General features: G+C 71.7%; 158 protein-coding genes and 6 pseudogenes. 90 read left to right on the top strand and 74 right to left on the bottom strand.

Annotated features, from left to right (window positions below):
• Both ACYVMZ_RS19715 and ACYVMZ_RS19720 read left to right on the top strand, forming a co-directional pair.
• A partial coding sequence (locus tag ACYVMZ_RS19715; RefSeq protein ID WP_461081378.1) for a methylmalonyl-CoA mutase family protein occupies positions 1-218 on the top strand: 218 nt, incomplete at its 5' end.
• Positions 219-256: 38 nt separating this feature from the next.
• On the top strand, positions 257-733 hold the full coding sequence (locus ACYVMZ_RS19720; protein WP_461081380.1) for a cobalamin B12-binding domain-containing protein: 477 nt from the start codon (positions 257-259) through the stop codon (positions 731-733).
• 7 nt (positions 734-740) lie between these two features.
• On the opposite strand, the gene ACYVMZ_RS19725 is transcribed toward ACYVMZ_RS19720, so the two are convergent.
• From ACYVMZ_RS19725 to ACYVMZ_RS19740, 4 genes are all read right to left on the bottom strand, one after another.
• Positions 741-1760 carry a hemolysin family protein gene (locus ACYVMZ_RS19725; RefSeq protein ID WP_461081382.1) on the bottom strand — a complete coding sequence of 340 codons (1020 nt, stop codon included), beginning with the start codon at positions 1758-1760 and terminating at the stop codon, positions 741-743.
• Complete coding sequence (locus ACYVMZ_RS19730) at positions 1757-3091, bottom strand: hemolysin family protein (protein WP_461081384.1); 1335 nt, start codon at positions 3089-3091, stop codon at positions 1757-1759. Before ACYVMZ_RS19730 ends, ACYVMZ_RS19725 begins: the two co-directional genes overlap by 4 nt.
• A 168-nt stretch (positions 3092-3259) precedes the next feature.
• Positions 3260-3595 (bottom strand): hypothetical protein, encoded by a 336-nt coding sequence (locus ACYVMZ_RS19735; RefSeq protein ID WP_461081386.1) that lies wholly within the window; start codon positions 3593-3595, stop codon positions 3260-3262.
• Positions 3596-3697: 102 nt separating this feature from the next.
• On the bottom strand, positions 3698-4201 hold the full coding sequence (locus ACYVMZ_RS19740) for a MarR family winged helix-turn-helix transcriptional regulator (protein WP_461081388.1): 504 nt from the start codon (positions 4199-4201) through the stop codon (positions 3698-3700).
• A 113-nt stretch (positions 4202-4314) separates the two neighbouring features.
• On the opposite strand from ACYVMZ_RS19740, the gene ACYVMZ_RS19745 reads away from it, so the two are divergent.
• Entirely contained in the window at positions 4315-4830 is a 516-nt protein-coding gene (locus ACYVMZ_RS19745; RefSeq protein ID WP_461081390.1) for a YceI family protein, read from the top strand.
• A gap of 7 nt (positions 4831-4837) precedes the next feature.
• Here ACYVMZ_RS19745 and ACYVMZ_RS19750 read toward each other — a convergent pair whose 3' ends face one another.
• Positions 4838-6514, bottom strand: a complete 1677-nt coding sequence (locus tag ACYVMZ_RS19750) for a hypothetical protein (RefSeq protein ID WP_461081675.1) — start codon at positions 6512-6514, stop codon at positions 4838-4840.
• A gap of 205 nt (positions 6515-6719) precedes the next feature.
• Entirely contained in the window at positions 6720-10787 is a 4068-nt protein-coding gene (locus ACYVMZ_RS19755) for a molybdopterin-dependent oxidoreductase (protein ID WP_461081392.1), read from the bottom strand.
• A gap of 194 nt (positions 10788-10981) precedes the next feature.
• On the opposite strand from ACYVMZ_RS19755, the gene ACYVMZ_RS19760 reads away from it, so the two are divergent.
• The 5 genes and pseudogenes from ACYVMZ_RS19760 to ACYVMZ_RS19780 all read left to right on the top strand — a co-directional run bounded on the left by ACYVMZ_RS19760 (position 10982) and on the right by ACYVMZ_RS19780 (position 14374).
• On the top strand, positions 10982-11377 hold the full coding sequence (locus ACYVMZ_RS19760) for a cell division protein SepF (protein WP_461081394.1): 396 nt from the start codon (positions 10982-10984) through the stop codon (positions 11375-11377).
• 121 nt (positions 11378-11498) lie between these two features.
• Positions 11499-12686: an AAA family ATPase gene (locus ACYVMZ_RS19765; RefSeq protein WP_461081396.1), complete on the top strand. Its 1188-nt coding sequence runs from the start codon at positions 11499-11501 to the stop codon at positions 12684-12686.
• Entirely contained in the window at positions 12679-13020 is a 342-nt protein-coding gene (locus ACYVMZ_RS19770) for a nucleotide pyrophosphohydrolase (RefSeq protein ID WP_461081398.1), read from the top strand. Before ACYVMZ_RS19765 ends, ACYVMZ_RS19770 begins: the two co-directional genes overlap by 8 nt.
• 200 nt (positions 13021-13220) lie before the next feature.
• Positions 13221-13691, top strand: coding sequence for a DUF6099 family protein (locus ACYVMZ_RS19775; RefSeq protein WP_461081400.1), 471 nt, complete (start codon positions 13221-13223; stop codon positions 13689-13691).
• A 156-nt stretch (positions 13692-13847) separates the two neighbouring features.
• A pseudogene (locus ACYVMZ_RS19780) lies at positions 13848-14374 on the top strand (GNAT family N-acetyltransferase).
• 310 nt (positions 14375-14684) lie between these two features.
• Here the strand turns inward: ACYVMZ_RS19780 and ACYVMZ_RS19785 are convergent.
• The gene (locus tag ACYVMZ_RS19785) at positions 14685-14858 is read right to left on the bottom strand and encodes a hypothetical protein (protein ID WP_461081402.1); all 174 of its coding nucleotides are present in this window, start codon (positions 14856-14858) and stop codon (positions 14685-14687) included.
• A 240-nt stretch (positions 14859-15098) separates the two neighbouring features.
• Between ACYVMZ_RS19785 and ACYVMZ_RS19790 the strand changes: the two genes are divergently transcribed.
• From ACYVMZ_RS19790 to fxsT, 7 genes are all read left to right on the top strand, one after another.
• Positions 15099-16022, top strand: a complete 924-nt coding sequence (locus ACYVMZ_RS19790; RefSeq protein ID WP_461081404.1) for an LLM class F420-dependent oxidoreductase — start codon at positions 15099-15101, stop codon at positions 16020-16022.
• Positions 16023-16193: 171 nt separating this feature from the next.
• On the top strand, positions 16194-17207 hold the full coding sequence (locus ACYVMZ_RS19795; protein WP_461081406.1) for a DUF4232 domain-containing protein: 1014 nt from the start codon (positions 16194-16196) through the stop codon (positions 17205-17207).
• Between the two features lie 120 nt (positions 17208-17327).
• Entirely contained in the window at positions 17328-18797 is a 1470-nt protein-coding gene (locus ACYVMZ_RS19800; protein ID WP_461081408.1) for a 3' terminal RNA ribose 2'-O-methyltransferase Hen1, read from the top strand.
• Complete coding sequence (locus ACYVMZ_RS19805) at positions 18794-21334, top strand: polynucleotide kinase-phosphatase (RefSeq protein ID WP_461081410.1); 2541 nt, start codon at positions 18794-18796, stop codon at positions 21332-21334. The genes ACYVMZ_RS19800 and ACYVMZ_RS19805 overlap by 4 nt, the downstream gene beginning before the upstream one ends.
• Before the next feature lie 146 nt (positions 21335-21480).
• Positions 21481-23019, top strand: coding sequence for a VMAP-C domain-containing protein (locus ACYVMZ_RS19810; RefSeq protein WP_461081412.1), 1539 nt, complete (start codon positions 21481-21483; stop codon positions 23017-23019).
• 11 nt (positions 23020-23030) lie between these two features.
• Positions 23031-24155: an AAA family ATPase gene (locus ACYVMZ_RS19815; protein WP_461081414.1), complete on the top strand. Its 1125-nt coding sequence runs from the start codon at positions 23031-23033 to the stop codon at positions 24153-24155.
• Positions 24156-28766: an FxSxx-COOH system tetratricopeptide repeat protein gene (gene fxsT, locus ACYVMZ_RS19820; RefSeq protein WP_461081416.1), complete on the top strand. Its 4611-nt coding sequence runs from the start codon at positions 24156-24158 to the stop codon at positions 28764-28766. It begins immediately after the preceding gene.
• 88 nt (positions 28767-28854) lie between these two features.
• Here the strand turns inward: fxsT and ACYVMZ_RS19825 are convergent, their stop codons facing one another.
• Complete coding sequence (locus ACYVMZ_RS19825) at positions 28855-30183, bottom strand: cation:proton antiporter (RefSeq protein WP_461081418.1); 1329 nt, start codon at positions 30181-30183, stop codon at positions 28855-28857.
• A gap of 156 nt (positions 30184-30339) precedes the next feature.
• Here ACYVMZ_RS19825 and ACYVMZ_RS19830 point away from each other — a divergent pair, with 156 nt between their 5' ends.
• The 6 genes from ACYVMZ_RS19830 (at position 30340) to argF (ending at position 37491) form a co-directional block, all read left to right on the top strand.
• Positions 30340-31497, top strand: coding sequence for a hypothetical protein (locus tag ACYVMZ_RS19830; RefSeq protein ID WP_461081420.1), 1158 nt, complete (start codon positions 30340-30342; stop codon positions 31495-31497).
• 92 nt (positions 31498-31589) lie between these two features.
• A complete protein-coding gene (locus ACYVMZ_RS19835) occupies positions 31590-32696 on the top strand; it encodes an effector-associated domain 2-containing protein (RefSeq protein ID WP_461081677.1) in 1107 nt (368 codons plus the stop codon).
• Positions 32697-32796: 100 nt separating this feature from the next.
• The gene (locus ACYVMZ_RS19840; RefSeq protein ID WP_461081422.1) at positions 32797-33039 is read left to right on the top strand and encodes a hypothetical protein; all 243 of its coding nucleotides are present in this window, start codon (positions 32797-32799) and stop codon (positions 33037-33039) included.
• 93 nt (positions 33040-33132) lie between these two features.
• Positions 33133-35088 carry an aKG-HExxH-type peptide beta-hydroxylase gene (locus ACYVMZ_RS19845; RefSeq protein WP_461081424.1) on the top strand — a complete coding sequence of 652 codons (1956 nt, stop codon included), beginning with the start codon at positions 33133-33135 and terminating at the stop codon, positions 35086-35088.
• 58 nt (positions 35089-35146) lie between these two features.
• Entirely contained in the window at positions 35147-36376 is a 1230-nt protein-coding gene (locus tag ACYVMZ_RS19850; RefSeq protein WP_461081426.1) for an arginine deiminase, read from the top strand.
• Between the two features lie 107 nt (positions 36377-36483).
• On the top strand, positions 36484-37491 hold the full coding sequence (argF, locus tag ACYVMZ_RS19855; RefSeq protein WP_461081428.1) for an ornithine carbamoyltransferase: 1008 nt from the start codon (positions 36484-36486) through the stop codon (positions 37489-37491).
• Between the two features lie 33 nt (positions 37492-37524).
• Here the strand turns inward: argF and ACYVMZ_RS19860 are convergent, their stop codons facing one another.
• Positions 37525-37980, bottom strand: coding sequence for an ATP-binding protein (locus tag ACYVMZ_RS19860; RefSeq protein WP_461081430.1), 456 nt, complete (start codon positions 37978-37980; stop codon positions 37525-37527).
• Between the two features lie 329 nt (positions 37981-38309).
• On the opposite strand from ACYVMZ_RS19860, the gene ACYVMZ_RS19865 reads away from it, so the two are divergent.
• Both ACYVMZ_RS19865 and ACYVMZ_RS19870 read left to right on the top strand, forming a co-directional pair.
• The gene (locus ACYVMZ_RS19865; protein ID WP_461081432.1) at positions 38310-39137 is read left to right on the top strand and encodes an enoyl-CoA hydratase family protein; all 828 of its coding nucleotides are present in this window, start codon (positions 38310-38312) and stop codon (positions 39135-39137) included.
• On the top strand, positions 39122-41509 hold the full coding sequence (locus tag ACYVMZ_RS19870) for a bifunctional salicylyl-CoA 5-hydroxylase/oxidoreductase (protein ID WP_461081434.1): 2388 nt from the start codon (positions 39122-39124) through the stop codon (positions 41507-41509). Before ACYVMZ_RS19865 ends, ACYVMZ_RS19870 begins: the two co-directional genes overlap by 16 nt.
• A 20-nt stretch (positions 41510-41529) precedes the next feature.
• Here ACYVMZ_RS19870 and ACYVMZ_RS19875 read toward each other — a convergent pair whose 3' ends face one another.
• Positions 41530-42357 (bottom strand): PaaX family transcriptional regulator, encoded by an 828-nt coding sequence (locus ACYVMZ_RS19875; protein WP_461081436.1) that lies wholly within the window; start codon positions 42355-42357, stop codon positions 41530-41532.
• 42 nt (positions 42358-42399) lie between these two features.
• Positions 42400-44001, bottom strand: a complete 1602-nt coding sequence (locus ACYVMZ_RS19880) for an AMP-binding protein (RefSeq protein WP_461081438.1) — start codon at positions 43999-44001, stop codon at positions 42400-42402.
• Positions 44002-44125: 124 nt separating this feature from the next.
• Here ACYVMZ_RS19880 and ACYVMZ_RS19885 point away from each other — a divergent pair, with 124 nt between their 5' ends.
• The 4 genes from ACYVMZ_RS19885 to efeB all read left to right on the top strand — a co-directional run bounded on the left by ACYVMZ_RS19885 (position 44126) and on the right by efeB (position 49897).
• Positions 44126-45553 (top strand): acyl-CoA dehydrogenase family protein, encoded by a 1428-nt coding sequence (locus tag ACYVMZ_RS19885; protein WP_461081440.1) that lies wholly within the window; start codon positions 44126-44128, stop codon positions 45551-45553.
• Positions 45550-45948 carry a RidA family protein gene (locus ACYVMZ_RS19890; RefSeq protein ID WP_461081442.1) on the top strand — a complete coding sequence of 133 codons (399 nt, stop codon included), beginning with the start codon at positions 45550-45552 and terminating at the stop codon, positions 45946-45948. The genes ACYVMZ_RS19885 and ACYVMZ_RS19890 overlap by 4 nt, the downstream gene beginning before the upstream one ends.
• Positions 45949-46463: 515 nt before the next feature.
• Positions 46464-48533 (top strand): iron uptake transporter permease EfeU, encoded by a 2070-nt coding sequence (gene efeU / locus ACYVMZ_RS19895; protein WP_461081444.1) that lies wholly within the window; start codon positions 46464-46466, stop codon positions 48531-48533.
• 68 nt (positions 48534-48601) lie between these two features.
• Positions 48602-49897 (top strand): iron uptake transporter deferrochelatase/peroxidase subunit, encoded by a 1296-nt coding sequence (efeB, locus tag ACYVMZ_RS19900; protein WP_461081679.1) that lies wholly within the window; start codon positions 48602-48604, stop codon positions 49895-49897.
• 71 nt (positions 49898-49968) lie between these two features.
• On the opposite strand, the gene ACYVMZ_RS19905 is transcribed toward efeB, so the two are convergent.
• Positions 49969-53628, bottom strand: coding sequence for a LamG-like jellyroll fold domain-containing protein (locus ACYVMZ_RS19905; RefSeq protein WP_461081446.1), 3660 nt, complete (start codon positions 53626-53628; stop codon positions 49969-49971).
• Between the two features lie 483 nt (positions 53629-54111).
• Here ACYVMZ_RS19905 and ACYVMZ_RS19910 point away from each other — a divergent pair, with 483 nt between their 5' ends.
• The 5 genes from ACYVMZ_RS19910 to ACYVMZ_RS19930 all read left to right on the top strand — a co-directional run bounded on the left by ACYVMZ_RS19910 (position 54112) and on the right by ACYVMZ_RS19930 (position 60265).
• A complete protein-coding gene (locus ACYVMZ_RS19910) occupies positions 54112-55161 on the top strand; it encodes a LacI family DNA-binding transcriptional regulator (RefSeq protein WP_461081448.1) in 1050 nt (349 codons plus the stop codon).
• A 190-nt stretch (positions 55162-55351) separates the two neighbouring features.
• Positions 55352-56599 carry a sugar ABC transporter substrate-binding protein gene (locus ACYVMZ_RS19915; RefSeq protein ID WP_461081450.1) on the top strand — a complete coding sequence of 416 codons (1248 nt, stop codon included), beginning with the start codon at positions 55352-55354 and terminating at the stop codon, positions 56597-56599.
• A 19-nt stretch (positions 56600-56618) separates the two neighbouring features.
• Positions 56619-57590 (top strand): carbohydrate ABC transporter permease, encoded by a 972-nt coding sequence (locus ACYVMZ_RS19920; protein ID WP_461081452.1) that lies wholly within the window; start codon positions 56619-56621, stop codon positions 57588-57590.
• Positions 57587-58411: a carbohydrate ABC transporter permease gene (locus tag ACYVMZ_RS19925; RefSeq protein WP_461081454.1), complete on the top strand. Its 825-nt coding sequence runs from the start codon at positions 57587-57589 to the stop codon at positions 58409-58411. The genes ACYVMZ_RS19920 and ACYVMZ_RS19925 overlap by 4 nt, the downstream gene beginning before the upstream one ends.
• Before the next feature lie 117 nt (positions 58412-58528).
• Positions 58529-60265 (top strand): amylo-alpha-1,6-glucosidase, encoded by a 1737-nt coding sequence (locus tag ACYVMZ_RS19930; protein ID WP_461081456.1) that lies wholly within the window; start codon positions 58529-58531, stop codon positions 60263-60265.
• A 102-nt stretch (positions 60266-60367) separates the two neighbouring features.
• Here ACYVMZ_RS19930 and ACYVMZ_RS19935 read toward each other — a convergent pair whose 3' ends face one another.
• The 3 genes from ACYVMZ_RS19935 to ACYVMZ_RS19945 all read right to left on the bottom strand — a co-directional run bounded on the left by ACYVMZ_RS19935 (position 60368) and on the right by ACYVMZ_RS19945 (position 64319).
• Positions 60368-61897: a helix-turn-helix domain-containing protein gene (locus tag ACYVMZ_RS19935; RefSeq protein ID WP_461081458.1), complete on the bottom strand. Its 1530-nt coding sequence runs from the start codon at positions 61895-61897 to the stop codon at positions 60368-60370.
• A 64-nt stretch (positions 61898-61961) separates the two neighbouring features.
• The gene (locus ACYVMZ_RS19940; protein WP_078945495.1) at positions 61962-62162 is read right to left on the bottom strand and encodes a DUF4236 domain-containing protein; all 201 of its coding nucleotides are present in this window, start codon (positions 62160-62162) and stop codon (positions 61962-61964) included.
• A gap of 108 nt (positions 62163-62270) precedes the next feature.
• The gene (locus ACYVMZ_RS19945; protein WP_461081460.1) at positions 62271-64319 is read right to left on the bottom strand and encodes an NAD(+) synthase; all 2049 of its coding nucleotides are present in this window, start codon (positions 64317-64319) and stop codon (positions 62271-62273) included.
• 456 nt (positions 64320-64775) lie between these two features.
• On the opposite strand from ACYVMZ_RS19945, the gene ACYVMZ_RS19950 reads away from it, so the two are divergent.
• Positions 64776-67574 (top strand): aconitate hydratase, encoded by a 2799-nt coding sequence (locus tag ACYVMZ_RS19950; protein ID WP_461081462.1) that lies wholly within the window; start codon positions 64776-64778, stop codon positions 67572-67574.
• Between the two features lie 106 nt (positions 67575-67680).
• Here the strand turns inward: ACYVMZ_RS19950 and ACYVMZ_RS19955 are convergent, their stop codons facing one another.
• The 5 genes from ACYVMZ_RS19955 to ACYVMZ_RS19975 all read right to left on the bottom strand — a co-directional run bounded on the left by ACYVMZ_RS19955 (position 67681) and on the right by ACYVMZ_RS19975 (position 74925).
• A complete protein-coding gene (locus tag ACYVMZ_RS19955; RefSeq protein WP_461081464.1) occupies positions 67681-69033 on the bottom strand; it encodes an ABC transporter substrate-binding protein in 1353 nt (450 codons plus the stop codon).
• A gap of 139 nt (positions 69034-69172) precedes the next feature.
• Positions 69173-70459, bottom strand: a complete 1287-nt coding sequence (locus ACYVMZ_RS19960) for a sugar ABC transporter permease (protein WP_461081466.1) — start codon at positions 70457-70459, stop codon at positions 69173-69175.
• The gene (locus tag ACYVMZ_RS19965; protein ID WP_461081468.1) at positions 70450-71229 is read right to left on the bottom strand and encodes an ATP-binding cassette domain-containing protein; all 780 of its coding nucleotides are present in this window, start codon (positions 71227-71229) and stop codon (positions 70450-70452) included. Before ACYVMZ_RS19965 ends, ACYVMZ_RS19960 begins: the two co-directional genes overlap by 10 nt.
• A gap of 16 nt (positions 71230-71245) precedes the next feature.
• Positions 71246-72280, bottom strand: a complete 1035-nt coding sequence (locus ACYVMZ_RS19970) for a sugar ABC transporter substrate-binding protein (protein WP_461081681.1) — start codon at positions 72278-72280, stop codon at positions 71246-71248.
• Between the two features lie 95 nt (positions 72281-72375).
• Positions 72376-74925: a SpoIIE family protein phosphatase gene (locus ACYVMZ_RS19975; RefSeq protein ID WP_461081470.1), complete on the bottom strand. Its 2550-nt coding sequence runs from the start codon at positions 74923-74925 to the stop codon at positions 72376-72378.
• Between the two features lie 413 nt (positions 74926-75338).
• Here ACYVMZ_RS19975 and ACYVMZ_RS19980 point away from each other — a divergent pair, with 413 nt between their 5' ends.
• From ACYVMZ_RS19980 to ACYVMZ_RS19990, 3 genes are all read left to right on the top strand, one after another.
• Positions 75339-76430 (top strand): lytic polysaccharide monooxygenase, encoded by a 1092-nt coding sequence (locus ACYVMZ_RS19980; RefSeq protein WP_461081472.1) that lies wholly within the window; start codon positions 75339-75341, stop codon positions 76428-76430.
• A 48-nt stretch (positions 76431-76478) separates the two neighbouring features.
• Positions 76479-76919: a phosphotransferase-like protein gene (locus ACYVMZ_RS19985; protein ID WP_461081474.1), complete on the top strand. Its 441-nt coding sequence runs from the start codon at positions 76479-76481 to the stop codon at positions 76917-76919.
• Between the two features lie 266 nt (positions 76920-77185).
• Positions 77186-77659 (top strand): cupin domain-containing protein, encoded by a 474-nt coding sequence (locus tag ACYVMZ_RS19990; RefSeq protein WP_461081476.1) that lies wholly within the window; start codon positions 77186-77188, stop codon positions 77657-77659.
• Positions 77660-77785: 126 nt separating this feature from the next.
• Here ACYVMZ_RS19990 and ACYVMZ_RS19995 read toward each other — a convergent pair whose 3' ends face one another.
• The gene (locus tag ACYVMZ_RS19995) at positions 77786-78784 is read right to left on the bottom strand and encodes an acetylxylan esterase (protein WP_461081478.1); all 999 of its coding nucleotides are present in this window, start codon (positions 78782-78784) and stop codon (positions 77786-77788) included.
• Between the two features lie 251 nt (positions 78785-79035).
• On the opposite strand from ACYVMZ_RS19995, the gene ACYVMZ_RS20000 reads away from it, so the two are divergent.
• Genes ACYVMZ_RS20000 through ACYVMZ_RS20025 form a run of 6 tightly spaced genes read left to right on the top strand, consistent with a single transcriptional unit; the run spans position 79036 to position 86783 of the window.
• Complete coding sequence (locus ACYVMZ_RS20000) at positions 79036-80025, top strand: ABC transporter permease (RefSeq protein WP_461081480.1); 990 nt, start codon at positions 79036-79038, stop codon at positions 80023-80025.
• Positions 80019-80891, top strand: a complete 873-nt coding sequence (locus tag ACYVMZ_RS20005) for a carbohydrate ABC transporter permease (RefSeq protein ID WP_461081482.1) — start codon at positions 80019-80021, stop codon at positions 80889-80891. Before ACYVMZ_RS20000 ends, ACYVMZ_RS20005 begins: the two co-directional genes overlap by 7 nt.
• 45 nt (positions 80892-80936) lie before the next feature.
• Positions 80937-82592, top strand: coding sequence for an ABC transporter substrate-binding protein (locus tag ACYVMZ_RS20010; RefSeq protein ID WP_461081484.1), 1656 nt, complete (start codon positions 80937-80939; stop codon positions 82590-82592).
• A complete protein-coding gene (locus ACYVMZ_RS20015) occupies positions 82589-84097 on the top strand; it encodes a GH39 family glycosyl hydrolase (RefSeq protein ID WP_461081486.1) in 1509 nt (502 codons plus the stop codon). The genes ACYVMZ_RS20010 and ACYVMZ_RS20015 overlap by 4 nt, the downstream gene beginning before the upstream one ends.
• Positions 84094-84777, top strand: coding sequence for a YesL family protein (locus tag ACYVMZ_RS20020; protein ID WP_461081488.1), 684 nt, complete (start codon positions 84094-84096; stop codon positions 84775-84777). The genes ACYVMZ_RS20015 and ACYVMZ_RS20020 overlap by 4 nt, the downstream gene beginning before the upstream one ends.
• Positions 84774-86783, top strand: coding sequence for a beta-galactosidase (locus ACYVMZ_RS20025; protein ID WP_461081490.1), 2010 nt, complete (start codon positions 84774-84776; stop codon positions 86781-86783). The genes ACYVMZ_RS20020 and ACYVMZ_RS20025 overlap by 4 nt, the downstream gene beginning before the upstream one ends.
• Here the strand turns inward: ACYVMZ_RS20025 and ACYVMZ_RS20030 are convergent.
• Both ACYVMZ_RS20030 and ACYVMZ_RS20035 read right to left on the bottom strand, forming a co-directional pair.
• Entirely contained in the window at positions 86777-88924 is a 2148-nt protein-coding gene (locus tag ACYVMZ_RS20030; RefSeq protein WP_461081492.1) for an alpha-glucuronidase, read from the bottom strand. The genes ACYVMZ_RS20025 and ACYVMZ_RS20030 overlap by 7 nt on opposite strands.
• 20 nt (positions 88925-88944) lie before the next feature.
• The gene (locus ACYVMZ_RS20035) at positions 88945-92742 is read right to left on the bottom strand and encodes a GH92 family glycosyl hydrolase (protein WP_461081494.1); all 3798 of its coding nucleotides are present in this window, start codon (positions 92740-92742) and stop codon (positions 88945-88947) included.
• A gap of 352 nt (positions 92743-93094) precedes the next feature.
• Here ACYVMZ_RS20035 and ngcE point away from each other — a divergent pair, with 352 nt between their 5' ends.
• The 9 genes from ngcE (at position 93095) to ACYVMZ_RS20080 (ending at position 105441) form a co-directional block, all read left to right on the top strand.
• Complete coding sequence (gene ngcE, locus ACYVMZ_RS20040) at positions 93095-94609, top strand: N-acetylglucosamine/diacetylchitobiose ABC transporter substrate-binding protein (RefSeq protein WP_461081496.1); 1515 nt, start codon at positions 93095-93097, stop codon at positions 94607-94609.
• 16 nt (positions 94610-94625) lie between these two features.
• The gene (locus ACYVMZ_RS20045) at positions 94626-95552 is read left to right on the top strand and encodes a carbohydrate ABC transporter permease (protein ID WP_461081498.1); all 927 of its coding nucleotides are present in this window, start codon (positions 94626-94628) and stop codon (positions 95550-95552) included.
• Between the two features lie 4 nt (positions 95553-95556).
• The gene (locus ACYVMZ_RS20050) at positions 95557-96480 is read left to right on the top strand and encodes a carbohydrate ABC transporter permease (protein WP_461081500.1); all 924 of its coding nucleotides are present in this window, start codon (positions 95557-95559) and stop codon (positions 96478-96480) included.
• Between the two features lie 442 nt (positions 96481-96922).
• The gene (locus ACYVMZ_RS20055; RefSeq protein WP_461081502.1) at positions 96923-98122 is read left to right on the top strand and encodes an ROK family transcriptional regulator; all 1200 of its coding nucleotides are present in this window, start codon (positions 96923-96925) and stop codon (positions 98120-98122) included.
• A gap of 133 nt (positions 98123-98255) precedes the next feature.
• Positions 98256-99359: an ABC transporter substrate-binding protein gene (locus ACYVMZ_RS20060; protein ID WP_461081683.1), complete on the top strand. Its 1104-nt coding sequence runs from the start codon at positions 98256-98258 to the stop codon at positions 99357-99359.
• A gap of 179 nt (positions 99360-99538) precedes the next feature.
• Entirely contained in the window at positions 99539-100330 is a 792-nt protein-coding gene (locus ACYVMZ_RS20065) for an ATP-binding cassette domain-containing protein (RefSeq protein ID WP_461081504.1), read from the top strand.
• Positions 100327-101628, top strand: coding sequence for a sugar ABC transporter permease (locus ACYVMZ_RS20070; RefSeq protein ID WP_461081506.1), 1302 nt, complete (start codon positions 100327-100329; stop codon positions 101626-101628). Before ACYVMZ_RS20065 ends, ACYVMZ_RS20070 begins: the two co-directional genes overlap by 4 nt.
• Before the next feature lie 211 nt (positions 101629-101839).
• Positions 101840-103774 carry a 1-deoxy-D-xylulose-5-phosphate synthase gene (gene dxs / locus ACYVMZ_RS20075; RefSeq protein WP_461081508.1) on the top strand — a complete coding sequence of 645 codons (1935 nt, stop codon included), beginning with the start codon at positions 101840-101842 and terminating at the stop codon, positions 103772-103774.
• Between the two features lie 143 nt (positions 103775-103917).
• Complete coding sequence (locus tag ACYVMZ_RS20080; RefSeq protein WP_461081510.1) at positions 103918-105441, top strand: amino acid permease; 1524 nt, start codon at positions 103918-103920, stop codon at positions 105439-105441.
• A gap of 93 nt (positions 105442-105534) precedes the next feature.
• Here the strand turns inward: ACYVMZ_RS20080 and ACYVMZ_RS20085 are convergent, their stop codons facing one another.
• A complete protein-coding gene (locus tag ACYVMZ_RS20085) occupies positions 105535-105906 on the bottom strand; it encodes a PIN domain-containing protein (RefSeq protein ID WP_461081512.1) in 372 nt (123 codons plus the stop codon).
• A gap of 87 nt (positions 105907-105993) precedes the next feature.
• Between ACYVMZ_RS20085 and ACYVMZ_RS20090 the strand changes: the two genes are divergently transcribed.
• The gene (locus ACYVMZ_RS20090; RefSeq protein ID WP_461081514.1) at positions 105994-107010 is read left to right on the top strand and encodes a hypothetical protein; all 1017 of its coding nucleotides are present in this window, start codon (positions 105994-105996) and stop codon (positions 107008-107010) included.
• Positions 107011-107504: 494 nt separating this feature from the next.
• Here ACYVMZ_RS20090 and ACYVMZ_RS20095 read toward each other — a convergent pair whose 3' ends face one another.
• Positions 107505-108572, bottom strand: coding sequence for an LCP family protein (locus tag ACYVMZ_RS20095; protein WP_461081516.1), 1068 nt, complete (start codon positions 108570-108572; stop codon positions 107505-107507).
• 252 nt (positions 108573-108824) lie between these two features.
• On the opposite strand from ACYVMZ_RS20095, the gene ACYVMZ_RS20100 reads away from it, so the two are divergent.
• Both ACYVMZ_RS20100 and ACYVMZ_RS20105 read left to right on the top strand, forming a co-directional pair.
• On the top strand, positions 108825-110096 hold the full coding sequence (locus ACYVMZ_RS20100; RefSeq protein WP_461081518.1) for a nucleotide sugar dehydrogenase: 1272 nt from the start codon (positions 108825-108827) through the stop codon (positions 110094-110096).
• Entirely contained in the window at positions 110093-111838 is a 1746-nt protein-coding gene (locus tag ACYVMZ_RS20105) for a glycosyltransferase (RefSeq protein ID WP_461081520.1), read from the top strand. The genes ACYVMZ_RS20100 and ACYVMZ_RS20105 overlap by 4 nt, the downstream gene beginning before the upstream one ends.
• Positions 111839-111911: 73 nt before the next feature.
• Here ACYVMZ_RS20105 and ACYVMZ_RS20110 read toward each other — a convergent pair whose 3' ends face one another.
• The 6 genes from ACYVMZ_RS20110 to ACYVMZ_RS20135 all read right to left on the bottom strand — a co-directional run bounded on the left by ACYVMZ_RS20110 (position 111912) and on the right by ACYVMZ_RS20135 (position 121860).
• Positions 111912-113336: a polysaccharide deacetylase family protein gene (locus ACYVMZ_RS20110; protein ID WP_461081522.1), complete on the bottom strand. Its 1425-nt coding sequence runs from the start codon at positions 113334-113336 to the stop codon at positions 111912-111914.
• A 17-nt stretch (positions 113337-113353) separates the two neighbouring features.
• The gene (locus ACYVMZ_RS20115) at positions 113354-114805 is read right to left on the bottom strand and encodes a cellulose binding domain-containing protein (protein ID WP_461081524.1); all 1452 of its coding nucleotides are present in this window, start codon (positions 114803-114805) and stop codon (positions 113354-113356) included.
• 189 nt (positions 114806-114994) lie between these two features.
• On the bottom strand, positions 114995-117124 hold the full coding sequence (locus ACYVMZ_RS20120) for a 3-hydroxyacyl-CoA dehydrogenase NAD-binding domain-containing protein (RefSeq protein ID WP_461081526.1): 2130 nt from the start codon (positions 117122-117124) through the stop codon (positions 114995-114997).
• Positions 117121-118338, bottom strand: coding sequence for a thiolase family protein (locus tag ACYVMZ_RS20125; protein ID WP_461081528.1), 1218 nt, complete (start codon positions 118336-118338; stop codon positions 117121-117123). The genes ACYVMZ_RS20120 and ACYVMZ_RS20125 overlap by 4 nt, the downstream gene beginning before the upstream one ends.
• A gap of 115 nt (positions 118339-118453) precedes the next feature.
• Positions 118454-119491 carry a LacI family DNA-binding transcriptional regulator gene (locus ACYVMZ_RS20130; protein WP_461081530.1) on the bottom strand — a complete coding sequence of 346 codons (1038 nt, stop codon included), beginning with the start codon at positions 119489-119491 and terminating at the stop codon, positions 118454-118456.
• Positions 119491-121860: a glycoside hydrolase family 2 protein gene (locus ACYVMZ_RS20135; RefSeq protein ID WP_461081532.1), complete on the bottom strand. Its 2370-nt coding sequence runs from the start codon at positions 121858-121860 to the stop codon at positions 119491-119493. The genes ACYVMZ_RS20130 and ACYVMZ_RS20135 overlap by 1 nt, the downstream gene beginning before the upstream one ends.
• A gap of 155 nt (positions 121861-122015) precedes the next feature.
• Here ACYVMZ_RS20135 and ACYVMZ_RS20140 point away from each other — a divergent pair, with 155 nt between their 5' ends.
• Genes ACYVMZ_RS20140 through ACYVMZ_RS20150 form a run of 3 tightly spaced genes read left to right on the top strand, consistent with a single transcriptional unit; the run spans position 122016 to position 125100 of the window.
• Entirely contained in the window at positions 122016-123329 is a 1314-nt protein-coding gene (locus ACYVMZ_RS20140) for an ABC transporter substrate-binding protein (protein ID WP_461081534.1), read from the top strand.
• Positions 123329-124273, top strand: a complete 945-nt coding sequence (locus tag ACYVMZ_RS20145; protein WP_461081536.1) for a carbohydrate ABC transporter permease — start codon at positions 123329-123331, stop codon at positions 124271-124273. Before ACYVMZ_RS20140 ends, ACYVMZ_RS20145 begins: the two co-directional genes overlap by 1 nt.
• Entirely contained in the window at positions 124270-125100 is an 831-nt protein-coding gene (locus ACYVMZ_RS20150; RefSeq protein WP_461081538.1) for a carbohydrate ABC transporter permease, read from the top strand. The genes ACYVMZ_RS20145 and ACYVMZ_RS20150 overlap by 4 nt, the downstream gene beginning before the upstream one ends.
• Before the next feature lie 71 nt (positions 125101-125171).
• Here the strand turns inward: ACYVMZ_RS20150 and ACYVMZ_RS20155 are convergent, their stop codons facing one another.
• From ACYVMZ_RS20155 to ACYVMZ_RS20165, 3 genes are all read right to left on the bottom strand, one after another.
• A complete protein-coding gene (locus ACYVMZ_RS20155; RefSeq protein ID WP_461081540.1) occupies positions 125172-126461 on the bottom strand; it encodes a ribonuclease D in 1290 nt (429 codons plus the stop codon).
• A 219-nt stretch (positions 126462-126680) separates the two neighbouring features.
• On the bottom strand, positions 126681-127343 hold the full coding sequence (locus ACYVMZ_RS20160) for a response regulator transcription factor (RefSeq protein ID WP_003993737.1): 663 nt from the start codon (positions 127341-127343) through the stop codon (positions 126681-126683).
• A 277-nt stretch (positions 127344-127620) separates the two neighbouring features.
• Positions 127621-128295: a DUF3000 domain-containing protein gene (locus ACYVMZ_RS20165; protein ID WP_461081543.1), complete on the bottom strand. Its 675-nt coding sequence runs from the start codon at positions 128293-128295 to the stop codon at positions 127621-127623.
• 115 nt (positions 128296-128410) lie between these two features.
• Here ACYVMZ_RS20165 and hemE point away from each other — a divergent pair, with 115 nt between their 5' ends.
• Positions 128411-129490 (top strand): uroporphyrinogen decarboxylase, encoded by a 1080-nt coding sequence (gene hemE / locus ACYVMZ_RS20170; RefSeq protein ID WP_461081545.1) that lies wholly within the window; start codon positions 128411-128413, stop codon positions 129488-129490.
• A gap of 7 nt (positions 129491-129497) precedes the next feature.
• On the opposite strand, the gene ACYVMZ_RS20175 is transcribed toward hemE, so the two are convergent.
• Positions 129498-130322, bottom strand: coding sequence for a rhomboid family intramembrane serine protease (locus tag ACYVMZ_RS20175; RefSeq protein ID WP_461081547.1), 825 nt, complete (start codon positions 130320-130322; stop codon positions 129498-129500).
• Positions 130323-130463: 141 nt separating this feature from the next.
• Between ACYVMZ_RS20175 and ACYVMZ_RS20180 the strand changes: the two genes are divergently transcribed.
• Entirely contained in the window at positions 130464-130784 is a 321-nt protein-coding gene (locus ACYVMZ_RS20180; RefSeq protein WP_461081549.1) for a hypothetical protein, read from the top strand.
• A 20-nt stretch (positions 130785-130804) separates the two neighbouring features.
• Here ACYVMZ_RS20180 and ACYVMZ_RS20185 read toward each other — a convergent pair whose 3' ends face one another.
• Positions 130805-132205: an FAD-dependent oxidoreductase gene (locus tag ACYVMZ_RS20185; protein ID WP_461081551.1), complete on the bottom strand. Its 1401-nt coding sequence runs from the start codon at positions 132203-132205 to the stop codon at positions 130805-130807.
• 72 nt (positions 132206-132277) lie between these two features.
• Entirely contained in the window at positions 132278-133264 is a 987-nt protein-coding gene (locus ACYVMZ_RS20190) for a DUF4349 domain-containing protein (protein ID WP_461081553.1), read from the bottom strand.
• A 159-nt stretch (positions 133265-133423) separates the two neighbouring features.
• On the opposite strand from ACYVMZ_RS20190, the gene hemG reads away from it, so the two are divergent.
• Together hemG and hemQ are read left to right on the top strand one after the other, a co-directional pair.
• The gene (hemG, locus tag ACYVMZ_RS20195) at positions 133424-134995 is read left to right on the top strand and encodes a protoporphyrinogen oxidase (protein WP_461081555.1); all 1572 of its coding nucleotides are present in this window, start codon (positions 133424-133426) and stop codon (positions 134993-134995) included.
• A 5-nt stretch (positions 134996-135000) separates the two neighbouring features.
• On the top strand, positions 135001-135732 hold the full coding sequence (gene hemQ / locus ACYVMZ_RS20200; RefSeq protein WP_461081557.1) for a hydrogen peroxide-dependent heme synthase: 732 nt from the start codon (positions 135001-135003) through the stop codon (positions 135730-135732).
• A 198-nt stretch (positions 135733-135930) separates the two neighbouring features.
• On the opposite strand, the gene ACYVMZ_RS20205 is transcribed toward hemQ, so the two are convergent.
• The 4 genes from ACYVMZ_RS20205 to ACYVMZ_RS20220 form a co-directional block, all read right to left on the bottom strand.
• A complete protein-coding gene (locus tag ACYVMZ_RS20205) occupies positions 135931-136746 on the bottom strand; it encodes a TIGR04222 domain-containing membrane protein (RefSeq protein WP_461081559.1) in 816 nt (271 codons plus the stop codon).
• Positions 136747-136852: 106 nt separating this feature from the next.
• Positions 136853-137641, bottom strand: a complete 789-nt coding sequence (locus ACYVMZ_RS20210) for a DUF4142 domain-containing protein (protein ID WP_461081561.1) — start codon at positions 137639-137641, stop codon at positions 136853-136855.
• 435 nt (positions 137642-138076) lie between these two features.
• Positions 138077-139396, bottom strand: coding sequence for an MbnB/TglH/ChrH family RiPP precursor modification enzyme (locus ACYVMZ_RS20215; RefSeq protein ID WP_461081563.1), 1320 nt, complete (start codon positions 139394-139396; stop codon positions 138077-138079).
• A 244-nt stretch (positions 139397-139640) separates the two neighbouring features.
• On the bottom strand, positions 139641-140357 hold the full coding sequence (locus tag ACYVMZ_RS20220) for an aminoacyl-tRNA hydrolase (protein WP_461081565.1): 717 nt from the start codon (positions 140355-140357) through the stop codon (positions 139641-139643).
• Positions 140358-140404: 47 nt separating this feature from the next.
• Between ACYVMZ_RS20220 and ACYVMZ_RS20225 the strand changes: the two are divergent.
• Positions 140405-141306: pseudogene (locus tag ACYVMZ_RS20225) on the top strand (ABC transporter ATP-binding protein).
• A pseudogene (locus ACYVMZ_RS20230) lies at positions 141303-141973 on the top strand (ABC transporter). The pseudogenes ACYVMZ_RS20225 and ACYVMZ_RS20230 overlap by 4 nt, the downstream one beginning before the upstream one ends.
• On the opposite strand, the gene ACYVMZ_RS20235 reads toward ACYVMZ_RS20230, so the two are convergent.
• The 9 genes from ACYVMZ_RS20235 to zapE form a co-directional block, all read right to left on the bottom strand.
• Positions 141965-142165, bottom strand: coding sequence for a hypothetical protein (locus ACYVMZ_RS20235; RefSeq protein WP_461081567.1), 201 nt, complete (start codon positions 142163-142165; stop codon positions 141965-141967). The pseudogene ACYVMZ_RS20230 and the gene ACYVMZ_RS20235 sit on opposite strands and share 9 nt — an antisense overlap.
• A gap of 17 nt (positions 142166-142182) precedes the next feature.
• Positions 142183-143028, bottom strand: coding sequence for a polysaccharide deacetylase family protein (locus tag ACYVMZ_RS20240; protein ID WP_461081569.1), 846 nt, complete (start codon positions 143026-143028; stop codon positions 142183-142185).
• 147 nt (positions 143029-143175) lie between these two features.
• Complete coding sequence (locus tag ACYVMZ_RS20245; protein WP_461081571.1) at positions 143176-144693, bottom strand: FAD-dependent oxidoreductase; 1518 nt, start codon at positions 144691-144693, stop codon at positions 143176-143178.
• A 50-nt stretch (positions 144694-144743) separates the two neighbouring features.
• Entirely contained in the window at positions 144744-145601 is an 858-nt protein-coding gene (locus tag ACYVMZ_RS20250) for a PPK2 family polyphosphate kinase (protein WP_461081573.1), read from the bottom strand.
• Positions 145602-145695: 94 nt separating this feature from the next.
• The gene (locus ACYVMZ_RS20255; RefSeq protein WP_461081575.1) at positions 145696-147078 is read right to left on the bottom strand and encodes a PhoX family protein; all 1383 of its coding nucleotides are present in this window, start codon (positions 147076-147078) and stop codon (positions 145696-145698) included.
• Positions 147079-147168: 90 nt separating this feature from the next.
• Positions 147169-148059, bottom strand: coding sequence for a slipin family protein (locus ACYVMZ_RS20260; RefSeq protein WP_461081577.1), 891 nt, complete (start codon positions 148057-148059; stop codon positions 147169-147171).
• 193 nt (positions 148060-148252) lie between these two features.
• The gene (locus ACYVMZ_RS20265; RefSeq protein ID WP_461081685.1) at positions 148253-149743 is read right to left on the bottom strand and encodes a SulP family inorganic anion transporter; all 1491 of its coding nucleotides are present in this window, start codon (positions 149741-149743) and stop codon (positions 148253-148255) included.
• A 14-nt stretch (positions 149744-149757) separates the two neighbouring features.
• The gene (locus tag ACYVMZ_RS20270; RefSeq protein WP_461081579.1) at positions 149758-150339 is read right to left on the bottom strand and encodes a carbonic anhydrase; all 582 of its coding nucleotides are present in this window, start codon (positions 150337-150339) and stop codon (positions 149758-149760) included.
• A gap of 754 nt (positions 150340-151093) precedes the next feature.
• Complete coding sequence (gene zapE, locus ACYVMZ_RS20275) at positions 151094-152200, bottom strand: cell division protein ZapE (RefSeq protein WP_461081581.1); 1107 nt, start codon at positions 152198-152200, stop codon at positions 151094-151096.
• Between the two features lie 37 nt (positions 152201-152237).
• Here zapE and ACYVMZ_RS20280 point away from each other — a divergent pair, with 37 nt between their 5' ends.
• The 4 genes from ACYVMZ_RS20280 (at position 152238) to msrB (ending at position 155679) form a co-directional block, all read left to right on the top strand.
• The gene (locus tag ACYVMZ_RS20280) at positions 152238-153053 is read left to right on the top strand and encodes a pyrimidine reductase family protein (RefSeq protein ID WP_461081583.1); all 816 of its coding nucleotides are present in this window, start codon (positions 152238-152240) and stop codon (positions 153051-153053) included.
• A gap of 242 nt (positions 153054-153295) precedes the next feature.
• Entirely contained in the window at positions 153296-153769 is a 474-nt protein-coding gene (locus ACYVMZ_RS20285) for an indole-3-glycerol phosphate synthase (RefSeq protein ID WP_461081585.1), read from the top strand.
• A 73-nt stretch (positions 153770-153842) separates the two neighbouring features.
• Positions 153843-155246 (top strand): UDP-N-acetylmuramate--L-alanine ligase, encoded by a 1404-nt coding sequence (murC, locus tag ACYVMZ_RS20290; RefSeq protein ID WP_461081587.1) that lies wholly within the window; start codon positions 153843-153845, stop codon positions 155244-155246.
• Between the two features lie 25 nt (positions 155247-155271).
• Positions 155272-155679 (top strand): peptide-methionine (R)-S-oxide reductase MsrB, encoded by a 408-nt coding sequence (msrB, locus tag ACYVMZ_RS20295; RefSeq protein ID WP_461081589.1) that lies wholly within the window; start codon positions 155272-155274, stop codon positions 155677-155679.
• 66 nt (positions 155680-155745) lie between these two features.
• Here the strand turns inward: msrB and ACYVMZ_RS20300 are convergent, their stop codons facing one another.
• Positions 155746-156741, bottom strand: coding sequence for a lysylphosphatidylglycerol synthase transmembrane domain-containing protein (locus ACYVMZ_RS20300; protein WP_461081591.1), 996 nt, complete (start codon positions 156739-156741; stop codon positions 155746-155748).
• Positions 156742-156991: 250 nt separating this feature from the next.
• On the opposite strand from ACYVMZ_RS20300, the gene ACYVMZ_RS20305 reads away from it, so the two are divergent.
• On the top strand, positions 156992-157591 hold the full coding sequence (locus tag ACYVMZ_RS20305) for a hemerythrin domain-containing protein (protein ID WP_461081593.1): 600 nt from the start codon (positions 156992-156994) through the stop codon (positions 157589-157591).
• A 126-nt stretch (positions 157592-157717) separates the two neighbouring features.
• On the opposite strand, the gene ACYVMZ_RS20310 is transcribed toward ACYVMZ_RS20305, so the two are convergent.
• Positions 157718-158254: a hypothetical protein gene (locus ACYVMZ_RS20310; RefSeq protein WP_461081595.1), complete on the bottom strand. Its 537-nt coding sequence runs from the start codon at positions 158252-158254 to the stop codon at positions 157718-157720.
• A gap of 377 nt (positions 158255-158631) precedes the next feature.
• On the opposite strand from ACYVMZ_RS20310, the gene ACYVMZ_RS20315 reads away from it, so the two are divergent.
• From ACYVMZ_RS20315 to ACYVMZ_RS20330, 4 genes are all read left to right on the top strand, one after another.
• Entirely contained in the window at positions 158632-158862 is a 231-nt protein-coding gene (locus ACYVMZ_RS20315) for a hypothetical protein (protein ID WP_461081597.1), read from the top strand.
• Between the two features lie 138 nt (positions 158863-159000).
• On the top strand, positions 159001-161967 hold the full coding sequence (locus ACYVMZ_RS20320; protein WP_461081599.1) for a SpoIIE family protein phosphatase: 2967 nt from the start codon (positions 159001-159003) through the stop codon (positions 161965-161967).
• A gap of 325 nt (positions 161968-162292) precedes the next feature.
• Positions 162293-163006 (top strand): response regulator transcription factor, encoded by a 714-nt coding sequence (locus ACYVMZ_RS20325; RefSeq protein ID WP_461081601.1) that lies wholly within the window; start codon positions 162293-162295, stop codon positions 163004-163006.
• Positions 163007-163011: 5 nt separating this feature from the next.
• Positions 163012-164124, top strand: a complete 1113-nt coding sequence (locus ACYVMZ_RS20330; RefSeq protein WP_461081603.1) for a sensor histidine kinase — start codon at positions 163012-163014, stop codon at positions 164122-164124.
• A 336-nt stretch (positions 164125-164460) separates the two neighbouring features.
• On the opposite strand, the pseudogene ACYVMZ_RS20335 reads toward ACYVMZ_RS20330, so the two are convergent.
• Together ACYVMZ_RS20335 and ACYVMZ_RS20340 are read right to left on the bottom strand one after the other, a co-directional pair.
• Positions 164461-165175: pseudogene (locus ACYVMZ_RS20335) on the bottom strand (IS701 family transposase); the annotation flags it as partial.
• Positions 165176-165271: 96 nt separating this feature from the next.
• Positions 165272-165805 carry a hypothetical protein gene (locus ACYVMZ_RS20340; protein ID WP_461081605.1) on the bottom strand — a complete coding sequence of 178 codons (534 nt, stop codon included), beginning with the start codon at positions 165803-165805 and terminating at the stop codon, positions 165272-165274.
• Between the two features lie 342 nt (positions 165806-166147).
• Here ACYVMZ_RS20340 and ACYVMZ_RS20345 point away from each other — a divergent pair, with 342 nt between their 5' ends.
• Both ACYVMZ_RS20345 and ACYVMZ_RS20350 read left to right on the top strand, forming a co-directional pair.
• Positions 166148-174742, top strand: a complete 8595-nt coding sequence (locus ACYVMZ_RS20345; protein WP_461081687.1) for a golvesin C-terminal-like domain-containing protein — start codon at positions 166148-166150, stop codon at positions 174740-174742.
• A complete protein-coding gene (locus ACYVMZ_RS20350) occupies positions 174724-175275 on the top strand; it encodes an SMI1/KNR4 family protein (protein WP_461081607.1) in 552 nt (183 codons plus the stop codon). The genes ACYVMZ_RS20345 and ACYVMZ_RS20350 overlap by 19 nt, the downstream gene beginning before the upstream one ends.
• Positions 175276-175533: 258 nt before the next feature.
• Here the strand turns inward: ACYVMZ_RS20350 and ACYVMZ_RS20355 are convergent.
• A pseudogene (locus ACYVMZ_RS20355) lies at positions 175534-175761 on the bottom strand (septum formation family protein); the annotation flags it as partial.
• A 96-nt stretch (positions 175762-175857) separates the two neighbouring features.
• Here ACYVMZ_RS20355 and ACYVMZ_RS20360 point away from each other — a divergent pair.
• Positions 175858-177292: pseudogene (locus ACYVMZ_RS20360) on the top strand (IS1380 family transposase).
• Between the two features lie 233 nt (positions 177293-177525).
• Here ACYVMZ_RS20360 and ACYVMZ_RS20365 read toward each other — a convergent pair.
• Complete coding sequence (locus tag ACYVMZ_RS20365) at positions 177526-179001, bottom strand: sensor histidine kinase (RefSeq protein WP_461081609.1); 1476 nt, start codon at positions 178999-179001, stop codon at positions 177526-177528.
• Complete coding sequence (locus ACYVMZ_RS20370; RefSeq protein WP_461081611.1) at positions 178998-179687, bottom strand: response regulator transcription factor; 690 nt, start codon at positions 179685-179687, stop codon at positions 178998-179000. Before ACYVMZ_RS20370 ends, ACYVMZ_RS20365 begins: the two co-directional genes overlap by 4 nt.
• A gap of 153 nt (positions 179688-179840) precedes the next feature.
• On the opposite strand from ACYVMZ_RS20370, the gene ACYVMZ_RS20375 reads away from it, so the two are divergent.
• The 7 genes from ACYVMZ_RS20375 to ACYVMZ_RS20405 all read left to right on the top strand — a co-directional run bounded on the left by ACYVMZ_RS20375 (position 179841) and on the right by ACYVMZ_RS20405 (position 186067).
• A complete protein-coding gene (locus tag ACYVMZ_RS20375; RefSeq protein ID WP_461081613.1) occupies positions 179841-181181 on the top strand; it encodes a ferredoxin reductase family protein in 1341 nt (446 codons plus the stop codon).
• Between the two features lie 19 nt (positions 181182-181200).
• Positions 181201-181602 (top strand): FMN-binding protein, encoded by a 402-nt coding sequence (locus tag ACYVMZ_RS20380; RefSeq protein WP_461081615.1) that lies wholly within the window; start codon positions 181201-181203, stop codon positions 181600-181602.
• A 1-nt stretch (position 181603) separates the two neighbouring features.
• The gene (locus tag ACYVMZ_RS20385) at positions 181604-182347 is read left to right on the top strand and encodes an FAD:protein FMN transferase (RefSeq protein ID WP_461081617.1); all 744 of its coding nucleotides are present in this window, start codon (positions 181604-181606) and stop codon (positions 182345-182347) included.
• A gap of 172 nt (positions 182348-182519) precedes the next feature.
• Positions 182520-183641 (top strand): ABC transporter ATP-binding protein, encoded by a 1122-nt coding sequence (locus tag ACYVMZ_RS20390; protein ID WP_461081619.1) that lies wholly within the window; start codon positions 182520-182522, stop codon positions 183639-183641.
• Complete coding sequence (locus ACYVMZ_RS20395; protein WP_461081621.1) at positions 183638-184342, top strand: ABC transporter permease; 705 nt, start codon at positions 183638-183640, stop codon at positions 184340-184342. The genes ACYVMZ_RS20390 and ACYVMZ_RS20395 overlap by 4 nt, the downstream gene beginning before the upstream one ends.
• Complete coding sequence (locus ACYVMZ_RS20400) at positions 184339-185004, top strand: ABC transporter permease (RefSeq protein WP_461081623.1); 666 nt, start codon at positions 184339-184341, stop codon at positions 185002-185004. The genes ACYVMZ_RS20395 and ACYVMZ_RS20400 overlap by 4 nt, the downstream gene beginning before the upstream one ends.
• Before the next feature lie 103 nt (positions 185005-185107).
• Positions 185108-186067, top strand: a complete 960-nt coding sequence (locus ACYVMZ_RS20405; RefSeq protein WP_461081625.1) for an ABC transporter substrate-binding protein — start codon at positions 185108-185110, stop codon at positions 186065-186067.
• A gap of 3 nt (positions 186068-186070) precedes the next feature.
• On the opposite strand, the gene ACYVMZ_RS20410 is transcribed toward ACYVMZ_RS20405, so the two are convergent.
• The 6 genes from ACYVMZ_RS20410 to ACYVMZ_RS20435 form a co-directional block, all read right to left on the bottom strand.
• Positions 186071-186655 (bottom strand): GTP-binding protein, encoded by a 585-nt coding sequence (locus tag ACYVMZ_RS20410; RefSeq protein ID WP_461081627.1) that lies wholly within the window; start codon positions 186653-186655, stop codon positions 186071-186073.
• Positions 186642-187001: a DUF742 domain-containing protein gene (locus ACYVMZ_RS20415; RefSeq protein WP_461081629.1), complete on the bottom strand. Its 360-nt coding sequence runs from the start codon at positions 186999-187001 to the stop codon at positions 186642-186644. The genes ACYVMZ_RS20410 and ACYVMZ_RS20415 overlap by 14 nt, the downstream gene beginning before the upstream one ends.
• 1 nt (position 187002) lies before the next feature.
• The gene (locus tag ACYVMZ_RS20420) at positions 187003-187422 is read right to left on the bottom strand and encodes a roadblock/LC7 domain-containing protein (protein ID WP_461081631.1); all 420 of its coding nucleotides are present in this window, start codon (positions 187420-187422) and stop codon (positions 187003-187005) included.
• A 15-nt stretch (positions 187423-187437) separates the two neighbouring features.
• On the bottom strand, positions 187438-190104 hold the full coding sequence (locus ACYVMZ_RS20425) for a sensor histidine kinase (RefSeq protein ID WP_461081633.1): 2667 nt from the start codon (positions 190102-190104) through the stop codon (positions 187438-187440).
• Positions 190105-190241: 137 nt separating this feature from the next.
• Positions 190242-191255: a substrate-binding domain-containing protein gene (locus ACYVMZ_RS20430; RefSeq protein ID WP_461081635.1), complete on the bottom strand. Its 1014-nt coding sequence runs from the start codon at positions 191253-191255 to the stop codon at positions 190242-190244.
• A 362-nt stretch (positions 191256-191617) separates the two neighbouring features.
• Positions 191618-192571, bottom strand: coding sequence for a lytic polysaccharide monooxygenase auxiliary activity family 9 protein (locus ACYVMZ_RS20435; RefSeq protein ID WP_461081637.1), 954 nt, complete (start codon positions 192569-192571; stop codon positions 191618-191620).
• Between the two features lie 357 nt (positions 192572-192928).
• Here ACYVMZ_RS20435 and ACYVMZ_RS20440 point away from each other — a divergent pair, with 357 nt between their 5' ends.
• From ACYVMZ_RS20440 to ACYVMZ_RS20470, 7 genes are all read left to right on the top strand, one after another.
• Positions 192929-194734 carry a S8 family peptidase gene (locus tag ACYVMZ_RS20440; protein WP_461081639.1) on the top strand — a complete coding sequence of 602 codons (1806 nt, stop codon included), beginning with the start codon at positions 192929-192931 and terminating at the stop codon, positions 194732-194734.
• A gap of 293 nt (positions 194735-195027) precedes the next feature.
• Complete coding sequence (locus tag ACYVMZ_RS20445; RefSeq protein ID WP_461081641.1) at positions 195028-195675, top strand: ScbR family autoregulator-binding transcription factor; 648 nt, start codon at positions 195028-195030, stop codon at positions 195673-195675.
• Positions 195676-195733: 58 nt separating this feature from the next.
• Positions 195734-196912, top strand: coding sequence for a damage-control phosphatase ARMT1 family protein (locus ACYVMZ_RS20450; RefSeq protein ID WP_461081643.1), 1179 nt, complete (start codon positions 195734-195736; stop codon positions 196910-196912).
• A 125-nt stretch (positions 196913-197037) separates the two neighbouring features.
• Entirely contained in the window at positions 197038-199392 is a 2355-nt protein-coding gene (locus ACYVMZ_RS20455) for a GTPase-associated protein 1-related protein (protein ID WP_461081645.1), read from the top strand.
• Positions 199393-199683: 291 nt separating this feature from the next.
• A complete protein-coding gene (locus ACYVMZ_RS20460; protein ID WP_461081689.1) occupies positions 199684-200343 on the top strand; it encodes a vWA domain-containing protein in 660 nt (219 codons plus the stop codon).
• Positions 200340-201257 (top strand): protein phosphatase 2C domain-containing protein, encoded by a 918-nt coding sequence (locus ACYVMZ_RS20465; RefSeq protein ID WP_461081647.1) that lies wholly within the window; start codon positions 200340-200342, stop codon positions 201255-201257. Before ACYVMZ_RS20460 ends, ACYVMZ_RS20465 begins: the two co-directional genes overlap by 4 nt.
• 17 nt (positions 201258-201274) lie before the next feature.
• Positions 201275-202627, top strand: a complete 1353-nt coding sequence (locus ACYVMZ_RS20470; RefSeq protein WP_461081649.1) for a protein kinase domain-containing protein — start codon at positions 201275-201277, stop codon at positions 202625-202627.
• Between the two features lie 15 nt (positions 202628-202642).
• Here ACYVMZ_RS20470 and ACYVMZ_RS20475 read toward each other — a convergent pair whose 3' ends face one another.
• From ACYVMZ_RS20475 to ACYVMZ_RS20525, 11 genes are all read right to left on the bottom strand, one after another.
• Positions 202643-205003: a hypothetical protein gene (locus ACYVMZ_RS20475; RefSeq protein ID WP_461081651.1), complete on the bottom strand. Its 2361-nt coding sequence runs from the start codon at positions 205001-205003 to the stop codon at positions 202643-202645.
• A gap of 72 nt (positions 205004-205075) precedes the next feature.
• Positions 205076-205570, bottom strand: a complete 495-nt coding sequence (locus ACYVMZ_RS20480) for a hypothetical protein (RefSeq protein WP_461081653.1) — start codon at positions 205568-205570, stop codon at positions 205076-205078.
• Positions 205567-206847 carry a hypothetical protein gene (locus tag ACYVMZ_RS20485; protein ID WP_461081655.1) on the bottom strand — a complete coding sequence of 427 codons (1281 nt, stop codon included), beginning with the start codon at positions 206845-206847 and terminating at the stop codon, positions 205567-205569. The genes ACYVMZ_RS20480 and ACYVMZ_RS20485 overlap by 4 nt, the downstream gene beginning before the upstream one ends.
• Positions 206848-206907: 60 nt before the next feature.
• The gene (locus tag ACYVMZ_RS20490) at positions 206908-208857 is read right to left on the bottom strand and encodes an Hsp70 family protein (RefSeq protein WP_461081657.1); all 1950 of its coding nucleotides are present in this window, start codon (positions 208855-208857) and stop codon (positions 206908-206910) included.
• A complete protein-coding gene (locus ACYVMZ_RS20495; RefSeq protein WP_461081659.1) occupies positions 208854-210995 on the bottom strand; it encodes an Hsp70 family protein in 2142 nt (713 codons plus the stop codon). The genes ACYVMZ_RS20490 and ACYVMZ_RS20495 overlap by 4 nt, the downstream gene beginning before the upstream one ends.
• Positions 210992-211456 carry a nucleotide exchange factor GrpE gene (locus ACYVMZ_RS20500; RefSeq protein WP_461081661.1) on the bottom strand — a complete coding sequence of 155 codons (465 nt, stop codon included), beginning with the start codon at positions 211454-211456 and terminating at the stop codon, positions 210992-210994. The genes ACYVMZ_RS20495 and ACYVMZ_RS20500 overlap by 4 nt, the downstream gene beginning before the upstream one ends.
• A 15-nt stretch (positions 211457-211471) precedes the next feature.
• Complete coding sequence (locus ACYVMZ_RS20505) at positions 211472-211957, bottom strand: hypothetical protein (RefSeq protein ID WP_461081663.1); 486 nt, start codon at positions 211955-211957, stop codon at positions 211472-211474.
• Positions 211957-218001 (bottom strand): CHAT domain-containing protein, encoded by a 6045-nt coding sequence (locus tag ACYVMZ_RS20510; protein WP_461081665.1) that lies wholly within the window; start codon positions 217999-218001, stop codon positions 211957-211959. The genes ACYVMZ_RS20505 and ACYVMZ_RS20510 overlap by 1 nt, the downstream gene beginning before the upstream one ends.
• Complete coding sequence (locus tag ACYVMZ_RS20515; protein ID WP_461081667.1) at positions 218001-220574, bottom strand: tetratricopeptide repeat protein; 2574 nt, start codon at positions 220572-220574, stop codon at positions 218001-218003. The genes ACYVMZ_RS20510 and ACYVMZ_RS20515 overlap by 1 nt, the downstream gene beginning before the upstream one ends.
• A gap of 89 nt (positions 220575-220663) precedes the next feature.
• Positions 220664-221140, bottom strand: coding sequence for a hypothetical protein (locus tag ACYVMZ_RS20520; protein WP_461081669.1), 477 nt, complete (start codon positions 221138-221140; stop codon positions 220664-220666).
• A 121-nt stretch (positions 221141-221261) separates the two neighbouring features.
• Positions 221262-222503, bottom strand: a complete 1242-nt coding sequence (locus ACYVMZ_RS20525; RefSeq protein ID WP_461081671.1) for an endonuclease/exonuclease/phosphatase family protein — start codon at positions 222501-222503, stop codon at positions 221262-221264.
• Positions 222504-222754: 251 nt separating this feature from the next.
• Here ACYVMZ_RS20525 and cyc2 point away from each other — a divergent pair, with 251 nt between their 5' ends.
• Positions 222755-224908 carry a germacradienol/geosmin synthase Cyc2 gene (gene cyc2, locus ACYVMZ_RS20530; RefSeq protein ID WP_461081673.1) on the top strand — a complete coding sequence of 718 codons (2154 nt, stop codon included), beginning with the start codon at positions 222755-222757 and terminating at the stop codon, positions 224906-224908.
• The last annotated feature ends 210 nt before the right edge of the window (positions 224909-225118 follow it).

A 225118-nucleotide genomic window follows, 5' to 3' on the forward strand; every position in this document is an offset into this window, starting at 1 on the left:
CGATCGAGGCCCAGCAGGCCGAGCGGCTGGCGAAGCTGCGCGCGGAGCGGGATCAGGCGGCGGTGGACGCGGCGCTGGCGGCGTTGAAGAAGGCCGCGGAGGGCGAGGACAACGTCCTGTACCCGATGAAGGACGCGCTGCGGGCCCGGGCCACCGTGGGCGAGGTCTGCAACGCACTGCGCGACATCTGGGGGACGTACAGCCCCGTCGACGTGTAGGGGCACAGGACCAGGTGATGAGACAAGGAGACTCACTCATGCCGACCGCACCTCTGCGTGTCGTGGTGGCGAAGCCCGGGCTCGACGGCCACGACCGGGGCGCCAAGGTGGTGGCACGTGCGCTGCGCGACGCCGGGGTCGAGGTCATCTACACCGGACTTCACCAGACGCCCGCGCAGATCGTCGCCACGGCCCTGCAGGAGGACGCCGACGGCATCGGTCTGTCGGTCCTGTCGGGGGCCCACATGACCCTCTTCACCGAGGTCGTCGAACTGCTCCGGCAGGCCGACGCGTCGGACGTCGTCGTGTTCGGCGGCGGCATCATTCCCGAGGCCGACATACCGCAGCTGCTCGACAGGGGAGTGGCCGCGCTCTTCACTCCGGGCACGTCCATGCAGGAGGTCGTGGAGTGGGTCACGACACGCATGGGAGAAGGTCCTGGCGTCCGCGGGAGCGGCCCTCGGGCCGGGGTGGGGGCGCCCCGGCGTGACGCCCCCGTCGGACAGTCCTCCTGACGGCGGCTCAGGCAGCGGCCGGCTGCATCAGACGCGCCAGCAGGTCGTCCAGTGTGACCATGCCGGTGAGCCGGCCGGCGTCGTCGTGGACGACGGCGAGGGTCGACCGGCGGCGGCGCAGCAGGTCGATCGCGTCGGCGACCGTGGTGGCCTCGGTGAGTACGGGCACCGGGCGGGCCAGGTCGCGCGCGCTGGTGGCCCGCCCCCGGGCACGGGCGACCAGGGCGTCGCGCGCGTGGACCGAGCCGAGGACGGCGCCGTTCTCCCGCACCAGCAGGCGGGTGCGGTCCCGGTCGGCCGCCACCCGCAGCAGCTCGTCGACGCCGGCGCCGCCCTCGACCCAGACGATCCGCGCGGCCGGGATCCGCAGCTCCCCGACCGGTGTCTCGGGCTCGGTCAGCGAGCGCGTGAGCAGCTCCGAGTCGGCCGCGCTGATCAGGCCCAGCCGCTCGGACTCCGCCACCAGATGCGTGAGCTGCTCGCGGTTGTGGACCGAGGCCAGCTCGTCGCGCGGCGTGACCCGGCACAGCCGTACCAGGGCGTTGCTCACCCTGTTCAGCAGCCCGATCAGGGGCCGTACGAGTCGCACCACGGCCCGGAAGGGCGGCGAGAGCAGCATCGCCGAGCGCTCAGGGTGGGCGATGGCCCACGACTTGGGGGCCATCTCGCCGACCACCATGTGCAGGAACACCACCACGATCATCGCGACGGCGAACGCCACGCCGTAGCTGAGCGCGCTCGGCAGGCCCAGCTTGTGCAGCAGCGGGTCGAGTTCGTGCGAGATCGCGGGCTTGGACACCGAGCCCAGGCCCAGTGTGCACACGGTGATGCCCAGCTGGGCGCCAGCCAGCATCAGCGACAGCTCGCGCATCCCGGCGAGGGCCGCACCGGCGCCGCGCCGCCCCTCGGCCGCCGCCTTCTCCATGCGGTGCCGTTTGGCGGCGACCAGCGCGAACTCGGCCGCCACGAAGAAGCCGCTGCCGACCAGCAGCAGCACGGTCACGAAGACCGCCGTCGGGAAACTCATGCCGACGCCTCCGCATCGACGAGCCGGGTGATCCGTACGCGGTCGGCCACGTGCCGGTCCAGCGTGCGGACGTCGATCACCGCGTGCCCGCCCGTGGGCAGGTCGACGGTGACGCGGTCGCCGACCGTCGGGAAGCGGCCCAGCCGGTCCACGACGAGGCCGGCCACGGTGTCGTAGTCGTCCTCCTCCGGCAGCCGCACGCCGGTCGCCTCGGCGACCTCGTCCAGGCGGCGGCCGGCGTCCACCAGCCAGCCGTCGCCGTCCGCGACGGCGAGCTCGGTGACGGTGTCGGACTCGTCCGCGATGTCGCCGACGAGTTCCTCGGCGATGTCCTCGTACGTGACGATGCCCGCCACGCCGCCGTGCTCGTCGAGGACGACGGCGAACTCGTCGTCCTGCTCACGCATCCGCGCGACGGCGTCCGGCAGCGGCAGCGTGTCCGGCAGCACCAGGGGCCGCCGGGCCAGGGCACCGGCGGTCGTGCCGGTGAGCCGGCCGGCGGGCAGTGCCATCAGCTCGCGCACCCCCAGCACGCCCGCGATGTCGTCGGGGTGGTCGCCGAGGACGGGGTAGTTGGAGTGGCCATGGGCGGCGATCAGGCCGATCGCCTCGTCGGCGCTCGCGTCCTTGCGGACGAAGACGGCGTCCGCGCGCGGCACCATCACCTCGTCCAGGGTGCGTTCGGAGAACTCCAGCGCGTGGTCCAGCAGAGCGGCGGTGTCCTTGGGCAGCGCGCCCTGTTCGTGGGACTCGCCGATCAGGTGGCCCAGCTCCTCCAGGGTGGCGCCGTGGTGGAGTTCCTCGACGGGTTCGATGCCGGCCTTGCGCAGCAGCCGGTTGGCGGCGCCGTCGAAGACCCGGACGAGGGGACCGGCGACCTTCAGATACGCCAGCGTGGACGCGGCCAGCGCCTTGGCCAGCCGTTCCGGCACGGCGATCGCGAGGTTCTTCGGGGCCAGCTCGCCCAGCACCATCTGCACGACCGTGGCCAGCACGAACGCGAGCACCACGGAGATGCCGGTGACGGCGCCGCCGGGGATGCCGAGGCCGGACAGGGCGGGCCTGAGCAGCGCGGACACCGACGGTTCGGCGAGGAAGCCGACGACCAGACCGGTGACGGTGATGCCGAGCTGGGCGCCCGACAGCATGAAGGACAGCCGCTCCAGCACCTTCAGGGCACGAGCGGCGTTGCGGTCCCCGGCCGCGGCCTCCCGGGCGAGGGTGAGCCGGTCGGCGGAGACGTAGGCGAACTCCTGGGCGACGAAGTAGCCGGTGCCCGCGGTCAGCACGAACACGGCCAGCAGGCCCAGCAGGGCCTGGGCGGCACTCATCGAACACCACCCCGCCGTGTGCCGCGCTCACGGGTGCTGTGGCGGGATGGTTGGGGACTGTGCCCCGCGGGGTCCGTCGATCTGGCGGACAACAAGTGACTCCTTAAAAGTGGCGTGCATTCCGGACAACGACCGGAGCCCCGCCCGTGTTCCCGTCCCACCGCGCGCTCACGTCCCTGCCGCGCGGTACGCCGCACGGGTGACCTCAGTCACCGGCCCCGAAGCCGCCGCCGTCGGCCTCACCGGGGCGTGCCGTCCGACCCGGAGGCGCGGGCCGGGCGCCGGGGGCGACGCCGTACGCGCTGGGACCACCACGCCGACCGGCGTCTGCCGGAAGTCGGAGGCGTCCGTCGAGTACGCCGCCCGGCTCCCGGCGTCGAACCGGACCTCGCCGTCGACCCGCTCGCGCGACGCGTCCGCGAGCGCCGCCGCGCCGAGCGGCGGCCCGTCCGGATGGCGACGGCCATGCCGTACGACGGGATCGGGCAGGTCCAACGCGCCCATGGAGCCCCCCCTTCGCGGGTCGGAGCAGCGGCCACAGCCGTGCGCCGGCACGGCAGGCGCCGGGTACCCCGACCACCCTCGCCGGCAACCGCCGGGCGCCCCTTACGCCGGGCTGGGCCCCTCGGCGAGGTCCGGCAGCAGTGCGCGCATCGCCTCGCACTGGGCCGGACCCATGAAGTGGTCGAGGGCCTCGGTGACCGTTTCGGCGAGCGGGCGGGAGGCCTCCTTCAGCAGGCTCCGGGCCTTGTCGGTGAGGGCGACCTCGACGCCGCGCCTGTCACCGCACACCGACCGGCGGGTGACCAGGCCGGCGTGCTGGAGGCAGGCGATCTGGTAGGTGAGGCGGGTCTTGGGACGGCCGAGGAGTTCCGCGACGCGCGTCATGCGCAGACCGCCCTCCGGCTGCTCGGCCAGCAGGCACAGCACGAGAAACTCGTCGTGCGACACGCCGAGCTTCTCCTTCACGACGGCGCGCAGCCGCTGCTCCACCGCCCCCGTGGCGGCCAGCAGGAGCATCCAGGCGCGCAGCTCGGGCGGCAGCAGTCCGCCGCCCCGGGCGGACGGGCATTCGGGCTGGTCGGCGGGGTGCTCCTCAGGGTCGGCCATGGGCCGAGTCTACCTGTTGTCCAAAATTGAAGAAAAAAGGTTGTTCAGATTTGGATAACAGGCTAGCGTTCAGGTCATCCAAATTTGAACCACCTAAGGGCAGGAGAACGATCATGACCGTCGCCGTGGAAACCGGCCTGTGGCAGCTCGACACCAGCGCCTCCACCGTCGCCGTCCGGCACAGGACGATGTGGGGCCTGGTCACCGTGAAGGGCACCTTCGCCGCCGTGAGCGGCCGGGGCGAGGTCCGGCCCGACGGGTCGGCCGTCGGCACCCTGACCCTGGACGTCGCCTCCCTCGACACCGGTAGCGCCAAGCGCGACAAGCACCTGCGCTCGGCCGACTTCTTCGACGCCGACCGCCACCCCGAGATCACCTTCGCGGCCCGCAGCGCCGAGCTCCGCGACGGCGACCAGGTGCACGTCGTCGGTCAGCTGACCGTGCGCGGCATCAGCAGGCCGCTCTCCTGCACCGCCCGCCTGACGGAGGCGAGCGCCGACGGACTCACACTGGACGCGGAGTTCAGCGTGGACCGGGCCCAGTTCGGCATGGGCTGGAACCAGCTCGGCATGATCCGCGGCCTGACCACCGTCACCACCACGCTCCGCTTCACGCGGGCCACGGCCTGACGCGCGCTCAGCCCGACCGGCGTACCGCCTGCTGCACGTCCGCGCTCGACAGCGTCTGCGGCGACGCGGTGAACGCGCGCACCCGGATACGGACGTTGGGCCGGGGAACCGTGAACCGGCCTGCGGGCGGGCGGAGTTCGTAGCGGGCCGTGGCATGGGCGGGGAGGGTGGCCGGGCCCCGCACGATCGACCAGTACGGGTCCATGCCCTGCCCCGTGGTCAGGGTGAAGTGCGGGGCCAACGGGCTGTCCGCGGTGTTGGTGACCTGGAGGGTGAGGCGGGAGACGGTCTTCGGCGAGGCATGGCGGACCGCCGTGACCCGCATGCGCAGGGGCGGGGTGCCCGTCGCCGCCACGGCCGCGCTCACCAGGGCCGGGGCGAGCAGCAGCACCGCCACCGCGATCCGCGCCGGCCGGCGGTGCGGCCCGGACAGCAGGGGCAGGCGCGGCTGCCAGGCCCTGGTGAACTCGGACGCCGGAGCGGTCACCGCCGCCGCCAGCCACAGCGGGGTCATCAGCAGGTAGTAGCCGTCCTGCGAGCGGGTGGCCAGGTAGAAGGCGCACCAGGGCAGCACGGTGGCGGCCGGGCCGAGGCGCCGTACGCCCAGCACGAACAGGGCGAGCAGCCCCGCCGCCAGCAGCAGACTGGCGCGGGAGTACCAGTCGAGCCGGTCGCTGCCGTTGGTCAGGTACAGCGAGACGCCCACCAGGCCCTGGCCGTGCAGCACCGCGCCCTGCGTCAGCGGCAGCGCGATCCCCGTGCACCAGGCGCGCGGCTCGCTCACGATGAAGTACGTGTTGACCAGCAGCCATACGGTGGCCGCGGCTCCGGCGAACCGCAGCACGACCAGCGCAGCCGCCCGCCCGCCCAGCTCGCCGCGCCGCACGGCGTAGATCCCGGCCAGCAGGAACGGCGCCAGGAACCACGGCAGTTGCTGCGCCGCGCAGGCCGCACCCAGGCACGCGGCCCGCGCCAGACCGGCCGCAGCGAGCCGCCCGCCCGCCCCGATCCGCGGCCAGCGCACCACCACCGGCACCAGCAGGGCCAGGGCCAGGACCGCCGGGTAGCCGAGCCGCCCGTACGACGGCAGCATCGCGAAGCCGAGGCACACCATCGTCGCCGCCGACCGCCACGGCACCGGCAGCATCCGCCACAGCACGACCGTGCCGACGACCAGCGCGCCCGTGCTCACCGCGGTCGCCGGGGCGCCGCCGTGCCCCAGCCACAGCAGCGGCGCCGCCAGCAGCGGGGCCAGCGGCGGATAGCCGTACGTGAGGTCGTAGCCGCCGGAGACCGTCGGGGTCAGTGCCACACCGTGGCCGAACAGCCAGGGCCACGGCTGCCCGTAGACCGGGCGGCCCGCGACGAGCTCCCGGGCGGCCTGGGTGGTCAGGTCCGCCTCGTCGGAGCCGTTGTGGAGCATCACCCACGCGCACAGGGCGAGCGTCAGGCCCGTCACCAGCACACACAGGTCCACCCGCGCCAGCGACCGGGTCCGGCGCACCACCAGCGCCAGCACCCCGCAGCCCAGGATCGAGGCGTAGCACACGGAGATCACCGCGGCCACGGCCGGCCGGTGACCGGCCGCCTGCGCCCACACCGCGCGCGTCCCGATGAGGAGACTGATGTCGGCGAGCAGGGTCAGGACACGGTGCCACTGCGCGGGGGCCTGAGGGGCGGACACCGCGGGGCTCGTCTGCCGCCCACCGGGCGCCACCAGTGTGGTTTCTGCCGAGTACACGCCGTCGGACGCTAATGATCGCCGGTGAGCGGGGTGCGGGTGGAGGTGAAGAGTCCGGTGTGAGGGCAGTAAGGGAGACCTGGGCGGCGGATCCAGGCGGCGGATCCCAGGGGCGGATCCCCGCGGTTCCGTACGGCAGCCGGACCGCTCAGTACACGTCCCGCACGTACCGCTTGTCCGCCGCCAGCTGCTTCACGTACGCCGCCGCCTCGGCCTCGCCCAGCCCGCCGTGCGCGACCGCGATGTCCCTCAGCGCCCGGTCGACGTCCTTGGCCATCCGGGAGGCGTCGCCGCAGACGTAGAAGCGGGCGCCGTCCTGGAGCCAGTGCCACAGCTCGGGCCCGTGCTCGCGCATCCGGTCCTGCACGTACACCTTGCTGCGCTGGTCGCGGGAGAAGGCCGTGTCCAGGCGGGTCAGGACGCCCTGCGCCAGCAGCTCCGTCAGCTCGTCCTCGTAGTAGAAGTCGCTCGCGCGGTGCTGCTCGCCGAAGAACAGCCAGTTGGGGGCCCGGTGGCCGAGCGCCCGCCGCTCCTGGAGGAATCCGATGAAGGGCGCGACCCCGGTGCCGGGACCGACCATGATCATCGGGGCTGCGGCGTCGGCCGGGGGCCGGAAGTGCGGCGAGCGCTGCACGAACACCGGCACCTCGGTGTCCGGCTCGGCGTCGGCGAGGAAGGGCGAGCAGACCCCGCCCCGCGGCCGGCCGTGCAGGTTGTCCCAGCGCACCACGGAGACCGTCAGCGACACGCGGTGCGGATCGACCAGCGGGCTGGACGATATGGAGTACAGGCGCGGCTGGAGCTTCCTGAACACCCCGGCCCACTCCTCGGCGCCCGCCCGCACCCCGTACTCGGCGACCACGTCCACGGCCTGTCGGCCCCAACTCCACTGCGCCAGCCCGTCCTTGTTGTCGGGCCGCAGCAGCCTGCGCAGCTCGTGGTCGTCGCGGGTGCGTTCGGCGACGAAACGCAGCAGATCCGGGGTGATCCTCGTGATGTCGAGGTGCCGGTGCAGGGCCTCGGCGAAGGGGACCTCGCCGACGCCGTTCACCGCCACGACCGTTGAGGCGTCGGCACCGGTCACCGCCAGCCACTCGTCCACCAGGGCGGGCGCGTTGACCGGCCGCACGCCGAGGGCGTCCCCGGCCTCGTACGTCAGGTCCGTCCCGCTCGTGTCGAAGGTGAACCGCCGCACCTCCTTGCCCGCACCGGGCAGGCTGAGCAGCCGGTTGCCGACCAGGCGGGCGGTGGTGTTCACCGGCTTGGGTTTCGCCCGGGGCTTCCTGACGGAGGCGGCGTCCTCGGCGGTGGTGGCGTCCTCGGCGGTGGGGGCGTCCGTGCCGCCCAGCGCCGTGAGCACCTGGTCCAGCCACGTCCCCGCCGAGGGCTCGTAGTCCGGCTCGCAGTCCGTACGCGGCGCCAGCCGCACCGCGCCCAGCTCGCCGAGCCGCGCGTCCAGCCGCCGCCCGTGCCCGCAGAAGTCGTCGTACGAGGAGTCCCCGAAGGCGAGCACGGCGTACCGCACCCCGTCCAGTCGCGGGGCCTGCTCGCCGGCGAGCGTGTCCCAGAAGCCGGCGCCGTTGTCGGGCGCGTCACCGTCCCCGAAGGTGCTGGTGATGAAGAGCAGGTCCGCCGTACGGGCCAGCGCCCGGACATCGGCCTCGTCCATGCCGACGAGGGTGGCCCGGTGCCCGGCCGCGCCCAGCCGCTCGGCGGTCGCGACGGCGAACTCCTCGGCGTTGCCGGTCTGTGAGGCCCACAGCACGACGACCTCACGGCCGGGCTGTTCCGTGGGCGCTTGCGATGTCCGGGAGTACATCCCGGCGAGGACACCGTTGACCCACAGCGCGTGCTCGGGGGAGAACGGCGCGTCCGGCGGCAGCACCGGCACCCCGGGGGCGCCCGAGCCGAGCCCGGCGAGGAAGCCGGTGAGGTACTGGCGCTCCTGCGCGGACAGCACCGGGGGAGGGGAGGGCTCGAGCCCGAAGGGGTCGGCGCCGCCCGGCGTGACCTCCGTCGGCACGACCACCTCCGCGGGGGCGGCCGGTGACGCCACCTTCGCCAAGGACACCGCGCACACCTTGAACTCCGGCTGGAACGACACCGGATCCACCGCGTCGCTCGTCACCGCGTTGATGCTCAGATACTCGCCGAACAGGTCGTTCCAGTGGAACGGCGCGAAACAGCACCCCGGCCTTACCCGGTCCGTCACCACGGCGGGCAGCACGGCCCGCCCGCGCCGCGAGGCGACCTCCACCAGGTCACCTTCGGCGATCCCCAGCGCCGCCGCGTCCTGCGGGTGGATCTCCACGAAGGGCCCGGAGTTCAGCTTGTTGAGCTTGGCGACCCTGCCGGTCTTGGTGAGCGTGTGCCACTGGTGCTGCACCCGCCCCGTGTTGAGCACGAAGGGGTAGTCGTCGTCGGGCATCTCGGCGGCGGCCAGGTGCGGCCGCGCGAAGAAGGCGGCCCGCCCCGAGGCCGTCGGGAAGCGCAGCCCGCCCTCGCCCACGTACCGGATGGGATTCCGCTCCGGCCCGTCCTCCCGCGCGGCCGGCCACTGCACGGGCGTCTCACGCAGCCGCTCGTACGTCACCCCGCGCAGGTCCCACTCGGTCTTCGGGTTCCAGGCCCGCCGGATCTCCTCGAAGACCTGCTCGGCGCCGTCGTACGAGAACCCCTTCTCGTACCCCATCGCGCACGCGACCTCCGCGATGATCCGCCAGTCGGCCATCGCCTCCCCGGGCGGGTCCACGGCGGCCCGTGTCAGCGTGAGGCTGCGCTCGCTGTTGACGAAGACGCCCTCCGCCTCCGTCCACATCGCGCCGGGCAGCACGACGTCGGCGTACGCGTTGGTCTCGGTGTCGGCGAAGACGTCCTGCGTGACGACGAACTCGGCGGCCTCCAGGCCCTCGATGACCGTGCGGCGGTTGGCCACGGACGCGACCGGGTTGGTGCAGATGATCCAGCAGGCCTTGATCTCGCCGTCGGCCATCTTCCGGAACATCTCGACGGTGCCCTTGCCGACCCCGTCGGCCCGCAGCGTCCCGGGCGGCAGCTCCCACAGCTCCTCGACGAACGCCCGCTCCTCGGCCACGAGGACGGACCGCTGGCCCGGCAGCCCGGGGCCCATGTAACCCATCTCGCGCCCGCCCATGGCGTTGGGCTGGCCGGTCAGGGAGAAGGGCCCGGCGCCCGGGCGGCAGATGGCGCCCGTGGCCAGATGCAGGTTGACCAGGGCGTTGGTGTTCCAGGTGCCGTGCGTGGATTGGTTGAGGCCCATCGTCCAGCAGCTCATCCACTGCTTGCCCGCCGCGCCGATCAGCCGGGCCGCCTCCCGCAGGTCGTCCTCGGCGAGACCGGTGATCTCCGCGACCGCCGCCGGCGGGTAGTCGGCGAGGAACTCCGGCAGCGCCTCCCAGCCCTCGGTGTGCGCGGCGACGAACTCGGGGTCCGTGTGGCCGCTCTCGTGCAGCAGGTGCAGCAGGCCGTTCAGCAACGCCAGGTCGGTGCCCGGCCTGACCTGGAGGAACAGGTCCGCCTTGGCGGCGGTGGCGGTGCGGCGCGGGTCGACGACGATCAGCTTGGCGCCCGCCTTGACCCGCTCCATCATCCGCAGGAACAGGATCGGATGGCAGTCGGCCATGTTCGAGCCGATCACCAGGAAGGCATCGGCCCGGTCGAAGTCCTCGTACGACCCGGGCGGCCCGTCGGCACCGAGGGACAGCTTGTATCCCATGCCCGCGCTCGCCATGCACAGCCGCGAGTTCGACTCGATCTGGTTGGTCCGCACGAACCCCTTGGCCAGCTTGTTCGCCAGGTACTGCGCCTCCAGGCTCATCTGCCCGGACACGTAGAAGGCGACCGCGTCCGGCCCGTGCTCGTCGACGATCGCCCGCAGCCGTGCGGCGGTCTCCGCGATCGCGTCGGCCACCGGCGCCGGAACCGGCTCCTCGCCCCGGTCGTCCCGCACCAGCGCGGAGGTCAGCCGGCCCGGTGCGGCCAGCATCTCGGCCGTCGTCGCGCCCTTCGTGCACAGCCGCCCCGCGTTCGCCGGGTGCGCCTTGTCACCGGACGCCTTCAGGACCGTACGCCGCCCGTCCGGACCCCTCCCGATGTCCAGCACGATGCCGCAGCCCACACCGCAGTACGAGCAGACGGTGCGCACCTGCCGCGTGTCCTGCCGTGTCTTCCGCTGCGTCCCGGGGGGCGTGGTCATGCCCTCGACGGTACGAATCGTCCGTTACGCCACTGTCACGTGGCTTGATCACGAGGCGTTACGCCCGTCACACAGCCGCCCCCGGGCCGGTGTGAGGTGCACCGAGGTGGCGGAACGTGTCGCTGTTGGGCCGAACGGGTGACCATGCGCAACAATTGCCCGATGCAGACAGCCAGCGCGAGCCAGGACGGAGCATGCCGGTGAACAGCCACGATGTCACCGACGAACAATGGGAGGGGCTCGCCCAGGTCGTCCCGCTGCGGGGCCGGGACGCCTGGCCGTCCGCGGTCGGCCACCGGTCCGTCCCCGAGGCCGAGACGGAGGCGCGGCGCCGCTTCGTCGTGCTGCGGGTGAACGTGTTCGCGGACGCCCGGGAGGTCGCCGAGACGCTGATGGCGGGCGTGCCCGTGCTGCTCGACCTGACCGGGGCCGAGACCGAGGTCGCCAAGCGGGTCCTCGACTTCAGCACCGGGGTCGTCTTCGGACTGGCGAGCGGGATGCACCGCGTCGACCGCAACGTGTTCCTGCTGACCCCGGCCGGGACCGAGGTGACCGGGCTCATGGAGGAGGCCGGGGTACCGGGGGTGTGACGGCGCCCCGCTCCCCCAGGGGTGAAGGGGACCTGCTCGAACCGGGCGGACGGTCCCCCGATCGTGGGAAGGCGCCTCGGCGGAACGGTTCGCCGTACGGGCGGGGCCCTAGCGTCCGGGCATGGCCGTGTCCCCCGTCCCGTCCGCGCCCGCCGCACCCTCCCCCTCGCCCTCCGAGGGCACCGGGGACCATCCGGACCGGCCGCGCCTCACCGAGCTGCGGCTGTCCGCCTTCGCCACGCACCGCCGCGCCGGACTCCCGCTCGGACCGCTCACCCTCCTCACCGGGCCCAGCGGATCCGGCAAGACCAGCGCGCTACGGGCCTACGAGGCGCTCGCCCGGCTCGCCGGCGGCGCCGAACTCCACGAGGCGTTCCCCGACCCGGTCGCCTGCGTACCAGAACGGGCCCGGCCCGACGCCCAGCGCCGCCGCGGCTTCCGCATCGGCTGCACGGCCGACGGCCCCGCCGGCCCGGTCCGGCTCGACCTCGCCGTGCAGGCCGAGCCTCACCTGCGCGTGGTGGGCGAGCGGCTCACGGCGGACGGGCTCGTCCTGCTGGAGACCGCCCTGCGTGATCCCGCCCGGCGCGCCGTCCAGGCCGCCTGGCTCACGGCCGGGTCCACCCCGGTCACCCGGGCCCCGCTGCCGGACGACCGGCTCGGCACCGCGCTGCTGCCGCTGCGCGTCGCCGGCAAGACGCCCGGGCAGCGCCGGGTGCTCGCCGCCGCCGAGCAGATGGTGGTGGCCCTGCGCTCCGTCTTCGCCTGCGACCCCCGGCCCGAGCGCATGCGCGGCCCCGTGCCGACCGGCTCCGGGCGGCTGCTCGGCGGCTGCGACAACCTCGCCGACGTGCTGTGGCGCACCCGCGCCGAGTGCGGGCGGCGGCACGCGCAGTTCGTCGCGGCCGTGCGGGCCGGCTGCGCCGGACCGGTGGCGGACGTGCTCGCCGAACCGGACGGTGGGGGCACGGTCCGCGCGCTGCTCGACCGGGGCGACGGAATCCGCACGGACCTGCGCCGGCTCGGCGACGGCGAACTGCGCTACCTCGCGCTCGCGCTGGTGCTGCTCACCGGACCCGGCGTCCTGGAGGTCGACGCGCCCGGCGAGGTGCCCGCCGCCCTGCAGACGCTCACCGTGCTCACCGACGGACTCGACCGGGGCCTGGACGTACGGCAGCGCGAGGAACTGCTGCGGCTGGGCGCCCGGATGTCCGAACGCGGGCACATCCGCCTCGTCGGCACGGTCGGCGACGCGTCCTGCGCCGCCGGAGTCGACGGGGTCACGGTGGTACACCTGAAGCGTGACTGATCCTGAGGACGAACGGCCCCCGGACCTGGCGAAGCTGCAGCGCCGACTCGCCGAGTTCGCCGCCGCGCGCAACTGGCAGCCGTACCACACCCCCAAGAACCTGGTCGCCGCGCTCAGCGTGGAGGCCTCCGAACTCGTCGAGATCTTCCAGTGGTTGACGCCGGAGGAATCGGCCCGCGTCATGGCCGACCCCGACACCGCGCACCGTGTGACGGACGAGGTCGCCGACGTCCTGGCCTATCTGCTGCAACTGTGCGAGGTGTTGGGGATCGACCCGCTCGCCGCGCTGGACGCGAAGATCGACCGGAACGAGCGGAGGTTCCCGGCGCCGTAGGGAGGGCGGCGGGCCACGGGGAGGCGATCAATCCGCTATCACACTCCGTAGCCAAAAAGTGGGCTGAGTCCGAATTGTTGTCCGCAGATTTCCGTCTTCCTCTGGCTTTTCGTCTCAGGCACCCTCACTCTGGGTAGTGGACGGACAAGGGAGTTCGGGCGGACGCGCGGGAGAGCGCGTCGGACAGACGGGGGCAGCGCATGGACGCGGTGCGGCTCATCGTGACGAGCAGGCGGGCCCTGGCGGCGAGCGGCGACGCGCCGGAGATCCTGGCCGAGGTGTGGCAGGCGCAGGCCCTCGCCCAGGCGATAGGCAGCCGCCTCGCGGTCTCCGGCCCACCCGAACTGCGCGGCGAGGCACTGGGGTTGACGGAACTGGCGGGCCGGGGCTGCGGGGTGCTCGACACCCCGGTCCTCGCTTCCGGTGAGCTGCGCGCGGCCCAGCTCACCGAGTTGGGCGACGCCCGCCAGGCCCTGATGTACCTCGGCGGGCTGCTCGGCGAGGTCGGCATCGCCCTCGTCGGCCTCGCCTGCGCCGCGGACGGCGAGGGGACGTACTGGCAGTGCATGGAGGCCATCGACGCGGCGGACGAGTCCCGCGACCGCGTCCTGGAGATGCTCCGCAGACTGGCAGACCGGGAACAGGCCTTGCCGGAACGGGAGGCCGGCTAGTGGCTCAGCTCGGATGGTCGGCCGTGCGAATGGCTCCTCATGACAGCTCGGCCCGCAGTGCCGGGCGATGTGGGGTATGGCGACGAGAAGGGCGATGTCCGCGCAGGCGAAAGTGGTTTGCCCGACTCGGATGTCGCGTGGGTAGCGTCGCCGTCTGTGACCCCGACTCTGCGCACCGAGCGGCTACTTCTGGAGCCGTACATCCCCGAGGACGAAGAGGGCTTCGTCGCTCTGTTCCAGGACACCTGTCGCAGTGGATGGGTGACGGCCCTGCTTCCGAAGCGGCAGACCGAGCCCTGTTCGGGCGGATCTTCACGAAGGTCTATGCGCAGGACCTGTTCGATGTCTGGGCTGTTCGTCGCAATGGACTCCTGATTGGGCATGCCGAGATCAAGCTGACCGACGTCGTCGGAGGCCACGAGATCATCTACGCTCTGGCGCCGACGGCATGGGGGTCCGGCCTGGGGACCGAACTGGCGGAAGCTGTCGTTGCCTATGGCTTCGACACCCTCGGATTGACCACGGTGTATGCCACCGTAGCTGCCCCGAACGAGGCCTCACTGGCTCTGCTGGACAGAATCGGTTTCGAGCATGTCCGGGACATCGAAGAGGATGACGGCAGCACCACCCGCGTGTTGGCCCGCCGTCTGACTGCGACCGACAAGTCGCCCCTCGCCCGATAGGACGAGTAAACCGCTGCCTCTGGACCTCCCGCGGGTGGTCAGGCAGCGCGGGTCGGGTACCGGGTCCAGGCCCGGATGGGTGAGTCAGGAGCGACGATGGTCTTCGGCTCGGCACGGGCATTGCGCCGGCGGACGTAGGCGGCGGTGGCAGCGTTCTGCTCGTCATGGCTGCGACGGTCGGTGCCGTTGAGCGCGAAGACCCCGCGTCTGCGGCATGCCCCGTCGGGCAGGCCGTGGAACCGTGGGCGGGGGCGAGGCGGACTCGCCGCGCGGGGGCACGACAGGCCCCCGGCGGACCCGCGCCGCAGGCTCAGCGCACCTCTTCCTCCTCGCCGGTGCCGCGCCCCGAAGCACCCGCCGCCTGCAGATCCGCGTTCAGGGCCGACAGGTCCGCGTTCAGCGCCGCCATCACCTCCTCCATCTGCTGCAGCAGCCCCTTCGGCTGCCCGCTCCCGCCCTGTAGCGGCACGCTCTCTTCGGACATGACGGCCTCCTCGGCCCCCGGCCCCCCGGGGAGGCCGACGCGGGTGACGCCCCGGCGGTCATCGGCCGGCGCGGGTGCCGGGCGGTCCGGCTCCGCCGAGCCAACGATCATCGCCGGGGACCGGTCACTGGCCTGGTCACGGGGCGGGCGCGGGGTTGACGCGTTTTCACCGGACCGTGGACGACGGGCGCCGGGGGACCGGCGGAGCCGGCCCGGTGCGCGAGCGTGCAGGATGGAGGCATGGATCTTCGCATCTTCACCGAGCCCCAGCAGGGGGCCACCTACGACACTCTGCTCACCGTGGCCAAGGCCACAGAAGACCTCGGTTTCGACGCATTCTTCCGTTCCGACCACTACCTCCGCATGGGCTCCGTGGACGGCCTGCCCGGCCCCACCGACGCCTGGATCACCCTCGCCGGCCTCGCCCGCGAGACGAAGCGCATCCGGCTCGGCACGCTGATGACCGCCGGAACCTTCCGGCTGCCCGGCGTGCTCGCCATCCAGGTCGCGCAGGTCGACCAGATGTCCGGCGGCCGTGTGGAACTCGGCCTGGGCGCCGGCTGGTTCGAGGAGGAGCACAAGGCGTACGGCATCCCGTTCCCGAAGGAGAAGTTCGCCCGCCTCGAGGAGCAGCTGGAGATCGTCACCGGGCTGTGGGCGACGGAGGTCGGCAAGACCTTCGACTTCCACGGCACGTACTACGACCTCACGGAGTCGCCCGCGCTGCCCAAGCCCGCGCAGCGGAAGATCCCCGTGCTCATCGGCGGCCACGGCCCGACCCGCACCCCGCGTCTGGCCGCGAAGTACGCCGACGAGTTCAACATGCCGTTCGCCTCGCTCGAGGACAGCGAGCGCCAGTTCGGCCGGGTGCGTGCCGCCGCCCAGGAGGCCGGCCGCGACCCCGGCGCGATCACGTACTCCAACGCGCTGGTGGTGTGTGTCGGCAAGGACGACCAGGAGGTCGCCCGCCGGGCCGCCGCGATCGGCCGCGAGGTCGACGAGCTGAAGCTCAACGGCCTGGCCGGCTCCCCGGCCGAGGTCGTCGACAAGATCGGCCGCTACGCCGAGATCGGCTCCGAGCGCATCTACCTCCAGGTCCTCGACCTGGCCGACCTGGACCACCTGGAGCTCATCTCCTCCCAGGTCCAGTCGCAACTGTCGTAACGACCGCGCCAGCGGCGGGGCCGCTCCCGGGGACGGTCGGTCCCGGGAGCGTGCCCCCAGCGGTTCGCCCTCCCGCGGAGGGGCGGATCCGCAGGGTCCGTGACGGTCCTGTGGCCGGAGGAGTGGCTTCCGCCACAGCCAGGTGGAGCCGGTCCCTGGTGGGGTGGTCCGATGCGTGCCGCCACCCCCCACATTCTCGGAGCCGTCCTCACGGGCTCCCTTCTCGTCACCTCCTGCGGCTCGGAGCAGGCCGGCTCCCGGGGCCGTGCGGCGGAAGGCCCCGGCGGTGTCTCCGCCGAGCCGCTCCCCACGTGCAGCGGCCCAGGGCACTCGTACGGCGAACCCCCGCAGTCCACCGGTCCACCCCCCGAAGCCGCCGCCTCCCCCCTGCCCGGCCACGCCTCCGCACCTCCCGGTGACCCGGCCGACCTGGAGCGGGACGGCGTCAGGATCACGCGGCTGAGCACCGGCTCGTCCGACTGCGCGTCCGGACTCTCCGCCGGGTTCGAGGTCACGAACCGCGGCGCCGAGGCGTCGACGTACACCATCACGTTCTCGTGGACGAGCGAGACCGGTGCGGCGATGGTGAGCACGGAACAGACGGTGTCGTCGGTCGGGCCGGGCCGCACGGTGCGGCGCACCGTCCACACGACGGACCCCGGGGCCTCACGCGTCCGGGTCCTGGAGGTCAGGAGCGTCCCCGCGGCCGAGGCAGGCTCCCCGGGCGGCCCGTGCCCGCCCTCCGGGGTGCGCGTGTACGCCGACCAGGACGCCGATGCCGCCATGGGGCTGCGGGCCCTGAGCGTCCATCTGGAGAACTGCGGCACGCGCCCGTACGCGGTGCACGGGTACCCGCGGCTCGAGATCCTCGACGAGGACCACGAGCCCGTGACCGGCGTGGACGTCCGCCACGGCGGCGCCGGCGTGGCCACCGGCACCGGCGCCGACGGCACGCCCCGGCCGGTGAACCTGCGCCCCGGCCAGCGCGCCCACGCCACGTTGGTGTGGCGCAACACCGTGCAGGCCGGCGAACCGGTGCACGCCCCGTACGTCAGGGTGTGGGCCAGGCCCGGCGCCCGGCCGGTGGTGGTCACCCCGGAACTCGACCTCGGCACCACGGGCCGACTCGGCGTCGGCCCGTGGAAGAAGGAGCAGTCCTCCCAGGAGCGGCCGCCCGCCTCATGAGGGCAACGGGACAGGCGACGCACCCCCGCCCCGAGCGCGGAAAATTCCCGAGTGCCGTGGGTCCGCGCTCTGTACGGTGCAGGTACCGCAGTTCAGACCCTACTTTGAGGCCGACCCACCGTGTTCCTGACGATCAGTACCACCGGCACGCCCGAGCGTCCGGCGACCGACCTCGGTTTCCTGCTGCACAAGCACCCCGGCAAGGCGCAGGCGTTCTCCACCTCCTACGGCACGGCCCACGTCCTCTACCCCGAGGCGGACGCCGAGCGTTGCACGGCGGCGCTGCTGCTGGAGGTCGACGCGGTGGCCCTGGTCCGGCGCGGCAAGGGCAAGGGCCGCGGCGGCGCACCCGACGCCGCACTCGCCCAGTACGTCAACGACCGCCCGTACGCGGCCTCTTCCCTGCTCGCCGTCGCGCTGAGCGGCGTCTTCTCCAGCGCGATGCGGGGGGTGTGCAACGCCAGGCCGGAACTCCCCGGGCAGGCCAGGCCCCTGCGCGTCGAGGTGCCCGCGCTGCCGGCGCGCGGCGGCCCGGACCTCGTACGACGCCTCTTCGAGCCGCTGGGCTGGACGGTCACCGCGCAGCCCGTGGCACTGGACACCGCGTTCCCGGAGTGGGGCGACTCGCGGTACGTGCGTCTCGTCCTGGAGTCCGACCGGCTCACCCTCGCCGAGGCCCTGCGGCACCTCTACGTCCTCCTCCCCGTCCTCGACGACGCCAAGCACTACTGGGTCTCCTCCGACGAGGTCGACAAGCTGCTGCGGGCCGGTGAGGGATGGCTGCCCGACCACCCCGAGCAGAAGCTGATCACCAGCCGCTACCTGTCCCGCCGCTGGTCGCTGACCCGGCAGGCGATGGAACGGCTCGAACTGGTGCGGCTGGCCGAGGCCGACGACAGCGAGGTCGAGGAGATCGACAACGCCGTCGAGGCGGAGAGCGAGACCGAGGAGAAGCCGACCCCGCTCGCCGTCCAGCGACGGGCGGCGATCGTCGCCGCACTGAAGGAGTCCGGTTCTGCCCGCGTCCTCGACCTCGGCTGCGGCCAGGGGCAGTTGGTGCAGGACCTGCTCAGGGACCCGTCCTTCACCGAGGTCGTCGGCGTGGACGTGTCGATGCGGGCGCTCACCATCGCCTCCCGGCGGCTGAAGCTGGACCGCATGGGGGAGCGGCAGGCAGCGCGCGTGAAGCTCTTCCAGGGCTCACTGGCGTACACCGACAGCCGGCTCAAGGGCTACGACGCCGCCGTGCTCAGCGAGGTCGTCGAGCACGTCGACCTGCCCCGGCTGCCCGCCCTGGAGTATGCCGTGTTCGGCGCGGCCCGCCCGCGGACGGTCCTCGTGACCACGCCGAACGTCGAGTACAACGTGCGCTGGGAGAGCCTGCCGGCCGGACACGTCCGGCACGGCGACCACCGCTTCGAGTGGACTCGTGAGGAGTTCCGTACCTGGGCTCGTGACGTGGCCGAACGGCACGGCTACGGCGTGGAGTTCGCACCCGTCGGGCCGGACGACCCCGAGGTCGGACCGCCCACCCAGATGGCCGTGTTCACCATCGAGAGCACGAACGAGAAGGAGGCGAAGGCGGCATGACCGAAACCCACAAGGGGCGGGTCCTTCCCGTCACCGACCTCTCCCTCGTCGTCCTCGTCGGCGCCTCCGGCTCGGGCAAGTCCACCTTCGCCCGCCGGCACTTCAAGCCCACCGAGGTGATCTCCTCCGACTTCTGCCGCGGCCTGGTCTCCGACGACGAGAACGACCAGAGCGCGACGAAGGACGCCTTCGACGTCCTGCACTACATCGCGGGCAAGCGCCTGGCCGCCGGCCGCCGCACCGTCGTGGACGCCACCAGCGTGCAGCAGGACGCCCGGCGCCAGCTGATCGACCTGGCCAAGCAGTACGACGTGCTGCCCATAGCCATCGTGCTCGACGTGCCCGAGGAGGTGTGCGCCGAGCGCAACGCCACCCGCACCGACCGGGCCGACATGCCGCGCCGGGTGATCCAGCGCCACATCCGTGAACTGCGCCGGTCCGTGCGGCACCTGGAGCGCGAGGGCTTCCGCAAGGTGCACATCCTCCGAGGCGTCGAGGAGGCCGAGAACGCCACCGTCGTCACCGAGAAGCGGTTCAACGACCTGACGCACCTCACCGGTCCCTTCGACATCATCGGCGACATCCACGGCTGCTCGGCCGAACTGGAGGCGCTGCTCGGCAAGCTGGGCTATGTCGACGGTGTGCACCCGCAGGGCCGTACGGCCGTCTTCGTCGGCGACCTGGTCGACCGCGGCCCGGACAGCCCCGGCGTGCTGCGCCGCGTGATGGCGATGGTGAAGTCCGGCAACGCCCTGTGCGTGCCCGGCAACCACGAGAACAAGTACGGCCGTTACCTCAAGGGCCGCAAGGTCCAGCACACCCACGGCCTCGCCGAGACCATCGAGCAGATGGAGGGCGAGAGCGAGGAGTTCAAGCAGCAGGTACGCCAGTTCATCGACGGGCTCGTCAGCCACTACGTCCTCGACGGCGGCAAGCTGGTGGTCTGCCACGCCGGTCTGCCGGAGAAGTACCACGGCCGCACCTCCGGCCGGGTCCGCTCGCACGCCCTGTACGGCGACACCACCGGCGAGACCGACGAGTTCGGGCTGCCGGTGCGCTACCCGTGGGCCGAGGACTACCGGGGCCGGGCGGCCGTCGTCTACGGTCACACCCCGGTCCCGGAGGCCACCTGGCTCAACAACACCATCTGCCTCGACACCGGCGCCGTCTTCGGCGGCAAGCTCACCGCGCTGCGCTGGCCGGAGCGCGAGCTGGTCGACGTACCGGCCGAGCGGGTCTGGTACGAGCCGGCCAAGCCGCTGCGGACCGAGGCGCCGGGCGGGCACGACGGGCGGCCGCTGGACCTGGCCGACGTGCACGGCCGCCGGGTCGTCGAGACCCGGCACCAGGGCCGCGTCTCGATCCGGGAGGAGAACGCGGCGGCGGCCCTGGAGGTCATGAGCCGCTTCGCGGTGGACCCGCGGCTGCTGCCGTACCTCCCGCCGACCATGGCACCCACGGCCACGAGTCACGTCGACGGCTACCTGGAGCACCCGGCCGAGGCCTTCGCCCAGTACGCGCAGGACGGGGTCGCGCGGGTCGTGTGCGAGGAGAAGCACATGGGGTCGCGTGCGGTGGCCCTGGTGTGCCGGGACGCGGAGGCCGCGCGCAAGCGGTTCGCAGTGGACGGACCCACCGGGTCCCTCTACACCCGCACCGGCCGCCCCTTCTTCGACGACCCCGCCGTCACTGAGGAGATCCTCGACCGCGTACGGACGGCGATCGGCGAGGCCGGACTGTGGGCGGAGCTCGACACCGACTGGCTGCTGCTGGACGCCGAGCTGATGCCGTGGTCGCTGAAGGCCGCCGGGCTGCTGCGCTCCCAGTACGCCGCCGTGGGGGCCGCCTCCGGCGCGGTGTTCCCGGGCGCGCTGGCCGCACTGGAGGGCGCCGCCGCACGGGGTGTCGAGGTGACGGAGCTGCTGGCGCGCCAGCGCGCACGGGCCACCGACGCCGCCGCGTTCACACAGGCGTACCGGCGCTACTGCTGGGCGACGGACGGCCTGGAGGGGGTGCGGCTGGCGCCGTTCCAGATCCTGGCCGTGCAGGGCCGGAGCATGGCGGGTGTGCCGCACGACGAGCAGCTCGCCCTGATCGACCGGCTCGTCGAGCACGACGGCACCGGGCTGCTCCAGACCACGCGGCGGCTGTACGTCGACACCGGTGACGCGGAGTCGGTCCGGGCCGGTGTCGACTGGTGGCTGGAGATGACGGGCCGCGGCGGCGAGGGCATGGTCGTCAAGCCGGTCGGCGCGCTGGTGCGCAGCGGCGAGGGCCGCCTGGTGCAGCCCGGCATCAAGTGCCGGGGCCGCGAGTACCTGCGGATCATCTACGGCCCCGAGTACACGCGCCCCGAGAACCTGGCCCGGCTGCGCAGCCGGTTCCTGAACCACAAGCGGTCGCTGGCGATCCGTGAGTACGCCCTCGGTCTGGAGGCACTGTACCGGCTGGCGGACGGCGAGCCGCTGTGGCGGGTGCACGAGGCGGTGTTCGGCGTGCTGGCGCTGGAGTCGGAGCCGGTGGACCCCCGGCTGTAGCGACGGATTCCGGCCGAGTGTCCCAACTCCGGGGCACTCGGCCGGACTTCGTGCCTGAGAACCTCACTCGTCCCTGGTTAACCGCTGGTTGCCGTGCTAACTTCGCTCGTCGGTCAGGCAGGTGAACCGGCTCAGGGGGAAAGTCGGTGGAGACAGGCGCGGAGTTCGGCGGGTCCCAGGGTGATTCCGGACGTGCGCGCGGTCTGGAACTGCTGTTACAGCTCACCGACGCCCTGTGCGAACTGGGCTGCATGGAGGACGCCCAGGGACGCGTGCAGTTCGCCACCCTGCTCGGGGACCAGCTGCACCGGCAGGTCGACGTCCGCGGTGTCAGGCTCCGCGAGGACGTGGCGGCGCTGGTGCGCGCCGCGCTGAACGTGGCGGGCGGGGAACGCGTACTCGTCGGGGTGGTGCGCATCCTCGAAGGAACCCCGGCCGGTGACGAACTCGACCGGCTGATCGCCCCCGCCGCACCGCCCGCCGCGCCCGACACGCCGCCCGGCCCGCTCTCCCGCGAGGACGAGAAGAACGCCCGTATCGCCCTCGCCCGCGGTGAACTGCCCGCCGTCCGGCTGCGCGACGAGCTCTTCGACGAACTCGGCGGCGGCCTCGACCTGCCCACCGGACTGACCCCGGACCAGCTCTTCGCCCACCTGCTGGAGTGGAACGTCCAGCCCGACGGCCTGCCGCCCGCCGTCCTCCTGCTCGACCTGGCCGCCCGCCACGCCGTCGCCCCCGGCCACCGCGCCGCCCTGGCCGGCTGGGTCGACGACTGGGTCCAGCGCGCCGGGCTCACCGAGGAGCTGGACCAGCGCCGGGCGGCGCGCACCGGGGCCGTGCGCGACCCCGACATCCCGCGCTGCCTGATCGTCGCCGTGGAACCGGCCCGGGACGGCACCGACGAGATCACCGTCCGCACCTGGCTCAACACGGCCCCCGGCCACTGGGACCCGCAGCCCGGCGAACCGGCCGTCACCACCCTGGACCGCCTCGGCACCGCGGTCGAGCAGGCCCTCAGACAGGGCGCCCGGCTCTGGTCGGTGCCGCGCGAGCCGGACCCGAGTGGACGCCGCCAGCCGCCGCCGTACGTGGAGTTCGTCCTTCCGTACGACCTCCTCAACCACGATGTGGCGGGGCTGACGTACCGGATCGGCGACGGGCGGCCGTTACCGCTCGGCCTGAAGTACGGGGTGCACTTACGGAGCCTGGAGCGGATGCGCTCCGACGACGCGCTGGTCAGGGACCAGTGGCACGAGCGGTGGCGCACCCTGCGCCGGAACGGGATCGCGGTGCACTCCTGGCGGGAGACGGACGCGCAGCGGCTCGAGGCGTGGCAGGCCGAGCTCGCCGGGGAAGCATCACGGACGGCGGTGGTGCTGGACGCCCCGGCCTCCGCCCCGGCACTGGAGGCCGTCAAGGCCGCCATCGCGGAAGGGATAGGGCTCGCGATCTGGGACCGCAGAGGGGTTTTCGTCGAGGAGCGCCGGGAGGTGGTGTCGGCCGTGTTCGCCGCTGTGCAGACGCCCGGACACCTCCCCGTCGTGATCCACCGCCTGCGGCGCGACGCCGAACGCCACACCCAGGGGCCGGGCCGGTTCCTGGGCCGGCACATCGGCTTCCTCTGGGACGACCCGACTCGACTCGTCGACATTCAGACCACCGACCCCGATGACCTGGCCAGCTAGGAGGCACCGGCATGAGCGCGCAGGAGCAGACGGTCCGAAACGGCTGGCGCGTCTTCCACGCCACCGGCAGCGCGCCGGCCACCCCGCCGCCGCTGCCCGAACCGCCGCCGTGGCGCCGGTTCCGCGGCGCCCCGCCGCAGCCCGCCCCGCCCGACGACCCGGAAGCCGCGCTGCGCCGCCTGGGCCCGGGCGCCCTCGCCCCGCAGCTCGGCCCGGACGAGATCGACGTCGTCAACGCGGCGCTGGTGCTGCGCAGGCCCCTGCTGATCACCGGCCCGCCCGGCGTCGGCAAGTCCACCCTCGCCTACCTCATCGCGCGGGAACTGGGCCTCGGCCGGGTCCTGGAGTGGAACATCGTCAGCCGTACGGCGCTGCGCGACGGGCTGTACGTCCACGACGCCATGGGCCGCGCCCAGGCCATCGCCGCCTGGCAGGCCGGGCTGCGGCACGCGGCGGTGTCCGGGACCGACAGCACGGCGGCGGAGCCCCAGGACGCGGCACGCGAGGCGGCGGGCCCGGACGGCGTCAATGCGCGTCCCGCGTCAAACTTCTCCCAACTCCCGCCCCGGCTCGGGGATTTCATCACGCTGGGGCCACTGGGGACCGCCCTGCTGCCCTACGATCGTCCCCGTGTGCTCCTCGTCGACGAACTCGACAAGAGCGACATCGACCTGCCGAACGACCTGTTGCACGTCCTGGAGAACGGAAGCTATGACGTCCCGGAGCTGGTGCGCGACGCCGCCGACACCGCGCGCGTCCACACCAGCGATCCGGGAGGCCGGGCCGAGATACGGGACGGACGCGTCGAATGCCGGGAGTTCCCGGTCGTGGTGATCACCAGCAACGGAGAGCGCGAGTTTCCCGCGGCCTTCCGGCGGCGCTGCCTGCCGCTGGAGATGCGCACCCCCAGCCGGGAGCAGCTCCTGGCCATGGTCGAACGGCACCTGGGCAGCAGGCCGCGGGGCGCCGAAGACCTCGTCGACCTGTTCGTCCAGCGGGTCCAGGCGGGCGGCACCCACAGCCTCGATCAGCTACTCAACGCTGTCCAGATGACTACCGCGGGTGGTTTCCAGGCGGACGGTGACGGGCGTAAGCTCGTGGAAATGCTGCTCCGCGACCTCGCGAAGGGCCGCTGAATGACCGGCTTTCCCAGGGAGCGCGCATCCGGGCTCGGCGACGGCGGACCTGCTTCGGGGTCGTCGCCTCCTTCGGCGTTCCCCGAGTCCGTCGAGTACGCGCGTGAGCACGGAGCGCCACCCACGGACGCCCTCACACCGGACCCCGCGGCCCGGCCCGCCCCGGGCGCACACGCCGAGGACCGGTCCGTGCCGCACTGGCAGGAGATCGCCGACGCGGTCTGGCTCGCCGCGCACTGGTCCCGCCACGACGCCCCGGACACCACCGGCCAGGACCCCGCGCCGGGCCATGCCACCACGCCCGCGGACCGGCGGCCGGCGCGCACCCCGGACCCGGCGGACGCACCGCCGCCCGACACCCACCCGGGCGACGACGCGCACCCGGAGGAGCCCGCCGTACGTCCCCCGCAGCCGTCCGGCACCGACGACGGCACACCCGGTGCCGCGCCCGCCCCGCCCCGCGACGGCGCGGACGGGCCCGCCCCGGCCCGCCCCGGCGGCCCGGCCGGTGAACCGGCCACCAGGGCACGGCTGTTACCCGACCCGGAGGGCCCGTACACGCTGCACGCCGACCGGCCGCTGCTGCCCGCCGACGACCGCCCGCAGCACGGCCCCGGCCGCGCCACGGCCCTGCTCGCCCGCGCCCTGCACCGACTGGCCCGCCGCATCCCCTCCCGCGACACCCTGGAACTGGACGAGGAGGCCACCGCCGAGCAGGGCCTGTCCGACGGACTCTGGCTGCCCTTCCTGCGGTACGCCCGCAGGTCCGCCTTCGACCTCGTGCTGCTCGTCGACGACGCCCCCACCATGCGTATCTGGGAGGAGACCTGCGCCCGCCTCGCCCAGGCCGCCGAGCACAGCGGCGCCTTCCGCGGTGTGCGCACGGTACGGGTCGACGTGCCCCGCAACGGGACCGCCACCCTGCGCTGGAGCACCGGCCGGGCCGCCGCCGACCCCGGCGAACTGCTCGACGGGCGCGGCGGCCGGGTCTTCCTCGTCGTCACCGACGGACTCGGCCACGGCTGGGCCGCCCCCGCCGCCGACGACCTGCTCGCCCGGCTCGCCCACGCCGGCCCCACCGCCCTCGTCCACCTGCTGCCGCCGCACCTGCGCCACCGCTCCTCGCTCTACCCGTACCAGGCGGTCCTGGAGGCCGGCGGCTTCGGCGCCCCCAACGACGGCCTCGGACACTGGGCGCCGCCCGGCGGCCCCGACCCGCTGCGCCCCCTGCCCGACCGGGGCGACGACTCCGTCCCCGTGCCCGTGCTGTCCCTGAAGCCCGGCTCCCTCGCCACCTGGGCCGACCTCGTCACCGGGGAACGCGGGGTGCGCCGCGCCCTGCCCGTCGTCCTGGCCGGCACCCTCGCCAAGGGCGCGCCCGCGCCCGGCCTGCGCGCCCCGCGCTTCCCGCGCGCCGCCACCGCCGCCGTACGCCGCTTCTTCACCCTCGCCACCCCGGCCGCGCGTCGACTCGCCACCCAACTGGCCGCCGTTCCCTTCGAGTTCGACCTCGTGGAGCAGTTACGGCGGCGCACCATGCCGGAGACCGGCCCCGACCACGTCGCCGAGATCCTGATGGGCGGGCTGATCGACTGGGACAGCGGCGGCGAGGGGCGCCCCGAGTTCGCCGACGGAGTGCGCGAGGCGCTCCTGGCCACCACCACCCGGTCCCAACTCGCCCGCACCCTCAGCGTGGTGGGCGACCTGCCGGCCGCCGGGGAGCGGGGCGTCGCGCTGCGCGCCGCCCTGCGCGACCCGGTCGGGACCACACTGCCCGACCCCGCCGAGCGCGGCTGGGTGCGCAGCGAGCTGGCCGTGATGCGCGCGCTCGGTCCCGGGGCCTACTCCGAACGGGCCTGGCGCATCGAACCGAACCTGTCCCGGCGCCCGGTCGGCACGGCCGAACGAGTGGACGCCGGTTTGCCGCCCGCGGATACACCCGCAGAGGTGAACAACGCGGGCGACGGGGGATCGTCCGACGGAACGGGAAGCGTCACAGCGTCGAGCATCCCCGACGAAACAGGAGAATCCGTGCCGAGTCCGGTAATCGACGCGACCCAATCCAAAGCCTCGGAGGCTGAGCCGCTCATGCAGAGCACCACGACCGCAACGCCGGCCCTTCTGGTGAACGTTCCGCTCCGGAACACCTCGTTCGTCGGCCGGCAGGCACTGCTGCGGGCCGTGGAGGAGCAGCTGGGCGCCCAGGACACGGCGGCCGTCCTGCCGCACGCGCTGCACGGACTCGGCGGCGTCGGCAAGTCCCAGCTGGCGCTGGAGTACGTCTACACCCACCAGCACGAGTACAAGGTGATCTGCTGGATCCCGGCCGAGCGCGAACCCCTCATCCTCGCCGCGCTGGCCACCCTGGCGGCGCAGCTCGGCGTCGCCCCGACCGGCCAGGACAGCGCGGGCTCGCCCGCCGCCAACACGGCCGTGCCCGCGGTCCTCGAGGCGCTGCGCACCGGGACGCCGTACGACAACTGGCTGCTTGTGTTCGACAACGCAGAGGACGTCGACGCCGTGCGCAAGTACTTCCCGCCGAACGGGCCGGGGAAGGTCATCGTGACCTCCCGCAACCGCGCCTGGGAGCGGGTGGCCACCCCGCTGCCGGTGAACGTCTTCGAGCGGGAGGAGTCCATCGAACTGCTCCGCAAACGCTCGCCGGACCTGTCGCCCGAGGACGCCGACCGGCTCGCCGACGCCCTCGGCGACCTGCCGCTCGCCGTGGAGCAGGCGGGCTCCTGGCGCGCCGTCACCGGCATGCTCGTCGACGAGTACCTCGACCTGCTCGCCCAGCGCAGCCCCGAGATCCTCGAACTCGACCCGAACCCCGACTACCCGGTCTCCGTGGCCGCCGCCTGGGACATCTCGCTGGAGCGGATCCGGGAGAACAACCCCGGCGCCCGCCAGCTCCTCGACATCTGCGCCAGCATGGCGCCCGAGCCCATTCCGCGGGCCATGCTGCGCGGCAGCCGCGGCGTCAACATCACGCCCGACGTCGACCCCCTGCTGCGCGAGTCGATCAAACTGAACCGCGCGGTGCGTGACCTCAGCCAGTTCTCCCTGGTCAAGGTGGACCCCCGGTCCGACACCCTGCAGATGCACCGCCTGCTGCAGACCGTGCTCCTGGCCAAACTGAGCCACGAGGAACGCGAACGCATGCGGGACGCCGCCCACCAGCTGCTGTCCGCCGCCAAACCGGGACACTACGGCTCGTCCGTGGAGTGGCGCTCCTACCAGGCGCTGCTGCCGCACGTGCTCGCCTCACAGGCCGTGACCAGCACCGACACCTATGTGCGGGAACTGGTCTACGACACCGTGTGGTTCCTGTACTACTGGGGCGACCACGAGGGCGCCGCCGATCTGGGCCGGGAGGCCTGGAACGCCTGGCTCGCGGCCTCCGGCGAGGAGGACATCCACGTCATCCGCATGGCGAAGAGCTTCGCGTTCCTGCTGCGCCAGATCGGCCAGATCCCCGAGTCGATCCCGCTGACCGAGAAGGCGCTGGAGGTGTGCCGCCGTATCGAGGCCGAGCCCGAGGACCTGATCGACTCCCTGTGCGAGATGGCCGACGCGCGCGCCTACCAGGGGCGGTTCCAGGAGGCACGGGACCTGACCCGGGAGGCCGCGGACCTGGCGCGGTCCCTGTTCGGCTCCGACGACCCCACCACGCTGCGGGCCACCAACACCCTCTGTGTCGACCTGCGGCTGTGCGGCGAGTTCCGGGAGGCCCTGCCCCTGGACCAGGAGACCGCCCGGACCCGCGAGCTGCTGTTCGGGCCCGGCAACTTCCTGACCCTCAACACCCTCAACGGCCTGGCCATCGACATGCGGGAGAGCGGCGACTACCCCGGTGCCCGCGACTTCCAGGAGGACGTCCACCGCCGGGCGCGCAGCGCACTGGGCGAGGAGCACCCGCTCACCCTGCGCATCGCCCGCAACCTCGCGGTGTGCCGGCGCCGGGACGGGGCGCTCGCCGAGGCGAACAAGCTGTCCGAGGAGACGCTGCGGCGGCTCGTCGCCCGCTACGGGCCCGAGCACTTCGACTCGCTGGCCACCGCGACCAACGTGTCCGTCGACCAGCGGCTGGCCGGGGACCTCGAAGGCTCCCGCCAGCTGGCCGAGGTGACCCTGCGGCGCTACGAGCAGCGCCTCGGCCCGGACCACGCGTACACGCTGCTGACCAAGTCCAACCTGGCCGCCACCCTGCGGGCGCTCGGCGCCCTGGACAACGCGCAGGAGCTGGAGGACGACGCGGCCCGCCGGCTGACCGGCACGCTGGGCCCCGAGCACGTCCTCACGCTCACCGCCGCGATCGGCCAAGCCAACACGGCGTACGCGCGCCTGGACTTCGAGCGGGCCCACGCGATCGACGAGGCCAACCTGCCCCGGCTCACCGAGGTCGCGGGCGAACTGCACCCGCTGACCCTGTCCTGTGCCGCCAACCTGGCCCTCGACCTGCGCGGCCTGGGCCGCGGCGCCGAGGCGGACGAGCTGCAGCGCAAGGCGGTGGAGGGCTTCACCCAGGTCCTCCGCCCCGACCACCCCTGGCTCGTCGCGGCAAGCCAGCGCCGCCGCATCGAGTGCGACATGGCGCCCATGCCGTTGTAGGGCTGGGTTTCGACGGCGTGTGGCGGGCTTCGCCCGGCCGGGCCCGTTCGGGTGGCACCGGAGCCGTGCCCGGCCGGGCCCCGGCCCGTCAGCCCACGTCCGCAACCGGTGCCGACTGGGAGCCGTCCGGGGGTTTTTGCAGGGCCGCGGTGGCGGGCAGGGGGCCGGGCGGGCCGGTCTGGCGGCGGGCGGCCAGGTGGCGGACCAGGAGGAGCAGGGGCTGAGTGAGGAGGGTCGTGGCCAGGGCCATGAAGACCAGCACCGTGTAGAGCGGCTTCGACAACAGGCCCGCCTGAAGGCCCGCGTTGAGGGCGATCAGCTCCGTGAGGCCGCGGGTGCTCATCAACACCCCGACGGTGCGCGCCTCGTCCCGGTCCAGCCCGCCCAGCCGCGCCGCGACCGTGCCGCTGCCGACCTTCGTGACCACCGCCAGCACGGTCACCACCAGCAGCGTCATCCACCCCGTGGCGTCCATGCCGTTCACCGCCACGGACTGACCCGAGACGACGAAGAAGAACGGCAGCAGCAGCGAGCCGACATCGTGCAGCGGCCGGACCAGGTCCGGATCGAGCGTGCCGTCCTTCTCGCGCGGCACCACCGCACCCGCGAGCAGCGCACCGAAGATCACATGCAGCCCCAGCGAGTGCGTCACCCACGCCGACCCCAGGGCGAACCCGATGAGCAGCGCCAGCCGCAGGGAGGGCTCCATCCGCGTCCCCCACAGCAGCCTGCGCAGCAACGGCCGGGCCGCCACCAGCATCAGGGCGATGAACCCGACGGCGAGCACCACCCGCCATCCCCAGGCGAGCACCTGCTCACCGCCGTCGCTCTCCAGCAGCGCGCCCGCCAGCACCGTCCAGCCGACCACGTCGAGCAGCCCGGCGGCGGACACCGCCACCACTCCGGGCACCGTGCGGGCCAGACCGTTCTCCCGCACTATGGCCGTCAGTACCGGCACCGCCGTTATCGACAGGGCGATCCCCGCGAACACCACCATGGCCGCCGTGGGACGCAGCGGCATCCCCAGCTGGTGCAACTGCTCCCGGAACAGCAGCGCGCCGCCGGCGCCCACGGCCATCGGCACCACGAACGCGGCCACCGCCACGATCACCGAGGCCCGCGCCCGGTCGCCGAGGACCTTCAGGTCCAGCTCGTAGCCCACCGCGAACAGGAAGACGACCAGGGACACCTGCGCGAACCCGGTCAGTGCCGGAGCGATGGCGTCGGGGAACAACGCCTCGCGCGCGCCCGGCGCCACACTGCCGAGGAGGGAGGGACCGAGCGCTATGCCGGCCGTCAACTGACCCACGATGTACGGCTGTTTCAGCCGCCGGGCCAGCCAGCCCGCCGCATGCGCGGCCACCAGGACGATCGCCGAAGCACCCACCACGTGCATGACCAACGCATCAGGGCTCACGGTGTCCCCCAGTCCTGTCCAGTTGTCGCAGCCGATGGTCGGGCCGGCAGCCGGGGTCTCGCATGTTTGCTCGACTCCAACTCGCTCATGATACTGGTAAGTTGACGCAGAGTCGGGAGTCGTACACAACGCTGCACTGGTGTCACCGGGGGGCACATGACGGCGGTCGTCCTCATCCACGGAACAGGCGTACGCGAACCGGGCTTCTCGAGGCTCGCGGGGCGCGTGGCGGCCGGACTGACCGCCCTGCGCGAGGGGCTGCGGATCGTGCCGTACTACTGGGGCGGCACCTTCGGGGCGACGCTGGCCGCCGGCGGGGCGAGCCTGCCGCCGCAGCCGGGCACGGCCCGGGGACCGGCCGGACCCGAGGACGACCCGACGGCCGTCTGGGCGGCGCTGTACGCCGATCCGTACGCCGAACTCGCCCTCGCCGCAGCCGGGGCGGCTCCCGTCGCCGAACGCCCGCCCGGGTCGCTCCCGCCGCACCACAAGCTCCAGGCGCAGCTCACCGCGCTCGCCGCCCAGGGCGACGATCCCGCCGCCGAACTGGGCCCCGGCCTCGCCGGCGCCGCCACCGACCTGGCCGCCCACCCACTGCTCGGTCCCGCCGCCGACATCCTCGACCCCGCCGACCTCGCGGTCGTCGCCGCCCGCAGCCTGACCGCCCGCCTCATTGCCGACGCCCTCGACGCCGACGCCCCGCTCGTCCCGTCCGGAGACCTCCGCGACACCGTCACCGACCGGCTCGCCGCGGCCCTCGGCGCACCGCCCCGGGGCACGGAGCGGGGCGTGCGCTCTCTGCTGCTGCGGGTCGCGGGCTCGGCCGCCTCCCGTGCCGCCGTGCGCCGCCGACGCGCCCTGACCGAGGCCGCCCACCCGGCCGCCGGAGACGTCCTGCGCTATCTGAGCCGCGGTGCGGCGGTCCGCGCCGACCTGCGTGCCCTGGTCGCGGGCCTGGAGCCACCCGTCGCGCTCGTCGGGCACAGCCTCGGCGGCATCATCGCCCTCGACACGCTGATCTCGGCCCCGCTGCCCCAGGTCCGGCTCCTGGTCACGGTCGGCTCCCAGGGCCCCTTCCTCTACGAGTCCGGCTCCCTGCCCTCGCTCGAACACCCCGCCCCGCTGCCGCCGCACGTTCCCGACTGGCTGAACCTGTACGACCCCCGCGACCTGCTCGGCTACCTCGGCGCGGGCCTGTTCCCGGGCCGCGTCACCGACGTCGCCGTCGACAGCCGCCAGCCGTTCCCCGCCGCGCACAGCGCCTACTGGACCCAGCCCGCCGTGTACCGGCACATCGTGGACCGGCTGCCGTGACGGGCCCGTACCCGGGCTCGGCGCCGGGTTCCACGCCGACGGGCCGGGACCCCGCCACGGTGCCCGGCCGCCCCGGTTCCGCCGCCGCGCCCGTGGACCCCGGCCGGGTGCACGCCCTGATCGTCGGCATCGAGGCCTACGACGCCGGGCCGGCCTGGGACCTGCCGGGGCCCGCCCGGGACGCCGTCGCCTTCCACCGGCTGCTGCGGGCCGCCGGGGTGCCGGACGCCCACCTCCGACTGCACCTGGCGCCGCTGCCGCCGTACACCCCGGACGTTCCCTACGAGCCCGCCGACCACGCCACCCTGCGCCGCGTCCTGGTGAGCGAACTGCCGTCGGCGCAGGGCGACATCCTGTGGGTGTGGTGGGGCGGGCACGGGGTGCTCGACCTGTCCGAGCGGTTGCGGCTGTTCTGCGCGGACGCCAGCACCGCCGACAAGCTGGGCATCGACCTGGACTCCGCGCTCGCCCGGTACGCCGGCGACTCCGTGCCCGGCTTCGCCGAGCAGCTGTGGATCGTGGACGCCTGCGAGACCTTCGAGGAGGACCTCGCCTTCCGCGAGCCGCTGCCGGCCCACGCGCTGCCCGTGGGGCGACGCACCACCACCCACCGGCAGACCGTGCTGCGCGCCGCGGGCCGCGGCCGGGCCGCCGCCAACGACCCGGTGCGCTCGACCGGTCTCTTCTCCGACGTCCTGCTCGCCCTGCTCGCCGAGCGGGCCGCCGTCCTGCCCGCGCCACCGGATCCGGAGGAACTGTTTCCGGCCGTACGCGCACGCATCGCGGCCCTCAGGGAAACGGGCCGTACTCTGCAGCATCCCGAGATCCGGCTGCTGAGCCCCGAACGCACCGAGATCCTGCCGCCCGGGGCACAGGCCGGTGGGGAACGGCCGGTCACACCGCTCCAGCGGGCCGTCGACGCCCTCCTCGCCTACCCGCTCATGTACGACCCCACCGAACGCCAGACCGTCGTCGCCGCGCTGAACCCCGGGGTCACCGCCACGCTGCCGCGTCACCCCAAGGCCCGCACGGAGGCCACCAACCTCCTCAACCACCTCGGCAGGCGCCACCCCGACGCCCTGGGGGAGCTGTACGACGCGGTGGTGGCTGTCGACGACGACCCCGAGCGGGCGCGTGAACTGTCCGACGCCCTGAGCGAGTTCGCCACCACCGTGCGCCGACCGCGCGGGCGGCGATGATCGGGTGGCGTGATCGTACGGTTTTCGACCCGGGCACAAGTGGCCATGATGGAAAAGGACACGGGGCATCGCGTGCCACCGTGCGAGAAGGGGGAGCATCTTGGACCAGCCGCCCGCTCTGCACCACGCCGAAGCCGCCGTCCGTGAGCCGGCCGTCGCTGCGGGTACCGACGTCCGGGAGTCGGATCTGGCGGACCTCGCGGCGCTGCCCGTGACCGCCGTGGACGGTCTCGCCCCGCTGCCCCCCGACGCCCGTCTGCTCACCGAGGTCCTGCGCGCCCGCAGCAGCATCAGGGGCGGAAGCGACGGCCCCGGAGGCGGAGGCTCGGCCCGCGCCGAATAGCCGCCGCCCCGAACCTCAGCCCCCTGACGAGGTCCCCCTTGCCCGCCGGGGCGTTCTCGTACGTCCGCGTCCGCGACCGGAGGTCCCTCGCCGATGAGCCGTGAGCAACGCCCTGCCCCGCTGCGCATGCCCGAGCGGCTGTTCGCGGAACTGGCCGCCGGTGGTGGCTCGGCCCAGGCCGTGGCCTTCCTGGACCGCGGTGAACGCACCCGCCGGCTGCTGCTCCTGCGCACCCTGCTGGACCGCCTCGACACACTGCCCACTCCGCTGACCCCGGCCGCCGAGGCCTGGCGCGTCCTGAAGGAGGCGGCCGGGCAGGCGCCCGACGCGGTGGAACGGATGCTGCTCGCCCCCACGACCGGCGGCTGGATCGCCCACCTGCTCCGCCGCCTGCACGGCACCGCGACGGGCCCGCCCCTGTGGGCGGAGGCGGGCCACCTGTGCACCCTGGCGATCACCGCGTCCCTGCACGCCGGCACGGACACCACCCTCCGTGTCCCCCTCACCGACGGCGGCCTGTCCCTCCCGGGCCTGGGCCTGGCCCGACTACCGGACGGCGCCCCGGAACTGACGGTGGGCCAGGCCAGGACCCGCGGGGGAGAACTGACCCTCATGGGTCCGGACCGCACCGGCCGACCCACGTCCCTGACGTGCCGTCCGCACCGCGCGCCGGCCGTGGCCGGCCGGGACGGGGGTACGTCGGGGCACCGGGATGCGCCCGTACCGGGCCGGGAACGACCGAGGCAGCCCCGGGAGCCGTCCGCCCCGGTCCTGGCCACCCCCGTGCCGGATCGCCTCGCCCGGGTCGACTGCACCCACCCCCCGGCCGACCGAATACGTCGCCCGGCGGACCCCGCCCCGCACTGGGTCCCGCTGCGGACCCTCAGCCACGTCGGACCCGCCGGTGCCGTGGACATCCCCCTCGACGACCTCGACCCCTACCGCGACCTCGACGACCCCGTGCCGCCCGCCCGGCTGGACGCCGACGAGGCCGAGGCGTGGCAGCGGCTGTTCGACGAGGCCGCCGCGATCCTCGCCGTCCCGGGCGGTGACGGGCCCGGCCGGCTCGACCCCGCCGTGATCCGGGCCGTCATACCGTGGGGCCGGACGAGCCCCACGCCCCCGCCGCCGCCCGACGTCCGTGTCTCGGCGTCCAGCGGCGACCTGTACGGCGCCATGGTCATCGCCCGCCCCGGCTCGGCGCTCGCCCTCGCCGAGGCGATGGTTCACGAGTTCCAGCACAGCAAGCTCGCCGCCCTGATCCATCTCTTCCCGCTCCTCGACGACGACCGCGCCGAGCGCTACTACGCCCCCTGGCGCCCCGACCCGCGCCACCTGACCGGCCTGCTGCACGGCGCGTACGCGTTCACCGGAGTCACCGGCTTCTGGCGGGACCGCATGGCCGACCCGGACCACGCCGAGCAGGCCGACTACCACTTCGCGCTGCGCCGCCTGCAGAGCCGGCTCGTGGTGCGCACCCTCCTGACCAGCGGGCGACTCACCGCCGCCGGCCGCGGGATCGTGTCCGGGCTGGCCCGCACGCTGGACGGCTGGCTGCGCGAACCCGTCGACCCGGCCGCCCTGACCCGCGCCCGTACGGCCGCCGCGCTGCACCGCACGGAGTGGCGGCTGCGCAACGTCGTACCGCCGCCGTCCCGGCCGGGAAGGCCGGGAGGGCCGGGGCAGAACGGGGCCGGCGCAGACGACGCGTCGGGCACGCCCGGTGGCGCCGCAGGGCACCGGGCAGGCGTGCCCGACGCCCCCACGCCGGCCGCCCCCCGCTTCCGCCCCGACCGCACTCCCTGGCCGGACGTCCGCACCCACGCCTTCGCCACCCGGCCGGCCACTCCCCGTACCCCCGACGAGCACCTGGCCGCCGGTGACCCGGCCGCCGCCCTCGACGGATATGCCGAGCTCCTCGCCCGCGACCCCGCCGATCCGCACGTCCTGGCCGGATGGATCGTCGCCCGCGCGGCGCTGGAGCGGGGGCCCGTGGGGCGGCGGCTGCTGGCCCGGCCCGAGCTGCTTCAGCCGCAGCCCAGCGGCTGACCCGGCGGATCCGCTCCAAAGGGGGGTGAACACGCGCTCGGGTGGTCAGGATGGAGGCATGGCATACCACGTCGACTCCGAGGCCGGGCGGCTGCGCCGCGTCATCCTGCACCGGCCCGACCTCGAGCTCAAGAGGCTCACCCCCAGCAACAAGGACGCGCTGCTCTTCGATGACGTGCTCTGGGTGCGCCGGGCGCGCGCCGAGCACGACGGGTTCGCCGACGTGCTGCGCGACAGAGGCGTCACCGTCCACCTGTTCGGTGACCTGCTCACGGAGACCCTGGAGATCCCGGCGGCCAGATCGCTCGTCCTGGACCGGGTCTTCGACGAGAAGGAGTACGGCCCGCTGGCCACCGACCACCTCCGGGCCGCCTTCGAGACGCTCCCCGCGCGGGAGCTGGCCGAGGCCCTGGTGGGCGGCATGACCAAACGGGAGTTCCTTGACACCCACCCGGAGCCGATCTCCGTGCGCTTCCACGTCATGGAGCTCGACGACTTCCTGCTCCGGCCGCTCCCCAACCACCTCTTCACCCGCGACACCTCGGCCTGGATATACGACGGTGTCTCGATCAACGCCATGCGCTGGCCCGCCCGGCAGCGCGAGACCGTGCACTTCGAGGCGATCTACCGGCATCACCCGCTGTTCCGCGACGAGACCTTCCACGTCTGGTCCGAGGGGCAGGCCGACTACCCGTCCACCATCGAGGGCGGGGACGTGCTCGTCATCGGCAATGGCGCCGTCCTCATCGGCATGAGCGAGCGCACCACGCCCCAGGCCGTGGAGATGCTCGCGCACAAGCTGTTCGAGGCCGGCTCCGCCCAGACGATCGTGGCCCTCGACATGCCCAAGCGGCGCGCCCTGATGCACCTGGACACCGCGATGACGATGGTCGACGGCGACACCTTCACCCAGTACGCGGGGCTCGGCATGCTCCGCTCGTACACCATCGAACCGGGCGTCGACGGCAAGGAACTGAAGGTCACCGACCATCCGCCGGAGCACATGCACCGCGCGATCGCCGCCGCGCTGGGGCTCAGCGAGATCCGCGTACTGACCGCCACCCAGGACGTGCACTCCGCCGAGCGGGAGCAGTGGGACGACGGCTGCAACGTGCTCGCCGTCGAGCCCGGTGTCGTCGTCGCCTACGAGCGCAACTCCACCACCAACACGCATCTGCGCAAGCAGGGCATCGAGGTGATCGAGATCCCGGGCAGCGAGCTGGGGCGGGGCAGGGGCGGACCGCGGTGCATGAGCTGCCCGGTCGAGCGGGAGCCCGTGGGGACATGACATCCGAGGGCGGACCCATTGGAGGAGCTCGTATAGAAATACAAAACGTCGTATAGACTTCCAGGGTCCGTGGTTAGTACCTGTCCCCGCATTCTCTGGAGCGCCCCATGGCGACAGTCCCGACCGCCCTCGCCGGCCGCCACTTCCTCAAGGAGGTGGACTTCACGGCGGAGGAGTTCCTCGGCTTGATCGAGCTGGCCGCCGAGCTGAAGGCCGCGAAGAAGGCCGGGACCGAGACGCCGTACCTGCGCGGGAAGAACATCGCGCTGATCTTCGAGAAGACCTCGACGCGTACGCGCTGTGCCTTCGAGGTCGCCGCGGCCGACCAGGGCGCTTCGACCACGTACCTCGACCCGTCCGGCTCGCAGATCGGCCACAAGGAGTCCGTGAAGGACACCGCGCGGGTGCTGGGCCGGATGTATGACGGGATCGAGTACCGCGGGGACAGCCAGGCCAAGGTGGAGGAGCTCGCGGCGTACGCGGGCGTGCCCGTCTACAACGGTCTCACCGACGACTGGCACCCCACCCAGATGCTCGCCGACGTGCTCACCATGACCGAGCACTGCGACAGGCCGCCGGCGGAGACCGCCTTCGCCTACCTCGGCGACGCCCGCTTCAACATGGGCAACTCCTACCTGGTCACCGCGGCCCTGCTCGGCATGGACGTACGGATCGTCGCCCCGAAGTCCTACTGGCCCGCCCAGGAGATCGTCGACCGGGCCCGTGGGCTCGCCGCGTCGAGCGGGGCCCGGATCACGCTCACCGAGTCCCTGGAGGAGGGCGTGCGCGGCGCCGACTTCGTCGCCACCGACGTCTGGGTCTCCATGGGTGAGCCCAAGGAGGTCTGGGACGAGCGGATCGCCGCCCTCGCCCCGTACGCCGTGACCATGGACGTCCTGCGCGCCACCGGCAACCCGGACGTGAAGTTCCTGCACTGCCTGCCCGCCTTCCACGACCTGGGCACGAAGGTCGGCCGGGAGATTCACGAGGCGCACGGCCTGGAGTACCTGGAGGTGTCGGACGAGGTCTTCGAGTCGGCGCACTCCGTCGTCTTCGACGAGGCGGAGAACCGCCTGCACACCATCAAGGCCGTGCTCGTCGCCACGCTGGCCTGACCAGGCCCCGCCGCGCCTCCCGGCCGGCGCGGGTCACTCCGAACGGCGCCGCTGACGCGGGACCACGGGCAGCCTGAACCACACCGCCTTGCCCGAGCCGGTGGGCCGGTGCCCGCACGACGAGCTCAGGGTGCGGATCAGCAGCAGGCCCCGCCCGTGCTCCTGCCAGGGGTCCGGCTCCCCGGCGACCGGCCGGGTGAGGTCGCCCGGCGGCGCCGGGTCCGGGTCGTGCACCTCGACCTGGCAGCCGGTCGGCAGCAGCTCCACCACCAGCTCTATCGGCGCGCTGCCGGAGGTGTGCTCCACGGCGTTGGCCACCAGTTCCGCCGTGAGGAGCTCCGCGGTGTCGCTGTCCGCGGCGTGCTCCAGCTCGGCCAGCGCCGTACGCACCAGGGCGCGGGCCACGGGCACGGCCGCGACGGAGTGCGGCAGCGCGATGCGCCAGGAGGCGGGGGCTGAGGGGCGTTCGTACAAGGCGGGTCCGTTCATGGAGCAGGCTGTCCTGCTTTCAACCGTATGAATGGTACGAGGCCACCCGACGGAGGCTCCGACGGGCACCGTCCGGGACCGTCGGCCCCGGCACAGGCGGCTTACCCGGGCCAACGCCCCGCCTCGCACGACCGCTCCCGCCGTTACGGGTGTGTCGACGAGCCGTGACGGATGTGACGGAGCCGGGTCACGTTCGGGCCTTACCCGGGGTCACACCCAGGTCCTACCCGGGTGGGCTATCGCGCACTCATGACGACAGTCAAGAATGGGTGATAACTTCGAGGGGTAGAGCTCAGTGAGGCAGTGCCCGCCCGAGGAGGCCGCACGTCATGAGTCCCTTCACCGGCTCCGCCGCCCGCACCGCCGACTGGCGGCATCTGCGCGTCGACCTCACCGACGGCGTCGCCACCGTCACCCTCGCCCGCCCGGACAAGCTCAACGCGCTCACCTTCGGTGCCTACGCCGACCTGCGCGACCTGCTCGCCGAGCTGGCGAGGGAGAAAACCGTGCGCGCCCTGGTGCTGGCCGGCGAGGGACGCGGCTTCTGCTCCGGCGGCGACGTCGACGAGATCATCGGCGCCACCCTCGGCATGGACACCGCCCAGCTCCTGGACTTCAACCGGATGACCGGGCAGGTGGTGCGGGCCATCCGGGAATGCCCCTTCCCGGTGATCGCGGCCGTGCACGGCGTCGCGGCGGGCGCGGGAGCCGTCCTCGCCCTGGCCGCGGACTTCCGGGTCGCCGACCCCACCGCCCGTTTCGCCTTCCTCTTCACCCGGGTCGGCCTGTCCGGCGGCGACATGGGCGCGGCCTATCTGTTGCCCCGGGTCGTCGGACTGGGCCACGCCACCCGCCTGCTCATGCTGGGCGAGCCCGTGCGGGCGCTGGAGGCCGAGCGGATCGGCCTGATCAGTGAGCTGACGGACGAGGGCCGCTCGGACGAGGCCGCCCAGCACCTGGCCCACCGCCTGGCCGACGGCCCGGCCCTGGCACACGCCCAGACCAAGGCCCTGCTCACGGCCGAACTGGACATGCCCCTGGCGGCAGCGGTCGAGCTGGACGCCTCGACTCAGGCCCTCCTCATGAACAGTGAGGACTACGCCGAGTTCCACGCGGCCTTCAAAGAAAAGCGCCCTCCGAAATGGCGGGGGCGGTAGGCGTGCCGACGTCAGGGGCGCGGGGCTGTGTCGATGTGCGGCTTTGCCGCGGGGCGCGACCGGCCACAGACAACCCGCAGCCGCGCCACGACACCAGCCGCCCCCTACGAGTCGCGATCATCGGCGGCGGCCCCGGCGGCCTCTACACCGCAGCGCTCCTCAAACGCCTCGACCCCCACCGCGACGTCACCGTCTGGGAACGCAACGCCCCCGACGACACCTTCGGCTTCGGAGTCGTCCTCTCCGACGAGACCCTCGGCGGCATCGAACACGCCGACCCACTCGTCCACGAAGCCCTCCAGCAGGACTTCATCCGCTGGGACGACATCCACATCGTGCACCGAAGCACACGCCACACCTCCGGAGGACACGGTTTCGCCGCCCTCGGCCGCAAACGCCTCCTGGAGATCCTCCACCACCGCTGCCGCGAACTCGGCGTCGAACTCCGCTTCCGCACCGAGGCGCCGCCCCCGGACCGGCTCGCGCAGACACACGACCTGGTCGTAGCCGCCGACGGCGTGCACAGCACCACCCGCGAGGCCTACGCCCACGTCTTTCGCCCCCGTATCGAGACGCACCGCTGCCGCTACATCTGGCTCGCCGCCGACTTTCCCTTCGACGCCTTCCGCTTCGAGATCGCCGAAACCGAACACGGCGTGATGCAACTGCACGGCTACCCGTACGCGGCCGACGCCTCCACGGTGATCGTCGAGATGCGGGAGGAGGTGTGGCGGGCGGCCGGATTCGACGAGCTCGGTGAACAGGAATCGATCGAACGCTGCGCCAAGATCTTCGCCGACGCGCTGGGCGGACGGCCCCTGCAGTCCAACAAGTCCGCGTGGACCACCTTCCGCACGGTCGTCAACGAACGCTGGTCGCACGGCACCGTCGTCCTCCTCGGCGACGCCGCCCACACCGCGCACTTCTCCATCGGCTCCGGCACCAAGCTCGCCGTCGAGGACGCCCTGGCGCTGGCGGCCTGCCTGGAGGAACAGCCGTCGCTGGAGCAGGCGCTGGCCGCCTACGAGGAGGAACGCAAGCCCGTCGTCGCCTCCACCCAGCGTGCCGCCCGCGCCAGCCTGGAGTGGTTCGAGAACCTCGCCCTGTACGTCGACCAGCCGCCCCGCCAGTTCGCCTTCAACCTGCTCACCCGCAGCCGCCGCGTCACCCACGACAACCTGCGGCTGCGCGACGCCCACTTCACCGAGGCCGTGGAGCGCGAGTTCGGCTGCCCGCCCGGCACGCCCCCGATGTTCACCCCGTTCCGGCTGCGCGGCCTGACCCTGCGCAACCGGGTCGTCGTCTCGCCCATGGACATGTACTCGGCGGTCGACGGCGTCCCCGGCGACTTCCACCTGGTCCACCTGGGCGCCCGTGCCCTGGGTGGCGCCGGACTGGTGATGACCGAGATGGTGTGCGTCAGCGAGCAGGGCCGGATCACGCCCGGCTGCGCCGGCCTCTACACCGGCAAGCAGGCCGAGGCGTGGAAACGCATCACCGGCTTCGTGCACGCGCAGGCCCCCGGCACCGCGATCGGCGTGCAGCTCGGGCACAGCGGCCGCAAGGGCTCGACCAAGCTGATGTGGGAGGGCATGGACGAGCCGCTGGAGGAGGGCAACTGGCCGCTCGTGGCCGCCTCCGCCATCCCCTACAAGCCGTACGGCCAGACCCCGCGCGAGCTGTCCCGTGCCCAGCTCACCGACATAAGGGAGCAGTTCACGGCCGCCGCCGGGCGTGCCGCCCGGGCCGGCTTCGACCTGCTCGAACTGCACTGCGCCCACGGCTATCTGCTCTCCGGCTTCCTCTCCCCGCTGACCAACCGCCGCACCGACGCCTACGGCGGCTCGCTGGAGAGGCGGCTCCGCTTCCCGCTGGAGGTCTTCGACGCCGTACGGGGCGTGTGGCCGGAGGAGCGGCCCATGACGGTCCGTATCTCCGCCACCGACTGGGCCGAGGGCGGCACCACGGCCGAGGACGCCGTGGAGATCGCCCGGGCGTTCGCCGCCCACGGCGCCGACGCGATCGACGTGTCCACCGGGCAGGTCGTGGCCGAGGAGCGGCCGGAGTTCGGGCGGTCGTACCAGACGCCGTACGCGGACCGCATCCGGCACGAGGTGGGCATCCCGGTGATCGCGGTCGGGGCCATCTCCTCCTGGGACGACGTCAACTCGCTGATCCTGGCGGGCCGTACGGACCTGTGCGCGCTCGCCCGGCCCCACCTCTACGACCCGCACTGGACACTGCACGCGGCGGCCGAGCAGGGCTACCAGGGGCCGGGTGCCGTCTGGCCGGCGCCGTACCGGGCGGGCAGCCGCCGACCGCAGACGGGGCGTACGGACGCGCCCAAGCCGCGGCTCAGTCTGGGGAGCTGAACGGGCCCGTCGGCCTGGGGTCAGCCGGGGGAGCCGGGCAGACCCACGAACTCGGCTCCCGCGTCCCGCAGCCGCTCGTGCAGCCCCCGGAACACGGCCGCCGAGCGGGCCCCCGGCCAGCCCTCGGGGAGCAGGCGCGCGGGCAGGCCGGGGTCGGCGTAGGGGAGGTGGCGCCAGGAGTCCAGGGCGAGGAGGTAGTCGCGGTAGGCCTCCTCCGGCGGGGTGTCCGGGCGCCGCTCCCAGGCGTGCAGCACGCGCGCGTGGCGGTCCAGGAACGCCTCGTGCTGTTTGGCGATCGCCGCCAGGTCCCACCAGCGGGCCACCGCCTCGGCGGTCGGCGCGAAACCGAGGTGCTCACCGCGGAAGAAGTCGACGTACGCGTCGAGCCGCAGCCGCTGCAGGGTGTGCCGGGTCTCCTCGTACAGCCGCGCCGGGGCGATCCACACGCCCGGCGCCGCCGTGCCGAAGCCGAGACCGGCCAGGCGCGAGCGCAGCACGTGCCGTTTCTGCCGCTCCGACTCCGGCACGGAGAACACGGCGAGCACCCAGCCCTCGTCCTCCGGTGGCGTGGTGGCGTAGATGCGCCGGTCGCCGTCGTCGAGCAACTGGCGGGCGTCCGGCGACAGTTCGTACCCGGCCGCGCCCTGTGCGGTGCGGGCGGGCACGAGCAGTCCGCGCCGTTTGAGCCGGGACACCGAGGAGCGTACGGAGGGGGCGTCCACGCCGACCGCGGCCAGCAGCCGGATCAGCTCGGCGACGGGCACCGGGCCCGGCAGGAAGCGACCGTACGCGCCGTAGAGCGTGACGATGAGGGACCGTGGTGCATGCTGGTCGGACACGTTGATCATCTTAGGTCGTGCGGGTCGCCGCCGTTCCCCTTCGGGCCGCCTTTACCGCTGGTCACTCCCGGTGCGCAGCTTGAACCGCTGGAGTTTGCCGGTCGCGGTGCGCGGCAGCGCGTCCAGGAAGACGATCTCCCGCGGGCACTTGTACGGCGCCAGCTCGGACTTCACGAAGGCGCGCAGCGCCTCGGCGTCCCGCTCCGCACCCTCCTTGACGACGACGAACCCGACCACGACCTGCCCGCGCGCCTCGTCCGGCCGCCCCACGACGGCCGCCTCGACGACGTCCGGGTGCCGCAGCAGCGCGTCCTCGACCTCCGGCCCGGCGATGTTGTACCCGGCCGAGATGATCATGTCGTCGGCGCGGGCCACGTACCGGAAGTAGCCGTCGGGCTCGCGGACGTAGGTGTCGCCGGTGAAGTTCCAGCCGTCGCGCACGTACTCCCGCTGCCGCGGATCGGCGAGATAGCGGCAGCCGACCGGGCCGCGCACGGCCAGCAGACCCGGCTCGCCGTCGGGCTTGTCGCGGCCGTCGTCGCCGACCACGCGCGCGTGCCACCCCGGTACGGGAACGCCGGTCGTGCCGGCCCTGATGTGCTCGTCCGCCGCCGAGATGAAGATGTGCAGCAGCTCGGTGGCGCCGATGCCGTTGATGATGCGCAGGCCCGTGCGCTCGTGCCAGGCCCGCCAGGTGGCCGCGGGCAGGTTCTCGCCCGCCGACACGCAGCGGCGCAGCGAGGAGAGGTCGTGCGCGTCCAGCTCGTCGAGCATCGCCCGGTACGCCGTCGGCGCGGTGAACAGCACGGAGACCCGGTGCTCGGTGATCGCCGGCAACAGCTGCTTCGGACCGGCCTTTTCGAGGAGCAGGGCGCTGGCGCCCACCCGCAGCGGGAAGACGACGAGCCCGCCGAGGCCGAAGGTGAAGCCGAGCGGGGGACTGCCCGCGAACACGTCGTCCGGTACGGGCTTCAGCACGTGCTCGGCGAAGGTGTCGGCGATCGCCAGCACGTCCCGGTGGAAGTGCAGGCACCCCTTGGGGCGTCCGGTGGTGCCGGAGGTGAAGGCGATCAGGGCGACGTCGTCGGCCGCGGTGGCCACGGCCGGGTACGGCGTGTCGGGCGCCGGGCGGTGGAGCAGGTCGTCGGGGGCGTCACCGCCGTACGTCGTGATGCGCAGCCCCGGGATCTCGGCCTTGGCGAGGTCGTCGACGGACCGGATGTCGCACAGCGCGTGCCCGATACGGGCGATCTCGCACATCGTGCTCAGTTCGTGCGGGCGCTGCTGGGCGAGGACCGTGACGGCGACGGCCCCCGCCTTCAGCACCGCCAGCCAGCAGGCCGCCAGCCAGGGGGTGGTGGGGCCGCGCAGCAGCACCCGGTTGCCGGGGACGACGCCGAGGTCGGCGGTGAGGACGTGGGCGATGCGGTCCACACGGCCGCGCAGGTCGCCGTACGTCCACATCTCGCCGGAGGGCGTGCGGAAGGCCGGGCGGTCGGCGGGTGGGCCATGGAGCAGTTCGGCGGCGCAGTTCAGCCGTTCGGGGTAGCGCAGCTCCGGCAGGTCGAAGCGGAGCTCGGGCCACTGGTCGGGCGGCGGGAGGTGGTCACGGGCGAAGGTGTCGACGTGCGCGGAACGGGTCGGGCCGTCCATGGCGTCTCGCCCCCTTGCCTTGGTGGGCGTCGTGGTGGGCTCGCACAGGGAGCGTATCGTGTTGGTGACGACAGTCAACGGTACGCGATACCGTCGGAGGAGCCGCTCCGGAGGGAGTTCGCCCGTGCCCGCATTCTCACTCGAACCGGAACAGACCGCCTGGTGCGCCGAACTGCGCACCCTGGCCGCCGAACGGCTGCGCCCGTTCGCCGAAAAGGGTGAACCGGGCCGGGTGAACCGCCCGCTGGTCGCCGAACTCGGCCGCCTGGGGCTGCTGGAGCGGCTGTTCACCTCCGGCGCGCTGGAGCTGTGCCTGATGCGCGAGTCACTGGCGTACGCCTGCACGGAGGCGGAGACGGCACTCGCCCTCCAGGGCCTCGGCGCCCACCCGGTGCACGCGTACGGCACCGCGGCCCAACGCGGCCGCTGGCTCCCCCGGGTGAGGGACGGCAACGCGGTGGCGGCGTTCGCGCTGAGCGAGCCGGGGGCGGGGTCGGACGCGGCCGCGCTGTCGCTGCGGGCGGAGCCGGATGGCCCTCCTGGTGGTGCTGGGCCGGATGGCTTGTCCGGGGTCGGGTCAGGTGGTTCGCCTGCCGTTCGGCCGGACGGTTCGCCCGGCGCTGGGCCGGACGGTTCGCTTGGCATTGGGCCGGACAGTTCCCCGGGCGTCGGGTCGGACAACTCGCCGGGTGCCGGGCCGGTCGGCTCATCGGGCCTTGAGCCGGTCGGCTCCTCGGGCCCTGGGGCGGTCGGCTCCTCGGGCCCTGGGCCGGTCGGTTCACCGGCCGTCGGCCCGGACGGCACCGCGACCCTGGCCGCAGACCCCGACGGCCCCTCCGGCTGGCGGCTCACCGGTGAGAAGTGCTGGATCTCCAACGCCCCCGAGGCCGACTTCTACACCGTGTTCGCCCGCACCACCCCCGGCGCCGGTGCGCGCGGTGTGACCGCCTTCCTGGTTCCCGCCGACCGCCCCGGCCTGACCGGCACCGGCCTCGACATGCTCTCCCCGCACCCCATCGGCGCGCTCCGCTTCGACGCCGTACCGGTGACGAGGGACGACGTCCTCGGCGAGGTGGACCGCGGCTTCCGGGTCGCCATGGGCACCCTCAACCTGTTCCGCCCCAGCGTCGGCGCCTTCGCGGTCGGCATGGCCCGGGCGGCCCTGGACGCGACCCTCGCCCACACCTCTCAACGGGACGCCTTCCGCGGCAAGTTGAGGGACCTGCAGGCCGTGTCCCACCAGATCGCCGAGATGGCCCTGCGCACCGAGGCGGCCCGCCTGATGGTGTACGCGGCGGCGACGGCGTACGACGCGGGCGACCCGGACGTCCCGAAACGGTCCGCGATGGCGAAGCTGCTGGCCACCGAGACCGCGCAGTACGTCGTCGACGCCGCCGTCCAGCTGCACGGCGCCCGCGCCCTGCGCCGCGGCCACCTCCTCGAACACCTCTACCGCGAGGTGCGCGCACCCCGCATCTACGAGGGTGCGAGCGAGGTCCAGCGCGGCATCATCGCCAAGGAGCTGTACGCCACCGTGGAGGCCGCCCCATGACCGCCGAGCGCCTCAACCCGCCCGACCTCTCCCCGCCGGCCGGCTTCTCGCACGCCGTCGTCGCCACCGGTTCCCGGGTGGTCTTCCTGGCCGGCCAGACCGCGCTCGACACCGACGGCAAGGTGGTCGGCGACACGCTCCCCGAGCAGTTCGAGCGGGCCCTGGCCAACCTCCTGACCGCTCTGCGCGCCACGGGCGGCGCACCGGCCGACCTGGCCCGTGTCACCGTCTACGCGACCGATGTCGCCGCCTACCGCACCCATGTCCGCGAAATCGGCCGCGTCTGGCGGGAGTTGGCGGGGCGCGACTACCCGGCGATGGCCGTCGTGGAGGTCGTACGACTGTGGGACGAGAAGGCGATGGTGGAGCTCGACGGGTTCGCCGTACTGCCGTAGGCCCTGTCGTCAAAACTCCCGCCTGCTCCGCGACGCCATGCACGCACTCTCGCCGCACCGGGCCCTGGCCCAAGTACATCCAGTACGTGGGCCAGGGCCCGGCACGCCGAGAGCACGCACCTGACGCCGCGGAGCCCGCCCTCCGGGCGGACGACGGGAGTTCGACGACAGGGCCTAGCGCCGGGGTGGCCCGCGCGACCGAGGACCTGACATCACGCGGCGACGGGGAGCCGCCCGGCTGCGGCATCAGCGGCACCCGGCCGTGTGCGAAGGCCTGGGAACACCGCCGACGCAACAGGACATCACGCTGACCCATGGCTGAGGCCTGATCTCACGCCGCCGGACAACCGAAGAAGCCCCGCCACGAGCCGTACTTTTGCCCACCCATGAGGCAGCCATGACCGGATCACCAGAGACCGGCAGTCATGATGGGCGGCGTCAGTAAGGCGACTAAGGCATGCCTTGGCTAACTCGCGTGTGAGGTGGCCGGGGACGGGCCGGGAGGGCCGCAGCACATGTGGGACGACGCACTGCCCAGCTTCCTGATCGGGCTGCGGGAGGGACTGGAAGCCGGGCTCATCGTCTCGGTGCTGGTGGCCACCCTGGTGCGGGCGGGCGCCAAGTCCCGCCTGCCGCAGGTGTGGACGGGCGTCCTGGCCGCCGTCGCTCTCGCGATGAGCTTCGGCGCGGTCCTCACCTTCACCGCCGCGTCCCTCTCCGCCACCGCCCAGGAGGCGTTCGGCGGCGCGCTCAGCGTGGTCGCCGTCGGCTTCGTCACCGCGATGGTGTTCTGGATGCGCCGCTCGGCCCGCGCGCTGTCGGGCGAGATCAGGGAGAAGGTCACCGAGGCGCTGGGGATGGGCGCCGGCATGCTGGTCGTCACCTCCTTCCTGGCGGTGGGCCGCGAGGGCCTCGAAACCGCCCTGTTCCTGTGGACCACCGCCCGCGCGGCCGACGAGTCGGCGGGCCCGATGACCGGCGCGGGCGTCGGTCTCGCCCTGGCGGCGGTCCTGTGCTGGGCCCTGTACCGCCGGGTCCTCCGGATCAACCTGACCCGGTTCTTCACCGCCACCGGCGCCGTCCTCATCGTGATCGCCGCCGGCGTCCTCGGCTACGGGCTGCGCGACCTCCAGGAGGGCGGAGCCCTGCCCGGTGCCACGGCGTACGCCGTCGACCTGAGCGGCAGCGTCGACGCGGGCTCCTGGTACAGCACCCTCATCCAGGGCGTGTTCAACCTGACGCCGACGATGACCTGGCTGCAGGTGGTCGGGTATGCCGGGTATCTCGTGGTGGTCATGGGGCTGTTCGTGCGGGGCGCCAGTGCCTCGCGGGGGGCAGGCGCCTCGCAGGGGAGTGGCACCCCGCAGGGCCCTGCCACCCCGTCCCTGTCCCCGTCCCCGGCCGCGACTGTGACCGCGCCCACTCGCCTCCGCCCCGCCTGGCTGCTCCCCGTCGCGGTGGTCGCCGTACCGGTGGCTCTCGCGGGTCTCCTCGTGGCCCTCGGGCGGCCCGAGCCCGCGGCCGCTCAGACGATCGCCGTCTCCGGGACCGACTGCGGCAAGGGTTTCACCGCGCCGAAACCCGGTCGGCAGACCTTCCGGATGCGCAACACGGGGGACAAGACGTCCGAGGTGTACCTCGTCGACCCGGCCACCGGCGCGGTGTACGGCGAGGTCGAGGGTCTCGCACCCGGCACCACCCGTGACCTGGTCGCCACCGTCGCGGGCGGAACGTACGCCTGGCGCTGTGTGCCCAGCGGCGGCAGGGCCGTCACCTCCCGGGCGGTCCGCGTCAGCGGTGGTCGCGGTGCCACCGCGGTCGTCCCCGTCTCAGCGCACGATCTGGCCGCGCCCCTCAAGGCGTACAAGGCGTACGTGAACCGGGGCCTCGCCACCCTCGTCACCCGGACTCGGAAGCTCAGCGATGACATCGGCGGCGGCCACCTGGACACGGCCCGCACCGATTGGCTGACCGCGCACCGCACGTACGCCTCGCTCGGCGCCGCCTACGGCACCTTCCAGGACTACGACCGGAAGATCGACGGCAGGCCCGACGGACTGCCGGGCGGAGTGCGGGACAAGGACTTCACCGGGTTCCTCCGCGTCGAGTACGGGCTGTGGCACGGACAGTCGGCCCGCGAACTCCAGGGCCCGGCGCGGCAGCTCGCCGCCGACGCGGCCGGGTTGCACAAGGCCTTCCCGCACCAGGACTTCGACCCGGCCGACCTGCCCCTGCGCACCCACGAGATCCTGGAGAACACCCTCCGGTTCGAGCTGACCGGCGACGCCGATCAGGGCAGCGGCACCGAGCTGGCCACCGCCGACGCCGACCTCACGGGCACCCGCGAACTGCTCACCGTCCTCAGGCCGTTGCTCACCGCCCGCGCCCCGCACCTGCTCCCCACCGTGGACGCGGACATCGCACGCCTGCGGAAGCTGCTCGACGCGCAGCACCACGGAACGACCTGGACCCCGGTCGGCCGGCTCGACCGGACCACGCGGGCCCGCCTCGACGGTGCCACCGGGCAGCTCCTGGAGGACCTGTCGCCGGTGCCGGACCTGCTGGAGATCAGGAAGTCCGCGTGACTCAGGAAGTCCACCGAGCCCAGGAAGCCCACCAAGCCCACGAAACCCAGGAAGTCCAGGAAGCCCACATGCCGTCCGCCGATCCGACCGATCCGAGTGATCTGACTGACCCGACCTGCTGCCCCGCCGGTGCCGACCGCCGCTCCTTCGTGAAGACAGCCCTGGCCGCGGGAGCCGCAGGCGCGGTCCTGGCCGGCGGCGGGATCGCGCTCGCCGAGACCGGCAGCGGCACCGCACAGGCGGCCGAGACGCCGACCGCCGCCAAGGTGCCCTTCCACGGCGCCCATCAGGCCGGGATCCTCACCCCCGCGCAGGCCGCCGCCACCTTCGTCTCCTTCGACGTCATCGCCGACGACCGCCGGGACCTGGCCGAGCTGCTGCGCACTCTCACCGACCGGGCCCGCTTCCTCGCCTCCGGTGGCACCCCCACCGACCTGGGCGTCGGCGCCCCGCCCTCGGACAACGGCATCCTCGGCCCGATCGTCCCCGCCGACGCGCTCACCGTCACCGTCGGCGTCGGCGCCTCCCTCTTCGACGACCGCTACGGGCTCGCGAAGGCGAAGCCCCGCCGCCTGACGCCCATGCGCACCTTCCCCAACGACGACCTGAACCCCGCCGAGTGCCACGGCGACCTGTCCCTGCAGATCTGCGCGCACCGCCAGGACACCGTGCTGCACGCCCTGCGCGACATCGCCAGGCACACCCGGGGCGCGATGCAGATCCGCTGGCGCGTCGACGGCTTCCAGAACACCCCCCGGCCCAGCGGCGCCCAGCGCAACCTGCTCGGTTTCAAGGACGGCATCGCCAACCCGGACGTCACCTCCGCCCGGGAGACGAACCGCCTCGTGTGGGTGGGGCACGGGCAGGGCGAGCCGGCCTGGGCCACCGGAGGCAGCTACCAGGTCGTGCGGATCATCCGCATGCTGGTCGAGTTCTGGGACCGGGTCTCCCTGACCGAGCAGGAGCGGATGTTCGGCCGCCGCAAGGACACCGGCGCCCCGCTCGACGGCGCGCGGGAGACCGACATCCCCGACTACACCAGGGACCCGCACGGTACGGCCATCCCGCTCGACGCCCACATCCGCCTCGCCAACCCGCGTACGACGGCGACCGACGACTCCCGCATCCTGCGGCGCGGCTACAACTACGACCGCGGCATCGACACCGTCGGCAACCTCGACATGGGCCTGGTCTTCTGCTGCTACCAGCAGGACGTTCAGCGCCAGTTCGAGGCCACCCAGACCCGCCTGATCGACGAACCCCTCGTCGACTACATCTCCCCGACCGGCGGGGGTTACTTCTTCGCCCTGCCCGGCGTCCACGACGCCTCGGACTGGCTCGGCCGGGGCCTGCTGGCCACCTGAGGCGCCCGCTTCGAACAGCGCGGCGCCCGGGTCCGCCGACCATGACGGACCCGGGCGCCGGCGGTGTCACCTCATCGCACCTCCCGCGCGTACGGCGCGACGGTGACCCGGTCGATCAGCGGCGCGTAACGCGAGCGGAGCAGCACGCCGGGGAAGGTGTCCGAGGCGTAGGTGGTGCCGTCGAAGTTCGGCAGTTCCTCGGAGCGCAGGACGATCGTGTTCTGCCCCTTCTTCAGGTGGACCGGGACGGTCAGCTCCCAGAAGTTGTTCTGGTGGAAACTGTGCGGGAAGCCGACGCGCCGCGTCTCGCCGCCGTTGACGGTGATGTCGGCGTGGCGGGCGAGCGGGTCCGGGTTGTAGTGGGTGGCTTCGGACTGTTCGGGGTTGGAGTAGCGGATGCGCAGCGCGTGCAGGCCGGTCCGGTCGGCGTCGACGGTGAACGTCGCCGTGTTGCCGTTGCCGGGGGCGCCGCCGATGCCGGTGATCGCCGTGCCGTCGGTGGCCAGGGAGAGCGGGGTGAGCGTGGCCGAGCCCGCGAGCTCGGCGTCCTGCGCCTCGTACGTACGCACCGGGAGCGCGCCCTGTGTGGGCGTGACCGTCAGGCGGTCGACGAGGGTGGTGGACGAACCTCCGGTCAGGGTCACCTTGTTGACGCCGCCCGAGAGGGAGACCGCCACGCTGTTCCCGCCCTTGGCCAGGCGCAGGACGTCGTGTCCGTTGACGGAGAGCCGGGCGCCCTTGCCGCCGAGGGTGTCGACCCTGAGGGTGGCCTCGCGGTCGGCGGGCGAGTAGACCCAGAACGTGGCCGTCTGACCCTTCGCGAGGCGGACCGCGCCCGAGCCGGTGGCCGGGGTTCCGGCCTGCTTCGGCAGCGTGTAGACGGGCTGCGCCCCGCCGGCCGGCCAGGCCAGTTCGCCCTCGTACACCTGCGTGGCGGCCGAAGCCCCGGGGAGGGAGAGGGTGAGGCGGTCGACGATGGCGTCACCCTTGGTGGCGCGCTTGCCGTCGAGGCTCTTCGCGGCGAGCGTCAGAGTGTGCTTGCCCTTGGTGAGCTGGACCTTGGTGTCGGTGTGGTCCCACACCACCCACTTGTAGCCGAGCGGCAGGTACAGCTCCTGCTCGCTGTCCGCCTTGCCGTCCACGCGCAGGAAGACGTTGGTGGGGCCCTGCTCCTTCACCTTGTCGAAGGTGTTGAGGGAGTTGGCGAAGACGCTCAGGTCGTAGGTGCCGTCCTCGGGCACGTCCACGGTGAAGTCGAGCGTGACGTCCGAGCCGGTGCGCAGACCGCCCACGTCGTAGCCGCCGGAGGTGTAGAACTTCGACACGTCGCGCGGTGAGCCCTCCGGGCCGTTCTTCGAGTAGCCGGACCCGGTGTGGGCGGCGTCCTCCGCCTCGTACGACGCCTGCCAGCGCACGGGCGGGGACTGCGTGTCCTTCGCCTTCCCGGCCGGGCTGAGGACGATCTCGTACGCCGAGGACTCCTTCAGCTTCGGCAGAGCGCCGTCGCCGAAGGCGACGACGACCGTGCCGTCGTCACCGACCTTCAGGTTCGTCTCCGTGAGCAGCTTCGGGCCGGACGAGTCGCCGACCTGACCGCTCCACTCGATCTCCCGCACCCAGGCGTGCACGCGGTCCCCGAAGACCTTCTCCGGGACGCCCGCGAAGGTGATGTGGCCCTTGCCGGTGGAACCGCCGAAGATCAGCCGGGCCTGCTTCTTCTTCTCGTCGAGCGTGCCGACGCCCTGCATGGTGTAGTTCTCGCCGGGGAACGGCGGGGTCACCTTCACCGTGTGCCCGCTCATCGAGGCGTACGAGTTCAGCAGCCACCACTGGCCGTTGCCGCGGTTGGACTGCACCGCGGAGTCGGAGAGGTTGCCGTCGATGTTCCAGTACGCGATGTCGGCGTCCACCTTGGACTCCTCGATCGCGGACACCCACTGGATCATCTGGCCGGGAACGGAGGTGTGGTAGTTGAAGGCGTACTCGTTGATGTTGACCGGGAGTTGGGTGCTTTCCTTGTCGGTGCCCTCGAACAGGTCCTTCTCCCACGCCCGGTACTTGGCGACGCTCTCGCGCACCGCCTCCGGGTGGCTCAGCTCGTGCCAGGTGATGACGTCCGGGAGGGTGCCGGCGGCCAGGGCGTGCGTGAGGAAGCCCTTCACCTGGTCGTACAGGACGCTGGTGTTGGGGCCGGCGATGCGGGCGTCGGGCATCCTGCCCTTGATGAGCCGGTAGGCGTCGTCCCAGGCGGCGAAGTAGTCGTCCGGGTCGTTGAGCCAGCTGACCTTGTTGTAGCTCCACTCGCCGGTGCCGAACATGTTGCCCTCGGGCTCGTTGAACGGCACGAAGACGATGTTGTTTTGGTACTCCTTCGGCAGTCGCAGGACCTGGTCGACCTGCTTGGCCATCTTCTCCCGGTAGAGCTTCAGCTTCTCCTCGGGGGTGTCGCCCGGCCACTGGTACGGGAAGCCGCGGTGGATGTCGGTCATGTAGATGTACACGTCACCGTCGGTGGAGTCGGCCAGCGGCTTCACCACCTCCAGCGCATCGGCACCGGGGTGCTGCGGACCGTCCTGCGCCTTGGTGGAGACCGTGCGCAGGCCCATGCCCTCGATGAGGTTGTTGGTGGGGACGTCCGGTCCGTACAGGCCGTAGAGGGTGCCGGAGGCGCCGCCGTGGAACGCGCCGGTGTCCGAGCCGAGGTCGACGGTGAGCTCCCCCTCGCGGACCACGGTGACGGTCGCCTTCACGGCGCGTCCGGCCGCCGTTCCCGCCACCGTGAACGTCCCCGGCCGGGCGTACCGCTCGGACGGTACGGCGTCCCAGGTGATCGGCGTGTCGCGGTCGTAGCCGTCGGAGAAGGAGGAGCGGACGGCGGCCGGGAGGGAGGGGGCGGTCCCGGAGGTCGTACGGACCTCGAAGGACGTCTTCGACAGCTCCTGGACCGTCGGCACGGTCCCGGCCATGCCGGCCACCTGCTCGGCGCTGAGCGCCGCGTGCCACACGGTGAAGTCGTCGATCGCGCCCTTGAGCAGCGGGTCCGGCCAGAAGGACTTGCCGATGTAGCCGGCGGCCGTGGCCGAACCGCCCAGCAGCTCCTTGGCCTTGATGCCGGTCGCGGCGGAGGAGACCGCCACGCCGTCGAGGTAGGTGGTGAGCCGGCCGGCGGTGGTGTCGAGGGTGACGGTGACGGTCCGCCACTCGTTCGCGGGAAGCATCGCGTAGCCGTTGACCTGTGCCTCCGCGCCCCCGCCGCCGGTGGTGACGGCGGTGCGCAGCACACCGTTGCCGCTGGACGGGGTGGTGAACAGGTACTTCGTGTTGTCGGTGCCCAGATCGAAGATCCGCTGCCAGGGAGACGTGTCGCCGCTCCACTTCACGCGGGCGGACACCGTCAAGTCGGTTGCGCCGTCGAGTACTTCGCGAGGCAGCCGGACGTACGCGCCGGTGGAGGTGGGCGCCCCGCCGGGCAGGGCCAGCGCCTTGCCTCCGCCCGTGCCGGCGACGGACTGGGCGGTGGAGCCGTTGACCAGGCTCGCCGTCAGGCCGTTGCCGGAACTGTCGGTGATCCTGCCGGAGGCGAGGTCGTCCTGGTCGAAGGTGTAGCGGGCGGCGGGCTGGGGAGTCTCGGCCGCCTGCGCGGGGACGGCCGGCGCGGCCAGCAGCCCCGCGCCGAGAGTCAGTGCCACGGCGGCCGAGGCTCGGCGCCGGGCGGATCTGTCAGCAGGCATGGATTGCGTCCTCAATCCTTGAGTAAGGGGTTCCGGTCGGGCCGGCCTCGGTCGGCTGCTCGCCCACGTGCCGCGTCCAGCGAGGAGCGTGCGGAGCTGGTGGTGCGGGCTGAACCGGTTCGATGACACGCGGCACAGAGGCAAGGGCACTTCTCGAGGTGGCGGGGATGGCGGCTCGGCGCCCGCGGGGGTGTGGGGGAGCGGGCCCACGGTCGCCGGAAGGATCGCTTCATCGAACCGGTTCGGCGAAGCTAGCACCGGGAAACCCGGCCAGCAATCCCTTCGACGCGAGGATCTGTCGGTCCTTTTCGGGATCAGGAATGTGCGTCCCGGGGTGTTGACAGGCGTTCGGGCAGTTCCTACCGTCGCTTCACGCGAACCGGTTCGACGACCGGCCGTCGCTCCCCGTCCCATCCCACCCCCTCATGACCGGCGGTCGCTCCCTCCCGCGAGGTGTCGAACCGGTTCGAGCAAGGAGTCGCCGTGAACATCGGTGAGATCGCCCGGCGGGCCGGTGTCTCGCGGAGCACCGTGTCCTACGCGCTGAGCGGCAAGCGGCCGGTTTCGGAGGACACGCGCCGGAGAATCCAGCAGGTCGTCGACGAGTTGGGCTACCGGCCCAGCGCCAGTGCCCGCGCCCTGGCCAACGGACGGACCAGCACCCTCGGCCTGGTCTTCCCGCCGGCCGGGAACCACTACACGGGGATGCAGCTGGACTTCATCGGCAGTGTGGTGGAGGCCGCCGCGGTCTACGACTACGACGTGCTGCTGTCCCCCAGCGGCGTGGACAGCGACCGTTCCTTCCAGCGGCTGCTGGGGGAGCGGCGGGTCGACGGCGCGATCCTGATGGAGATCAGGCTGGAGGACGACCGGGTGGAGCATCTGGCCGCTCTCGACTTCCCCTCCGTCGCCATCGGCCGTACCGCTCGTCCCGAGGGCGGTTGGTGGGTGGGCCTGGACCACACCGCGCTGGCGGAGGCGTGTGTCCACCACCTGGCGGACCTCGGCCACCGCCGGGTCGCCTTCGTCAACCGTCCCGAGCAACTGCTGCGGGCCGGGTACGAGTCCGCGCACCGGGGCCTGGACGGGTTCACGAAGGCCGCGGCCGAGCGCGGACTGACGGTCCGGACGTACTGCTGCGGGGACGACGCGGCCTCGGGCCAGAGCTGTGTGCAACGGATCCTGCACGACGACCCCGCCACCACGGCCCTGGTCACGCTGAACGAGGCCGCGCTGGGCGGCCTCTACCGGGGGCTGGCCCAGTCGGGCCGCCATGTGCCGCGCGACTTCTCCGTCACCGGGGTGGTGGCCAGCCGCTGGGCGGAGACCGTGACCCCGCAGCTCACCGCGGCGGACGTACCGGCGGCCGAGCTGGGCCGGCTCGCCGTCGACCTGCTGGTGGAGCGGCTCGACCATCCCGACGCGCCGCCCCGGCACCACCTCCTCACGCCACCCATCTCCCTGCGGGCCAGCACCGGGCCCGCGGGAGCCGTGCCCAGCGCGGACGCCGGGCCCGGTACGACGCCGCCCTGACCGCACCCACAGGACACCCCTGCCCTCCTCCTTCATCTCGCCGGACGCTCGAACCGCTCATCAGTGCCGTTCGGCGTGCCCGCCCCCAGTACGCCCCGCCGCCAGTACGCCCCGGCCTCAGTACGCCCCGCCCCGGCACCCCGCCCCCCAGCACCCCCGGCACCCGCACGCCAAGACAAAGGACCCCGCGATGAACAGCTCCTCCAGACAGCGCCGTCTGACCGCCGCAGCCCTGACCGCCCTGGCCGTCGCCACCAGCGCCACCGCCTGCGGCTCCGGCTCGGGCGGCACCGGGACGAAGGCCGCGGACAGCGGCACGTACACCATCTGGGACCCCTACCCGCAGTTCACCAAGGACTCGGCGTGGGTGAAGCTGCTGGACTCCTGCGGCACCAAGGCCGGCGTGAAGGTCAAGCGGACCGGCTTCGACACCAGCGACCTGGCGAACAAGGCCCTGCTGGCCGCGCAGCAGGGCAACTCCCCGGACGTCCTGATCGTCGACAACCCGGTGGTGTCGACCCTGGCCGAGGCGGGCGTGCTCACCACCACCGACGACAACAAGCTCGACACCTCCGCCGTGGACCCCAACCTGCTCGCGGCCGGCCAGTCGGGCGGCAAGACCTACGGCACCCCGATCGGCGCCAACACCCTCGCCCTCTACTACAACAAGGAAGTCCTGAAGGAGGCCGGGGTCGACGTCGCCTCCATCAAGGACTGGCCGTCCTTGACCGCAGCGCTGGACAAGGTCGAGAAGGCGGGCAAGAAGGGCATCACCTTCTCCGCGATCGGCACGGAAGAGGGCAGCTTCCAGTTCCTGCCGTGGTTCTGGGGCGCGGGCGCCGAGCTGACAGACCTCGACTCACCGGCGGCCGTCTCGGCGCTGTCCCTGTGGAAGGACTGGCTGGACAAGGGCTACGCCCCCAACTCCGTGCTCAACAACACCCAGACCACCAGCTGGCAGGAGTTCGCGACCGGCGACTACGCGTTCGCGGAGAACGGCACCTGGCAGCTCGCCAACGCCGAGAAGGCGGGCTTCGACTACGGCGTCCTGCCCATACCCGGCGCCGACGGAGGCAACGCCGCGGCCCCGACGGGCGGCGAGTTCGTCACCATCCCGGTCCAGGACTCGACCGACCGCTACGCCACCACGCAGAAGCTCGCGGCCTGCCTGACCAGCACCCAGAACCTGTACGACACCGACACCACCCTCTCCTACGTCGCCCCCACCACCGAGGTGCAGGACAAGCAGGTGGCGGCGAATCCCGAGCTCAAGCCGTGGGTGGACGCGGTGAAGGCGGCCAGGGGCCGCACCAGCGACGACCTGGGCACCAAGTACCCGAAGATCTCCGAGCAGTTGTGGAAGGCGGTCCAGTCCGCCCTCAGCGGATCCAAGTCCCCGAAGGACGCGCTGAGCGCCGCCCAGTCCGCCGTCAAGTGACAGACCCCAGGGCCTTCTGATGAGTCACACGACACAAGTGCCGCATCGCCGGCCCGTGCCCGGCCCCAGCGGCGCGGCCCCCGCCGCACCACCCCCGGCACGGCGCCGCCCCACCTCCCAGCAGTGGGCCGCCGGGGCCTTCCTCGCCCCGGTCACCCTCTACCTCGTCCTCTTCTACGCCTATCCGCTCTACCGCAACATCGACCTGAGCCTCAGGAACTACACCGTCCGCTCCTTCGTCCAGGGCGACGCGCCCTTCACGGGCCTGCAGAACTACCGGACCGTCTTCGACGACCCGACCTTCGCCCCCGCCCTGCTCCACACCGTGGTGTTCACCGCCGTGTGCCTGGTCTTCCAGTACGCCATCGGCCTGGCCCTCGCGGTCTTCTTCAACCAGCACTTCCGGCTGTCGGCGACCCTGCGCGCCCTGTTCCTGGTGCCCTGGCTGCTGCCGCTGATCGTGTCGGCCTCCACCTGGTCGTGGATGCTCAACAGCGACTCCGGCATCGTCAACGCCGCCCTGCACGCCATCGGCGTCGACCCGGTGAACTGGCTGACCTCGCCGTCCTGGTCACTGACGTCGGTGATCATCGCGAACATCTGGATCGGCGTCCCGTTCAACCTGGTGGTGCTCCACAGCGGCCTGCAGTCCATCCCCGCGAGCCTGTACGAGGCGGCGGCCCTGGACGGGGCGAACGCCTGGCAGCGCTTCTGGCGCATCACCTTCCCCCTGCTGCGCCCGGTGTCCGCGATCACCCTGCTGCTGGGACTGGTCTACACGCTCAAGGTCTTCGACATCATCTGGATCATGACCAAGGGCGGCCCGGCGGAATCGTCCACCACCTTCGCCACCTGGTCCTACCAGCTCGGCTTCGGCAACCTGCTGCCCGCCTTCGGCCCGGGTGCGGCCGTCGGCAACCTGCTGGTGGTCGCCGCCCTGGTCTTCGGCCTGGTCTACGTCCGGGTCCAGAGAAAGCAGGCGCTGTCATGAGCCGAACCGGCAGGCGTACCTGGGGAAAGACGACCATCGGCCTCCTGCTGACCGGGATCATGCTCTTCCCGGTGTACTGGATGCTCAACGTGTCCTTCACCCGCGACCAGGACATGCGCAAGAGCCCACCGGACCTGTTCCCCGTCCACGGAACCCTGGCCGGCTACCGCACCGTCCTCGACGAGCAGTTGCCCTACCTCGGCACCAGCCTCGTCATCGGCCTGGGCACCGTCGTCCTGACCGTGGCCCTGTCCGCCCCCGCCGGTTACGCGCTGGCCAAGCTGCGCCCCCGGGGCGGCGGCGTCCTCGGCTTCGTCCTGCTGGCCGCCCAGATGATCCCCGGCATCATCATGGCGATGGGCTTCTACGCCATCTACCTCCAGCTCGGCCTGCTCCAGTCGGTGCCCGGCCTGATCGTCGCCGACTCCACCCTGGCCGTCCCCTTCGCGGTGCTGATCTTCACCGCGTTCATGTCCGGCATCCCCGGCGAACTGCTCCAGGCCGCGAAGACGGACGGCGCCGGGCCCCTGCGCACGTTCTGGTCGGTCGTCCTGCCGATGAGCCGCAACGCCGTCGTCACGGTGTCCCTGTTCGCGTTCCTGTGGTCCTGGTCCGACTTCGTCTTCGCCAGCACCCTCGTCAACGGCGGCGCGCACGAGCCCATCACCCTCGGCATCTACCACTACATCGGCAACAACAACCAGCAGTGGAACGCCATCATGGCCACCGCCGTCGTGGCCTCACTGCCCGCCGCGGTCATCCTCGTCCTCGCCCAGCGCTACGTCGCCGCCGGTGTGACCGCCGGCGCGGTCAAGGACTGACGTCAGGACCGAGGTCCAGGACTGACGTCGAGGACTGACCCCTTTCCCCTCGCCACGGCCCCACCGTCCGTCCGCCGGACGGCCGGCCACCCCTGCCCGAGAATCGAGTGACACCTCATGACCGCCGACCGATCCGGCCCGGCCTTCTCCGTCCAGGACATCCCGTTCAGCACGTACGGATCATGGTTCGACATCTCCCCCGTGGTGGCGGAGAAGACCCATGCCGAGGACCTCCACCTCGTCTCGCACCAGAACGGCATGCACGCCGTCCTGCGCCTGGTGCCGCTCGACGGCGCGACGGGCGAACGGGCCGAGACCCGCGTGGAGGCGACACCGGCCCTGCTGAGCTGGATCGGCGCCACCGGCCGCGCCGATCTGGCCTACGAGTCGCCGGACACCGTACGCCTGCGCGGCACGGGGCTGCAGCTGCGCGTCTGTGCGGCGGCCCGGACGCTGACCCCGTTCAGCGGCACCTACTTCTTCCACGACGCGGCCGCCGGCGCGTACGTGTTCACGTCGTACGAGACCGGACGCCGCTACCGCGTCACCGTGCTGTCCGGCACGGTGGCCGACACGTTCGGCAGCCAGGCCCTGGGCAGCGGCGACCGCGGCCTCACCGTCGCCGCCGATCCGGACGGTTCCTGGGAGATCGCGGTCGAGGAACTGGACACCGCCCGCCCGCCGTACGCGCGGACGGCGGCCTTCGGCAAGATCGTCGAGGCGGCGCGGAACTCCTTCGCCGACTTCGCCGACACCGTGGCCCCCTGGCGTTCGTCCGCCACCCCGGCCGCCGAACTCGCCGCCTACGTCGTGTGGTCCGCGACCGTACGCCCGGCCGGGCTGGTCACCCGGCCCGCCGTCCTGATGTCCAAGCACTGGATGGACAAGGTGTGGAGCTGGGACCACTGCTTCAACGCCCTGGCCCTGGCCCCCGGCTGCCCCGACCTGGCCTGGGACCAGTACCACCTGCCCTTCGACCACCAGGACGACACCGGGGCGCTGCCCGACTCGGTCACCCACTCCGAGGTCCTGCGCAACTTCGTCAAACCACCCATCCACGGCTGGGCGTTCGGCCATCTGCGCCGCCGGCTGACCACGCCTTTGGGCCGGGCCGAACTGGCCGAGACGTACGACAGGCTGGAACGCTGGACGGACTTCTGGCTCACCGCACGGCGCGCCCCCGGCGCCGACCTGCCGCACTACCAGCACGGCAACGACAGCGGCTGGGACAATGCCACCACCTTCGACCCCGAACGCGTCGTCGTCACCGCGGACCTGGCCGCCTTCCTCGTCCTCCAGCTCCGCGAACTCGCCGAGCTGGCCACGTACCTGGACAGGCCGGACGAGGCCCGCCGGTGGACGCGAGCCGCCGAGGCGGCCCAGGCGGCGATGCTCGACCAGTTCTGGACCGGTGACCGGTTCGTCACCCGGGGAGTCGACAGCGGCGACACCTGGCACAGTGCCAGCCTCCTCGACCTGATGCCCATCGTGCTGGGTGAGCATCTGCCGGACGAGATCAGCGGCGTGCTGGCCGGCCGCATCGAGGCCCACCTGACTGCGTACGGCCTGGCCACCGAGCTGCCGACCTCGCCGCACTACCTCTCCGACGGCTACTGGCGCGGCCCGATCTGGGCCCCGGCCACGGTCCTCATCGAGGACGGTCTGCGCCGCAGCGGACACCACCGGCTGGCGGACGAGATCAGCGCACGCTTCCGCACCCTGTGCGAGACCCACGGCTTCGCGGAGAACTTCGACGCCCTGACCGGAAGGGGCCTGCGCGACCGGGCCTACACCTGGACCGCCAGCGGCTACCTCCTGCTGGCCGAAGCACACACACGCCGAAGCGGCCACTGACTCCGGCCCGGATCGAACACCCGTCCACTGGTGGCGGTGCCGCCGCATCCCCTCTCGATCCACAGGCGTGCAGGCCGGGCGGGATGCGGCGGCACCCGTCGCTCAGATGTCCCGGAACGTCTCGATCTGCGCCCCGATCGAGTTGAGCCGCTCGGCCAGGTCCTCGTAGCCGCGGTTGATGACGTACACGTTGCGCAGGACGGACGTGCCCTCCGCCGCCATCATCGCCAGCAGGACGACCACGGCGGGCCGCAGCGCGGGCGGGCACATCATCTCGGCGGCGCGCCAGCGGGTCGGGCCCTCGACCAGCACGCGGTGCGGGTCGAGGAGTTGCAGGCGCCCGCCGAGGCGGTTGAGGTCCGTCAGGTAGATCGCGCGGTTGTCGTAGACCCAGTCGTGGATGAGGGTCTTGCCCTGGGCCACCGCCGCGATCGCCGCGAAGAACGGGACGTTGTCGATGTTCAGGCCGGGGAACGGCATCGGGTGGATCTTGTCGATCGGCGCCTCCAGCTTGGAGGGGCGCACGGTCAGGTCCACCAGGCGGGTACGGCCGTTGTCGGCGAAGTACTCCGGCGTGCGGTCGTGGTCGAGGCCCATCTCCTCGAGCACGGCCAGCTCGATCTCCAGGAACTCGATCGGCACCCGACGCACCGTCAGCTGCGACTCGGTGACGACGGCCGCGGCGACCAGGCTCATCGCCTCCACCGGGTCCTCGGAGGGGGAGTAGTCCACGTCGACGTCGATGTCCGGCACGCCGTGCACGGTGAGCGTGGTGGTGCCGATGCCGTCGACCTTGACGCCCAGGGCCTCCAGGAAGAAGCACAGGTCCTGGACCATGTAGTTGGACGAGGCGTTGCGGATGACCGTGATGCCGTCGTGCCGGGCGGCGGCGAGCAGCGCGTTCTCGGTCACCGTGTCGCCGCGCTCGGTCAGCACGATCGGGCGGTCGGGGCGCACGCCGCGGTCGACGACCGCGTGGTATTGGCCCTCGGTCGCGGCGATGTCCAGACCGAACCGGCGCAGCGCGATCATGTGCGGCTCGACGGTGCGCGTGCCGAGGTCGCAGCCACCGGCGTACGGCAGCTTGAAGCGGTCCATGCGGTGCAGCAGCGGGCCGAGGAACATGATGATGGAACGGGTACGGCGGGCCGCGTCCGCGTCGATCGCCGCCAGGTCCAGCTCGGCCGGCGGCACGATCTCCAGGTCGACGCCGTCGTTGATCCAACGGGTGCGCACACCGATGGAGTTGAGCACCTCCAGGAGGCGGTACACCTCCTCGATGCGGGCGACCCGGCGCAGCACCGTGCGCCCGCTGTTGAGCAGCGAGGCGCACAGCAGCGCCACACACGCGTTCTTGCTCGTCTTCACGTCGATGGCGCCGGACAGCCGACGGCCGCCGACCACCCGCAGATGCATCGGTCCCGCATAGCCCAGAGAGACGATCTCACTGTCGAGGGCTTCCCCGATGCGGGCGATCATCTCAAGGCTGATGTTCTGGTTGCCGCGCTCAATGCGGTTGACGGCGCTCTGGCTGGTTCCGAGCGCCTCGGCCAACTGCGATTGCGTCCAGCCGCGGTGCTGCCGGGCGTCACGGATGAGCTTGCCGATGCGTACGAGGTAGTCGTCTGCCATGTGATTGAGGCTATCTCAGATATGAGATGGCGCCCGACGGGGGGTCCGTTCGGGTGACGAGCCGTCAGTGGCGCCTGGTGGTACGGGTGCGCCGCCACCCGAAAGGTCCGGGCAAGTCCATCGATGTCGTACGACGACCCGTACTGCTGCGGGTGTACCGCGGCCCGTTCTTGCCACCGCCGGTGGTGATGGACCAGGAGCGCTTGTTGATGTTCAGGCGCACTCCCGGAAGGATCCGGAAACTCTTGCGGAACGTGAGCGGCATTCCTGCCTCCTTTCGGGGTTCGCCGGCTGTTCCCGGCTCAACACGGATACCCCGACTTGGCGCGTTGATGGCCTTGACGGCAGAACTGCGCACTCACTGCGGATCCGGTCACTTCGGATCCGGCCGGCTCACGTCCCAGCGGGCGAGATCCCTCAGCCACGCCTCGGCCGTACCGTCGGACGGGGCGCGCCAGTCGCCGCGCGGTGACAGGGAACCACCGGCCACGACCTTCGGCCCGTTCGGCATGGCCGAGCGCTTGAACTGCGCGAATCCGAAGAAGCGGCGGCAGAAGTTCTCCAGCCAGTGCCGGATCTCCGGCAGGTCGTACGCCACACGCTCGGCCTCGGGGAACATCGGCGGCCAGGCGCCGGCGTCCTTCTCGTGCCAGGCGTGCCAGGCCAGGAAGGCGATCTTCGACGGCCTGAAGCCATGGCGCAGGACGTGGAAGAGGGTGAAGTCGTGCAGTGCGTACGGGCCGATCCTGGACTCGGTGGACTGCAGTTCCTCGCCCGGTACGAGCTCCGGGCTGATCTCCGTGTCGAGGATCGCGGCCAGCGTCTCGTTGGTGTCCTCGTCGAACTGGCCGCTGCTGATGACCCAGCGGATCAGGTGCTGGATGAGCGTCTTCGGCACGCCGGAGTTGACGTTGTAGTGGCTCATCTGGTCGCCGACGCCGTAGGTGCACCAGCCGAGCGCCAGTTCGGACAGGTCACCGGTGCCGAGCACGATGCCGCCGCGCTGGTTGGCCAGCCGGAACAGGTAGTCGGTGCGCAGCCCGGCCTGCACGTTCTCGAAGGTCACGTCGTACACCGGCTCCCCGGACGAGAAGGGGTGCCCCATCTCCTGGAGCATGAGCCGCGCGGTCGGTGTGATGTCCAGCTCGGCCGCGGTGACGCCGAGCGCGCGCATCAGCTTGTGGGCGTTGCCCTTGGTGTGCCCGCCGGTGGCGAAACCGGGCAGCGTGAAGGCGAGGATGTCGCTGCGCGGGCGGCCCGCGCGGTCCATGGCCCGGGCGGCGACGATCAGCGCGTGTGTGGAGTCGAGGCCGCCCGACACCCCGATGACGACCTTCGGGCCGCCGATCGCCGCCAGCCGCTGCTGCAGGGCCGAGACCTGGATGTTGTACGCCTCGTAACAGTCCTGGGCGAGGCGGGTGGGGTCGGCCGGCACGAACGGGAACCGCTCGACCCGGCGGCGCAGTCCGAGGTCGGTGGTGGGCGGGTCGAGCCGGAACGACACCTGCCGGAAGTCGCCGGTGCGGGCGGCGTGGGCGCGGCGGTTGTCGTCGAACGTGCCCATCCGCTGCCGCTCCTGCCGCAGCAGGTCGAGGTCGATGTCGGCCACCGCGTACTGGTCGCCCTGCGGGAAACGGTCCGTCTCGGCCAGCAGGACACCGTTCTCGTAGATCATGGTCTGGCCGTCCCAGGACAGGTCGGTGGACGACTCGCCCAGCCCGGCCGCCGCGTAGACGTAGGCGCCGAGGTAGCGCGAGGACGCCGAGCGGCACAGCAACCGCCGGTCCTCGGCCCGTCCGACCGTGATCGGGCTGCCCGAGAGGTTGACGAGTACGGTCGCTCCGGCCAGCGCCGCCTCCGCGCTCGGGGGCACCGGCACCCACATGTCCTCGCAGATCTCCGCGTGCAGCACCAGGCCGGGGACGTCCTCCGCCGCGAAGAGCAGGTCGGTGCCGAACGGCACCGTCGCGCCGCCGACGCGGATCGTCCCGCCGCGCTCGTCGTCGCCCGCGGCGATCTGCCGCCGCTCGTAGAACTCGCGATACGTCGGCAGGTAGGACTTGGGCGCGACGCCGAGGATCCGCCCGCGGTGCACGATCACCGCGCAGTTGTAGATCCGGTGGCGATGGCGCAGCGGGGCACCGACGACGAGCACCGGCAGCAGGTCCGCCGACCCGGCCACCACGGTCTGCAACGCCGCCTCGACCTCGTCGAGCACCGCGTCCTGCAGCAGCAGGTCCTCGATCGAGTAGCCCGACAGGCACAGTTCGGGGAACACGGCGACGGCGACGCCCTCCTGCGCGCACCGGCGCCCCTGCCTCAGGACGGCCTCGGCGTTGGTGTGCGGCTCGGCGATGGCGGCATGGCCGGTGCACGCGGCGACCCGCGCGAAGCCGTGCTGATAGATCGACCAGAAGTTCACGATGCGCAGACCGGCCTTTCGAACCCGCGATGAGGTGGGCTTCCTGAATCTCGCGAAGGGCGGCGAAGGGCTCGGACGCGTCCCACGGTCGTGCGGCGGATCACACCGCGGTCCCGGAGCCTGCGTACCCGGTCATGAGCCGCGCCGGCCACAGGCCGACCACGTCGCCGAGCCTAGCGCAGGCCTGCGCGGCGTCACGTTGCAGGTCCGCGATCAGCGCCCTGCGTCACGGGAGTGACGCCGCTCGGCTTCGCCGCACGACAGATCGACCGGGCCGGGGCATGACCATTCGGCCCCGGTGTACTAGAGTTATCTCGACATCGAGATATCTGCCGAGGAGCACCGCAGCCGCCAGCCCGGTAAGGGTTACCTAACTTAGCCTTACCTTAGCGGATCGGCCGAGATGCCGTGGCGGCAGGATCGTGGTGGTAGCGCACATCAATGAAGGAGACTGTCGTGTCGGCGAACAGCTTCGACGCCCGCAGCACGCTGCAGGTGGGCGACGAGTCGTACGAGATCTTCCGGCTGGACAAGGTGGAGGGCTCGGCCCGCCTGCCGTACAGCCTCAAGGTCCTGCTGGAGAACCTGCTCCGCACCGAGGACGGCGCGAACATCACCGCCGACCACATCCGCGCGCTCGGCACCTGGGACTCGCAGGCTCAGCCGTCGCAGGAGATCCAGTTCACGCCGGCCCGCGTGATCATGCAGGACTTCACAGGTGTTCCCTGTGTCGTGGACCTCGCGACCATGCGTGAGGCCGTCAAGGAGCTGGGCGGCGACCCCGCCAAGATCAACCCGCTGGCGCCGGCCGAGCTGGTCATCGACCACTCCGTCATCGCCGACAAGTTCGGTACGAACGACGCCTTCAAGCAGAACGTCGACCTGGAGTACGGCCGCAACAAGGAGCGCTACCAGTTCCTGCGCTGGGGCCAGACCGCGTTCGACGAGTTCAAGGTAGTCCCGCCCGGCACCGGCATCGTCCACCAGGTGAACATCGAGCACTTGGCCCGTGTCGTGATGGTCCGTGACGGCAAGGCGTACCCCGACACCCTGGTCGGCACCGACTCGCACACCACCATGGTCAACGGCCTCGGCGTCCTCGGCTGGGGCGTCGGCGGCATCGAGGCCGAGGCCGCGATGCTCGGCCAGCCGGTCTCCATGCTCATCCCGCGCGTCGTCGGCTTCAAGCTCACCGGCGAGCTGCCCACCGGCACCACCGCCACCGACCTGGTGCTCACCATCACCGAGATGCTGCGCAAGCACGGCGTCGTCGGCAAGTTCGTCGAGTTCTACGGCGAGGGTGTGGCGGCCACCAGCCTCGCCAACCGCGCCACCATCGGCAACATGTCGCCGGAGTTCGGTTCCACCGCCGCGATCTTCCCGATCGACGACGAGACCTTGAACTACCTGCGCCTGACCGGCCGCTCCGAGCAGCAGGTCGCGCTCGTCGAGGCGTACGCCAAGGAGCAGGGCCTGTGGCTGGACCCGGCCGCCGAGCCCGACTTCTCCGAGAAGCTCGAGCTGGACCTGTCCACGGTCGTGCCGTCCATCGCCGGCCCGAAGCGCCCGCAGGACCGTATCGTCCTGGCCGAGGCCGCCCAGCAGTTCGCCAAGGACGTCCTCAACTACGTCGAGGCGCCCGTCGCGCAGCAGCCCGGCGCCGCGGCCTCCCCGGTCGACGAGGCCAGCGACGAGTCCTTCCCGGCCTCCGACGCCCCGGCCTACGGCAGCCAGGAGAACGGCGCCGGCGCGCCGCAGCACGCCGACGGCACGGGTGCCGCCGTCCCGTCGAACCCGGTCACCGTCACCGCCCCCGACGGCTCGACGTACGAGATCGACCACGGTGCCGTGACCGTCGCCGCCATCACCTCCTGCACCAACACCTCCAACCCGTACGTCATGGTCGCCGCCGCCCTGGTGGCCAAGAAGGCGGTCGAGAAGGGCCTGACCCGCAAGCCGTGGGTCAAGACCACCCTCGCCCCGGGTTCGAAGGTCGTCACCGACTACTTCGACAAGGCGGGCCTGACCCCGTACCTCGACAAGGTCGGCTTCAACCTCGTCGGCTACGGCTGCACCACCTGCATCGGCAACTCCGGCCCGCTGCCGGAGGAGGTCTCCAAGGCCGTCAACGACAACGACCTCGCGGTCACCTCGGTCCTCTCCGGCAACCGGAACTTCGAGGGCCGTATCAACCCCGACGTCAAGATGAACTACCTGGCGTCCCCGCCGCTGGTCGTCGCCTACGCCATCGCGGGCTCCATGAAGGTGGACATCACGCGCGAGCCCCTCGGCACCGACCAGGACGGCAAGCCGGTCTACCTGAAGGACATCTGGCCGACCGAGGCCGAGGTCAACGACGTCGTCGCCAGCGCCATCGGCGAGGACATGTTCTCCAAGTCCTACAGCGACGTCTTCGCGGGCGACGCCCAGTGGCAGGCGCTGCCGATCCCGACCGGCGACACCTTCGAGTGGGACCCGCAGTCGACGTACGTCCGCAAGCCCCCGTACTTCGAGGGCATGACGATGGAGACCACCCCGGTCTCCGACATCACCGGCGCCCGCGTACTCGCCAAGCTGGGCGACTCGGTCACCACCGACCACATCTCCCCGGCCGGCGCCATCAAGGCCGACACCCCGGCGGGCAAGTACCTCACGGAGCACGGCGTCGAGCGCCGCGACTTCAACTCCTACGGTTCCCGCCGCGGCAACCACGAGGTGATGATCCGCGGTACGTTCGCCAACATCCGCCTGCGCAACCAGATCGCGCCGGGCACCGAGGGCGGCTACACGCGGGACTTCACCCAGGAGGGCGGCCCGGTCTCCTTCATCTACGACGCTTCGCAGAACTACCAGGCCGCCGGCATCCCGCTGGTCGTCCTGGCCGGCAAGGAGTACGGCTCCGGCTCGTCCCGCGACTGGGCGGCCAAGGGCACCGCGCTCCTCGGCGTCAAGGCCGTCATCGCCGAGTCGTACGAGCGCATCCACCGCTCGAACCTCATCGGCATGGGCGTCCTGCCGCTGCAGTTCCCGGAGGGCCAGTCCGCCGAGTCCCTCGGCCTGACCGGCGAGGAGACCTTCTCCATCACCGGCGTCACCGAGCTCAACGAGGGCACCACGCCGCGCACGGTGAAGGTCACCACCGACACCGGCGTCGAGTTCGACGCGGTCGTCCGCATCGACACCCCGGGTGAGGCGGACTACTACCGCAACGGCGGCATCATGCAGTACGTGCTGCGCAGCCTGATCCGCAAGTAACCGCGGAGCGCAGAACGGCACGGCCGTCCAGGGCCGCGTCCCCGTACGCCGGGGGTGCGGCCCTTGCCGTGTCGGCGTGCGCTCACCGAGGGTGCCGCAGGAGTCCTCAGTCGGCGCGGTACTTCGCCACCGCCGCCTGAGCCAGGTCCTGGGACTTCTCCAGGGCCGTGTCCACCGACTGGTGGCCGGCGATGGCCGCGCTGATCTGTTGCGAGACCGCCGTGCCGAGCACGGCGAACTCGGGGATGCCGAGGAAGCCGATACCGGTGTAGGGGCGTGGGGCGACGCCGGGGTTCTTCGGGTCGGCGGAGTCCGTCGCCGCCGCGTACTCCTGGCGGTACCAGGCGTCGGCCGCCCTCTGGTACTCCGGGTTGGCGTAGAGCGACTTGCGGTTCCCGGCGGGTGCCGCGGTCCAGCCGAGTTCCCTGCCGACCAGCTCCTGGTACTCCTTGGAGGAGGCCCAGGAGATGAACTCCCAGGCGGCGTCCTTGTTCGTGCTGGCCTGCTGGATGCCCCAGGCCCAGGTCCACAGCCAGCCGGCCTTCTCGGTCCTCTCGTGCGGCGCCGGGACGTAGCCGACCTTGCCCTTGACCGACGAACCGTCGGCCTCGATCGAGGAGGCCAGCGACGTGGCGTCGTACATCATGGCGCACTTGCCGCGCACGAACAGGTCGAGGATCTCCAGGACGCCCGTGCGGTGGGCGTCGGGCTGGCCGTACGAGCGGAGCAGGTCGACGTAGAACCGGAGCGCCTTCCGGAACTCCGGTGAGGTCAGCCGGGCGTTCCACTCCATGTCGTACCAGGCGCCGCCGAAGGTGTTGACGACGGTGTTGATCGGGGCGAGGTTCTGGCCCCAGCCGGGCAGGCCGCGCAGACAGATGCCGTGCGTGCCGTCGGTGCCGTCGACCTTGGCCGCCAGTGCGGCCACCTGCTCCCAGGTGGGGTTCGCCGGCATGGACAGGCCGTCCTTGCGGAACAGGTCCTTGCGGTACATCAGGAACGAACCCTCGCCGTAGAAGGGCTCGGCGTAGAGCCTGCCGTCGGCCCCGGTCAGCGACGACACCAGGTTGGGGAAGACGTCGTCCTGGTCGAAGTCCTCGTCCGCCCTCACATACGCGTCCAGCGGGGCGAGCCAGCCGTTGTCCGCGTAGATCGGCACCTCGTACGCGCTGACGCTCGCCACGTCGTACCGCCCGGCCTGGGTGGCGAACTCGCGGTTCATCCGGTCCCGCGCCTCGTTCTCCGGCAGCAGCGTGTAGTTGACCTCGATGCCGGTCTCGGCGGTGAAGTGCCTCTTGGTGAGCTTCTTGAGGTTCTGCATCTGCGACGCGTCCATGGAGAGCACGTTGATGGTGGCCTTCGAGCCACCCGGCGGATCCGCGTCACCGCACCCGGAGAGGACCAGCCCCGCGACGGCGGCGGCGGTCACGGCAAGTCGGGCGAGGCGGCTGTGCTTCATGGCACTCCGATGGACACATGGACGCGATGCCGGCTGGACGCGACGTAGGCCCTGAGCCCTGTGCAGGGCGCAGGACATATACCTGACTTTACTTCTTGATGGGTATTTCATGGGATATGGCCGGTGGGGCGGGGCCGGCTCACGTTCGGCCGCGTATCGCCTCCGAGCGCCGGGAGAGCGCGTCGGCCGCGACGGCGATGAGCAGCACCCCACCCGTGATCATGAACTGGACGGAGTCCTCCACCCCCAGCAGCGCCATGCCCGAGGCGATCGACTGGATGACCAGCACGCCGAGCAGCACGGACCAGGGCGAGCCGCGCCCGCCGAACAGACTCGTGCCCCCGATGACGGCCGCGGCGATGGCGTTGATCAGCAGCATGCCCGAGCCGGCCGCGCGGGCCGTCGTGGGGCTCGCCGAGGTGAGCCCCGAGGCCACGAACAGCCCGCCGACCGCGGCCAGTGTCCCCGACACCATGAACATCGCGACCCGGACCCGTTCCACCCCGATGCCGGCGCGGCGCGCCGCCTCGACACCGCCGCCGAGCGCGTACACCCGCCGTCCGTGACGGGTGCGGCGCAGCACGTAGTCCGACACGACGAGGACCACCAGGAAGATCAGCAGCGCCATGGGCAGGCCCTGGAACCGGTTGAGCGTGTGGGCGGCGGCGAAGGCGATCACCGCCAGGAGACCTGCGCGTACCCAGATCTCGCGCACCGGCCGGTGCGGCATCCCGGCGGCTCTGAGACGGTTGCTGTTCCGGCGGGCGGCCAGGAGGTATCCGGCCGTGCCGCACGCGGCCAGGGCGTACGCGACGCCGTCGGCGGCGAAGTAGGTGCCGGTCAGGTCGGCGACCAGACCCTCCTCGTCGAGGTTGATGGTGCCGCTCGCGCCCAGCAGATACAGCGTCAGCCCGTTCCAGATCAGCAGGCCCGCGAGCGTGACGACGAACGCGGGCACGCCGAGCCAGGCGAAGAAGACCCCGTGGAAGGCGCCCACGGCCGTCCCCGCGACCACCGCCACGATCAGGGCGAGCCACTCCGGCACGCCCTGGTTCACGTTCAGCACGGCGAACGCCGCCCCCGCCAGCCCGCTGACGGAGCCGACCGACAGGTCGATCTCCCCGATCAGCAGCACGAACACGATGCCCACGGCGACCAGGCCGGTACCGACGATGTCCACGCTGAGGTTGGACAGGTTGCGCGGCGAGAGGAAGTTGTCGTCGAGCGCCTGGAAGACGATCCAGATCACCACGAGGCCGAGCACGACCAGGAGCGGGCCGCGTTCGCCGCCGCGCACGCTGCCGCGGACCTCGTCGGCGTATCCCTTCAGGCCGCGCCGCCAGCCGCGCGGGGCCGGGCGCCCGGCGGACGCGGCCGGCCCGGTGGGGCCGGTGTTCCGCGAGGCCTCGCCCCTGCTCACGGCCACCCCTCCCCGTCGCCCGTCGAGCGGTGCGCCACGGCGTTGTCCGCCGCGCCGGTGATGGAGGAGATGATCTGCTCCTGGGCCACCGTGCTCACGTCGAACAGGCCGTTGTTGCGGCCCAGGCGCAGGACGGCGACCCGGTCCGCCACGGCCTTGATGTCCCCCATGTTGTGACTGATGAGGATGATCGCCATGCCGCGGTCGCGCACCTCCTCGATGAGGTCGAGGAGATGGCTGGTCTGCTCGACCCCCAGGGCGGCGGTGGGCTCGTCGAGCAGGAGGACCTTGGGCTGCCCCATGAGCGAGCGGGAGATCGCGACGGCCTGCCGCTGTCCCGCCGACAGCGCCGCGACGGGCATCCGCACGTCCGGGATACGGATGGACAGCGTGCGCATCAGCTCGCGGGCGCGGCGCTCCATCTCCACCTCGTCGAGGATGCCCACCCGGGCGATCTCCCGGCCGAGGAACAGATTGCCGACGACATCGAGGTTGTCGCACATCGCGAGGTCCTGGTAGACGGTCGCGATGCCCAGGGCGTGGGCGTCGTGGGGGCGTCTGATGTGCACCCGCCGGCCCTGCCACTCGATGACGCCCCGGTCGGCGGGGCTGACCCCCGAGATCACCTTGATCAGCGTGGACTTGCCGGCGCCGTTGTCGCCCGCCAGGGCGACGACCTCACCGGCCCGGACCTGCAGGTCGACGTCCAACAGCGCCTGCACGCCGCCGAACCGCTTGCAGATGCCGCGCAACGCCAGCACGGGCGGGAACGCCACGTCGACCACCTCCCCCTCACCGGGTCAGCCCCGCCCGGTCGCAGGCCGGCCGGAGCTTCGGGACGCAGATCTGGTCGATGGTGTAGACGCCGTCCCGGACGAGCGTCTGCCGGATGGTGCCGGCCGTCACGGCGGTCGAGGCGAGCAGGACGGCCGGGATGTCCTCGTGCGTGGCGCTGTCGACCGTCGTCGTGGCGAGGGCGTCGACCTTCTCGCCGCGCCCCAGCGCCACGGCCATGGCGGCGGCCGTCTCGGCCTCCTGCCGGAAGGGTTTGTAGACGGTCATGTACTGCTCGCCCTTGACGATGCGCCGCACCGCGGCGAGGTCGGCGTCCTGGCCGGTCACCGGCGGCAGCGGCGTGACCCGGGCGCTCTTGAGGGCCGAGATGACACCGGCGGCGATGGCGTCGTTGGCCGCCAGGACGCCGTCGATCCGGTCCGGGCCCAGGGCGGCGATGGCGGCGGACATCTGGTCGTGCGCGTTCTCCGTCCGCCACCCCAGCGTGTCGTACGCCTTGCCTATCCTCACCCTGCCCTCGAGGACGGACCGGGCCCCTCGTTCGTACCAGGCCGCGTTGGGGCTGGCCGGGTCCCCGTTCATCATGACGATCCGGCCGCCGCGCGCCTTGTCGCCCATCGCCTTCAGCAGCGCCTCGCCCTGGAGCCTGCCGACCTGTTCGCCGTTGAAGCTGACATAGCCCGCGATCGCGCCCTCGGCGAGCCGGTCGTACGCCAGGACCGGGATACCGGCCTTGTGCGCCGCCTGGACCGAGGAGCGCAACGCCCTGGGGTCGACGGCGTCCAGGATGACGACCGCGGCCCCCCGGGTGATCATGGAGTGCATCTGCTGCCGCTGGCTCGCCGCGTCGTTCTCGGCGTTGGCGTACATCACCGTGCACTTGGCGCACAGCTCCTTCACCCGCTTCTCGATCATGGGCTTGTCGGAGTTCTCCCAGCGCGGCACCGCGCGGCTCGGCAGCAGCAGACCGATGGTCAGGCCGTCCTCGTCCGCACCGCCGTCTCCTCCGCAGCCGGCCAGGGATGCGGCCATCAGCCCCGAGACGACGACGGCGAGGGCTCGCCACCCCTTACGGGGCTTCGCCCGCCACCCCGTACGGGGCTTCGCCCGCCACCCCTTACGGGCCCTCATCGCGGACTCCCTTCAGGCAGCCCGACAGCCCCGGCGGCCCGCGCGGGCCCCGGATCCGGCGGTGAGATGACGATCTCGCTCCACACCTGCTTGCCCCCGCCGTTCGGCATGGAGCCCCAGGACGCCGACACGGCCTCGACCAGGAACAGGCCCCGGCCGCCGGTCGACTCCCAGTCCACGATCACCGGCTTGGCGGGCGCGCGCGGCGAGGAGTCGCTCACGGCGACCCGCAGCCGGTCCGCGGAGAGGGTGAGGTCGTAACGGACCGGGCCCTGGGTGTGCACCAGCGCGTTGGTGACCAGCTCCGAGACGACCAGCAGCACCGTGTCGGCCTCTTCGGTGACGCGCCACGAGCGCAGGGTGCGCGCGGCGAACCGGCGGGCGTGCATGACGGCGTCGGGCAGCCGCCACACGACCCAGCCGGCCCGCACCGGCCGTACCTTCATCCCGTCGTAGCGCAGCAGCAGCAACGCCACGTCGTCCTCACGCCGGCCGTCCTGGCCGAGCAGGACGTCGGCCATCCGCCCGGCGTCGGAGGGATCGGCCGCGGTGAGCGCCTCGCGCATGCGCCGCATGCCCTCCTCCACCTCCAGGTCGGCGGCCTCCACCAGGCCGTCGGTGACCAGCGCGAGGACCGAGCCCGGGGCCAGCGCGAGGGCGGTCAGCGGAAACTCCGCGTCGGCGAGCACGCCCAGCGGCAGGCCGCCCTCGACCTCGATCTCCTCGGTGCTGCCGTCCGGATGGCGCAGCAGCGGAGCCAGGTGCCCGGCCCGGACGAACAGCGCGTTGCCCTCCTCCATGTCGAGCTCGACATAGCAGCAGGTCGCGAACAGGTCGGTCTCCATGCCGACGAGCAGCCGGTTCGCGTGCGAGACGACCACGTCGGGCGGGTGGCCCTCCACGGCGTAGGCCCGGACCGCCGTGCGCATCTGGCCCATGATCGTCGCCGCGGCGGCGCTGTGCCCCTGCACATCACCGATGACGAGGGCCACACGTGTCTCGGAGAGCGCGATCACGTCGTACCAGTCGCCGCCCACCTGAAGCCCGCGTCTGGCGGGCAGATACCGGGCCACGGCGGTTCCCCCGGGCAGCTCGGGCAGGCGGCGCGGCAGCAGGCTGCGCTGCAGCATCGTGGCGAGCTCCTGCTCGGCGTCGTACGCGTGGGCGCGCTTCAGGGCCTGCCCCACCAGCCCCGCGGTCGCGGTCAGCAGCGCCCGCTCCTCGGGGACGAACTCGTGCGGCTCGTCCCAGCCGACCAGGCACACCCCGGCGACCCGGCTGCGGGCCGGGAGCGGCAGCACGGCCAGCCCGCCGGGGCCCACCCCCGCGAGCCCGGGCTCGAGCCTGGCACCCGCGGGCCACAGGCTCATCCGTCCGCCCCGCAGCGCCGCCTGCAGCGTGGGCAGGGCGCTGATCGGCGCGTCCGGCCACTCCGAGCGCCAATTGGAACGCCACAGCTCCGGCCAGGCACCGGCCCCCGGCGGATCGAGCACGGTCACCGCCAGCCGGTCCTCCAGCAGTTCGGCGAGCGCCACCCGGTCGGCGCCGAGCGGTTCGCGCAGAGCGGCGACCACGACCCGGCTGACGTCCCGGACGGTCGTGGCGTCGTCGAGCGCGGCGGTCAGCCACTGGATCCGGGCGACGTCGCTGGCGCTCTGGCGCAGCACGGGCGCCGCGGTCACCACGCCCACCACCCGCAGCGGCCCGTCGTCCGGCCCCTTCACCACGCGGCAGCCCAGATGCAGCCAGCACAGCTCACCGCTGGGCCGGCGGATCCGGAACTCCAGATCCCGGCACCCGGTGGTCTGCGCGGACGGCTCCAGGACCGACATCAGCGCGGGCACGTCCTCCGGGACGGTGTACGACAGCAGGCTGTCGGTCCGGTCGTCGAAGTCGTCCTCGGTGATGCCGACCAGTTCCAGCAGGGCGGCGTCCGTCTCGATCACGCCGGTGCCCGGCAGCATGGCGAACGAACCGATCCCCATGCTCCGCAGGGCGGGATCCAGCAGCGGCGCCGGCGCGCACCGGTCGGCCTCACCCCGGAGCCGGCCGGCGATCGCCGAGGCGTATCGCTCCAGGAAGTCCCGCTGCTCGGCTCCGAAGCCGTCCGCGGCCTCGCCCACCACCGCCAGACAGCCGAGCCACCCGCCACCCGCCGACCCGAGCGGCAGCGCCCCGAGCGGCACCCCGGCGGCCCGCGAGGGCTCCGGGCCGCCGTCCTCGGGGCCGGAACCGAGCGCCACGGCCTTCAGCCACCGGGGCCGGCCGGTCCGGAAGGCCTCGGCCACCGGCGCGTCACCGAAGACCGGAACCTTCTCCGGCAGCCCGTACCGGTCGGGGTCGGCTCCGGCCGACTCGACCAGCCGAAGCTCTCCGCCCCCGGCTTCCGCCGCGTACACGGCCGTCACCGTGGCCCCCGCGAACGCCAGGACCCGCTCCCTCGGAGAGGTCTCCGGCGCCGGACGGGGCGGACCGGCGCCCGCTGCCCCGGCCCCGGGTGCCCGCAGACCCGGGAGCGCGGCCCGGGTACCGCCGTTGTGGGGCATCCGCATCTTCCTCCCGTCCGTGCCGCAGGTGCTGGCAGGTGGAGGTCCCCCGGAACTCTGGCGGCGACGGCGACGGCGACGGCGCGGGCGCGGGACCCGGCGGCGCCGGACCGCGCCGCCCATGAGCGGCAGGGCACCCACACATCAGAATCGCATACCAGACCAATAGTGCTAGATCGGCATATATGGGACCAGGTTCTCTCCCTGGAGGGCACTCCGCGCGCCGGGCGTTCGGCGCCGAGCGTTTACAAGAGGGCCGTCCGGCGCTACCTTCCGCTCCAGGTGGGGTGGGAGCGCTCCCATGACGGTGGACCGGAACCTGCCGCAGGGGCCGCCCCCACCCCGCTCATCCGCACGCACAATTCGGCACACGCATCCGCACGGTACGTACTCCCTGAACGGACAGATGTGTCATGATCCTGACAACCCCCACAGACGCCTCGACGCACCGCCGACCACCGCGCCCCACCCGAGCCAGAGCCCTCTTCCTCGTCCTGGTCTCCCTCCTCGCCACGATCCCGGCCCTCAGCCTCGTCATGACGGTGGGCGGCGAGGCGGAGGCGCACGGTACCCCGATGAAGCCCGGCAGCCGCACCTTCCTGTGCTGGCAGGACGGCCTCACCGACACCGGTGAGATCAAGCCGGTCAACCCGGCCTGCCGGACGGCACAGCAGGTGAGCGGGACGACCCCGTTCTACAACTGGTTCTCCGTGCTCCGCTCGGACGGCGCCGGCCGCACCCGCGGCTTCGTACCGGACGGCGAGCTGTGCAGCGGCGGCAACCCCAACTTCACGGGCTTCAACACCCCCAGCAAGGACTGGCCGCTCACCCACCTCACCTCGGGCGCGACGGTCGACTTCTCGTACAACGCCTGGGCCGCGCACCCGGGTTGGTTCCACGTCTACATCACCAAGGACGGCTTCGACCCGACGAAGACGCTCACCTGGAACGACATGGAGGAGAAGCCCTTCCTCACCGTCGACCACCCGCCGCTCAACGGCTCCCCGGGCACGGTCGAGGCCAACTACTCCTGGACCGGCAAGCTCCCCGACGGCAAGTCGGGCCGCCACATCATCTACATGGTCTGGCAGCGCTCCGACAGCCAGGAGACCTTCTACTCCTGCTCCGACGTCGTCTTCGACGGCGGCAACGGCGAGGTGACGGGCATCAAGCAGCCCGGCAACCCCACCGAACCGGTGTCCGGCACCTGCACCGCCACCCGCAAGACGACCGGCACCTGGAACGGCGGCTACCAGTCCGAGGTGACCGTCACCAACACCGGCGACGTCCCGATGCTCGGCTGGATGGTCGACTGGACGCTCCCGGCCGGCCATAAGGTCGAGAGCCTGTGGAGCGGCAACGCCACGTACCACGGCCAGGCGGTGATGGTGCACAACACCGCCTGGAACGGCTCACTGAGTCCGGGGCAGAGCACGACGTTCGGGTACGTCGTCTCCGGCTCCGGCGGCGACAGTACGACGAGCCTGCCCTGCCGGGTGGGCTGAACCGTTGCTCGCGGCGGGCCCGGTGGGGGGTGTCTCCACCGGGCCCGCTTGACGCCTGCCGCGTGCCGCGTGCCGCGTGCCGGGTTGCCGAAATCCGTTTCGTGCCGTGGGGGAGCGGTTCTACTGTGGCGGGGTGCCGACTCGGGTGATCGTGATCACATGGCGCTGCAGACGGCCTGGATGGAGGGCGTCGTGGCCATGGCCCGCGCCGGCGCCAGGGTGATCATCGATGACGTCTTTCTCGGCGGAGCCTCGTCCCAGCGGCGGTGGCAGAAGGCTCTGGGCGAGCTGGACGTGCTGTGGGTCGGGATGAGGTGTGACAGTGCGGTCGCCGCGGGCCGCGAGGTCGCACGGGGAGATCGCGTCCGGGGGATGGCCGCGTTGCAGGCGGACGTGGTTCACGACGGCGTGATCTACGACCTGGAGGTGGACACGACGCATACCGAGTCCCTGGCGTGCGCGCGGACCATCGCCGCCCGGGTCAGCTGATGGACGGATCGAATCCCGGCCGTCGGGGCGTTGGGCAACGGGCTGCTCAGGCTCGGCGGTGCTGGGTCGGCCTCAGCACTTTGCGCACCTACCCGCATCGGCGCACCACCCACGCCCGGACCCGACACCCTCGCCGCCCAGCGCCACGAACCACAGCCTGTCCTCGCCGTGCCTGGTGTGGACGCCGACGCAGGGGGGAAGTAAGTTCCTCGATTACTCAAGTCGACCGAGAAGCCACCTGATTGGCCGTATGTGGAGGGGGATCCATGAGCCGTACGTTCCGGATACGCAAGGCCCGCAGAGCGCTTCTCATGACGGGCTGCGCGACCGCCCTGGCCTTCGGGCCCACGGCCGCCCTCGCCACTCCCGGCAGCGGAGTGACCGGCACGGTCCTCGCCCAGGGAACCTCCGCCGGAACACTGAAGATCAAGGCCAAAGGACCCACGGACGTCGTCTTCCGCTCCCTCACCATCGCACCCGGAGGCTCCACCGGCTGGCACTACCACCCCGGCCAGGTCATCGCCGTCGTCAAGTCCGGCACCCTCACGCGCGCGCTGCAGGACTGCTCGATCGAGACGACACCTGCGGGAAGCTCGTTCGTCGAGCCGGCCGGCAGCCACCACATCCACATCGGCCGCAACCTCGGCACCGAGCCCGTCGAGTTGTACGTCACCTACCTCGTGCCACAGGGCAGCCCGATTTCGGTCGACGCGCCCGCTCCTGCGTGCGCCGACGAGTAACGAAGTGATCGCCGAAGGTTCGTCACCCGCGCAGATCCCGACCTGCTGTCGCCAGGCCTTTCGCGGCGCCGGAGGCCAGGACGATCCGGGCCGTGCGGCTGCCGGACCGCGCGGACGTGCACGTGTTCACCCTCGCGAGGAGCTGAACACCTCGTCCAGCCACAGCAGTTGGCGGCGCACCTGCACCGCATCGCCCCCCTCGTGCCCGTTGAACGGGTAGGCGTGGATCTCCTTGCGGGGATCCGCCCCGGTCAACTCCCCGTAGCCATGGAAAGCCGCGTACGCCCCGCTCGGCGGGCACACCGCATCGCGCAGGCCGACCCCGAAGTGGGCGGGGGCCTGCGCGCGCCGGGCGAAGGAGATGCCCTCCACGTGGGCGAGGGTGCGGTACGCAGCCTGCTCGGCGCCCCGGTGCACGGACAGATACGCGGCGATCTCGCCGTACGGACCCGTGTCCGTCAGGTCCAGGGCGCGGCGGATGCCGCACAGCAGCGGGGCGGTGACCAGCACCGCCGCCAGGTCCGGGACGAGGCCCGCGACGGCCAGGGCGAGGCCGCCGCCCTGGCTGTTGCCGACGGCCGCGACCCGGCCGCCGTCCACGCCGGGCAGTGCGCGGACGGCGGCGACCGCGCGCACCGCGTCCGTGATCAAGCGGCGGTAGTGGTAGTCGTGCGGGGAGAGCAGACCCCGTACGGCGGGACCCGGTCCACCCGGCGCGCCCATGTGGGGGTCCGGGGTGTCGCCGCCGTTGCCGTACTGGTCGCCCTGGCCGCGGTTGTCCATCAGCAGGTGGGCGTATCCGGCGTTCACCCAGGTCAGCCGCTCGTGCGGGAGGCCGCGGCCCCGGCCGTACCCCGCGTACTCGACGACGGCCGGCAGCGGCTCGCCTGTCCCGGCGGGCCTGCTGTACCAGGCGCGCACCGGGTCGCCGGCGAAGCCCCGGAAGGTCACGTCCCAGGTCTCGGTCAGCCGCAGGCCGGTCTCCACCGGCCGCACCGAGCCCAGCACATCGGTCTGCCGGGCCTCCTTGAGCGTGCTCAGCCAGAACTCGTCGAAGCCGGGGGGCTCTTCGACGTCCGGGCGGTAGCGCTCCAGCTCCGGCAGGGGCAGGTCGAAGGCGGGCACTGAGGGAACCTCGCAGGGGATCGGGGTACACAGGGGACGCGACCGATCGTTGCGGTCACGGGTCAGAAAGTTCCGGTCCTTCCATCTCTTCCACCTGCGCGCCACGCTGAACCCAGCAGGGTGCCTCCGTCTCAACTCCCCGTCCGCAGCACCCATTGACAGCGCTTTCCGCTCCCCTTAAGTTGCCGCGAAGTTACCGGTAAGAGCTCGAAAGTTTCGGTTCCGCGTCCCATGCCACGGGAGGCCCGAGCATGAGCACCTCCGCCACGTCTGTTCCGCCGCCCGGCACGCAGGACCCACCGCCGACGAAGACCGCACGTCGTCCACGGCCGTCCGCGCGCACCGGCTGGCGGCGGGCGCTGCGCCGGGACTGGCAGCTGTACTCGCTGGCCGTGCTGCCGCTGTTGTTCTTCCTGGTCTTCCGCTATCTGCCGATGATCGGCAACGTGATCGCCTTCCGCCGCTTCGAGCCGGGCGGTTCGATCCTGGGCGAGCAGTGGGTGGGCCTGCGCTATGTGGAGATGTTCCTCACCGACCCCACCTTCTGGCAGGTGTTCCGCAACACGCTGTGGCTCGGCGGGCTCACGCTCGTGTTCTGCTTCCCGATCCCGATCGTGCTCGCGCTGCTGCTCAACGAGGTCCGCCGGCGCTCCCTGAAGCGGTTCGTGCAGTCGGTGTCGTACCTGCCGCACTTCCTGTCGATCGTGATCGTCGCGGGCATCACCCTGCAGATGCTCGCCACGGACGGCCCGGTCAACCACGTGCTGGGCTGGTTCGGGCACGAGCCGATCCGGTTCATCCAGGAGCCCGAGTGGTTCCGCACCATCTACGTCGGCTCGGAGATCTGGCAGACCGCCGGCTGGGGCACGATCCTCTACCTCGCCGCGCTCACCACGATCGACGAGGACCTGTACGAGGCCGCGCGCATCGATGGCGCCAACCGCTGGCAGCAGATCTGGCACGTCACCCTGCCCGGCATCCGGCCCACCATGATCACGCTGCTGATCCTCAACATCGGCACGTTCCTGGCGGTCGGCTTCGAGAAGGTCCTGCTGCTCTACAACCCGCTGACGTACCCGACCGCCGACGTGATCTCCACGTACCTCTACCGCACCGGCGTGGAGTCGAACAGCTTCAGCTACGCCGCCGCGATCGGCCTGTTCGAGGCGATCATCGGCCTGGTCCTGATCACCTCCGCGAACCAGCTGTCGCGCCGTACGGTGGGGACGAGCCTGTGGTGAAGCCGAGCCGGTCCTACCGCGTCTTCCAGGGGATCAACGGGGTGATCCTCACCCTCGTCGTGGTCGTGACCCTGTACCCGTTCGTCAACATCATCGCCCGCTCGTTCAGCGGGGAACGGCAGATCCGGGCCGGTGAGGTCACGCTGTGGCCGAAGGGCTTCAACCTCACCACCTACAAGATCGTCTTCCAGGACTCGATGTTCTGGCGGAACTACGGCAACACCGTCCTGTACACGGTCGTCTCCACGGCCGTCGCCATGGTCCTGACGACCTGTTACGCGTACGTCCTGTCGAAGAAGCACCTCAAGGGGCGCGGGTTCCTCGTCGGTGTCGCCGTGTTCACCATGTTCTTCACCGGCGGACTGATCCCCAACTACGTCCTGATCACCAGCCTCGGCCTGAAGAACACCATCTGGGCCATCGCGCTGCCGAACGCGATCAGCGTGTTCAACCTGCTGGTGATGAAGGCCTTCTTCGAGAGCCTGCCGAGCGAACTGGAGGAGGCCGCGCAGATCGACGGCCTGAGTACGTACGGCATTCTGCTGCGGATCGTGCTGCCGCTGTCGAAGGCGGTCGTCGCGACGATGGTGCTGTTCTACTCGGTGGCCTTCTGGAACTCCTGGTTCTCGGCGTTCCTGTACATGGACAAGGCCGAGCTGATGCCCGCGACCGTCTACCTGCGCAACCTCATCGCGGGCGCCACCACCGGCGGCAACGCCGGAGCGGGCACCGAGCAGCTCAGCCAGGCCGCGGCGAACATCCAGGCGGTCACGATCGTGCTGACCTCGCTGCCCATCCTCTGCGTGTACCCGTTCGTCCAGCGCTACTTCGTCTCGGGCGTGATGCTCGGCGCGGTCAAGGGATGACAGCCGCACCTCTCCTCAACTGGCTTACGGAACAAGGGAGTATCCGTGAAGAACGCAGGACAGCTGTCGCGGCGCCAGATCCTCGCCGCCGCCGGTTTCGCCGGTCTCGCCGCCCTCACCGGCTGCGGCAGCGGTGACGACGGCGGGGACTCCAAGGACCTGTCGAAGAAGCAGAACGGCGCGATGAAGGAGTACCGGGCCGGCCAGCGGTTCAAGGCCACCAAGCCGCTGTCGTTCGACGTCCTGCACAACAACAACCCGGTCTACCCGATGAAGAACAGCTGGCTGTTCTTCAAGGAGCTGACCAAGCGCACCGGCGTCACCCTGAAGCCCGTCGCGGTCCCGCTGGCCGACTACGAGAAGAAGCGCAGTGTCCTCATCGGCTCGGGCGACGCCCCGTTCCTGATCCCCAAGACGTACCACCCCTCGGAGGTCGCGTTCGTGTCGTCGGGCGCGATCCTCCCCGTCAGCGACTACGTGCACCTGATGCCCAACTTCCGGGACAAGGTCAGGAAGTGGAAACTGGAGCCGGAGCTCGACTCCATCCGGCAGTCCGACGGCAAGTACTACCTGCTGCCCGGCCTGCACGAGAAGGTCAGGTCCGGCTACTCGCTCTCCCTGCGCACGGACGTCCTCGACAAGCTCGGCCTGAGCCTGCCGGCCACCTGGGACGAGGTGTACGAGGTCTTCAAGGCGATCAGGGAGGAGTACCCCGACCGCTACCCCTTCTCCGACCGCTGGAGCACCAACACGCCCTACCCGGCCGCCGCCCTGTTCAGCTACCTCGGCCAGGCGTACGGGGTCAGGGCCGGCTGGACGTACAACAGCATCAGCTGGGACGCGAACGCGCAGAAGTTCGTCTTCACCGGAGCGACGGACGGCTTCCGGCAGATGATCGAGTACGTGCGGAAACTGGTCGCCGAGAAGCTGGTGGACCCGGAGAGCTTCACCCAGACCGACGACGAGGCGATACAGAAGCTGCTGGGCGAGAAGTCCTTCGCGATCAGCGCCAACCCCCAGGAGCTGGTGCAGAACTACCGGTACAACCTGGAGAAGCAGGTCAAGGGCGCGAGGATCGAGATGATCCCGGTGCCGCTCGGGCCCGCCGGCCCGGTGGTGCTGGGCGGCGCGCGGCTGGAGAACGGCGTCATGATCTCCAGCAAGGCGCTCAAGAGCGACAGTTTCGTCGCGATGATGCAGTTCGTGGACTGGCTCTGGTACTCCGACGAGGGCCAGCGGTTCGCCCGCTGGGGCGTCGAGGGCGTCACGTACACCCGCTCCGGCGGCCGGTACCAGCCCAAGGACGGCATCAGTCTCCTGGGCTCCGACCCGGACGCCCCGAAGGACATGCAGAAGGACTACGGCTTCTACAACGGCGTCTTCGCCTACGGCGGCAGCTGGGAGCTCGTCTCCTCCATGTTCGGCCCGGACGAGAAGAAGTTCCAGGACGTCATGGGCCGGCGTGAAGAGCTGCCCATCGGCCCGGCCCACCCGCTGGAGTCCTTCGAGCAGGAGCAGGCGTCGCTGTGGGAGACACCGCTCAGGGACCATGTCACCCAGAACACCCTGAAGTTCGCCCTGGGCAAGCGCCCGCTGTCCGAATGGGGCTCCTACGTCACCGAGCTGAAGTCGAAGAACATGCAGCGGTTCGTCGATCTGCACAACAAGGCGTACGAGCGCTTCAAGAAGGAGAACGGGTGATCCGCGCGGCGGAGAACCGTTTCCCGGACGCCTGGCGGTTCTGCGTCGGCACCGGCCGCATGGACCTCGCCCTGCGCCGCGACCACCAGGAGTCGCTGAAGATCCTCCAGCGCGAGATCGGCTTCCGGCACATCCGCGGCCACGGCCTGTTCTCCGACGGCATGGCCGTCCACCGCCCGTACACCTGGCAGGGCGCCCGGCACGTCCACCACTGCTTCACCTACGTCGACCAGGTCATCGACGCGTATCTGGAACTCGGCATCCGCCCCTTCCTCGAACTGGGCTTCATGCCAAGCGAGTTGGCGAGCGGCGACCAGACGGTGTTCTGGTGGCGGGGCAACGTCACCCCGCCGCGGGACTGGAAGGAGTGGGCCGGGCTCGTCCGGGCGGTCCTGGTCCACCTCGTCGACCGGTACGGCCTCGGCGAGGTGCGGGAATGGCCGATCGAGGTGTGGAACGAGCCCAACCTGCCGGACTTCTGGCAGGGCGCGGACGAGGAGGCGTACCACCGGCTGTACGAGGTGACCGCGCACGCCGTGAAGGAGGTGGACGCCGGACTCCAGGTCGGCGGCCCGGCGATCTCGCCCGGCGCGGACGAGTGGCTGGAGCGGTTCGCCGAGTTCACCGACCGCCGGGACGTACCCGTCGACTTCGTCTCCCGGCACGCCTACACCTCCGGGCCCGCCCGGCACGTACCGTTCGGCGCGCACCAGAGCCTCGCCCCGGCGAACGCGCTGCTGGATCAGTTCGCCGCGCCGAGACGCCGTCTCAAGGGCACGTCTCTCTCCGAACGCCCCGTCCACATCACCGAGTTCAACTCCTCCTACCGGCCCGACAACCCCGTCCACGACACCGCCTTCCACGCCGCGTACCTCGCCCCGGTGGTCGCGGCCGGCGGTGACCACGCCGACTCCTTCTCCTACTGGACGTTCAGCGATGTCTTCGAGGAGACCGGTGTGCCGACCGCGCTCTTCCACGGTGGGTTCGGGCTGCTCACCCACCGGCAGGTGAGGAAACCGACGTACCACCTGTACGCCTTCATGGCCCGCATGGGGGAGGAGCGGCTCACGCGCGGTGACGACCATCTGGTCACCCGGCATCCCGACGGCCGGGTCACCGTTCTGGCCTGGGCGCCCGTCGACCCGACCGGCCGGACCCCCGGCCCGGACCGGCACACCCTGCGCCTGACCCTGCCGGTGAGCGGCGGCGAGGTGTTCGTCCGCCGCTCCTCGGTGGACGAGGAGCGGGGCAACGCGTACACGGCCTGGCGGCACATGGGCAGCCCCCGCTCGCCGAGGGCCGCGCAGCTCGACGTGCTGCACGAGGCCGCCGAGCCCGCCCGCAGCCACCGGCGGCTGACGGCCGAGGGCGGCCGTGTCGACCTGCCCCTGACGCTCGGCCGCCACGAGGTGACGCTCGTCGAGCTCACCCCGGTCCAGGACGAGACGCCGCCCTGGTGGGACGAGCGGCGGCTGCTCGGCGGGGAGGTCGGGGAGGTGTCATGAGTACCGTACGGACGGCCGACTTCGGCACCGGAGTCCTCTCCCGCGCCGCCGCCCTGATCCATACCCTCCTCACCGTCGAGGCACTGCTGCTGCTCGCCGCGTCGCCGGGCCTCGCCGGCCTGTTCCTCCTCGGCCCCGATCCGTCGAACCTCCCCCTGGCCGCCGTCTGCCTCCTGCCGCTCGGCCCGGCCCTGTCCGCCGCCCTGTACGCCCTGCACCATCGCAGCCGGGACCTCACCGAGCTGCGTCCGGCCCGGGTCTTCTGGCGCGGCTGGCGGCTCAACGCCCGCCCGGCGCTTGCGCTGTGGGCGCCTCTGCTCGGCTGGCTGACCGTCATCGCGTTCACCCTCACCCACTTCTCCGCCACCGGCCTGCCCGGCTGGTGGGCCGTGCTGCTCGCGGTGATCGGCGCCGGCTCCCTGCTGTGGGGCGCGCACGCGCTGGTCCTGACCTCGCTGTTCGCCTTCCGGACCCGTGACACCGCCCGCCTCGCCGCGTACTTCCTGCTCCGGCACGGCCGTGCCACCCTCGGCGCCGCCTCCCTGCTCCTCCTGGTGGCCGCGTCGACCGCCCTGCTGACCGAGGCCCTGCCCGCCCTGCTGGCCGCCCCGTTGCTGCTCTCCCTGCTGCACAGCAGCCGCCCGGTGATCGCCGAGACCCAGGAGGACTTCACCGCATGAGCCGCAAGATCCCGTACGGCGGCGACTACAACCCCGAGCAGTGGCCGCAGGACGTGTGGGACGCCGACCACCGCCTGTTCACCCGGGCCCGCATCGACACGCTCACCGTCGGCGTCTTCTCCTGGTCCCTCACCCAACCGGCCGAGGACGTCCACGACTTCACGATCCTGGACCGCGTCCTCGACCGCGCCGCCGCCGAGCACCGCCGGGTCTGCCTGGCCACCGGCACCGCCGCCCTCCCGCCGTGGCTGGCGAAACAGCATCCCGAGGTCAACCGGACCGACTTCGAGGGCCGCCGCCACCGCTACGGCCAGCGCCACAACTTCTGCCCCAGCTCACCCGCGTACCGCCGGCACGCCACGGCCCTGGCGGAACGCCTCGCCGCACGCTACGCCGATCACCCCGCCCTGCTCGCCTGGCACGTCAACAACGAGTACGGCGGCGCCTGCTACTGCGACCTGTGCGCCGAGGCGTTCCGGGCATGGCTCCGGGACCGGCACGGCACCCTCGACGCCCTCAACGCCGCCTGGTGCACCACCTTCTGGTCGCACCGCTACACCGACTGGGAGCAGATCGAGCCGCCGAGCGCCCTCACCGAGCACTGGCGCGGCCCCGACCACACCGCCTTCCAGGGTATCACCCTCGACTACCACCGCTTCGCCACCGACGCCCTGCTCGGCTGTTTCCTCGCCGAGAAGGAGGCGATCCGGCGCCACGACCGGGCGACGCCCGTCACCACCAACTTCATGGGCCTGTTCCGCCCCCTCGACTACCACCGCTGGGCGCCCCACCTCGACTTCGCCTCCTGGGACAACTACCCGCCCCTCGACGCCCCGCCCACCCGGCCCGCCCTCGCCCACGACCTGATGCGCGGCCTGAAGGACGGCGCCCCCTTCTGGCTGATGGAACAGACCCCGTCCACCACCGCCTGCCGCGACGTCAACCCGCTGCGACGCCCCGGCGAACTCCGCCTCGCCACCTTCCAGGCCATCGCCCACGGCGCCGACGCCGCCCTGTACTTCCAGATGCGGGCATCCCGCGGCGCCTGCGAGAAGTACCACGGCGCCGTCATCGGGCACGCGGGCCGCGACGACACCCGCGTCTTCCGCGAAGTCGCCGAGCTGGGGCGCGAATTGGAGCTTTTGGGCGACACCACGCTCGGCGCCCGCACCCCCGCCCGCACCGCCCTGCTCTTCGACTGGGACAGCTGGTGGGCCCTGGAGATCTCCGACGGCCCCTCCCGTCTCGTCCGCTACCTCGACGTCGTCCACGCCTACTACCGGGCGGCCCGCGAGGCGGGTGCCGACGTCGACGCCGTCCCGGTCACCGCGGATCTCACCCCGTACGACGTGGTCCTCGCCCCGGTCCTGCACATGGTCAAGGGCGACCTCGCCGCCCGCCTGGAAGCCGTCGCGGCACGTGGCGGCACGGTCCTGGCCACCTTCCTGTCCGGCCGCGTCGACACGCACGACCGCGCCTTCCTCACGGACGTCCCCGGCCCGCTCGCCCCGCTCATGGGCATCCGCGTCGACGAGTGGGACGCCCGCCCGGAGGAGTTCGTCCAGCTTGTGCGGCTGGAGGAGGTGACCTCCCGGGCCCGCCTCGTCTTCGAGATCGTGCTGCCCCGCGGCGCCGAACCGGTCGGCACGTACGGCGCCGACTTCTACGCGGACACCCCGGCCGTCACCCGCCACACGTACGGCACGGGCGAGGGCTGGTACGTCGCCACCGCCCTCGACCAGCCGGGCGTCGACTGGGTGGTCCGCCGGATCCTGACCCGCCACGACCTGATCGGCCCCTACGCCGGCCACCCCGCCGTCGAGACCGCGACCCGCGTCACCCCCGACGGCACCCGCCTGCTCTTCCTCCTCAACCACGCCCCCGAACCGGCCCGCCTCACCGCGCACACCACGGCCACCGACCTGCTCACCGGCGAACAGGTGGAGGAGGGTGAGCCGTTGTTCCTCGATCCCCTGGGCGTCGCGATCCTGCAGCACCCTCAGTAAACGCGCCGCCCCCGCTCGTCCGGCACCCCCGACTTGCGGAAGAAGTAGCTGTTGATCTGGTCGCGCCACTCCCGGGCACTGCGGAGCTGCTCCTCGTAGCGCTCCGCCACCCGGGCGTGGCGCTCCGGTTCCACCAGGCCGGCCAGCCCCGCCCACACCCGCCGGGCCTCCTCGACCTCCTCCACACCCTCGAAGTGGGTGTCGTAGATGTGCTGGATCACGGTCTTCCCGCTGTGCAGGACATGCCCGTACGGCACGTGGTGGAAGAACAGCAGCAGCTCGTCCGGGCAGGTGTCCGGCGCCTCGTACAGCTCCGCCCACGGCTTGGCGTACTGCCCGGCGTATCCGGTGCCGGTGGCGCGGCTGCGGTCGACGCCGACCCCGTCGCGGTCGGCGAAGTGGTAGGTGCCCCAGGGGCTGTACTCGTAGCCGTCGACGCTCGGCCCGTAGTGGTGCCCCGGCTGCACCATGAAGCCCACGCCGAGCGGCGCCGTGTACTTCTCGTACGTCCGCCACGACCCGTCGAGCACGGCGTGCAGCCCGGCCACCAGCCGCCGCGGGGTCTTAGAGCTCCGAACAGAATGGGCGCCCGGCGCGCGACGCCTGGCACGCACGCTCGCCGCGTTGCCGGAAGGTCCTCGTAGCTCCGCTACGAGGACCTTCCGGCGCCTTGCGATCGCACGCACCAGACGCCGCGCGCTGATCGGACGCCCATTCTGTTCGGAGCTCTTAGGGAAGGTCAGTGCGATCCACTCGTCGAGGACCGCGCGCGGATCCGCGTCCGGCCGCCAGGCCAGCCGCCCGAAGGTGTACAGGTTCGCCTGGGCCAGTGGATGCCCGGTCCAGAACGGGTCGTCGCCGACGTTGGACACCGCGACCAGCCCGCCGCGCGCCAGCTCACCGACACCCTTGTCCCCTTCCGGCCGGAACCGCAGCACCTCGCTCCACATCGCCCCCAGCCAGCACACGTGCCGCTGCTGCCCGGTGTACTCCTGGGTGGCCTGCAGCTCCACCGCCAGCCGGGTGCGCGGCATCGCGCCGATCAGCGGGGAGACCGGCTCGCGCGCCTGGAAGTCCATCGGCCCGTGCTTCACCTGGAGCACCGCGTTCGGGGCGAACTCCCCGTCCAGGGGCGTGAAGTGGTCGTACGCGGCCCGCGCCCGGTCCGTCGTGCGGTCGCGCCAGTCCTGGCGGTGGTCGTAGACGAACGCCCGCCAGTGCACCGTGCCGCCATGCGGTTCGAGGGCGGCGGCGAGCATGTTCGCGCCGTCGGCATGACTGCGGCCGTACGCGAACGGGCCGGGCTGCCCCTCCGAGTCGGCCTTCACCACGTATCCGCCGAAGTCGGGGATCACCTCGTACACCCGCGCGGTCATCTCGGCCCACCACGCACGCACCGCCTCGTCCAGGGGATCGGCCGAGGACAGCCCGCCCAGCACCACGGGCGCGGTGAAGGTCACCGACAGATGGGTGCGGATGCCGTACGGCCGCAACGCGCCCGCGAGGTCGGCGACTTCACCGATCCGGTCCGTGAGCAGATGTGCCTCGGTCTCATGGACGTTGACGTTGTTCACCGCGACGGCGTTGATCCCGCAGGCCGCCAGCAGCCTGCCGTACGCCCGCACCCGCTCGAACTCGCGCCGCGCCCGGCCGTCCCGCCAGAACAGCGAGCCGCCCGCGTACCCCCGCTCGACCTGGCCCATGACCGGGTGCACGGCCACGTTGTCCCAGTGGTCCAGCATCCGCAGCGCGAGCGCCGGCCGGTGCGCCTCCGGCGCCCGCTCCCCGCGGAACGCGTCCTCCCCGAGCCGCACGAGGTGGAACAGCCCGTACAGCAGCCCGCGTTGACCGGAGGCGGTGACGGTCGTGGTCCCGTCCCGGCGCGCGTACGTGAATCCCTCGTCGTCGCCGGGGCCGGTCAGTTCGAGCACCAGGTCGTACGAGGCGTCACCCGCGCCACGATCCCGTACGACCCGGCCCCCGAACCGTCCGCAGGCCTCGGCCACCTCCCCGTGCACCGTCTCCACCAGCGGACCCGATCCGCGGATCAGCGTCCGCCGGCCGCCGACCGCCCGGAAGGCGGCGGGCGGCAGCCAGGCCGGGTCGACACCCTCGGGCAGAACGGGCACGGGAAGCGGCATGAGAACCCCAACTCCTCGTCTCAGGCGAGCAGTTCGACCTCCGCCAGGGTTCCCTCACCGTCGAGGACCAGGCGGTACCTCTCGTACGTACCCGGTGACCCCACCGTGAACGCGCGTGTCTGCCGGTCCCACCTGAAGGACTCCCCGGAGCGCCGGTCCAGCGTCCGCCACGTCGTCCCGTCCAACGAGCCCTCCAGCCGCCAGCCGGTCGGCGCCTTCGTGCGGTCCGACGACGTCAGCGTGTACTGGACGGGCTTCGCACCCCCGGAGACCGGCAGGTCCAGGGACGTCACGGCCGCGTCCGTCGCCGACGTGTCGTCGAACAGGGCCCCCTCACGCTGGAGCACGTCCGCACGGGGCGTCGGCACCTTGTCGTCGCGGGTGATGGACACGGGCGCCGCGTCCTTCCCCGTGCCCCACGACGACGGCCGCGGGCCCATGTCGAACTCCAGGACCCCGCCGCGCGCGACCACCGAGTGGGGGAGGGACGTCTTCGTCCACGTACGGCCGTTGACCTTCAGCCCCTGCACGTACACGTTGCGCGCGCTGTTCTTCGGAGCCTTCACCACCAGCTCGCGGCCGTTCTCCAGGTGCACGGTCGCCTTCCAGAACAGCGGGGAGCCGATGGCGTACTCGCCGCTGCCCATCACCAGCGGGTAGAAGCCGAGCGCGGAGAACAGGTACCAGGCCGACTGCTCGCCGTTGTCCTCGTCGCCGTGGTAGCCCTGCCCGATCTCGCTGCCGACGTACAGCCGCGACAGCACCTCGCGGACCTTCTCCTGCGCCTTCCACGGCTGCCCGGCCGCGTCGTACATGTAGATCGCGTGGTGGGCGACCTGGTTGGAGTGCCCGTACATGCCCATCCGCACGTCCCGCGCCTCGGTCATCTCGTGGATGACACCGCCGTACGAGCCGACGAACTCCGGGGAGGCCGTCTCGGGCGTGGAGAAGTACGCGTCGAGCTTGTCGGCGAGGGCCTTGCGGCCGCCGTGGAGATTGGCGAGGCCCCGGCTGTCGTGCGGGGCGGTGAAGGCGTATCCCCACCCGTTGGTCTCGGTGTAGTCGTAGCCCCACACCCGCGGGTCGTACTGGGACGACTCCACCCGCCAGTCGCCCTTCGCGTCCCGGCCCTGGAAGAAACCGGCCTTGGCGTCGAAGAGGTTCACGTAGTCCCGGGCGCGGTCGAGGAAGTACTCCGACTCCTCCTGGTAGCGCCGCTCGCCCGTCTCCTCGTACAGCTTCCGGCCCATCCGCGCGATGCCGTAGTCGTTGAGGTAGCCCTCCAGCGCCCACGACAGGCCCTCGTGGGTGTCGGTGCTGGTGTAGCCGAGGAAGGGCGAGGTGGTCATGCCCTTGCGGCCCACGCCCGAGGACGGGGGCACGACCGTGGCGTTCTTCACGGCCGCGTCGTACGCCGCCCTCGCGTCGAAGCCGACGCCCTTGACGTACGCGTCGGCGAACGCCACGTCCGAGGACGTGCCGGTCATCAGGTCGGCGTACCCGGGGGAGGACCACCGCGAGGTCCAGCCGCCGTCCTTGTACTGCTGCACGAACCCGTCGACCAGCTCGCCCGCCCGCGTAGGCGTCAGGAGGGAGTACGCCGGCCAGGTCGTCCGGTAGGTGTCCCAGAAGCCGTTGTTGACGTACACCTTGCCGTCGACGATCTTCGCGCCGGTGTGGGTCGGGGTGTCCGGGCCGGGCATCGGGGAGAACGGTGAGGCGTACCGGTACCTCCCGCCGACCTTCTCGAAGCCGGAGTTCGGGTACAGGTACAGCCGGTACAGGCTGGAGTACAGGGTCGTCAGCTGGTCCGGGGTGGCGCCCTCGACCTCGACCTTGCCGAGCAGCCGGTCCCACTGCCGCTGGGCGCGGTTCTTGACCGCGTCGAAGGTGGTGCCGCCGGGGATCTCCTGGCGGAGGTTGTCCTCGGCCTGGTCGATGCTGATGAGGGAGGTCGCGAGGCGCAGCGTGACCGTGCGGTCGGCACCGGCGTCGAAGCGCAGGTACCCCTTGACCCCGCTGGCGGCGCCCTCGGTCACCGGTCTGTCGAACACCCCGTACACGAACAGCCGGGTCGCCCCCGTCGACAGCCCGGACTTCACGTCCGAGTAGCCGGTGACGATGCCGTGCTCCTCGTCGAGGGTCAGTCCCGCCTGGTCCGTGACGTTGTCGAAGAGGACGCTCGCGTCGTCGCCCGGGTAGGTGAAGCGGAGCATCGCCGCATGGTCCGTGGGCGCCATCTCGGCCTTCAGCCCGTTCTCGAACCGGACCCCGTAGTAGTACGGCCGCGCGGTCTCGTTCTCGTGCCGGAAGGGCAGCGCGCGGGCGGTGCGGCCGGTGTCCGGGGTACCGGAGGCCGCCGACGGCATCACCTGGAAGGTCTGCCGGTCGCCCATCCAGGGGCTCGGCTCGTGGCTCGCGCTGAACGCCTGGATCGTCGGCAGGTTGTCCGCGTTGTTCGCACGTGCGTAGTCGTACAGCCAGCTCAGCGAGCCCGCGTTGGTCACCGGCGTCCAGAAGTTGAAGCCGTGCGGCACGGCGGTCGCGGGGAAGGTGTTGCCGCGGGAGAAGCCGCCGCTGGAGTTCGTGCCGCGGGTGGTGACCGCGTAGTCCGACAGGTGGGCCTTGGGCCGCTCGGGCGCGGCGGGCCGGATCGTCACGTCGTCCAGCCAGCCGCGGAACTTCGCCGGGCCCTCGGGGGAGTCGTACGCGACCAGGATCCGGTCGACGGTCTTCCCGGCCGCGACCGACCCGATCCGGGAGACGACGTGGTTCCACTGGTTGACATAGAGCACCTTGGCGGCGCCCTGCCCCCGTGGGCTCAGCTCGAACCCGTGCTGGTCCGTCGCCCCGAGGTCGCTCAGGTACGTGCCGTCCGTGAAGGCCAGGTCCACGGACACGTGGGTGGCGTCGTAGTCGAGGTCGCCGTCCGCCATCGACGGGAAGACCCGGTACGACAACCGGGTGTTCCGGCCGACCGCCACATCCACGTCGAAGACCTTGTTGTACGAGTACGCCCGCCCGTCGGCCGTGTGGCGCCCGGCGTAGCGCAGCGCCCGCTTGCCGGTGAACCCGGCGCCCGCCTTGGCGGTGGGCGACCCGCTCGGGCCGCGGTCGACGAGGGACAGCATGTCCTGGGGGACGGGTCCGTCGCTGCCGCCCGTCGAGAACTGCACGTCGGCGAGTTGCAGGATGCCGCCGCCGTTGTTGCCGGTGACCTCCAGGCGGAAATGCCGGAATTCAACGGGTTCCGCGATGTCGTACGTCTTCGTCTGGAACCGCTCGGAGAAGGACTCCCCGGAGCGGGTGTCGAGGGTCTTCCAGTCCTTGCCGTCGGTGGAGCCCTTGAGGGTCCAGTCCTTGGGGTCGCGTTCGTCGTGGTCGTTGGCCGACGTCAGCGCGTACCGCACCACCTTGACCGGTTTGTCCAGGTCGAACTCGGCCCAGCCGGTGGGCTCGAACGTCAACCACTTGGTGCTCGGCTCGCCGTCGACGAGGTTCTCCTTCACCTCGCCGGCGCCCGTGTTCTCGCCACTGGCCCGGACGTCGGTGACCTGGTCGGTCACATTGCCCGGGATGCCGCCGCTGTAGCCGCCGTCGACGCCCGAGGCCCGCTTGCCGCCGTCCGGTGCCTCCTCGACGGTGTTCAGCCAGTCCGGAACCGGGTCGTCCGCCTCGAAGGAGGACGCGAACTCCCGGTCGGCCGCCGTGGGTGCCTCGGGCAGGGCGACCGCCACGCCCTGTGAGCTCACGGCCAAAGCGAAGGCGGTCGCCGACACGACCGCCGAACCCCATCTGTGCCGAGCTTTGTGCTCCATCAACGGGTACCCTCCCTGCGCACGGGACAACGTTGTCAGCTTCGATGCGCAAGGATCAGTTGTTGCCCAAGGGCTCAGTGATGTCAAGGGTGTTGACTGCGGCATCCGGGGGCAATGACCGGGATTTCTCCGCCAGGGAACACACAGGCCGCCCACATTTCCGCGAGGTCTCAACTCGGATAAGACCACCGGCCAACCTTGTGCTCGATCTTGCTCCGTTGGCGGGAAGTGGACTATACCTGTCGGCACTTCACACGATCCGCACTTCCTGCACGACCCAGCTTGACCCGATCGCGGTGCCGGGAAGGATCCGGTTCACCGCCTGAGTCCTGGAGAAGGCGAGGACTTGAGCATGGGATCCACTTCCGCCGAGAACAATGGCACCGGTAACAACGGCACGGGGAACAGTGGAATCGGTAACAGCGGGACCGGTGACAGCGGCACCGCGGGCGTCGGCCGCCGCGATCTGATCAGGCGGTCCGCCGCGCTCGGCCTGATCTCCGTACCGACGATGAGCTTCCTGTCGGCGTGCGCCAGCAGCGGCGGCGGGGACAACGGGGACAAGGCCAAGGCAGGCAAGAAGACCGCGAAGAACCCGCTCGGTGTCAACGACTCGGCGCAGATGGAATTCGTCCTGTTCGACGGCGGTTTCGGCAAGGAGTACGCCGAGGACGCCGTCAAGATCTACGAGAAGAACTTCCCCGAGGTGAAGGTGAAGTTCTCCGCCACCCAGAAGATCCAGTCCACGCTCCAGCCGCGCTTCAACCAGGGCACCCCGCCCGACCTCATCGACAACTCCGGCGCCGAGCAGATGGACATGGGCGTCCTGGTCGGCAAGAACCAGCTCTCCGATCTCACCCCGCTGCTGGACGCGCCGTCCTACGACGACCCGGGCAAGAAGGTCCGCGACACGCTGCGCCCCGGCATCGTGGAGATGGGCCAGTTCGACGGCGACAAGGTCTGGGTCCTGTACTACGCCTACACGGTGTACGGCGTGTGGTACTCGCAGAAGGCCCTGGACTCGCTCGACGAGCAGTACCCCGAGACCTGGGACCAGATGCTCGCGGTCTGCGAGAAGGCCAAGAAGAAGGGTATGGCGGGCTGGACGTACGCGGGCAAATACCCGTACTACCTCCCCTTCTCGCTCTACCCGATGATCGGCAAGGTCGGCGGCCGCGAGGTGCTCGACGCCATCGACAACCTGGAGCCGAACGCCTGGAAGCACCCGGCGGTCAAGGCCTGCTTCGACGCCTACTACGAGCTCTACAAGAAGGGCTACATCCTCCGCGGCACGCCGGGCCTGGACCACATCCAGTCGCAGACCGCGTGGGCCCAGGGCAAGGCGCTGTTCATCCCGAACGGCTCCTGGGTGGAGAACGAGTCGGCGAACGTCATCCCGAAGGACTTCGACCTGGCCGTCTCCGCGCCCACCGGCCTCGACTCCTCCGACAAGATGCCGTTCGGCACCATCTGGGCCTCCGGCGGCGAGCCTTTCATCGTCCCGGCCAAGGCGAAGAATCCCGAGGGCGGCATGGAACAGCTGCGCATCATGCTCAGCGAGGCCTCCTCGAAGAACTTCACCAGCAAGGTGAAGTCACTGACCGCGTACAACGGCGGCACCGACGGCATCACGCTCACCCCGGGCCTGAAATCCGGTGTCGCGGCGCTGGAAAAGGCCGGCGAGAACGTGGTGAACCCGCGACTCCAGGACTGGTACGTGCAGCTGCAGAAGGAGAAGATCGGTGTCTCCGGTCTCGGCGAGATGATGGCCGGCCGCATCACGCCGGCCGAGGCCATCAAGAAGATCCAGGGCTTCGCCGACGAGACCGCCAAGGACTCGTCGATCAAGCACTACAAGCACCAGTAACCCCACCGGAGTGGCGATGCAGCACGGCAAGTACCGGTTCATCGTGGGGTTTCTGGCGCTGCCCCTGGGACTGTACGCGCTCTTCGTGGTCTGGCCGTTCATCCAGTCCATCTACTACTCGTTCACGGACTGGACCGGACTGAGCCCCGAATTCAAGATGGTCGGAGTCGACAATTACCGGCGGATGCTCGACGACGACATCTTCTGGAAATCGTTGCAGCACAGCCTGCTGTTCGCATTGCTGCTGCCGCTGGTGACGATCAGTCTGGCGCTGTTCTTCGCCTTCATGATCAATGTGGGCGGGCGGCGGAGGAAAGGCGGTCCGGTGATCTCCGGTGTCCGCGGCTCCTCGTTCTACAAGATCGTCTACTTCTTCCCGCAGGTGCTGTCCATCGCCATCGTCGCGCTGCTGTTCGCCTTCGCGTACAACCCGGACAGCGGCGCGATCAACTCCATCCTGCGCGTCATCGGGCTCGACAGCGTCCAGCCGCTGTGGCTGGGCGACCCGAACCTCGCCCTGTGGGCCGTGATGGCGGTACTCGTCTGGTCCACGGTCGGCTTCTTCGTCGTCCTCTTCTCCGCCGGGATGGCCTCCATCCCGGCGGAGCTGTACGAGGCCGCGCTGCTGGACGGGGCGGGCCGCGCCACCACGTTCTTCCGGGTCACCCTGCCGCTGCTGTGGGACACCGTGCAGTCCGGCTGGGTCTACATGGGCATCCTCGCCCTGGGCGCCGAGTCGTTCGCGGTCGTGCAGATCATGACGACCGGCCCGGGCGGTCCCGACTACTCGACCACCGTCATGGTCCTGTACGTGTACCAGAAGGCGTTCCGTGACGGGCAGGCCGCCTACGCCACCACCATCGGTGTCGCCCTGCTCGTCGTCACGCTGGCCTTCGCCGCCGTCGTGATGCGGCTGGGGCGGCGCGAGCGGCTGGAGTACTGATCGAATGAAGACGACCGAGACCTCCGCCCCCGTACCGGCCGAGTCCGGCGCCCCCGTCACCAAGGCCGACGCCCCCTCCGGCCCGCCGCCGAGGGAGAAGAAGGAAGGCACGGTCCTCAACGCCTTCTCCCACGGCATCCTGATCCTCTGGGCCTTCATGGTCGTCATGCCGCTGCTGTGGGCGGTGATGACGTCGTTCAAGGACGACCGCTCCATCTTCTCCTCGCCCTGGTCGCTGCCGGACACGCTGCACTTCGACAACTGGTCGCGGGCCTGGACCGAGGCCAACATGAGCGACTACTTCCTCAACACCGTGCTGGTGGTGGGAGGGTCGCTCATCGGCACGCTGGTGCTGGGCTCCATGGCCGCCTACGTGCTGGCCCGCTTCGACTTCCCGGGCAACCGCTTCATCTACTACCTCTTCATCGGCGGCATGAGCTTCCCGATCATGCTGGCGCTGGTCCCGTTGTTCTACGTCGTCAACAACATGGGGCTGCTGAACACCATCCACGGCCTGATCCTGGTCTACATCGCCTACTCGCTGCCGTTCACGGTGTTCTTCCTGACCGCCTTCTTCCGCACCCTGCCGACCTCGGTGGCGGAGGCGGCCTTCGTCGACGGTGCCTCGCACTCCCGGACGTTCTTCCAGATCATGCTGCCGATGGCCAAGCCGGGCCTGGTCAGCGTGGGCATCTTCAACTTCCTGGGCCAGTGGAACCAGTACATGCTGCCCACGGTCCTCAACACCGACCCCGACAAGCGCGTCCTCACCCAGGGCCTGGTGCAGCTGGCGGTCAGCCAGGGCTACAAGGGGGACTGGTCCGGCCTCTTCGCCGGCCTGGTGATGGCGATGCTGCCGGTGCTCGCCGCGTACGTCATCTTCCAGCGGCAGGTGGTCCAGGGGCTGACGGCGGGTGCCCTGAAGTAGGCGCGGGCGGGCGGTTTTCGGCGCATGCGGCCGCCGCGACCGTCCGTTTCGGTCCCCGTCGGCTGCCCGCCGGTGTGCCGTGCTCGAGGCCGCCCTCCGGGCGGGGCGGCGCGCACGGGCGTGGCCGTTCACCTGTGTGGAGGATCCCGTCCCGCCTGTTTGCCGCCCCCGCAGGGCCGGCGAACGCACGACCGTGCCGGAGCCCGGGTGCGGGGAGGGAGGTGGCCCAGGGGCCGGCGGCAAGCCGGGGTCTGCGTAGCGCTCCGCGACCGTCCGCGCACCCGCCGCTCCCGGCCGCGGGGGCGGCGTCCGCATGCGTGTGCAAGGACGCGGAAACAGTTCAACCTCTTGACGGGAGGCAACCCGAACAGCTCAGCTTAGAGTTCACTAGTTGGACATAGGCGGGGTCTCATCGAGGCGGCCCCGTGCGCAGGAGGTCGTCGTGGAGACTCCGGGGTCGCAGTCGTCGCTGCACCGAGCCAACCTGGAGCGGGTCGTACGTGCCGTCCGCCTGGCGGGTTCCCTCACCCAGGCCGAGATCGCGAGGACGACGGGCCTGTCCGCGGCCACGGTCTCCAACATCGTCCGGGAGCTCAAAGAAGGCGGAACGGTCGAGGTCACGCCCACCTCGGCGGGCGGCCGCCGGGCCAGGAGCGTGTCCCTGAGCGGGGATGCCGGCATCGTCATCGGCGTGGATTTCGGCCACACGCATTTGCGGGTCGCGATCGGGAATCTCGCCCACCAGGTGCTGGCCGAGGAGTCCGAGCCGCTGGACGTGGACGCCTCCTCGACGCAGGGCTTCGACCGGGCTGAACAGCTGGTCGACCGGCTGATCGAGGCGACCGGCGTGGACCGCGCCAAGATCGCCGGGGTGGGTCTCGGCGTGCCCGGCCCGATCGACGTGGAGTCCGGGACGCTGGGCTCGACGGCCATCCTCCCCGGCTGGACCGGCACCAAGCCCGCCGAGGAGCTGCGGGGGCGGCTCGGCGTACCGGTGCACGTGGACAACGACGCCAACCTCGGCGCCCTCGGCGAGATGGTCTGGGGCAGCGGCCGGGGCGTGCGCGACCTGGCGTACATCAAGGTCGCCAGCGGTGTCGGCGCGGGCCTGGTGATCAACGGGAAGATCTACCGAGGGCCGGGCGGCACTGCGGGAGAAATCGGGCATATTACACTTGACGAATCCGGCCCGGTCTGCCGCTGCGGCAACCGCGGCTGCCTGGAGACCTTCACGGCCGCCCGCTATGTGCTGCCGCTCCTCCAGCCCAGCCACGGCACCGACCTGACCATGGAAGGCGTCGTGCGGCTGGCGCGGGACGGTGATCCGGGCTGTCGTCGGGTGATCGCCGACGTCGGCCGCCACATCGGCAGTGGAGTGGCCAACCTCTGCAACCTGCTGAACCCGAGCCGCGTGGTCCTGGGCGGTGATCTCGCCGAGGCCGGTGAGTTGGTGCTCGGGCCGATCCGGGAGTCCGTCGGCCGCTACGCCATCCCCAGTGCGGCACGCCAACTCTCCGTTCTCCCCGGGGCACTCGGGGGTCGCGCGGAGGTGCTCGGAGCACTCGCTCTCGCGCTCAGCGAGATGGGTGATTCAACCCTTTTGGACGGCACGCTCCACGCAGCCACCCCTGCCTTTACTTAGAGAACGGATGGCACCGTTGCCAAGCCGTTAAGGATTTACTTCTTGACGTCGCACGTGTGGCCGAGTTGACTTCCAGCCACCTCGGCCGCAACGACGCGGCCTCGTCAGGGAGGTTTCTGAAGTGAACACGCGTATGCGTCGTGCCGCCGTTGCTGTTGCCGCAGGTGCGATGGCCGTTTCGCTGGCCGCCTGTGGCAGTGCCAAGGAGGCCGGCGACAAGAGTGAGGGCACCGGCGGCACCGCCGCGAAGGGCGACGACATCAAGGTCGGTCTGCTCCTGCCGGAGAACCAGACCGCGCGCTACGAGAAGTTCGACAAGCCCTTGATCGAGAAGAAGGTCAAGGAGCTCACGAACAACAAGGGCGAGGTCGTCTACGCCAACGCCAAGCAGGACGCCAGCCTGCAGAACCAGCAGGTCGACACGATGGTGACCAACAAGGTCGACGTGCTGATCGTGGACGCGGTGGACTCCAAGGCCATCGCCGGTTCCGTGAAGAAGGCCAAGGACGCCGGCATCCCGGTCGTCGCCTACGACCGTCTGGCCGAGGGCCCGATCGATGCCTACACCTCGTTCGACAACTTCACCGTCGGCAAGACCCAGGGCGAGGCCCTCCTGAAGGCCCTGGGCGACAAGGCCAAGGACGGTCAGATCGTCATGATGAACGGGTCGTCCACCGACCCGAACGCCGCCCAGTTCAAGAAGGGCGCCCACTCGGTCCTCGACGGCAAGGTGAAGATCGGCCGCGAGTACGACACCAAGGAGTGGAAGCCGGAGAACGCCAACTCCAACATGGAAGGCGCCATCTCCGCCCTCGGCAAGGACAAGATCGTCGGTGTCTACTCCGCCAACGACGGCATGGCGGGCGGCATCATCACCGCCCTGAAGGCGGCCGGCATCGACGACATCCCGGTCACCGGCCAGGACGCCGAGCTCGCGGGTGTGCAGCGCATCGTCACCGGTGAGCAGTACATGAGCGTCTACAAGCCGTACCCGCAGGAGGCCGACGTCGCCGCCGAGATGGCCGTCGCGCTCGCCCAGGGCAAGTCGCTCGACTCCGTCGCCAAGGACAAGGTCGACAGCCCCACCAACAAGGGCATCCCGGCCGTCCTGGTCCCGGTCGTCTCCCTGACCAAGGACAACATCAAGGACACCGTCATCAAGGACGGCATCTACACGGTGAACGAGATCTGCACGGCCAAGTACAAGTCGGCCTGCGAGAAGATCGGCCTCGAGTAAGCAGTCCCAAGTCCCTCGAGCCGTACGGGAGTCCGCGACCGGATTCCCGTACGGGACTGACTGCCCCGAGCTCCTCCGGCGCCCCGCACACATCAGCCCCGCAAGCTCCGCGGGGCGCCGGACGGAACACTCCCCCCAAACTTCTGCACAACCTCCCGCCGGGTCAGGCGGCGAAGGAGATGGTTCACGTGTCCGCTACGCCCGTGCTGGCGTTGCGCGGGGTCTCCAAGCGGTTCGGTGCCGTACAGGCGCTCACCGACGTAGAGCTTGAGGTCCACGCCGGTGAAGTGGTCGCCCTGGTCGGCGACAACGGTGCCGGAAAGTCCACGCTGGTCAAGACGATCGCCGGCGTGCACCCCATCGATGACGGCGTCATCGAATGGGACGGCAGGCCCGTCCAGATCAACAAGCCGCACGACGCCCAGAACCTGGGCATCGCGACGGTGTACCAGGACCTCGCGCTGTGCGACAACATCGACGTCGTCGGCAACCTCTACCTGGGCCGGGAGATCCGCAAGCGCGGCATCCTGGACGAGGTGGAGATGGAGCGCCGGTCCCGCGAGCTGCTCGACACCCTGTCCATCCGCATCCCCAGCGTCCGCATCCCGATCGCCTCGCTCTCCGGCGGCCAGCGGCAGACCGTGGCCATCGCCCGGTCCATGCTCGGCGAGCCCAAGCTGGTGATCCTCGACGAGCCCACCGCCGCCCTCGGCGTCGAGCAGACCGCGCAGGTCCTCGACCTGGTCGAGCGGCTGCGCGAGCGCGGCCACGCCGTGATCCTCATCAGCCACAACATGGCTGACGTCAAGGCCGTCGCGGACAAGGTCGCCGTGCTGCGCCTCGGGCGCAACAACGGCGTCTTCGAGGTCAAGTCGACCTCGCAGGAAGAGATCATCTCCGCCATCACGGGCGCCACGGAAAACGCCGTGACCCGTCGTGCGGCGCGCACCAATGGGGAGATCAAGAAGTGAATATCGACAAGACCTCCGCGACCACGTCAGCCCCCGAAGACCACGTCGTGGTGAACCCCGAGGCTCCCGCCGGCGCCGTCACGGTCGTCGACCCCCGCCTGCTGGTGCGCGAACAGGGCCTCGCGGGCTATGCCACCGAGTTCAAGCGGAAGATGAAGTCCGGTGACCTGGGCTCCATCCCCGTCGTCATCGGCCTGGCGGTCATCTGGGCCATCTTCACCAGCCTGAACTCCAACTTCCTCACCGCCGGCAACCTGTCCGACATGTCCGTCGCCATGGTCGGCACGGGCATGATCGCCGTCGGTATCGTCTTCGTGCTGCTGCTCGGCGAGATCGACCTTTCGGTCGGCTCGGTCAGCGGTGTCGCGGGCGCCACCTTCGCGGTGCTGAACGTCACCAACGGCATGAACGAGTGGCTCGCCTTCGTGCTGGCCATCCTCACCGGTACGGCCGCGGGCGCGCTGCACGGCTTCTTCTTCGCGAAGATCGGCGTCCCGGCGTTCGCCGTCACCCTGGCCGGCCTGCTGTTCTGGAACGGCTTCATGCTCCAGATCCTGGGCGAGAACGGCACCATCAACCTCGACGCCGACGGTGTCGTGGCCAAGCTGACCAGCTACTACTTCAGCGATGTGGCCGCCGCCTACGGTCTCGCGATCGCGGTGACGGTGATCTACTTCCTCAGCGCGTTCTTCGGCAACCGCCGCCGCGAGGCCGCGGGTGTGCCGTCCCAGCCGCTGAGCGACACCATCGTGCGCACCGCGCTGCTGGCCGTCGTGGCGTTCGCCGTCGCGATCGTCTTCAACCAGTACAAGGGCCTGCCGCTGGCCGTGGTGATCTTCATCGCGGTGCTGCTGGTGACGGACTTCGTGCTGCGGCGCACCGCGTACGGCCGCAAGGTCTTCGCGCTCGGCGGCAGCGTCGAGGCGTCCCGGCGTGCCGGCATCAACGTGGCGATGGTCCGGATCTCGGTGTTCGCGATCTCCGGCACGTTCGCCGCGATCGGCGGTCTGTTCATCGCCTCCAAGATCGCGTCCGCCAACCAGGGTGCCGGTGGTGGCGACCTGCTGATGAACGCGATCGCCGCCGCGGTGATCGGTGGTACGTCGCTGTTCGGTGGGCGTGGACGTACCTGGAACGCGCTGCTCGGTGTGCTGGTGATCGTGTCGATCCAGTACGGGCTCGCCCTGGAGGGCATCGCCTCGCCGGTGCAGTACATGATCACCGGTGGTGTGCTGCTGGCGACCGTCGTCATCGACGCGGTGACGCGCAAGACGCAGAAGACCGCGGGTCGCGCATAGCCCGGGTCGGCGGCGTCGCCGACTGCCTGAAAGAGCCTGTGCCCGGCACCAACGGCGGTGCCGGGCACAGCCATGTCGTACGGCGGGCTCCCGCTGGGTAGGGCGAACGCGTGACGTACGACGCACCGCCCTGGCGCCCCCCGCTGAGGCGGAACATTAGACTCGACAAGCCCGGCAACAGCTCGAAAAGCTCTACTGCAAGGAGGCACGGGTGCCGCTGCTGACCCGCATCAGGGGACCGCGCGATCTGGACCGGCTCAGCCTGGAGGAGCTGGACCAGCTGGCAGAGGAGATCCGGACCTTCCTCGTCGACGCGGTCTCCAAGACCGGCGGCCACCTCGGCCCCAACCTCGGTGTGGTGGAGCTCACCATCGCCCTGCACCGGGTGTTCGACTCGCCCAAGGACAAGGTGCTCTGGGACACCGGCCACCAGTCCTACGTCCACAAGCTGCTGACCGGCCGGCAGGACTTCTCGCGGCTGAAGATGAAGGGCGGCCTGTCCGGCTACCCCTCGCAGGCCGAGTCCGAGCACGACATCATCGAGAACTCCCACGCCTCGACCGTCCTCGGCTGGGCCGACGGCCTGGCCAAAGCCAACCAGCTGCTCGAACGCGACAGCCACGTCGTCGCCGTCATCGGTGACGGTGCCCTCACCGGCGGTATGGCCTGGGAGGCGCTGAACAACATCGCCGACGCCAAGGACCGCCCCCTGGTCATCGTCGTCAACGACAACGAGCGGTCGTACGCCCCGACCATCGGCGGCCTCGCCAACCACCTGGCGACGCTGCGCACGACGGACGGCTACGAGCGTTTCCTGGCCCGGACCAAGGAGGTGCTGGAGCGCACCCCGGTCGTCGGCAAGCCCCTGTACGACACCCTGCACGGCGCCAAGAAGGGGCTGAAGGACTTCATCGCCCCGCAGGGCCTGTTCGAGGACCTGGGGCTGAAGTACGTCGGCCCGATCGACGGCCACGACATCGAGGCCCTGGAGTCGGCTCTCGCCCGTGCCAAGCGCTTCGGCGGCCCGGTCATCGTGCACTGCCTCACCGAGAAGGGCCGCGGCTACCAGCCCGCCCTCCAGGACGAGGCGGACCGCTTCCACGCCGTCGGCAAGATCCACCCCGACACCGGTCTGCCGATCGCCTCCTCCGGCGCCGACTGGACGTCCGTCTTCGGCGACGAGATGGTCAAGCTGGGGGAGGAGCGGGACGACATCGTCGCCATCACCGCCGCCATGCTCCAGCCGGTGGGCCTGGACAAGTTCGCCAAGCGGTTCCCCGAGCGGGTGTACGACGTCGGTATCGCCGAGCAGCACGGCGCCGTGTCGGCGGCCGGCCTGGCCACCGGCGGTCTGCACCCGGTGTTCGCCGTGTACGCCACCTTCCTCAACCGCGCCTTCGACCAGGTGCTGATGGACGTGGCCCTGCACAAGTGCGGTGTGACGTTCGTCCTGGACCGGGCCGGCATCACCGGCACCGACGGTGCCTCGCACAACGGCATGTGGGACATGTCGATCCTTCAGGTGGTGCCAGGGCTGCGGCTGGCCGCGCCACGCGACGCCGACCAGGTCCGCGCCCAGCTGCGCGAGGCCGTCGAGGTCACGGACGCGCCGACCGTCGTCCGCTTCTCCAAGGGCGCCGTCGGCCCCGCCGTACCGGCCGTGGGCCGGGTCGGCGGTATGGACGTGCTGCGCGAGCCCGGGACCGACGGCCGTCCGGATGTGCTGCTGGTCTCCGTCGGCGCCCTCGCGCCGATGTGCCTGGAGGTCGCCGGCCTGCTCGACAAGCAGGGCATCTCCACCACCGTCGTCGACCCGCGCTGGGTCAAGCCCGTCGACGAGGCCATGGCCCCGCTCGCCGAGCGGCACCGCGTCGTCGTCACCGTCGAGGACAACTCCCGCGTCGGCGGCGTCGGCTCGGCCATCGCGCAGGCCCTCAGGGACGCGGGCGTCGACGTGCCGCTGCGCGACTTCGGCATCCCGCCGCGCTTCCTCGACCACGCCTCGCGCGCCGAGGTGCTGGCCGAGATCGGCCTGACCGCCCCGGACATCGCCCGTCAGGTCACCGGCCTGGTCGCCAAGCTCGACGGCCGGTTCGAGCGCACCACGGCGGACGCGGTGGACTCGGTGGAGCCCGCGCGCGACTGACGGACCGTACGCCCGTAGGGCCGCTCGTACCACCGTGAAGAGTGGTGCGGGCGGCCCATTTGCGTGAATGCGCCTGTGCCGGGGCATAGGCACTACGCCCCCTCTCGATCATGTCGGGGACGACAAGCGTGGGAGGTACGCCCGTGAGCAGCACCCTCTTCCGGACGAAGAAGGTCGAGCAGTCCATCCTCGATACCGAGGAGCCAGAGCACGCGCTCAAGAAAACCTTGTCCGCGCTGGATCTGACCGTCTTCGGCGTCGGTGTCATCATCGGCACCGGCATCTTCGTCCTCACCGGTACGGTCGCCAAGAACAACGCCGGCCCCGCGGTGGCCCTGGCCTTCGTCGCGGCCGGCGTCGTCTGCGCGCTCGCCGCGCTCTGCTACGCCGAGTTCGCCTCCACGGTGCCGGTCGCCGGGTCCGCGTACACCTTCTCGTACGCCTCGCTCGGTGAGTTCCCCGCCTGGATCATCGGCTGGGACCTGGTCCTGGAGTTCGCGCTCGGTACGGCGGTGGTGGCCGTCGGCTGGTCCGGCTACATCCGCTCGCTGATGGACAACGCGGGCTGGCAGATGCCCGAGGTGCTCTCCGGGCCGACCGCGGCCGACGGCTTCAGCTTCGACATCCTCGCCGCCGCTCTGGTGCTGATCCTCACCGGCATCCTCGTCCTCGGCATGAAACTGTCCGCGCGCATCACCTCCCTGGTCGTCGCCATCAAGGTGACCGTCGTCCTCGTCGTGATCATCGCCGGTGCGTTCTTCATCAAGGGCGACAACTACGACCCGTTCATTCCGAAGGCGCGGCCCGTGGAGGCGGGCCAAAGCCTCGACTCCCCGCTGATCCAGGTCATCTTCGGCTGGGCCCCCTCCAACTTCGGCGTCATGGGCATCTTCACCGCCGCCTCCGTCGTCTTCTTCGCGTTCATCGGCTTCGACATCGTCGCCACGGCCGCGGAGGAGACCCGGAACCCGCAGCGGGACATGCCGCGCGGCATCCTCGGCTCGCTCTTCATCTGCACGGCGCTGTACGTGGCGGTGTCGGTCGTCGTCACCGGCATGCAGCACTACAGCCGGCTGTCCGTGGACGCCCCCCTCGCCGACGCGTTCAAGGCCACGGGGCATCCCTGGTACGCGGGCTTCATCAGCTTCGGCGCGGCGGTCGGCCTGACGACGGTCTGCATGATCCTGCTGCTGGGCCAGACCCGCGTCTTCTTCGCCATGAGCCGTGACGGACTGCTGCCCCGCTTCTTCTCCCGCGTCCACCCCCGGTTCAAGACCCCGCACCGGCCGACCATCCTGCTCGGCGTCGTCATCGCGATCGTCGCGGGCTTCACGAGCCTGAGCGAACTGGCCGAGCTGGTGAACATCGGCACGCTGTTCGCCTTCGTGATCGTCGCGATCAGCGTGATCATCCTCCGCAGGACGCGGCCGGATCTGCACCGGGCGTTCCGCACGCCGTGGGTCCCGTTCATCCCGATCCTGTCGGTCGCCGCCTCGCTGTGGCTGATGCTGAACCTGCCCGCCGAGACGTGGATCCGCTTCGCCATCTGGATGGCGATCGGTTTCGTCGTGTACTTCCTGTACGGCCGCACGCACAGCCGTCTCGCGCGGGGGGAGGAGACCAAGGTCGGTGACGTGATGAAACCGTCTGGGGGAGACGCGCAGTAGCGGCTGCGCGGGGCCGTTGAGATGCCTGCGGCGGCCTGTGCGGGTTCGGTGGGGGCCGGTGTAGCCGTCCCCCCCAGCACGGACGCCGGGCACCTACGGGCGCACCGTATGCGGCCCCGCCACCGAAGCCCCCAGCTCCGACACCCTCCGCCGCAACTCCCGGTCCGCCGTCACCACCAGCACGGGCCTCTCTCTCGCCCCTGCCACCAACTCCACCATGTGATCGTCCCCACTGCCCTGCGCCGACTCCACCCGTACCCCCGGCACGGAGTCCACCCCCCGGGCCGCGCCCTCGACCACCAGGACGATCTCCATGGGACCGGCATGCCCGGGCACCCCGTCCCGCGCCAACCGGTCCCGCAGCCGCTCCGCGGCACCTCTCCGGTCCCGCCACCACCCGTCGGGCACCGACCCGACGACGTTCGCGGCGTCGACGACGACGAGCAGGGGAGCGGTGTCGTTCATGCGGCCAGGGTCCCACGGTCCCCCGGTCGGCCGTGAACAGGCGGGGGCCGGGCGCGGCCCGCACCGGCGCCCGCATAAAGTGAACCGGTGAACGGCGACTGGCTCCTTCGCGGCCGTGACGGCCGCCTCTGTGTCTATCTGCCGTCGGGCGATGCCGTGCTGTGCCGTGCGGAGCGCGTGCCCGCAGGGCCCTGGGAGGCGCCCCGCAGGATCGGCGGCGACCAGAAGCTGCGCCCGGGACTCGCGGTCGGCCAGGGCCCCGACGGGTACGCCCATCTGGTCGCCTGGCGGCCCACCGTGCCCGGCCAGTCGGGGCTCGTGCACTCCACGCACTTCCGGCCGCTCCTCGCGCCGCTGGACTGGATCCCCGTCGGCCACCCCGACAAGAAGGGCGACCGGACCGGGATGCCCGCCGTGGCGGTCGACGCGCAGGGACGTGCGCACGTCTTCGTCCGCAACAAGGGCGGCGGGGTGAGCATGCTCGCCCAGAAGGAGAAGGGCGGCTGGGACCCGTGGCGGGACCTGAAGGGCAGTGACGTCCAGGAGGAACTCACCGCGGTGACGGGGGAGTCGGGGCGGGTCGAGGTGTACGCGGCGGTCCCCGGCGGGATCCTGCACTGGCGGCAGGAGGAGCCGGGCAAGCCGCCGGTGCTCCAGGAGCGTTGCGACGCGCCGGTCCGGCCGGGGACGCTCCGGGCGCTCGCCACGTCGGCCGAGCACACCACCCTCTTCTTCACCGACGCCTCCGGCGACCTGTGCGCCTGGCGGCCCGGCGGCAAACCGGTGACGCTTCTCGCCTCCGCCGGACCCGGCCCGGTCGCCGCCGTGCGCTGCGACATCGAGGGCCACGACTGCACGGTCATCGCGCAGCGCTCGGCGAGCGGCCGGGTCGCCTTCGCCGCGTACCCCACCGAGCGGGAGTCGGCCGGCGCCTGGTGGACCGAGTCGGGCCCTCAACTGCCCGCGGACGCCGAGGTGTCGCTGGCGCTGTACGAGCACGACGAGGTCGTAGCGGCCACCCTCTCCCCGTCGACCGGGACCCTGCTGTTCACCCGCCGCAAGGACGAACCGGGGCTGGCGCTGCAGGCTTGGCGGGAGATCTGACGCCCTGCCGGGGCGCAAGTTCGCGCCGCGCGTGACCGCCAGTCTCCGGTCGCGCGTGAGCGCCAGTTCCCGCGGCCGGTGGCCGTCGGTTCTCGTGGCGGGTGGCCTCGGCCTCCGCCGCGTGTGTGTGTCGGTTCCTGCGGCCGGTGGCCGTTGGTTCCCGTGGCGGGTGGCCTCGGCCTCCGCCGCCCATCACCGTCGGTTCCCGGCGCTCGTGATCGTTGATTGCCGGGGGTGCGTGGCGTGAGCCTTCGCCGCGCGTGGTCGTCGATTTCTCGGCGTGTGTGTCTGTCGGTTCCCGGCGCCCGTGACCGCCGGTTCCCGCGGCACGCGGCCTCACCGCTCCGCTGCCCGTGACCGTCAGTGCCGTTCACTGCTGCCCGTGACCGTCAGCCGCGCTCCGCTGCCCGTGACCGTCAGTGCCGCCCTCCGCCGCACATGACCCCCGTCAGCGCCCACCCCGCGCGACCAGCACATCCCACCGCCCGCGCCCCTCAATCCCCGCCCCGCGCCGGTGACTTCCGCGCCGACTCCGGGATCTCCGTGTCCCTGCGGATCGCGTCCCACAGCCGCGTCGCCTGCGGTTCGGCGGGTACCACGCGGTTGGGGTCGGTCTTGTCGTACGCGACCGGCAGCATGATCGTCTCCATGGCGGCCGGGTCGATGCCCTGCAGACTTCGCCCGAAGTCCGCCAGTGCGGTGAGCGACGCGAGGTCGGCGTCGGTGGTCAGGGACGCGGTCAGCCGGTCGGCGATCCGGTACAGCTTCGTCGGGCTGGTCAGGAGGTCCTGGTTCTTGATCTCCGTCAACAGGGCGATCAAGAACTTCTGTTGGAGTTCGATGCGCCCGAGGTCGCTGCCGTCGCCGTAGCCGTGCCGGGTCCGTACGAACTTCAGCGACTCCTCGCCGTCGAGGCGGTGCGTACCGGCGGCCAGGTTCAGGCCGGAGGTGATCGGTTTGTCGAGGGTGACGGTCACTCCGCCGATGGCGTCGACGATGCCCTTGAAGCCGGCGAAGTCCACCTCGACGAGGTGGTCGACGCGCACGTCGCTCATCTTCTCGACGGTCTTCACGGTGCAGGCCGAACCAGCCTGGGAATAGACCGAGTTGAACATGACCCGGCGCTGGGCGGGCACCGCCGTGCCGTCGCGCTTCGTGCACGCGGGGCGGTCGACGAGGGTGTCGCGCGGAATGCTCACCGCGATCGCCTCGGTCCGGCCCTTGGCGATGTGCACCAGCAGCGCGGTGTCGGAGCGGGCTCCGCCGAGCCCTGCCCGGGCGTCCGAGCCGAGCAGGAGGAGGTTCAGCGCGTCCCCGGCCGCGGCCTCGCGCCGCGGCCGGTTCTTCTCGTCGCCCAGCGCCTTTCCGAGGTCGACGGCGCTGTCCTTGAGGTTGCTGTCGAGTCCCCGGTACAGCCACCAGGCCGTGCCGCCCGCGGCGAGCAGCACGGCCAGCAGGGCCGGCAGGACGATCCGGCGGACCTTGCTGCCGCGGCTGCGGGGGCGGGCACGCCGACGGCTGCCGGAGGGCCGCTCGCCGGCGGGGAGACGCGTGTGGCTCATGTCGCTGCGCTTCTCACTTTCCTGACGGGTCGACCGTTCGACTGGCCGAACCGTGGGGCGGTTGGAAGTGGGGTGACATGAGACACACAGGGTGTTCCAAGGGTTGTGCGAGTGTGTACGTGACAAGCCACACTGTGAGGGGCCGTGGTTATGAGGTGAAGGTTTTGTTAGCCTCCTCGGACTTGTTCGATTTGCTCGGGGGGCCGGTTGCTGCCTGCGTCTGGCCGGGGCAACGGGGTTGGGAATGATGTCGTGAGCAGATCCTCCACGGTGGATCTTGTCGTTGTCGGGCTGGGCTACGTGGGGCTGCCCCTGGCCCGGTCCGCCGCGGCCGCCGGGTTGAAGGTGGTCGGCCTCGACCGCAGCCGCACTGTCGTCGAGGGCCTGAACAGCGGCCGCTCCCACGTCGACGACATCACGGACGCCGAGGTCGCCGCGATGCTCGACCAGGGCTTCCGTGCGGTCGACCGGCCGGAGGTGATCGCCGAGTCCGCCGCGGTCGTCATCTGCGTGCCGACCCCGCTGACCGAGTACGGCTCCCCGGACCTCGGCGCCGTGCACGCGGCCGTCGAGGACATCGCCGCCCATCTGGCGCCGGGCACGCTGGTCGTGCTGGAGTCGACGACGTACCCGGGCACCACCGACGAGGTCGTACGGCCGCGTCTGGAGGCCGGCGGTCTGCGCGTCGGCAAGGACTTCCACCTCGCCTTCTCCCCGGAGCGCATCGACCCGGGCAACGCCTCCTTCGGCCTGGAGAACACGCCCAAGGTCGTCGGCGGCGTCACCGCCGACTGCACCAAGGCCGCCCGGGCCCTCTACGAGCGGTTCGTGGCACGCGTGGTGGAGGCCAAGGGCACCCGCGAGGCCGAGATGGCCAAACTGCTGGAGAACACCTACCGGCACGTCAACATCGCGCTTGTCAACGAGATGTCGATGTTCTGCCGCGAGATCGGCGTCGACCTGTGGGACGCGATCCGGTGTGCGTCCACGAAGCCGTTCGGGTTCGCGCCCTTCTACCCCGGCCCCGGCGTCGGCGGGCACTGCATCCCGATCGACCCCAACTACCTGTCGTACAAGGTGCGTTCGCTCGGGATCCCGTTCCGGTTCGTGGAGCTGGCGCAGGAGATCAACCAGCGCATGCCCGTGCACGTCGTCAACCGCGCGGCCGACCTGCTCAACGACGAGGGCAAGGCCGTACGCGGCTCCCGCGTGCTGCTGCTCGGCGTCACCTACAAGCCCGACATCTCCGACCAGCGCGAGAGCCCGGCCCTGGCCGTCGCCGAGAACCTGCGCGCCCGGGGCGCCGAACTGGTCTACTTCGACCCGCGCGTCGAGGACTGGACGGTCGGCGGTACGCGGGTCGAGCGCGCCGGGGACTACCTCGCCGCCGCCGCCGACGCGGACCTGACGATCCTGCTCCAGCCGCACCGGGAGATCGACCTGGACGGGCTGGCCGACCGCGCCCGGAAGCTGTTCGACACCCGGGGCAAGTCCGCCGATCACCCCCGGGTGGTCAAGCTGTGACAACCGAAGATACGTACATACCGGGAGCCGTCGACTCCGACGGACGCCGGGGGCACCGCAAGCGCCGGCACCTGAAGGTCTCGTACTTCTTCTTCATAGCGATCGCCGCGGTCATCGCGACCCGGCTCGACTCCGACTCGCTGCACCTGTACTCGATGGGCGCCATGGGCCTGCTGGCCCTGAAGATGTTCGGCGCCCTGTTCTACCGGCCCGCCAAGGCCGGCCGGGAAGAGCTGGAGTACCTGGAGAACGCCTGGGTCACCGCGGTCATCCCGATCTACAACGAGGACCCGGTGATGTTCGAGCAGGGCATGCGCAGCCTCCTCGCGCAGAGCCGGCTCCCGAACGAGATCCACATCATCGACGACGCCAGCGCCGACGACTCCGGCATCCGGGCGGCCAAGAAGATGCGCCGCGAGTTCGAGGCCAAGGGCGTCAAGTACACGGTCAGCGTGCAGCCCGAGAACAAGGGCAAGCGCGAGGCGCTGGCCCTCGGCTTCGAGGCGGCGCCGTACTCGGACATCTTCCTGTGCGTCGACTCGGACACGGTCCTGTCCCGGGACACGGTCCGCGAGCTGCTGCTGCCGCTGGCCGACGAGAAGATCATGGCCTCCACCGGCATGGTGCTGGCGCTCAACCACGACAGCAACGTCTTCACGCGGCTGCAGGACCTGCGCTACGGCAACTCCTTCCTCTTCGAGCGGGCCGCCTACTCGCGGCTGAAGTCCGTGCTGTGCTGCTGCGGCGCCCTGTCCGCCTACCGCGGCACCCTGGTCCGCAAGTACCTGCCGGACTTCCTCAACCAGCAGTTCCTGGGCAAGCCGGCCGTCTTCGGCGACGACCGCCGCATGACCAACTACTGCCTGATGGAAGGCCAGGTGGTCTTCCAGGAGACCGCCGTCGGCTACACGGCCGTCCCCGAGAAGCTGCCGCACTTCCTGCGCCAGCAGGTCCGCTGGAACAAGTCCTTCTTCCGCGAGTCCCTGTGGGCCTTCACGCACCAGAAGAAGTACCGGCCCGCCTTCTGGCTGACCTGCATGGAACTCGCCCTGTGGCTGGTCTTCGGCTCGGCGATGTTCTACTCGATGGTCATCCTGCCGATCCTGCACCCGGAGCAGTTCCTGAGGCATATCGGGGACTACGTCGTCTTCATGATCCTCATGGGGTACCTGCGCAACGTGCGCTACCTCGACTTCCCGCGCCGGGGCATGGGCTTCGTCAAGCGGTTCGGCATGTTCCTGCTCGCCCCGCTGTACGGCCTGATCCAGCTGTTCCTGCTGACCCCGCTGCGTTTCTATGCGCTCCTCACCCTGCACAAGGGCAGTTGGGGCACCCGCCAGGGCGGTGTCGAGGTGTCCGTGGCCGGTGACCACGAGGCCGACGTGACGGAGATCTTCGAGGAAGAGGACCCGTACTCCGACAAGAAGGTCACCGAGACGCTGCAACTGATGCGCCTGGAGGGCGTGGCGCTGCGCACCCGGCCCCGGCCGTCCGGCGGCATCCCCACCCAGCCGCAGCCGCTGCCCGGCTACGACCAGCAGCAGCACCAGAGCGTTCCCCAGCAGCGCGTGAGCTGGGGGGCGCCCGAGCCGGCGGGCGCGCAGCAGCACCCGCAGTGGCAGGGCGGGTACGGCGACCCGTACCAGCAGCAGCCGCCGCAGTACTACGACCCGCATGCCCAGCAGGGCGGCCACCCGGACCCGTCCTGGCAGCAGGGCCACGGTCAGGGCGGCGGCTGGTAGGCCGAGCACTACGAGAGCCGAGCAGTACGAGAAAGGGGCGGCCGTACGGCCGCCCCTTCGTCGTCGGGTCCCCTCACGTGTAGGAGGCCATCGCCTCCTCGACCGTGAGCACCGGGATGCCCCGGTCGTCGATCGCCTTCATCAGGGTCTGCAGCCCTGCCTTGCCGATCTCCGTGCTGGTCGCCGGAGCGCCCCCGACGACCTTGTGCAGACAGAGGATGAGCCAGTCACCGTTGTTCACACAGCGGTCGAGCCGGCCGCCCGCGCCCGTCAGCTTCGACAGCGCCGTACCGCCGATGCCCGTACCGTCGTTGATGCCGGTCAGCGCCTTGAGGCGGTAGGGCATCGCCGGGGCGAAGGACTCGATCGTCTCGGAGATGATCGACCGGGCCGTGGTGAAGTGCCGGCTCGCGATCAGGTCCACCGGAACGCCGTCGGTGGTCTTCTGGAACGCCCCGTGCGGATAGGCGAAGTGCTCGCTGGTGAAGCCGTTGGACACCAGCCACTCCCGCAGCTTGCGGAAGTCCTCGTCGGCCTGTTCCGCGGTGAGCTTGGGATAGCTGGCCGTGTGGACGGCGTTCGCGTACGAGTGCCCGGCCATCTCCCAGCCGGAGAAGTTCTGCATCGACCGCATCTGGTCGATCGTCAGGAAGGCCCCGGTGCCGATCGCGTCGGCGATGTTGTAGACCGTGCCGGGGAAGCCGAAGGAGTCCATCACCGGGCGGGCCAGGTCGTGGACCGACTTGTGGGAGTCGTCGAAGGTGATGGAGACGACGCCCTTCGGGAAGACGGACACCGTGTCCGGTATCAGCTCGACGGCCTGGAGGCGGTAGGTGACCGGGCCGCCCGCGTTGTCGTACACCGCGAACGACATGTCGGTGAAGCCGGTCTTCGTGGACGGCTTGCCGTCGGCCGAGATGGAGTACGTGCCGGCCGCGGCGGTGACGTCGGCCCACTGGAGGTGGACGGTCACCCACTCCCCGGACTGGACGTAGTTGGCCGCCGTCTTGGAATGCGCGTGGAACGTCCAGGAGAAGTGGTTCGCGAGGGAGCCGCTGCCCAGGTAGAAGACGAGCTTGGCCAGGTTCGTCACGTCGTCGACGCGGAAGACGAGCCTGATCATCTTGCCGGTCAGGTTCTGCGCGGTCATGCCGGTCCTGCGGACGTAACTCTGCTTGCCGGTGCCGTTGGTGGTCACCCGGACCGACTGCGTGCCGCGTACGAAGACGGACGTGTCGTTCGCCTCGGCCGACGCCGTGCCCGCGCCCCCGGCGGTCCAGCCGTGGGAGGCCTGGAACTGCTGGGACCAGGTGGCCCGGCGGTACTTGGGGCGGCGGCCCGACGGGGCGTAGGCGGGGGGTGTGGCCAGACCGCCGATGGCCGCCTCCACCGCCGGGGCGGCCGCGGGCTGGGCCGCCACGGAGCCCAGCCACGCGCCACCACCCGCCAGCGCGACGCCGCCCGTGCCGCCCATGAGCAGCGCGGCACGCCGGCTCACCACTGGTTTGTTCTTCCTCACCTGGACCCCCGAACCGTGTCGAAGTAGTTCATTCCGTTGTCGGTGAAGTCCTCGACAGCGGACTGGACTTCCTTCACCGACAGCGTTTCGTTCGCGTTGTAGTACAGCCAGTCGACCTTCATGTCCCAGGCGCGTTCCCCCTTGAACGGCAGATCGACGAACCAGTGGTTGAAGTTCACGGACATGTCCGCGCGCGGGGCGTACTTCCCGCGGCTGACGAAGAGCTTCTTGCCGTCGAGCCAGTAGGCGACAACGCCGTCCTTCACCCTGATCATCACGGTGTGCCAGCCGGCGAGGCTCTTGTTCGTGGTGGTGTAGACACGGTCATTCGTCCTGTGGTCGTACCAGGTCACCGTGTCGAGCTTGGGGCCGGCCCGGCCCCAGCCGCCGTTCGGCATGTACTCGTTGTCGAGCTCGCTGTACGTCTTTCCGCTGCCGCCGATGGTGTAGAAGGTCTGGTTGACGTGGTCGCCGGCCTCACCGGTGGTCGGCTCGTCGCTGAAGTGGATACGGGCGGCGTAGGTCCCGGAGCGGAACTTGCTGTCGGCGGTGCCCAGGCTGGCCTGCTTCGTACCCGACCTGGTGCCGTCCGTGCCGGCGCGCAACTGGAGCACCTGTCCGTCGCCCAGGGCGTCCTTGTCGGCGGGGAAGGTGACGCCGTCGGCCGACCAGGTGTTCTCGATGCCGGGGCCGCCCTTGCTGGTGCGCACGAGCCAGCCGTGCTTGAACAGGGCGGGGTCCTTGGCGCCCTGGTAGACGAAGTTGTCGAACAGCACCCCGGCCGGGGGAGCGGGCACCGGGTCGGGTGCGGCGGCCTCGGCCGAGGCCTTCTTGTCGTCGCTGGGCCTGGTGCCGTCCGGCTCCTCACCCCAGGCGAGGACGCCCCGCTTGTACGCAGTGACCTTCTTCGACTCCTTGTAGCTCGTCATCTCCGCGTCGAAGGAACGGTCGTCGGACTGCTCCATCTTCTTGTGGTCGGTTCGGAAGAGCTGTACGTCGATGCCCTTGCTGTTGGCGCCCGGCTTCAGGCTGCCCGCGGCCTTGGTGAACCGGATCTCCAGGTAGCGGTCGGCGGTGTCGGTGGGCTTGTCCAGCTCGACGACGCGCCCCGCGACGTTCGAGCAGCCGAAGGCCGCGTTCACGCAGTTGAAGCCGTACCCGGAGGTACCGGCGGCGCCGTCGGCGGTGAAGTAGTACCGGAGCGTGACATCGCTGAGCGGCAGCGGCTTCTTGGTGTCGTTGAAGATCTCCAGCGACGGCTTGGCCGCCGCGGACACGGCCGGGGTGCTGGTCCGGTAGCGGACCTTCAGCTCGGGCGGGTCCGGGTTCGCCGCCTTCCACACGGGGTAGAGCGCCGTGGCGCCGGCGGCGATCACGGCCACGAAGAGCAGGAGCCTGATCTTGGGCCATACCCGACGTCGGGGTGGGCGGCGGCGGGTGGAGGCCACGAAAACTCCTCAACAGGACAACAGCACGCTCTGATAGCCGGACGTGAAGTCGAGACCGGAAGAGCCGTGTAAACAAGTGGTCAGATCGTGTGGAGATCCTATCGGTGCCCGTGTGGCAAAAGAGGGTGGGTCGCACGGATCGTTACCGTGCGACCCACCCTCTGCGGGAGGATCTTCAGCGAGGCCCGGTCACGCCGGGACGCTCGCCACGCCCGGAGCCAGGAACTTCTTGCCGTTCACACGCTCGGAGACACCCTCGCGGTCCAGGTACGGCGTGATGCCGCCCAGGTGGAAGGGCCAGCCGGCGCCCGTGATCAGGCAGAGGTCGATGTCCTGCGGCTCGGCGACGACGCCCTCGTCGAGCATGAGCCCGATCTCCTGCGCCACCGCGTCCAGGACGCGCTCGCGCACCTGCTCCTCGGTGAGGACCGTGTCGCCCTGCTTGAGCAGCGCGGCGACCTCCGGGTCCAGCTCGGGCTTGCCGCTGTCGTAGACGTAGAAGCCGCGCTTGCCCGCCTCGACGACCGCCTTGAGGTTCGGGGAGACCTTGAAGCGGTCCGGGAACGCCTTGTTGAGCGTCTCGGAGACGTGCAGGCCGATCGCCGGGCCGACCAGCTCCAGGAGGACGAGAGGAGACATCGGCAGGCCCAGGGGCTCCACCGCCTTCTCCGCCACCTCGACCGGGGTGCCCTCGTCGATGACGTTCTGGATCTCGCCCATGAAGCGGGTCAGGATGCGGTTCACGACGAACGCCGGGGCGTCCTTCACCAGAACCGCCGTCTTCTTCAGCTTCTTGGCGACGGCGAACGCCGTGGCCAGCGAGGCGTCGTCGGTCTGCTCGCCGCGGACGATCTCCAGCAGCGGCAGGACGGCGACCGGGTTGAAGAAGTGGAAGCCGACGACCCGCTCGGGGTGCTTGAGCTTCGAGGCCATCTCCGACACCGACAGCGAGGAGGTGTTGGTGGCGAGGATCGCGTGCTCGGGCGCGACCGCCTCGACCTCCGCGAAGACCTGCTGCTTGACGCCCATCTCCTCGAAGACAGCTTCGATGATGAAGTCGGCGTCCGCGAAGCCCTCGGCCTTGTCCAGGACACCGGTCACCAGCGCCTTGAGGCGGTTGGCCTTGTCCTGGTTGATACGGCCCTTGCCGAGCAGCTTGTCGATCTCGGCGTGGACGTAGCCCACACCCTTGTCGATCCGCTCCTGGTCGATGTCGGTCAGCACGACCGGCACCTCCAGGCGGCGCAGGAACAGCAGCGCGAGCTGGCTGGCCATCAGACCGGCACCGACGACACCGACCTTGGTGACCGGCCGGGCCAGGCTCTTGTCCGGGGCCCCCGCGGGACGCTTGCCGCGCTTCTGCACCAGGTTGAACGCGTAGATTCCGGCGCGCAGTTCACCGCCCATGATCAGGTCGGCGAGCGCCTTGTCCTCGGCGTCGTAGCCCTGCTGGAGGTCGCCGTTCTTGGCGGCGGCGATGATGTCCAGGGCGCGGTAGGCGGCCGGGGCCGCGCCGTGCACCTTGGAGTCGGCGATGAACCGGCCGCGCTGGACGGCCTGGTCCCAGCCCTCGCCGCGGTCGATGACCGGACGGTCGACGACGATCTCGCCCTTGAGGACGGACGCCGTCCAGATCAGCGACTGCTCCAGGAAGTCGGCGCCCTCGAAGAGCGCGTCGGCGATCCCGAGCTCGTAGACCTGCTTGCCCTTGAGCTGCTTGTTCTGGTTGAGGCTGTTCTCGATGACGACCGTCACGGCCTTGTCGGCGCCGATCAGGTTCGGCAGCAGCGTGCAGCCGCCCCAGCCCGGGACCAGACCCAGGAACACCTCGGGCAGGGAGAACGCCGGCACGGCCGCGGAGACGGTCCGGTACGTGCAGTGCAGGCCGACCTCGACACCGCCGCCCATCGCGGCGCCGTTGTAGTACGCGAAGGTCGGCACGGCCAGCTTGGACAGCCGCTTGAAGACCTCGTGGCCGCCCTTGCCGATGGCGAGCGCGTGGTCGTACTCCTTGAGGATCTCCACGCCCTTGAGGTCGGCGCCGACCGCGAAGATGAACGGCTTGCCGGTGATGCCGGCGCCGACGATCTCGCCGTCCGCGGCCTCCTTCTCGACCTGGTCGATGGCGGCGTTGAGGTTCGCCAGCGAGGCCGGGCCGAAGGTGGTCGGCTTGGTGTGGTCGTGACCGTTGTCGAGGGTGATGAGCGCGAAGCGCCCGGCACCCAGGGGGAGGTCGAAGTGGCGTACGTGCGCCTGCGTGACGACCTCGTCCGGGAACAGGTCCGAAGCCTGCTTCAGAAGCTCGGCGGTGGTGCTCACTTGTCCCCCTCGAAGTGCGGGTTCTCCCAGATGACCGTCGCGCCCATGCCGAAGCCGACGCACATGGTGGTCAGGCCGTAGCGGACGTGCGGCTGCTCCTCGAACTGGCGGGCCAGCTGCGTCATCAGGCGGACGCCGGAGGAGGCCAGCGGGTGGCCGAAGGCGATGGCGCCGCCGTACTGGTTGACGCGCTCGTCGTCGTCGGCGATGCCGTAGTGGTCGAGGAAGGCCAGGACCTGGACGGCGAAGGCCTCGTTGATCTCGAACAGGCCGATGTCGGAGATGTTCAGGCCCGCCTTGGCGAGGGCCTTCTCCGTGGCCGGGATCGGGCCGTAGCCCATGACCTCGGGCTCCACGCCCGCGAAGGCGTAGGAGACCAGGCGCATCTTGACCGGCAGGTCGTGCTCGCGGGCGAACTCCTCGGAGGCGATGACCGAGGCGGTGGCGCCGTCGTTCAGGCCGGCCGCGTTACCGGCGGTGACCCGGCCGTGCACGCGGAACGGCGTCTTCAGGCCCGCCAGGTTCTCCAGCGTGGTGCCCGGGCGCATCGGCTCGTCGGCGGTGACCAGGCCCCAGCCCGTCTCGCCGCCCTCCGGGTTCGTCCGGCGTACGGAGATCGGCACCAGGTCGGCCTGGATCTTGCCGTTGGCGTACGCCTTGGCGGCCTTCTCCTGGGAGCGCACCGCGTACTCGTCGGCGCGCAGCTTGGTGATGTGCGGGTAGCGGTCGTGCAGGTTCTCGGCGGTCATGCCCATGAACAGGGCGGACTCGTCGACCAGCTTCTCGCTCACGAACCGCGGGTTCGGGTCGACGCCCTCGCCCATCGGGTGGCGGCCCATGTGCTCGACACCGCCCGCGATGGCGACGTCGTACGCGCCGAAGGCGATGGAGCCGGACACCGTGGTGACGGCGGTCAGAGCGCCCGCGCACATGCGGTCGATCGAGTAGCCCGGGACGGACTGGGGGAGACCGGCGAGGATGCCCGCCGTGCGGCCGATGGTCAGGCCCTGGTCACCGATCTGCGTGGTCGCGGCGATGGCGACCTCGTCGATCTTCTGCGGGTCGAGACCGGGGTTGCGGCGCAGCAGCTCCCGGATCGCCTTCACGACAAGGTCGTCGGCGCGGGTCTCGTGGTAGATGCCCTTCGGGCCCGCCTTGCCGAACGGGGTGCGGACGCCGTCGACGAAGACGACGTCCCTGACGGTACGAGGCACGATGGCTCTCCTCCATTGCGGGATGGCACTGCTGCGATGCGCTGAGCGCGCGCTCAGGCCCATGCTACTTGTGGGTAACGTAGCTGCCCAGTCCCCCCGCCCCAAGCGGTGAAGGTCACACCTTCGGAGGTGCCGTCGAACCCCTCGGCGTCAGCACCGGCGTCGCTACCGGATGCGAGCCCGGACCCTCGCCCGTGATCACCCCGAACAGCGTCCGCGCCACCTCCGCGCCGAAGCCGTGCACGTCATGGCTCATCGCGGACAGCGTCGGATGGGTCAGCCGGCACAGCTGGGAGTCGTCCCAGGCGAGGAGCGACACGTCGTCCGGGACGCGCAGCCCCATCTCGGCCGCCACCGACAGCCCCGCCACCGCCATGATGTCGTTGTCGTACACGATCGCCGTCGGCCGGTCCGGCGGCGCGGCGCTCAGCAGGGAGCGCGTGGCCCGCGCGCCCCCCTCGCCGGAGAAGTCGGTCGCCACCTGCCAGGCCCCGGCCAGCCGCAGCGCCCGGGCCGCCTCGTCGAACGCGGCCGTGCGGATCACGGTGTGCCCGAGGGCCGCCGCGCCGCCGACCCGGGCGATCCGCCGGTGCCCGAGCGCGGCCAGGTACCGCACCGCCTCCGTCACGGCGGTGGCGTCGTCCGTCCACACGGAGGTGAGGCCGCCGGTCAGTGAGGGGTGCCCCACGGCGACCACCGGCAGCCCGAGCCGCTCGGCCAGCGCCACCCGTGGATCGTCCGCCCGGAAGTCGACGAGGATCGACCCGCCGATCTGCCGCCCCCGCCACCACGACTCCAGCAGCCCGGCCTCCTCCTCCAGATTCCGTACGAGCCGCAGCAGCAGCGAGCAGGAGCGCTCGGCCAGGACGCTCTCCACGCCCGAGATGAACTCCATGTAGAAGGGCTCGAGCCCGAGCAGCCGGGCGGGCCGGCAGATCGCCAGCCCCACCACGTCCACGCGCGAGCCGGCCAGCGACCGGGCGGTCAGGCTCGGCTCCCAGCCCAGCTCCCGCGCCGCCCGGAAGATCCGGTCCCGGGTGGCCTCCGACAGACCGGGCCGGCGGTTGAAGGCGAGCGAGACGGCACCCTTGGACACGCCGGCGCGTGCGGCGACGTCCTTGATGGTGACGCGAGAGGTGGGCGTCGATGACATCAGGCGGGCTCCACGCAGTACAGGGCGGACCGGGCGAGGGCTGCGTCCGGAGTCTTCCAGCCCCGCACCCCGATGGTCACCTGCTCGCCGGGCAGCAGCGTGACCAGCCCCCGGTCGGCCCGCGCGGCCGGGTCCAGCCGGTCGGCCTGGAGCAGCAGGTCCCGTACGAGGGTGCGGGCCGTCACCGTGATCCGGCCGGGCACCAGCGCCACGTCGAACTCCGGCCGGGGGTAGGGGATCTCGCGGTCCGGCGCCGGGAAGTACAGCGCGCGCAGCCCGTCCGCGTCGGCGACCAGGAACTCCTCCGGCCGGGCGGGCGTCAGCTCGCCGGGGACGGGCACCTCGGCGACGGCCCGGGCAGCCGCGTCCAGGCTCACCCTCGTCTCCCCGCGCACCGCGCCCTCGACGGACATCCGGCGCAGGGTCAGCGTGCCGCGCCAGGCCTCGGCCGACTGGTTGACGGCGGCCAGCACCAGCCCACCGTCACTCTGACGGACCGTCAGCAACCGGTCGGCATACAGCCGCCTCAGCTCGTGATACAGCGGCTTCTCCCGCCCGTCCCCGTCGATCGCCGCCCACGAGGTCACCGGCCAGCAGTCGTTGAGCTGCCAGACCACCGTGCCGGCGCACACCGGCCAGTGCGACCTCCAGTGCTCGATGCCCGCGGCCACGGCCCGCGCCTGGTTGACCTGCGTCAGGTAGTGCCAGCGGTCGAAGTCCTTCTCAGGCACGGCGAAGTGCCGGGCGAGCCCGCGCTCCAGCTTGCCGTTGCCGTCGTCCGCCTTCTGGTGGTGCAGCATGCCGGGGGAGTCGGGTGCGAGCTCCTCGCCGGGCAGGGCGCGCCGCAGCGTGGCGTACGCGGGCGGCGCCTGCCAGCCGAACTCGGCCACGAACCGCGGCACACTCAGCCGGTAGTCGGCGTAGTCCGCCCGGTTCCACACGTCCCACGAGTGGTGCGTGCCGTGCGCCGGCTCGTTCGGGTGGTGGCGCCAGGACCCGGACCACGGACTGCCCGCCGTGTACGGCCGCGTCGGATCCAGCTCCGCTACCACCCGCGGCAGGACCCCCAGGTAGTACCCCTCGCCCCAGGAGTCCCCGGCCAGCCGCCGCTCCCAGTCCCAGTCACGAAAGCCCCACAGGTTCTCGTTGTTGCCGTTCCACAGCACCAGCGAGGGATGCGGCATCAGCCGTACGACGTTCTCCCGCGCCTCGGCCTCCACCTCGCCGCGCAGCGGCTGCTCCTCCGGGTAGGCCGCGCACGCGAACGGGAAGTCCTGCCAGACCAGCAGGCCCAGTTCGTCGCAGGCGTCGTAGAAGTCCTCGCTCTCGTAGATCCCGCCGCCCCAGATCCGTACGAGATCCACGCCCGCGTCGGCGGCCTGCCGCAGCCGCTCCCGGTAGCGCTCGCGGGTGATCCGGGACGGGAAGACGTCGTCCGGGATCCAGTTGACGCCGCGCGCGAAGAGACGCTCGCCGTTGACGACGAGGCTGAACCCGGAGCCGTGCGCGTCGGCCGACGTGTCCAGCTCGACGCTGCGGAAGCCGATGCGCCGCCGCCACACGTCCAGGGCCTCGCCGTCGCCGTGCAGTAGCCTCAACTCCGCGTCGTACAGGGGCTGTTCACCGTAGCCGCGCGGCCACCACAGCTCGGCGTCAGGCACCTCGATCCGTACGACCCCCCGCGTCCCGTCGATCCCCGCGCGGGCCCGCACCCCGCCGACCGTCGCCTCTACGGCGAGCGGCGCCTCGACCCGCGTCCGCTCCACGTCGACGGCCAACTCGACGACACCCATGCCCCGTTCGACGGTGACAAGCGGACGCACCCGGGCGATCCGGGCCGTCGACCAGTGTTCCAGGCGCACCGGCCGCCAGATCCCGGCCGTCACCAGCGTCGGCCCCCAGTCCCAGCCGAAGGAGCAGGCCATCTTGCGGATGTACTGGTAGGGCTCGGCGTAGGCGGCGGGCCGCTCGCCGAGCCGTCCGCGTACGGCCTCCGCCTCGGCGTACGCGGAGGCGAACCGCACCGCGAGCCGCCCCTGAAGCCCCGTCACATCGATCCGGTACGACCGGTGCATGTTCCGCACCCGGCCCAGCGGCCGCCCGTCGAGCAGGATCTCGGCGGCGGTGTCGAGCCCGTCGAAGACGAGGTCGGTCTGCTCGTGCCGCGACCCGGCCCGCAACTCCCTCTCGTACGTCCAGTCCCGCCGGCCCACCCACGCCACCTCGGCCTCGTTGCGCCCGAGGAACGGGTCCGGGATCACCCCCGCCGCCATCAGGTCCGTGTGCACGCAGCCCGGCACCACGGCCGGGAGCGCGTCCCCCTCGTGCCACAGCATCCATCCGTCGGTGAGCGGTGTGGCCTCCAGCATGCGCACTCCCTAAACCGGTCCAGTTGATGACTGAGCGCCGATCTCGCATCGTTGGCGGGAATGGGACTGTACCGGTTGAGAAAGCGCTGTCAGAGTGCCGAATCAGCCATCCCGTACGTGCTCGTCCGTCCCTCCCGAGAACGGAGCTGATGCACATGAACCGCCGTACCGTCCTGTCCCTCGCCATGGGAGCAGCGCTTCTGGCCGCCGGCTGCACCGGTACCTCAGGCACCTCGAAGGGCGCGGAGGCCGAGGCGCCCGACGACCCGTCGAAGGTGAGCGGGACCATCACGGTCCTCACCCAGCGGACCGACCTCGTGCAGAACGGCACGATGGACAAGTACGCCGCCGAGTTCAACAAGACCTATCCCGAGGTCAAGGTCGAGTTCCAGGCCCTCACCAACTACGAGGCCGAGGTCAAGATCCGTATGAACACGGAGAACTACGGCGACGTCCTGCTGATCCCCGCGGTCATCGAGAAGGACGACTACCCGAAGTTCTTCGCCTCCCTGGGCACCCAGGCCGAACGCAGCAAGAAGTACCGGTTCACCGACTACAGCACGGTCGACGGCAAGGTCTACGGACAGAGCCCGATCGGCGTGATGCCCGGCTTCCTCTACAACAAGAAGGTCTGGCGGCAGGCCGGCGTCACCGAATGGCCCACCACCCCGGCCGAGTTCCTCACCGCCCTGAAGGCCGTCAAGGACAAGACCGACGCGGTCCCGTACTACACCAACTTCGCCGCCGGGTGGCCGCTGACCCAGTGGACGGACGTCCGCGGCGCGGTCCGCTGCGACACCAGGGCCACGACCCAACTCGCCGAGGGCAACCCCTGGGGCGAGGACGGCGACCTGCGCGTCGGCGACACGCTGCTGTACGACATCGTCGAGCAGGGGCTCGCCGAGAAGGACCCGACGACCACCAACTGGGAGGAGTCCAAGCCCCGGATGGCCAGGGGCGAGATCGCCACGCAGTGGCTCGGCACCTGGGCGATCATCCAGTTCCAGGACGCCGCGAGGAAGGCCGGCACCAACCCCGACGACATCGGGTTCATGCCCTTCCCCTCCCAGACGAACGGGCAGTTCTGTGCGGTCGTCCAGCCCGACTACAACCAGGCCGTCAACATCCACTCCAAGAACAAGGCGGCGGCCCGCGCCTGGATCGACTGGTTCACCGACAAGTCCGGCTACGTCGAGGACAACCTGGCCGTCTCCCCGCTGAAGAACGCCCCGCTCCCCGACGTCCTCCAGCCCTACGAGGACGCCGGCGTGAAGATCATCGAGCTGGACGACGCGGCGGGCGCGAAGCTCAAGCGGATCGACAACCAGTCGGAGGTCGGCATCTACAAGCCCGACTACCGCCAGGACCTCGTCGACCTCGCCCGCGGCGCCCGCAAGGGCAGCCTGGAGGACTTCCTCGACGACCTCGCCGAGAAGTGGACCGAGACGCAAGCGACCCTGGGGTCCTGATGACGGACACCACCGAGAAGGCGGCGCCCGCGGCGACGGCTCCGGCCCCGGTGGTCGCCGCCCCCGCCCCGCGCCGGGCGCGTGCGTGGCGGATCGTGACCCCCTGGCTGTTCCTGCTCGCCCCCCTCGCCCTGCTGATCACCTTCACCTACGCGCCGATCGCCAACATGGTCGCGTACAGCTTCACCGACTGGGACGGCGTGAGCCCCGAACTGACCTACACGGGCGCCGAGAACTACGCCGAGATCTTCACCCGCGAGGACCTCTTCGAGGTGTTCTTCGTCAGCGCCTACTACCTCGCCGCTTCCGTCCTCCAGATCGCCGCCGCGCTCTACTTCGCGACGATCCTGAGCTTCAACGTCCGCTTCCGGAACTTCTTCAAGGGCGTGCTGTTCTTCCCGTACCTGATCAACGGGGTGGCGATCGGTTTCGTCTTCCTCTACTTCTTCCAGGACGGCGGCACCCTCGACTCGGTGCTGGGCCTGTTCGGCCACCACACCGACCACGCCTGGCTGGGCACCCCGTTCTCCGCGAACACCTCACTGGCCGGCGTGTCCGTCTGGCGCTATCTGGGCCTGAACTTCGTCCTCTTCCTGGGCGCGATCCAGTCCATCCCGGGAGAGCTGTACGAGGCGGCCGAACTGGACGGCGCGAACCGCTGGCACCAGTTCCGCCACATCATCGCCCCGGGGATCAAGCCGGTCCTGACCCTGACCGTGATCCTCTCCATCTCGGGCTCCCTCTCGGCCTTCGAGATCCCGTACATCATGACCGGCGGGGCGACCGGCACCGAGACCTTCGTGATCCAGACCGTGAAGCTGGCCTTCCAGTTCAACAAGACGGGCCTCGCCTCGGCCGCCGCCGTCGTCCTGCTGCTGATCATCCTGGCGGTGACCTGGCTGCAACGCCGGCTCGTCCCCGACGACAGGGTGGACCTCGTATGACACGCCGAGCCGTTGCCCGCACCCTCGTGTACCTGTCGCTGATCGCCGCGACGCTGGTCGTCCTGCTGCCGCTCGCCGCCGTCTTCCTGACCTCCCTCAAGACGGAGGAGGAGATGGCGAGGGGCGACGGAGCCCTCACGCTCCCGGACGACCCGCTCAACTTCGGCAACTACGTGACGGCATTCCAGGACGGCCGGATGCTGTCGGCGTTCGGCAACACGGCGATCATCCTGCTCGTGGCCATCGGAGGCACCGTCCTCATCGGCTCGATGACGGCGTACGCGATCGACCGCTTCACGTTCCGCTTCCGGAAACTGGTCGTCGCCCTCTTCCTCGTCGCCGCCCTCGTCCCCGGGGTGACGACCCAGGTGGCGACCTTCCAGATCGTCAACAGCTTCGGCATGTTCGACAGCCTGTGGGCGCCGATCGCGCTCTACATGGGCACCGACATCGTCTCGATCTACATCTTCCTGCAGTTCGTACGGTCGATCCCGGTCTCCCTGGACGAGTCGGCCCGTCTGGACGGCGCGGGCGCCTTCACGATCTACCGCAAGATCATCTTCCCGCTTCTCAAACCGGCGATCGCGACAGTGGTGATCGTGAAGGGCATCACCGTCTACAACGACTTCTACATCCCGTTCCTCTACATGCCGTCCCAGGATCTTGGCGTGATCTCGACGTCCCTGTTCCGCTTCAAGGGCCCCTTCGGCGCCCACTGGGAAACGATCTCGGCAGGAGCGGTCCTGGTGATCCTGCCGACCCTGATCGTCTTCCTGTGCCTGCAGCGGTACATCTACAACGGCTTCATGAAGGGGGCCACGAGGTGACCAGCCCCTGAAGGGGCACGAGCAACCACAGGAAACCCGCAGCCGCCGTACGGCGAAGAGTCCTACGGCGGCTAGGCACCCTTCACGGCCAGCGCGGCCAGCAGCACAGGCGTCACCAGCTCGACCTGCCACGGCCGCGCACCCCAACCGGCCAGCGCGGCACCCACGGACTCGGCGTCAAGCGATTTCGGCGGCTCCCAGCAGAGCCGCCGCACCGTGTCCGGGGTGATCAGATTCTCCTGCGGCATGTTGAGCTCCTCGGCCAACGCCGACACCGCCGTCCGGGCCGCCGACAGCCGCGCCGCGGCCGCCGGATCCTTGTCGGCCCACGCCCGCGGCGGCGGTGGCCCGATCACCGGCTGCCCGGGCTGCGGCAACTGCGAGTCCGACAGCGCCTTGGCCCGATCGACCGCCGCCTGCCACTGCTCCAGCTGCCGCCGCCCCATCCGATGCCCGAAGCCGTTCACGGCGGCCAGGGCGTGCACGCTGGCCGGCATGGCGAGCGCGGCCTCCACGATGGCCGCGTCCGACAGGACCTTGCCCGGCGAGACGTCCCGCCGCTGCGCGATCCGGTCCCGCGTCTGCCACATCTCGCGTACGACGGCCAGCTGCCGGCGTCGCCGTACCTTGTGCATGCCGGACGTACGGCGCCATGGATCCTTGCGGGGCTCCGGCGGCGGAGCCGAGGCGATGGCGTCGAACTCCTGGCGGGCCCACTCCAGCTTGCCCTGCCGGTCCAGCTCCTTCTCCAGGGCGTCCCGCAGGTCGACGAGCAGCTCGACGTCGAGGGCCGCGTACCGCAGCCAGGGCTCGGGCAGCGGACGGGTCGACCAGTCGACGGCCGAGTGGCCCTTCTCGAGGACGAAGCCGAGGACGCCCTCGACCATCGCGCCGAGGCCGACCCGGGGGAACCCGGCGAGCCGCCCGGCCAGCTCGGTGTCGAAGAGGCGGGCGGGCACCATGCCTATCTCCCGCAGGCAGGGCAGGTCCTGGGTGGCCGCGTGCAGCACCCACTCCACGCCGGACAGCGCCTCGCCGAGGGCGGTCAGGTCGGGGCAGGCCACGGGGTCGATCAGCGCGGTCCCGGCGCCCTCGCGGCGCAGCTGGACCAGATAGGCGCGCTGGCCGTATCGGTAGCCGGAGGCGCGCTCCGCGTCGACGGCGACGGGGCCGGAGCCCGCGGCGAAGGCGGCGATCACCTCGGCGAGAGCGGCCTCGTCCGCGATCACGGGCGGAATGCCGTCACGGGGTTCGAGCAAAGGGATCGGCGCCTCCGTAGCAGAAGATCCGTCGTCGTCCGGAGGGGCGCCTCCGGTGGTTCGCAGTGAACTGTCTGCTGCGGTTTCATGGGCGTCGGTCACATGTCAAGAGTATCCGTGCAGCGACGGCGCCCGCCGACGGAACGTTCCGTCGGCGGGCGCCGTGGGGTCGTAAACCAGTCAGGTCGGTGACGTCCCGGGTTCACGAGCCGTGCGGGACGTGAGCCGGGACCAGCGCCGGTCCCGTTCACGTCAGCGAACAGTGGGGATGTCGGGGGCAGGGTGGGGAGGAGGTGGTGCGACGGGGTGGGTCGTGCGGATTCAGTGGATGATGCCGGTCCGCAGGGCCACCGCGACCATCCCGGCGCGGTCGCCGGTGCCCAGCTTGCGGGCGATGCGGGCGAGGTGGCTCTTGACGGTCAGCGCGGACAGGCCCATGGAGACGCCGATCGCCTTGTTCGACTGGCCCTCCGCCACCAGCCGCAGCACCTCGACCTCGCGGCCGGACAGCTCGCGGTAGCCGCCCGGGTGGCTCGGAGCACCCGGGGGGCGGCGGTGCAGACGTGCGGCGGCGGCGCCGATGGGAGCGGCACCCGGCCGGGTGGGGAGCCCGACGTTGGTGCGGGTGCCGGTGACGACGTAGCCCTTCACGCCGCCCGCCAGGGCGTTGCGCACGGCGCCGATGTCGTCGGCGGCGGACAGGGCGAGCCCGTTGGGCCAGCCCGCGGCGCGGGTCTCGGACAGGAGGGTGAGGCCGGAGCCATCCGGCAGGTGGACGTCGGCGACGCAGATGTCGCGGGGGTTGCCGATGCGGGGACGAGCCTCCGCGATGGACGAGGCTTCGATGACATCGCGCACACCGAGCGCCCAGAGATGACGGGTGACGGTGGAGCGGACGCGCGGGTCGGCCACGACCACCATGGCGGTCGGCTTGTTCGGGCGGTAGGCGACCAGGCTTGCGGGCTGCTCGAGGAGAACGGACACCAGGCCTCCTGGGGTGCGGGACGGGGCCGGCTCGTGGGGGTGAAGCCGGGACGAACCGTGCTTTCAAGGTCACAGTCGTCTTCGGCACCAAACCCGGCGTCCTTTAGGGAATGATCACGATCTGGTGAGTAACAATCCGTGCAATTCGGACATGCGATCGATCATTCGAAGATCGAACGGTTTCGGATCATGTCGATACGCGCTCGAAAGTGGCCGTATCGACAAAGTGACGGTTTCGATCGTGACGGTGAGTGACCCTGGAGCGCGCTGGAGGATCTCAGCGTGGCTGCGGGCCCCTGCGCTGCGGCAGGGTCACCACCGACGCCTCCCCGGGGCCGGCCGGCGGCAGACCCGCGACCTGGGCGAGCAGATCGCCCCAGGCGGCCAGGTGCGCGGCCGTGTCCGGGACCCCGCCGAGGCCCTCACGGGGCGTCCAGGACGCGCGGATCTCGATCTGCGAGGCCGCCGGGCGCGCGGACAGCCCGCCGAAGTAGTGGGAACTCGCGCGCGTGACGGTGCCGCTCGGCTCGCCGTACGTCAGCCCGCGCGCCTGGAGCGCGCCGGTCAGCCACGACCAGCACACGTCGGGCAGCAGCGGGTCCGCGGCCATCTCCGGCTCCAGCTCGGCGCGCACCAGCGTCACCAGCCGGAACGTGCCCTGCCAGGCTTCGTGCCCGGCCGGGTCGTACAGCAGCACCAGGCGGCCGTCGGCGAGGTCCTGCTCGCCGTCGACGACCGCGGCCTCCAGCGCGTACGCGTACGGGGCGAGACGCTGCGGCGGGCGCGTCGGCTCCACCTCGATCTGGGGCCGCAGCCGCGCCGCCCTGAGCGCGTCGACGGCGGCCCGGAAGGGCAGCGGGGTGCTGCCCCCCTCCCGGGGGTCTTCCTCGGTGTCCTTGGGTTCGTCCATTCCGCCAGCGCCGTCCGACAGTCGTCCCTGAGCCGCAGCCATGCGGGGAAGATTAAGGGGAACGGGGGGCTCGCGCAGGGCAAGACACCCGGGGCGGCCCACGCGGCACCCCGCACCCGGGCCGAGCCGCGCCGGCCGCCGTGGGACACTTGCCGTCGTGAGTGCCAACGGAAGCCCCTCGGGCAAGCAGCCGGCCGCGACGTCCGACGCGGTCAAGGATTCAGCCTTCCTGAAGGCGTGCAGGCGCGAACCGGTGCCGCACACGCCGGTGTGGTTCATGCGGCAGGCCGGGCGCTCCCTGCCGGAGTACCGCAAGGTGCGCGAGGGCATTCCGATGCTGGAATCCTGCATGCGGCCCGAGCTGGTCTGCGAGATCACGCTCCAGCCGGTGCGCCGCCACAACGTGGACGCGGCGATCTACTTCAGCGACATCGTCGTCCCGCTCAAGGCCATCGGCATCGACCTGGACATCAAGCCCGGCGTCGGCCCGGTCGTCGAGAACCCGATCCGCACCCGCGCGGACCTCGACCGGCTGCGCGACCTGGCCCCCGAGGACGTCTCGTACGTCACCGAGGCGATCGGCCTGCTGACCCGTGAGCTCGGCGGCACCCCGCTCATCGGTTTCGCGGGCGCCCCGTTCACCCTCGCGAGCTACCTCGTGGAGGGCGGACCGTCCCGCACGTACGAGAACGCCAAGGCGATGATGTACGGCGACCCCGAGCTGTGGGCCGACCTGCTCGACCGTCTCGCGGACATCACGGCGGCGTTCCTGAAGGTCCAGATCGAGGCGGGCGCCTCGGCGGTCCAGCTGTTCGACTCCTGGGTCGGGGCGCTGGCCCCGGTGGACTACCGGCGCTCGGTGATGCCGGCGTCGCGCAAGGTCTTCGAGGCGGTCGCCTCATACGGGGTGCCGCGCATCCACTTCGGTGTCGGTACCGGCGAGCTGCTGAAGCTCATGGGCGAGGCCGGCGCGGACGTCGTCGGCGTCGACTGGCGCGTCCCGCTGGACGAGGCCGCCCGCCGCGTCGGCCCCGGCAAGGCGCTCCAGGGCAACCTCGACCCCACCGTGATGTTCTCCAACCGGGAGGCGGTCGAGGCCAAGACCCGCGAGGTCCTGGCCGCGGCGGCCGGCCTGGAGGGCCACGTCTTCAACCTCGGCCACGGCGTGCTGCCGTCCACCGACCCGGACGCGCTGACCCGACTCGTGGAGTACGTCCACACGCAGACGGCCGGCTGAGGGGCGCTCACCAGGTGTGCCGGGGGCGCGCCCGCCTGCCGAACAGCAGGCCGCGCGGCTCCGGCGGGGGCGGCGTGCCGGGCCTGAGCGGCCAGGCGATCAGCATGCCGGCGACGAAGCCGACGATGTGCGCCGCGTACGCCACGGTGCCGGCGTCGGCGACGCCCTCCCCGGAGGAGTACACGGCCTGGAGCACGAACCACAGCCCGAGCACGATCCAGGCCTGCAGCCGCAGCGGCAGGAAGATCAGGAACGGTACGAGCACCCAGACACGGGCCTTCGGATACAGCACCAGGTAGGCGCCCAGGACCCCGGCGATCGCCCCGGAGGCGCCGATCAGCGGCTCGCCCGAGTCGGCGTTGAGGAGCGCGAAGCCGTACGACGCCGCGTAGCCGCAGACGGCGTAGAACAGCGCGAAGCGGAGGTGGCCCATGCGGTCCTCGATGTTGTTGCCGAAGATCCACAGGAAGAGCATGTTGCCCAGCAGGTGCAGCCAGCTGCCGTGCAGGAACATCGCCGTCAGGACGCTCAGCTCCGGGGACTTTGCGTAGTCCGGCGGGCCGACGACGCACCCCGGGCCCTGCGGCCCCACCCCGATGTCGCCCGTGGGCACCAGCCGCGGCATCTGATGGTGGATCAGCTCGCGCGGCACCACCGCGTACTGGTCCAGGAACGCCTGCAGATGGCACAGCTGGGCCAGACTGCTCTCGCCCGCCACGGAACCGGCGATGCCGGGCGTGGACAGGAACACGAAGAAGTTCGCGGCGAGCAGGGCGTACGTCACCCAGGGGGTGTGCCGCACCGGGTTCACGTCATGGACGGGGATCACCACATCACACTTGTGCCCGGGACGGGATCGGCGAATCGGTGAACTCCGCGCACCGCGTGAACGCGGCCGGGTGTGCGTGCGTATGTGTCCTCAACCGCCCGCGGCACGGGGAAGGGGCCGCGGGGCCGACGTGAGGAACAGGCGATGAACGACCGATTTACTCCTCCGATGCACGCTCTGCCCGACGGCGAGGCCGAACTGAACCTGGTGGTGCGGCTCCCCTGGGAGGACGTCGCCCGGCTCGGCCAGGAGGCCGGGCGGCTCGCTGCCCAGATGCAGCGGCCGGTGACGCTGGACGAGGCGGTGAGTCATCGGCTGCGGTCCGCGCGGGTCGCCGCGCACGCGAAGCCGGCGGGGGAGCAGCCGCCCGCTGTGAGCGCCGCGGCGTCGGTGTCGTCCCTGCCGTCGCGGCCGCCGGCCGAGCAGGCGCGGCAGGCCATCGACCGGATCACCGGGACGGCGTAGGGACGTGCCACAGGGGCGGGTCACAAGGCGCCCTCGCGCACCTTCGCCGCCGCTTTGCGGGCCGCCACCAGCACCGGATCCCACACCGGCGAGAACGGTGGGGCGTACCCGAGGTCCAGGGACGTCATCTCCTCCACCGTCATCCCGGCCGTGAGGGCGACCGCCGCGATGTCCACCCGTTTGCCCGCGCCCTCCCGGCCGACGATCTGGACACCGAGCAGCCGCCCCGTGCGGTGTTCGGCGAGCATCTTCACCGTCATGGGGGAGGCGTTCGGGTAGTAGCCCGCGCGGCTGGTCGACTCGATGGTGACCGTCACGAACCGCAGGCCGACGCGTCGCGCGTCCTTCTCGCGCAGGCCGGTGCGGGCGATCTCCAGGTCGCAGACCTTGCTGACCGCCGTGCCGACCACGCCGGGGAAGGTGGCGTAACCGCCGCCGACGTTGGTGCCGATGACCTGCCCGTGCTTGTTGGCGTGCGTGCCGAGGGCGATGTGCCGCTCCTGGCCGGAGACCAGGTCGAGGACCTCGACGCAGTCGCCGCCGGCCCAGATGTTCTCGTGGCCGCGCACCCGCATCGAGCGGTCCGTGAGCAGACCCTCGTGCGCGCCCAGGGGCAGCCCGGCCGCCCTGGCGAGGGTCGTCTCGGGGCGTACGCCGATGCCGAGGACGACGACGTCCGCCGGGAACTCGGCGTCGTCCGTGGCCACCGCCCGCACCCGGCCGTCGTCACCGGTGAGGACCTTGGTGACCTCGGCGTCGTCGACCATGGTGATGCCCATGCCCTCCATGGCCTCGTGCACCAGGCGGCCCATGTCCGGGTCCAGGGTCGCCATGGGCTCCTCGCCGCGGTTGACGACCGTCACCTCGTAGCCGCGGTTGATGAGTGCCTCGGCCATCTCCACGCCGATGTAGCCGGCGCCGACGACCACGGCCCGGCGGCCACGCGTGCGCGTGAGCGTGTCGAGCAGGGCCTGGCCGTCGTCCAGGGTCTGCACCCCGTGGACCCCGGGGGAGTCCACGCCGGGCATGTCCGGGCGGATAGGTCGGGCGCCGGTCGCGATCACGAGCTTGTCGTACGGCGTCCAGGAATCGGCGCCGGAATCCACGTCACGCGCGCGTACCCGCTGCCCGGCGACGTCGATCTCCGTGACCTCGGTGCGCAGCCGCACGTCGATGTCCCGTGCCCGGTGCTCCTCGGGCGTGCGCGCGATCAGCTGGTCTCGTTCGGGGACGTCGCCGCCGACCCAGTACGGGATCCCGCACGCCGAGTAGGAGGTGAAGTGGCCGCGTTCGAACGCCACGATCTCCAGCTCGTCGGGGCCCTTCAGACGGCGCGCCTGCGACGCCGCGGACATCCCCGCGGCGTCGCCGCCGATCACGACCAGTCGTTCCCGCCCACTGCGCGTACGGCTCATGCTCATGCGAACACGCTACGCGGACAGGGCATTTCAGTCCTGTCAGTCCTGTCAGTCCTGTCAGTCCTGTCAGTCCTGTCAGTCCCGCTCCCCGGGCTGCGGGGAGCTCGCGGAGTCCGGCGCGGGGCGGGCCGTCGGCAGTGGGCCCCGCGCACTCATGGCCGGTGCGGGCTGCGCGCGGCGGGGCAGCCGGGGACGTACGACCCGCAGCCACAGCAGCACGATCAGGGCCGCCACGGCGGCGAACGGCAGCACCGCGCCGACCGCCACCGCAAGCCAGCGCAGCATCGTCACGAACGCGTCCCAGCCGCCCGCCAGCGCGTCCACGAACCCCGGGCCGTCGTCGTCCTTCGCGGCCTTCTTCACCGGCGTCTCGGACAGGGAGAGGGTGATGGTGGCCAGGCTCGTGCGGTCCTTCAGGGACGCCTGCTGGGCGAGCAGCGCCTCCAGGTCGGCCTGACGGGAGCTCAGCTCGCCCTCCAGCGTCACCACGTCGCTGAGCTTGGTGGCCTGGTCCATGAGCGCCCGGATCCGGGCCACGCTCGCGCGCTGTGACTTGATACGGCTCTCCACGTCGACGACCTGGTCGGTGACGTCTCGCGCCTTCGCGCTGCGCTCGATGAGCTTGCCGGCGCCCTCCAGGTCGGCGAGGACCTCCTCGTACCGGTCGACGGGCACGCGCAGCACGACCCGGGTGTGCTCGTGGCCGTCCTCGTCGCGGGTGGTGGTCTCGTCGCCGACGTAGCCGCCCGCGCTCTCGGTGGTCGCGCGGGCCTTGTCCAGGGCCTTCGGGACGTCCTCGACCTGCACGGTCAGCGAGGCGGTGCGGATGATGTGGCTCGCGGTGACCTTGGGCGGGGCGCTCGCCTCGGTGCCGCTCGCGTCACCGTCCGCGTAGCCGCCGGGGGCACCCTCCCGGCCGTCCGCCCGCGAGGCCGCCTTGTCGGCGGCACTGCCCCCGGCGGCGGTGTCGTCCGCGCCGGTGCACCCGGTGAGCGTGAGGGCCGCGGCCAGCAGGATTCCGGCCAGGGCCTGGGCGGGGTGTACGGATCGTCGTGTGCGCATGTGGGCATCCCCCGAGGGTCTCGTGACGACTGACGCTTCTTCGACGCCGCAGGGGTGCCGGACGTTGGCGCGGAACGGTCCCGAACAGGTCACGGTCGGGACTCGGCGGGGCCACACGGCCCTCGCGTGACGGTCAGTGGCGTCTGAGAAGGTGGAGCCATGAGCGGATCACGTACGGGCGGCGGGCATGTCGTCGTCATCGGGGCGGGCATCGCGGGACTGGCCGCGGCGCACCGGCTGCTGCAGCGCGGTGCGCGGGTGACCGTGCTGGAGGCCTCGGACCGGGTCGGCGGCAAGCTGCTGCCCGGCGAGATCGCGGGCGTGCGCGTCGACCTCGGCGCCGAGTCCATGCTGGCCCGCCGCCCCGAGGCGGTGGCCCTGGCCCGCGAGGCCGGCCTCGCCGACCGCCTCCGGCCCCCGGCGACCGCGACGGCCTCGATCTGGACCCGCGGCGCGCTGCGCCCCATGCCCAAGGGCCATGTGATGGGCGTCCCCGGCACCGCGTCCGCCCTCTCCGGTGTCCTGTCCGACGAGGGCCTGGCCCGCATCGAGCGCGACGCCGAGCTGCCCCGCACGGAGGTCGGCGACGATGTAGCGGTGGGGGAGTACGTGGCGGCGCGACTCGGCCGCGAGGTCGTCGACCGCCTGGTGGAGCCGCTGCTGGGCGGGGTGTACGCGGGCGACGCGTACCGCATCTCGATGCGCTCGGCGGTCCCGCACCTCTTCCAGGCCGCCCGGACCCACACCTCTCTGACGGAGGCGGTCCGCGCGATCCAGGCCAAGACGGCCACCGCCCAGCAGACCGGGCCGGTGTTCATGGGCGTCGAGGGCGGGGTCGGCACCCTCCCGCTCGCGGTGGCGCAGTCCGTGCGGGCACGCGGCGGTGAGATCCTGACCGGCGCGCCGGTGACGGAGCTGCGCAGGGTGGGACCGCCGGGGCAGGGCGGCGCCGAGCCGGCAGCGGGCGCGGAGCCGGGGCACGGGGTGGCGGACGCGTCGGTACAGGGAAGCGGCCGATCCACGGAACACCCCCCGGCGGCCCAGCCGCACGCCGCCTGGCGGGTGGTCGCCGGGGGCCGGGAGCTGTACGCCGACGCCGTGATCGTCGCCGTCCCCGCGCCCGTCGCCGCCGGGTTGCTGAAGCCCGAGGCGCCCGCCGCGGCAGCCGAGCTGGCGGCCGTCGAGTACGCCTCCATGGCGCTGGTCACCCTCGCCTACCGCCGCGCCGAGACCGCCCTCCCCGAGGGCAGCGGCTTCCTGGTGCCGCCCGTCGACGGGCGCACCATCAAGGCGTCCACCTTCGCCTCCCAGAAGTGGGGCTGGATCGCCGAGGAGAACCCGGACCTGGTCGTCCTGCGCACCTCCGTCGGGCGGTACGGCGAGACGGAGATCCTCCAGCGGGACGACGCCGAGCTCGTCGACGTCTCCCGGCACGACCTGAAGGCGGCGACCGGCCTGGACGTCACCCCCGTCGCCACCCGGGTCACCCGCTGGACCGACGGCCTGCCCCAGTACCTCGTCGGCCACCACGCGCGCGTGGCCCGCATCCGCGAGCACGTCGCCAAGCTGCCGGGGCTGGCGGTGTGCGGCGCGGTGTACGACGGCGTCGGCATCCCCGCCTGCGTCGCGAGCGCGTACGCCGCCGTCGACCAGATCCACGGTGACCTGCGCGGTGTGCAGGAGCTCACCGCCCACCCGGTGCAGAGTCTGCACGGCGGAGCAGGAGAATGAGGACCATGAGTGACGACGCCCCCACCACCGCCCCCGACCGGATCCCGAACAAGGGCAAGCTGGCCAAGGACCTCAACGAGGTCATCCGCTACACGCTCTGGTCCGTCTTCAAGCTGAAGGACGTACTGCCCGAGGACCGCACGGGGTACGCCGACGAGGTCCAGGAGCTGTTCGACCAGCTCGCCGCCAAGGACGTGACGATCCGCGGCACGTACGACGTGTCGGGTCTGCGCGCGGACGCCGACCTCATGATCTGGTGGCACGCCGAGACCAGCGACCAGCTCCAGGAGGCGTACAACCTCTTCCGCCGCACCAGGCTGGGGCGTGCCCTGACTCCGGTGTGGTCGAACATGGCGCTGCACCGCCCCGCCGAGTTCAACCGCTCGCACATCCCGGCGTTCCTCGCCGACGAGACGCCCCGCGACTACGTCAGCGTCTACCCCTTCGTGCGGTCGTACGACTGGTACCTGCTGCCGGACGAGGATCGCCGCCGCATGCTCGCCGACCACGGCAAGATGGCCCGCGGCTTCCCGGACGTGCGCGCCAACACGGTCGCCTCGTTCTCCCTCGGCGACTACGAGTGGATCCTGGCTTTCGAGGCCGACGAGCTGTACCGCATCGTCGACCTCATGCGTCACCTGCGCGGTTCGGAGGCCCGCAGGCACGTCCGCGAGGAGGTGCCGTTCTTCACCGGGCGCCGCAAGGACATCGCCGAGCTGGTCGCCGGGCTCGCCTGATCAGCGGGTGATCAGCGGGCGGACTGTCCGGCCCTGGGTTTGCCCGGGGCCTTCGGCCTCGGTTCCGGGTGCGGCGCGCACGCCGCGCGCCGCACCCGAAGGCGGCCCTCCGGCAGATACGCCTCCAGGTCGGCTGTCGGGACAGGCAGGCATCGACTGCCGGTGTCGGCGCCGATGCCCCTGTGGGCCCCCGGCCTGTCAGTCGTGCGCCTCGCCGTACGTCTCGCCGTACGTCTCCCGCTGCGTCTTGCGGTGCGCGAAGGCGGCCCGCAGGTCCGGTTCGCCGACCGCGCGGATGCCGCGTACGGCGACGGACGTGAGGTACGTACGGTCGTCACCGGCGCCGTCGGCGTGCCGGGCGAGCGCGCCGAGCAGCCGCTGACCGGCGGGGGAGGCCCAGCGCGAGTACGGGTGGACCTCGATCCGCGCGATGGCCAGGCAGCTCAGCGTCAGGGCGAGCGGCAGCGCGAACCACAGGGCGACCAGATGGCGCGGCATGTCCGGCGGGGCGGGCATCAGCAGGGCGACCGTGCCCAGCGCGAGCACCGTCACCGCCGCGAGCCGCACCTGGCGGACCCCGGCGGCGACCGTCGTATGGGTCCCGTCGGGCACGGCGAGTCCCGCGCTGACCAGTCGGTCGGCGATACCGCCCACCGCGTCCGCCGCCGCGGCGGCGGCCCGCACCGGCGCGATACGGGACTGCCCCTCCGGCCCGATCGCCCCTATCACCGACCGCTCCATCTCGTCCCGGCCGCGCGGGTCGACGACCGTGGCCCAGCCGGTGTGGGCGAGCAGCAGCCGGCGCTGGCGGGCCATGGAGACGAGGGTGACGTCGGCGACGCGCCGCGGCCCGCCGCACAGGAAGGCGGCCTCGTACAGCGTCAGTTCACGTCCCCGTCCCGTGGTCGCGTCGTGGGAGTCCGCGGCCGCCGCGCGTACGGCGGCCAGGCACAGCCGCGTACCCGCCGTGCCGGCGACGGCCCAGGCCAGCAGCAGAAGAAGGACCCAGAACATGAGTTGTTTGTATGTGACACGGGCACGGAAACACCATGCCTCGTTCACGATGCGGACGGAGTGTTGTCGGTATGTGACGTTCCGCTTGCCGTCCCGGGGGCAGGGATCAGGAGTCCTCGAACTCGCGCGGCGGCGGGCTGGAGGCGGGCGGCGGGAGCGGGTAACTCGGCGACGGTGACGGTGTCACCGGGATCGCCGGGGCCGGATCGGAGACCGGGCCCGGCGGGGCGGGCGAGGGGGTGGCCGGAGCTGTGCTCCCGGCTGCCATCTCCCGGGCCAGCGCGTCGAAGTCGACGTACCCGGTGGCCTCCAGCACCTTGATGTGGTCCAGCACGGTGGTGTTCGCGTCGTCGGCGAGGTCGCGCACCAGGGAGTTGCGGGTGCTCGCGCGTACCTGGGCGACGACCGAGAAGACCTTGCCGTGTGCCAGCCGCAGGAGGTTGGCGAACTGCCGGTCGTAGTCCACGCCCTGCGAGGTGTTGAGGATCCCCAGCCACTCCTTCTGCTGGTCGCTCGGCTCGTTGGGCAGTTCGAGCCCGAGCCGTGCGGCGACATCCCGCACGCGCTCGTCCAGAAACGTGTGCCCCTCGATGAGGTGCCGCCCCGCCGTCCGCACGGCCGGGGTCGTCCCCTTCACCTGCGCCTGCTGCCCGGCCGGCAGCTCCCACAGCCCGGCCAGCCGGACCTTGGCGACGAAGTCCCGGTCGAGCGCGGACAGCGGCCCGTAACGCGTCGACACGGTCTGGGCGTTCAGTACGTCCACTCCCGTCCCCGACCGGTCGGCGTACGACCAGATCGGGAAGAGCAGCGCGGCGAGCGTCGCCGCCAGGCCCGTGATGATGAGCCCGGTGCCACTGAATATGCCTCTGCCCTTGATGGGGTGTCGCGGTCGCATGGTGCCTCCTGTTGCGGCACCGCACGCTAGTGCGCTTCGGGTGCGGGATTGGCATATTACTGCGGGGTCTACGCCAACTGCCCTACGACACTGAAGGGTTGAAACCTGGTCACTGCGGGCGAATGGGGGAGCTTGAGTGGACGACATACGGGGATTTGGCAGACCGAACCGGACGTGGTGCTGTCTATGCGCGGTTGGGGTGTTAATCCCGGCACACTCCGGGGTGGACGGGGGTCGGGGGGCCGACTGGCGGGGGAGCTGGGCGTGGCGTAGGCGAGGCACGCTCGGCGCACTCCGCAGGCGGGCATGCCGACTGGGGCGGCACGGGCCGCTGCGAGGGTGCGGGCGGCACTCCGCCGGCGCCGCCCGGATTGCGCGACCTGTCCTGCCCTGCCCGGCCACCCCAGCACCAACCACCCCGCAGGCCCACCCCCCTCAACGCCGCAGCAACACCCTCCGCGCCGTGCGGGCCAGGCGTACGGTCGGTCGCCCCGAGCGTGGCGTCGGGCCCGAGCGTTCCAGCCACCACTCGCGCAGCTCGCGTCGTGCCCGCGCCTCGTTCAGCTGTCCGTCCGTCAGCAACCACTCGGCGAAGTCCAGCGCGTCCTGCCGGTATCCGCCGGTCATCGGGTGCCGCTGCGCGTAGGTGAGGTACGCGGCCCGGTAGCCCTGGTCCCCGTTCCCGAGGATCGCCGGCAGCTCCGGTGCGACCTTCGCCACGACGTCCGCCCGCTTCCCGGCGAGCGCCCGCGCCTGCACGCCCACCCGCACCCGGTCGAAGCCCTCCGGCACCGGCGTCCCGGCGACGAGCGCGGACAGCAGCGCGGTCTGCGCGAGCGCGAGGCGCTGCCGGGCGGGCTCGGTGTCGGCGGGGTGCTCGTCGGCGTCCCGGGCGGTTGTCGGGGGGACGGCGGGCGGCGCAGCCGATGTCCGGCCTTTCCGTACGGCCCCGCGAATCGCCTCCAACTCCCGCTCCAGGTCAGCCGGTTCGTGGAAGTTCTCGTCGCGTTCCAGTAGTACTCCCGGCGGAGCGACCCGGGACGCGAGGTCGGTGAGGATGTCGAGGACCGGGGCGGGCACGGGATGGGCGTGGCTGTCGTGCCAGACGCCGTCGCGTTCGAAGCCGCCCGCGACATGGACGTACGCGATGGCCTCCAGGGGCAGTTCGGCCAGCGCCTTGGCGGGATCCTCGCCGCGGTTGACGTGGTTGGTGTGCAGGTTCGCCACGTCGATGAGGAGCCGCACCCCGGTCCGGTCGGCCAGCTCGTACAGGAACTGCCCCTCGGTCATCTCCTCGCCCGGCCAGGCGAGGAGCGCGGCGATGTTCTCGACGGCGAGCGGCACGGGCAGCGCGTCCTGCGCGATGCGCACGTTCTCGCACAGCACGTCGAGCGCGTCCCGCGTGCGCGGCACGGGCAGCAGATGGCCCGCCTCCAGACGCCCGGACGCGGTCAGCGCACCGCCCGCCCGGACGAACGCGATGTGCTCGGTGACCAGCGGCGACCCCAGCGCCTGAGCCCGCTCGGCCAGCGAGGTCAGTCGGCCTTCGTCGGGCCGGTCGGCGCCGCCGAGGCCGAGCGAGACGCCGTGCGGCACGACGGTCACCCCGCGCCCGCGCAGCCGCTCCAGCGACTCGGGCAGATGCCCGGGGCAGACGTTCTCGGCCACGACCTCGACCCAGTCGACCCCCGGCATGCGCTCCACGGCGTCCGCGATCTCCGGCCGCCACCCGATGCCCGTTCCCAGTCGCTCCATCGTCCCCCTCCTTCACCGCTCCACCCGGCCCCTCGACCATCTGGCCTGTCGGCCATCCGGCCGTCCGGTCGGGCCGGGGCGTCTCCGGACGTGGAGGGGGTATGGCCCCGGGGCACGGGCCCGAACCCCTTCACGGGCACGTTCAGAGCAACATTTGAGGTTCCGGCGGTTCCGGCCGGTACCCGAAATCGACGGGGTCCTGTTCGGGCATGTGGCCTCAGACATGTGGCCCCGGCGCGTGCTCCTACCGCAACGCCGGATGGTCCGCGACGACCGTGCACGACCCGGGCGCGATCTCCGTGAAACCCGCGTCGCGCACCAACGGCAGCCCCGCGTCGAGGAGTTGACGCCAGCGGGCGGGGGCGGGCGTGCGTACGGCCAGCGGGAAGCCCGCGTCGCGCCAGGCGGCCCGCTCCTCGTCGGACAGCTCCCACCAGGCGAGCTGGGCGGCGTGGCCCGCCTGCGCCATCGCCTTGCCCGCCGACATGCCGAGGTCCGGGTTCATCCACAGCACGGGGGCGGACAGGTCCGCGTCCACCGGCGGCTCCGGGTCGTCGAGGTCGGTGCCGGAGACCTGGAGGCGGGCGAGGTCCTTGGGCCAGCCGTCCAGCGGGACGGGCGGGAAGACGCGGACCTCCGCGGACTTGCCGGTGACCGTGATGCCGGGCAGGGCCTCCGCCCGCCGCCACTCGGCGCCCCGTGCCCGCCGCACCACCTTGCGGATCCGGGAGTCCTGCCAGTCCCGCACCGCCTGCGCCCACTCCCCGTCACCGACCGACCGCTCGTCGCTCAGCATCACCAGCACGGCCCGCGCCGCGGTCTCCAGCGCGTCCGTACGGGCGGGCGGGGCGGCCTTCTCGATCCGTACGACCAGCGGCAGCACGAACTGCGGTGCCTCGTCGCGCGCGCTGGGCTCGGACCGGAAGGGGCTGTCGTTCACGGGGGTCTGCTCGTGGGTCACGCCGTCCAGTGTGCCAACCCGGGAGAGCCGCACGAGAAGATGGCCCCATGCAACGCGATCTGCGCCTGGAAGGCGTCGGCCGCCGCTACGGCTTACGCGGCCCCTGGATCCTGCGCGGTGTCGACCTGGTGGTGACGCCCGGCACCCTCGTCCGCGTAGCGGGCACCAACGGGTCCGGCAAGTCCACCCTGCTGCGTCTGCTCGCCGGCATCGACGCCCCCACCGAGGGCCGCGTCACCGGCCGCCCGCGCTGGGGGTCCCTCCACGCCCTTTAGGCAGTGGCGGAGTACGTCCCCGAGCGCTTTCCTCCCGCGCTGCCCTTCATGGCGCTCGGCTACCTCACCCACCTCGGCACGGTGCACGGCCTGTCCCGTACGGCCGCCGTCCGCGCCGCCGACGAGTGGCTGGAGCGACTGGGGGCCGCCGCGTACGCCCGTACGCCGATGGCGCGGCTGTCCAAGGGCAGCAGCCAGAAGGTCGCGGTCGCGCAGGCGCCGCTCGGCGAGCCGGAGCTGCTGGTGCTCGACGAGGCGTGGACGGGCCTGGACACGGCGGCCCGGGCGGAACTGGAGCGGGCGGTCGCCGAGCGCACCGCGGCGGGCGGCGCCGTCGTCTTCGTCGACCACGACCCGCGCCGCCTCGCGGGCGTGCCCGATGCGACGTACACCGTGTGCGACGGCACCCTCAACCGCCCTACGCCGCAGGCGCCTTCACCGAGTGCCGGTCCGCAGGTCACCGTCGCGGCGCAGGGCCCGCCGGACGGAAACCTCCCCGCCGACGCGCACCGGATGGTCACCTCGGCCGAGGAGACCATCCCGGGCACCTACCGCCTCACCGCCCCGCCTCGCATTCCGACGTCCTGCTTCGCGCCCTGCTGACGGCCTGCCCGCCGTGGCACGTGCTGAGCGTGGGACAGCAGCCGCACCCCACCGCCGAGAGCCACGGATGACCGTCCTCCTCCGCTACCAGGCCGCCCTCCTGCTGCGTTCCCAGCGCTGGCTGCCGCCGGTCCTGCTGTACACGTTCTTCCTCGCCGTCGGGGTGCGGGGCGGGCAACCGGTGCTCGACTCGCTCGGGTACGCGGCCGCCGCGCTGCTGCCCGTCGCCGCCTGGCTGGTGCGGATCTGCGTCACGGGGGAGCCGCCCGCCGCCCGCGGCTGCGTGTCCGCGGCCGTCGGGCCCGCGCGGGCGCACCTGGCCTGCCTGCTGGCGGCGTTGGCCGGGGCGGTGGCGCTGGGCGCGGCCGCGATCCTCGTCGTGACAGTGATCAGCGACCCCGCCGACAACGGCCACCGCACCCGGGTGCCGCTCGCCGCCGCCGGCGCATCCGGTCTGCTCGCCATGCTGGTCTGCGCCCTGCTCGGCACGGCCGTCGGCGCGCTCACCACCTGGCCGCTGCTGCGCTCGCCCGGCCGCGCGGTGCCCTCGCTCCTGCTGGCGGCGCTGCTGGCGCTGGTGGTCACCGGTTCCCCGGCACGGGCGGCGGTCAGCGGGCTGGTCACCGGCTCGCGGTCGGGCACCATTCCGCTCCCCCTGTTGCCGCTGGGCGCGGCCGCCCTGGTCACGGCCGCCGCGCTGGGCGGGCCTGCGCGCTCACCTCCCGCAGGTCACCCTGAGCACGACGTCCGCTCGGCCTCCCGCCACTCGCACACCGGGCACAGGGTGATCCCCTTGTACGACTCCGGGTACTCCGTCGGCTCCCGGCACAGCACGCACTCCGCGTACGGCGGCCCGTCCGCCCTGGGCGGCGGGTCGACCTCGGCGATGGTGCAGTAGTCCTCGCTCACGCCTACAGCGTAGGACGCCATGCTCCGGCGCAGGACGCTCAGCGCCGCCCGCCCGCCGCCCCGATCAGCTCGGACACCTTCACGAACCGGAAGCCCTGCCGGCGCAGCTCGGGCACGATCGTCCGCACGGCCCGCTCGGTCACGGGCGCGGCGCTGCGCGTGCAGTGCAGGACGACCACCGAGCCCGGCCGCACCCCGTCCAGCACCTGCCGGGCGACCGCGTCGGCGTCGGTCGCGAACGCGTCCCCGCTCACCACGTCCCACTGCACGGCCGTGACCCCGGTCGGCGTCAGCGCCTTCAGCGCCCGCCGGTCGTAACACCCGCCCGGGAAGCGGAAGTACGGCATCGGCTCGGGCACCCCGGCCCTGCGGAACGCCGCGTACGCCCGCTCCACGTCCACCCGCATCCGCTCCTCGGGGACGGTCGGCAGGCCGTAGCAGTCACCCTTGAACGCGTAGTGGCTGTAGGAGTGGTTGGCCACCTCGAAGAGCGGATCCCGTCCGAGGGAGCGGGCCTGGTCCGGGTACTCCTCGGCCCACCGGCCCGTCATGAACACGGTGGCCGGCACCTTCAGCGCGCGGAGCGTCGCGATCAGCCCGGGGTTGTCGAAGTGCTCGCCCGCCGCGGCCCGTGCCCCCTGGTCGGCGGTCATGTCGGCGTCGAAGGTGAGGGCCACGGTCCTGCCCTGCGTCCGGGGACCGTGCCGGAAGACGGGGGTGAGGCCGGAGGGGCCGGGGGCCAGGGTCGGGGGTTTCGACGGGGGTGCGACCGAGGGTGCCGGGCGGGCGGCCTGCGGAGGCCGGGCGGTACCGCAGGCCGCGAGGGTGGCGAGGGCGGCGCTCAGAGCGCAGACGGCTGCGACGCGTCGTACGGGAGTGATCACCGTATGAAGATATGGGTGCGCATGTGCCGTTGTGCGCTGCCGGTGCGGTGACGCGACCCCGCATCACCCGCGCGGCCTCCGCCCTGCCCCCGGCCGCCGCCCCGCCCCCGCGGCCCGTCCCTTCAGATGTCCCCGCGGCCCGTCCCCTCAGATGTCCCGTCGCTCCAGCGGCCGTGTCGCCGGGCCCTGGACGACCTTGCCGTCGGTGTCGAAGCGGGAGCCGTGGCAGGGGCACTCCCAGGCGCGTTCGGCGGCGTTGAAGGAGACCAGGCAGCCCAGGTGGGTGCAGCGGGCGGACACGGCGTGCAGGGTGCCGTCGTCGTCCCGGTAGACCGCGAGGCGGTGGCCGTCGACGCGGACGACGGCGCCCTCGCCCGGGGGCAGGGACTCCACGGGCGGCGAGGGGCGCAGCCGGTCCCCGACGAAGTGGCCGGCGACCTTGGCCTGGGTCTTGAGGAAGGTCGGGGCTTCGCGCACCGCCGGGCGCAGCCGCCTGGGGTCGTACAGCTCGCTCCACGCGCACGGCTCCCCGGTGATCTGCGCGGAGAGCAGCCGGCCCGCCATCACCCCGCCGGTCATGCCCCAGCCGCCGAAGCCGGTGGCGACGTACGTGTGCCGTGCGCCCGGGTGCAGCGGGCCGACGAGCGGCACGGTGTCGGTGGGGTCGTTGTCCTGCGTGGCCCACCTGTGGGTGATGCGCAGGTCGGGGAAGTGCTCGGTGGCCCAGGCGGTGAGGCGCTCGAAGCGGGCGCGGGTGTCGCCCGTGCCGGGCGTGAAGTGCTCCCCGGTGACGATCATGAGCCGGCGGTCCCCGCTGTACGGGGCCGTGCGCACCGAGCGGGTGCCCTCGTCGGGCGTGATGTACATGCCGTTCGGGTCCTGGTCGGCGGGGACGGGCCCGGCGACGACCAGTTCGCGGCGCGGGGTGAGCCGGGCGAACAGCAGCGCCCGGTCGAAGATCGGGTAGTGCGTGGCGACCACGACGTCCCGGGCGGTCACCGTCGCCCCGGCCGTCGTCGACAGCCGGCACGGCTCGCCCTCGTCCAGGCCGACCACGGTGGTGTCCTCGAAGATGCGCCCGCCACGCGTGACCAGGTCGGCGGCGAGGGCCAGCAGGTACTTGCGCGGATGGAACTGCGCCTGCCCGGTGACCTCGACCGCGCCCGCCACCGGGAAGGGCAGGCCGGTCTCCGTCACGAACGAGGCCGGCAGCCCCGCCTCCCGGGCCGCCCGCGCCTCGGCCCGCAGCTCGTCCACCCGCCCCGCGTCACAGACGTAGGTGTACGCGTTCCTCGGCTCCCAGTCGCAGTCGATGCCCAGCTCGTCCGCGATCCCCGCCATGCGCGCGATCGCCTCGGACTGGGAGCGGGCGTACAGCCGCGCGCCCTCGGGGCTGCGGGTGCGCCGCAGCTTGTCGTAGATCAGGGTGTGCAACGCGGTGACCTTGGCGGTGGTGTGCCCGGTGACACTCGCCGCGATCCGCCCGGCCTCCAGCACCGCCACGCTCCGCCCGGCCCGCGCCAGCTCCCACGCCGTGCTCAGCCCGGCGATCCCGCCGCCGACCACCGCCACGTCGACCTCGAGGTCCTCCGTCAGGGCGGGGTGCCGGCCGTCCGGTGCCGTCTCAAGCCAGTAGGAGCCGCTGACCTGCTGCTTCTCGCTCATGACCGCCGAGTACCCCGGCGTGCCGACTTCAGTGTCCGCACCATGTGCCGTCATTTCTTCGCGGCCCGGACCTCCGCCAGCAAACGCTTTTGGCATTCCGCGACGTCGAAGTCCGCCGTCGGGTACCGCGGGTCCAGCTCCTCCAGGTGCTCCAGGAGGAGCCTGCCGACCGCCCAGTTGCGGTACCACTTGCGGTCGGCGGGGACGAGGTACCAGGGCGCGTACGGGGTGGAGCAGCGCTCCAGGGCGATCTCGTAGGCCTCCTGGTAGGCCGGCCACAGGGAGCGGTCGTCGATGTCGGAGGGGTCGAACTTCCAGCGCTTGTCCGGCCTGTCGAGGCGCTTGAGCAGGCGGCGGCGCTGCTGCTCGTACGAGATGTGCAGGAAGCACTTGACGACCGTCACACCGTCGTCGGCGAGGGACTTCTCGAAGCGGTTGATCCGCTCGTAGCGGCGGTCGATCTCGGAGCGCGGGGCGAGGCCGCGGACGCGGGCGATCAGGACGTCCTCGCCGGGTGTGGGGAGGGCTCTTTCGACGCGCCACAGGAAGTCGTGCCTCCGCTCCTCCTGCGTGGGCGCCTTGAACGCCTTGATCCGGCAGCCGGAGGGGTTGAGCATGCCGATGACGTGCTTGACCGTGCCGCCCTTGCCGCTGGTGTCCATGCCCTGCAGGACCAGCAGGACACGGCGCCGGTCGCCCGCCGTGCTCGCCGCCCACAGGCGTTCCTGCAGGTCGGCGAGGCGTTCGCCCAGCTCGGCGGTGGCCGCCTCGCCCGCCGGCTTCTCCTTCGGGCCGCCGGGGGTCGCCCCGGCGTCGTACCGGGAGAGGTCGACCGGCTCGCCGCCGGGCACCCGCAGCAGCTCCCTCAGGGACGGTGTGCTCTTCCGCTTCGAGCGCGTCTTCGCCACGGGGCACCCCTTTTCGTTCCTGTGCCTCATGGTGCGCCGGGGCGCCGGGTTCGTGCACCCGGCGCCCCGGCACGCACCGCCCCGCCCGGCCCGGCTAGCGGCGCCAGGGGCCCGTCACCGCGAACGTCGTCCCGGGCGTGTAGCAGTTGACGTACATCGTCTCGCCGTCGGGGGAGAAGGTGACGCCGGCGAACTCGCCCCACTCGGGGGCATCGGGGGTGCGGATGTTCTGGCGGTTGCGGGCCATCGCGTACACCTCGCCGCGCCTCGTCACGCCGTAGACGTGCTGGGCGCCCTCGCCGTCCTCGCAGACCATGAGGCCGCCGCTCGGGGCCAGGCAGATGTTGTCCGGCGACTCGCCCGGCAGCTGTACGTCGGTGTCCGGGCCGAAGACGATGACGAGGGTCAGCCGGCGCCGGTCCGGGTCGTACCGCCAGATCTGCCCGTAGTGGTCGGCCGCCGAGCCCTCCGCGCTGCGGGCGAAGGACGAAACGAAGTAGACCGACCGTCCGCCCCAGTAGCAGCCCTCCAGCTTCTGCGCGTGCGTGATGCCCTTCGGGCCGAAGTCCTGCAGCCGGATGGGGGTCCGGGCGGCCTGCGGGTCCGGTACGTCCACCCACTCGATGCCGTCGAAGCAGGCGCCCGTCTCCTGGATCGTCGACAGGTCCGGGACGCCGGGCACGCGCATCGCCTGCAGCCGGCCGCCCGCGCGCAGCGAACCGCGCCCGCCGAGCGGCTTGTCGGGCAGGAAGCGGTAGAAGAGGCCGAAGGGCTTCTGGAAGGCGTCCTCGGTCTCGTAGACCACGCCCCGCTTCGGGTCGACGGCGATCGCCTCGTGCTGGAAGCGGCCCATCGCGGTCAGCGGTACGGCACCCGTGCGGCGCGGGTCGGCCGGGTCGACCTCGAAGATGAAGCCGTGGTCCTTGGCGTAACCGGCGGTGCCCGCCTTGTCCTCGGTCTCCTCGCAGGTCAGCCAGGTGCCCCACGGGGTGGGCCCGCCCGCGCAGTTGACGGCCGTACCGGCGAGGGCGACCCGTTCCGACAGGACGTGGTTGCGCGCGTCCAGCGTCAGGGCCGTACAGCCGCCCTTGGCCGCCGGGTCGTAGGTGAGGCCGTCGACCGCCGGGACCGGGACCGCGCCGTTGGCGCGGTTCTCGTGGTTGCGGACGAGATGGACGCGGCCCCCGCTGCCCGCGAAGGCCGCCATGCCGTCGTGGTTGGAGGGGACCCGGCCCTCACCGGAGCGGAGCCGGTCGCCCTCACGGGACAGCACGCGATAGCGGAAACCTTTCGGCAGATCGAGGAGCCCGTTGGGGTCCGGTACGAGCGGGCCGTACCCGGTGTGGCCCAGGTGCTGCGCAGCGGCGGTACCCGCGAAGAGTTCGGAGAGGGAGCCGGTGAACGCGATGCCCACTCCCAAGGCACCGGTACGGGCGAGCAGTTCACGTCGGGTCGCGGAGCGACCGGTTTCGGACATGGGGCAGCCTTCCTGCTGGCGGACAGGAACTGTGACCCCGCTGTGTCTATCACCTGGTGCGGGCGGCGGGAACCACGCGCGTAGCACGCGTCACTGCTCGACGGCGTGCGGTGTCCTGCCGACGGCTGGTTCGCTCGCCTCGACGAAGCGTTCCGGTGGCGGCTGCGCGTCCTTCTCCGCACCCTGCGCCGTGCCCCTCTCGGCATCCCTCTCGGCACCCTTCTCGGCCCCTTTCTCCAGGAAGCGCAGCAGCTCCACCGGGATGGGCAGCACCAGCGTGGAGTTCTTCTCCGCCGCCACCGCCATCACCGTCTGCAGCAGCCGGAGCTGTAGCGCGGAGGGCGTGTCCGCCATCTGGTGGGCGGCCTGCGCCAGCTTCTTGGAGGCCTGGTACTCGGCGTCGGCGTTGATCAGGCGGGCCCGCCGCTCGCGGTCGGCCTCGGCCTGGCGGGCCATGGAGCGCTTCATCGTGTCCGGCAGGGAGACGTCCTTGATCTCCACGCGGTCGATGGTCACGCCCCACTCCACGGCCGGGCTGTCGATCATCAGCTCCAGGCCCTGGTTGAGCTTCTCCCGGTTGGACAGCAGGTCGTCCAGCTCGCTCTTGCCGATGATCGAACGCAGCGAGGTCTGCGCCATCTGCGAGACGGCGAAGCGGTAGTCCTCGACGTTGACGATCGCGGCCGTCGGATCCACGACCTTGAAGTAGACCACCGCGTCGACCCGCACGGTCACATTGTCGCGCGTGATGCCCTCCTGGGCGGGCACGGGCATCGTCACGATCTGCATGTTGACCTTGCGCAGCCGGTCGATCCCGGGGACGACGAGGTTGAACCCGGGCCGGCGTACGTCGCCGTGCAGGCGGCCGAGCCGGAAGACCACCCCGCGCTCGTACTGCTTGACGATCCGCGCCGCCGAGGCCACGTACACCAGGCCCGCGGAACCGGTCGCCACGGCCGCCGTCAGCAGTTCCTCGAGCATGACGACCTCCCCGTTCAGGGGTCCGTTTTATTTGCTTCATCCGCTCCTGTAACGATATGCCCGTGTCCGGTCGGGGGCCACGCCCGCCGCCGGACCGGACCTGCGGGGCGACGCCCGGGATGCGACCGGACATGCGTGAGGCCCGGGGCACGTCGTGCGCGCCCCGGGCCTCACCTCACGGACAACGGTTGCCTCAGGCCGCCGTGACCTTCTCGGCCGCTCCGGCCAGCGCCGGTTCCGTGACCCTCACGGGTTCCGTACCCACCGCGCTGTGCCGTTCGGCCCAGGACTCCAGAGCCGTGCGGCAGGCGTGGTCGAGGTGGTGCAGGCCGGACAGGTCGAGCTCGACCGGCCGGTCCTGGGGGAGGGACTCCAGGCTGTCGAGGATCTTCGGCAGCCGCAGGAAGGTCGCGTTACCCGACAGGTACGCCTGGATCGGGCCGGCGCCCTTGTCGACGACCTCCAGCTTGACGTGCGAGGCCTCCCAGGCGGTCTTGACCACCGACAGGGCCAGACCGATGAGCACGCCCTCGAACATGTTCACCGCGACGATCGCCACGGCCGTGACCACGAGGATGAGCGCCTCACCCTTGTGGCCCCGCCACAGCGTCGCGATCTGGCGGAACGGGATCAGCTTCCAGCCCGCGTGCACGAGGATGCCGGCCAGGGCGGGGATCGGGATCAGCGCCAGGGCGGACGGCAGCGCGGCGGCGAACAGCAGCAGCCACACACCGTGCAGCACACGCGAGGCCTTGGTCTTCGCGCCCGCGTTGACGTTGGCAGAGCTCCGTACGATGACCGCGGTCATCGGCAGCGCGCCGAGCACACCGCACACCGTGTTGCCCGCGCCCTGGGCGATCATCTCCTTGTCGTACTGGGTGCGCGGACCGTCGTGCAGCCGGTCCACGGCGGCCGCGCTGAACAGGCTCTCCGCCGAGGCGATCAGGGCGAACGCGATGATCGTGCCCCAGATAGCCGGGCTGGCCAGCTCGCCGAAGGCCTCGGACCCGGGCGGCTGGATGACGCCGAGCAGACCCTCCACCTTGACCGTGGCGACCGGCGGGTCGAAGGCGAGGGCGACGAGCGTGGCCAGCAGCACCGCCGCGAGGGCGCCGGGCACGGCCTGCACCTTCTTCGGCATCTTCTTCCACAGCACGATGACGGCGATGGTGCCCGCGCCGATCGCGAGGGAAGCCAGGGCCTCCGTGCTGCCGAGGGCGTCGGCGAAAGCCCCCGGCAGGCCCACGATCTTGCCGATACCGGTATCCGGGGCCTTCAGGCCCGCCGCCGCGTAGATCTGGCCGGCGATGATCACCAGGCCGATGCCGCAGAGCATGCCCTCGACGACGGAGACGGAGATCGCCCGGAACCAGCGGCCGACCTTGAGGAAGCCCATGGCGAGCTGGAGCAGACCGGCCATCAGCACGATCACGCCGAGTGCGGCCACTCCGAACTCGCTGACGGCCTCGAAGACCAGCACGGTCATGCCGGCGGCCGGCCCCGATACCTGAAGGCTGCTGCCGGGCATGAGCCCGGTGACGATGCCGCCCACGATGCCGGTGACCAGGCCGAGTTCGGCCGGGACGCCGGAGGCGACGGCCACGCCGACGCACAGCGGTACGGCGACGAGGAAGACGACGATGGAGGCGGCGAAGTCCTGCCGCAGATAAGGGAACTTGGACAGCACGGTCAGCCCCCTCACAGCGCCTCGAACGCGTCGGTGTCCACGCGGTGTTCCCGCACGGCACCGGTGTGGACCTCGTAATACCAGCCGTGCAGCTCGAGTTGACCCTCGGTCAGCCGCTTCTCGATGCAGGGGTAGGAACGCAGCCGCTGCAGCTGCGTCAGGACGTGGTTCTGGACGGCCTCGGCGACCGTCGGGTCGGCCTTGTCGGAGCACTTGGGCTCCTCCGCGGCGTGCGCGAGCCAGTCCCGTACGGCGGGAACGGCGCTCAGGTCGTCGCCCCGGACCACCGCGCCCACGGCACCGCAGTGCGAGTGGCCGCAGACCACGATGTGCTTGACGCCGAGGACCTCCACGGCGTACTCGATGGTGGCCGCTTCGCCGGTGGGGGTTCCGGAACCGTGCGGCGGGACGATGTTGCCCGCGGTGCGCAGCTCGAAGAGCTCGCCGGGGCGGGCGCCCGTGATCAGGGCCGGTACGACTCGGGAGTCGGCGCAGGTGATGAACAGGACGTCGGGGGACTGGCCCTCGGCGAGGCGAGCGAACTCCTCAGGGCGCTGTCCGAACGTGCGGGCGTTGTCGATGAGGGGTTGCATGGTGTGGTGACTCCTCCTGGCGCGCAGTGGGGGCGCGTCGGACGTGCATGACAGAGGTGGGGGGACTGCTCTGTTGCTCAGCAGCGAAAGACCTGGAGGGCGGCCGGAGTGTGGGCCTTGGCCGGTCTCGGCGTGCGGTGGTGCGCGGCGCCGGATCCGACCGTTTCCTGTACCGCCGACGGGCTCAGCGTCAGCAGTGGTCTCTCGGGTGCTGCCGGGACCGAGTTCGCGGCGCGGAACCGGTCGCGGGTGCGCAGGGGACCAGTCGGGTTCGCGAGGTGGCCGGCGCCGCGACAGGTGACGCTCTCGTCGCGCAGTGCCTTCCCGGAGAGTTTGACTCCGGTTCGTAGTGCACTTCCGGAGGGTTCAGTTCCGGGCTGAGCCTTGGCCTCAACATGACGGACCGGGTACGCGGATGCGAAGGAAGCGGTGGGTGCGAAGAACTGGAGGGCGAGCAGGACGGCGGCGAGGATCGGGACCACGGTCCGTGCCGTCGTACCTCCGAACATACGCCCCCCTTCCGGCAGTTCGCGCCCCCGACGCACATATAGCGCGCACCAATGGTTGGTCAATGACTGGTCAAGAAACACGTTAACCCTGCAAAGCCGTTTGCAGGGTTAACTTAACGTTTCAAGCTGAAGAGAGCCTGAAAACCGCAGGTTGGTTGGCGCGAAATCGCTCTTGATCAACTGGCGTTGACCGGGGTAATGAGGCCGCCTGTGAGCGGCCCGCGTGAAGGCCGTGTGGATGACGGCTAGTTGGCGATGTCGACGAGGCGGCCCGCGTCGCGCGCCAGCGCCGTGAGGCGGGAGATCGCGCGGAAGTACTTCTTGCGGTAGCCGCCCTTCAGCATCTCCTCGCTGAAGAGCTCGTCGAAGGGCCGCCCGGAGGCGAGCACCGGTATCTCACGGTCGTAGAGCCGGTCGGCGAGGACGACGAGCCTGAGGGCCGTCGACTGGTCGGGAACCGGCCGGACATCGGTGAGGCAGACCGCCTCGATGCCGTCGGTCAGGGCGCCGTAGCGGCTGGGGTGCACCTTGGCGAGGTGGTCCAGCAGGTGCGGGAAGGCGTCGAGGGAGGCGCCCTCGGTGGCGTATGCCGCCCGGGTCACCTGCTCGTCGGAGTACGGCGGCGGGGCCTCGGGCAGGCCGCGGTGGCGGTAGTCCTCGCCGTCGATGCGCAGGGTGCGGAAGTGGGCGGACAGGCCCTGGATCTCGCGCAGGAAGTCGGCCGCCGCGAACCGGCCCTCGCCGAGCTTGCCCGGCAGCGTGTTGGAGGTGGCGGCGAGCGCGACACCCGCGTCGACGAGCTTGCCGAGCAGGGTGGAGACCAGGACGGTGTCACCGGGGTCGTCGAGCTCGAACTCGTCGATGCACAGCAGGCGGTGCCCGGAGAGCGTCTGGACGGTCTGCTGGAAGCCGAGGGCGCCGACCAGGTTGGTCAGCTCCACGAAGGTGCCGAACGCCTTGCGGGCGGGCTCGGCGTCGGTGGCGTGCCAGAGGGAGGCCAGCAGGTGGGTCTTGCCGACGCCGTAGCCGCCGTCGAGGTAGACGCCGCGGGGGCCGGACGGGGTCTTCTTCGGCGCCTTCCCGAAACCGAACAGCCTGCGCTTGCCCGAGCCGGCGTCCGTGCCACCGCCCAGGCCCGCGGCGAAGCCCTCGAGGACGCGGACGGCCTCGGTCTGGCTGGGCTGGGCGGGGTCGGGGATGTACGTGCTGAAGCGCACCGAGTCGAACCGCGGCGGCGGCACCATTTCGGCCACCAGCCGGTCCGCGGGGACGCGCGGCTCGCGGGCGCACAGGGACAGGGGGGCCGCGTCGGTCATCGGGCCGGTTCCGGAGGCGGCTGTGGAAGAGGACACGGTTCCCCATGCTACGGGGCGTGGAACACTGCACGGCATGCGACGCCTGTTCCCTGTGACCGATGAAACAGCAGCTCCGGCCTCTGGTGGTGCTCCGGCGGGTGATGCGCCCGCTGGGGCCGGGCGGGAGTGGAGCCTGGCCGAGCTGGCCGCCGCGTACGCCTATCCCGAGGCCGCGGCCGGGGGCCGGGAACCCTGGCTGCGGGCGAACATGGTGGCCACGCTGGACGGGGCCGCCCAGCACGAGGGGCGCTCGCAACCCATCTCCAGCCCGGCCGACATGCGGATCTTCGGCACGCTGCGGGCGCTGGCGGACGTCGTGGTCGTCGGCGCGGAAACGGTGCGTCAGGAGGGGTACCGCCCGGCACGCGCGCGTGCCGAGTTCACTGCGGCGCGGGAAGCGGCCGGGCAGGGGCCGGTGCCGGCGATCGCGGTGGTCACCGCCAGTCTGGACCTGGACTTCTCCCTGCCGCTGTTCACCTCGCCCCTGGTGCCGACCCTGGTCCTCACGGGCGCCGCGGCCGCCCCGGACCGTGTCGCGACCGCCGAGAAGGCGGGCGCCCGGGTGGTGATCGCCGGGGACGGCATCGGCGTGGACCCCGTACGCGCCGTCCGGGCCCTGGCCGGACTCGGCCACACCCGGCTGCTGACCGAGGGCGGCCCGCGGCTGCTGGGCCAGATGGTGGCGGCCGGTGTGCTCGACGAACTCTGCCTGACCGTCTCCCCGATGCTCACGGCGGGCGACGCGCAGCGCATCGCCGCCGGGCCCGCGGTCACGGTCCCGCAGCGCTTCGCGCTGGTGTCGATGCTGGAGGAGGACGGTTTCCTGTTCACCCGGTACCGGCGGGCCTGACCTCGCCGGCGCCGGCCCCGGCGTCGACGGGCGGGAATCGGCCAGGTGTGGTCCGTCCCGAAGGGGCTCGATGATTCCCGCTGGTCCGGTAATCGGCGGAGTGTTCCGTTCCGTTTAGTTTCCGGCGGGCACACTGGATGCGGCAGTATCCGTGCGATCACGGGGCAGGATGGTTTCCGCAGGGCCTGGTACGGCCCACGGAGGACAGGGGCCCACGGGCCCCGTAGGAGAAGGGGCGCCTGGTGTTCACAAGCGTATTGATGATCGAGAAGGCCCTGACGTCCGCCGACGTGGAGTTCGTCACCACCTTGCACGGGGACGAGTCGGTCTCCTTCCACGTGCTGCTCCAGCCGCGCGGCGAGCAGGCGGACCGTCTGCTGCGGGCCATCGACGACGTGGCCCTCGGCGAGCTCGACGAGGCCGTGCGGGAGGGGAGGACCCCCGAGGGCGAGGAGGCGCTGAGCGTCGGGCAGCGGGCTCTGGAGGTCTCGCTCGCCGCCCTGCGCGCGTCCGGCAGCCAGGCCGAGGGCCGGCTCATCGAGGACCATCCGCTCGACGCGCTGAAGTCCCTGGTCGAGGAGGTCGAGGCCGACGAGGTGATCGTCCTGACCGACCCGCACTACGTGGAGGAGTTCTTCCACCGGGACTGGGCGTCCCGGGCCCGGCACAAGGTGGGGGTGCCGGTGCTGAAGCTGTTCTCCCACAGCAAGGCATAGGCTTGGGCGGCGCCCTCGGCAGAGGACGCCCTGACCGTCGTACCACTGAAGTCGTATCTGGGGAGAAACGCGCATGGCACCCGGCCTTCCTACCGCCATGGACCGACCGCACTTCATCGGCATCGGCGGCGCCGGAATGTCGGGCATCGCGAAGATCCTCGCGCAGCGCGGGGCCAAGGTGGCCGGCAGCGACGCCAAGGACTCGGCGACCGCCGAGGCGCTGCGCGCGCTGGGCGCGACCGTGCACATCGGGCACGCGGCCGAGCACCTGGCCGACGACGCCAGCTGCGTGGTCGTGTCCTCGGCGATCCGTCAGGACAACCCCGAGCTGGCCCGCGCCGCCGAGCTCGGCATCCCGGTGGTCCACCGCTCCGACGCCCTCGCCGCCCTCATGGACGGCCTGCGCCCGATCGCGGTGGCCGGCACGCACGGCAAGACCACCACGACGTCGATGCTGGCGGTCTCGCTGACCGCGCTCGGCCTGAACCCGTCGTACGCCATCGGCGGCGACCTGGACGCGCCCGGCTCCAACGCCCTGCACGGCGAGGGCGAGATCTTCGTCGCCGAGGCGGACGAGTCGGACCGCAGCTTCCACAAGTACGCCCCCGAGGTCGCGATCGTCCTCAACGTCGAACTCGACCACCACGCCAACTACGCCTCGATGGACGAGATCTACGAGTCCTTCGAGACCTTCGCGGGCCGGATCGTGCCCGGCGGCACGCTGGTGATCACGGCCGACCACGAGGGCGCGCGCGAGCTCACGCGCCGGCTGGCCGGGTCGGTGAAGACGGTGACCTACGGCGAGTCCCAGGACGCCGACGTGCGGATCCTGTCGGTCGTGCCGCAGGGACTGAAGAGCGAGGTGACCGTCGAGCTGGACGGCACGCCGCTCACGTTCACGGTCTCCGTCCCCGGCCGCCACTACGCGCACAACGCGGTCGCGGCGCTGGCGGCGGGCGTGGCGCTCGGCGTCCCGGCCGCGGAGCTGGCCCCGGCCCTGGCCGCGTACACGGGCGTCAAGCGGCGTCTGCAGCTGAAGGGCGAGGCGGCCGGCGTGCAGGTCATCGACTCCTACGCGCACCACCCCACCGAGATGACGGCCGACCTGGAGGCGATGCGCGCGGCCGCCGGCGACACCCGCCGGATCCTGGTCGTCTTCCAGCCGCACCTGTTCTCCCGCACCCAGGAGCTGGGCAAGGAGATGGGCGAGGCCCTCGCCCTGGCGGACGCCTCGGTCGTCCTGGACATCTACCCGGCCCGCGAGGACCCGATCCCCGGCGTGACCAGCGAGCTGATCATCGAGGCGGCCCGGGCGGCGGGCGCGGACGTGACGCCGGTGCACGACAAGGCGGAGGTCCCGGAGGTGATCGCGGGAATGGCGAAGGCGGGGGATCTCGTTCTCACCATGGGTGCGGGCGACGTCACCGACCTCGGCCCGCGCATCCTGGACCGGCTGTCCGGGCCGTCCGCCGAGTGATCTGTCATACGAGGGGTTGAGGCTCATGCCGTACGACGTCGAGAAGCCCGACGAGCAGTGGCGCGCGGAGCTGAGCCCGGCCGAGTACGCCGTGCTGCGCCAGGCCGCCACGGAGCCCGCCTTCACCGGTGAGTACACCGACACCAAGGCGAAGGGCGTCTACTCCTGCCGCGCCTGCGGCGCCGAACTGTTCACCTCGGACACCAAGTTCGAGTCCCACTGCGGGTGGCCGTCCTTCTTCGACCCCAAGGACACCGACGCCGTGGAGCTCGTGGAGGACCGCTCCCACGGCATGGTCCGCACCGAGGTGCGCTGCGCCCGCTGCGGCTCGCACCTCGGGCACGTCTTCGAGGGCGAGGGCTATCCGACCCCGACCGACCAGCGGTACTGCATCAACAGCATCGCGCTGCGGCTGACGCCGGACGAGGGCTGAGGCGGCTCGCTCAGGGCTGAGGCGGGTGCCGGGCTGAGGCGGGCCGGGTGCCGGGCTGAGCCGGGCTCACAGGACCTTCCGCTGCACCAGCGCCGACAGCACCAGCGCCCCCGGCAGCAGCGGAACCCACACCGTCAGCACGCGGTAGCCGATGAGGGTCGCCGTGGCCAGGTGGAGGGGCGCGCCGTAGGCGACCATGGCGAGGACCACCGCCGCGTCGACCGGGCCGATGCCGCCGGGGGCGGGCACCGCGCCGACCGCGGTGCCGGCGGCGAGGAAGGCGAACACCACCTGCGTCCAGGTCAGCGGCAGACCGAGCGCGGCGCCGACCGAGAAGATGACGCTCGCCTGGAGCACCGGGGCGGCGGCCGCCCCGCCCCACAGGGCGAGAACACGACTGGGCCGGGTGTGCAGGAGCCGTACGTCGGTCAGGGCGGTGCGCAGGAAGCCCAGGACCGGGCGGCGCAGCGGGCGGACGAACGTCACGAGCAGGGCGGCCGCGACCGGGGCGAGCAGGATGCCCCCGGCGGCCAGGAGCAGCGTCCGCCGGTCCGGCAGCAGGTCGCCGATCCGCAGGACGTCCGGGAAGGCCACGAGGAAGAACAGCAGGACCGGTGTCTTGGCGAGCGGTTTGACCAGGGAGTACAGGGCGAGGGACGCCGTGGCCCGGGCCAGCGGGATGCCGCGGCCCTGAAGGAAGCGCAGGGTCACGGCGTGGGCGCCGATGCTCGCCGGCAGTACGTGGTTCGCGGCGCCGGCGGCGAACTGCGAGGCGAGCAGCAGCCCCGGCGGGAGCCGCTCCGGGATGGCCCCCTGCCGGACGCAGGCGGCGGCCACCCAGCCCAGGCAGGTGAAGCAGAGCCCCGCCAGCAGCCACCAGGGATCGGCGGAGGCCAGCCGGGCGGCGCCGTCACGGACGGTGGGCCAGTCGGCCACCGCCCACCCGCCGATCAGCAGGACCGGCAGCAGACTGAGCGCCCGGCGGGCGAGGCGGGCGGCGGCGGGGGAGCGGAGGGAGGCGGGGAGCGGGCGGGGCTGAGGGGCGAGCGGGAGCAGCGACACGGCGCACGTCGTCCTTCCGCGTCACGCCCCCGGGGACGGGGCGGACGCACACCAGGCGAGGCAGGGGACGCAGGCAAGGTGCCCGCCCGGTGTGACGCCCTGGTGTCCGGGAGCCGAAGCGGCGTCGGCCGGGGGACGACACAGCTGTCAGCGGCACATTCCGCGCCAGGCCAGGCATCAGCCGGGCCGCCCCGGAAACCCGTGGGTGAAGCAGGGGGGAATCACTCGGACGAGAGAACAGAGGGATCCCATGGCTGACGACCTCATCACCCTGGTCACCACCGACCATCGCGAGCTTGAGCGCCTGTTCGACATGATGAAAAAGGACAGGAGCTCCCGGCCGCTCGCGCTTCCGCTGGCCGTGGCCATGCTGGAGGCGCACAGCGAGGCCGAGGAGGACCGGGTGTACCCGGCCGTGGCCCGCGAGGCCGGCGAGAAGGCGGAGGCCGAGCACGCCGCCGAGGAGCACCACCAGGCCGAGAGCCTCGGCAAGCATCTGCTGGAGATGGACTGGGAGAGCAAGGAGTTCGACCGCGCTCTGGACGAGTGGGTCGGCGCCGTGCTGCACCATGTCGAGGAGGAGGAGAACGAGATCCTGCCCGCGCTGCGCGACGCCGTCGACTCCGACCGCCTGCGGGAGTTGGGCCTGCAGTTCGCGACCCGGCGGGCCCAGAAGCTGGCGGGCCAGCCCCTGAGCGCCGTCGGCGGCGGACACCGGCAGGGGGCCGGGGGCGAGACCCGGGCGGAACTGTACGAGAAGGCCCGGGAACTCGGCGTCGAGGGCAGGTCCTCGATGACCAAGGAGGAACTGGCCGAGCAGGTGAGCAAGGCTCAGGAACAGAAGGGCTGAGCCCGGTACTCCGGTACTCCCGTACCCCGCGCGGCCTGTGCGGTCAGGGCCGCAGGCCGCGCGGGCGCGACGCGCGCTCCCCGGCCGGGGCCCGGGGCAGGTCCTCTGGAAATCCGCCTCTCCGGGTCACGTCGTCCGGAAAACCGCCTCGATCTCCCGGCGGCGGAGCTCCTCCAGCGTGCTCTGCTGGCGGCGGGCCCGCTCGAGAAGGTCCTCCAGCAGGCGCGGGTCGAGGCGGTCGTCGCTGTCGGCGAGCCGGCGGAGCGTCTGCCACAGGGCGGCCTTGCCCTCGACGCCCAGCCGCAGCGCCTCCAGCTCCACCAGCGGACTCAGGGGAGAACGGCGTACCAGGCGGCCGTTGCTCTTCAGCCTCCCCACCCGCTCGGCCAGCCGGCCCGCGTAGACCTTGTACTGCCGCAGCGGGATGTCGAGGCGCTTCATGATGTGGATCAGGGTCGCCCGGTCCTCGGCGATCTCGGTGGCGATCGGTTCCATCGCCGCGGCCAGGTCGGAGCTGCGGTAGGACCGCACCATGTGGCGAGCCCGCTCGGTTCCGGCGGTGGCACCGGCCATGTGGTCGTTGAGGTAGATGCCCAGGAGGGCCGCAGGGGTCTCCCGGCTCTGCCCGGGACGACGGGTGTCGGACAGCGGTCGATGGTTCATCAGTTTCCTCCTCCGCCCGCCGGGTACCCCGCGCCCGCCTGCTCAGCCCTCGACGCCGGTGGCCGGGTGGGCCGCCCACCACGCCTCCCAGCAGCTCGGAGCGGCACTCGGCACCGCACTGCTCCACACCGTCGCAGCCACCACCACGGCGTCCACCTGGCCTCGGCACGTTCCGACGGGCCGGCCGCGGCGTCCGTCCACGGCTGCACGACCGCCCTGACCGTCGCCTTCGGCATCCTCGCCGCCGCCTGCGTCACCGCACCGCTGATCACGAGCCGGCCGTCCCGCTGGGAACCCAGTGCGCGGCACAACAGGCAGCGGTCCTGAGCGGGCGCGGACGGCTGGCGGGGCGGGCCGGGTCAGCGCATGGTGGTGGTATGGACCGACCTCCCCCCGTGGTCGTGTTTCCGCCGGAGCCGGGCGGTGGACGACGGGTGACGATCCGTGGCGAGACCGTGGGCACCGCCCACGGTCTGTTCGACGTGCTCGAGCTCCTGCACAGCGCCGGCCTGCCCGCCGTCGACACGGCCGTCGACGACCCCCAGCTGATCGAGTGGCGTGGCGGTGGGCCGTACGACTGGAACGACGGCTCGGGCGAGGAAGCCTGAGGGGCGGGGCCCTCGGCCCCCGAAAGGCCGATGTTGTGATGGGCATCACATGAGGACTAGGGTGAAATCGCCTGGAGGACCTCCCCGGACGGCGAGCCGAGCGGCGGCGCGCGACCGGGCCGCCTCCAGGTGAGGGAAGTGATCCCGGTGACCGTCGCCTGGGACGACATCGGCGGCCTGGTCGATGCCCACGAACGATTCCTGGCCGGCGCCCGCGTCGACGCGGACGTACGGGCCCCGGTGCTCGACTCCTGGAAGCGGTGCCGGTCCGTGGGACTCCAACCGCACCAGGTGCTGCTGCCCTACACCCCGGATCTGGCGCTGGACGACCGGTTCCTGCGTGCGGCCGACCCCGTTCTGAAGGGCCTGACCGCCTCGCTCACCGACGCCCGCATGACGATCGCGCTGTGCGACGGGCAGGGCCGCATGGTCCAGCGGCTCGGCGGTGACCGCGGGCTCAACGAACGCCTCGACGCCGTGCGGTTCGCTCCCGGTTTCGACGCCTCCGAACGGGTCGCCGGCACCAACGGCGTCGGCACCGCGCTGGCCGAGCGCAGCCCCGTCTACGTCGTCGGCCGCGAGCACTTCGCCGACGCCCTGCAGCCCTTCGCCTGCGCGGGCGCACCCGTGCGGGATCCCCTCAGCGGCCGTATCGAGGCGATCCTCGACCTCACCTGTCTGCGCGGCGACGGCGACCCGGCCATGGTCCGGCTGGTCCGCGAGGCCGCCCGGAACATCGAGGCCCGGATGCTGGAACAGGCCACCGAACGCGAACGGGCGCTCCTGACCGCGTACCGGCGGGCCGGCGGCGACACACGCGGCTGGCCGAGGCAGCCCGCCTCCCCGGCGCCCGGCGACGGCGGCACCCCCCTCGGCCGGATCGACCTGGCCGTGCTGCGGGAGAAGGCCGAGGAACTCATCGCCTCACCGCACCTCACCCTCGACGAGGTCGCCCTGCCCGGCGGCCGGGTCGCCACCCTGCTGCGCCGCCAGGTGAGGGGACCCGGAGGCGAACTGGGCGTGGCCGTCGAGGTCCGCATCATGGGCGGGCCGCGGCTGCGGCACATGGCGACGGCCCCGCCCGACGCGTCGGGCCCCCGGCTCGCGACGGCCGCCCCGGCCCCGGCGAACGCACCGGCCCGGTCCACCCCGGCCGCGTCCGCGACCGTGCACCCGGTGACCGAGCCCGCGGCCGTCACCGCACCGGCCGAACCCGTGCCTCCCCTCGCCATCCCCCTGGCGCCGTCGCCGCCCCCCGCGGCCCCGGCACCGGGCGGCGCACCCCCCGCCGCCCTCCGTACCGTCGTACCGACATCCGGCCCGGCCGGGCCGCAGCCGTCCCCGCACGACGCAGCGGTGGGGGACGACGGTGGCGGTGGTGCCGAGAGCCGGCTGCTGCTCGTCGGAGAGCCGGGCGTCGGGCGGCTGGCCGTCCTGGCCCGCAAGCGTCTGGAGCTGCTGCACGACGCCGGCGTCCGGATCGGCACCACCCTCGACGTCACCCGCACCGCCGAGGAACTCGCCGAGGTCACCGTCCCCCGGTTCGCCGACTTCACCGCCGTCGACCTGCCCGACACGGTGCTGCGCGGCGAGGAGCCGGGATCGCTCGGCGCCGAGACCCCGCTGCGCCGCGTCGCGCTCGGCGCCGTGCACGAGGAGTCCCATCTGTACGGGATCGGGGCGACGGTCGAGTACGTGCCGTCCACTCCGCAGGCCCGCAGCCTGGAGAGCAGGGAGTCGGTGCTCGAACCCGTGCTGTCCGAGGCCCGCGGCTGGATCGCGCAGGACCCGGCGCGGCTGGAGCGGGTCCTGGAGGCCGGGATCCACTCCCTGATCACGGTGCCGCTGCGGGCCCGCGGCACCACCCTCGGCGTGGTCAGCTTCTACCGCTGCGAGAAGCCCGCTCCCTTCGAGGACGACGACCTCTCGCTCGCCCAGGAGCTGGTCGGCCGTGCGGCGATCTCCATCGACAACGCCCGCCGCTACACCCGCGAGCACAACACCGCCCTCGCCCTGCAGCGCAGTCTGCTGCCGCGCGGCCGGCCCGAGCAGAGCGCCGTCGAGGTCGCCTACCGCTACCTGCCCGCGCAGGCCGGGGTCGGCGGCGACTGGTTCGACGTCATCCCGCTGTCCGGCTGCCGGGTGGCGCTGGTCGTCGGCGACGTCGTCGGCCACGGACTGCACGCCGCCGCCACCATGGGCCGGCTGCGCACCGCCGTGCACAACTTCTGCTCCCTGGACCTGCCGCCCGACGACCTGCTCACCCACCTCGACGACCTGGTCGGCCGGCTCGACCGGGGCGAGGGCTGGGCGGCGGAGAACACCCCCGACTCCGGCATCGTCGGAGCCACGTGTCTGTACGCCGTCTACGATCCGGTGTCCCGGCGCTGCACCCTCACCCGCGCCGGGCACCCCCTCCCGGCGGTCGTCTCGCCCGACTGCACGGTGGAGTTCGTCGACCTGCCCTCGGCGCCGCCGCTGGGGCTCGGTGGCATGCCGTTCGAGACGGTCGAGCTGGAACTGGCCGAGGGCAGCCGGCTCGTGCTGTACACCGACGGTCTGGTCGAGGACCGGCTACGGGACATCGACAGCGGCATGGAACAGCTGCGCTCCGTCCTGGAGTGTGCCGACGGCGCCCCGGAGGAGACCTGCGAGGCCGTCCTCGACGCGCTGCTCCCGGCCCACCCGAGCGACGACGTGGCCCTGCTCGTCGCCCGTACCCGCGCGCTGGGGCCGGACCAGGTCGCGCAGTGGGACCTGCCCAGCGACCCGGCGGTCGTCTCCCGCTCCCGCGCGGCCGTCACCGAACAGCTCGGCGCCTGGGGCTTGGAAGAACTGGCCTTCACCACCGAACTCGTCGCCAGCGAACTGGTCACCAACGCCATCCGGCACGCCACCGGCCCCGTGCAGCTGCGCCTGCTGCGCGACCGCACGCTGATCTGCGAGGTCTCCGACGGGAGCAGCACCTCCCCCCGGCTGCGCCGCGCCCGCACGGAGGACGAGGGCGGCCGCGGCCTGTTCCTCGTCGCCCAGCTCACCGACCGCTGGGGCACCCGCTACACCCCCGACGGCAAGGTCATCTGGACGGAGCAGCCGCTGCCGTGAACCACGGCCCACGGACAAGGCGGTGCCACGCGGACCATTGACTCGGGCACCGTATGTCCCGGCACTGGCGTGACTACGCAGTCATGCCTCAGCCGTCCTACTGCACGATGCAGGACGCCCTCGCCCTGCCCGACCGAACACCGACGGCCAGGACTGGACGACCAACGGCACCTGGGCGCTGTACCGCAGCGCCGACCGCGTGTACTCCTCCCGCCAGGAGCCGTTCACAGCACTCAGCAGGCATACCGGGCGGCTGCTCCTTACGGAACAAGGACGTCGGAGGCCGGAGGCCGCGCATCCGCGCGCGGAGTGCGACGCTGGCGGCATGGAGCAACAGCCGCAGCCGCCGTCCGGGGCCCGGGTCCTCGTCGTCGACGACGACCCCACCGTCGCCGAGATCGTCTCCGGGTACCTCGACCGGGCAGGATACGTCGTGGACCGGGCCGGCGACGGGCCCGACGCCCTCGCCCGGGCCGCCGCGCACTGGCCGGACCTCGTCGTCCTGGACCTGATGCTGCCCGGCATGGACGGGCTGGAGGTGTGCCGGCGGATGCGGGGCCACGGGCCCGTGCCGGTCATCATGCTCACCGCGCGCGGCGACGAGGACGACCGGATCCTCGGCCTGGAGGTCGGCGCCGACGACTACGTCACCAAGCCGTTCAGCCCCCGCGAACTCGTCCTGCGCGTCGAGTCCGTGCTGCGCCGCGCCCTGCCCGCCCAGCCCCGCGAGACCCTGCGGGCCGCCGGAATCTCGGTCGACCCGCAGGCCCGCCGCGCCGCCAAGCACGGCACCGAACTCGCCCTGACCATCCGGGAGTTCGACCTCCTCGCCTTCTTCCTGCGGCACCCGGGGCGCGCGTATGGCCGCGAGGAGCTGATGCGGGAGGTGTGGGGCTGGGACTTCGGCGACCTGTCGACCGTCACCGTCCACGTCCGGCGGCTGCGCGGCAAGGTCGAGGACGACCCGGCCCGCCCCCGCCTCATCCAGACGGTGTGGGGCGTCGGTTACCGCTTCGACCCGGGCGCCGGCGAGGAGTGACGGTCATGCGCGACACCCTCCTCATCGCCCTGTTCGCCTTCCTCGGCGCCGCCGCGGCCGGGCTGCTCGGCGCGCTCGTCCTGCTGCTGATCCGCCGCCGTTCCCTCGTCGCGTCCCTCACCGTGGTCGCCGCGGTCGCCGTCACCGCGATGCTCGCGGGCACCCTGGCCGTCGCCCAGGCGATGTTCCTGTCGGCCCACGACCTGACGGTCGTGACGACCGTCGTCGCCATGGCCGCCGTGGTCTCCCTGGCGACCGCCCTGATCCTGGGCCGCTGGGTCGTCGCCCGCAGCCGCGCCCTGACACTGGCCGCCCGCTCCTTCGGCGACGGCGGCTCCTTCGCCGCCCCCGACGGCCCGTCCACCGCCGAACTGGCCGCGCTCAGCCGCGAGTTGCAGACCACCAGTGCCAAACTCGCCGAGTCCCGGGACCGCGAGCGCGCCCTGGAGTCCTCCCGGCGCGAACTCGTCGCCTGGATCTCCCACGACCTGCGCACCCCCCTCGCCGGGCTGCGCGCGATGGCCGAGGCCCTGGAGGACGGCGTCGCCGCCGACCCCGGCCGCTATCTGAAGCAGATCCGCACCGAGGTCGAACGCCTCAACGACATGGTCGGCGACCTCTTCGAACTCTCCCGCATCCACGCGGGCACCCTCACGCTCTCCCTCTCCCGGATGTCCCTGTACGACCTGGTCGGCGACGCCCTCTCCGGCGCGGACCCGCTCGCCCGCGAGCACGGCGTGAAGCTCGCCGCCGACCGCGTCGAACCGGTGCCGGTGGAGGTCGACGGCAGGGAGATGAGCCGTGTGCTGGGCAACCTCCTGGTGAACGCGATCCGCCGCACGCCCGCAGACGGCACGGTCGCCGTGACCGCCGAACGCTCCCCCGAGGGCGTGGTCGTGTCGGTCACGGACGGCTGCGGCGGCATCGCCGAGGAGGACCTGCCCCGCGTCTTCGACACCGGCTGGCGCGGCAGCCACGCCCGCACCCCACCCGCCGGCGCGGGCCTCGGCCTCGCCATCGTCCGCGGCATCGTCGAGGCCCACCGCGGCCACGCCACCGTGCGCAACATCCCCGGCGGCTGCCGCTTCGAGGTGACACTGCCGGCGGCCGAGCGCTGAGTGCGGTGCGGGTCGTCGTCCGGTCCTGGGGCCGGGACGCACCCGGATCAGGCTATTACTCCAGCCGGACTTCTGTATTTGTCCTGGTCAACGGCCTGGAGGTGGGGAATGTAGGGGGGTTGGGCATGCGGGGGACGGCCTTGGGTCGACTGTCCCACCAACGTGTGCCCGCGCCGCATGTAAATGACAGCGTCGGGCACGTGCTTGGTGGCGGCGTCGCCATCGGGACCAGTTCACCGCGTGGTCGCGGTGTGCAGGATGGCGGCGGGGTTGAGCTGCCAGCAGACGACGGATTTCCGGCTGGTGTGAGGTCCGCGAGGTCGGGTGTGTCGGTCTCGACACCCCCTTTTCGCGTTCCTGCACAGCCATCACGGCGAGGAATGCGTGGGCGAGCATGGCGAGCGTGATGTGCCGGTACCAGCCCACGTAGCGGCGGACCTCGTACTGGCCCAGGCCGCATTCGTTCTTCGCGCTCTGAAAGCACTCCTCGATCTTCCAGCGGCATCCGGCGACTCGGACCAGGCCGGCGACGGTGGCGTCCAGCGGAGCGCAGGCGAGGTGGTAGGCAATCTCATCGGGCTTGCTGATGCTGCGGTGGGCCGGCATCCACCGCTGCCGGGTCGGCTCGTCGACGTCGGACTCGTCCACGGCGGGCAGACGGGCGGCGGCCCAGTCGTAGAGCCGTTGGCCTTCGGCTCCTGGCCCAGCCGACAGACGCTGCCATGCCTCCGGCGGGGCCTGGGCGATGAGATGGTCAATGCGCAGGCCGTTCACCTGCTGCGACTTGGGGACGGTAACAACGTAGGAGAGCTCGGTGTCTTCCAGGAAGCGCCGGAAGTGCGAGTCCTGTCCGTAGGCGAATCCGCGGTCACCCAGGCGATGGGGAGCGGGGACGCCAGAGCGCGCAGGATCATGTCGCGAGCCGGCTCGCCCTTGTGGCGAAGGCGCGCTCGTGGAAGATGCGTGCTGCTTGGCAGCGTTCCCGGTCCTCCAGCCAGGACTTGGGCAGGTAGAGCTCGGCGCGCGGTTCGGCCCTGGCCGGCTGGGCCGCTGGTGTTCCGGCGGACGCGGCAGGGACTCGTTGCCTTCCCCTGTCCGCTCTCGCACGCCTGGTGCGACGTGCCGGCCGTTGCTTGACGGCGGGATGTCAGCCTTCGGTCGCGGCGGTCCGGGCCAGTGTGCCGGAGCATGTGGCGCGGCCGAACGTGCCGGTGGCGGTGGCGCTTTGGACGTGCGTGCCGCGGATGGCCAGGGCGCAGCGGGCCTGTCCACCCTTCTCGCCGAGGACGATGTTGACGATCGGGTCCTTGCCGAGCGGGACGTGGACGGTCTTGCGCCACGGCAGGGTGGCCGCTTTGACGACGACGGCCTGGCCGGTTTCGCTGCGGGCCTGGTAGGTGATGTCGGCGGTGCCCTGGCCGGTTACTTCGTAGGTGACCGCGGCGGTGGGGATGCGGTGCTCCGGCCTGTCGTCAGCGCCGGTGTCGAGCACGCCGTACAGGACGAGCCCGCCGCAGGCGGCCAGCGCGCCGCCGGCGATCAACAAGCCGGCCCGGTCCGCGCGCCAACGGCGGGAGGACTCGCGGGCCGGAGTCTCGGTGTGCTCCGACAGCGCGCCTTCCCCGGCGCCGACCGAGGCCAGGTCGTCCGGATCGCCGCCCGGTTCCGGATCGGCCTGCATTTCCGATTCCCTCGGGTCCGGGCGGGGTGCATCGGATTCCCGGATATCGCCGGCCATGAACTGTCTCCCTCGTAATCAGAGTACTCGGAATTGATCCGGGCGGTTATATCGGATGCCGCGAACGGATGGCAAGCGAACGGAGATAACGGACATCCACCGCCCAGTTTCACCCCAACTGGCTTGGATGTCCGGGCGCTTGACAACGTGTCACCGGAATGAATAGAAACCCGGCGCCGCTGTCTGTGACCTTTCATCCATGCAGGTGGAGACGGTTCCCGGCGGCGTGTTTGGTCCGTGACATTCGAGGAAAGGTTTGGCGTGAGACCCAGACTGGGCAGGCTTATGGCGTGCCTGGTGGTATCCGCGGTGACAAGTACCGCGCTGCCCCAGGTCGCCTATGCGGCGCCGGCTGATGATGACGGCAAGGGAATTGTCGATACCGTCAAAGGCTGGTTTTCGGACGATGACGAGGGAAGTGAAAATCCTCCGTCGTATGACGAACTGGAGATAGCCGACCGGCAGAAGCTGCCGAAGGGCAAGGTCGCTCCGCGGGCGAAGCGGGTCAAGGAGCTGACCGGCCGGCGCACGGCGCACGCGCGGTTCTGGCAGCTGTCGGACGGCCGGATCGAGGCGGAGCTGTCGGCGGTGCCGACGTCGTACCGCTCCGGCACGGGCAAGAAGGCGGCCTGGAAGGCGATCAGTACCGCCGTCCGTGACACGGAGGCGAAGGGCTTCGAGTTCGCCAACACCACCAACAACGGGCGTAGCTGGTTCGGTGGGGACGCCGACCGGCTGGTGCGGTTCGCCTCGCCGAGCGGCCGTTCGGTCACTCTCGGTCTGGACGGTGTGGACAAGGACCTGAAGCCCAGGGCCAAGGGTTCCACCGTCACCTACCGGGACGTGGTGCACGGCGCGGATCTGGAGTACTTGGTCGGCCCGGGGCAGGTGAAGGAGAACATCATCCTCACCGAACGTCCCGCCGGGCCGGTGAGGTTCACCTTCACGCTGGACACCGACGGGCTGACCCCTAAGGCGCGCAAGGACGGCTCGATCGCGCTGTACGGCGAGTTGCCGCACACGCCGGAGCTGGTGATCCCGGCGCCGTACATGACGGATGCGAAGAAGGCGAATCGTTCCGTCTTCGGCCAGACCTACAGTACCAAGGTCACCCAGAAGCTCACCAAGGACGGCGACTCCTGGAAGCTGACGGTCACACCGGACGCGAAGTGGCTGGGGGCGAAGGGGCGGCAGTATCCGGTCGTCATCGACCCTACGATCACGATCGCGCCGAGCCCTTCACAGTCTCAGGATGTCATGGTCCTGTCGGACCAGGCGTCGGTCAACTTCAACACCAGCTGGAAGCTGTCGGCGGGTAAGACCGACACGGGCACGGCCCGGTCGCTGATCAAGTTCCCGCTGAGCGAGATCCCGTCGGGTACACAGATCGACTCGGCGCGTCTGGAGATGTACTTCGACCAGGCGCACACCACCAACGCCAATGACGTCACCATCGGCGCCTACCGGGCGACCGGGTCGTGGAGTGAGTCGACGGCGACCTGGTCCAACACCAGTTCGCTGGTGGGCGAGTTGTCCGGGACCAGCGTGCAGGTGGACGATGGGGATGCGGGAACGACGGCGGCGGTCGGCTCGTGGAAGCCGGGGTCGCAGACGTACGGGATCGACGGCGACTACCTGTACAACAAGGACTCGATCACCACTGACACCTACACCTGGCAGCCGAAGATCCCGGAGACGGCTTCCTACCGGGTGGACGCCCACTATGTGACGGCCTCGGACCGGTCCACGGCCGCCCCGTACACGGTGACCGGGCAGGACGGAACCGCCACCTACACCGTGAACCAGACGGCCGGTTCGGGCGGGGTGTGGGCCTCCCTCAACGGTGGCGCGCAGATCGACTTCGCCAAGGGCACGGCCGGCAAGGTCGTTCTCGGGGACACCGACAGCGCGACCGCGGTGATCGCGGACGCGGTGCGCTGGGTGAACCCGGCGACGATCGTGAAGAACACCGGCGAGTACAACCAGTGGCACAAGTTCCCGGTCACGGACACCGTGCAGAAGTGGCTGGACGGCACGGCCACCAACAACGGCTTCGTGCTGAAGGCCACCAACGAGTCGTCGACGGCTCCGACCGGCGGCCCGCGTTACGAGGCGGGTGACGGCAGCGACTACGGCGGCGAGACGTCCACGATCCCCCGGCTGACGGTGACCTACGGCAAGGTCGGCACGACGCTGAACTCGCCGACGGTCGTGCACTCCACCGGCCCGGAGCTGTCGTGGAAGGCGTACTCCAACACCACCGGTGACTCGGGTCTGGATATCGTGGAGTACCAGCTGCACCGCTCCACGCAGCAGGCGTTCACGCCGTCCGCGGCGACCCTGATCGCGCCGATCGACAAGTCGGCCACGACGTACACGGACACCACCGCGACTCCGACCCCGAACTCCTACAGTGGGGAGATCGGGCGGTCGTACTACTACCAGCTCGCGGTCAAGACCGCGGACGGCCAGCTGCTCGGCTCACCCACCCGCATCGTGGGCGTGCCCAAGACCGGCCGCACCATGCGGCTGATCCAGGGCACCTCCGGCGTCACTGACACGACGCTGTCCTCGGCCCAGCCGACCACGAACCATGACACCATCCAGTCCTGGGGCGTGGGCCAGAAGTGGCTGAGCGTGGGTAACAACTCCTCCACCTACGGCAAGACCCGCGCGGTGATGAAGTTCACCACGTCCAACATCCCGACCACGGCCACCGTGACCGAGTCGCGGCTGTTCATGTGGGGCGCGGAGACCACCACCGACACCGACGGCGCGATCTACGAACTGCGCGGCCTGAACCGGGACTTCGCCGAGACGTCGGCCACCTGGAACAACGCCACGTCCACCACGGCGTGGACCACGGCGGGCGGTGACCACTCCGGCACCGTCTCCGACACCGTCGCGCAGGTGTCGGAGGTGGGCCGCCACGACTGGAACGCCACCTCGCTCACCCAGGGCTGGATCAAGACCCCCACCTCCAACAAGGGCGCGATGGTCAGGCTGAAGGACGAGTCGTCCACCGGCCCGCAGGAGCGCACCCTGTTCCTGGCCTCGGAGGCCTCCGACTACCAGCTCGGCCCGCTGCTGCGCGTCATCTACGTCGACTCCACCACCGACGACACCTACTACGCGCCGCAGACCCCGGCCCGCATGACCCCCAACTCCACCTACACGGTGGACTTCACGGTCACCAACACCACCAGCACCGCGTGGGCCGCAGGTGAGCGGCAGCTGTCCTACACCTGGAAGCTCCCGGACGGCACGGACGTCACCAACGGCGGCAACCAGGCCGCCACGGCCATCCCGGCCCTCAACCCCGGCCAGTCAGCCGTGCTCCAGGCGCAGGTCAAAACACCGATCAACTCCGACAGCGGCAACAAGCGCACCGAGTACGTACTCGGCTGGGACGTGCGCAAGGTCTCCGACGGCACCTGGCTGTCCGCCGGCACCTCAGGCATCCCGCCGCTGAAGCAGAACGTGGCCGTCGAGGACCCCACCTCCAACACCCTGGGCCTGGAGAAGTTCTACTCCTACACCGGCAAGAACACCGGCGCCGGCTCCACGGTGATGAACAACCTCGCCTTCGGCAACACCGTCTGGTCCTACAACGCGTTCACCAACCCCGGCCGCGGCCTGACCACGTTCGCCCGGTTCGCCTACAACTCGCTCGACACCTCCGACACCGTCTCCGGTCCGGGCTGGTCGGCACAGCTCGCCGGTCCCATCCGGCTCGGCGGGCACCTGGACTTCCACCCCAACCCCAACGCCAACGCCACCGAAATCCGCCTCCCCGACGGCGACGGCACCACACACACCTTCCGTAAACAGGCCGACGGCACCTGGAAGGCCCCTGCCGGCGTCCACTACCGCATCACCATGAAGGCGGGCCTGGACTGCACCCCCAACAAGGACCCGGTCCCAGACGCCTGGACAATGCTGCGCCCGGACGGCACCCGCTTCCTCTTCGGCTGCGACGGCTACCTGACCTCGGTGGTCGACAAGAACGGCAACACGCAGACCTACACGTACGAGGAGCGCAAGTCCAACCACAGGCCGACGAAGTTCCTGAAGTACATCACCGACCCGGCCGGCCGCAAGTCACTGCGCATCGGCTACTACCTCAAGGGCGACGCGACCTACTCGTACGTCAATGACAGCGGCGCCCTCGTCTCAGGCACCAACCTCAACAACTCCAAGATCTACGACCACGTGGCGTCCATCACGGACATCTCCGGACGCCGGATCTCCTTCTACTACACCGACACGGGCCTGCTGGGCCGCATGGTCGACGGCAACGGCTCAAGCCAGCCGAAGGTCTTCAAGTTCACCTACGACGCCACCCAGGGCAACAAGAACGTCAAGCTGGTGACCGCCACCGACCCGCGCGGCAACAGCACCCGACTGGCCTACAACCAGCCGCCGGCGGACGACCCGAAGTACCACTGGCGGACCAAGACCATCACCGACCGCCTCGGCTACGACACCGGCTTCGCCTACGCGACGAACACCACGAACACCAAGTTCACCGACACCACCGTCACCGACGCCGAGAACCACGCCACGAAGTACGTCACCGACGACTTCGGCCGCCCCGTCCAGACGACCAACGCCAAGTCCCAGACCAGCAAGATGAGCTGGGACGCCGACAACAACGTCACCTACCTCGAGGAGGCCAACGGCGCCAAGACCGCGTACTGCTACGACCAGAAGACCGGCTACCCGCTCTGGCAGCGCGACGCGGAGAACAACAAGACGGGCGTGCCCGACCAGACCACCGCCTGCGTGACGGACACGACCAAGTGGCCGGCCAACGCGGCCAAGTACGAGTACCAGACCCGCGCCGACGGCTATTCGGCCGACCTGTTCCGCAAGACCTCTCCGGAGGGGCGGGCCTGGCAGTTCGGCTATGACACCTTCGGCAACCTGAAGACGGTCACCGACCCCAAGGGCGTCGCGACCACCACGGTTGCCGGTGACTACACGACGAAGTACGACTACGACTCCTACGGGCAGCTGACCAAGGCGATCGACGCCAACGGCAACCCGACGACGTACAGCGGCTTCGGGCCGATCGGTTACCCTACGACGATCACGGACGCGCTGCAGCATTCGACGAAGTACGAGTACGACGAGCGCGGCCAGGTCACCAAGGTCACCGACGCCAAGGAGAAGGTGACCACGCAGACCTATGACACGTTCGGGCGTCCGCTGGTCAGCAGCGTGCCGAAGGACCAGGCGGCCGGTGCTCTGATCACCACGCCGGCACCGGAGTACGACGCCAACGACAACGTCACCAGATCGACCGCGCCGAACGGGGCGGTGTCGACCGCGCTCTACGACGAAGCGGACCAGATGATCTCGGCCAGTGCGCCGAAGGACACCACCACCTCGAACGAGCGAAGGACTGCCTACACCTACGACAAGGTCGGCAACCTCAAGACGACCACCGAGCCCAAGGGCACGCTGACCACGTCCGACACGACCGACTACGTCACGACGAACTACTTCGACGAGATCTATCAGCTCACCTCCGTGGTCAACGCGAAGGGTGACAAGGTCTCGTACGAGTACGACAACGTCGGCAACCTCACCAAGGTCATCGACCCGAAGAAGAACGCCACGGCCGATACGACGGACTACACGACCAGGACCGACTACGACCTGAACCACCGGGTCACCGTCACCACGGACGCCGCCGGCAAGAGCACCAAGCGGGGCTACGACAAGGACGGCCTCGTCACGTCGACCACGGACGCGGAGAACAACACCACGTTCATCACTTACGACGAGCGGGGCAAGCAGACCGAGGTCAAAGTTCCGCACGACGGCACCACGTCGATCACGTACCGCACGACCAAGTACGAGTACGACCAGGTCGGCAACACCACCAAGGTGATCACTCCGCGGGGTACGGCGACGGCCACGTCGGACGACTTCACCGCCCGCACCGAGTACGACGAGCTGAACCGGCCCAAGCGGCAGTACCAGCCCTACGATCCGAACGGCACCCGCTACAACAAGGCGAACGTCTACACCGAGACCACGTACGACGCGGTGGGCCGGGTGGCCAAGACCTCGCTGCCGCCGTCCGAAGGGCAGACGGTTCGCAACGACACCACCTACGAGTATTTCGACAACGGCTGGACCAGATCGGCCACGGACCCGTGGGACATCGTCACCACCTACGACTACAACGAACTGGGCAAGCAGACGGCCCGCACCCTGACCTCGGCCGGCGGCTCCGCCAACCGCACGATGGCCTGGTCGTACTACCCCGACGGCAAGCTGAAGTCCCGCTCGGACGACGGTGTCCCGGTCGGCATGTCGGTCGTCCTGGTGGACAACTCGGACACCCAGAACACGTCATACACCGGCACCTGGTCGAAGGGGGACATCACCGGCCAGCAGGGCTACGACCATCGAACGCACGCGGCCGGAACGGGCACCGATGCCTTCACCTGGACGCTCAACATCCCCAAGGACGGCACGTACACCGCGTACGTGAAGTACCCGAAGGTGACCGGCGCGGCGACCACCGCCAAGTACACCCTCAGCCACGGCACGACGACTGAGCCGGCGGTGACGAAGGACCAGAACGCGAACACCGGCACCTGGGTCGCGCTCGGCAGCTACAGCCTCAAACGAGGCGAAAATACCAAGCTGAGACTGGATCAGAACAGCGGGGGCGTCACCGTCGCGGACGCCGTCAAGCTGGTCCGTGACAACTCCGCGGAGACCGACAGCGAGAAGAAGACCTTCACGTACACCTACGACGTCAACGGCAACCTGACCTCGATCGACGACACCTCGTCGGGCGCGAAGATCGACGCCTACACGGTCACGTACACCGGCCTCAACCAGGTCCAGAAGGTGACCGAGGCGCTGGCCGGCCAGGAGAAGAAGTCCACGTCGTACACCTACGACGTGAACGGCCAGCCGGAGACGGTCACGCACCCCGACCAGTTCTCCAAGTACACGTACGACCTGCGTGAACTGGTGAAGACCGTCTCGGTCGGCAAGACCGCGACGGACACCGACCCCAAGGTTACGTCGTACACCTACACCGACCGCGGCCAGAAGCTGAAGGAGACCAAGGCCAACGGCAACACGGTCGACTACACGTACTACCTGGACGCGGTGCTCAAGTCCACCACGGAGAAGAAGGCCAACGGCACCCTCGTCTCCTCGCACACCTACGCCTACGACGCCAACGGCAACAAGGCGCAGGACGTGGCGAAGAAGATGAACGCCGACAACCACGCGGCATACCTGGAGTCGACGACGGCCTACACCTACGACCCGGCCGACCGGCTGGCGAAGTCGGTGAAGTCCGGCAACGGCGCCGGCACCGAGACCTACGTCCACGACGACAACGCCAACGTCATCAGCCAGACGGTCGAGGGCGTCACGACCACGTACGTCTACGACCGCAACCGTCTGCTGTCCGCGGCGGCGTCGGGCGCCACGGCGAACTACAACTACGATCCCTTCGGCCGCCAGGAGTCCGTCACCTCGGGCGGCAAGGTCATCGAGCGCAGCGTGTACGACGGCTTCGACCATGTCGTGGAGTCCCAGAAGATGGACGACACGGGCGCGATGAAGTCGACGACCTACACCTTCGACCCGCTGGACCGCACAGCGTCCAAGACGGCTGACGGCAAGACGACGGACTTCTCCTACCTGGGGCTCTCCGAGGAGATCCTGGGCGAGAAGGTCGCCGGCGCTCTGACCAAGTCGTACCAGTACAGCCCCTGGGGCGAGCGTCTGTCCCAGATCAGGCACAACGGCGACGGCACGACCGAGGACGGCTACTACGGCTACAACGGTCACACCGACGTCGAGACGGTCACCGACGCCAACGGCGACACGAAGGCGACATACGGCTACACCGCGTACGGCTCCGACGACGAGTCCGAGTTCACCGGCATCGACAAGCCCGACGCCACGGACCCCACGAAGGAGGACTACAACCCCTACCGGTTCAACGCCAAGCGGTGGGACGCCCGGTCCGGCACCTATGACATGGGTTTCCGTGACTACGATCCCGGCCTCAACCGGTTCCTCACCCGGGACATGTACACCGGTGCCCTCAATGACATGGGCCTCGGCACCGACCCGTTCACCGCGAACCGGTATGCATTCGCGGGCGGCAATCCCACCTCGTTCATCGAAATCGACGGGCACTTCTCCTGGGACGACGTGTTCAGCACCGCGAAGAAGGTTCTGCGCGGTGGTGTCCGCGTGGGCGCCAAGCGGAATCCCGTCGGCAGCGTCATCGAGATCGGAAGCTGGATCTTCGGCTACGAGAATCCGATCGACAAGGGGCTCGACAAACTGCTGGGCCCGGAGGTGGAGGAGCACTGGGGGAACGTCCCGACCAACCTCGTCAACAAGGTCCGGTGCGAGGAAGAACCGAAGGAGACGAGGTTCCAGTACATGGCGCTCGACGATCTGGGGCGGGCACAGGGGGCGGACGCGCTGATCTGCCCGAGCGATCTCAAGGCGGTCGGCGCACCCCGGGACGACACCGGCGCGGTGGACGTGTACGGATTCCCCGACGCCGAAGCGAACCTGGGGCCCGACGGAAAGTGGATCTACAATCGCACGCACATCGTCGGTGACAAATTCGGCGGCGACTGGGTGGAGGAGAACCTCTTCACCGGTTTCGCCCGGATGAACACCAGTGGGATGAAGCGCTGCGAAAACAAGATCGTGAAGCAGCTCAAAGCCGGCAACTGGGTCCAGTACCGGGCTCGGCTGGACAATCCGGTGGGTGAGGGTGTAGCCAGGAGCATCCAGATGACGGCCTACACGAAGAACGGTCTGCTGTTCAGCGCGACCGTCGGCAACAACTCGAAGTGGCAGACAACATGCTGACTCCCCAAGACCTCGAGAGATCCCTGCCTGGGCTTCTCCAGTGGAAGGCACCGGAAGGCCGGAGCATCGACTGGTCTGTGATCCGTGCCGAACTGGGCACGGACCTCCCGTCCGACTACCGGTCGCTCGCCGAGTCGTACCCGACGCTGGTGATCGACGACTTCCTCGCGATCTCGATTCCGGCCCCCGGCGCCGAGTCGGATTTCGTCGTCGGTGTGCATTCCGGGGCCGAAATCCTCCGCGATCTCTGGGAGGTGGACGAAAGCCACGGCTATGCCCCTTACCCGGAGCCGGAAGGACTGCTGGAGTGGGGGTCCTCTCCGTCCGGCGATCAGTTCTACTGGCGGACGAAGGGGAGCGGTCCGGACTCCTGGACCGTCGTGGTGAGTGGCCGCAACGACGACTGGTGGGAATTTCCCGGTGGGATTGTCGAATTCCTGGTCGCTGTCGTGAGCAGGACCATCCCCCTGCCCGGCCTGCCGGCCGCGTTTCCCAGCCCCACGCCCAGCGTGAAGGGAATCGGACCCCGATAGGGTGCGGGATGAGGAAGTGAAGCGCGCGGCCGCACTGTTGAACCCAGTGCGGCCGCGCCGCGTTTCCGGCAGCGCAAGCTGATCGACGGCGCGGGGGAGGAGTCGCGCAAGTGCGGACCAGATTTTCGCCACGTTCCTGCGACGCCGACTGCGGGGCGACAACTCACTGTTCTGACGGGCCGCTCGGCGAGGTGCCCGTTCCACATGCGATGCGGGGCCGCGTCGGCCAAGGACACGGCCCCGTCGGTTCGCGGTGTGTCAGCCCGCCCAGACCTCGGCCTCGTCGGCCGGGACGGTGGTGGCCAGGCCCAGTTCCTTGCGGGTGGCGATCGTCTTGTTCGGGTCCAGGCCGGTGAAGGCCGGGTCGTAGGCGATGTAGAACGCGTCGGCGTCGGCGGCGTTCGCGGCCTTCTTCCAGTTCGCGGCCGTCTTCGTCAGCTGGTGGCGGAGCTTGCCGACCTCCGCGCCCTCGATGTCCTTCAGGCCGCTAGCCTGCGCGTTTCGCTCGCGGCGGTGTCCGAGTCTTGATCGGAAAAGCGAAAGTGCCTTCTGAGCTGGGAAGATGAGGCTTGTCGAAGGTCTCTGTCATCACAGCGGGAAGGCACTTTCTGCGTGCACCCTACCCGGTCGCGTCCCAAGCTCGTCGTGTCGGCTGACGGTCACGGGGTGGTCAGCCATGCCGGATCCCGCCTGCTGGCTGATCTCGCCGATGTCACTGGCCTGACCAGCGCCTTCACGGACGCTCTGCGTCGGCTGCGCTCACGTGGCACCGGGCACGATCCCGGCCGGATCGCGGTCGATCTCGCGGTCATGCTCGCCGACGGCGGCGAGGCAATAGCGGACCTGGCCCTGCTGCGCGACCAGGCCGCGGTGTTCGGCCCCGTCGCCTCCATCCCGACCGCCTGGCGCCTGCTGGCCGGCATCGACTCGGCTGCACTCGCCCGCCTGCGCTCGGCCAGGGCCACCGCCCGGGAGGTCGCCTGGCTGCAGGCCGCCGAGACCAGGGCAGGGATACCCGCAGCCCGAGCGGGCGGACGCGACCTGCCCGGTCTTGTCCTGGACCTCGACGCCACCCTGATTACCTGCCACTCCGACATAGAGCAGGCGGCGGCGACCTACAAGCGCGGCTTCGGCTACCACCCGCTGCTGTGCTTCCTGGACAACACCGGCGAAGCCCTGGCCCAAGTCCTCAGGCCCGGCAACGCCGATGCCAACACCGCCGCCCACCACATCACCGTCCTCGACCAGGCGCTTGCCCAGATCCCCGACGCCCACCGCCACGGCACAGTGGGGCCTCATCCGCGCGGACAGCGCCGGAGGAGCGAAAGCATTCCTGGAGCACATGCGGGCCATGCGTTCGCGCGAAATCCTCACCTACTTCTCCGTCGGATACGCCGTCACCGAGCCGGTCCGCCAAGCGATCCGAGCCCTGCCCGAGCAGGTCTGGCATCTTGCTCTCGAACAGGACGGCGCCCTGCGCCAGGGCGCCGAAGTCGCCGAGTTGACCGGCATGATTGACCTGGCCGGTTACCCGGACGGCACGCGGGTCATCGTGCGGCGAGAGCGTCCGCACCCGGGTGCCCAGCTCTCCCTGTTCGACCTGGACGAAGGCATGCGCCACCAGGTCTTTCTCACCGACGCCTCCTACGGCGAGGGCTCCTTGCAGCACCTGGAGGTCCGCCATCGCGCACACGCCCGCGTCGAGGACCGCATCCGCAGCGGCAAGACCACCGGCCTCGGCCGCTTCCCCTCCCGCCACTTCCCCATCAACGCCGCCTGGCGGGAGCTGGCCCTGACCGGCGCCGACCTGCTCGCCTGGACTCAAACACTGCTGCTGGGAAGCGAGTTGGCCACAGCCGAGCCGAAGAAGCTCCGATACCGGCTGCTGCACGCAGCCGCTCGCATCACCCGGGGCGGTCGCCGCCTGCATCTGCGCATCTCCGCAACATGGCCCTGGCGAAACGAGCTGACCAGCGCATTCGTACGCCTCCCAGCCCTGCCCCGACCAGCCACCTGAAGCATGACAGCGCCCCTGCCCGCCCACGACCCGAGGAACCCTGGAGCACCCGACCCGCGCGTCGGGCCACGGCCATGCCCGCCGACGAAAAGCGACCGAACCACCACTGCACACCAGCTCAGACCGGCTCAACCACTCGAAGCGAAACAGGGAGGCTAGTACACCAACGCCGCCGCCACCCGAGACTGCCCGGTCGAGCCCGCGGCGCCCGGCCACCGGGCCGTGCCCGGGCGTCACCGCTCCGTGAGCGCTGCCCCGGCGTGAAGTTCCGCCCCGTCCAGCGGGAGGGAAACCGTGAAGACCGTCGCCCCCGGCTCGCTCGTCAGGGCGATCGTGCCGCCGTGGGCCCGGACCAGGGACCGGGCGACCGCCAGGCCGAGGCCGCTGCCGCCGCGGTCGCGGCTGCGGGCCTTGTCGACGCGGTAGAAGCGGTCGAAGACCCGCTCCCGGTCCTCGGGCGGGATGCCGGGGCCCGCGTCCGCCACCCGGACCAGGGCCGTGGTGGAGGAGACGGAGACGTCGACGGAGACCTCCGTGCCGGGCGGGGTGTGCACGGCGGCGTTGGTGAGGAGGTTGTCCAGGACCTGCCGGACGCGCTGCGGGTCGAGGCGCAGCTTCAGCGGCTCGGAGCCGGTGCGCACCGTCAGCGGGCGGTCCGGGTGGCCGGCGCGGAAGGCGTCGGCGGCCTGCTGGACCAGGTCCCCCAGGTCCACGTCCGACGGCCGCAACGGAGCCTCCACCTCCGCCGCGTCCAGCCGGGCGAGCAGCAGCAGGTCGTCGAGGAGAACTCCCATCCGGGCGGCCTCCGCACGCAGTCGGGCCAGGTGCTTGTCCCGCTCCTCGGGGGCGTTGGCCGCCGCGTACTGGAACAGGTCCGCGTAGCCCCGTACCGACATCAGCGGTGTGCGCAGCTCGTGCGAGGCGTCCGCGATGAAGCGGCGCAGCCGCTGCTCGGCCTCCGCGCGCACGGCCAGGGAGTCGTCGATGTGCTCCAGCATCGTGTTGAAGGCCGTGCGGAGCTCTTCGACCTCGGGACCGCCGTCCCGGCCGTCGGCGCGCAGTGGCAGCCGGGCCGCCGACTCGGTCAGGTCGTGGGAGGCGATGCCCTGCGCGGTGTGCGCCATGTCGCTGAGCGGTTTCAGCCCGCGCCGCAGCATCTTCCGGCCGAACACCACCAGAGCCAGCAGGGCCAGCCCGAACGTGACGACCTGGATCGTGATCAGTTGCTGGACGGTGTCGTCGATGCCATCCATGGGCGCGGCGCTGACCAGGATCACCCCGGGCTCCACCTCGCAGGCGCGCAGCCGGTAGGTGCCGTCGCCCTTCAGGTGCTCGGTGCGGACCAGCTCCGAGCCGGAGTCGGCCCGGGCCCGGGCCAGGGTCGTGAACTCCTCGACGTCCTTCGGCACGTCGGCGGCGTTCTCGGGCTTGCGGAGCATCGGTGTGCCGCCCGACACGTCGTAGACCGCGTAGTACCAGCGGTAGTACCGCTTGCCCTGGAGCGTGCCGTGTTCCGCGATGCTCTTGGACTGGGCGATCTGGGCGAGCTTCATCTGCTCGTTGAGCTGGGCCGACAGATAGTCCCGCATGTACGTCGTCAGGGCCGTGCCGACGACCGCGAACACCACCAGCGACAGGATCCCGAGACCGAGGGCCAGCCGGGTGCCGAGCCTGAGGCGCCGGTACGTCGAGCGCAGCCGCCCGATCACTCGGCGGCCTGCCGGATCACGTACCCGAAGCCCCGCACGGTGTGGATCAGCGGCTCACCCGTGTCGTCGAGCTTGCGGCGCAGCCGGCTGACGACCAGCTCGACGACGTTGGAGCGGCCCCCGAAGCCGTACTCCCACACGTGGTCGAGGATCTGCGCCTTGGTCAGCACGGTCGGCGACTTGCGCATCAGGTAGCGCAGCACCTCGTACTCGGTGGGGGTGAGGGTGAGCAGCTTGTCGCCGCGGCGCACCTCGCGGGTGTCCTCGTCCATCGTCAGGTCCGCCACCCGCAGCACCGAGCGCTGGAAGCCGGGGCCCGCACTGCGCCGCAGCACGGTCCGCAGCCGGGCCATCAGCTCTTCCACGGCGAACGGCTTGACCAGGTAGTCGTCCCCGCCCCGGGTCAGCCCGGCCACCCGGTCGGCGACCCCGTCCCGCGCGGTCAGGAACACCACCGGCACCATCGTCCCGGAGCGGCGCAGCCGGTCCAGCACGCCGAAGCCGTCGAGGTCCGGCAGCATCAGGTCGAGCACCACGATGTCCGGGCGGAAGTCGGCGGCGCGGCGCAGCGCCTCCTCACCCGAGTTCGCGGTGACGGCCTCCCAGCCCTCGTAGCGGGCGACCGTCGCGACCAGGTCGGCGATGGGCGGGTCGTCGTCCACGACGAGGAGTCGTACTTTTTCCACCCGCCCATAGTGCGGCACGCGGCCCCCGGCGCCATCAGGCGTCCGCCCCCCGGATCCACATCGATAGACACCTGAAAGTCCGCCGACAGCAAAACGACAGCGGCCAGCGGCCAAGCTCAGACTCCGAGGACTCGATCAAGGGAGTAGCCGGCCGTGACAGCTGTCCAATCGCCACCCGCGCCCGCCCCGGCGATACGACGCCCGCGCGTGGTGGCCCGCACCGGCCTGTACGCCGTACTTGCCGCGAACGCCGTCGTCGTGGCCGTCTTCTTCGTCCAGGCCGGCTTCGGCTCCAACGCGCTCGTCCTGCTGGGCCGGTTGACCGGCCTGTACGGCGCGCTGCTCATGGCCTTCCAGCTGCTGCTGGTGGCCCGGCTGCCCTGGCTGGACCGCCGTATCGGCATGGACCGGCTCACCACCTGGCACCGCTGGGTCGGCTTCGGCCTGCTGTGGACGCTGCTCGGGCACGCGGTGTTCATCACCCTCGGCTACGCCCGGATGTCGTCGATGGACCCGGTGAACCAGCTGGTGGACCTGGCGGAGACCGTCGAGGGCGTGCTGCGCGCGATCGTCGCGCTGGTGCTGATCCTCGTGATCGGCGGTGTGTCGGCACGCTGGGCCCGGCGTCGGCTGGCGTACGAGACCTGGCACTTCATCCACCTGTACACCTACGTTGCCGTGGTCCTGGCCTTCACCCACCAGGTCGCGGTCGGTACGACCTTCACCGCGTCGTCCGCCGCCACGGCGTACTGGTACACCCTGTGGGGCGTGGCGCTCACCGCGCTGTTCGCCGGCCGGCTGGCGCTGCCGCTGTGGCGGAACTGGCGGCACCAGCTGCGCGTCACGGCGGTCGTCCCGGAGAACGACGACGTCGTCTCCGTCCACGTCACCGGCCGTGACCTGGACCGGCTGCCCGCGCGGGCCGGCCAGTTCTTCCTGTGGCGGTTCCTGACGAAGGACCGCTGGTGGCAGGCCAACCCGTTCTCGCTGTCCGCCGCCCCCGACGGCCGCACCCTGCGGCTCACCGCCAAGGCCGCCGGCGACGGCACCGCCGCCCTGCGCCACCTGAAGGTCGGCACCCGGGTCTTCGCCGAGGGCCCGTACGGCGCCTTCACCGCGCTGCACCGCACCCGGCCGGAGGCCCTGCTCATCGCCGGCGGCGTCGGTGTCACGCCCATCCGGGCGCTGCTGGAGGAGCTCCACGGGCACGCGGTGGTCATCTACCGGGTGGCCACGGACCGGGACGCGGTCCTCTACGACGAACTGCGCGACCTCGCCCAGGCCAAGGGCGCCGCACTGCACCTGGTGACCGGACCGCCGGTCCCCGACCGGCTGGCCCCGAACGAGCTTGTCCGCCTCGTACCGGACGTCGCCGACCGGGACGTCTTCCTGTGCGGGCCGCCCCCGATGATGAACGCCGTGCTCGGCAGCCTGCGTGAACTGGGCGTCCCCAAGCGGCAGATCCACTTCGAGCGCTTCAGCCTGGCCGGATGAGGGAGACGAGGAAGACACCGTGAAACGAGCGATCCCTGTTCTGGTCCTGAGCATCGCGGGCCTGATCCCCGTGTGGCGCTACGCACCGTCGCACGAGACGGCGCCCACCACCGAGGCCGCGGCGCCCGCCGCCACGCCCTCCGCCTCGCCCGGCAGCTCCGTCCAGGTGGTGGTGGGCTCCACCCTCGACACCGAGAAGGGCCCGGTGCAGGTGGAGGTCACCTTCGACGGCGACCGGATCAGCTCCGTACGGATGCTGCGACAGCCGAACCACCCGCAGACCAAGGCCGCCGTGCCCAAGCTCATCGAGGAGACGTTGCAGGCCCAGAGCGCCGACATCGACACGGTGTCCGGCGCGACCGTCACCAGCGAGGGCTACAAGGAGTCCCTGCAGGCCGCCCTCGACGCGAAGGGCTCCTGACGTGCGGCGCGTCGAGCACGTCATGGGGTTCCCGGTCTCCCTGCGGGTCGACGACGAGCACATGCCCGAGGCGGCGGCCGACGCGGTGTTCGCCTGGCTGCGCGAAGTCGACGCCCGGTTCAGCCCCTTCAGACCCGACAGCGAGGTGTCGCGCCTGGACCGGGGCGAGGTCGGCGAGGTCAGCGAGGTCAGCGCCGACCTCCGGGAGATCCTGGAGCTGTGCGAGGAGTTCCGGCTCGCCACCGGCGGCGCGTTCGACGTACGGCTGCCCGGCCGGGGCCTGGACCCCTGTGCCGTGGTGAAGGGCTGGTCGGTGCAGAAGGCGGCCGAACTGCTGACCGCGGCCGGGGCACGGCGCTTCTGCCTGAACGCCGGCGGCGACGTGGTGGTGTCCGGCGGGCCCTGGCGGGTGGGCGTACGGCATCCCGAACACGCCGACCGGCTGTGCACGGTGCTGGACCTCACCGACGGCGCGGTCGCCACCTCCGCGCGCTACGAACGCGGCGACCACATCATCGACGGCCGCACGGGCCGCCCCGCGACCGGCCTCCTCAGCGTGACGGTGACGGCCCCGACCCTCACCGACGCGGACACGGTCGCCACGGCCGCCTTCGCGATGGGCACCGAGGGCATCGAGTGGGCCGCGGCGCGCGAGGGCTGCGAAGTGTTCGCGGTGGACGCCGCGCGGCGGGTGTTGCGGACGGGTGGATTTCCCATGGCGGGGGCGGGGGTGGCGGCGGCGTAAGGGCGCCTTCCCGGCCATCAGGCTCGCGCCGGCTGCTCACGAGCCGGCGGACACCGGCACCGGGACGCGAGACACACGCCGTCTAGACTCGACCGGCGAAGCCCGCACGCCTGGCCAGTGGTTCCCGCCACAGGTCACAGAGTCTCCGCCCACCCGAAGGGTCATCGGCGTTTTGATACGGATGGATTCAGTCACCAAGCGCTATCCGGACGGCACGGTGGCGGTCGACCGGCTCTCGCTGGAGATACCCGACCGCGCGATCACCGTCCTCGTCGGCCCGTCGGGATGCGGCAAGACGACCACCCTGCGGATGATCAACAGAATGGTCGAGCCGACCGAGGGCACGATCCTCCTCGACGGTGCGGACATCCAGCGGCAGCCGGTCACCACGCTGCGCCGGTCCATGGGGTACGTCATCCAGAACGCCGGGCTCTTCCAGCACCGCACGATCGTCGACAACATCGCCACCGTGCCCCGCATGCTCGGCTGGGGCAGACAGCGGGCCCGGGAACGGGCGAGGGAGCTGATGGAACGGGTGGGACTCGACGCCTCGCTCGCCGAGCGGTACCCGTACCAGCTCTCCGGCGGGCAGCAGCAGCGCGTCGGTGTGGCGCGGGCGCTCGCCGCGGATCCGCCGGTGCTGCTCATGGACGAGCCGTTCTCGGCCGTCGACCCCGTGGTGCGCAAGGGCCTGCAGGACGAACTGCTGCGGATCCAGGACGAGTTGGGCAAGACCATCGTCTTCGTCACGCACGACATCGACGAGGCCGTCAAACTGGGCACGAAGGTCGCCGTGCTGCGGGAAGGCGGCCGGCTCGCCCAGTTCGCGCCGCCCGCCGAGCTGCTGTCCGACCCCGCGGACGCCTTCGTCGAGGACTTCCTGGGCGCCGACCGGGGCATCCGGCGGCTGTCCTTCTTCCCGTCCGCGGAGCTGGAGTTGACGACCGGCCCGGTGATACCGCTCGACGCCACCGCCGCGCAGATCGGCGCGCCGGACGTGCCCTACCTCCTGGTGACCGACGCGGAGGGCAGACCGCTCGGCTGGGGCGAGCCGCGGGAGCTGACCGCCGGGGACATCAGGGCGGATCAACTGCTGTCGTACGGGCGGCCGTTCGTGCCCGGCACCGACTCGCTGCGGGCTGCCCTCGACTGTGCCGTGCTCTCGCCCACCGGCTGGGCCGTCGCCGTGGACGCCGACGGCAAGGTCATGGGGGTCGTCTCGCAGCAGACCATCGGGGAGGCGATCCGCACCGCGCACGCGGCGGGACGCACGGACCAGAAAGTCGCCGGATGAACGGCTTCTTCGACATCCCGAGCGACCTCCAGCACAGCTGGGCCGGCCTGATCGGCCTGCACCTGCGCGAGGCGCTGCTGCCGGTGCTGGCCGGGCTGCTGCTCGCGCTGCCGCTCGCCCAACTGTGCGTACGCTTCCGCTGGCTGTACCCGCCCGTACTCGGCGTGACGACCGTGCTGTACGCCATCCCGTCGCTGGCCTTCTTCGTCGTCCTCATCGACTACACCGGCCAGACCGAGCTCACCGTGATGATCCCGCTGGCCGTGTACAGCCTGGTCGTCCTCGTCCCGGCGATCGTCGACGGAGTGCGCTCGGTGCCGCAGGAGACGCTGGCCGCCGCCACCGCCATGGGCTTCGGGCCCGTACGGCGGTACGCGCAGGTGCAGTTGCCGATCGCCGTGCCCGCGATCGTCGCCGGGCTGCGGGTGGCCACCGTGTCCAGCATCTCCCTGGTCAGCGTCGGCGCCCTCATCGGCAACCAGGGCGCCCTCGGCAACCTGCTGGCGGCCGCCCAGAAGTACGACCGGCCCGAGCTGGCGGTCAACTCCGTGATCACAACGGCCGTTCTGGCGATCCTGTGCGACGCCGCGCTGGTCCTGGTCCGCGTCCTGCTGACGCCGTGGATGCCGCGCGGCACGCGCACCCGCCCGAAGCCCGCCGCGCCGCGGGAACGGCCCGTACCGGAGGACGTAATCCGGTGAACGTACTGAACTTCGTCAGCGCCTTCTTCAGCGACAGCGCGCACTGGCACGGCTACGACGGCATCCCCCAGCGCCTGCTCGAACACGTCCAGTACTCGCTGCTGGCCCTGGCCCTCGCCGCCGCGATCGGCCTGCCCGTCGGCCTGATCACCGGGCACACCGGGCGGGGCGGCAACGCCCTCGCCTTCATCGCCACCGCCGCCCGCGCGCTGCCCAGCTTCGGTCTGCTGGTGCTCGTCGTCATCCTGATGGGCTTCGGCCTGCTGCCCGTGATGATCCCGCTGGTCGTCCTCGCCGTTCCGCCGATCCTGGTGACCACCTACGAGGCGGTGCGCTCCGTGGACCCCTCGCCGGTGGACGCCGCCCGGGGCATGGGCATGCGCGAGACGCGGATCCTGTTCCAGGTCGAACTGCCGGTCGCCCTGCCGCTGATCCTCAGCGGTCTGCGCTCGGCGGCCATCCAGATCGTCTCGACGGCCACCATCGCCGCGTACGTCAGCCTCGGCGGCCTCGGCCGGTACATCGTCGACGGGCTCTACCAGCGCGACTACGAGAAGGTGGTCGGCGGCGCCACCCTGGTCGCCGTGCTGGCGCTGGCCACGCTCGCGGTGTTCTGGGCGGCGGGGCGGCTGGCGGTGTCGCCGGGGGTGCGCAGGCGCTGACGTCCGCACACCACCGTGCCCCAACGCCCGCGCACCACCGCGGAAAGAAACCGTAACCAGGCTGTTCTTGACTGACCGAGAAGCGGCTGGATTGGATCGGTGGATGACATCTACCGCGAAGAGCAGCCGGTCCAGGACGAGCCACACCGGCGCGGCAGCCGTCGCGCTCACCGCCGCTGCGGCACTGCTCGCGGGCTGTTCCTCCTCCGCCGACACCTCCGACAACCCCCTGGCCGGAGAGAAGGCGGAGGCCGGCACCGTGGTCGTCGGCTCGAACAACTTCGCCGAGAGCACCCTGCTCGCCGACATCTACGGCGAGGCGCTCAGAGCCAAGGGCATCAAGGTCTCCTACAAGCACAACATCGGCAGCCGGGAGACGACCTACGGCCTGATGAAGAACGGCTCCATCACCCTTCTGCCGGAGTACAACGGCTCCCTGCTGGCCTACCTCGACGCCAAGGCCAAGCCGAAGACGGCCGAGGAGACGACGGCCGCCATCAACGCCAAGCTCGACTCCAAGCTGGAGCTGCTCGAGCCGGCGCCCGCGCAGAACAAGGACTCCGTCACCGTCAACGCGGCCACCGCCAAGAAGTACGGCCTGACCGCCGAGTCCGGCATCGAGGAACTCAAGGGCATCGCCAAGGACCTGGTCTTCGGCGGTTCACCGGAGTTCCAGACCCGGCACCAGGGCCTGCTGGGCCTGAAGTCCGAGTACGGCCTGGAGTTCAAGTCCTTCAAGGCCCTGGACGCGGGCGGCCCGCTGACCCAGGCGGCGCTGAAGAAGAACACCGTGCAGGTCGCGGACATCTTCACCACGGACCCGACCATCAGCAGGGAGAAGTTCGTCGTCCTCAAGGACCCGAAGAACCTCTTCGGCTTCCAGAACGTGCAGCCGCTGGTCCGCAAGGGCGAACTGTCCAAGGAGGGCGTCGACGCCCTCAACGCGGTCTCCGCCAAGCTGGACACGGACACCCTGATGGAGCTGGACGCCCAGGTGCAACTGGAGAAGAAGGACCCGCTGGACGTGGCCAAGGGCTGGCTGAAGTCGGCCGGTCTGGGCTGACGGCTACGTACGCGCCGCGGAGGCGATCAACTGGTCGATCAGGGCGATCAGGACGTCCCGGCACGACTCCCGCTCCCGCGCGTCGCACAGCAGCACCGGGACGTCCTGAGGCAGTGCCAGGGCGTCCCGGATGTCCTCGGGCGGATACGGGTGCTGCCCGTGGAAGCCGTTGACGCCGACGACGAACGGGATGCCGCGGCGCTCGAAGAAGTCGATCGCCGCGAAGCTGGACTCCGGGCGGCGGACGTCCACCAGGACGACGGCCCCGAGGGCGCCGACGGCCAGGTCGTTCCACATGAACCAGAACCGCTGCTGGCCCGGCGTGCCGAACAGGTACAGCACCAGGTCGTCGCCGATGGTGATCCGGCCGAAGTCCAGGGCCACGGTGGTGGCCCGTTTCTGCTCGATGCCGTCCAGGTCGTCGACGCCCAGGCCCGCCATGGTCAGCGGTTCCTCGGTGCGCAGCGGAACGATCTCGCTGACCGAACCGACCATGGTGGTCTTGCCGACGCCGAAGCCGCCGGCGATCAGGATCTTGACCGTGTCGGGTGCCGTGGGCGCTTCGGCGGCGGGGTCAGAGCCGGCCAAGGCCGTCCCTCACTTTCTGCAGCAGGTCCAGGTCCGGGGTGGTACGGGAGACGGGGCGCGGCGGGCGTGCGGTGATCCGGCCCGCCTCCAGCAGGTCGCAGAGCAGGATGACGACCACGCTCACCGGCAGGTCGAGGCGGGCCGCGAGCTCCGCCACGGCGACCGGCTCGGCGCACAGCCGCAGGATCCGCAGATGCTCGGGCTGCGGCCGGGCGGCCGAGGCGGGCGGCGGATCCACCGCGGTCACCGTCGTGATGAGCGTGAAGTCGGCGCGGCTGGGCCGGGTCCGGCCACCGGTCAGGGTGAACGGCCGGACGAGCCGGCCCGACGTGTCGCCTCCGCTCACCTCACGCGCCGGGGCCGAGAGTGCCGCGCGGCGCCGCGCTGAGATGCTCGCCGATCTTCTTCACCAGCATGTTCATCTGGTACGCCACCACACCGACGTCCGCGCCCGGTCCGGTGAGCACCACGAGATGCGCGCCCGGACCGGCCGAGGTGAGGATCAGATAGCTGTTGGCCATCTCGATGAGTGCCTGGCGCACCGGGCCGCCCCGGAAGTCCATGCTGACGCCCTTGCTGAGGCTCATCAGGCCGGACGCGGTCGCCGCGAGCCGTTCGGCGTCGTCACGCAGGAAACCGGTGGACTTGCTGACGACCAGTCCGTCCTCGGAGAGCACCACGGCGTGGTTCACGTCGGCGACCCGCTCCACGAGTCCGGTCAGCAGCTGGTCCAGCTGGGTGTGCGTGGCGGGGATGGGGCGTGTCATGGCGGTGTTCCTTCGTCAGCGGTCGGCGGGGGGAGTCGAGGGGAGGGAGGGCGCCCGCGCGGGGCCGGCCGGGTCCCCGCGGTCGTACGGCGGCTCGCCGTCGTCGTCGCGCGCCTTGAGCGTGCCGCGCTGGAAACCGGCGAGGGAGGAGGCGGCGCGCTCGGCGCTGAAGTCGTCGGGCGAGCCGTCGTCCTCGGCGCGCGAGGGCTCCTCGCGCAGCTCGGCGGCCAGGCTGGTCTGCGGCACACGGCGCGGGAGCGGGGCGAGGCCGTCCCGGCGGGGGACGACCGCGGGCGCGGCGGGGGCGGTGCGTACGGGGACGAGGGAGCGGGACTCCCGGGCGGGCGCAGCGGCCTCGGTGTGCATGGTGTCCACGGTGTCCACCGCGGCCTCGGTGTCCACGGTGTCCACGGCGTCCTCGGTGGCCTTGGCGTGCTCGGTGGCCTCGGTGGCCTCGGCATGCCCGGCGGCTCGGGCGTCTTTGGCGTGTCCGGCGGCTCCGGCGGGCTCCGTGCCCATCGTGCCCTGTGTGCGGGCCGTGCCCGTGCCCACTGTGCCTGCCGTGGCCTGTGTGCCCACCGAACCCAACGTGCCCGCCGTGCCCGCCGTGCCCGCCGTGCCCGGCGTGCCCCCCGTGCCCCGCGCGTCCGCCGGACGCCCGGCGTTCCCCGGGGCCTTGGTGCCGTTCACGGCCGTCGCGCTGTTCGCGTTCGTCGCGCCGTTCGCGTTCGTCGCGCCCGGAGTACCGGTGCCCGGGACCTCCCGTACCACGACCTCGTGCGGGATCAGCACGATCGCCGTCGTACCGCCGTACGGCGACGGGCGCAGCGTGACGGCGATGCCGTGCCGGTGGGCGAGCTGGGAGATCACGAACATGCCGAGCCGCAGGTCGTCGGCGAGTGCCACCACGTCGAACTGCGGGGGGACCGCCAGCTGGGCGTTGAGCGAGGCGTAGTCCTCCTCGGACATGCCGAGGCCGCGGTCCTCGACCTCGACGGCCAGGCCCTTGGCGACCATCCCGGCCCGCACCCCGACGGGGCTCGGCGCGGGAGAGTAGGCGGTCGCGTTGTCGATGAGCTCGGCCAGCAGGTGGATCACGTCGGCGACCGCCGGCGGCGCGAGGTACACCTCCTCGTCGGTGTGCACCTCCACCCGCTGGTACTCGGCGACCTCACCGACGGCGCTGCGCAGGATGTCGATCAGCGCGACCGGCTCGGCCCAGCTGCGGCCGGGCCGCTCGCCGCTGACGATGACCAGGTTCTCCTCGTAGCGGCGCAACTGGCTGGCCGTGGAGTCCAGTTCGTACAGGCCCTTGAGGACGTCCGGGTCGGTGTGCTCGCGTTCCAGCGCGTCGAGCTTGCTGAGCTGGAGGTTGACCAGGTTCTGGCTCTGCCGGGCGATGCCCAGGATGATCTTCTGGAAGCCGCGCCGGGTGTCGGCGAGTTCGACCGCGGTGTGCACCGCCGTGCGCTGCGCGGTGTTGAACGCCTGGGCGACCTGGCCGAGTTCGTCGTGGCCGTAGTCCAGCGGGGTCGTCGCCGACTCCGCGTCGACCTTCTCGCCCCGCTCCAGCCGGGCCACCACGTCGGGCAGCCGCTCCTCGGCCAGGCTGAGCGTGGCCATGCGCAGGCCGCGCAGCCGCCGGGACAGCGAGCGGGTGATCCGCCAGGACATGCCGACGCACAGCAGCAGGGCGGCCAGTCCGCCGGCGCTCAGCGCACCGGCCTTGATCAGCAGGCCGTCGGCCTTCTCGGCGCTGCGGTCCAGCAGGCCCGCCGTCTGCCCCTGGATCAGCCCCGTGTACTGGTCGGAGACCTTGTCCAGGGCGGCTTTCCACCGCTGCTGCGCGTCCGGCAGGGCGATCCGCCCGCCGCGCTCCTCCGCCCGCGCGGCCAGCACCTCGTCCTCGATGTCCTGGAGGGTCTGCCACTCAGGGCTCTGCAGGATCCGTTCGGTCTGCGTCTTCACGCTGCCGCGCAGCGAGGGCAGGATCTGGTCCTGCACCAGCCAGCGGCGGGTGTTGACCAGCTGCACGAACTCGGTCCACGTCTTGTCGTCGAGGTGCCCGGAGGGCCAGGCGAGGGTGAGCCGCGCGTCCTCCTGGGAGACCAGCTCCGCCGCGTGCTCCAGCGCGACCAGCGGGCCGGCCTGCGAGGTCAGGTCGCCGTCGTCGACCTGGGAGAGCTCCTGGAAGGCGTGGATCTGCTCGTCGATGATCGAGGTGTACTGGTCCAGCGCCTGATCGGCGGTGATGTCGGTGGGCTTGTCGACCTGGTCCCGGTAGTACTCCAGGCTGCCCACCGACCCGAGCACCGAGTACAGCCGGTCCGAGACACGGGACGGGGCCTTCTCGATCGCGTCCGCCTGCCCGACCAGTTTCGCGACCGCCGCGTCCGTCTTCCTCCGCTGCTCGTCGAGGGCGGTCCGGGAGCCGTGCGGCGAGGCCAGCCACGCGGCCGACAGGCTGCGTTCCCGCTGGAGCGCGAGCGTCGCGTCGGTGCCCATGGCGCCGGTCGACCGGCTCAGCTCCGTCTGGGCGCGCAGCCGCAGGCCCTCCGAGAACATCTGGATCGTCGTCACACCCCACATGGCGGCGAGGGTGACGCTGGGAACCAGGGCCAGGAGGACCAGGGAGAGGCGTATGGAGCCGAGACGGCGCCGGGCACGTGTCCGTGGAGACATCGTCGTCCTAGGGCGATCAGCGGGGGAGCGGGGAGCGGGCGGGGAGAAGAGGGGAGGTCAGGATGTTATCCGTACAAGTGACCGTACGGGCCGTACGTGACCGAATCTTTGGCGACACCCTCACAGGAAGTGTCCGGTCAGCGGGTTCCGTTGGCCGCGAACCGGGCGACCGCGCCGACGTTGGTCCGGGTCACGAACGCGGGCCCGGTGAGGACGGGGGCCACGCCACCGCCGCTGATGTTGCCGTTCGTCCTGTACAGCCACAGCGCGTCCACCGCGAGGTAGCCCTGCAGGTAGGGCTGCTGGTCCACCGCGAACTGCACATCGCCGCGCTGCACGGCCTCGACCAGGTCCTTGTTGAGGTCGAAGGTGGCCACGCGGGCCTTGCCGCCCGCCTCCTTGACGGACTTGACCGCCGCGACCGCGAACTGGGCGCCCAGGGTGACGACTTGATCGATGGACGGGTCCTGCCGCAGCCGGTCGGCGATCGCGCCGGTCACCGCGTCCAGGTCGGTGCCCTCGACGTAGAGGTTCTCGGTCTCGCCGCCGAAGGTCTTCTTCACGCCGGCGCAGCGGGCCTCCAGGGCGACGTTGCCCCGCTCGTGGACGACGCACAGGGCGTGCTTGGCCTTGAGGTCGTTGAGCTTGTCGCCGACGGCCTGCCCGGCGACGCTCTCGTCCTGGCCGAAGTACTCCAGGAGCCCGGCGGGTTTCCAGGCTCCGATGCCGGAGTTGAGCCCGACCACGGGTATGCCCGCCCGCCGGGCCTCGGCGACCGGGCCCTTCATCGCCTGCGGTTTGGCCAGTGTCACCGCGATGCCGTCCACCTTGTCGCGGACCGCGTCCCGTACCAGCTCGGCCTGTGCGCCGGCGTCGGAGTCGCTCGCGAACGTCAGGTCGATGCCGTCCTTGGCGGCCGCCGCCTCCGCGCCCTTCCTCACCAGGTCCCAGAAGGCGTCGCCCTTGCCGCCGTGGGCGACCAGGGCGACCTTGAGGCGGCCGGTACCGGCCCGGCCCGCCGAGTCCGCGCCCGATCCGTCGTCGGCCGCGCCGAAGGCGGAGCAGCCGGACACCAGCAGGCCGACGGCGGCGGCCAGGGCCGTGCAGCGGAGGAGTCCGGGGGAGCGGTGAGGCGGGGGTGGTGTCTTCATGAGGATGCGGCACCTCGCTGTGCGGCCGAGCAAGAGCATGGGGAGAGTGCAGGCGGAGCCGCATGACGTGCGCCGACCGGGTGACTCTCGCTGGCCGGGAGCCAACCCTGTGAGGACACCGGTCGTCAAGTGAGCAGCCACGTGACGTGAGCTGCTGCTGCCGCATCGTGATGATCCGTACGACGGGCCGAACGAGCCGGCCGCCGGACCTGCGGTTACGCCTTGCGCCACCGCACCGTCCCTCGCGATGCCCTCCTCCCGGACCGGCTCGGCGGGGCCTGCCGCCCAAACCGACCGCGCGGTCCGTGGCCGACGTCTAGGGGGCGACCGTCTTCATCAACCGACCTCCATGAAAGGGGAATTCAGGGCCGCCGCAGCCGGACGGCCAAAGCGGTACCGCCGGCCAGCACCAGCACCGCCGCGGCGCCGCCCGCCAGCAGGGGAGCGGAAGGCCCCGAGGCGGGCTCGGCGTTCGAGGCCACCGGGGCGCTGTCGCCGTGTGCGCGCGGGGCCGCCGCCGGGGCCTCGGGCGTACGCTCCCCGACCGTGGGTGAGGCGGGGACGCTCGTACGGCCCCCGCCACCCGGGGAGGCCGGTGCGGGAGTGTCCTCCCTCTCCTCCGGCTCCTCGCGCTCCTTCGGCTCCTCCCTCTCTTGCGGCTGCTCCGGCTCCTTACGCTCCGGGAACACCACGTCCGAGCACGAGTAGTACGTGTCCGGCGTACTGCTGTTCTGCCACACCGTGTACAGCACGTGCCGCCCCGTCCGGTCCGCCGGCAGCGTCGCCCTGATGCGGTACGCGCCGTCCGTCAGCGCCGGGTCCCTGATCTCGGCGAAGGGCTTCTCCGGAAGGTCGGACCAGGTCAGCGGCCCGGCCGGGTCGTAGCCGGGCTTCGTCAGGTAGAGCCGGAACGTGCCGGTGTGCGGGATCGTCGAGACGTAGCGCATCGTCAGGGTTCCGCCGGGCGTCAGCCGGGTCGACGGCCAGTCGGCGCGGGCGAGGTCGAGGCCCCGGTAGGCGGGCAGGCCCCCGCTGCACAACTGCCCGTCGGGGACCACCTGCCGGTCCCTGCCGTCGACGTCCGCGACCCGCAGGTTGTCCCACGCCGTGAACGGGGCGCCGCCCGCGGCGACGGCCGCGCGGCAGGCCGCCGAACCGGTGCGGGCACCGCCCTCGGGGGAGCAGGCCACGACCCGGCTCACCGGATCCGTCGGCGCGCCGTGCGCCCGCGCGGGACCGGCCGCCCACAGCGGCAGCAGCAACGGGGTGACCAGGGCGGCCGCGAGTGCGGTGCGGTGGGCGGTCGTCCTGGGCATCGGTCAGCGTCTCCTCGGCCGGGCATCAACGCTCTGGCCCCGTGGAGTACGGGACACCGGCCCGGCGCGTTCAGCGCGGGACGGCGGGCAAAGCGGGCCGTTCCCGGTCAACCGCCGGGCAACGAGGGTGGGGTTCCGGCCGGATCGAGGGTTTCCCCTGTATCCGTGTGACCTGCCCTTTGCCTATCGTTCGAGCACAGCTGACCCACAGGTAACCCCGAACGGGTCGCCCCTTCGCGCCTGGCCGGCCATCGCCGACGCTTTTCGGTTTCACCCCCCTCCGCTTCGAGGACGAAGCGACCGACCGCCACTTCGCGCTGCCCCACGGCCCGGAGTCACGGCACGAAAGGCAAGCTCTTGCGTACCTCCCCGAACCCCTCCCCGAGACGGAAGCTGATATCCGTCGCCGCGGTCTCCGCCGCCCTGCTCACGGCCGCCACTGCGCAGGCCGCCGTCGCCCAGGAATCCCCCGCCCCCGCGTCCGCCGTCCCCACGGCCCAGACCGAGGCCGCGCCCGGCACCCCGGCCGAGCGGCTCATCGTCGGCTACAAGTCCGGCGCCGCCGAGGCCAAGTCGAACAAGGCAGCCGCCGCCGACGCCGAGACGAAGGCCAAGGAGACCGGCGAGGACGTCGACTTCCAGCGCCGCCTCGGCACCGGAGCCGCCCTCGTCGACCTCGGCGAGAACGTCACCAAGGGCGACGTCGCCGACGTCCTCGCCGAGTACCGGGCCGACCCGCAGGTCGCCTATGTCGTACCGGACCGCCTCAACAAGCCGATGGCCACCCCGAACGACACCGAGTACGCCAAGCAGTGGGACCTGTTCGAGTCCACCGCGGGCATGAACGTGCCGGGCGCCTGGGACCTCACGACCGGCACCGGCGTCACCGTCGCCGTCATCGACACCGGCTACGTCGCCCACTCCGACCTCGCCGCGAACATCGTCGGTGGCTACGACTTCATCTCCGACACCGCCGTCGCCGTCGACGGAAACGGCCGCGACAGCAACCCGGCCGACCCGGGCGACTGGTACAACGCGGGCGAGTGCGGCGCCGGCATCCCCGCCAGCGACTCCTCCTGGCACGGCACCCACGTGGCGGGCACCATCGCCGCCGCCACCAACAACGGCAAGGGCGTCGCCGGCATCGCGTACGGCGCGAAGATCTCCCCGGTCCGTGTCCTCGGCAAGTGCGGCGGCTACGACTCCGACATCATCGACGCCATCACCTGGGCGTCCGGCGGCACGGTCTCAGGCGTCCCCGCCAACACCAACGTCGCCAAGGTCATCAACATGAGCCTCGGCGGGAGCGGCGCCTGCTCCACCGCCACCCAGAGCGCCATCAACGCCGCCGTGAACCGCGGCACCACGGTCGTCGTCGCGGCCGGCAACGAGAACCAGAACGCCGCCAACTCCTCCCCGGCGAACTGCAACAACGTCATCACGGTCGCCGCGACCAACCGCGCGGGCAGCCGCGCCTCCTACTCCAACTACGGCTCCGTCGTCGACATCGCCGCGCCCGGCGGCGAGACCCGCACCAGCACGGCCAACGGCATCCTGTCCACGCTGAACTCCGGCACCCGGACCCCGTCGACCGAGAACTACGACTACTACCAGGGCACCAGCATGGCCACCCCGCACATCGCGGGCCTCGCCGCGCTGCTGAAGTCGGCCAACTCCGCGCTGACCCCCGCCCAGATCGAGTCGGCGATCAAGGCCAACGCCCGTGCCCTGCCCGGCACCTGCTCCGGCGGCTGCGGCGCGGGCCTGGCGGACGCCGCCAAGACCGTGCAGGCCGTCAAGGGCGGTACGCCGACGGGGACCACGTTCGCCAGCACCACCGCGGTCGCCATCCCGGACAACGGCTCGGCGATCGAGTCCCCGGTCACCGTCAGCGGCCGCAGCGGCAACGCTCCCTCCGCCCTCCAGGTCGGCGTGGACATCACCCACACCTACCGCGGTGACCTCGTCATCGACCTGGTCGCGCCGGACGGTTCGACGTACCGCCTGAAGTCCGCCAGCTCCTCGGACTCCGCGGACAACGTCACCACGACCTACACGGTGAACGCTTCGAGCGAGGTGGCCAACGGCACCTGGAAGCTGCGCGTGCAGGACACCGCGGCGCAGGACACCGGCACGCTCAACAGCTGGAGGCTCACCTTCTGAGCCACGGAGGCCAGTTGTGAACCACGGAGGCTGAACAGGCGCGTGTCACAAGCGGGCGGGCCGGCCGGTGCGGATGGGGCACCGGCCGGCCCGTCGTGTTCTTGCCCACACCACCACCACGTTGCATACCGAACGTGCCGTTTTTGTTCGGGAGTTCCGCTTGTTTTGCCGGAAGTGCACCAGCAATCCGGCACACTGGTGTGATGAAAGCCGTCGCACGGTGAGTTATCGTGTACGGGGGGTTAAAACATACGGCATGACCCGTTCCTTTCCGGCCCAGGAGAGTTCAGTCGATGGCGAGGCAGTTACGCGCCGAACAGACCCGCGCGACGATCATCGCGGCCGCAGCTGACCTGTTCGACCGTCACGGCTACGAATCGACCAGCCTCAGCGACATCGTCGAGCACGCCCGTGTCACCAAGGGTGCCCTGTACTTCCACTTCGCGGCGAAGGAAGACCTCGCCCACGCCATCCTGGAACGACAGTCCGACATCTGCCGCCACCTGGTACGGGAGACCGACCACCGGGGCTACTCGTCCCTGGAAGCCGTCATGCGCCTCACGTTCGGCGTCACACGCCTGTCCGTCGAGGACCCGGTCCTGCGGGCCGGCCTCCGGCTCGCCACCGGCGGGATCCGGCCGAGGCCACCGCTGATGCACCCCTTCACGGAGTGGCTGGACATCGTCACGTCCCGGCTCCTCGGCGCGGTCAAGGAGTCCGACGTCAACCCGGACATCGATGTCGAGGCCGTCGCCCACTCCCTCGTCTGCTTCTTCGTCGGCACGCGCGTCGTGGGCCGCTCCCGCGAGCCCGTCGCCCGCCAGCCCCGCAGGACCGCCGAGATGTGGCAGATACTCATCCGCGGCCTGGTCCCGGTCACCCGCCGGGCCCGCTATCTGAGCCTCGCGGCACGCCTGGAACGGGAGATCGCCCCGGTCTGACGGGTGCGGGCGAGCGGGCCGACCGGCCGCCGCCGCACCGCACGCTACGGTGAGCCGCATGCCCCACGCCCCCACCGCCCCCGTCATCGTCGGCAACGAGCCGGGCTCGTTCCCGCACAGCGTGCTGGCCGAGCGGCACCCCGCGATCATCCGTCAGGTGCGCGAGGCCTTCCCGTACGGCCCCGAACAGCACCGCGCCCTCGACGCGCTGCTGGAGAGCTGCGCCCAGGGCGTCATCGAGCCGCTCCCCGCCGACGCGCACGACCGGGACCGCTGGGACACCTGGGGCATGCGGGAGTACGCGGGCCGCTCCTGGTACGACGTGCCCTGGCTCTGGTCCGAGAGCTACTTCTACCGCCGGCTCCTCGACGCCGTGGGCTACTTCGCGCCCGGCCCCTGGCAGGGCATCGACCCCTTCCGCCCCTTCAAGCTCGCCGAACTCGACGCCTCCGAGACCGACGAGGAACTGGCCGCGCTCGACGACCTCGCCGGCCGGCCCGCCCGCGAACAGGCCCAGGCCCTGCTGCACGGCTCCCTGTGGGGCAACCGCGCGGACCTCGGATTCCGGCTGTCCGCCGAGGGCGCCCGGGCCACGGCCGCCGTGCCCGGCCTCGTCGCCGACGACAGCGAGACCCTCTGGCCGCTGCTCGACACCTCCGGCACGGGCACCCTGTGCCTGATCGCCGACAACGCGGGCCGCGAACTCGTCCCCGACCTGCTGCTCGTCGCCCACCTCCTGGCCGACGGGCACATCGGCCGGGCCGTCCTGCACGTCAAGCCGTACCCGTACTACGTCTCCGACGCCACCACCGCCGACGTCGTCGACGCGCTGCGCCGCCTGACCCGCGCCGCGGGAGCCGCCGCCGGCCACGGGCACCTGCTGTGGTCCGCCCTGGCCGACGGCCGTCTCACCCTCCGCGCCCACCCCTTCTCCTGCGCCCCGCTGCCGTACCGGGACATGCCCGACGACCTTCGCGCGGAGCTCGCCCAGGCCACGGTCACCGTCCTCAAGGGCGACCTCAACTACCGCCGCCTGGTGGGCGACCGGCTCTGGCCCCCCACCACGCCCTTCGCCGACGTCACCGCCCACTTCCCCGGCCCCGTCGCCGCCCTGCGCACCCTGAAGTCCGACGTGATCACCGGCCTCGCCGCCACCACCGAGGCCGCGCTGGTGGCGCAGGAGGAGCAGCGGTGGCGCACCAGCGGCACGCATGCGCTGATCCAGGTGCGGGCGTGAACCCCTGGCGCGTTTCGCCCTGCACGGGCGGCGGGTGACAGCGAGCAGCGGGTCCGCGCCCGTGCGCCCCGCTCCAACTCGCCCGTCTGCCTGCGCGGTTCGGCGCGGATCGCCAGAATGACGGCATGGCCATCCGCGAACTCAGCTACGTGCTCCGCCGCGATCCCGCCACGGGCGCTCACGAGGTGACCTCCGTCGCCGCGGTGCCCGAGGGCGTGCCGGACGACCTGATGGAGCGGATCATCATCGCCACGCACCGCGCGGCGCCCGCGTCGGGGGCCGCGCTCAGCTACACCCGGCTGCCCCACGAGGACGGCGGCGTACTGCTGTGCAGTGCGCGCCGCGACGAGGAGTCGGCCGGGCTGCGCGTCCACGTACGGTACGCGGTGGGCGATCCGGACGGGACGTGGTCGCGCTGGCCCGTCGACGCCTTTCGCCCGCGGGCCCTGGACTGGCGCGGTGAAGCCCCGTTCGCCGACCCCGGCCGGCGCTGGGACGAGGCGCTGCTGCTGCAGTTCGCCGAGAAGCAGGCCCCGCGCGTGGCGCCCTTCCTGGCCGACGTACGCCGGCTGTTCGCGGATCCCGCCGGCCGCCAGATCGTGGTGGCCGAGGAGGACCAGGAGACCGTGGCCCGGTGGATCGCACTGGCCTGCGCCTCGCTGCCCGGCGCGTACGCCCGGGCACTGACGTTCACGACCCACACACCCGACCCGGGAACCGCCCCGCATCAGATCCTCGGGATCGGCCCGGACACCGACCCGGACGTCTTCGACCGGTGTGACGAGGAGACCCGTACCCACCTCTTCCGGGTCCACGACGGCCTGGGCGGCCCGGGCAGCCCGCGCCTGCCCGATACCTGGGCCGAGGTGACGGCCTGGCTCTGGTGCGAGGGGCTGGTCCCGCGGGCATCCGGTGAACCGGCCGACATCGCCTCCCCGGACGACGCCTTCGCCCTGCTCCCGCTCGTCCGCCGGGCCCTGGACAGCGACGAGTGGAAGCACCTCGACGCCCTGCGGGACGACGCCCTGCGCGACCTGGTGGCCGCCACCCGGGACACGGCGGAACGGGAGCGGCTGGACGGCGACGCCGTGGCGGACCTCACCCGGTTCTGCGTACGGCTCGGGGAACACCGCCGTCCCGCGGTGCAGCCGCTCGCCCTCGCCCTGGCCCGGCGGCGGATGGACGCGGCGGACCCACGGGACACCGTGCCGGCGCTGGAGTCCTGCACCGATCTGCCCCTCGACGAGACGTCCTGGCACACGCTGCGCGCCGCGTACGGACCGCCGCCCGAGGACGAGCTGCGGAAGCTGCTGCGCGGCCGGTTCGACACCTGGGAGAAGCCGCTGCACGCCCTGCTCACCGCCGGGGCGGACCGCAGCCCCGTCCTCGACGAGGTCGTGGAACGGATCGCCGGCACGCTCGTCAGCACCGACGCGCGCAGGGCCCGCTCGGCGGCGGTCGCCCTGCTCACGGCAGTGGATCACCGCGGGCTCACCCGCCGGGTCCTGCACCGGCTGGCCGAGGGCTTGACGGAGCACCGCGCCCGGACCCTGCGCGACCTGGCCGCCTCACCGCATGGCGAGTGGCTGCGCGCCCACCTCGACGGGGCGCCGCTCGCCGTACGGCTCGCCGTGTCGGCGGCGGACCTCGGCGGCGAACCGCACCGCCTGGCGGGCGCGGACCTGTGGATCCGGCTGGCCGAACGGCACCTGGACGGGCAGGTGCCCGACGTTCCCACGCTGCGGCTGCTGTGGGCCCTGGTCTGGCCGGGGAAGGACCAGCCGTCCCCCGCGGACCAGAGCAGGATCACCCAGGTCTGCTCCGCCCGGCTGATCGTCGAGGCGGAGCGGCACGTTCCCCTCATCCGCTGGCTCAAGCACCCGGACGAGGTCGACGGGGCGCTCATCGAGTTCGCCCGCGCTCTCGCCCATGCCCGGCTCGGCCCCTCGGAGGAGGCCGTCGCCGAACTCCTGGTCCTCGCCCACGACTTCGCCCTCGGCCGCGAGCCGGTCGGCCGCACCATGGAACGCCTGCCCGCCCTGGAGGAGCGGGCGAGAGAGCTGGGCCCCGTGCTGCGCGACGCGATCGACCGGCGGATCGCGCACGGCCTTGCCCGGACCGACCCGGAGGAACTGCTCCGTTCCCGTGCCGTGCGCCATCTCGCCACCGCGAACGGGACGTTGCTCCGCCACTACCGGGAGGCCGTGGCGCAGGCCCGGCGCCCGGGTGCTGCGCTGGACCGTATGGCACTGCGCGAACCGGGCCGGGTCGCCGCCCTGTTCACCCTGTGGTGCGCCTCCCACAAAGGCGCCACGAGTGCCTGGCAGAACACCGCCGATGCCCTGCTCGACGAGGTGATCGGTTCCGCACTGCCGCAGTTGGGCGAGCACGGCCAAAAAGAGGTGCTCAAGGTCCTGACGAGCCGGAGCGGTGCCGACTGGGCACAGGCCTGGCTCGCGTGGCGCAACCGCTCCCGCTGAAACCGGGGCGCGTTCGCCTGATGGGGGCGCACAAGGGGCGCACGATCCCGGCGGAGGTTGTCCCGGTGCCCCCGCAATCCACACATGCACCAGATCTTCGGCGCCGTTCTCAACTAGGCTTGTTCGCAACGAAGTCCACAGGACCGTCCATGGGTACGCGCGCGAGAACACCGGCGAGGAAGTCCGCGGGACTCGGACGACGCGTCACACGGAAGACGCGGGGCCGGCACGGCCCCGGCCTCGGGGGAGAGGACCAGCGTGAGCGACACCTTCGACCTGCCCGGCGGCAAGATGGCGAGCCGCCCCGTCGACTTCATCTGGCTGCTGGACTGCTCCGGCTCGATGAGCGTGAACGGAAAGATCGCCGAGTTGAACTTCGCCATCCGCGAGGCCATCCCGGAGATGCAGCAGGCCGCCCGGGCCAATCCCGGAGCCACCCTGCGCGTGCGCGCCATCTCCTTCGCCAGCGGCGCCAGTTGGCACATCGACGAGCCGACGCCGGTGGACGAGTTCGTCTGGGAGGACCTGCACACCTACGGCGGCACCGACATGGGTGCCGCGTTCCGGCTGGCGGCCGGCGCGCTGCAGACGCCGCCCATGCCGCAGCGCGCCCTGCCGCCGGTGCTGGCCCTCGTCTCCGACGGCCAGCCCACCGACGACTGGCGCTCCGGACTGCGCGCCATCGACGACACGCCCTGGGGCAAGCGCGCGGTGCGCGTCGCCCTCGCCATCGGCGACGACGCGGACAAGAGCATGCTCAAGGAGTTCCTCGCCAACCCGGAGCTGGAGCCCCTGCACGCGAAGAACCCCCGCCAGCTCGCCGCCGCCATCCGCTGGATGTCCACGGCCGTGAAGGCCGCCTCCACGCCCAAGGTCGACGGCGCCGGCGCCATGCAGGCCCCGCCGCCCGTGGCGCTGGGCAAGGACGAGGACGAAGATCCCATCTGGTGAACGGCGTCGTGGCACCGCCCGAGCGCTGGGAACTGCTCGAGGGCACGGTCAAGGGCGCGGGCAAGAAGTACAGCCAGGACCGCGGCACCGCCCGGCACCTGGCCGGCGGACGTGCCGTCGTGCTCGCCGTGGCCGACGGACACGGCTCCGCGCCGCACTTCCGCAGCGACCTGGGAGCGGGCTGGGCCGTCGAGGAGTTCCTCGCCTGCGCCGGGGAGTTCGCGGGTGCGGCCGTACGGTACGACGAGGAGGCGGAGCGGCGGGGCGACGAGGGCCCGTGGTGGAACGCGCTCGCCCCCCTGCACGCCGAGGCCCGCCGGCTGCCCCAGCAGCTCGCCCACCGCTGGTACGAGCGCGCGACCCTGCACGACTGCAACTCCCCGGCCCACGGCGCACTTTCCCCCCGGCCGGCCGACCAGCAGCAGGGCCGGCTACCGAAGGGCCCCGACCTCACGGCCTACGGCACCACCCTCCTCGGCGCCGTCCTCACCCGGCGCCTGATGGTGTGCTGGCAGCTCGGCGACGGGGACGTCGTCGTCCTCGACGCCGCCGGCACGCCGAACGCACCCCTGTACACCGGGCCGGACCTCGGTGACGAGACGGACTCCCTGTGCGCGCCCGAGCCCTGGCACCGCGCGCGCTGCCACTGGCAGCCGCTGACCCGCGAAGGCCCCTCGGGCATCCTGCTGTCCACCGACGGGCTGTCCAAGAGCTTCACCGACCGCCAGGGCTTCCTCGACTTCGCCGCCGGAGTGCACGGCCGCGCCGTCGAGCACGGGATGCCCGCGGTACGCACCCGGCTGCCGGAGTGGCTGGGCCACGCCGCCCAGTACTCCGGCGACGACACGACACTCGTGGGCGCGTTCGAGGCCGCCGGCCCCACCGCGCCCCGGCACGACGCGCCACCCACGTGAGCCACGAGAGGAACCCCATGGTGAACGGCATGCTCGCCCCCGGGCAGACCCTGGTGACCGAGGAGGGGGAGAAGGTCAAGGTCGCCGAGATGTTCGGCTCCGGCGGGCAGGGCGAGGTCTACCGGGTGCGGACCCGCAAGGGCGACCGCGCCCTGAAGTGGTACTACCCGCAGCTCGCCGACGGCCGCCAGCGGCAGATCCTCGAAGGGCTCATCGGGTGCGGCTGGCGCGACGACCGCTTCCTGTGGCCGCAGACCATCGTCGTCGACACGGACGGCAAACAGCCCGGCTTCGGCTACCTCATGGACGTACGGCCCTCCCACTTCCATGACCTGCCCGCTCTGTTCCGCCGCGACCCCGCGGTCGCCGCCACCACCCCCCGCACCCTCGTCATGGCGGCCCTGCACACCGCCGAGGCCTACCGCGCCCTGCACGCCAAGGGCATCGCCTACCGGGACATCAACTGGGGCAACATCTTCTTCGACCCACGCACCGGCGACGTCCTGGTGTGCGACAACGACAACGCGGTCTTCGAGGGCGAGACCGCGGGCGTCGCCGGCACCATGGAGTTCATGGCGCCGGAGCTGGTGCGCGCGGACCGCGGCGCCCAGCCCGGCATCCAGAGCGACCTGCACTCCCTCGCCGTCCTGCTCTTCCTGCTGCTGATGAACCACCACCCGCTCGAGGGCGCGCTGGCCCTGCAGATCCGGTGCATGGACGAGAAGGCCCGCAAGAAGCTGTACGGCACCGACCCGGTCTTCGTCTACGACCCGAACGACGTGCGCAACCGGCCGGTCCCCGCGGAGCAGCCGACCGTCGTCGCCACCTGGAACGCGCTCCCGCCGATGCTGCAGGAGCTGTTCGTCGAGACGTTCACGCACGGCCTGAAGAACCCGAACCGGCGGGTGCGCGAGACCCAGTGGCGCGACGCGCTCAGCGAGGCCCTCGACACCGTCTGCGTCTGCGGAGTCTGCGGCCGGCAGAACCTCACCGAACCCGACGGCCCCGCCCCCGACTGCTGGAGCTGCGGCACCCGGCTGACCCTGCCGCCCCGCCTCCAGCTGACCACCGGCACGGCGACGGTTCGCAGCAAGCCCCGGTCCGTCCGGCTCGGCCCGCAGGCCCGGATGTACGCCCACCACCTGGCCGTCGAAACGGAACGGCACGACTTCACCGCCGTGATCGCGGAGGTGACCGAACACCCCAAGCAGCGCGGACGGTTCGGGATCACCAACCGCTCGCAGAACCGTTGGATGGCACGCCAGGCGGACGGATCCGTGCACGACGTCGACCCCGGCCGGACCGTCGCGCTGCGCCCCGGGCTCCAGCTGGAGTTCGGCGGCGGGGCCGAGGCGGTCGTACGGGACTGACTGCCTCGGCGCCCCTCACGCCCGGAACGGCCACCACCGGCGCCACCGCCGCCACCAGTCGTACGACGCGGGGGACGGGAACGGGGACGGCAGCAGCCGGGGCGGGGCCGGGACCGCGGGCAACTCCACCACCGCCGCGTCGGCGGGGGCGGACAGCGCGTCGGGGCGCGGCAGCGCGACGACGGTGACCCGGTACGCGTCCGGAGTGACCGGGAACTCCGCCTTCCCGTCGGCGAGATACCTGCTGCGCGCCACCCGCCGCTCCGCACGCTGCCCGCCACTCTCCCAGACGACCAGCACCAGCACGGCCGGCTCCGGCCAGGCGAACCGCACCGCCGCGCGGTCGGCGGCGATGCGATGAACCGACAGATCCCTTACGGCGCCCGGCCGTTCGATGACCACGTCGGGCCCGGTCACCCGCCGCCCACCGAGCACGCTCACCGCCGTCAGACGCAGCCTCGACCGCTCCGGAACGGCCACCTCCACGGACGGCTCCGGCCCGGCCGGGAACTCCGGCACGGTCAGGTCCGTACGCCGTGACACGTCCGTGCCCGCACGCACCGGCCCGCTCGGCCACGGCAGCACCGCACCGCGGCCCCGGTCCGGCGGACGCCAGGTGAGCGCCACCCGGCCACCGTCACCGAGGAGCCGCGCCGTGAGGTCCTCCACCTGACCGGGCCACTCCTCGGCGTGGACGCTCACCTCGGCCCCCGGCGACCACACCGTCTCGCCGTTCGCACCCGGATAGCCGCAGCGGATCGTGTACAGGTAGGTGCCCGCGGGAAGCGGCACGTCCAGCACCTCGTCACGTCCGCACGGCACCGGCACGGACGGCCCGACGGCGCCCCCGTCCGGGCCGCGTTCCACCTTCACCTCGACACAGGCCGGGTCGGCACTCCAGCGCAGCCGCACCCCGTCGGGCACGAGCGTGCTGGTGACCCCGGCCACGTCCGGTGCGATCACCAGGGGGGCCGACACCAACGGCACCCCGGCGACCAGCCCTTCCCGCAACGGGACGACGGCGTAGCGCAGGGCGCGGCCGACCGGGGCGTCGGTATCGGTGTGGTGCGGGGGCTGCCCGGCGGGCGTGGGGGCGTCGGACGACGACCGCGGGGCCACCGTTGTCCCGGCGGGCGTGTCGGCGTCGGGTGGCTGCGTGGCCGCCGTTGTCCCGGCGAGCGGCGCCGCCGGAGGACCGACGCCTTCGCGGTCGGCGGGCGGCGTCGACCGCTCCTCGGCGCCCTCCCCTCCAGCGTCGGCGGGTGTCTCGGACCGTCCTCCGGAGGCGTCGGCGGCAGCGTCGGCGGCAGGCGCCGGCCGATCCCCCGTGCCGCCCCCGCCGGTGTCCTGCCCCGGCGGTTCCGCCGGAGGCCACACGCCCACCTCCGTGGCCCCGTCGGGTGAGCCGTCCGGGAAACGGAGCAGGCGGAACGTGACCGGGGCCGCACTCGACCGGGCCGGTGGCCAGGTGAGACGTACCGCCCGGTCGTGCGCGACCGCCTCCAGGCGCGGACCCGCTCCCGGCCCGGACGCGTCCGCCGCGCGCGCCGCCGCGCCCAGCAGGCGCGCCTCGAGCCATGACTCGTCCACGGCCCGGCGGAGGGCACGGAGCCAGGTGGCCGCCGCGGCCCGCGCGTCACCCAGCGCCTCCAACCGGTCGGCCAGGTCCGACAGCCGGTCGACCTCGGCGCGCCGCGCGTTCAGCCCGTCCAGGAGCTGGGTGAGAGCGGGATCCCGCCCGGTGTCGCGCACCTGCGCGGCGAGCTGCCGGGCCGAGCGCAGCCGCGTCCCCGGCCAGATGTCGCCCAGCCGTTCGGCGGCCGCCCGGGAGACCCCCGCGGCGGGGAAGCCGGCCGCCACCGCCGCGGCCAGGTGCCGCGCCTCGTCGCGGTGCACCCCGAGGGCGGCGGCCGCCTCCTCGGTGGGTCCGGCGGAGCCGTCGCGCAGCAGACAGGCCAGCTGCCACAGCAGGATCCGGCGCAGCCCCATCGGATCGTGACGGACGAACGCCTCCACCGTGTCCACGACGTCCACCACCCCGGCGGCCCGTGTATCGCCGGAGGACAGCCATCCGGCGCGCGCCTGCCGGACGTACTCCTCGTCGACCCGCTGCCACAGGGTGCCGCGGCCGCGGAACCACAGCCCGTCCAGGATCCGGAAGCCGTCGTCGGCCCGGGAGGGGGAGGCGAAGGAGGCGGGCCGGGGCGGCGCGGGCGGGCGCAGGACGTCCGCGAGGTGCCGGAAGCCCAGCGCGTCCAGCGCCTCCCGCAGCCGGAGGTAGCCGCGCATCGCGGGGAAGCAGGGCAGGTCGGGCGGCGGAGGCGGGGACGCCCCCGCGTCAGCCGACACCCGCTGGCCGGGCCGCCACTGTGCCACGCCGCCTGGTCCCTTCCGTACGTGGTGTGTCGTTCGTCCTCGTCACACGCTGTCTCATGCGTCGTCCGGGACTCACTCGCCCGGTTGCGTGTAGTAGTACACGCGGACCACCGCCGTGTTCGGTGTCTCGCTCAGGTCGTGGAAGTCGTCCGTCGCCATGCGGGCGCCGAACATCTCCGGGCGGGCCTTGGACAGCAGTCCGTTGACCCGGTGCGCGTAACTCGTTCCGCCCTGGCCGCCGCCGAAGGTGAGCACCAGGGCCGCCGTGCGTCCCTTCCACTTGGCGGTGCCGGAGCGGATCTGCCGCAGCAGGCCCTCGCGGTCCGTGCCGCGCACCTTGAACTGCCGGTAGGTGCGGGAGACGCCCGGCTGCCCGGTCGGCGTCGGGCTCGGCGACGCGCTGGGGGAGGGGGAGGGAGAGGCGGATTCCGTGGGGCGGGAGGCCAGCGGGTCCGGGCGGTCGGCCATCGACACCAGCGCCAGGACCAGCAGCAGGTCGGCGAAGAGCCAGCCGGCCAGGACGACGGTGCCCAGACCGCGCCGGCGCTGCCGGGTGCGTGGGCTCACACCTCACCGCCGTCCGGGTGCTCGTCCGGGCTGCCGGCCGGCGCGGGGACGGGACCCCGCGTGCCGTGGACGCCGTTGACCTGCCCGGGCCGGAGCTGCCCGGACAGGGCGCGGATCTGCTGGTCCAGGCGCGCGGCCGCGTCCTGCCAGTGGGCGGCCGCCGCGTCCCAGCGCTCGGTGGCCTCCCGCATCCCGTCGACGACGTCGTTCGTACGTCCCGCGCCCGCGGCGACGGCCTGGGCCGCCAGCTCGGCCGCCTGGGCCGCCGCCGCGGACTTCGCCGCGAGCGTCTTCTGCTCGGCGACCAGCGACGTGAACGCGTTCCGCACCTCGTCCCCGGCGCTCTGCAGGCGGTCCGCGATGCTGCGGGCCGCGTCCCGGCTGTCCTGGCGGACCTGGTCCGAGACGGCCGTACCGGCCTTCACCGCGGCCTCGACCCGGTCGGCCGCCCGGGCGATGCCGGGCACCTCGGCCGACAGGGCACCGGCAGCCTTCTGCAGCGCGTCCGTGGCGTCGCCCACGGCGCTGGCACTGTCCATCAGGCCCTTGTGGCTGCGCTCGGCCCGCTTGAGCAAGCTCTGCAACTGCTGGACGACACGGGCCAGTTCCTTGGAGAACTGGTCCGGGGACGCGGCCCGGTGCGGGGCCAGGCACAACTGCACCCGGGTCAGCAGCGAGGCCAGTGAGCCCAGCAGCTGCTCGTCCTCGATGTGCCGGGCCTCCTCCTCCCGCTCGGCCCGGGTCCGGGTGCGGGCGTGCCACACCGACAGCAGCACCAGCAGGGTGATCAGCAGGACGGCCATCAGGGCCACGTTCTCGAAGCGGCCCATCGTCGACAGGTTCCCGTGGAAGCCGGTCTGCCACAGCTGCAGGAAGGGCCGGGTCGCCTCCTCGGGCCGTGTCCTGCTCAACTCCCCGTAGGCGCGCACCGCTTCGCGCAGGCCGTACCAGGTGATCAGCAGTGGGACGAACACCAGCACGCCGAGCACGGCCTCCAGGACGCCGTCCCGTGGCGCGCGCCGCCACCAGGGCTGCGCGGGGTCCGGGCCGGGCGGTTCGGCGGTGAGGCTCTCGGGTCGTACGAAGGACTGGACGAGGTCGACCTCCGCCCAGGTGCCGAGCCGGCTGCCCTGCGTCAGGTCATCGGCCAGGGCGCTCAGTTCGTTCCTGCGCGCGGCCAGCCGGGACTCGTGGCGCTCGAGGAGCTCCGTCAGCTCTTTGCCCAGGACCTTCCGGTCCAGGAACGTCGGTCCGGGGGGCGTGGATGCGGTGGTCAAGCGTGTTCTCCTGACTCAGCACCGGGGCGGCCGGTGCTCCTGCGATCTGCCGGGCACTCCTCAGCGGGGGACGCCGCCTCGGTCCCGGTGGTTCCTGCCGCGGCGGCTCAGTCGGTCCAACAGGGCCTGTGCGGCGCCGTGTTCGGGGTCCCAGGCCAGACAGCGCCGCGCGGCCTCGACGGCGTCGTCGTGCCGCCCGCGCTCCTCCAGCCGCTCCGCGTGCCGGTAGGTGCGCTCGGCGAGCAGCTCGCGCACGCGCGCGTTGGTGGGGTCGTGGCCGTAGGCGCACCGCAGCCAGCGTTCGGCGTCGGGAAAGTGCTCGGGCGAGAAGTCGGCCATGGCCGCCGCGCAGTGCACGCTGATCATCGCGTCGAGCACGTCGGGTCCGGACGTACCGTCCCCGGCGGCCTGCCAGGCCGCGTGCGAGGCGCGTACCGCCTCCTCGTAGCGGCGCTCCGTCAGCAGGTCGCGCGCGGCGGCCAGGCGGCGGGCGGCCTTGCGGTCGGCCGCCCAGTGTTCGGGGTCCGGCGGCGCGGCGGACTGCGGCGTCCGGTGTGGCGGGACGGTGCCCAGGGAGTCGAGCAGCGCCCGCGCCTCGGCCACGATCGTCTCCAGCAGCGCCCGCGCGTCCCCGACCCGCCCGTGCGCCACGAGCTCCCGGGCCCGCGCCACGTCCAGGGGCCCGGACGGGGCGGCCCCGGAGCGGGCGGACGGAGGCCCGGCGGACGAGGTCCCCACGGACAAGGTCCCTGCGGTCCCTGCGGTTGGGGTCCCCGCGGTCGGGGTCCCCACGGACAAGGTTCCCGTGGACGGGCTCGCCGTGGACGGCGACCCCCCGGTCGGGGCCTCCGTGGGCGGGGGAGGATCCGGTGGGGGAGACAGCAGCGTCACCGTCAGCCGTGGGGCGTCCGACAGCGTGTCGTCGGACGGGTCGGCCGGTTCCAGGGCGGCCGGCGCGTCAGCCCCGGCCGGGGACACACCCGTGAGCTGCGCCGCGTGCCTCAGGGCGCCCGTGGCGAGCAGGTCGTCGGGCGCCCGCACGGTGTCCCGCGCCAGTCCGCGCACCCCCGACCGGACCGCCTCCAGCCGCGTGCCGCCGCCCACCAGCAGCAGGGTGTCCACGTCACGCGCCCCCATCCCGGACTGGTCGAGCAGCGTGCGCGCGCGGACCAGCGTACGGCGCACATGGCGCTCCAGATACGCCGCCACCTGCTCGCGGTCGAACCGCAACTGGGTCGGGCCGGCGCCGAGATCGAGTTCCAGCAGTGCGCCACTGTCACCGTCGGGCGCGCCGAGTTCCTGCCGGATCCGCTCCACGCGGGCGCGCAGCCGCAGCCAGCCGGCCTCGTCGAGACCGACCGGCTGCGTCCGGCCGCGCACGGCCCGCAGCGCGGCGGTCAGCGCGGCGTCGTCGAAGGCGCGGCCGCCGGTGCCGGCCGTGGTCTCGTGCCCGAGCGCCCGGTAGCGTGCCCGCGCGCCCCGCACCAGTCCCAGTTCGAACCCGCCGTACCCCAGGCCGTACACCAGGCACGTGGTGCTGCCCCGGCCCTGCGTGTGGCCGAGGACCGCGGCCATCGCGTCGCCGATCAGCCGCACCTCGTCGAGCCCGGCCGCGCGGGCCGCGTCGAGCAGGGCCGTGCGCTGCGCCGAGCGGTAGCTCACCGGCACACTGACGACGGTCAGGGTGATCCGCCCGCCGGCCGTCGCCTCGACCTGCTCCCGCACCTCGCGCAGCAGGCCGGTCACCACCTCGTCCGCCGGGGTCGGCACTCCGCCGACCAGGGCCGGACGCCCGCTGCCCAGTCGGCTCTTCAGGCTGGGGAACGTCACCGGCAGCGGTCCGGCCACCGTCGGCTCGCACAACAGCCACGGCCACCGCTCCCCGGACAGCGCGAGCCGCCGCACCGGGCCGCCCGGCCGCCCGAACGCCGCCCGCAGCCCCGTACTGCCGAAGTCGAGGCCGAGTCCCAGACCCCGCGCGGCCCCGTCCGCACCCCCCGGCGCGGTCACGTGTCCGCCGCGTCGTCCGGGACCCGCAGGATCCCGTCGAAGCGCTCCGTGTCGCGCAGCGCCAGGACCCGGCGTGCGTCGTACGCCTGCGCCACCAGGTTGGCGAGATTGCGGGCCTGCTGGGCGGCCAGCAGTCGGTTGCCCTCGGCGTGGGCCTGTTTCACATAGCCCACCGCCTCGTTGATCAGGCTCGCCGTCTCCGGGGGCGCCCCGTCCGTGGCCTCCTCCGCGTGCAGGAACTGACTGGCGTAGCCGCAGTTGTGGTACATGTCGTCGATCAGCAGCTCGGTGAGCCGCTTGTACTCGCCGCTCTCGCCCTGCCTCAGGACCTGCTCCGCCTGCTGCAGGTCCCGGCGGACCTTCATCTCCTGCAGGTCCTCGACGTAACCGCCGTAGCGCTGGAGGAACTTCTCCGCGTCCCGCTTGGCCCACTCCAGGCGCTGCCGCAGCGTGGCGCTGTCCGGTTCGAGCACCGGGGCGGGCGGCGGGGTGCGGGGCTTCTCGCGCCTGGGCCGGGCCTGAAGGCGCATGTCGGTGCCGGGCACGGTGATCGTCACCGTGATGGTCCGGTTCGCGTCGTAGTTGAACGACACCTCGACACGCTGGTTGACGTCGATCTCCTGCGGCAGTTCGAACTCCACGACGCCCTGCTCGTCGTTCTTGCTCGCCACCGGGCTGTTGCCCTCGTACACCGGGACCCGGATCAGGCGGCTGTCCGTCGCCTGGAACACCTTGGTGCACGGCTCCGGCAGCGGGTAGGCGGTGCCGCTCTCGATGATCGGGACGAAGACGTCGCGCTGCGAGCCACGCACCGCGCCGATGCCCATCGCGACACCGGTCACCTCGTACAGCCCCGTGGTGCCGACCGCGCGGGCGCCCGCCAGGCTCTGCCCGCAGGCCGAACACGCCGTCGCCGTCTCGTCGTTGACGGTGCCGCAGCGCGGGGCGGGGCACTCCACCCCGTTCAGCGTGCCGGCCAGGATGCCGGCGCCGAGCGCCACGCACTCCATGGGGTTGATGTCCCGGCGGACCTTCTCCCGGCCGAAGAACGCCTCCACCGCCTCGTACACCGAGCGCGTCAGCGTGCCACCGCCGACCAGCAGCACGTCGGTGATCTGGGTGGTGTTCAGGCCGTCCTGTTCGAGGGTCTCGCGGACCAGGTCCATGGTGCGCCGCACCAGATGGTCCGTCAGCTCCCGGAACTCGGCCTGGGTCAGTGGCATGTAGACGTCGACGACGACGCCGTCGCCGGTGTACGCGGCCGGGATGTTGACGACGGTCTCGGGCGAGTCGTTGAGCCGCCACTTGACCTGCTCGGCCTCCTTCTTCGCGAGGAACCGGAACCGCTTGTCCTGCGAGGGGTCGACGCCGTACTCCTGCTGCACCCATTGGGCGATCCGGTCGACGACGGCCAGGTCGAAGTCGTCGCCGCCCAGCCAGTCGTCGCCCGCGAACTTCCGCACGGCGAACTGGGCGTTGCCGTCATGGCCCTTGGTGGAGTCCAGCACCGAGATGTCGAACGTGCCGCCGCCCAGGTCGTAGACGAGGATGCGGCTGCGCTCCCCGCCGCGCTTGTCCAGGCCGAAGGCGATCGCGGCCGCCGTCGGCTCGTCGATGATCTTCTTCACGGTGATCCCGGTGAGTTCCGCCGCCTCCCGGGTGGCGGCCCGCTGCGCGTCCCCGAAGTGCGCGGGAACCGTGATCACGGCCTGGGGCACGTCCTCGCCGAGGTTGCGCGAGGCGTCCTTGACCAGCTTGCCGAGGATCGCGCTGGAGACCTCGGCCGGCGTGGTGGTCCGCCCGCCGAACACCACGTGGGCGCGCGGATCGTCGTCCGGGCCCGGAACGATCTGGTAGCTGAGCCGGTCACGGGCCCGGGCGACCTTCGCGTCGGTGAAGTCCCGGCCCATCAGCCGTTTCACCGACAGCACCGTGTCCTGCGGGTTCTTGTCCGCCCAGTTGAGGGCGTACCGCCCGACGAGCAGTGACTCCGATCCCTCCCGGCGCATCATGCCGACCACCGACGGCGTCAGGTTCTCGGCCTCGCCGTTGCGGACCACCCGGGCCTCCCCGCGGTCCGGGTCGTAGTGCGCCACCACGCTGTTGGTGGTGCCCAGGTCGATACCGATCGCTGTCATCCCTGCTCCCCCTCCTGCCCCGTGCCCTGCCTGCTCCGGCCGCCGTGCCCGTCGTCCGGTACGGCGACCACCACGCGCGCGCCCCGCAGCACCCGGCCCGCGTAGCCGTACCCGCGCTGCACGACCTCCACCACCTCGTCCTCCACGTCCGACACCGACGGCCGTACCCCCACCACGTGGTGGGTGGCCGGGTCCGCCCGCTCGCCCGCGACGCCGATCGGCTCCAGGCCCTCGCCGCGCAACGCGGTCTCGAAGCGTTCGGCGAGCCGCCGCAGGCTGCCGCGGTAGGCCTCGGCGTCCCGCGCCGGGCCGGCCGCGAGCAGCCGGTCGAAGTCGTCGAGCGTGTCCGCGCACAGCAGCAACAGCCGCTCCACATGCGCCCTATGGGCGGCCTCGCGCGCGGCCAGCTCCCTGGCGTGGTCGTAGCCGAGCCGAGCGGCCGACCTGTCCGGCTCAGTCATCGCCCCTCCCCTCGGTCACCGGTCGAACCGGATCAGGTCGTCCAGCAGCCGGGCCGCCCACGGCGGCGGCGTCCCGACGGGCCGCACCTGGCCGCCCGCCTCCTCGGACGCGCCGCCGGGCGGAGCGGATGCATCCTCCGGTACGGCGCCCTGCCCGGGGCCGCCCTCGCCGTCGTCACCGTCGTCGCGGTCGTCCGCGCCATCCCGGACACCGTCGAACGCCATCTGGCCGAGCTGCCCGTGACGGTCGCCGCCGTGGCCCGCGCCGTCCGGTCCGTCGCCGCCGAGGTCGTACAGGAACAGGTCGAGCAGCAGCCGGCGGCGGACGTTGCGCAGGTCGTTCCACGCCTGCTGGGTCTGCCGTGTCATCAGCCGCCGGGCCTGCAGTTCGAAGGACACGTCCTGCATCTCGGCGTGCGTCGTCCGAGGGGTGACGCCCACCGGGGCCAGCGCCGCGTACGGCGGGACCCGGTCCGGGTCCTCGCCGGGATCCTCGATCATCACGTGTCGCTCTCCTCCTCGGCTTCGCTCTCAAGGCCCCGCAGGGTCTCGCGCCAGCGGCGGACCGTGTCCAGCAGGAACGTGCGTGTCCGGGCCGACGACGCGTCCGTACGGGCCGCCCGGATCAGCAAATGCACGGCAAGCGCCACATCGCCCTCCTCCAGCGCGCGGCGCGCCCGCTGGGCCAACTGCCGTGCCAGCGCGGCGACATCGGCCTGGTCCGGCTGCCGCTCCTGGGCCATCGCCCGCATCAGCTCGGCCAGCCCGTCGATGCCGATCCGCTCGGAGACCAGCCGCTCCAGCTCGTTGAGGGTCTCGGTGAGCGTCTCCCGGTAGCCGTGCGCCAACTGCTGCTCCAGGCCCGTGTGCAGCAGGCCGAGCGCCTCCTCGAGCAACCCCAGCCGCTCCACCGGATCGGCGGTGCGCTCGTCGAGCGTGAACACCAGGCACCGGACGAGGTTGTCGCGGGCGTGGCCCGACGCCGGGTTCAGCTCCAGCGCCCGCCGCAGGTCGGCCTCCGCGGCGGGCACGTCCAGCGGCAGGCCGTACCGCCCGCGCGACGAGGCACGCCACACCCCGCGCATCGACAGCACCAGCGACAGCTGGGCGTCCAGCTGGGCCGCCAGGTCGCGGGCGAGCGGCCGCAGCATCGGCTTGACCCGCTCGACGAGGGTCACCGCCTCGTCCAGGGCGTCGTCGCTCTGGTCCGCGTCCACGTCGATGAGCGCCTCGACGCGCCCCAGCACCATCTGCACCACCGCCCAGTGCGTGCGGGCCGGCATCCCGGCGCCGGTGGACACCCGTACGGCCTGCGACCACTGTTCCAGGGCCCGGTCGAGCCCGCCGGAGCCGCTGGTCAGCGCCGTCTGCGCGAGCGCGAGCCGGGCCTGCACCGCGAGCGCCGCACCGTCCTGCACGAGCCGGGCGTGCCGCCGGGGCAGCCGCAGATAGGCCGGGTTGCGGCGTACGAAGTCCTGGCAGTGGCCGCAGTCCCGGATGTGCGCCCGCGGATCCGCGGCCGTGCCCGGACCCGCGCAGTCCGCGGGGAGGTCGTGCAGGGCGGGCAGCGGGGGCAGCGCCTGAAGGGCCTGTTCGAACCGGTGCGCCTCGCACAGCGCGTACGCGGGCGACAGCTCCGAGAACGCCCAGCGCAGCTTGCGCACCGCGAACTCACCCGGGTCGTAACCCTGTTGGGCGTCCGCGCTCAGCTCGGCGGCCCGCTCGGCCAGCGGCACCTCCAGCCGCAGCATGCGCAGATAACGCAGCCCGCAGGCCGGTGCGGCGGCGGTGCCCGGCACCGACGGCAGGCCGCCGACCTCCTTGAGCACCCGGGCACCGCCCAGCTCCGCCTCGAACAGCGCGGTGAGCGCCCGGTAGGCCTCCGCCTGCTGAGGCCGGCCCTGCTCGGTGTGGCCCTGCTCGCCCGCCGTGAGCCGGTCGGAGAGCAGCCGGCTGAGGTCCCAGCGCAGCCGGGCCAGGTCGTCGAGCGACACGGTCCGTTGGTAGCAGCCCGCGCGTTCGGCCCGCCAGGCGTCCCAGTAGCCCTCGTCGCTCAGCAGGGCCGCCCAGTACGCGAGCGCCGCCTCCCAGGCCCGTACCGCGTGCTCCCAGGCGCCGCTGTGCTCCAGTTCCTGCGCCTCCCACAGGCGTGCCACGGCCAGCCCGTGCACCACCGCCATGTCGCCGGGCGCGGCCGCGAGCTCCCGCTGCCACGCCGCGACGGCCGCGTCCCGGCCCCGGGCGAGCAGGAGCAGCAGCGGCGCGTCGCGCGGGAACCGCTCGCACAGGGCGTCCAGCGGATCGGTCCCGTCGTCCGGCACCAGATGCGCGACCGCCTCACGGACCGCGTTCGGGGCGTGCCAGCGGTACAGCAGGGCATCCAGCTCCAGCCGCCGCCCGGGCACCCGCAGCCGGGACCAGGCCGCCCGCTCCTGCCACGTCCACGTCCTGCCGCCCCGCTCCATGAACGCGAACGACACCTCGTTGACCACGTCCATCGACGATCCGGGGCCGACCCCCGCGTCCCGCAGCGCCAGATACGGGAACGCCGCGTCACGCAGCGCGAACGGGTCCGCCACCAGAGGCTCGCCGATCGGGCCGTCCACCCAGGGCAGCGCCCGCAGCACCCCGCGCAGCCGCGCCGCCTGCGCCCGGGCACCCTCGTGCTCCGCACCGGCCCGCTCGTACGCCTCGGCCGCCGCCGCGAACCGGCCCTGCTCCTCCAGCGACCGGCCTTCGCAGTGGGCCAGGCGCGGCGCGGCGTCGCGGTACGCCGCGCAGCCGCGGAAGGCGTCCACGGCCCGGCGCCAGTCCCGCTGGGACTCCGTCAGCCGCCCCCGCGCATAGGCCGCCACCCGGGGCGCGTCGGCGTGGGCCCGCAGCGAGTCGGCCACCCGGCAGGCCTCCTCCCAGTCACCCTCGGCCTCGGCGAGCCGGGCCCGGGCGTACCTGGCGCGCACGGCGGCGTCCGCGAAACCGCCCTCGTCGGCGAACGCGTCCGCCAGCTGCTCGTAGGCGTCCCGGACGGCCCGCCACGGCCCGGCGCCCTCGGCGGTGGCCTCGGCCACCCGGGCCTGCGCGTACCGGGTGCGCGGAGCCACGTCACCGTGGTCCTCGGGCAGCTCCCGGTAGGCGGCGAGCGCCTCCGGCCAGCGGCCCTCCCGCTCGCACAGCCGAGCCCGCACATAGCGGTGCAGCCGGGCGAACTCCTCGTCGTCCCCGGCGGACGGCGCGAACAGGTCGCGGGCCCGCTCCAGTTCACCGAGGCTCAGCGCGTGCAGCCCCGTCGCCTTGCGGCGCAGCAGACCCACCGCACCGTCCAGGGCCTCGTCCGGTACGCCGTCCAGGTGGCCGAGCACCGAGGTCCAGGTGTCGGGTCTGGGCGCCTCCTGATGCTCGGCGAGGCGGGCACGCGCGTACTTGCGGCGGTGGCCCACGTCGCCGTCCGCATGGCTGTCCGGCAGCCCGCCGAACTCCTCCACGACGGCCTTCCAGTCCCCGCGCGCGGCGGCGGCCCGGCCCCGGGCGTACAGCAGCAGCGCGGCGGGCGGTTCGGGCAGATCGTGGATCCGCGGCGGGACCTCGGCGAAGTGGTCCCGCGCCGCCTCCCACTCCTCGTGCAGCGCGCAGGCCCGGCCGAGGGCGTAGTGCCGCCGCGCCTCGGCGTCCGCGTGCCGCGCCCGCGCGTACGCCTCTGCCGCCGCCTCCCAGTCCCCGGCCGCCTCCGCGATGCGGCCCTCGGCGAACCGGCGCCGCGCCAGGGTGTCCTCGTACGCGTCGGGCAGGAGCCGCAGGCACTCCAGAGCCCGCTCCCACGCGCCGGTCTCCGCGGCCGCGACGGCCGTCTCATGGACCCGTTGCCGCAACTCGCCGAGCAGGGCCGCCGGATCGGGCAGGTCGGTCGTGACCGGGGGTGGGGTGCCGGACCCGGCGGTCGTCCGGTCCGGAGCCGGCGCGTGGCCGCCCGGCGGGGACGCGGGGACCGTCGCCGGGACCGTTCCCCCGGCCCGCGCCTCGCGCAGCGCCGTCTCCGCCCGCTGCATCGCCGCCAGCGCTTCGGGCCACGCCCCGGCCTCGGCCGCCGCCCGCCCCCGGGCGTAGTGCGTCCGCGGCACCGCGTCGCCGAAACCGCCGGCCGAGCCGAACCGCTCGGCCGCCTCACCCCACCTCTCCTCCTGCTCCGCCACGCGTCCGGCGGCGTAGGCCAGCCAGCGGGCGAGCTCGGGCAGGTGGGCGCGGTGGGCGTGCGGGGTGGCGTCGGACGGGGGTGTGCGGGGGTGTCCGTTCGGCGCCGGGGCACAGGACCCCGCGGCGACGGGGAGGGAGCCGGGGTCGGCTTCCGTGCCGCGCGCGGCCGGGGCCCGTCGTCCTGATCCGGGGTCGGCTTCCGTGCCGCGCGCGGCCGGGGCCCGTCGTCCTGATCCGGGGTCGGCTTCCGTGCCGCGCGCGGCCGGGGCCCGTCGTCCTGAGCCGGGGTCGGCTTCCGTGCCGCGCGCGGCCGGGGCCCGTCGTCCGTTCGGTCCCGGCGCGTCCCGCCGTACGTCCGGGGACGTCACCTCGGGGTCCGCGTACCGCTGCGACGCCTCCTTGAAGGCGTCGAGGGCCGCTGTCCATGCGCCGGTCCCGGCCGCCGCCCGGCCCCGGGCGTAGGCCGCGCGGGCCGCCGCGTCGTGCAGCCGCGGGCAGCGCCCGTACGCAGCCGCGGCGAGGGTCCAGTCGCCGGCCTCCTCGGCGCTGCGGCCGTGCACGTAGGCCGTTCCCTCCAGGGCCGGACCGTGATCGCGCCGCAGGCCGAGGGCGTGCGCGTAGGACGCGGACGCGGTGCTCCAGTCGCGGGCGGCACACGCCGCGGCCGCCCGGGCGCAGGCCTCGGCGAGCGCCAGCTCCTCACGGGCGGTGTCGCGCAGCCGCAGCGCATCGCCGAACCCTCCCGGCCGTGCGGCGAGGATCTCCTCGCAGTGCCGCAGGACCGTGGCCCAGTCCGCCTCCCGCTCGGCCGTGTGCGCCCCGTCGAGCAGCGCGCTGAGCCGGGTGAGTTCCCGCACCTCCTTGTCCAGGACGGGCAGCCAGGCGCTCTCGTCGTCCGGCAGTACGGCCCGCACCTGGGCGAGCGCGTGCGCCGCCGCCACCGCCTGCTCGGCCGCGAGCAGCTCGCACAGCCGCTGGACCTTCGGCCAGGCGAGCTCGTACCCGGCCTCGGTGCGCAGCAGCCGCTGCACCTCCTGGTACCGCTGCGTCTCGTTGGCCAGGATGCTGCGCACCTGCTGCCACTTCCTGCGCAGCCGCTGGAAACGGGCCGCCTCGATCAGCAGGTCCGAACCCACGTTCCCGGTGGGGTTCTCGTACGCCTCCAGGGCCGCGGCGCCCCGCTGGAGCGGATCACGTGCCCGCCTGCCGCTCCTGTCGGCCTCCTCGTCGCGCACCTCGCGGGCCTTGAACAGCCAGCCGTGCCGGCACTCCTCGTGCAGGAACAGCGCCGGCGTCGCCCACTCGGTGGCGGTGTGCCCGGGCTGGTAGGAGATGTGCCGCCGGGCGCCCGCCATCGCCTCGTCGATCGTCTGGTTGGCCGCGATGCCCTTCAGCAGCGCGGGCCCGAACAGGCCCGCCGACCGGTCGCTGACCCGGCCGTGCATGGCCACCACGGCGGGCACCCCGCCGCCGATCAGCGCCTGGGCGAGCCCCGAGAACGGCTCGGTGTGCGAACTGTCCGCCCCCGAGCAGAGGTTGAGCACGACCAGGCGCAGCCTCGCCGCCCGCAGCAGCATGCCGCTGAGCAGATCGGCGGGCACGAAGTCGGATCCGCCGCCCGGGGCCTCCAGATGCACCAGGCCCGTGCCGCGCCGGGTGTCGTACGACCCGTGCGCGATGAGCAGGACGGCCGTGGGCAGGTCCGAGGGCCTGCTCAGCGCGGCCTCCAGGGCCTCGCGCGTGGCCCTCCGCACCATCACCGTGTCCACGGTGAACTCGGACAACTTCGTCAGCAGCGCCTCGACCTCGTCCCCGCCCACTGGTACCGGAGCCTCGCCGACGGGCGAGGCGTGCGCGACCAGCAGCCGGATCTTGCTCGGCTCGTCGGCCGGTCCGGGCAGCCGCGCGCCGATCGGACCGCCCGGCAGCGACCGCACCAGCGACAGGCCGTCGTGGAAGGCCGGCGACTGCCCCGGTTCGGTGGCGGGCGCGCACAGGGCCTCCAGCGGAAGGCCGCGCAACGCCGGAGGGAGGTCGAAGCGCAGGCGCAGCCCGCGCTCGGGAACCATGCGCCGCACATAGGCCTGCGCGCCGCGCAGGCACGCCTCGGCCTGCTTGCCCAGCAGCAGCCCGAACACGTCCCGGCCCAGGTCGCGCAGCCGGGCCGCGGGGTCCTGGTCGCCCAGCGGGGCATGGCCGAGCTCCGCCTCGATCAGCCGCTCCCAGCGCTCCCGGTACTCCTCGGGACGGCCGTCCAGCGTCAGCACGTCCGCCGCCCCGCCGGGGCCGCTCACCGTCAGCACATGACGCCGCACACCGACCGGGCGCACCCGGAAGCGCAGCTCCTCGTACTCCATCACCCCGGCAGTCCCCCGATCCGCCCCTGCTCCAACTCCGAACGGACCAGGGCGAGATCGTGCTCGACCAGATCACGGAGCTCGGTCAGTTCCGGGTCGTCGGGGAAGAGGGCCAGCGCGTCGGTGAGGCGGTCCAGGGCCTCCTCGAGCCTGTTCCTGGCTCCGGCCAGGCTGCCCGACCACCTCATCCGCGCTCCGAGGAAGCGCAGGACGACGGCCAGGTTGACCTGGGGGCGATGCAGATGCGGGTTGAGCTCGACGGCGCGGCGCAGATCGGCGGCCGGGGACTCCAGCCGGTCGGGATCGCGGTTGGCCTCCACGATGCCGCGGTCGGTCAGGACCCGGGCCAACTGTCCTTGGAGACGGTTGCGCCGCCCCTCGCCGACGAGCGCGTAGGCGGCCTCCAGCGTCGCGCCCGCGGCCCGGAGGTCTCCGGCCCGGTGCAGTGCCTTGGCCGCCCCGAGCGCGGTACCGACGATCGCCTCCTCGACCTCCGCCGCTCGTTCCAGCGCCCGCGCGTGGGCGAGGGCCCGGCGCCAACTGAGGGCGGCCGTGGGGACGTCGGGGCCGGCCGGGGTGAGCGCCGCGCGCCCCTGGGCGAGCCGCGCCTCGAGCGCGAGCGCACGGCCGTCCCGCAGGAGCAGGGCGTGTTTGCCGGGGTGTACCGCGTAGGCCGGGTTGCGGGTGTCGAAGTGGGGGCAGTGGGGGTCGCAGACAGGCGCCGAGGCTTCCGGGGCAGTGGCTACCGGGGCGGCCGGGGTGCCGCTGCTCTGCTCCCCGGTACGGTGCTCCCGTGTACGGCGCTCCCCGGCACGGTGCTCCTTGGCACGGCGTGTGCCGTCCTCTCCGCTCGCGCCGCGGGCGCGGCAGCTGGGGCAGCGCAGTCCGGACAGTGCCGCCAGGGCCTCTCCGGGGCGGTTCTGCCCGAGCAGGGCCTCGACGAACCCGAGCTGCGAGAAGGCCCGCCGTAACGCCGGTGCCGCCTCGCCCGCCGTGGCGACGAAGGCACTCAACTCCCTTTCCCGGCCGAGCTCCGCGATCCGCAGGGGACCGCAGACCACGGGCGCCGCACCGGTCGTCAGGGGCAGCCCGCCCGCGTCCGCCAGCCGCCGCGCCGCCTCGGTCTCGCGGTCCAGCACCGCCTCGGGAGCGGGACGGCCGTCCGGGCCGTTCTCGGGCATGACCGCCTCGAGGCGGTCATGGAGGTCGGTGCGCAGTGCGGACAGGGCCGCGTCGTCGATGGACATGCCGTAGCGCTCGGCCGCCTCGGTGCGGCGCCGCTCCCAGAAGGCGGCGTCGTGCAGCAGCCCGGCCCACAGCGAGACGCACCGCACCCACGCGCGTGCCGCGTCCGCGCTGCCGGAGGGCGGGAGCCCGTGCCACGCCATCACGGCCAGCGTGTGGGCGACGGACCGGTCGGCAGGGGCGGCACTGGACGCGTCGGCGAGAAGGGCGAGGGCGTCCGGACGCCGACCGCTCAGGCAGAGGGCAACCGCGTGGGGAAGCGTGAGGCTCCGCTCGTCCGGGGCCAACTGACGGGCACTGTCGAGCAGGGCGGCGGCCCTGCTCCAGTCGTCGCCCGCCCGCGAGCGGCCCTGCGGGCCGGCCGCCTGCGCGCGCGCCATCGCGGACCTCGCGGCCTCGACCAGCATGCCGGCGACGCCGCGTGCCGCAGTGCCCGACAGCGCGGCCAGCACCCAACGGGCCTCCGCGTCCAGAGCACCGACGCGCTGCGCGGCCCGTAAGTCGGCCACCGCGCCGGCGGTCCGGCCCAGACGTACGCGTACGTAGGCACGCTGCACGAGACTGCGTCCATGCCCCGCGCACCGGCTCAGGACCTCCGTGAACCTCTGCTCGGCCGTCGCGTACGCACCCTGGTGCGCGGCAGCGCAGCCGAGCCAGTACAACGGACCCGGATCCACGGGGTCGAGCGCCATGGCCCGCCCGAACTCCTCCTCGGCCCCCACCGTTTCCCCACCGGCGAGCCTCACCCGCCCCAGCCCCACGTGGGCCCGCACGGCGAGCCGGGTGGGCGTGGAGCCGACTCCTGGCACGGCGCCGTCCGTCGGTGTGCCGGTGGTTCGGGATGCAGTGTTCTCAGTTGGCGTGCGGTCCGTCGCGGACGCGTCGCTCTCCGTCGGCGTGCGGTCCGTCCGGGACCCGGTGTTCTCCGCCGGAGCACGCTCGGCTCTGGACGCACCGCCCGTCATCGGCGTGCCGTCGTCCACCGTCGGTGTGTCGTCGCCTCCCGACGCGCTGCCCTCCGCCGGAGTGCTGTCGGCCGTATCCCCGCCAACGGTGACCGCGACCAACCCGTCCGTATCCTCATCCCCACCGGCGGCGACCGTGCCCGCTCCGTCCGCCTCCCCGCCGACCGCGACCGCCTGCTCCATGCCCCCGCCGACGGGGTCCGCGACCGCCCCCTCCGCAGCGCCACCACCCGCAAACGGCCCGACACGTGCCAGCACCGCCCGGAAAACCCGCGCCGCTTCCTCCAGGTCGCCGGCCGTCAGCAGGGACTCGCCCTGCCCACAGTCCTGCCGGGCCCGGTCCAGCTCACTGGGCTGTGCCACGCTCCCGGCCCCCCGATCCGTGGTGCACGTCGTCGTACGCCACTTCGTCTCGCATTCGTCTCGCGTCCGCTTCGCGTCCGGCCCGCCCCTCAGCCCGCGGCCTCGTCCAGTTCGGACCGCCACCGGCGGAGCGCGCGATCGTAGTGGAGAGGCCCGACGGAGAACTGCGTCAGATCCAGCACCGCCAACTGCTCGTACGCGCGCTGCGGCAGGTCCGGTTCCAGGACGATCCGCAGTCCGCTCCGCTCGTCCTGGAGCACCAGTGGCCGGGGCGTCGCCTCGCCCTGCGCCGTTCCGTCGCGCCGGAAGAGGCGACTCACAAGGTCCTTGAGCGCGAGATAGCCGTCCTTGACGGCCTCGCTGCCCAGCCCGCTGAGGAAGGCCTGCAGGGGCAGCGAGGCCAGGACCAACCACTGGAGTTCGGCGGGGCCGCGGTGGCTGAGGGCACGGCGGACGCGGACCGCGGGCATGCCCAGTTCCCGGAACCGTGCGGTCAGTTCCTTCTCCAGTACCTCGGAGACCTCTTGGGCGAACAGCAGTTCCGCACGCAGCGGTGCCTCGGTCATGACGGCCTACCTCCCCCGGGCCAGCACGGCCGGTCGGCTTCCATGTGACCCATGAGCCTAGAGCCGTTGGATTGCCGCCCGCCACCGGAACGCCCCTGCCGTCACCGGTACTTGGGAAGCCTCACGAAACCTGCACGTCCTGCCACACCAGCCGGTGGTCGGAGGTCGGAACCGTCCTGCCGTCCCCGACCAGCCGGTACAGCGGATGGCCGGACGTCGGCCAGAACACCCCGTTCGCGCGCGGCGTCAGCCCCTGGGAGGGGATGACGTGGTCGACCCTCAGGTTGCCGGGCGCGCCGTCCCCGAAGTCGGCCGTGTCGTACGCCGGATCACCGGTGTGCGAGGTGTTCGCACCGCCCTGCAGCCGTGCCGCCTCCACCCCGCCCGCGCTCGCCGGCGGCGTCGCCGGCAGGCACACCGCCGGGTGCTCCAGCAACTGCCGTATCGCGTGGTCGTAGCTGTCGCCGTCGTACGGATCGGCGTTGAGGTCTCCCGCGATCACGAACCGCGCCCCGGGGCGCAGCCCGCCGCGTCGTCCCCGGTCGTCGTACAGGTAGGCACTGCGGCGCCGTCCTCCGATGTAGTCGGCCCACAGGCGTATCTCGTCGTGGTTGCGACGGCCGTTGCGGTCCTCGGGCCCGTCGAAGGTGGGCGGGGTCGGGTGCGACACCAGGAAGTGCACGGTCGTGCGGCCGATGCGCACCGGTACGTCCCAGTGGCTCTTGGACGACAGCCGCAGGATCGTCCGCGCCTCGTCGCTGTAGTACCCCTCGGGCATGAGGTTGCCCGGCATGTCCTTCCACAGGAAGCGCTGGAAGGTGCGCACCGCGCGCGTGTCGATCGGGTACTTGGAGAGCACGACCATGCCGTACTGCCCGGGGAACCAGCCGTACCCGAAGGCGTCCTGGCCGTACGCGTCCGAACCGGGTGTCGTGACCGCGCCGTTCTTCCCGTCGAGGTCCACGCCCGAGGCGACACCGGTGTTCACCGGCGCGGTGAAGCGGTACGGGTAGCGCACCGGCCGGGCGCAGCGCTGCCCGACGGCGAGGTAGTCGCGCAGGAACAGGGCGAGGGCGGTGCCCTGGTCGTCGTAGTCGAACTCGTTGATCAGCAGCACGTCCGGATCGACCCGCTGGACGGTCTCGGCGACGTTGCGCGCCTGCGCGTTGTCCGGTGTGGACAGGTCCTGGATCAGGGCGCCCTGGGTGGAGCGGTTCAGCGAGGCGTTGAACGTGGCGAACCGTACGGTGCGTCCGGGGCGGCCGGTGGCCTCGGCCGGGTCCGCGGTGGCGGCGGCCAGCGCCGCCCCGGCGAGCGAGGCGAGCGCGGTACGGCGCGAAAAAGCGCTGGTGAGGTGGTTCATCGGGCCTCCGTGAGAAGGACGAGAGGAAGGGTGAGACGAAGGACGAGAGGAAGGGCGAAACGAGGGACAAGAGAAGGACGAGAGGAGGACGAAGAAAGAGGGGGGAGAGGTGAACTTCGGTAGTCTGCGCGCGTAGAGATGAACGTCGCAAGGCCCGGCCAGAACTCCCGCATTCACCCCCGATTCACGCGATGGTGTGATCATGTCCCGCCTCGCGGATGCCGCCGCGGGCCCCCGGGTAGGGCCCGGCCATGACGCAGCCGTTCGAACTCCCGCACTTCTACATGCCGCATCCCGCGCGGCTGAACCCGCATGTCGACGAGGCCCGTGCCCACTCGACCGCGTGGGCACGCGAGATGGGCATGCTGGAGGGCTCCGGGGTCTGGGAGCAGGCCGACCTCGACGCGCACGACTACGGCCTGCTCTGCGCCTACACCCACCCCGACTGCGACGGCCCCGCCCTGTCCCTGATCACCGACTGGTACGTGTGGGTCTTCTTCTTCGACGACCACTTCCTGGAGATGTACAAGCGCTCCCAGGACCGCGCCGCGGGCAAGGCCCACCTGGACCGGCTGCCCCTGTTCATGCCGCTGGACCTCGCGACTCCCGTACCGGAGCCGGAGAACCCGGTCGAGGCGGGCCTGGCCGACCTGTGGGCGCGTACGGTGCCGAAGATGTCCGCCGACTGGCGCCGCCGTTTCGCCGTGGCCACCGAGCACCTCCTCAACGAGTCCCTGTGGGAGCTGTCCAACATCAACGAGGGGCGGATCGCCAACCCCGTCGAGTACATCGAGATGCGCCGCAAGGTGGGCGGCGCCCCCTGGTCGGCGGGGCTCGTGGAGTACGCGACCGCCGAAGTGCCCGCCGGCGTCGCCGAGTCGCGGCCCCTGAGGGTGCTGATGGAGACGTTTTCCGACGCCGTGCACCTGCGCAACGACCTGTTCTCCTACCAGCGGGAGGTCGAGGACGAGGGCGAGAACAGCAACGGCGTGCTCGTCCTGGAGACCTTCTTCGGCTGCACCACCCAGGAGGCCGCCGACACCGTCAACGACATCCTCACCTCACGGCTCCACCAGTTCGAGCACACCGCGTTCACCGAAGTGCCCGCGCTGGCCCTGGAGAAGGGCCTCGCCCCCGACGAGGTCGCGGCGGTGGCGGCGTACGCGAAAGGGCTGCAGGACTGGCAGTCCGGCGGCCACGAGTGGCACATGCGCTCCAGCCGGTACATGAACAAGAACGCGCGGGCCACCAGGCCGTGGCCGGGTGCCGGCGGCCTGGGTTCGGCTGCCGACGTGCGTGCGCTGCTGGCGTCGGCCGGCGTGGAACGGCTGCGCGCCTACACGCACGTGCCGTTCCAGAAGGTCGGTCCGTCCCTCATCCCCGACATCCGCATGCCGTTCCCGCTGGAGCTCAGCCCGCACCTGGACGGCGCCCGCCGGAACCTGACCGACTGGGCGCACCGCATGGGCATCCTCCGCGAGGGCGTCTGGGACGAGGACAAGCTCGCCGCCTACGACCTCGCGCTGTGCTCGGCCGGTCTCGACCCGGACGCCACACCCGAGGCCCTCGACCTCAGCGCGCAGTGGCTCGCCTGGGGCACCTACGGTGACGACTACTACCCGCTCGTCTACGGCCACCGCCGCGACCTGGCCGCCGCCCGGCTGACCACGGCACGCCTGTCGGACTGCATGCCCCTCGCCGGCGAGCAGCCGCCGGTGCCGGTCAACGGCATGGAGCGCTGCCTGACCGACCTGTGGGCGCGGACGACGGCGGACATGACGCCCGAGCAGCGGCGCACGCTGAAGGACGCGGTGAACGTGATGACCGAGGCCTGGCTGTGGGAGCTGGCCAACCAGACCCAGAACCGCATCCCCGACCCGGTCGACTACCTGGAGATGCGCCGCCAGACCTTCGGCGCCGACCTCACCCTGAGCCTGTGCCGGATGGGCCACGGCCCGGCCGTCCCGCCCGAGGTGTACCGCAGCGGACCCGTCCGCTCCCTGGAGAACGCCGCCGTCGACTACGCGTGCCTGCTGAACGACGTCTTCTCATACCAGAAGGAGATCGAGTACGAGGGCGAGATCCACAACGCGATCCTCGTCGTGCAGAACTTCTTCGGCTGCGACTACCCGACCGGCCTCGGCATCGTGCACGACCTGATGAGTCAGCGCATGCGCCAGTTCGAGCACGTCGCCGAGCACGAACTGCCCGTCCTGTACGAGGACTTCCAGCTCTCGGACGAGGCCCGCGCCATCATGCGGGACTACGTGGTGGACCTGCAGAACTGGATGGCCGGCATCCTGAACTGGCATCGCACCGTGGACCGGTACAAGGCCGAGTTCCTGGCCCGCCGCACCCACGGCTTCCTCCCGGACCGGCCGCCCGCGTTGCCCCTCCTCACCTGACACCACGCACCTGCGGGTTCCGAATACTCCCGTACGGAACGGGGCATTCCCGCACCGACCCCCGCAGGCGCTGAAGTGCGACCACGGCGGGGCGCACGGCGGCCACGGGCAGGGGGGTGCCTCTATGTCTTTCGTCAAGCGAGGCGTGGGGTTCTGGGTTCGTAGAAGGTGCCGTCGCGGAGCATCGCGAACAGCACGTTGATCCGTTGT

The organism is Streptomyces deserti, from assembly GCF_054782695.1.

Coding starts and splice junctions, on each gene's coding strand:
- ACYVMZ_RS19735 (WP_461081386.1), bottom strand. CDS start 3,595: ATGGGCGCGTTGGACCTGCCCGATCCCGTCGTACGGCATGGCCGTCGC.
- ACYVMZ_RS20030 (WP_461081492.1), bottom strand. CDS start 88,924: ATGCCGCTTCCCGTGCCCGTTCTGCCCGAGGGTGTCGACCCGGCCTGG.
- ACYVMZ_RS19775 (WP_461081400.1), top strand. CDS start 13,221: ATGGACGCGGTGCGGCTCATCGTGACGAGCAGGCGGGCCCTGGCGGCG.
- ACYVMZ_RS20035 (WP_461081494.1), bottom strand. CDS start 92,742: ATGGAGCACAAAGCTCGGCACAGATGGGGTTCGGCGGTCGTGTCGGCG.
- ACYVMZ_RS20190 (WP_461081553.1), bottom strand. CDS start 133,264: ATGCGCACACGACGATCCGTACACCCCGCCCAGGCCCTGGCCGGAATC.
- ACYVMZ_RS19830 (WP_461081420.1), top strand. CDS start 30,340: ATGACGGCGGTCGTCCTCATCCACGGAACAGGCGTACGCGAACCGGGC.
- ACYVMZ_RS19865 (WP_461081432.1), top strand. CDS start 38,310: ATGAGTCCCTTCACCGGCTCCGCCGCCCGCACCGCCGACTGGCGGCAT.
- ACYVMZ_RS20260 (WP_461081577.1), bottom strand. CDS start 148,059: ATGCTCGAGGAACTGCTGACGGCGGCCGTGGCGACCGGTTCCGCGGGC.
- ACYVMZ_RS20470 (WP_461081649.1), top strand. CDS start 201,275: ATGGTGAACGGCATGCTCGCCCCCGGGCAGACCCTGGTGACCGAGGAG.
- ACYVMZ_RS20150 (WP_461081538.1), top strand. CDS start 124,270: ATGACACGCCGAGCCGTTGCCCGCACCCTCGTGTACCTGTCGCTGATC.
- ACYVMZ_RS20130 (WP_461081530.1), bottom strand. CDS start 119,491: ATGTCATCGACGCCCACCTCTCGCGTCACCATCAAGGACGTCGCCGCA.
- ACYVMZ_RS19905 (WP_461081446.1), bottom strand. CDS start 53,628: ATGCCTGCTGACAGATCCGCCCGGCGCCGAGCCTCGGCCGCCGTGGCA.
- ACYVMZ_RS19980 (WP_461081472.1), top strand. CDS start 75,339: ATGATCCTGACAACCCCCACAGACGCCTCGACGCACCGCCGACCACCG.
- ACYVMZ_RS20165 (WP_461081543.1), bottom strand. CDS start 128,295: ATGGCTGCGGCTCAGGGACGACTGTCGGACGGCGCTGGCGGAATGGAC.
- ACYVMZ_RS20325 (WP_461081601.1), top strand. CDS start 162,293: ATGGAGCAACAGCCGCAGCCGCCGTCCGGGGCCCGGGTCCTCGTCGTC.
- ACYVMZ_RS19890 (WP_461081442.1), top strand. CDS start 45,550: ATGACCGCCGAGCGCCTCAACCCGCCCGACCTCTCCCCGCCGGCCGGC.
- cyc2 (WP_461081673.1), top strand. CDS start 222,755: ATGACGCAGCCGTTCGAACTCCCGCACTTCTACATGCCGCATCCCGCG.
- ACYVMZ_RS19925 (WP_461081454.1), top strand. CDS start 57,587: ATGAGCCGAACCGGCAGGCGTACCTGGGGAAAGACGACCATCGGCCTC.
- ACYVMZ_RS20215 (WP_461081563.1), bottom strand. CDS start 139,396: ATGGAGCGACTGGGAACGGGCATCGGGTGGCGGCCGGAGATCGCGGAC.
- ACYVMZ_RS19935 (WP_461081458.1), bottom strand. CDS start 61,897: ATGGCAGACGACTACCTCGTACGCATCGGCAAGCTCATCCGTGACGCC.
- ACYVMZ_RS19740 (WP_461081388.1), bottom strand. CDS start 4,201: ATGGCCGACCCTGAGGAGCACCCCGCCGACCAGCCCGAATGCCCGTCC.
- argF (WP_461081428.1), top strand. CDS start 36,484: ATGGCGACAGTCCCGACCGCCCTCGCCGGCCGCCACTTCCTCAAGGAG.
- ACYVMZ_RS19760 (WP_461081394.1), top strand. CDS start 10,982: ATGCCGGTGAACAGCCACGATGTCACCGACGAACAATGGGAGGGGCTC.
- hemQ (WP_461081557.1), top strand. CDS start 135,001: ATGAGTGACGACGCCCCCACCACCGCCCCCGACCGGATCCCGAACAAG.
- ACYVMZ_RS19990 (WP_461081476.1), top strand. CDS start 77,186: ATGAGCCGTACGTTCCGGATACGCAAGGCCCGCAGAGCGCTTCTCATG.
- efeU (WP_461081444.1), top strand. CDS start 46,464: ATGTGGGACGACGCACTGCCCAGCTTCCTGATCGGGCTGCGGGAGGGA.
- ACYVMZ_RS20305 (WP_461081593.1), top strand. CDS start 156,992: ATGGCTGACGACCTCATCACCCTGGTCACCACCGACCATCGCGAGCTT.
- ACYVMZ_RS20450 (WP_461081643.1), top strand. CDS start 195,734: ATGCCCCACGCCCCCACCGCCCCCGTCATCGTCGGCAACGAGCCGGGC.
- ACYVMZ_RS20025 (WP_461081490.1), top strand. CDS start 84,774: ATGAGCCGCAAGATCCCGTACGGCGGCGACTACAACCCCGAGCAGTGG.
- ACYVMZ_RS20065 (WP_461081504.1), top strand. CDS start 99,539: ATGGTTCACGTGTCCGCTACGCCCGTGCTGGCGTTGCGCGGGGTCTCC.
- ACYVMZ_RS20270 (WP_461081579.1), bottom strand. CDS start 150,339: ATGCAACCCCTCATCGACAACGCCCGCACGTTCGGACAGCGCCCTGAG.
- ACYVMZ_RS19720 (WP_461081380.1), top strand. CDS start 257: ATGCCGACCGCACCTCTGCGTGTCGTGGTGGCGAAGCCCGGGCTCGAC.
- ACYVMZ_RS20330 (WP_461081603.1), top strand. CDS start 163,012: ATGCGCGACACCCTCCTCATCGCCCTGTTCGCCTTCCTCGGCGCCGCC.
- ACYVMZ_RS20000 (WP_461081480.1), top strand. CDS start 79,036: ATGAGCACCTCCGCCACGTCTGTTCCGCCGCCCGGCACGCAGGACCCA.
- ACYVMZ_RS20445 (WP_461081641.1), top strand. CDS start 195,028: ATGGCGAGGCAGTTACGCGCCGAACAGACCCGCGCGACGATCATCGCG.
- ACYVMZ_RS20420 (WP_461081631.1), bottom strand. CDS start 187,422: ATGACACGCCCCATCCCCGCCACGCACACCCAGCTGGACCAGCTGCTG.
- ACYVMZ_RS19975 (WP_461081470.1), bottom strand. CDS start 74,925: ATGCCCCACAACGGCGGTACCCGGGCCGCGCTCCCGGGTCTGCGGGCA.
- ACYVMZ_RS19725 (WP_461081382.1), bottom strand. CDS start 1,760: ATGAGTTTCCCGACGGCGGTCTTCGTGACCGTGCTGCTGCTGGTCGGC.
- ACYVMZ_RS19930 (WP_461081456.1), top strand. CDS start 58,529: ATGACCGCCGACCGATCCGGCCCGGCCTTCTCCGTCCAGGACATCCCG.
- ACYVMZ_RS20205 (WP_461081559.1), bottom strand. CDS start 136,746: ATGTTCTGGGTCCTTCTTCTGCTGCTGGCCTGGGCCGTCGCCGGCACG.
- ACYVMZ_RS20210 (WP_461081561.1), bottom strand. CDS start 137,641: ATGCGACCGCGACACCCCATCAAGGGCAGAGGCATATTCAGTGGCACC.
- ACYVMZ_RS20060 (WP_461081683.1), top strand. CDS start 98,256: ATGCGTCGTGCCGCCGTTGCTGTTGCCGCAGGTGCGATGGCCGTTTCG.
- ACYVMZ_RS19755 (WP_461081392.1), bottom strand. CDS start 10,787: ATGACCACGCCCCCCGGGACGCAGCGGAAGACACGGCAGGACACGCGG.
- fxsT (WP_461081416.1), top strand. CDS start 24,156: ATGACCGGCTTTCCCAGGGAGCGCGCATCCGGGCTCGGCGACGGCGGA.
- ACYVMZ_RS20180 (WP_461081549.1), top strand. CDS start 130,464: ATGAACGACCGATTTACTCCTCCGATGCACGCTCTGCCCGACGGCGAG.
- ACYVMZ_RS19870 (WP_461081434.1), top strand. CDS start 39,122: ATGGCGGGGGCGGTAGGCGTGCCGACGTCAGGGGCGCGGGGCTGTGTC.
- ACYVMZ_RS20095 (WP_461081516.1), bottom strand. CDS start 108,572: ATGAGCCACACGCGTCTCCCCGCCGGCGAGCGGCCCTCCGGCAGCCGT.
- ACYVMZ_RS19940 (WP_078945495.1), bottom strand. CDS start 62,162: ATGCCGCTCACGTTCCGCAAGAGTTTCCGGATCCTTCCGGGAGTGCGC.
- ACYVMZ_RS20280 (WP_461081583.1), top strand. CDS start 152,238: ATGCGACGCCTGTTCCCTGTGACCGATGAAACAGCAGCTCCGGCCTCT.
- ACYVMZ_RS19795 (WP_461081406.1), top strand. CDS start 16,194: ATGCGTGCCGCCACCCCCCACATTCTCGGAGCCGTCCTCACGGGCTCC.
- ACYVMZ_RS20525 (WP_461081671.1), bottom strand. CDS start 222,503: ATGAACCACCTCACCAGCGCTTTTTCGCGCCGTACCGCGCTCGCCTCG.
- ACYVMZ_RS20140 (WP_461081534.1), top strand. CDS start 122,016: ATGAACCGCCGTACCGTCCTGTCCCTCGCCATGGGAGCAGCGCTTCTG.
- ACYVMZ_RS20395 (WP_461081621.1), top strand. CDS start 183,638: ATGAACGGCTTCTTCGACATCCCGAGCGACCTCCAGCACAGCTGGGCC.
- ACYVMZ_RS20045 (WP_461081498.1), top strand. CDS start 94,626: ATGCAGCACGGCAAGTACCGGTTCATCGTGGGGTTTCTGGCGCTGCCC.
- ACYVMZ_RS20455 (WP_461081645.1), top strand. CDS start 197,038: ATGGCCATCCGCGAACTCAGCTACGTGCTCCGCCGCGATCCCGCCACG.
- hemG (WP_461081555.1), top strand. CDS start 133,424: ATGAGCGGATCACGTACGGGCGGCGGGCATGTCGTCGTCATCGGGGCG.
- ACYVMZ_RS20510 (WP_461081665.1), bottom strand. CDS start 218,001: ATGGAGTACGAGGAGCTGCGCTTCCGGGTGCGCCCGGTCGGTGTGCGG.
- ACYVMZ_RS19730 (WP_461081384.1), bottom strand. CDS start 3,091: ATGAGTGCCGCCCAGGCCCTGCTGGGCCTGCTGGCCGTGTTCGTGCTG.
- ACYVMZ_RS19815 (WP_461081414.1), top strand. CDS start 23,031: ATGAGCGCGCAGGAGCAGACGGTCCGAAACGGCTGGCGCGTCTTCCAC.
- ACYVMZ_RS19970 (WP_461081681.1), bottom strand. CDS start 72,280: ATGGCCGCATCCCTGGCCGGCTGCGGAGGAGACGGCGGTGCGGACGAG.
- ACYVMZ_RS20185 (WP_461081551.1), bottom strand. CDS start 132,205: ATGAGCATGAGCCGTACGCGCAGTGGGCGGGAACGACTGGTCGTGATC.
- ngcE (WP_461081496.1), top strand. CDS start 93,095: ATGGGATCCACTTCCGCCGAGAACAATGGCACCGGTAACAACGGCACG.
- ACYVMZ_RS20245 (WP_461081571.1), bottom strand. CDS start 144,693: ATGAGCGAGAAGCAGCAGGTCAGCGGCTCCTACTGGCTTGAGACGGCA.
- ACYVMZ_RS20255 (WP_461081575.1), bottom strand. CDS start 147,078: ATGTCCGAAACCGGTCGCTCCGCGACCCGACGTGAACTGCTCGCCCGT.
- ACYVMZ_RS20020 (WP_461081488.1), top strand. CDS start 84,094: ATGAGTACCGTACGGACGGCCGACTTCGGCACCGGAGTCCTCTCCCGC.
- ACYVMZ_RS20500 (WP_461081661.1), bottom strand. CDS start 211,456: ATGACTGAGCCGGACAGGTCGGCCGCTCGGCTCGGCTACGACCACGCC.
- ACYVMZ_RS19785 (WP_461081402.1), bottom strand. CDS start 14,858: ATGTCCGAAGAGAGCGTGCCGCTACAGGGCGGGAGCGGGCAGCCGAAG.
- ACYVMZ_RS19920 (WP_461081452.1), top strand. CDS start 56,619: ATGAGTCACACGACACAAGTGCCGCATCGCCGGCCCGTGCCCGGCCCC.
- msrB (WP_461081589.1), top strand. CDS start 155,272: ATGCCGTACGACGTCGAGAAGCCCGACGAGCAGTGGCGCGCGGAGCTG.
- ACYVMZ_RS19790 (WP_461081404.1), top strand. CDS start 15,099: ATGGATCTTCGCATCTTCACCGAGCCCCAGCAGGGGGCCACCTACGAC.
- ACYVMZ_RS20340 (WP_461081605.1), bottom strand. CDS start 165,805: ATGCAGGCCGATCCGGAACCGGGCGGCGATCCGGACGACCTGGCCTCG.
- ACYVMZ_RS20430 (WP_461081635.1), bottom strand. CDS start 191,255: ATGAAGACACCACCCCCGCCTCACCGCTCCCCCGGACTCCTCCGCTGC.
- ACYVMZ_RS19860 (WP_461081430.1), bottom strand. CDS start 37,980: ATGAACGGACCCGCCTTGTACGAACGCCCCTCAGCCCCCGCCTCCTGG.
- ACYVMZ_RS20310 (WP_461081595.1), bottom strand. CDS start 158,254: ATGAACCATCGACCGCTGTCCGACACCCGTCGTCCCGGGCAGAGCCGG.
- ACYVMZ_RS20235 (WP_461081567.1), bottom strand. CDS start 142,165: ATGGCGTCCTACGCTGTAGGCGTGAGCGAGGACTACTGCACCATCGCC.
- ACYVMZ_RS20435 (WP_461081637.1), bottom strand. CDS start 192,571: ATGCCCAGGACGACCGCCCACCGCACCGCACTCGCGGCCGCCCTGGTC.
- ACYVMZ_RS20425 (WP_461081633.1), bottom strand. CDS start 190,104: ATGTCTCCACGGACACGTGCCCGGCGCCGTCTCGGCTCCATACGCCTC.
- ACYVMZ_RS20345 (WP_461081687.1), top strand. CDS start 166,148: ATGGCGTGCCTGGTGGTATCCGCGGTGACAAGTACCGCGCTGCCCCAG.
- ACYVMZ_RS19745 (WP_461081390.1), top strand. CDS start 4,315: ATGACCGTCGCCGTGGAAACCGGCCTGTGGCAGCTCGACACCAGCGCC.
- ACYVMZ_RS20145 (WP_461081536.1), top strand. CDS start 123,329: ATGACGGACACCACCGAGAAGGCGGCGCCCGCGGCGACGGCTCCGGCC.
- ACYVMZ_RS20460 (WP_461081689.1), top strand. CDS start 199,684: ATGGCGAGCCGCCCCGTCGACTTCATCTGGCTGCTGGACTGCTCCGGC.
- ACYVMZ_RS19850 (WP_461081426.1), top strand. CDS start 35,147: ATGGCATACCACGTCGACTCCGAGGCCGGGCGGCTGCGCCGCGTCATC.
- murC (WP_461081587.1), top strand. CDS start 153,843: ATGGCACCCGGCCTTCCTACCGCCATGGACCGACCGCACTTCATCGGC.
- ACYVMZ_RS20520 (WP_461081669.1), bottom strand. CDS start 221,140: ATGACCGAGGCACCGCTGCGTGCGGAACTGCTGTTCGCCCAAGAGGTC.
- ACYVMZ_RS19915 (WP_461081450.1), top strand. CDS start 55,352: ATGAACAGCTCCTCCAGACAGCGCCGTCTGACCGCCGCAGCCCTGACC.
- ACYVMZ_RS19955 (WP_461081464.1), bottom strand. CDS start 69,033: ATGAAGCACAGCCGCCTCGCCCGACTTGCCGTGACCGCCGCCGCCGTC.
- ACYVMZ_RS19845 (WP_461081424.1), top strand. CDS start 33,133: ATGAGCCGTGAGCAACGCCCTGCCCCGCTGCGCATGCCCGAGCGGCTG.
- ACYVMZ_RS20505 (WP_461081663.1), bottom strand. CDS start 211,957: ATGATCGAGGATCCCGGCGAGGACCCGGACCGGGTCCCGCCGTACGCG.
- ACYVMZ_RS19805 (WP_461081410.1), top strand. CDS start 18,794: ATGACCGAAACCCACAAGGGGCGGGTCCTTCCCGTCACCGACCTCTCC.
- ACYVMZ_RS20495 (WP_461081659.1), bottom strand. CDS start 210,995: ATGACAGCGATCGGTATCGACCTGGGCACCACCAACAGCGTGGTGGCG.
- ACYVMZ_RS19880 (WP_461081438.1), bottom strand. CDS start 44,001: ATGGACGGCCCGACCCGTTCCGCGCACGTCGACACCTTCGCCCGTGAC.
- ACYVMZ_RS19765 (WP_461081396.1), top strand. CDS start 11,499: ATGGCCGTGTCCCCCGTCCCGTCCGCGCCCGCCGCACCCTCCCCCTCG.
- efeB (WP_461081679.1), top strand. CDS start 48,602: ATGCCGTCCGCCGATCCGACCGATCCGAGTGATCTGACTGACCCGACC.
- ACYVMZ_RS20135 (WP_461081532.1), bottom strand. CDS start 121,860: ATGCTGGAGGCCACACCGCTCACCGACGGATGGATGCTGTGGCACGAG.
- ACYVMZ_RS20405 (WP_461081625.1), top strand. CDS start 185,108: ATGACATCTACCGCGAAGAGCAGCCGGTCCAGGACGAGCCACACCGGC.
- ACYVMZ_RS20050 (WP_461081500.1), top strand. CDS start 95,557: ATGAAGACGACCGAGACCTCCGCCCCCGTACCGGCCGAGTCCGGCGCC.
- ACYVMZ_RS20315 (WP_461081597.1), top strand. CDS start 158,632: ATGGACCGACCTCCCCCCGTGGTCGTGTTTCCGCCGGAGCCGGGCGGT.
- ACYVMZ_RS20085 (WP_461081512.1), bottom strand. CDS start 105,906: ATGAACGACACCGCTCCCCTGCTCGTCGTCGTCGACGCCGCGAACGTC.
- ACYVMZ_RS19875 (WP_461081436.1), bottom strand. CDS start 42,357: ATGATCAACGTGTCCGACCAGCATGCACCACGGTCCCTCATCGTCACG.